172 protein-coding genes, 4 tRNA genes and 2 pseudogenes (2 of these 178 only partly in view) are annotated in these 230,686 nt (G+C 42.2%); 115 read left to right on the plus strand and 63 right to left on the minus strand.

Annotated features, from left to right (window positions below; translation table 11 throughout):
• A protein-coding gene (hscB, locus tag NPE20_RS00245; protein ID WP_354003214.1) for a Fe-S protein assembly co-chaperone HscB crosses the window boundary here: on the minus strand, positions 1–463 show its 5' portion. 65 nt of this gene lie to the left of the window's left edge; the window shows 463 of its 528 coding nt (coding positions 1–463); the start codon lies at positions 461–463; its stop codon lies beyond the left edge, outside the window.
• Between the two features lie 69 nt (positions 464–532).
• Between hscB and NPE20_RS00250 the strand changes: the two genes are divergently transcribed.
• The 7 genes from NPE20_RS00250 to NPE20_RS00280 all read left to right on the plus strand — a co-directional run bounded on the left by NPE20_RS00250 (position 533) and on the right by NPE20_RS00280 (position 10,468).
• The gene (locus NPE20_RS00250; RefSeq protein WP_256536580.1) at positions 533–1,321 is read left to right on the plus strand and encodes a helical backbone metal receptor; all 789 of its coding nucleotides are present in this window, start codon (positions 533–535) and stop codon (positions 1,319–1,321) included.
• A gap of 82 nt (positions 1,322–1,403) precedes the next feature.
• Positions 1,404–1,485 (plus strand) — tRNA-Leu (locus tag NPE20_RS00255).
• A 302-nt stretch (positions 1,486–1,787) separates the two neighbouring features.
• Positions 1,788–5,996, plus strand: a complete 4,209-nt coding sequence (locus NPE20_RS00260) for a hybrid sensor histidine kinase/response regulator (RefSeq protein ID WP_256536581.1) — start codon at positions 1,788–1,790, stop codon at positions 5,994–5,996.
• Between the two features lie 258 nt (positions 5,997–6,254).
• Positions 6,255–7,004 carry an SDR family NAD(P)-dependent oxidoreductase gene (locus NPE20_RS00265; protein ID WP_256536582.1) on the plus strand — a complete coding sequence of 250 codons (750 nt, stop codon included), beginning with the start codon at positions 6,255–6,257 and terminating at the stop codon, positions 7,002–7,004.
• 68 nt (positions 7,005–7,072) lie between these two features.
• The gene (locus tag NPE20_RS00270; protein ID WP_256536583.1) at positions 7,073–7,654 is read left to right on the plus strand and encodes a TetR/AcrR family transcriptional regulator; all 582 of its coding nucleotides are present in this window, start codon (positions 7,073–7,075) and stop codon (positions 7,652–7,654) included.
• 274 nt (positions 7,655–7,928) lie between these two features.
• Entirely contained in the window at positions 7,929–9,173 is a 1,245-nt protein-coding gene (locus tag NPE20_RS00275) for a hypothetical protein (RefSeq protein ID WP_256536584.1), read from the plus strand.
• Positions 9,174–9,193: 20 nt separating this feature from the next.
• On the plus strand, positions 9,194–10,468 hold the full coding sequence (locus tag NPE20_RS00280) for a hypothetical protein (protein WP_256536585.1): 1,275 nt from the start codon (positions 9,194–9,196) through the stop codon (positions 10,466–10,468).
• A 67-nt stretch (positions 10,469–10,535) separates the two neighbouring features.
• Here the strand turns inward: NPE20_RS00280 and NPE20_RS00285 are convergent, their stop codons facing one another.
• From NPE20_RS00285 to pbpC, 3 genes are all read right to left on the minus strand, one after another.
• Positions 10,536–12,908, minus strand: coding sequence for an eCIS core domain-containing protein (locus tag NPE20_RS00285; protein WP_256536586.1), 2,373 nt, complete (start codon positions 12,906–12,908; stop codon positions 10,536–10,538).
• Positions 12,909–13,224: 316 nt separating this feature from the next.
• Positions 13,225–13,929 (minus strand): 3'-5' exonuclease, encoded by a 705-nt coding sequence (locus NPE20_RS00290; RefSeq protein ID WP_256536587.1) that lies wholly within the window; start codon positions 13,927–13,929, stop codon positions 13,225–13,227.
• Positions 13,930–13,938: 9 nt separating this feature from the next.
• On the minus strand, positions 13,939–16,323 hold the full coding sequence (gene pbpC, locus NPE20_RS00295) for a penicillin-binding protein 1C (RefSeq protein ID WP_256536588.1): 2,385 nt from the start codon (positions 16,321–16,323) through the stop codon (positions 13,939–13,941).
• A 21-nt stretch (positions 16,324–16,344) separates the two neighbouring features.
• On the opposite strand from pbpC, the gene NPE20_RS00300 reads away from it, so the two are divergent.
• The 4 genes from NPE20_RS00300 to fbp are packed head-to-tail and all read left to right on the plus strand — an operon-like array spanning position 16,345 to position 19,390.
• Positions 16,345–17,073 (plus strand): glycosyltransferase family 2 protein, encoded by a 729-nt coding sequence (locus NPE20_RS00300; RefSeq protein ID WP_256536589.1) that lies wholly within the window; start codon positions 16,345–16,347, stop codon positions 17,071–17,073.
• Between the two features lie 6 nt (positions 17,074–17,079).
• Entirely contained in the window at positions 17,080–17,790 is a 711-nt protein-coding gene (locus NPE20_RS00305) for a tRNA1(Val) (adenine(37)-N6)-methyltransferase (RefSeq protein ID WP_256536590.1), read from the plus strand.
• 35 nt (positions 17,791–17,825) lie between these two features.
• A complete protein-coding gene (locus NPE20_RS00310) occupies positions 17,826–18,317 on the plus strand; it encodes a metallophosphoesterase family protein (protein ID WP_256536591.1) in 492 nt (163 codons plus the stop codon).
• A gap of 23 nt (positions 18,318–18,340) precedes the next feature.
• On the plus strand, positions 18,341–19,390 hold the full coding sequence (gene fbp, locus NPE20_RS00315; RefSeq protein ID WP_256536592.1) for a class 1 fructose-bisphosphatase: 1,050 nt from the start codon (positions 18,341–18,343) through the stop codon (positions 19,388–19,390).
• 81 nt (positions 19,391–19,471) lie between these two features.
• On the opposite strand, the gene rnhA is transcribed toward fbp, so the two are convergent.
• Both rnhA and NPE20_RS00325 read right to left on the minus strand, forming a co-directional pair.
• Entirely contained in the window at positions 19,472–19,939 is a 468-nt protein-coding gene (gene rnhA, locus NPE20_RS00320) for a ribonuclease HI (protein ID WP_256536593.1), read from the minus strand.
• A 133-nt stretch (positions 19,940–20,072) separates the two neighbouring features.
• A complete protein-coding gene (locus NPE20_RS00325; RefSeq protein WP_256536594.1) occupies positions 20,073–22,163 on the minus strand; it encodes a heavy metal translocating P-type ATPase in 2,091 nt (696 codons plus the stop codon).
• Positions 22,164–22,270: 107 nt separating this feature from the next.
• On the opposite strand from NPE20_RS00325, the gene NPE20_RS00330 reads away from it, so the two are divergent.
• Positions 22,271–22,344 (plus strand) — tRNA-His (locus NPE20_RS00330).
• A 590-nt stretch (positions 22,345–22,934) separates the two neighbouring features.
• Here the strand turns inward: NPE20_RS00330 and NPE20_RS00335 are convergent.
• The 3 genes from NPE20_RS00335 to NPE20_RS00345 all read right to left on the minus strand — a co-directional run bounded on the left by NPE20_RS00335 (position 22,935) and on the right by NPE20_RS00345 (position 25,070).
• Positions 22,935–23,567, minus strand: coding sequence for a MarR family winged helix-turn-helix transcriptional regulator (locus tag NPE20_RS00335; protein ID WP_256536595.1), 633 nt, complete (start codon positions 23,565–23,567; stop codon positions 22,935–22,937).
• Positions 23,568–23,764: 197 nt separating this feature from the next.
• Complete coding sequence (locus tag NPE20_RS00340) at positions 23,765–24,424, minus strand: NAD(P)-dependent oxidoreductase (RefSeq protein WP_256536596.1); 660 nt, start codon at positions 24,422–24,424, stop codon at positions 23,765–23,767.
• Between the two features lie 169 nt (positions 24,425–24,593).
• On the minus strand, positions 24,594–25,070 hold the full coding sequence (locus tag NPE20_RS00345) for a hypothetical protein (RefSeq protein ID WP_256536597.1): 477 nt from the start codon (positions 25,068–25,070) through the stop codon (positions 24,594–24,596).
• Between the two features lie 454 nt (positions 25,071–25,524).
• Here NPE20_RS00345 and NPE20_RS00350 point away from each other — a divergent pair, with 454 nt between their 5' ends.
• Positions 25,525–26,202, plus strand: a complete 678-nt coding sequence (locus NPE20_RS00350; protein ID WP_256536598.1) for a DoxX family protein — start codon at positions 25,525–25,527, stop codon at positions 26,200–26,202.
• Positions 26,203–26,329: 127 nt separating this feature from the next.
• Here NPE20_RS00350 and NPE20_RS00355 read toward each other — a convergent pair whose 3' ends face one another.
• The 3 genes from NPE20_RS00355 to NPE20_RS00365 form a co-directional block, all read right to left on the minus strand.
• Entirely contained in the window at positions 26,330–26,800 is a 471-nt protein-coding gene (locus tag NPE20_RS00355) for a YybH family protein (RefSeq protein WP_256536599.1), read from the minus strand.
• A gap of 83 nt (positions 26,801–26,883) precedes the next feature.
• On the minus strand, positions 26,884–27,699 hold the full coding sequence (locus NPE20_RS00360; RefSeq protein WP_354003215.1) for a DUF6597 domain-containing transcriptional factor: 816 nt from the start codon (positions 27,697–27,699) through the stop codon (positions 26,884–26,886).
• A gap of 317 nt (positions 27,700–28,016) precedes the next feature.
• Positions 28,017–28,409, minus strand: a complete 393-nt coding sequence (locus tag NPE20_RS00365; RefSeq protein WP_256536601.1) for a hypothetical protein — start codon at positions 28,407–28,409, stop codon at positions 28,017–28,019.
• 747 nt (positions 28,410–29,156) lie between these two features.
• Between NPE20_RS00365 and cysQ the strand changes: the two genes are divergently transcribed.
• Entirely contained in the window at positions 29,157–29,948 is a 792-nt protein-coding gene (cysQ, locus tag NPE20_RS00370; protein WP_256536602.1) for a 3'(2'),5'-bisphosphate nucleotidase CysQ, read from the plus strand.
• A gap of 2 nt (positions 29,949–29,950) precedes the next feature.
• Here the strand turns inward: cysQ and cysC are convergent, their stop codons facing one another.
• Positions 29,951–30,532, minus strand: a complete 582-nt coding sequence (gene cysC, locus NPE20_RS00375) for an adenylyl-sulfate kinase (protein WP_256536603.1) — start codon at positions 30,530–30,532, stop codon at positions 29,951–29,953.
• A 207-nt stretch (positions 30,533–30,739) separates the two neighbouring features.
• Here cysC and NPE20_RS00380 point away from each other — a divergent pair, with 207 nt between their 5' ends.
• Positions 30,740–31,522, plus strand: a complete 783-nt coding sequence (locus NPE20_RS00380) for a glycoside hydrolase family 16 protein (protein WP_256536604.1) — start codon at positions 30,740–30,742, stop codon at positions 31,520–31,522.
• 54 nt (positions 31,523–31,576) lie between these two features.
• On the opposite strand, the gene NPE20_RS00385 is transcribed toward NPE20_RS00380, so the two are convergent.
• Positions 31,577–35,800, minus strand: a complete 4,224-nt coding sequence (locus NPE20_RS00385; RefSeq protein WP_256536605.1) for a hybrid sensor histidine kinase/response regulator transcription factor — start codon at positions 35,798–35,800, stop codon at positions 31,577–31,579.
• A gap of 242 nt (positions 35,801–36,042) precedes the next feature.
• Here NPE20_RS00385 and NPE20_RS00390 point away from each other — a divergent pair, with 242 nt between their 5' ends.
• The 9 genes from NPE20_RS00390 (at position 36,043) to NPE20_RS00430 (ending at position 47,571) form a co-directional block, all read left to right on the plus strand.
• A complete protein-coding gene (locus tag NPE20_RS00390) occupies positions 36,043–36,840 on the plus strand; it encodes a glycoside hydrolase family 16 protein (protein WP_256536606.1) in 798 nt (265 codons plus the stop codon).
• A 107-nt stretch (positions 36,841–36,947) separates the two neighbouring features.
• On the plus strand, positions 36,948–40,043 hold the full coding sequence (locus NPE20_RS00395) for a SusC/RagA family TonB-linked outer membrane protein (RefSeq protein WP_256536607.1): 3,096 nt from the start codon (positions 36,948–36,950) through the stop codon (positions 40,041–40,043).
• A 17-nt stretch (positions 40,044–40,060) separates the two neighbouring features.
• Positions 40,061–41,626, plus strand: a complete 1,566-nt coding sequence (locus tag NPE20_RS00400) for a RagB/SusD family nutrient uptake outer membrane protein (protein WP_256536608.1) — start codon at positions 40,061–40,063, stop codon at positions 41,624–41,626.
• A 36-nt stretch (positions 41,627–41,662) separates the two neighbouring features.
• Positions 41,663–43,093 (plus strand): aryl-sulfate sulfotransferase, encoded by a 1,431-nt coding sequence (locus tag NPE20_RS00405; RefSeq protein ID WP_256536609.1) that lies wholly within the window; start codon positions 41,663–41,665, stop codon positions 43,091–43,093.
• Positions 43,080–44,324: a chromate efflux transporter gene (gene chrA, locus NPE20_RS00410; protein ID WP_256536610.1), complete on the plus strand. Its 1,245-nt coding sequence runs from the start codon at positions 43,080–43,082 to the stop codon at positions 44,322–44,324. Before NPE20_RS00405 ends, chrA begins: the two co-directional genes overlap by 14 nt.
• On the plus strand, positions 44,321–45,328 hold the full coding sequence (locus NPE20_RS00415) for a sulfotransferase family protein (protein WP_256536611.1): 1,008 nt from the start codon (positions 44,321–44,323) through the stop codon (positions 45,326–45,328). Before chrA ends, NPE20_RS00415 begins: the two co-directional genes overlap by 4 nt.
• Before the next feature lie 21 nt (positions 45,329–45,349).
• A complete protein-coding gene (locus tag NPE20_RS00420) occupies positions 45,350–45,616 on the plus strand; it encodes a hypothetical protein (protein ID WP_256536612.1) in 267 nt (88 codons plus the stop codon).
• Positions 45,617–46,269: 653 nt separating this feature from the next.
• A complete protein-coding gene (locus NPE20_RS00425) occupies positions 46,270–47,049 on the plus strand; it encodes a carbonic anhydrase (RefSeq protein WP_256536613.1) in 780 nt (259 codons plus the stop codon).
• Positions 47,050–47,340: 291 nt separating this feature from the next.
• On the plus strand, positions 47,341–47,571 hold the full coding sequence (locus NPE20_RS00430; protein WP_256536614.1) for a hypothetical protein: 231 nt from the start codon (positions 47,341–47,343) through the stop codon (positions 47,569–47,571).
• A 191-nt stretch (positions 47,572–47,762) separates the two neighbouring features.
• Here the strand turns inward: NPE20_RS00430 and NPE20_RS00435 are convergent, their stop codons facing one another.
• Entirely contained in the window at positions 47,763–50,174 is a 2,412-nt protein-coding gene (locus NPE20_RS00435) for a TonB-dependent receptor (protein ID WP_256536615.1), read from the minus strand.
• An 848-nt stretch (positions 50,175–51,022) separates the two neighbouring features.
• Here NPE20_RS00435 and NPE20_RS00440 point away from each other — a divergent pair.
• The 4 genes from NPE20_RS00440 (at position 51,023) to NPE20_RS00455 (ending at position 54,237) form a co-directional block, all read left to right on the plus strand.
• Positions 51,023–51,940, plus strand: coding sequence for an NADP-dependent oxidoreductase (locus NPE20_RS00440; protein WP_256536616.1), 918 nt, complete (start codon positions 51,023–51,025; stop codon positions 51,938–51,940).
• 964 nt (positions 51,941–52,904) lie between these two features.
• Positions 52,905–53,225 carry an ArsR/SmtB family transcription factor gene (locus NPE20_RS00445; RefSeq protein WP_256536617.1) on the plus strand — a complete coding sequence of 107 codons (321 nt, stop codon included), beginning with the start codon at positions 52,905–52,907 and terminating at the stop codon, positions 53,223–53,225.
• Complete coding sequence (locus NPE20_RS00450; RefSeq protein ID WP_256536618.1) at positions 53,222–53,722, plus strand: SRPBCC family protein; 501 nt, start codon at positions 53,222–53,224, stop codon at positions 53,720–53,722. Before NPE20_RS00445 ends, NPE20_RS00450 begins: the two co-directional genes overlap by 4 nt.
• Positions 53,723–53,802: 80 nt before the next feature.
• Complete coding sequence (locus NPE20_RS00455; protein ID WP_256536619.1) at positions 53,803–54,237, plus strand: VOC family protein; 435 nt, start codon at positions 53,803–53,805, stop codon at positions 54,235–54,237.
• A 201-nt stretch (positions 54,238–54,438) separates the two neighbouring features.
• Here NPE20_RS00455 and NPE20_RS00460 read toward each other — a convergent pair whose 3' ends face one another.
• The 3 genes from NPE20_RS00460 to NPE20_RS00470 all read right to left on the minus strand — a co-directional run bounded on the left by NPE20_RS00460 (position 54,439) and on the right by NPE20_RS00470 (position 57,093).
• On the minus strand, positions 54,439–55,263 hold the full coding sequence (locus NPE20_RS00460; protein WP_256536620.1) for a phytanoyl-CoA dioxygenase family protein: 825 nt from the start codon (positions 55,261–55,263) through the stop codon (positions 54,439–54,441).
• A 113-nt stretch (positions 55,264–55,376) separates the two neighbouring features.
• Positions 55,377–56,207 carry a sugar phosphate isomerase/epimerase family protein gene (locus NPE20_RS00465; protein WP_256536621.1) on the minus strand — a complete coding sequence of 277 codons (831 nt, stop codon included), beginning with the start codon at positions 56,205–56,207 and terminating at the stop codon, positions 55,377–55,379.
• On the minus strand, positions 56,197–57,093 hold the full coding sequence (locus tag NPE20_RS00470; protein ID WP_256536622.1) for an AraC family transcriptional regulator: 897 nt from the start codon (positions 57,091–57,093) through the stop codon (positions 56,197–56,199). Before NPE20_RS00470 ends, NPE20_RS00465 begins: the two co-directional genes overlap by 11 nt.
• A gap of 634 nt (positions 57,094–57,727) precedes the next feature.
• On the opposite strand from NPE20_RS00470, the gene NPE20_RS00475 reads away from it, so the two are divergent.
• Genes NPE20_RS00475 through NPE20_RS00490 form a run of 4 tightly spaced genes read left to right on the plus strand, consistent with a single transcriptional unit; the run spans position 57,728 to position 66,874 of the window.
• Positions 57,728–60,871 (plus strand): SusC/RagA family TonB-linked outer membrane protein, encoded by a 3,144-nt coding sequence (locus NPE20_RS00475; protein WP_256536623.1) that lies wholly within the window; start codon positions 57,728–57,730, stop codon positions 60,869–60,871.
• Positions 60,872–60,881: 10 nt separating this feature from the next.
• Positions 60,882–62,507, plus strand: coding sequence for a RagB/SusD family nutrient uptake outer membrane protein (locus NPE20_RS00480; protein WP_256536624.1), 1,626 nt, complete (start codon positions 60,882–60,884; stop codon positions 62,505–62,507).
• 57 nt (positions 62,508–62,564) lie between these two features.
• Positions 62,565–64,682, plus strand: a complete 2,118-nt coding sequence (locus tag NPE20_RS00485; RefSeq protein ID WP_256536625.1) for a hypothetical protein — start codon at positions 62,565–62,567, stop codon at positions 64,680–64,682.
• Positions 64,683–64,729: 47 nt separating this feature from the next.
• Complete coding sequence (locus NPE20_RS00490) at positions 64,730–66,874, plus strand: glycoside hydrolase family 31 protein (protein ID WP_256536626.1); 2,145 nt, start codon at positions 64,730–64,732, stop codon at positions 66,872–66,874.
• A gap of 140 nt (positions 66,875–67,014) precedes the next feature.
• Here NPE20_RS00490 and NPE20_RS00495 read toward each other — a convergent pair whose 3' ends face one another.
• Together NPE20_RS00495 and NPE20_RS00500 are read right to left on the minus strand one after the other, a co-directional pair.
• Positions 67,015–67,512 carry a hypothetical protein gene (locus NPE20_RS00495; RefSeq protein WP_256536627.1) on the minus strand — a complete coding sequence of 166 codons (498 nt, stop codon included), beginning with the start codon at positions 67,510–67,512 and terminating at the stop codon, positions 67,015–67,017.
• Positions 67,513–68,030: 518 nt separating this feature from the next.
• Positions 68,031–68,210 carry a hypothetical protein gene (locus NPE20_RS00500; RefSeq protein ID WP_256536628.1) on the minus strand — a complete coding sequence of 60 codons (180 nt, stop codon included), beginning with the start codon at positions 68,208–68,210 and terminating at the stop codon, positions 68,031–68,033.
• A gap of 301 nt (positions 68,211–68,511) precedes the next feature.
• On the opposite strand from NPE20_RS00500, the gene NPE20_RS00505 reads away from it, so the two are divergent.
• Positions 68,512–69,741, plus strand: coding sequence for an MFS transporter (locus NPE20_RS00505; protein ID WP_256536629.1), 1,230 nt, complete (start codon positions 68,512–68,514; stop codon positions 69,739–69,741).
• 100 nt (positions 69,742–69,841) lie between these two features.
• Here NPE20_RS00505 and NPE20_RS00510 read toward each other — a convergent pair whose 3' ends face one another.
• The 4 genes from NPE20_RS00510 to NPE20_RS00525 form a co-directional block, all read right to left on the minus strand.
• Positions 69,842–71,020, minus strand: a complete 1,179-nt coding sequence (locus tag NPE20_RS00510) for a PepSY-associated TM helix domain-containing protein (RefSeq protein ID WP_256536630.1) — start codon at positions 71,018–71,020, stop codon at positions 69,842–69,844.
• Positions 71,021–71,022: 2 nt separating this feature from the next.
• Positions 71,023–73,410: a TonB-dependent receptor gene (locus tag NPE20_RS00515; RefSeq protein WP_256536631.1), complete on the minus strand. Its 2,388-nt coding sequence runs from the start codon at positions 73,408–73,410 to the stop codon at positions 71,023–71,025.
• Between the two features lie 127 nt (positions 73,411–73,537).
• Complete coding sequence (locus NPE20_RS00520; protein WP_256536632.1) at positions 73,538–75,529, minus strand: HRDC domain-containing protein; 1,992 nt, start codon at positions 75,527–75,529, stop codon at positions 73,538–73,540.
• A gap of 157 nt (positions 75,530–75,686) precedes the next feature.
• Positions 75,687–76,478: a CHAD domain-containing protein gene (locus NPE20_RS00525; protein ID WP_256536633.1), complete on the minus strand. Its 792-nt coding sequence runs from the start codon at positions 76,476–76,478 to the stop codon at positions 75,687–75,689.
• 117 nt (positions 76,479–76,595) lie between these two features.
• Between NPE20_RS00525 and NPE20_RS00530 the strand changes: the two genes are divergently transcribed.
• Entirely contained in the window at positions 76,596–76,733 is a 138-nt protein-coding gene (locus tag NPE20_RS00530) for a hypothetical protein (RefSeq protein WP_256536634.1), read from the plus strand.
• Between the two features lie 21 nt (positions 76,734–76,754).
• Here the strand turns inward: NPE20_RS00530 and NPE20_RS00535 are convergent, their stop codons facing one another.
• The 4 genes from NPE20_RS00535 to NPE20_RS00550 form a co-directional block, all read right to left on the minus strand.
• Entirely contained in the window at positions 76,755–77,882 is a 1,128-nt protein-coding gene (locus tag NPE20_RS00535) for a TIGR03364 family FAD-dependent oxidoreductase (protein WP_256536635.1), read from the minus strand.
• The gene (locus NPE20_RS00540; protein WP_256536636.1) at positions 77,879–79,189 is read right to left on the minus strand and encodes a DUF5690 family protein; all 1,311 of its coding nucleotides are present in this window, start codon (positions 79,187–79,189) and stop codon (positions 77,879–77,881) included. Before NPE20_RS00540 ends, NPE20_RS00535 begins: the two co-directional genes overlap by 4 nt.
• 6 nt (positions 79,190–79,195) lie before the next feature.
• A complete protein-coding gene (locus tag NPE20_RS00545; protein ID WP_256536637.1) occupies positions 79,196–79,879 on the minus strand; it encodes an HAD hydrolase-like protein in 684 nt (227 codons plus the stop codon).
• A 78-nt stretch (positions 79,880–79,957) separates the two neighbouring features.
• Positions 79,958–80,533: a helix-turn-helix domain-containing protein gene (locus tag NPE20_RS00550; RefSeq protein ID WP_256536638.1), complete on the minus strand. Its 576-nt coding sequence runs from the start codon at positions 80,531–80,533 to the stop codon at positions 79,958–79,960.
• Between the two features lie 153 nt (positions 80,534–80,686).
• Between NPE20_RS00550 and NPE20_RS00555 the strand changes: the two genes are divergently transcribed.
• The 4 genes from NPE20_RS00555 (at position 80,687) to NPE20_RS00570 (ending at position 87,492) form a co-directional block, all read left to right on the plus strand.
• The gene (locus NPE20_RS00555) at positions 80,687–81,268 is read left to right on the plus strand and encodes a phosphonate degradation HD-domain oxygenase (protein ID WP_256536639.1); all 582 of its coding nucleotides are present in this window, start codon (positions 80,687–80,689) and stop codon (positions 81,266–81,268) included.
• A 180-nt stretch (positions 81,269–81,448) separates the two neighbouring features.
• Entirely contained in the window at positions 81,449–84,727 is a 3,279-nt protein-coding gene (locus NPE20_RS00560) for a SusC/RagA family TonB-linked outer membrane protein (protein ID WP_256536640.1), read from the plus strand.
• Positions 84,728–84,748: 21 nt separating this feature from the next.
• Complete coding sequence (locus NPE20_RS00565; protein WP_256536641.1) at positions 84,749–86,350, plus strand: SusD/RagB family nutrient-binding outer membrane lipoprotein; 1,602 nt, start codon at positions 84,749–84,751, stop codon at positions 86,348–86,350.
• Between the two features lie 53 nt (positions 86,351–86,403).
• Positions 86,404–87,492, plus strand: coding sequence for an alkaline phosphatase family protein (locus NPE20_RS00570; RefSeq protein ID WP_256536642.1), 1,089 nt, complete (start codon positions 86,404–86,406; stop codon positions 87,490–87,492).
• Positions 87,493–87,837: 345 nt separating this feature from the next.
• On the opposite strand, the gene NPE20_RS00575 is transcribed toward NPE20_RS00570, so the two are convergent.
• A complete protein-coding gene (locus NPE20_RS00575; protein WP_256536643.1) occupies positions 87,838–90,183 on the minus strand; it encodes a PAS domain S-box protein in 2,346 nt (781 codons plus the stop codon).
• 179 nt (positions 90,184–90,362) lie between these two features.
• Between NPE20_RS00575 and NPE20_RS00580 the strand changes: the two genes are divergently transcribed.
• Entirely contained in the window at positions 90,363–90,845 is a 483-nt protein-coding gene (locus tag NPE20_RS00580; RefSeq protein ID WP_256536644.1) for a hypothetical protein, read from the plus strand.
• 35 nt (positions 90,846–90,880) lie between these two features.
• Here the strand turns inward: NPE20_RS00580 and NPE20_RS00585 are convergent, their stop codons facing one another.
• The 3 genes from NPE20_RS00585 to NPE20_RS00595 are packed head-to-tail and all read right to left on the minus strand — an operon-like array spanning position 90,881 to position 96,870.
• Positions 90,881–92,572: a glycoside hydrolase family 26 protein gene (locus NPE20_RS00585; RefSeq protein WP_256536645.1), complete on the minus strand. Its 1,692-nt coding sequence runs from the start codon at positions 92,570–92,572 to the stop codon at positions 90,881–90,883.
• A gap of 6 nt (positions 92,573–92,578) precedes the next feature.
• On the minus strand, positions 92,579–95,494 hold the full coding sequence (locus NPE20_RS00590; protein ID WP_256536646.1) for a glycosyltransferase family 2 protein: 2,916 nt from the start codon (positions 95,492–95,494) through the stop codon (positions 92,579–92,581).
• Positions 95,495–95,547: 53 nt separating this feature from the next.
• Positions 95,548–96,870, minus strand: a complete 1,323-nt coding sequence (locus NPE20_RS00595; protein WP_256536647.1) for a glycoside hydrolase family 2 TIM barrel-domain containing protein — start codon at positions 96,868–96,870, stop codon at positions 95,548–95,550.
• A gap of 419 nt (positions 96,871–97,289) precedes the next feature.
• Here NPE20_RS00595 and NPE20_RS00600 point away from each other — a divergent pair, with 419 nt between their 5' ends.
• The 8 genes from NPE20_RS00600 to NPE20_RS00635 all read left to right on the plus strand — a co-directional run bounded on the left by NPE20_RS00600 (position 97,290) and on the right by NPE20_RS00635 (position 110,313).
• Positions 97,290–98,804 (plus strand): lipase maturation factor family protein, encoded by a 1,515-nt coding sequence (locus tag NPE20_RS00600; protein ID WP_256536648.1) that lies wholly within the window; start codon positions 97,290–97,292, stop codon positions 98,802–98,804.
• A 176-nt stretch (positions 98,805–98,980) separates the two neighbouring features.
• Positions 98,981–100,573, plus strand: a complete 1,593-nt coding sequence (locus tag NPE20_RS00605; protein WP_256536649.1) for a DUF6377 domain-containing protein — start codon at positions 98,981–98,983, stop codon at positions 100,571–100,573.
• Between the two features lie 305 nt (positions 100,574–100,878).
• On the plus strand, positions 100,879–103,866 hold the full coding sequence (locus NPE20_RS00610; protein ID WP_256536650.1) for a SusC/RagA family TonB-linked outer membrane protein: 2,988 nt from the start codon (positions 100,879–100,881) through the stop codon (positions 103,864–103,866).
• A 10-nt stretch (positions 103,867–103,876) separates the two neighbouring features.
• The gene (locus NPE20_RS00615) at positions 103,877–105,607 is read left to right on the plus strand and encodes a RagB/SusD family nutrient uptake outer membrane protein (RefSeq protein WP_256536651.1); all 1,731 of its coding nucleotides are present in this window, start codon (positions 103,877–103,879) and stop codon (positions 105,605–105,607) included.
• 291 nt (positions 105,608–105,898) lie between these two features.
• On the plus strand, positions 105,899–108,181 hold the full coding sequence (gene katG / locus NPE20_RS00620) for a catalase/peroxidase HPI (RefSeq protein ID WP_256536652.1): 2,283 nt from the start codon (positions 105,899–105,901) through the stop codon (positions 108,179–108,181).
• Between the two features lie 250 nt (positions 108,182–108,431).
• Positions 108,432–109,289, plus strand: a complete 858-nt coding sequence (locus NPE20_RS00625) for a helix-turn-helix domain-containing protein (protein ID WP_256536653.1) — start codon at positions 108,432–108,434, stop codon at positions 109,287–109,289.
• Positions 109,290–109,476: 187 nt separating this feature from the next.
• Complete coding sequence (locus tag NPE20_RS00630; protein WP_256536654.1) at positions 109,477–109,695, plus strand: putative antibiotic biosynthesis monooxygenase; 219 nt, start codon at positions 109,477–109,479, stop codon at positions 109,693–109,695.
• Between the two features lie 21 nt (positions 109,696–109,716).
• Positions 109,717–110,313, plus strand: a complete 597-nt coding sequence (locus tag NPE20_RS00635) for a short chain dehydrogenase (RefSeq protein WP_256536655.1) — start codon at positions 109,717–109,719, stop codon at positions 110,311–110,313.
• A 167-nt stretch (positions 110,314–110,480) separates the two neighbouring features.
• On the opposite strand, the gene NPE20_RS00640 is transcribed toward NPE20_RS00635, so the two are convergent.
• The 4 genes from NPE20_RS00640 to NPE20_RS00655 all read right to left on the minus strand — a co-directional run bounded on the left by NPE20_RS00640 (position 110,481) and on the right by NPE20_RS00655 (position 114,471).
• Positions 110,481–111,047, minus strand: coding sequence for a PAS domain-containing protein (locus tag NPE20_RS00640; protein WP_256536656.1), 567 nt, complete (start codon positions 111,045–111,047; stop codon positions 110,481–110,483).
• Between the two features lie 102 nt (positions 111,048–111,149).
• Positions 111,150–112,244 carry a mechanosensitive ion channel family protein gene (locus NPE20_RS00645; protein WP_256536657.1) on the minus strand — a complete coding sequence of 365 codons (1,095 nt, stop codon included), beginning with the start codon at positions 112,242–112,244 and terminating at the stop codon, positions 111,150–111,152.
• Between the two features lie 2 nt (positions 112,245–112,246).
• A complete protein-coding gene (locus tag NPE20_RS00650; RefSeq protein WP_256536658.1) occupies positions 112,247–114,034 on the minus strand; it encodes a glycoside hydrolase family 15 protein in 1,788 nt (595 codons plus the stop codon).
• 65 nt (positions 114,035–114,099) lie between these two features.
• Entirely contained in the window at positions 114,100–114,471 is a 372-nt protein-coding gene (locus NPE20_RS00655) for a response regulator (RefSeq protein ID WP_256536659.1), read from the minus strand.
• An 84-nt stretch (positions 114,472–114,555) separates the two neighbouring features.
• Here NPE20_RS00655 and glgX point away from each other — a divergent pair, with 84 nt between their 5' ends.
• The 13 genes from glgX (at position 114,556) to NPE20_RS00720 (ending at position 137,134) form a co-directional block, all read left to right on the plus strand.
• The gene (glgX, locus tag NPE20_RS00660) at positions 114,556–116,700 is read left to right on the plus strand and encodes a glycogen debranching protein GlgX (RefSeq protein WP_256536660.1); all 2,145 of its coding nucleotides are present in this window, start codon (positions 114,556–114,558) and stop codon (positions 116,698–116,700) included.
• Between the two features lie 3 nt (positions 116,701–116,703).
• The gene (treZ, locus tag NPE20_RS00665; protein ID WP_256536661.1) at positions 116,704–118,521 is read left to right on the plus strand and encodes a malto-oligosyltrehalose trehalohydrolase; all 1,818 of its coding nucleotides are present in this window, start codon (positions 116,704–116,706) and stop codon (positions 118,519–118,521) included.
• Between the two features lies 1 nt (position 118,522).
• Positions 118,523–122,722: a malto-oligosyltrehalose synthase gene (gene treY, locus NPE20_RS00670; protein WP_256536662.1), complete on the plus strand. Its 4,200-nt coding sequence runs from the start codon at positions 118,523–118,525 to the stop codon at positions 122,720–122,722.
• A gap of 435 nt (positions 122,723–123,157) precedes the next feature.
• Complete coding sequence (locus tag NPE20_RS00675) at positions 123,158–123,856, plus strand: peptidase associated/transthyretin-like domain-containing protein (RefSeq protein ID WP_256536663.1); 699 nt, start codon at positions 123,158–123,160, stop codon at positions 123,854–123,856.
• 134 nt (positions 123,857–123,990) lie between these two features.
• Positions 123,991–124,821 (plus strand): hypothetical protein, encoded by an 831-nt coding sequence (locus tag NPE20_RS00680; protein ID WP_256536664.1) that lies wholly within the window; start codon positions 123,991–123,993, stop codon positions 124,819–124,821.
• 11 nt (positions 124,822–124,832) lie between these two features.
• A complete protein-coding gene (locus NPE20_RS00685; protein ID WP_256536665.1) occupies positions 124,833–125,222 on the plus strand; it encodes a hypothetical protein in 390 nt (129 codons plus the stop codon).
• A 72-nt stretch (positions 125,223–125,294) separates the two neighbouring features.
• On the plus strand, positions 125,295–125,888 hold the full coding sequence (locus NPE20_RS00690; protein WP_256536666.1) for an RNA polymerase sigma factor: 594 nt from the start codon (positions 125,295–125,297) through the stop codon (positions 125,886–125,888).
• 72 nt (positions 125,889–125,960) lie between these two features.
• A complete protein-coding gene (locus tag NPE20_RS00695; protein ID WP_256536667.1) occupies positions 125,961–126,893 on the plus strand; it encodes a FecR family protein in 933 nt (310 codons plus the stop codon).
• Between the two features lie 148 nt (positions 126,894–127,041).
• Positions 127,042–130,404, plus strand: a complete 3,363-nt coding sequence (locus tag NPE20_RS00700; RefSeq protein ID WP_256536668.1) for a SusC/RagA family TonB-linked outer membrane protein — start codon at positions 127,042–127,044, stop codon at positions 130,402–130,404.
• A 21-nt stretch (positions 130,405–130,425) separates the two neighbouring features.
• Positions 130,426–131,973 (plus strand): RagB/SusD family nutrient uptake outer membrane protein, encoded by a 1,548-nt coding sequence (locus NPE20_RS00705; protein WP_256536669.1) that lies wholly within the window; start codon positions 130,426–130,428, stop codon positions 131,971–131,973.
• 11 nt (positions 131,974–131,984) lie between these two features.
• The gene (locus NPE20_RS00710; RefSeq protein ID WP_256536670.1) at positions 131,985–134,435 is read left to right on the plus strand and encodes a bifunctional YncE family protein/alkaline phosphatase family protein; all 2,451 of its coding nucleotides are present in this window, start codon (positions 131,985–131,987) and stop codon (positions 134,433–134,435) included.
• 20 nt (positions 134,436–134,455) lie between these two features.
• Complete coding sequence (locus NPE20_RS00715; RefSeq protein ID WP_256536671.1) at positions 134,456–135,298, plus strand: hypothetical protein; 843 nt, start codon at positions 134,456–134,458, stop codon at positions 135,296–135,298.
• 33 nt (positions 135,299–135,331) lie between these two features.
• A complete protein-coding gene (locus tag NPE20_RS00720) occupies positions 135,332–137,134 on the plus strand; it encodes a metallophosphoesterase (RefSeq protein ID WP_256536672.1) in 1,803 nt (600 codons plus the stop codon).
• A 38-nt stretch (positions 137,135–137,172) separates the two neighbouring features.
• Here NPE20_RS00720 and NPE20_RS00725 read toward each other — a convergent pair whose 3' ends face one another.
• A complete protein-coding gene (locus NPE20_RS00725) occupies positions 137,173–137,421 on the minus strand; it encodes a hypothetical protein (RefSeq protein WP_256536673.1) in 249 nt (82 codons plus the stop codon).
• A 208-nt stretch (positions 137,422–137,629) separates the two neighbouring features.
• On the opposite strand from NPE20_RS00725, the gene NPE20_RS00730 reads away from it, so the two are divergent.
• From NPE20_RS00730 to NPE20_RS00885, 32 genes are all read left to right on the plus strand, one after another.
• Positions 137,630–138,403, plus strand: coding sequence for an HAD-IIA family hydrolase (locus tag NPE20_RS00730; RefSeq protein ID WP_256536674.1), 774 nt, complete (start codon positions 137,630–137,632; stop codon positions 138,401–138,403).
• A 582-nt stretch (positions 138,404–138,985) separates the two neighbouring features.
• Positions 138,986–139,732, plus strand: coding sequence for a polysaccharide biosynthesis/export family protein (locus NPE20_RS00735; RefSeq protein ID WP_256536675.1), 747 nt, complete (start codon positions 138,986–138,988; stop codon positions 139,730–139,732).
• Between the two features lie 151 nt (positions 139,733–139,883).
• Positions 139,884–140,396, plus strand: a complete 513-nt coding sequence (locus NPE20_RS00740; RefSeq protein ID WP_256536676.1) for a UpxY family transcription antiterminator — start codon at positions 139,884–139,886, stop codon at positions 140,394–140,396.
• Positions 140,397–140,447: 51 nt separating this feature from the next.
• Positions 140,448–142,793 carry a GumC family protein gene (locus NPE20_RS00745; RefSeq protein WP_256536677.1) on the plus strand — a complete coding sequence of 782 codons (2,346 nt, stop codon included), beginning with the start codon at positions 140,448–140,450 and terminating at the stop codon, positions 142,791–142,793.
• 151 nt (positions 142,794–142,944) lie between these two features.
• Complete coding sequence (locus NPE20_RS00750; protein ID WP_256536678.1) at positions 142,945–144,000, plus strand: Gfo/Idh/MocA family protein; 1,056 nt, start codon at positions 142,945–142,947, stop codon at positions 143,998–144,000.
• Positions 144,001–144,492 carry an acyltransferase gene (locus NPE20_RS00755; RefSeq protein WP_256536679.1) on the plus strand — a complete coding sequence of 164 codons (492 nt, stop codon included), beginning with the start codon at positions 144,001–144,003 and terminating at the stop codon, positions 144,490–144,492.
• An 11-nt stretch (positions 144,493–144,503) separates the two neighbouring features.
• Positions 144,504–145,619 carry a DegT/DnrJ/EryC1/StrS family aminotransferase gene (locus NPE20_RS00760; protein WP_256536680.1) on the plus strand — a complete coding sequence of 372 codons (1,116 nt, stop codon included), beginning with the start codon at positions 144,504–144,506 and terminating at the stop codon, positions 145,617–145,619.
• 1 nt (position 145,620) lies between these two features.
• Positions 145,621–146,253, plus strand: coding sequence for a NeuD/PglB/VioB family sugar acetyltransferase (locus NPE20_RS00765; RefSeq protein WP_256536681.1), 633 nt, complete (start codon positions 145,621–145,623; stop codon positions 146,251–146,253).
• Positions 146,254–146,303: 50 nt separating this feature from the next.
• Positions 146,304–147,278 (plus strand): NAD-dependent epimerase/dehydratase family protein, encoded by a 975-nt coding sequence (locus tag NPE20_RS00770; RefSeq protein ID WP_256536682.1) that lies wholly within the window; start codon positions 146,304–146,306, stop codon positions 147,276–147,278.
• Positions 147,279–147,282: 4 nt separating this feature from the next.
• A complete protein-coding gene (locus NPE20_RS00775) occupies positions 147,283–148,434 on the plus strand; it encodes a DegT/DnrJ/EryC1/StrS family aminotransferase (protein WP_256536683.1) in 1,152 nt (383 codons plus the stop codon).
• A gap of 203 nt (positions 148,435–148,637) precedes the next feature.
• Positions 148,638–149,783, plus strand: a complete 1,146-nt coding sequence (locus tag NPE20_RS00780; protein ID WP_256536684.1) for an MATE family efflux transporter — start codon at positions 148,638–148,640, stop codon at positions 149,781–149,783.
• A gap of 66 nt (positions 149,784–149,849) precedes the next feature.
• Positions 149,850–150,797, plus strand: coding sequence for a hypothetical protein (locus tag NPE20_RS00785; RefSeq protein ID WP_256536685.1), 948 nt, complete (start codon positions 149,850–149,852; stop codon positions 150,795–150,797).
• A gap of 41 nt (positions 150,798–150,838) precedes the next feature.
• Positions 150,839–152,638 (plus strand): glycosyltransferase, encoded by a 1,800-nt coding sequence (locus tag NPE20_RS00790; RefSeq protein ID WP_256536686.1) that lies wholly within the window; start codon positions 150,839–150,841, stop codon positions 152,636–152,638.
• A gap of 10 nt (positions 152,639–152,648) precedes the next feature.
• Positions 152,649–153,626 (plus strand): exostosin domain-containing protein, encoded by a 978-nt coding sequence (locus NPE20_RS00795; RefSeq protein ID WP_256536687.1) that lies wholly within the window; start codon positions 152,649–152,651, stop codon positions 153,624–153,626.
• 27 nt (positions 153,627–153,653) lie between these two features.
• The gene (locus NPE20_RS00800) at positions 153,654–154,808 is read left to right on the plus strand and encodes a glycosyltransferase family 4 protein (protein ID WP_256536688.1); all 1,155 of its coding nucleotides are present in this window, start codon (positions 153,654–153,656) and stop codon (positions 154,806–154,808) included.
• Positions 154,805–155,950, plus strand: coding sequence for a glycosyltransferase family protein (locus NPE20_RS00805; RefSeq protein WP_256536689.1), 1,146 nt, complete (start codon positions 154,805–154,807; stop codon positions 155,948–155,950). Before NPE20_RS00800 ends, NPE20_RS00805 begins: the two co-directional genes overlap by 4 nt.
• A complete protein-coding gene (locus NPE20_RS00810) occupies positions 155,931–156,929 on the plus strand; it encodes a glycosyltransferase family 2 protein (protein ID WP_256536690.1) in 999 nt (332 codons plus the stop codon). Before NPE20_RS00805 ends, NPE20_RS00810 begins: the two co-directional genes overlap by 20 nt.
• Before the next feature lie 16 nt (positions 156,930–156,945).
• A complete protein-coding gene (locus NPE20_RS00815) occupies positions 156,946–158,196 on the plus strand; it encodes a glycosyltransferase family 4 protein (protein ID WP_256536691.1) in 1,251 nt (416 codons plus the stop codon).
• A gap of 17 nt (positions 158,197–158,213) precedes the next feature.
• Entirely contained in the window at positions 158,214–159,554 is a 1,341-nt protein-coding gene (locus NPE20_RS00820) for an FUSC family protein (protein WP_256536692.1), read from the plus strand.
• 124 nt (positions 159,555–159,678) lie between these two features.
• Positions 159,679–160,788, plus strand: coding sequence for a glycosyltransferase (locus NPE20_RS00825; protein WP_256538657.1), 1,110 nt, complete (start codon positions 159,679–159,681; stop codon positions 160,786–160,788).
• Positions 160,766–162,007: a glycosyltransferase gene (locus NPE20_RS00830; RefSeq protein WP_256536693.1), complete on the plus strand. Its 1,242-nt coding sequence runs from the start codon at positions 160,766–160,768 to the stop codon at positions 162,005–162,007. The genes NPE20_RS00825 and NPE20_RS00830 overlap by 23 nt, the downstream gene beginning before the upstream one ends.
• A 29-nt stretch (positions 162,008–162,036) precedes the next feature.
• Positions 162,037–162,579 (plus strand): LbetaH domain-containing protein, encoded by a 543-nt coding sequence (locus tag NPE20_RS00835; RefSeq protein WP_256536694.1) that lies wholly within the window; start codon positions 162,037–162,039, stop codon positions 162,577–162,579.
• Positions 162,580–162,595: 16 nt separating this feature from the next.
• Positions 162,596–163,498 carry a glycosyltransferase family 2 protein gene (locus tag NPE20_RS00840; protein ID WP_256536695.1) on the plus strand — a complete coding sequence of 301 codons (903 nt, stop codon included), beginning with the start codon at positions 162,596–162,598 and terminating at the stop codon, positions 163,496–163,498.
• Positions 163,499–163,582: 84 nt separating this feature from the next.
• A complete protein-coding gene (locus NPE20_RS00845) occupies positions 163,583–163,819 on the plus strand; it encodes a PID-CTERM protein-sorting domain-containing protein (RefSeq protein ID WP_256536696.1) in 237 nt (78 codons plus the stop codon).
• An 84-nt stretch (positions 163,820–163,903) separates the two neighbouring features.
• The gene (locus tag NPE20_RS00850) at positions 163,904–164,491 is read left to right on the plus strand and encodes an exosortase/archaeosortase family protein (protein ID WP_256536697.1); all 588 of its coding nucleotides are present in this window, start codon (positions 163,904–163,906) and stop codon (positions 164,489–164,491) included.
• 75 nt (positions 164,492–164,566) lie between these two features.
• Positions 164,567–165,886 (plus strand): WcaI family glycosyltransferase, encoded by a 1,320-nt coding sequence (locus tag NPE20_RS00855; RefSeq protein WP_256536698.1) that lies wholly within the window; start codon positions 164,567–164,569, stop codon positions 165,884–165,886.
• A 129-nt stretch (positions 165,887–166,015) separates the two neighbouring features.
• The gene (locus NPE20_RS00860) at positions 166,016–166,897 is read left to right on the plus strand and encodes a class I SAM-dependent methyltransferase (protein ID WP_256536699.1); all 882 of its coding nucleotides are present in this window, start codon (positions 166,016–166,018) and stop codon (positions 166,895–166,897) included.
• 81 nt (positions 166,898–166,978) lie between these two features.
• Positions 166,979–168,340 carry an undecaprenyl-phosphate glucose phosphotransferase gene (locus NPE20_RS00865; RefSeq protein WP_256536700.1) on the plus strand — a complete coding sequence of 454 codons (1,362 nt, stop codon included), beginning with the start codon at positions 166,979–166,981 and terminating at the stop codon, positions 168,338–168,340.
• Between the two features lie 148 nt (positions 168,341–168,488).
• On the plus strand, positions 168,489–170,123 hold the full coding sequence (locus NPE20_RS00870) for an alpha-amylase family protein (RefSeq protein WP_256536701.1): 1,635 nt from the start codon (positions 168,489–168,491) through the stop codon (positions 170,121–170,123).
• Between the two features lie 647 nt (positions 170,124–170,770).
• On the plus strand, positions 170,771–171,556 hold the full coding sequence (locus tag NPE20_RS00875; RefSeq protein WP_256536702.1) for an alpha/beta hydrolase: 786 nt from the start codon (positions 170,771–170,773) through the stop codon (positions 171,554–171,556).
• A gap of 193 nt (positions 171,557–171,749) precedes the next feature.
• A tRNA-Pro gene (locus tag NPE20_RS00880) sits at positions 171,750–171,823 on the plus strand.
• 96 nt (positions 171,824–171,919) lie between these two features.
• Positions 171,920–171,993: transfer RNA gene (locus NPE20_RS00885), tRNA-Pro, on the plus strand.
• Between the two features lie 255 nt (positions 171,994–172,248).
• Here the strand turns inward: NPE20_RS00885 and NPE20_RS00895 are convergent.
• From NPE20_RS00895 to NPE20_RS00930, 8 genes and pseudogenes are all read right to left on the minus strand, one after another.
• Positions 172,249–172,943: pseudogene (locus NPE20_RS00895) on the minus strand (DUF4386 domain-containing protein).
• A 21-nt stretch (positions 172,944–172,964) separates the two neighbouring features.
• Positions 172,965–173,453: a hypothetical protein gene (locus NPE20_RS00900; protein WP_256536705.1), complete on the minus strand. Its 489-nt coding sequence runs from the start codon at positions 173,451–173,453 to the stop codon at positions 172,965–172,967.
• 39 nt (positions 173,454–173,492) lie between these two features.
• Positions 173,493–174,026, minus strand: coding sequence for a Crp/Fnr family transcriptional regulator (locus NPE20_RS00905; RefSeq protein WP_256536706.1), 534 nt, complete (start codon positions 174,024–174,026; stop codon positions 173,493–173,495).
• Positions 174,027–174,096: 70 nt separating this feature from the next.
• Positions 174,097–174,462 (minus strand): DoxX family protein, encoded by a 366-nt coding sequence (locus tag NPE20_RS00910; protein WP_256536707.1) that lies wholly within the window; start codon positions 174,460–174,462, stop codon positions 174,097–174,099.
• Entirely contained in the window at positions 174,437–174,847 is a 411-nt protein-coding gene (locus NPE20_RS00915) for a hypothetical protein (RefSeq protein WP_256536708.1), read from the minus strand. Before NPE20_RS00915 ends, NPE20_RS00910 begins: the two co-directional genes overlap by 26 nt.
• Positions 174,844–175,500, minus strand: a complete 657-nt coding sequence (locus NPE20_RS00920; RefSeq protein ID WP_256536709.1) for a porin family protein — start codon at positions 175,498–175,500, stop codon at positions 174,844–174,846. Before NPE20_RS00920 ends, NPE20_RS00915 begins: the two co-directional genes overlap by 4 nt.
• 115 nt (positions 175,501–175,615) lie before the next feature.
• Positions 175,616–176,311, minus strand: coding sequence for a LytR/AlgR family response regulator transcription factor (locus NPE20_RS00925; protein ID WP_256536710.1), 696 nt, complete (start codon positions 176,309–176,311; stop codon positions 175,616–175,618).
• The gene (locus NPE20_RS00930; protein WP_256536711.1) at positions 176,304–177,371 is read right to left on the minus strand and encodes a sensor histidine kinase; all 1,068 of its coding nucleotides are present in this window, start codon (positions 177,369–177,371) and stop codon (positions 176,304–176,306) included. Before NPE20_RS00930 ends, NPE20_RS00925 begins: the two co-directional genes overlap by 8 nt.
• A 64-nt stretch (positions 177,372–177,435) precedes the next feature.
• Here NPE20_RS00930 and NPE20_RS00935 point away from each other — a divergent pair, with 64 nt between their 5' ends.
• A complete protein-coding gene (locus tag NPE20_RS00935; RefSeq protein WP_256536712.1) occupies positions 177,436–177,588 on the plus strand; it encodes a hypothetical protein in 153 nt (50 codons plus the stop codon).
• A gap of 15 nt (positions 177,589–177,603) precedes the next feature.
• Here the strand turns inward: NPE20_RS00935 and NPE20_RS26910 are convergent.
• Together NPE20_RS26910 and NPE20_RS00940 are read right to left on the minus strand one after the other, a co-directional pair.
• Positions 177,604–177,702 (minus strand): annotated as a pseudogene (locus tag NPE20_RS26910) (short chain dehydrogenase); the annotation flags it as partial.
• Positions 177,703–177,957: 255 nt separating this feature from the next.
• A complete protein-coding gene (locus NPE20_RS00940; protein WP_256536713.1) occupies positions 177,958–178,572 on the minus strand; it encodes a class I SAM-dependent methyltransferase in 615 nt (204 codons plus the stop codon).
• Positions 178,573–179,037: 465 nt separating this feature from the next.
• Here NPE20_RS00940 and NPE20_RS00945 point away from each other — a divergent pair, with 465 nt between their 5' ends.
• Positions 179,038–180,021, plus strand: coding sequence for a VOC family protein (locus tag NPE20_RS00945; RefSeq protein ID WP_256536714.1), 984 nt, complete (start codon positions 179,038–179,040; stop codon positions 180,019–180,021).
• A 334-nt stretch (positions 180,022–180,355) separates the two neighbouring features.
• Here NPE20_RS00945 and NPE20_RS00950 read toward each other — a convergent pair whose 3' ends face one another.
• From NPE20_RS00950 to NPE20_RS00965, 4 genes are all read right to left on the minus strand, one after another.
• On the minus strand, positions 180,356–181,189 hold the full coding sequence (locus tag NPE20_RS00950) for a 5'-nucleotidase, lipoprotein e(P4) family (RefSeq protein ID WP_256536715.1): 834 nt from the start codon (positions 181,187–181,189) through the stop codon (positions 180,356–180,358).
• Positions 181,162–182,400, minus strand: coding sequence for an alkaline phosphatase family protein (locus NPE20_RS00955; RefSeq protein WP_256536716.1), 1,239 nt, complete (start codon positions 182,398–182,400; stop codon positions 181,162–181,164). The genes NPE20_RS00950 and NPE20_RS00955 overlap by 28 nt, the downstream gene beginning before the upstream one ends.
• A gap of 82 nt (positions 182,401–182,482) precedes the next feature.
• Positions 182,483–183,940 (minus strand): SusD/RagB family nutrient-binding outer membrane lipoprotein, encoded by a 1,458-nt coding sequence (locus NPE20_RS00960; protein WP_256536717.1) that lies wholly within the window; start codon positions 183,938–183,940, stop codon positions 182,483–182,485.
• Positions 183,941–183,957: 17 nt separating this feature from the next.
• Complete coding sequence (locus NPE20_RS00965) at positions 183,958–187,149, minus strand: SusC/RagA family TonB-linked outer membrane protein (protein ID WP_256536718.1); 3,192 nt, start codon at positions 187,147–187,149, stop codon at positions 183,958–183,960.
• A 448-nt stretch (positions 187,150–187,597) separates the two neighbouring features.
• On the opposite strand from NPE20_RS00965, the gene NPE20_RS00970 reads away from it, so the two are divergent.
• Entirely contained in the window at positions 187,598–188,221 is a 624-nt protein-coding gene (locus NPE20_RS00970; RefSeq protein ID WP_256536719.1) for a TetR family transcriptional regulator, read from the plus strand.
• Here the strand turns inward: NPE20_RS00970 and NPE20_RS00975 are convergent.
• Entirely contained in the window at positions 188,192–188,455 is a 264-nt protein-coding gene (locus tag NPE20_RS00975; protein ID WP_256536720.1) for a CBU_0592 family membrane protein, read from the minus strand. The two genes, NPE20_RS00970 and NPE20_RS00975, sit on opposite strands and share 30 nt — an antisense overlap.
• A 251-nt stretch (positions 188,456–188,706) precedes the next feature.
• On the opposite strand from NPE20_RS00975, the gene NPE20_RS00980 reads away from it, so the two are divergent.
• Both NPE20_RS00980 and NPE20_RS00985 read left to right on the plus strand, forming a co-directional pair.
• The gene (locus NPE20_RS00980) at positions 188,707–191,178 is read left to right on the plus strand and encodes a hypothetical protein (protein ID WP_256536721.1); all 2,472 of its coding nucleotides are present in this window, start codon (positions 188,707–188,709) and stop codon (positions 191,176–191,178) included.
• Positions 191,179–191,312: 134 nt separating this feature from the next.
• Positions 191,313–192,134, plus strand: a complete 822-nt coding sequence (locus tag NPE20_RS00985) for a class I SAM-dependent methyltransferase (RefSeq protein ID WP_256536722.1) — start codon at positions 191,313–191,315, stop codon at positions 192,132–192,134.
• Here NPE20_RS00985 and NPE20_RS00990 read toward each other — a convergent pair.
• Positions 192,119–192,250 (minus strand): hypothetical protein, encoded by a 132-nt coding sequence (locus tag NPE20_RS00990; RefSeq protein WP_256536723.1) that lies wholly within the window; start codon positions 192,248–192,250, stop codon positions 192,119–192,121. The two genes, NPE20_RS00985 and NPE20_RS00990, sit on opposite strands and share 16 nt — an antisense overlap.
• Positions 192,251–192,585: 335 nt before the next feature.
• On the opposite strand from NPE20_RS00990, the gene NPE20_RS00995 reads away from it, so the two are divergent.
• The 4 genes from NPE20_RS00995 (at position 192,586) to NPE20_RS01010 (ending at position 198,647) form a co-directional block, all read left to right on the plus strand.
• Positions 192,586–193,890 (plus strand): glucosidase family protein, encoded by a 1,305-nt coding sequence (locus tag NPE20_RS00995; protein WP_256536724.1) that lies wholly within the window; start codon positions 192,586–192,588, stop codon positions 193,888–193,890.
• 100 nt (positions 193,891–193,990) lie between these two features.
• A complete protein-coding gene (locus tag NPE20_RS01000; RefSeq protein ID WP_256536725.1) occupies positions 193,991–194,362 on the plus strand; it encodes a glyoxalase superfamily protein in 372 nt (123 codons plus the stop codon).
• Between the two features lie 252 nt (positions 194,363–194,614).
• A complete protein-coding gene (locus NPE20_RS01005) occupies positions 194,615–197,182 on the plus strand; it encodes a BamA/TamA family outer membrane protein (protein WP_256536726.1) in 2,568 nt (855 codons plus the stop codon).
• A 196-nt stretch (positions 197,183–197,378) separates the two neighbouring features.
• Positions 197,379–198,647, plus strand: coding sequence for an Hsp70 family protein (locus NPE20_RS01010; RefSeq protein WP_256536727.1), 1,269 nt, complete (start codon positions 197,379–197,381; stop codon positions 198,645–198,647).
• A gap of 57 nt (positions 198,648–198,704) precedes the next feature.
• Here NPE20_RS01010 and NPE20_RS01015 read toward each other — a convergent pair whose 3' ends face one another.
• Both NPE20_RS01015 and NPE20_RS01020 read right to left on the minus strand, forming a co-directional pair.
• A complete protein-coding gene (locus NPE20_RS01015) occupies positions 198,705–198,947 on the minus strand; it encodes a hypothetical protein (protein ID WP_256536728.1) in 243 nt (80 codons plus the stop codon).
• A 133-nt stretch (positions 198,948–199,080) separates the two neighbouring features.
• Entirely contained in the window at positions 199,081–199,302 is a 222-nt protein-coding gene (locus tag NPE20_RS01020; RefSeq protein ID WP_256536729.1) for a DUF6965 family protein, read from the minus strand.
• A gap of 199 nt (positions 199,303–199,501) precedes the next feature.
• Here NPE20_RS01020 and NPE20_RS01025 point away from each other — a divergent pair, with 199 nt between their 5' ends.
• The gene (locus NPE20_RS01025) at positions 199,502–202,174 is read left to right on the plus strand and encodes a glycoside hydrolase family 2 protein (RefSeq protein WP_256536730.1); all 2,673 of its coding nucleotides are present in this window, start codon (positions 199,502–199,504) and stop codon (positions 202,172–202,174) included.
• Positions 202,175–202,305: 131 nt separating this feature from the next.
• Here the strand turns inward: NPE20_RS01025 and NPE20_RS01030 are convergent, their stop codons facing one another.
• The 4 genes from NPE20_RS01030 to NPE20_RS01045 all read right to left on the minus strand — a co-directional run bounded on the left by NPE20_RS01030 (position 202,306) and on the right by NPE20_RS01045 (position 209,045).
• Positions 202,306–203,292, minus strand: coding sequence for a 3-keto-disaccharide hydrolase (locus tag NPE20_RS01030; protein WP_256536731.1), 987 nt, complete (start codon positions 203,290–203,292; stop codon positions 202,306–202,308).
• A gap of 115 nt (positions 203,293–203,407) precedes the next feature.
• Positions 203,408–204,322 carry a DUF4397 domain-containing protein gene (locus NPE20_RS01035; protein WP_256536732.1) on the minus strand — a complete coding sequence of 305 codons (915 nt, stop codon included), beginning with the start codon at positions 204,320–204,322 and terminating at the stop codon, positions 203,408–203,410.
• A gap of 13 nt (positions 204,323–204,335) precedes the next feature.
• Complete coding sequence (locus tag NPE20_RS01040; protein WP_256536733.1) at positions 204,336–205,910, minus strand: SusD/RagB family nutrient-binding outer membrane lipoprotein; 1,575 nt, start codon at positions 205,908–205,910, stop codon at positions 204,336–204,338.
• A gap of 9 nt (positions 205,911–205,919) precedes the next feature.
• Positions 205,920–209,045, minus strand: a complete 3,126-nt coding sequence (locus NPE20_RS01045) for a SusC/RagA family TonB-linked outer membrane protein (RefSeq protein ID WP_256536734.1) — start codon at positions 209,043–209,045, stop codon at positions 205,920–205,922.
• A gap of 342 nt (positions 209,046–209,387) precedes the next feature.
• Between NPE20_RS01045 and NPE20_RS01050 the strand changes: the two genes are divergently transcribed.
• The 8 genes from NPE20_RS01050 to NPE20_RS01085 all read left to right on the plus strand — a co-directional run bounded on the left by NPE20_RS01050 (position 209,388) and on the right by NPE20_RS01085 (position 220,282).
• Entirely contained in the window at positions 209,388–211,103 is a 1,716-nt protein-coding gene (locus tag NPE20_RS01050; protein WP_256536735.1) for an IlvD/Edd family dehydratase, read from the plus strand.
• Between the two features lie 10 nt (positions 211,104–211,113).
• Positions 211,114–211,884 (plus strand): SDR family NAD(P)-dependent oxidoreductase, encoded by a 771-nt coding sequence (locus tag NPE20_RS01055; RefSeq protein ID WP_256536736.1) that lies wholly within the window; start codon positions 211,114–211,116, stop codon positions 211,882–211,884.
• A gap of 172 nt (positions 211,885–212,056) precedes the next feature.
• Positions 212,057–212,641, plus strand: coding sequence for an RNA polymerase sigma factor (locus NPE20_RS01060; RefSeq protein ID WP_256536737.1), 585 nt, complete (start codon positions 212,057–212,059; stop codon positions 212,639–212,641).
• Positions 212,642–212,779: 138 nt separating this feature from the next.
• Positions 212,780–213,892, plus strand: coding sequence for a FecR family protein (locus NPE20_RS01065; RefSeq protein ID WP_256536738.1), 1,113 nt, complete (start codon positions 212,780–212,782; stop codon positions 213,890–213,892).
• Between the two features lie 225 nt (positions 213,893–214,117).
• Complete coding sequence (locus tag NPE20_RS01070; protein WP_256536739.1) at positions 214,118–217,519, plus strand: TonB-dependent receptor; 3,402 nt, start codon at positions 214,118–214,120, stop codon at positions 217,517–217,519.
• 17 nt (positions 217,520–217,536) lie between these two features.
• Positions 217,537–219,099: a RagB/SusD family nutrient uptake outer membrane protein gene (locus NPE20_RS01075; protein ID WP_256536740.1), complete on the plus strand. Its 1,563-nt coding sequence runs from the start codon at positions 217,537–217,539 to the stop codon at positions 219,097–219,099.
• A 184-nt stretch (positions 219,100–219,283) separates the two neighbouring features.
• Positions 219,284–219,607 carry an RNA recognition motif domain-containing protein gene (locus NPE20_RS01080; RefSeq protein WP_256536741.1) on the plus strand — a complete coding sequence of 108 codons (324 nt, stop codon included), beginning with the start codon at positions 219,284–219,286 and terminating at the stop codon, positions 219,605–219,607.
• A gap of 240 nt (positions 219,608–219,847) precedes the next feature.
• Entirely contained in the window at positions 219,848–220,282 is a 435-nt protein-coding gene (locus tag NPE20_RS01085) for an Hsp20/alpha crystallin family protein (RefSeq protein WP_256536742.1), read from the plus strand.
• Positions 220,283–220,373: 91 nt separating this feature from the next.
• On the opposite strand, the gene NPE20_RS01090 is transcribed toward NPE20_RS01085, so the two are convergent.
• Positions 220,374–221,882 (minus strand): MFS transporter, encoded by a 1,509-nt coding sequence (locus NPE20_RS01090; RefSeq protein WP_256536743.1) that lies wholly within the window; start codon positions 221,880–221,882, stop codon positions 220,374–220,376.
• Between the two features lie 501 nt (positions 221,883–222,383).
• Here NPE20_RS01090 and NPE20_RS01095 point away from each other — a divergent pair.
• The 4 genes from NPE20_RS01095 to NPE20_RS01110 are packed head-to-tail and all read left to right on the plus strand — an operon-like array spanning position 222,384 to position 226,351.
• The gene (locus NPE20_RS01095; RefSeq protein WP_256536744.1) at positions 222,384–223,352 is read left to right on the plus strand and encodes a glycosyltransferase family 4 protein; all 969 of its coding nucleotides are present in this window, start codon (positions 222,384–222,386) and stop codon (positions 223,350–223,352) included.
• Between the two features lie 11 nt (positions 223,353–223,363).
• Positions 223,364–224,647 carry a glycosyltransferase family 4 protein gene (locus NPE20_RS01100; protein WP_256536745.1) on the plus strand — a complete coding sequence of 428 codons (1,284 nt, stop codon included), beginning with the start codon at positions 223,364–223,366 and terminating at the stop codon, positions 224,645–224,647.
• Between the two features lie 10 nt (positions 224,648–224,657).
• On the plus strand, positions 224,658–225,221 hold the full coding sequence (locus tag NPE20_RS01105) for a D-glycero-alpha-D-manno-heptose-1,7-bisphosphate 7-phosphatase (RefSeq protein ID WP_256536746.1): 564 nt from the start codon (positions 224,658–224,660) through the stop codon (positions 225,219–225,221).
• Positions 225,218–226,351: a glycosyltransferase family 9 protein gene (locus tag NPE20_RS01110; RefSeq protein WP_256536747.1), complete on the plus strand. Its 1,134-nt coding sequence runs from the start codon at positions 225,218–225,220 to the stop codon at positions 226,349–226,351. Before NPE20_RS01105 ends, NPE20_RS01110 begins: the two co-directional genes overlap by 4 nt.
• On the opposite strand, the gene NPE20_RS01115 is transcribed toward NPE20_RS01110, so the two are convergent.
• From NPE20_RS01115 to NPE20_RS01125, 3 genes are read right to left on the minus strand one after another with little or no spacing between them, the layout of a single operon-like run.
• Positions 226,278–227,273: a glycosyltransferase family 9 protein gene (locus NPE20_RS01115; protein WP_256536748.1), complete on the minus strand. Its 996-nt coding sequence runs from the start codon at positions 227,271–227,273 to the stop codon at positions 226,278–226,280. The two genes, NPE20_RS01110 and NPE20_RS01115, sit on opposite strands and share 74 nt — an antisense overlap.
• Position 227,274: 1 nt before the next feature.
• Positions 227,275–228,240, minus strand: a complete 966-nt coding sequence (locus NPE20_RS01120) for a glycosyltransferase family 2 protein (protein ID WP_256536749.1) — start codon at positions 228,238–228,240, stop codon at positions 227,275–227,277.
• 1 nt (position 228,241) lies between these two features.
• On the minus strand, positions 228,242–229,960 hold the full coding sequence (locus NPE20_RS01125) for a carbamoyltransferase family protein (protein ID WP_256536750.1): 1,719 nt from the start codon (positions 229,958–229,960) through the stop codon (positions 228,242–228,244).
• Positions 229,961–230,260: 300 nt separating this feature from the next.
• On the opposite strand from NPE20_RS01125, the gene NPE20_RS01130 reads away from it, so the two are divergent.
• Positions 230,261–230,686, plus strand: the start of a protein-coding gene (locus NPE20_RS01130) for an alpha/beta hydrolase (protein ID WP_256536751.1). 576 nt of this gene lie beyond the right edge of the window; only the first 426 of its 1,002 coding nucleotides appear in the window; it begins with the start codon at positions 230,261–230,263; the stop codon falls past the right edge of the window.

Below are 230,686 nucleotides of genomic sequence, written 5' to 3' on the forward strand. Positions count from 1 at the left end.
AAATATTTGCAATGTCGTTAAGGCGGCTTTCTTTCGCGGTATCGTCCAGTTGTTCATAGCCAGCTGTCAGCTTATTTAAGGCCTCTGTCATATCGCCCTCAATAGCAGCAACTTCTGCAGTAACATTGGCAAGTTGTTCGGCGTCTTCAATTTCCATCAGGCGCTCGTTAATTTCCATCATCTCCATTAAAAAATCTGCCGGGAGTGATGGTTTTGCACCTTCGCTTACCAGGTTATGCAGCCTTAAAACGTATTCGAGTAGCTTATTTGGGTCGCTAAGGGTTTGGTAAGCTTTATTATTAAGTGTTGATAGCTCCAAAATTTCCTGCTGTTTGGCATCATCCTCGTTAGCAAAAAAATCGGGGTGATACTGCTTGCTTAGAGCATAAAATTGCTTTTTTAGCTGCGCAGCATTTGGCTTAAATGTTTCAGTTATTCCGTAAAAATCAAAATAATTCATCATTGCAAAACTACTAATTTTTGATGGCTGAAATTTAATCTACCTTAGCACAAAGAATAAAACCGAACAATTATGCCGGTATTTTACGATCAGATGAATAAGGCTGTTAATTTGCCGGCTACACCACAACGAATAATATCTATTGTGCCTTCGCAAACCGAACTTTTGTTTGACCTTGGTTTGCAAGAGCAAATTGTTGGTATAACAAAATTTTGTATCCATCCGGCTGATAAAGTTAAGCTTGTGCCCAAAATAGGGGGTACCAAGCAATTAAATATGCAGACGATACATAACCTGCAGCCCAATCTCATAATTGCCAATAAGGAAGAAAATGAACAAAGCCAGGTTGAAGAGTTGATGGCGCATTACCCGGTTTGGATAAGCGATATTAAAGATCTGCACAGTGCGTTAAGCATGATTAATAAGGTAGGGGAGATAACTGGTAAACCAACTGAGGCGGTAAACATATCAAACCAAATATTTCTGCAGTTTCAAACCTTGCAACCTGCAAAAATAAATATCCGGGTAGCTTACCTCATATGGCGTAAACCTTACATGGCCGCGGGTAACAGTACTTTTATAAATAGTATGCTACAACTTTGCGGTTTTAAAAATGTAATTAATGTTGATAGATATCCAGAATTAACCGCCGTAGATTTAGTTGCTGCCAACCCTGATGTATTGCTGTTATCATCAGAGCCGTATCCTTTTAGCCAAAAACATATTGATGAGTTTAAGATTATACTGCCCAATGCCAAAATATTACTGGTAGATGGCGAGCTGTTTTCGTGGTATGGCAGCCGCTTATGGCATGCCCCGGCATATTTTAACAGGCTCATAAATAAATTAACAGCAATGTAATGAGGCAGATAAAGAAAAATGTGAAATTCAATTTTAAAATATAGCATTTAAAGCTATCTTTGCACACTCTAAAAAACCAAACGCGGAAGTGGCGTAATTGGTAGCCGCACCAGACTTAGGATCTGGCGCCGCGAGGCGTGGGGGTTCGAGTCCCTTCTTCCGCACTAAGTTTAAAGCCGTTAACTAAAAAGTTAGCGGCTTTTTTTATTCCCAAAAAACCGCCGCATACGATAATAACCACTGACCTTATTCAGCGCAATAATGGTTGACGGAGAGTTTGAACTGCAAGAATTGCTTTTCAGTGAAAGGGAAATTTCTTAAAGTGCGGAAATATTAGCGGATGTTAATGCCCAACCTATCAGCTGGTTGTGGCAGCAATTGCAGTAGCCCAATAATATTTTATATTATGCTTTACCGATAAATTAAACTTATAATTGAATTTATCGTACAAAAGAAAAATATTCTCATGTCGGCCCTCTGGAAATTCTTATTGGTAACGCTGCTTTTTCCGCTGTTTTGTTCTTCTGTATTTGGGCAGGAAACCACCCTGACGCTTAGGCAGCCCAATAGCGCGAATGTTATTTCCCAGAATTCCATACAATGCATTTTAAAGGACAGTTACGGCTTTATGTGGTTCGGTACTCAGGACGGTTTGAACCGTTATGATGGTTACCGGTATCTGGTATATAAGCATCTCGCAAGAGATCCGGGCAGCCTCCCGGCCAACAACGTGCAGGCCATTTGTGAGGATTCGCAGGGAAACGTGTGGGTGGGTACCCGGCTGGGCGGTTTAAGCCGTTATGACCGCAGAAGCGAACGCTTTACTACTTTTAAGCATGACCCGAAAGTCAAAACTTCGCTGGTGAGTAATATTATTACCTGCCTGTTTGCTGACGCGGCAGGCAACCTTTGGGTGGGCACAGAAGAAGGGCTGGACCTGATAAAAAAAGGATCGGCCGTTTTTGAACATTTTACTCACTCACCGGGGCAGGCCAATAGCCTGAGCAGCCCGGCAGTCCACGCTGTTTACGAAGACAAATATCACCAGCTTTGGGTCGGCACGGCAGAAGGGCTGAGCCGCTTCGACGCAGGCAAACGACAATTCACCCGGTTCCTCAGCGATAACCGGATCAATACCCTGACCGGGGACGAGCAGGGCAATCTCTGGATAGGGACAGCCAAAGGCCTTAAGAGTTATAACCATGATGGTTCATTTAAATCTTATACAAATGAAACCGGCCCGGCCCCTGACAATGGCAACAGCCCGGTATATGCCCTGGCTCCTGACGGGCACGGGGTGCTTTGGGTGGGCACCAATACGACACTGCAGTTGTTCGACATCAAAAGGCGGGTATTCATACCAGTTAATTCCAAAGAGAGCCGTAACCTGCCTAATGATGGGATTTACTCTCTTTTCGACGACCGAAAGGGTGGGCTTTGGATAGGGACCTCCAGTGTTGGTGTATTACAATACAATAAAAATTACAATATCTTTCCGTCTTATAATGCCAAAGAGGAGGGTCTTCCCTCGGCCCGCAATATTATCAGGGGGATTACAGCTGACAAAAAAGGGAACCTATACCTGGCAACTGATGCAGGCCTCGAGGTGGTAGAACAGCAGACTGGGCGGATCAGGAACTATGTCCACCAGCCTGGTGTGGCCGGCAGCATAGCCACTAATTCTACAGCTACTGTACTGATGGATAGGGCCAATACATCCGTTTGGATAGGTACATACAGTGAGGGCCTCGAACGATTTGATATTAAAACCCGTACATTCCACCATTATCCGGTTGGCGAGACTGCCGGTAGGATCAGCGCCAGGGCGGTTTATGCGCTCCTGGAAGGCCGGGACGGGCGCATCTGGATAGGAACTGACAAAGGTGGGGTCAACGTGTTAGACCCTGCCACAGGTAATATTTTAAGAATAAAGAATAATGTAAAGGATCCCGGCTCACTGGGCGACAATTCTATCGAAGCCCTTTACGAAGATCGGCAAGGTAATGTTTGGATGGGGGGCTATACAAACGGGGTTTCGGTATTTCACCCGTCGACCGGTCTTTTTACGCGTATCACTACGGCTAATAGCGCTTTGACGAGCGACGTGATCAGTTTTTTCCATGAAGATGCCAAAGGCCGGATGTGGATCGGTACAATGGAAGGCGGATTGAATGTAATTGATAAAAAAACGAAAGCGATAAGCGCCTATACAGAAGAGAATGGACTGGTCAATAATACAGTTAATTATATCGCTGAAGACCACCAAGGCTATTTGTGGATAAGTACATTGAGAGGGATCACGCGTTTTGACCCGGAAAAGAAAACCTTCCGGAATTTTACCCGATCTAACGGTATCCGCAACATGGAGTTTAATTTTGGCAGTGGTGCCATATTGCCCGGCGGTCGCATCGCTTTCGGCGGCATCAATGGTTATAATCTGGTAGATCCGGCTACGCTTCGAGGGAACGATACCCCCCCTGTGGTGAGGTTCACGGGCTTTTCCTTATTCAATAGGCCACTTCAGTCCCGGGTGGGTGACCATCGGAATGATCCTGGTATTTCAGCCGCCGGTGAGATCCGCTTAAAGCACGGGCAGTCCGTATTTGCACTGGAATTTGCGGCGCTGGATTATACCGCCCCCGATGAAAATACGTACGCTTATAAATTGGAGGGCTTTGATCCGGACTGGCGTTATGTAGGTACCCGCAGAACCGCGACCTACACGAACCTGGACCCGGGTACTTATACTTTTCTTGTAAAGGCGGCCAATAATGACGGTGTATGGAGTCGGCATCCGGCAGCGATCCGGGTTGTGATTGTTCCGCCTTTCTGGATGACCTGGTGGTTTAGGTTGCTGATGCTCCTGCTGCTTGCCGGTATTATCACCGTTGCTTACCGGTTCCGTATACGTTTTCTGAAAGGGCAGCGGGCTATGCTGGCAAAGCAGGTGGAGGAACGTACAAAACAGATTCAGGAACAGGCAGCGGACCTGCAGGCGCTGAACGAAGAATTGCAGGTGCAGACCGAAGAATATCAGGCGCAGTCAGAAGAACTGCAGGTGCAATCGGAAGAACTTATCCGGCAAAGGGAGCAGGCTGAGGTCGCACGTGCGGAAGCCGATAAAGCTAATTTGGCCAAAAGTACCTTCCTGGCCACTATGAGTCACGAGATCAGGACCCCCATGAACGGCGTGTTGGGTATGGCATCCCTTTTATCTGAAACAGAACTGGATGCCGAGCAACGCGAATATACGGATGCGATAATGAACAGTGGCGATTCGCTGCTTACGGTGATCAATGATATACTCGACTTTTCTAAGATCGAATCGGGGCATCTCGAGCTGGACAAACGGGATTTTGAGCTCAGGAAATGCGTAGAAGATGTTTTTGACCTTTTTACCCCCAAAGCTGCCGAGTCTCATATCGACCTGATCTATCATATTGACGATCAGTTACCATCTCATTTGTATGCTGATGGGGCTCGGCTCAGACAGGTACTTATTAACCTGGTGGGCAATGCTGTGAAATTTACGCACCAGGGGGAAGTTTTTTTGGGAGTTAGACTGGTCTCCGCAAATGGCGAAGATCTCCAACTCAGTTTCGAGGTTAAGGACACTGGCATCGGTATCTCCTCCGAACAAACCCCTAATCTTTTCAAAGCATTTAATCAGATCGATTCTTCTATCACCCGTCGTTATGGCGGGAGCGGTCTCGGGCTGGTGATCAGCGAAAGGCTGATCCGACTCATGGGCGGCAGGATCGTTGTAAGCAGCGAACCGGGTAAAGGAAGTACTTTTGCATTCAGTATCAGCTGCCGGAAGGGTAAGGACGTTGTAACGCCTACCTTGTCCGCGCTTGCAAGTGACTGCGTGGGGAAAAAGGTGCTGGTGATCGATGATAATAAAACTAACCTGCGCATCCTCAAGATCCAGCTTGAAAAATGGCTGATGAACGTCACTGCCGTTTCTTCCGCCAAAGAAGCACTGGCATTCATAACAGGTAATAGGAATACAGATCTGATCGTTACCGATATGCAGATGCCTGATATGGACGGCATTTCATTATGCCAGCGCATCAGGTCTATGGAAATCGGTTGTCCCATCGTTTTATTAAGTTCACATGGTCACGAAAGCAGGAAGATGCATCCCGGGCTTTTTAGCGCGGTGCTAACCAAGCCGGCAAAACAGCAGCAGTTGCTGAATGTATTGCGGGCAGCGATGGCCGGAGGAGAAGAGATGCTGGCCGGATCAGGGAAAAAACAATCGGTGCTCGCTGAAACCTTCGCAAGAGATTACCCATTCCGCATGTTGATCGCGGAAGATAACCTCATGAATCAGAAGCTCATCATCAGGATACTGAATAAACTCGGGTATCAACCTGATCTGGCCAGCGATGGCAGGGAGGTAATGGATATGGTGGCGGACACGAACTATGACCTCATTTTAATGGACGTGCAGATGCCTCATATTGACGGACTGGAGGCAACGCGTCTGATCAGGAAGCTTTACGGGGCCAGGCCACTAATTGTGGCTATGACCGCAAATGCGCTGACGGAAGATAAGGATAATTGTATCCGGGCCGGTATGGATGCCTACCTGTCCAAGCCGCTCCATCTGGAATTGTTGACCGCGTGCTTAGCGGAATTGTATCAGAAAAACCGCTTGCCGGATCTTTAAGCCTATGGTTTGGAACAATAGTAACCAGGCCTGTAAAAAATAAAACAATTTATTGCTGCTACTTTAAAAACAAAGAAAAAAATAAATTAGGATTTTCAAGCTTCTGGCGCCATACTTACGGTATTGGCCTACTCTATAATTTTTTTTGATCCGGTTTGTCATTCCAAAATGATAATTTAAAATAACAGAACGCTCATTCCGTTATTGATATATATTTGCGGAACGATTATTCCAATTAACAAATAATCGCTCACAAAAATGAAAAAATTAGAAAACAAAGTAGCAGTTGTAACCGGTGCCTCTAAGGGTATCGGTGCAGGTATAGCCAAAGGCCTTGCAGCAGAAGGCGCATCGGTTGTAGTAAATTATTCATCATCTAAAGAAGGTGCTGATAAGGTTGTTGAAGAGATTGTATCCGCCGGCGGTAAAGCTATCGCGGTGCAGGGAAGTGTATCAAACAAAGCTGATGTTACCCGCTTATTTGAAGAAACAACAAAAGCTTTTGGCCCTACAGATATTTTAGTGAACAATGCCGGCGTATATAAATTTGGCCAGATAGAGCAGATCACCGAAGAAGATTTTCATAACCAATTTGATACTAACGTGCTTGGCTTATTGTTAACCACACAAGCCGCAGTGGCAAACTTTAATCAAAATGGTGGAAGTATTATCAACATTGGTTCGGTAGTAAGCAATATCACGCCTGTTGGCAGCTCTATTTATACAGCAACTAAAGGTGCGGTAGATGCCATAACCCATGTTTTGGCTAAAGAGCTTGGTCCTAAAAATATCAGGGTGAACTCAATTAACCCGGGTATGGTGGAAACGGAAGGTACACATACCGCCGGCTTTATCGGTAGCGACTTTCATCATGAAGCAGTTCGTACTACCCCGCTGGGCAGAATTGGTCAGCCGGATGATATTGCATTGATCGCCGTTTTCCTTGCATCAGAAGATTCGCGCTGGTTAACAAATGAAACCTTGCTTGCCGGTGGCGGTGTAAGGTAATACAGGTTTCTTAATAAATATTTAAAAATGAATAGCTTTGCTTAATAATAAGCAAGGCTATTTGTGTTATGGCAAGAACAAAAGATTTTGATGAACAGGAAGTGCTAAATAAAGCGGTAAATATATTCTGGCTAAAAGGATATAGCGGCACTTCCATGCAGGACCTGGTAGACGGGCTGGGCATCAGCCGCTCCAGTCTTTATGATACCTACGGGGATAAGCACACCTTATTTTTAAAAGCGCTTGAAAGTTATCAATGTTCAAATTCAGGGCGGTTCACGCAAATTGTTGGCGGCAACCTGTCTGCTAAGGATACCATTAAAAAGTTGTTGGAATTTATTGTCTGCGAATTACTAAATGATAAAAGCCAAAAGGGATGCTTTATGGTAAATGCAGAGGTAGAAGTGGCCTTGCATGACAAAGAAGTTAGTGAGATGATCCAAAAGAACGACCAGCAAGTTGAGGAGACGTTTTTTCAGGTGATCAAACAAGGGCAGGATAGCGGCGAGATCGCTACCTCCCGGGACGCGCGCGCATTGGCGAGGTTCCTGTTTAATACGGTTAAGGGAATGCAGGTAATGGTAAAATCAACTACCGAGCGGACCATTTTTGAAGATATCATTAGCTTGGCAGTATCGGTGCTGGACTGATCTATTAATGGCCGCCTGGCCTATTCGGTCTAAAAATCTATTAATTTCTGGTTCTTAAAATGGCTATGTGTAGCTATTTTTAGCAAGAGCCTTTATGGTGACATTTATAGAAACCTATATGTCTGATGTAACGGCCTGTGAGAGGCCGAAACGAAAAAAGACAGCCCCTTTCTATATCACCATGGTAAGCAAAAAATTAAACGTTAGAGCCTCTCAGTATTCTATAACGAGACCGTTTTTTAGAAAAATTGGAATTATTGCCGCTTTTCTTTTATTGCCGCTTTCAATTTTTGCACAAAACGTTAATCCAAAAGCAAAGCAACAAGCGCTATTAAAGAAAGCCGAATGGTCAAAGCTGGCTGCAATAAAATTAGCCACCGGGGTACAAGATAGCGTTGTGCGTATTAAAAATCTGCGTACGCAGTTAGATTCTGCTAAAATAAACGAGGTTATAGCTATTAAAGTGTTTACCCAACGCGATATCAGGTTATTCAATACCTTATATATCAATGGTTTCCCTATCGAAAATTTAAAACCGTTAAAGGCAAGTGATTCCGAAAAAATTATTTATTTCAAGCTTGATAAGCCGGTGCAATCGCAACTTTTGTCCTTTTTGGAAAGAACCCCTTTTGAGACAACAGTTGTGCCGGTATACTTCGGGGTAGGTGCAAACGTAAAAGTGAACTTAACGGTTAAGGACACTACGGTAATAAAAGATCCGCTGACCGCCATAGCAAAAACAGTTATCAAAGATACCACCGTACAGGTTGAGCGAGGCATTATTGCCAAATCAAACGACCCGGTCTATGTTGAAGTTAAACAAAAAATAAAAATAGGTTGGGTTTATGCGGCCGCGTTGGCTGTAGGTATGATAATCGTTTTAGGATTGTTCCATGATATGCTAAAAGATAATAGCAACCTTTATTACAGCCTGGCAAACACACAGTTGTTTTTTTGGACGGTTTTGTTTGTGGTCGCTTACCTCAGTATCTGCTTTAAAACGGATACGCTGCCAGATATTCCTCTTTCCGTACTGGCCATATTAGGCATAAGCGTTTCTACAACAGCCGTATCAAAGCTCATTGATAAAAACCCTACCAAGGCCCCAATTATTGATAAGAACGCTACAAGCCAGGGCCTTTTCGTTGATATTTTATCAGATGGCGTCAGCATTAACGTCCAGCGGGTTCAAAATGTGGCTTTTAATGCCTTCTTCGGGGTACTGTTTCTTCAAAAGGCTTTCTCTACCAATTTACTGCCTGATTTTGATAATAATGTGCTGTTATTGCTTGGCATAAGCGCGGGCGCTTACGCAGGCCTTAAAAATACCGAACCCGCGAAAGAACAAACCGAAGAACCTGTTGATACGCTTGAAGACAGGGGCGAAATAGCAAAAGGAGCGGACAAAGCACAAACGGCAAGCCCGGAAAATGTTGACAACGCGGCCAATGCCGGAGCAGGGCCTGCAGCTGCTCCTCCTGTGACTGATGGTTCCCAAACAGATGAAGCCGCCCCATAACCGTAACTAATTTTGCAGCAATGAGAATTGCCTTTATGCGAAAATATCTCTTTCTCCCTGCCGTTTTTTGCATTCTGGCGATGACTGCCCGTGCGCAAACAGTTGAACAGATCGTCGCTGAAATAGGTGCAGTAAATAGCAAGGTTGTTAATGCAACTTGTGCCACAGGTACGGGAATGCTGATCTCTAACAAAGCGATGAACATTTTCCTTTCTAATAAAGTCAGTTCCTATTTATCCGATAATTATGATCTGTCACTTTATAAGAACTACGTTACATTAAACGCTGCCGAAGGAAGTATAGCTATCAGTCATAACTTTCACCAGCCTGTAGATACTGACGATCGGGTCAGGTCATTTTGGGTGATCAGCGCCAGGGCTAACATCGCGAACACCTACGCCGGGAATTTTACGGGCAGGTATATCAATAATCAGTTAGGTGTTGCCCTGCAAAAAACATGGATGGGCAAACCCAAAACACTTTACGACTGTGCCGATCAAAAACTAAAAATGGATGCCGACAGGGCCATTCTGATCCAAAACATAGCAACCGGGGTACGTACTAAGGCTACTGCATTTGAAACTGACCTAACTGCCCTTAAATCAAATGATGTACCCGGCCAGGATCTTACAACCGTAAAAAACACCCTCCGGCGAAATTTTTACGCTACGCTTAGGGAAGAATACCTTAGAAATTTTTCACAGGCCCAGTCCGATCTGCTGATTAATACGAATAATTATAAATGGATAACAGACGCCTGGACAACCGTCGGCATTTACGCGCCCGTCATTCCGCAAAAGTTTGAAGTGGCAGATGGGAACAACAATGCTGCCAGCCGTTATAACTACCCGTTTCAGGCTTTTGTTATGCATACCCGGTTCTGGGATAGCCCTAAAACCGGGCGCTTCTTTCTTGTTTTTTTAGGTAAAGCAAGTATCAACAACAGCGTCCAGGGGGGCGACCCGGGCCTGACCGGTTCCGATGGCAGTTACGCTGGAACTTACCGGAATTATCTTACACCGTCCGTGTCGGGCAAACTGGTTTATATACTTCCCGATTCACATGTTGGAGTGAGCTTTAAATCAGAAAAAAACTTCGGATCATATCATGCTGCCAATTTAATAACCGGAATCCCAATTGTTCTAATTGATAAGAAGGGGGTACCCATATTTAACTTTGAACCACAAATTATTTTTTATAACATCAACAACACCCCACTCAGAAATGAACTGTCGCGCAATAAAATTTTTGTGGGATTAACTGTTGGTTTCCCACTCAGCAAAATCGTTTATTGATACCATACTTTCAATTAATTTACGATTTCCAAAAATATCGATTCAAAATACCGTTATCTTTTTTCAGTTAATTGTAGTCGCATTTTTTGCCGATAGAACCATTATTGCCACTCCTGTCGCGGCATGATGCCTTATCTTTAGGTTTTGGCTCATGAGGGCCAAAGCTTCCGTTCGCTTCTGCCTGCTGTGCATAGGGTTTGCATTTTGCATCATCCATTAGAGTTGGGCTTAATGAACCGCTTGTACTCTTTTTTTCCATATGGGTTTCGGGGTGTGTTTCAACCAGTTTTACAGTAGCAAACCTGAGGTAACCAAAGATGTTCTCCCATGGGCGGCGGCCCTTTCCCTTGCTGGCTATAAAACGGTCGATCGCGGTTAGTAACCTTGGTGCAGCCGGGGAACCGGCATCTATACCAAAAAGAGATAAACGAGCGGCCGGATCCTGTAGTTTTTTGTTTTGAAGTAAGGCAAGGAATTGATCAGCCAGTTGCGCATTTGTAATATCATCTCCTACCAAAAAGTTGCTAACTTCTTCGGGGCCTTTAAAACCCACCTCCGTGATAGCATCAGTAAGGCCGCTGCCCGGTAAAATGGAAGCTGTTCGTCCAAGCAGTTCACCACCTGGTTCGGGTTGGGGGAGTTGAACATTTGCCCCAAGTTTAGGCGCCAGCAGATCATGCAAATGCTTGGCCCGTGCCATGGAAAGCTGCTCGTTTGGTGTCGGCCTGTCGCGGTTATCTTCAGGTGAGGCGTAGCCCATTACAGATTCTATTTTGGCGCCTGCTTTTACGCGCCGGGCAACCTCATCAAGCATTTGAGTCGATTGTGCTTTAAGTACCGGATCTGTAGTGTCATTTGCTGTATCAAGGCTAAAATAATAACGTAACGGAGTTGTTTCGCTAACCTCATAAGTTACCGGTTCTTCATAGTCACGTGGCGGTATGTCCTCACGACATTCATATACTACGGGGCACCTGCACTCCTGGCAAGTTTTATCACTTATCTCTTGCCCCGGAAGATTGCCCTGTATAACAGGTATGATCTGGCGGTTTTTATCCTGTATATTTTTAACGTCGACACCTACTTCGAACTTACCCACTTTAACCCCCGCGGTAATATCGGTATCAACTTTTCCTGTATCTAATCCTTTGGTTATTTCGCCGCTTAAGCCGCCCTGTACCTTATCAGTACCTATTCTAAGATCTACTTTACCACGAATTTGCGGCTCTGAACCGGTATTGCTGGCACCTCCTTCAACCCCGATATTCGCACCAACGCCACCATTATTCGGCGCAATATTAATATCGCCACGAACAGTGACGTCGCCTTTGGTGAGGCCACTTGGCTTTACAGTGCCATCCAGCGTAGCTACAACCCTTCCGCGGCAAAACTCCAGCGTGAACCCGGTATCCGGCTGAAGCTGTGCGTTTGCATGCTTTTCTGTAACGTTTCGTAAATCGCAGTTGCAAAGGTATCGGGTAATGGCAATCCTAACTTTGTCTTCTCCGCGTTTTCCAGCATCAATAAAGGCTGCCCTTGGTTGCCCTCCTCGTTTTTGTTCAGAGGTAAAATCAGCCTCTGATGTACCGGTAGTGGTTGACGAATCAGCAGGCTGGCGCCTTAGTACCGGCACGGCTGAAATTTGTGTTACAGGGTTAACCGCACCATTGGTTACCTGTTCGGCAACATGTTCGGCTTCGGTTTCTTCAGGCGTATTAACAGCTCCGATATTTAGTTTAGACTGGAACGAAGATCTGCCGGCTGGAGTTTGTTGTATAGTATGGGTTAACTCATGGGCAAGCAACTTCCTGCCGGCGGTTGTATTTGGTGTATATTGGCCATGGGCAAATACTACCTTATTTCCTACAGTGTATGCGTGTGCATTCACCTTTCGTGCCGATTCTGCGGCAATTTGATTGGTATGAATGCTAACCTGACTAAAATCATGCCTGAAACGAGACTCCATAAAATTCCGCGTAGACGTATCTAAGGGTTGCCCCGGTGATTGCAGGGCCTGGTTCACCGTATCATAAGCCGGTGTAGTGCCACTACCGGATTCTTTTTTTTGCATCTTCTTTTCTTCCTCTTCACATTCTGCGCATTTTCTTTGGATTTCGGCAGGCTTACCGCTAAACCGTAAATTGAACACTTTTTCAGTGTGAGTACCAGGATTGCTCATTACTTTTTCTGCTACCGCGTCTGCTTCCTGCTCATAAATATCATTAGGCTGATTAACAGTGAGCTTTGGCATAACAGTTACCGGTGCATTGATATGAATTTTACCAATATCAATTCCTGTACTATTCTGCCTGGAAAAATTCCTTTTAACATCAGTGTATTTTGATGGGCTGATGTTTGAATTTTTGAATGCATTGTCGGCCACTTTTATTGTGTTATCAGTGCCGTTTTGTTTTGATGGTTGAGCTTGTAATGTATGCATATGCCTGCGCCTTTAAACTCGTTTTTGCCTATTACAGTTCTATGGAGAGGTTGCCAGAGTTAGCACAATTTTTTTTAAAAATATTTACAACGACCACTGTGCAATTCCCTCAACCTGTAAATAAATAATTAGGGTTTAGATGGTATTTCAGCGAATATTAATTCGGTAGTGAATTTCTGTGAAATGATCAGAAGTATCTGGAGTACAGTAAAATAATCGGAAATCTAATTTATAAATGTTTTTACGAAATATCAAAATTCCATTGATGTTTTTTAAATTGACCGGCTAAGGCGGAGGTTGTCGATTGCCAGGGCTTTTATACTATCGTAACACAATCATCTTCAATTAGATCCTCACCACGGTAGCGTCTTATTAATTGCGCGGTAGCTATTACATCCTTTTGGCAATAGGTGCATATGCGTTCTAAGGCGTTTTCTACCCAGTAAACGTGGCCAACCTGGCTTCCGTCTATATCATCTTTTGAGGTTGGGATGTTAAATATGGCGGTAAGCAAACTTAGCGATGTGTAGTTTTTATAATCGCCGAATTTCCACAGCTCCATGGTATCCAGATGTGGGATCTCCCATGGCTTTTTGCCGGTTATCTGCAAATGCGGGGGGAATGTTACACCATTGATCAGCATCCGGCGACAGATGTAAGGAAAATCAAACTCTTTGCCGTTATGCGCGCAAAGTATTACGCTTAAAGGCTGCCCGCTTAACATCCTGCCAAAATCTTCCAGCAGTTCTTTTTCATCGTGCCCGGCAAATGATTTTACCCTTAGGCCCGTACGTTTGCCCTGTGTGAAAATACCTACCGATATGCAAACGATCTTACCAAATTCGGCCCAGATCCCGGCTCGCTCGTAAAACTCTTTAGGGGTTTCGTCCTTACGCTGGTATTGGGATTTATGCGCCCATAGCTCCTGCAGGTTATCGGGCATGTCGTCGTAATCGCTGTACTGCGGTACGGTTTCAATATCTAAAACCATTAAATTACTCAGGTCGTACTGTTCAAGCATAGTACTAAGTTATTTATTCTTATCCAGCACCTCAAAATTTATTTGCAAGGTGTTGCCATTGGCATCTACTAAAGTGAGTTTATGTTTCCCTGCCGATGGGTTTAGTGCCATCTGATGATACGCGCTGCTTTCGCCCACATACTTATCATCCAGATGCCAGAAGATCTTTATACCGGGCTGCCTGTGTGCCGCATTACATATAATACGACCGCGTTTGCCATCCGCCTCCAGCGGTACATACACTTTCGCGCCATCTTTGGGATATATCAGTTCCATAGGGTTGGCCTCGGCCTGCTCGCATCCCGGCCCAAAAGGCGGCAATACGTGATACTGATAATTCTTGGTCTTGTAATAGTATTCCATAGAAGGCGGTAGTACAAACCATGTTTTGTTAATAATATTATCCGGCGACGCGCAATTACCTGTAACCTGTAATTTTTGGTCTGCCGATAAATGCACCAGTTTATGCCAGGGACAAACAGGGGCTTTTAATCCGGTTTTGGGTACCCATTGCTCTACCGGCCTGTCACAATATTGCCCTGCCCGGTAGCCGCTTTCGCGGCATACGTTTATCTTTACCAGTTCGCCTGTCGGCTCGTCAAACCAATCACGGGCAGCGGGTAACAAACGAAAGATCTCGAACAGTACCGGCGCCGCTGTATTAATGCCCGTAAGGCCCGGCCGACCCTCGCCATCGGTATTACCCACCCAAACGCCAACCACGTATTTTGGGGTAACACCAATTGCCCATCCATCCCTAAAGCCAAAACTGGTGCCCGTTTTCCAGGCTATACGCTGTGTCGAGCTAAATTGCTGCCAAAGCATTTCCTCGCCGGGGCGCATAACCTCCTCCATGGCCTGTAAGGTATAAAATATCGATCCGGCATCCAACAGGCCATTTTTTTCTAAAGATGGCTTTTGCGGGGGCGATAATGTATAAACAGGAGCATGGTAATCTTGGTTATTGTATTTGCTGCCATTCTTATTATAATGGTTCAACACCCTTGCCATATCTGCGTAAGCGCCGGTGAGTTCCCAAAGGGTGTTTTCGCCGCCACCTAATATCAATGATAGACCATAATGATCGGCAGGTTGCTTTAGGGTGGTAATGCCCACCTTTTTCAGCATATCATAAAAGCGTTCGTATTTATACTGCTGCAGCATTTTTACGGCGGGCACATTCAATGAACGCGATAAAGCATTAGATGCGGGCACAGCGCCATCATAACCCAGATCAAAATTCTCAGGGTGATAGCCCGCTATTTGCGTAGGTACATCGGGGATCAGGCTGTTAGGCAATATCAAACCATCGTGCAGCATACTGGCATAAAGCAAGGGTTTTAACGTACTCCCCGGACTGCGTGGCGCATTTACCACGTCTACATCGCTTTCCATTTCGGGGTCTTCGCGGTGGGCTATATTGCCGGCGTAGGCAAGGGTGGCGCCTGTTTCCACATCCAACACAACCGCGGCAATGTTATTAATATCATTTGCCTTTAAAACGTGGTGATGCTTCTCTAATATATCGCCAACCTGTTCCTGTAAATTAGTTTTTATAGTGGTGGTAATGCGGGTTAGGGCCTGTTTTTTGTTTTGATAGTCGGCCTTAAAGCGCTGCAGCAGATGAGGGGCCATTTGCGGCAGGGGCACAGGCTTTTCGGGCACAGGCTCAAACTTGGCAAGCGAAGCCGTTGTGCTGTCAATAACGCCTTGCTTATAAAGTCTGTCAAGCAAAAGGTTACGTTTCTTTAGCAGGATCAGTCGGTTTTTACCGGGATGTACCAGCGATGGCGAATTTGGCAAAACGGCCAGCGCAGCCATTTCTCCCCACGACAACTTGTCCGGCCCGCGACCAAAGTAGCGCCATGATGCGGCATCAAGTCCGATTACATTACTGCCAAATGGGGCATTGCTGGCATAAAGGGCCATTATTTCTTTTTTGCTGAACCCCATCTCCAGCCGTAGGGCCATAAATATTTCGCCGATTTTATTCCAGATGGTTCGGTTATGGCGGGTTGCCAGGCGTATCACCTGCATGGTAATGGTGCTGCCGCCGCTGGTTACTTTTTTTGATTTAATATTTTGCTTAACGGCACGGCTAAACGCCAGCGCATCAAAACCGGGGTGATATTCAAAGCGCTTGTCTTCAAAAGCTATTATACATTTTCTGAATTTTTCGGGCACCTCTGCATTATACGGAAACCGCCATTGCCCATCGGCAGCAATTGACGCGCCCAGTAACTGGCCGGCATCGTCATCAATAACAAAAGAGGTGGGGCTGCTAAAAAGTGGTTTGGGCAGGCAAAGGGCAAACCATAATATTAAAGCAAATAAAATAGCCATTAATATCATTACTTTTGGCTTTTTCAGGTTTTGCTTTATTCGCGATAGCATTAATTTGGCACTTTATAATCCATGATGAAAATAGGTAAATTATCAATAATTATCCCTGCTTATAACGAAGGTGGTACCATTCACCTCATTTTAAACAAGATAAAAGCTGTTGAACTGATTGATGAGATAAAAAAGGAAATTATAATTGTGGATGATTGCTCAACTGATGATACCGAACAAGCCGTTGCCGGTTATTGCGCAGAGCATCCCGATCTTGATATTAAATACTTCAGGCATTTAAAAAATCAGGGAAAGGGGGCGTCATTACATACCGGTATCGCACAGGCTACAGGCCAATACACTATTATTCAGGATGCCGATCTGGAATATGACCCCCGGGAATATAACGACTTGTTAAGGCCTGTTTGTAATGGCTTTGCCGATGTGGTTTACGGTTCCAGGTTTATGGGCAGTAACCCGCACCGGATACTTTTCTTTTGGCATACCATAGGTAACAGGTGGTTAACATTCTTATCAAACATGATGAGCAATCTTAACCTTACCGATATGGAAACCTGTTATAAGTTATTTGATACCAAGCTTATACAATCAATAAAATTAAGAGAACAACGTTTTGGTTTTGAGCCTGAAGTTACTATAAAGGTCTCGCGGATACCAAAAATACGCATCTACGAAGTAGGTATTTCTTACTATGGCCGTACGTACGACGATGGCAAGAAGATAGGATGGAAGGATGGGATACGCGCTATTTTCTGTATCCTTAAATATGGGTTGTTTGGTGCTAAATAAGCCACAGTGGATATCTTTAAATTTAAACAGTTTAATGTAGACCAAAGCGGTTGCGCCATGAAGGTGAATACCGATGGTGTATTACTTGGTGCTTTGGCCGAAGCCAATACACCGCAAAGCATTGTAGATATAGGTACCGGCACAGGCGTAATTGCCTTGATGCTGGCGCAGCGTTTTACCGAAGCTAAAATTGATGCTGTAGAAATTGATAAAGAAGCTGCCGAAATGGCCCGCGAGAATTTTAAAAACTCGCAGTTTCAACAGCGGCTGTTTTCGCATTTTGATACGTTCGAGGTTTTTTTTGATAACAATAAAGGAAAGAAATACGATCTTATTATATCTAACCCGCCGTTTTTTTTAGATTCGCTTACATCGGCAAATGATAAAAAGAACCTGGCCCGGCATACGGATGGCTCTTTTTTTATGAGGCTGATCAAATATACCGCCGAATATTTAACAGATACCGGTACATGCCAGTTGATAGTGCCCTTGCCAACCGCTATGCTGATAAAAGAACTGCTTCCTAAATATCAGCTGTACCTGCAAAAGATCATCGCTATAAAATCATTCGCTAATTCTGCATCGCACCGCGAGATCATCACCTTTGGTAAAGAACAAAAAGGTATTTTAGAAAAGCCATTTGTTATATATAACGAACCAAAGGTTTACTCGTTAGAATACCGGGGCGCCTTGGCTGGTTTTTTAACGATATTTTAAAAATCTAAAATCGTACATCTACAATCTAAAATCAAATGACCCGCATAGGCCTAATATCAGACACTCACGGTTTTTTGGATGACGCAGTTTTCAAGCATTTTGAAAACTGTGACGAGATCTGGCATGCCGGTGATTTCGGAAATATAGAACTTGCCGATAAGTTGGCGGCCTTTAAACCGCTTAGAGGGGTTTATGGCAATATTGATGGGAAAGACATCCGCGAGGTTTATCCGGAGCACCTTCGTTTTATGTGCGAAAAGGTAGATGTTTGGATGACGCATATAGGCGGGTATCCGGATAGGTACGCGCCGGACGTGAAGCGTGAAATATACACTAAGCCTCCAGGCTTATTTATCAGCGGCCATTCGCATATCCTGAAAGTAATTTATGATAAAAAGATAAATTGTTTGCACTTAAACCCCGGTGCAGCTGGGAAACAGGGCTGGCACAAGGTGCGAACTTTAATAAGATTTTCTATAACTGATGAAAAAATTCATACCTTAGACGTTATTGAATTGCATAAATAATATGTAAAAAATACACTAAGCCTATGAAAGCAGTTAAAACTTTAGGTCAATTTATTATCGAAAAACAAGCCGACTTCCCATACGCGAAGGGGGAGTTGTCGCGCCTGTTGCGTGATATAGGTATTGCCGCCAAAATTGTGAACCGGGAGGTTAACAAAGCCGGACTTGCCGATATCCTGGGCGACGCCGGAACCATGAACATTCAGGGCGAAGGGCAAAAGAAGCTGGATGTTTACGCCAATGAGCAATTCATTTCTGCCCTTAAATGTGGCGGTGAATGCTGCATGGTAGCATCCGAAGAAAACGATGAATGTATCCACATCGAATCTGAGATCTCTAAAGATGCTAAATATGTTGTAGCTATCGACCCATTGGACGGTTCATCAAACATTGATGTAAATGTGGGAATAGGTACCATCTTCTCCATCTATCGCCGGATCTCTCCCCAAGGCAAGGCCGATTTAAAAGATGTGTTACAACGCGGTATCGAACAGGTGGCAGCCGGTTATGTGATATACGGCTCATCAACTATGCTGGTTTATACTACAGGCAAGGGCGTTAACGGCTTCACACTCGATCCATCAATAGGGGAGTTTTGTCTGTCACACCCGGATCTGCGCATTCCCGATGATGGCGTTATTTATTCAATAAATGAAGGTTATTACTCGCACTTTCCGGATGGGGTAAAGAAATATATTAAATATTGCCAGGTAGAGGATACTAAAACCCAAAGGCCTTATACTTCCCGTTATATAGGTTCCATGGTTGCCGATTTGCACCGCAACATGATAAAGGGCGGTATTTTTATTTACCCTTTAACTGCCGCCGCGCCTAATGGTAAGCTGCGTTTAGTGTACGAGTGTAACCCAATGGCGTTTATAATAGAACAAGCCGGGGGTATGGCCAGTAATGGATATAACCGGATACTGGAACTGGAAGTAACCGAACTGCATCAACGCACAGCTATCTTCATTGGCTCAAAAAACATGGTTAAAAAAGCCGAAGAAATGATGGCCTGCTTTTCGCCCCAGCTTATTAAAAAGAATTTTGAAGGCGAAGTGTGTTTGCAGTGATTTTAGTCGATAGTCCATGGTCGATAGTCCATAGCTGTGATATAGTTAAACTATCGTCTATGGACTATGGTCTATCGGCTCTTACACACCCGCTTTAGCGGCCTCCATTTCAAAAACGGTATCTATTAGCAGGTCTTTTTGTTTGCCCGCAGCTACGGCAAGCTGGTCGCAGCGCTCGTTTTCGGGATGACCATTATGGCCGCGTACCCATACAAATTTAATGTTGTGCAACTTGCTGATGGTTAAATAGCGTAACCACAGGTCTTTATTTTTTTTGCCTGCAAAGCCTTTTGCTACCCAGCCATGTACCCAGCGTTTTTCAATAGCATCTATAACATATTTGGAGTCGGAGTAGATAGTAACAGACTGATTTGGTGATTTGATAGCTTCCAGTCCGGTTATAACGGCCAGCAGTTCCATGCGGTTATTGGTGGTTTTACGAAACCCGGCAGACAGCTCTTTATAATGCTGGCCAAACCTCATAATAACCCCGTAACCACCCGGACCCGGGTTTCCACTTGACGAACCGTCTGTGTAAATCTCTATCATGGGGCAAATATAATAAAAGCCCGATACGAAAATTTGTAAAGCGCAGGCAGTGGTGCTTTGGTTACTGTAGTCCCGCTATTCGCTTATACGCGCACAGGCATTAGTCACAGGCCGGTACCCGCTGCTATCGGGTTTAATTAACTTTCTTTACCTTCAATCTTAACGAATTTCCGATCACAATCACATCTGAAAAAGCCATCGCGAATGCACCAACCATAGGGTTAAGGAAACCCAGGGCGGCTACCGGGATAGCGATAATATTATAGGCAAATGCCCAGAAAAGATTTTGTTTTATAGTAAGCAGCGTATGTCGGCTTATCTGCAGGAATTTCACTACTGATTGCAGGTCGGTATTCAGCAATATCACTTTGGCCGATTGAATGGCGATATGGCTGGCATCATTCATAGATACGCCCACATCGGCCTGGGTTAGGGCAGGGGCATCGTTTATGCCATCGCCTATCATAATGGTTTTGCCTTTTTTGCGGTACATATCAACTACCTGCAGCTTATCATCAGGCAGCATTTCGAAATGTACCTCATCAATGTTCAATGTTTTAGCAACAGCCAAACAGCGCGATTTTTTGTCGCCGCTTAATAAAACGGGAGTGATGCCATCCTTTTTCAACTGGGCTATCAGGCTCGCTGCATCGGGTTTTATGGTATCGTCAACGGCTATCTGCGCCATGCGCACCTGGTTGCGGTACAGCGTAAGGTAAAAGTTATCTTCTGTTTTATGTTTAGCCGTACCCAAAAAGTAGCGGTTGCCATCCACATCCTCAGCACGCATGCCAAGTCCTTTTTCTTCTGTTACTGCACGTAATATTAGTTTTTGCTGTGGTAACTGAAGTAACTCGTTCACCATTGATTTGGCTATAGGGTGATTAGATCGCTCCTCAATAGCCATTATTACCCCGCGGATCTGCTCGATAGTAAAGCCCTCTTCGGGCTTTATATGATGTATGCTGAATTTCCCGGTGGTTAGTGTACCTGTTTTATCAAATATTACATACCTGGTATTGGCAACCGCTTCAATGGTATCGCCACCTTTAATAAGGATGCCATTTTTTGCTGCACGGCCTAAGCCCACCATTACAGCAGTTGGCGTGGCTAAACCCATTGCGCAAGGGCAGGAGATCACCAATACCGCGATAGCATTCATCATAGAGCGTTGCAGCCCGGCATCGGTAGCAAAATAGGTTATTACAAATGTTGTAAGCGCTATTAATATTACAACAGGCACAAATATCGAGGCCACCTTATCGCCCAGCTTTTGAACAGGTGGTTTAGCAGCCTGCGCTTTTTTCATCAGGTCGATGATCTGCGATAGCGTGCTGTTGGAACCAACTTTGGTAGCCATTATGCGGATGTTTCCCTGCTGCAGGATAGTACCGCCTATGACCTTATCATATTTGGTTTTGGGTACCGGGAGGCTCTCGCCGGTTATCATGGCTTCGTTTACCAAAGCATCGCCGGATAGCACATCGCCGTCAACAGGTACCTGGTCGCCCTCGTTCACCAGCAGGATATCGCCGGACAAAACATCCTTTGCATTCACCACCTCAACGCCACTTTCCACCACCCGGTTAGCGTTCACCTGCTGAAACTTTATCAGATCTCTTACCGCCGATGTAGTTTGGTTTACGGAACGTTTCTCGAGCACGTTACCCAGCAACACAAGGGTAATAATAGTGGCACTGGTTTCGTAGAACAGGTAATGTTCGCCAAGGTTCTGAACGGTGCCCACCAGGCTGTAAACAAAGGCCGATGTTGAACCGATAAATATCAGCACATCCATGTTGGGTACACCATTTTTTAATGAACTATAGGCGCTTTTACCAAAGTGCAGGCAACCTATTACAAAAACCGGAAGGCATAATATTAACTGAAAAATTGGATTATGTAAAAAGTGCCATGGAAGAACCATATGCAGCAGTAGCGGGGCAGTAAAGAGCGTACAAAAGGCGAATTTGTTCTCTATTTTGGCGAAAAAAGGCGCTGGCTGCTGGTCTTCTTCATCAACAACTTTAAAACCGAGGCTTTCAATATCTTTTATTATTTGTGGTAGGGCCAACTGGCTTTCATTACTAAATTTTACCTCTTCGGATGCGAAGCTAACCAGTACATTTTGCAAGCCTTTCTTTTCCAGTAACTTATGAATGCTCATTGCGCAATTGTTGCAATGCATCCCGGTAACGTTCAATTCCACTAAATGCTCTGCCATAATTACAAATTTAACGTAAGGGCCTGTGAAACAGGTAAGCATAGTGTAATTTTAAAAAATGCTTTGTAAATTGGGTTTAGATTTCTATTTTTGCAACCTCCAATACGGTAGATGTAGCTCAGTTGGTTAGAGCATCGGTTTGTGGTACCGAGGGTCGTGGGTTCGAGCCCCATCATTTACCCTTTATGGGGCAAAGTCTTTAAACGAGATTTTGCCCCATTTTTTTTGCCCGCAACTCTCTGTTTTCCAGATATATTAACTCCACCGCCCGGTTGAGTTTTCCGGTTCGACATGCCCCTCTACATAGGTCATTTTTTCAGGGAACAAAATACCTACTAGATATCTTTTCGCCTCTATACTGGCAATATCATAGAGTTTGTCAACTTCACAAAGTGCGTTTACGGCCATTTTAGCCAAGATAATTATATACCGATTTTCATTTAGCCTGGCGCCGTTCAAGCTATAACATCTTTATTTTTTTCGAAGCTTGAATACCTGGGAAGTTACCAATGTGTCCCCCTGTTGATGGTCGACGCTTTAATAGAGGCATTCCAAAGCGACTTCGCATACATAATGAGGCTCCCGTTCATCCGGCAACTGTATTTGGCATATAAACAGGACAGCCAGTATCTAAAGCATAACTACAAAAAAGAGGTGGTCAGTTTGATCCGGAATACCCTGGTCAATTTGAACCCGAAACGGGTGGTCAGTTTAAATCGGAATCAGGTGCTCAGTTTGAGCGGAATCTCCAGTTAAAAGTAGGGTCAGATATTATTTGTTCGCGGTATTTTCAAGAAAAATTTCGTCGAATGGTTTATTTCTTTGTTTTTGAAATACATCAGTAAAACGACGATCAACCGGTGCAAGCAGTTGCATACATAAGCGCTTATCCTCATCGTTAAGGTCGATCAGTATCATGCGGGCAACTTTTAGTACATGCTCTTTAGCTTTATAGAGTATTTCCTCTCCTTTAGGCGTTACCTTAAGCCGTATAACTCTTTTGTCAGCTTTGTCGCGAAACTCAGTTACAAGTCCTCTTTTCTTCATCCTGATGAGCATGTTTGCTCCACTGGACAGCTCCATGATATTATTAAAAATGGTCTCTGATTTAATCGGACTGCCCTGGTTATAGATCGTCGCAAGTAAACCGAACTCTTCAATCTGCTCGAGACCTGACCCTTCAAATGCTTTGTTGGTGTAAGAGAAGTGAAACTTCGCGATACGGCAAATCAAAATTATGAAACGCCCGTTCAAGTCAGGGACAAGTTTTCCAGGCGGTGGTACGGGATTTTCCTGTTCCTCAATCACAGCCAGGCTACGTCTGTGGAAATCTTCTATGGTGCCATTCGGATATTGCTTCTCGAAGGCTGCCCATAAATTGACAAGCTCTACAGTTCTATTCATTTTTAATATTTGCAAATATAAAAAACTTTTGCATAGCGGTCATTCACATAACTTGATACGGTTTATACTTTCTAGTTTAAACCGCCAATAGTTAGATGACAGCAGGATCAAACAATTTAGAATCCGCAAACAGACATGAGGCAGTCCAGCCCGTTTCTCCAAATTTAAACACATGCACAAATATCAAATTAAGCCTGCTAATAAGCAATCTCTACGGTCTTTCTCACAATTGCCTTGTTAATTAGGTTACTGACAATAAAGTGTGCGACATCTGCGCGTGAAATAGAAATACCGTTATCTAAAAATGTGTTTAAGGAAACTCTGTAGTTTCCGGTTTTTGGTTTGTTAAGCAACTTGGGCGGCCTGATGATTGTCCAGTCAATGAAGGAGCTTTTGATAAGACTTTCCATAACCACTTGATCTGCATACATGTTACGTAACATTGCCTGCAAAATAAATCTTGTTGCAAGCCTTATCAGCAGTGAATGTGTAGGATTAACCTCAATCCCAGATGCGGAAATGAAAAATGCGCGTTTCAAGCCGCTTTCTTGCATAGCATAAATTACGTTTTTGCTACCCTGGGAATAAAGTGTTGTCCTTTTAAACGAATTTCTACCTATGGCAGAAATCAGCGTATCCTTTTGCATGAAATGTTCTGTTAAACTACCCGGGTTCATAACATCGCCCTTAACGATCTCTAAATGCTGGTCGGCAATAGCCAATTTTTCAGGACTTCTTAAAATCGCAGTCACTTGATGACCTGCAGCCAGCGCCTGAAGAACGACCTGCCTTCCAATTCCGCCATTTGCCCCCAACACAACAATCCGCTGGCGTACGCTTTTCTCAATTTGTTCCATAATTTCAATTCCTGTTTTGATCAATCTTTTCAGAATTGATCAGGCCTTTTCAGCAACATGGTCAGTATTAACATACAGTAATAGCAGTGAATGACGATCGGCGTGCGAAAAAGCCTTATATACCGACCTGTTATTGCGTTCATCATCATGCCTTTTTGGATCGTTAGATTTAATTGAATTTAAATACACTCAAAAAAATGATAGTTAAAAACAAAAGAAGCTGTAGCAGGTGGAAATTCCGGGTAGGAGTTTTAAATTCAGACAAATTGCCCGTTAACGCGGAAGCATCTTTTTCGACCAAACGCTGTAGTTTCAGAGCGATGCGGCGGCGAAAGACAATAGCATTCCCGACAAGTAAAACCACTATCGCAAATTTGATCCGGAACCAAAGTTGTTCGCCATAAACTCCTTTAGTCAGCGCCATCATCACTATTCCGGAAACAATTAATGTGGCTGCCCCGATTCCTATTACACGGCCAAATTTCGTCAGGAAGAGCAGTACACCTTCAGCTTTAACAGAGTTGTCCGGCACCAGCCGCCATAACGTTCGGTATCCCAGATAATTGATTAATGTTGATCCTGCCATCACCGCGAGCGCGGCTAAATGAAGAATCAAGAATGTTGGATAAAGAAAAGAAGTGTTCATAACATGTATATTTAAATTAAACCATTTGGAAATATAATTTATCAAATATAAACCAAAAGGTTGTTAATTTCAAAATATTTGTTTGATTTTCACTAATTAAATTCAATTCACTGTGTTGGTATGCCGCAAAATAGCGGTTTAACGATGATATTGATATTGAAACCATTTGGTTTATTTATTTATTAATACAAAGCCATTTGGGTTTAATATTTACATTTGCCTACAGGCAGCTGAATATTATTTAATTTTTACCAAATCAATTATAAACCAACTACAACAATATGAAATACCTTTTATTTGACGGAAAGCATAGAGGGAGAGGTAATCGAGCGTTCAACCAACCTACCCGTTGCCAGGCAACACTAATCATTCTGAATATTAAGCTTGGCAGCATAACTGATACTACCGGAACATTTTAATTCATTTTGACGAACGTTTTAAAACATAAAGAGCTATGGATTTAATATTTATGATGGGTTTCGTGATCGTGGGATATCTGTTGGGGTTCCGAAGATCTAATTTAATTACACCCCAAATGATGGCTTTTACTTTCAATAGCATAGTAATAGCAACAACATTGATAAAGTTGATCATGGCTGGGTGGATGCTGAAAGGAGGCGGTTTCTTTGACTTTGCATTAAAAATCAGTTATGCTTCGATACACATATCGTTGGGATTTGTGCTTAGATCCTTTTACAGCAAGAATACCATAAGTGAAACATTGGGAATGTTAACCAAATCCTTCAGGTATTATACCATTTGGGGGATGTCTGTTCTTATTTCAGGAAATTTTTTCTTTTTTGAGATCGGTAAGTTGCGACACGCTACCGAAATGGAAGCATTCTTTAGGGCTTCCGGCATGTCACCGAAATTGCATTATATAATAATGTTTTTTGAAATTAGTTGCTCCTGCGGGCTACTCCTGCATGGGTGGTTCAGGTCGGGGAAATTGGCAGCTATCGGTTTAATGATAATTATGTGCGGGGCTATTATAACTCACCTGCATAACGCTGACCCGTTTACTGATTCATTAGATGCAATTGCTCAGATGATATATTTGACGATATTTCTCACCCTAATTAATATCAATGGCGGAAAAACCGGTTCTGTGTCAAAAGAAAATCAATTATAACAAGTTTGCTGGTGCGGCTATATTTGCTGGCCGCGCCACACACTTCGCACAACTTGATCCTAAAAGCGACCTATGTTGCCAATGCCTGAACTAGCCGGGCATTATTATTGATTGACTTAGACTATCGCTATTTATGATTACTATTGAATGAATCCCTGAAAATTTTCCATCCGTCTTTTGTCTGTTTCCATAATTTTAAATACTTGCCGGCATCAAACGGCTCGCCGCTTTCGTTAAATACCTGCCAGTTTCCTTCTTCGGTTATAAATTCAGGGCCATTCCCATAAACCTGTATGGTTTGGAATTTGACCCCCTTTACTTTCCCTGCCTTGAAGGTATCGTCGAAATCTTTTACGAGAGCCTTTTTCCCGGCTATTGGAGACATGTTCGGCGCAAACAAAGCTGCATCGTCCGTGTATAAATTCACTATAGCCTTATCGGCCTTCGCAAAAAGCTCAAAATATAGCTTGTTGCTTTTTTCGATAGATCTCCTGGCCGAAACAGTGGCTGGGTTACTGGAGGTTTGGGCGGCGCAATAATTGCAGAAAATGAAGTAAGTTAAAAATACCACTGCTGCTAAAATGTGTTTTGTTTTCATGGAACTTTGATTATTTATTTAATTGCATAATTATTCAAAGCTATCCTGATGCGCTGAACGTAAATTGTAAAAATCGGAACACTTCAATTTTGAAGGGCGGCGAAAAGATCAGTAGAGCTTTCGGGAGAAAAACGGGAAGGTATCGAACCAGTGAAGAACTTAAAATCTTTTATAAAGTGCGATTGATCGAAATATCCGCACTCGTAAGCAACTGTAGTAAGAGGGGTATTCTTTTCAATAACCATATGAAGGCTTTTCTGAAATCGGCCTATCTTGCTGAAAAGGTTAGGACTGAGGCCTGAATAATTTAAAAATATCTTTTGAAGATAACGTGATGAAACGCCATACCGCGAGGCAACGGTGTTGATCTTTTCAAAAAAATCATCTTTCGCTAATTCTTTCATTATACTATCTACCAGCTTTAATTTAGCGATTTTCCTTTCCGAAAAGGAAAGTTTGAACAGTAAAAATTCCTCAACTAACTCAATGCGCCGGTCCAGGGACCTCGCTTCTATTAGCTTTGCATGTAGAACAACTGTTTCCTTACCCCCGATTTGCTCAAAATCTATTATCTGGTCGTTAAATTCTTCTATCCGTTCATTGAAAAATAAAGCGGCGGTATGAGGAAAAAACCTGACACCAAACATTGCATGGCAGCCGGATGTACTGAAAGTGAAAGGCTGAATTGTTTGTCCCCATAATTGTATCCCAGGCTGTTTAATTTGATGGCCGTCCCTGATTTCCTGAAAGCCATCCTGTCCCAAATTGAACATCATTTCTATATAGCCGCTCGCAAACACTTTGTCTTCTGTGAAAATGGCGACATCAGATTCACACACAAAATAACACTGTATGTAATTCTTTAAAATACCATGCGGACGAAATTCTTTATACACCATTTGTCGTTCATCACTTTTCTATCTAAGTTACACTTATATAGCGGATTTGCTCTGAAAACCGGATGTTTAAATTAAATTATAACAAAAAGGAAAATTGAATAATAAAGATAAACCATAGCTTGAATTCGCTGTAATTTTTTGGTCTTTTCTGATGGCTTTCTTCTCCAAGGAACCCTTTTTCGGCCACATTTCGCCAAACCGCCACTTGCCTCTTTGACCGCAACAAGCGGTTTGGCCTGAGGGCTTGCCTGATTTTCAGTCAGATCAAAACTACCTGCGGCTAAATTGCTTTGCTGAAACCCGGGCCTGTTCAGGAATTATTTTGATGGGAGCTTATAACCGGCCGTTATGATCTGTCTTTTATACAAGTGTTTATCTGATGGTTTCTTTTTATCGTCATAAACGTAAACTATGTTGCTTACCATGACGCATGAAATATGACCATTCATCGCATGTATCTTATGTTGGTTCAGAAGGTTGATAAATTCGGATCTGTTAAATGCAGAAGTGGAGATCAGTTTGCCGTTCGGGGAATAGATCAGAAGAATGATAGCCGGACAGGAAGTGCCCTGGTTAAAGCGCACATCCGCTCTAAGCTGATCGCTGGTCCGTTCGTAGACGACGTTCGACCGGCTGGCGATAAACCTGCTGAGGTCGGAAACCGGCCTGGGGCTGATAAAACTGAATAGAATAAGGGTCTTAATAAGCATAGGAAAGACTGTGTGTGAATATCGGCAAAAGTCTTCATTCCGGCCCGTTCACCAAACCCGTTTCTTGCTGTTTTAGCTGTGTCGATAACTAACACCGGGTTTCAGGTACTGCTTAAACACTCCTGCTAAATTCTACGGAAAATATACCACCGGCGGTAGAAAACGGAGATCATGGACTTCGTCCGGGCGTACAGTTTTACTGATGAGCTGCTGACAAGTAGTCGAAAGAACTACAGCGGTTCCGCGTAGTCATCGGTGACGGTGAATATGAGCTATGCATATGACCATGCAGAAAGGAAAACCAATACCGGGAAGAGATCAACGGGAACAAGATACCCCTGAGCCGGATGATTTATAACGGGGGGAGGAGCCGATCACTCTCCATACCAAGTAACATTTTGAAATTTTTTGGAAATGCCAATTACACCAGATGCTTAATTTGATTGTTAAAACATAAGTTTGTAACGATTTTGACAAAGACAGCGAATTGTACGCAAACGAAGCACGAAAGCGAAAAACGGTACCTGAGAAAGAGAAGCAACGTAATCATTGATTGTTTATTATAATTAACCAGGACGAATGAGTGAGGCTGATTATATTACTGAAGTGGATAGGAGGAATCGGCATACTGCAGTTTTGTTTTATTAACCATGGGTTAGCAGTTGAAATATACAAATTGAGAATCAGCCAATAATATATAACGCTGCTACCTCCCAAATCTACTTAACACTTATATATTTGCTGTTGATGAAATTGACCGAATTAATTACGTTCCCTGATCTTACGGGTTTTTCTTTAAACAGGCTATTGGAAATCGCTAAACATGCTGGAATGGCTATACTAAAGGTATATGCCGAAGACTCGATTAATGTAATTGTCAAAGGTGATAATTCTCCGCTAACGCTCGCAGACCAGGCGTCGAATGAGGTTATAATTACAAACTTAAAAGAGTTGACTCCCGCCATTCCTGTCATATCGGAAGAAGAGAAAGATATCCTTTATGAAATTCGTAAAGAATACCAATATTATTGGTGCGTTGATCCTTTAGACGGCACCAAGGAATTTATAAAACGCAATGGCGAGTTTACGGTTAACATTGCGCTGATCCGGAAAGATAAACCTGTATTCGGCGTAATTTATGTGCCGGTAACAGGCGAGTTGTTTTACGGCGGCAAAGAGTATGGCAGTTGGAAGTTAGCTGCAGGCGGTCAGAAAAAGCAGCTTAAAATTAATAACAAAGCTGATAGCTGGACCGCGGTCGGTAGCCGTTCGCATGCTGCCGATGAGGAAATTGCGGTACAAAAAATGTATCCTGTAGCGCAGACAGTATCTGTCGGCAGTTCGCTTAAATTTTGCTTGATAGCAGAAGGGCTCGCCCAAATTTATTACCGCCACGGTCCAACTATGGAATGGGACACCGCATCCGGGCAGGCCATCGCAGAGGGCGCCGGTGCGGTTATGACAACTCCTGATGGTCAGCCGTTCATGTATAACAAGACGTCTTTACTTAACGGCCCGTTCCTGGTAAAAGTTAGATAGCGTTAGTAGGGCTTTATTGCGCGTATGATTTGCTCATATAGGAATTGTGTGCTTTGGGCAGGTTCCTGATCTGCTGTGTATAACCTTAAGTCGGCGTGCAAAGGAGTTTTAAAAGGCGCCGAAATACCTGTGAAGTGTTTTATCTCATTTTGCCTCGCTTTTTTGTACAGTCCCTTTACATCTCGTCGTTCACAAACCGTTATAGGGCAATCTACAAACACTTCGAAATACGGCATTCTGATGGTCTCCCGGACTACTTGCTGGTGTTCGTGCAGGGGCGTTATTAAAGAGCAAATAGCTACCACGTTATTTTCCGCAAGCATATTGGCAATTTCGGCTGCACGGCGAACATTTTCCATCCGGTCGCTATCGCTAAAGCCAAGGTTTTTATTGATTCCCCCGCGCAGCGTGTCCCCGTCAAGCAGCACAGAAAAAATGCCATCCACCTCAAGTTTTTGTTTCAGCAATCCGGCAATGGTACTTTTGCCGGCACCGGATAATCCCATTAACCATACCACCATCCCTGTCTGCTGAAGTAAGGATGACTCTGTTGAAAATACGGGCTGCTGTTGTGTCGTGATCATGCAAGAAATATTTGGTTCTCCTACAAATATAACCCCCGAAAGACATATTGTTTAACGCATCGCATCATTCAGGACGCTGAGACCGAAATTACGGACTATTGGAAATTTTTAATTGCAGCACCATTCTACTTTTGGTTAACCACTTCAAGGCAAAACATTCCTGAGAATTAATCTAATATCGTTATACCATTAAAAACCAAACGTTTTATGAAAAAGTTATCGTACTATTTATTAATTGTTTGTGCATTGGCGTCTTGCAGTAAGGAGGCTGGCAAGCCCGCAGATCCTGCAACAACTGCTGCGGGCATCACTCCCAAAAAGGCCACGAATTCTACGCTTTCCTTTAGCGGCTACACCTGGAACATTAAAGACCTGGGAACGGAGCTGGCCGGTCCGGGGCCAAACATCTGGAAAACTGCTAATGCGTTTGTAGATGCCAACGGGCGTTTGCACTTAAAACTTACTAAAAATGCGACTACCGGTGTTTGGGAATGCGCGGAAGTAACCAGTTTGCAAAGTTTTGGATACGGCACTTATCAATGGAAGGTCGAGGGCCCGGTCAACAGTCTGGACAAAAACATTGTTCTCGGTCTGTTCAACTATTCCGGTGCCAACGCGCGCGACGAAATGGATATAGAATACGCTAAATGGGGAGTGGCTACCAATCCCTGGGCAAACTATACCGTTTACCCTAAACAGTCTGACGGACCTGCGTACTTTACACAGGCTACAACCTTTACAATGGGCGGTACTTACACCACCAACCGGTTTAAGCGTACAGCATCATCCGTAGTGTTTAAAACCCTTAACGGCTTTTATGATGACGATACCAACCTGGCTTACACAACCACCTGCGCATCTCCCCCAAATTCTATCAGCACCTTAAGCATGCCTGTTCACATGAATTTGTGGCTGTTTATGGGGCATGCTCCGGCCAGTAACAACACCGTTGAAATAATCATTCACGAATTTAAGTTTATCCCCCTATAAATATATTTGATTAGTTAGATTGAGGCCCGGTATTGCGATTGCAATCCGGGTTTTTTATTTAGGCCTGCTTTCCTGTTTCTGAATTTTACTCAGATATTCCTTTGGTGCAATTCCAAACTGCTTGATAAACGATTTGGAAAAATAGGAGGGGGAGTTAAACCCGACCTCATAAGCTACCTGGTTGATATTATATTTTCCTTCCATTAATAGTTGCAGGCCTTTTTTTACTCTTATGCTGCGTATGAAATCATGTACACCCTGCCCGGTTAACATTTTAAATTTAGCATAAAGGACGGTACGGCTCATAGCCGTTATATCGCCTATTTTACGGCTGTCTAGCGTGTTATCGGCAATATTGGCTTCCACAAAAGCAACAACCTTATCTAAAAACTCTTTATCAACTTTGTTATAGGTCAGTGTATCCGGATAGATCTCCTCAGAACTGGCATATTTTGATCTCATCCGGACCTGGGTCATGATCAGATTATAGATCACCTGGAATAAGATGGGCTGGCTGACAGGTTTCATGAGGTACGCATCTGCCCCGGCCTCGTAACCCGATAGCTGGCTGTCATGATTGGTTTGACTGGTAAGCAGGATAACGGGGATATGGCTGGTCAGCGGATTGCTTTTAATGACGTTACATAGTTCCAGCCCGCTCATTACAGGCATGATCATATCAGAAATAATAATATCCGGCTGCATACGTATAGCTACATTAATCCCTTCTTCACCATCCTCCGCCTCCATGATCTCAAAAGAGGGTTCCAGTATCAGCCTTAAGTAGGACCGGATCTCTATATTGTCGTCAACAAACAAAATGCGCTTGCCCTTGATCTTTTCAACCTTCTGTTCCGCGAATACATCTTTAAAATAGCTTTCGGCCTCTGATTCCTTTAAATAGGTTCGTGTGGATAATGCAGAAATACCTTTCGGCAACCTGATGATAAAAGTCGATCCCTCGTTCGGTAAGCTGCTGATGGTTATAGAGCCATCATTGGCTTCCACAAATTCCTTGGTTATCATTAATCCTAATCCCGTGCCTTTTTCTCCTGCTGATCCTAAAGAAAGCACCTGCCTGTCGATGTTAAAGATGTTTTCCAATTGCTCCTCGGACATGCCAATACCTGTATCATGAAAAATGATCTTCACCTCTTTCTCCAGTTCTTCGGCTTCTATCCAGATCTGTCCGTATGCCGGCGTAAACTTTATACAATTACCCAGGATGTTACGTATAACCGTATCTATCATATCCTTATCGGCATAAATAGCCAGGCCGGTATCTACGTTGGTGCATAACCTGATGTTTTTGTTTCGCATTTGCTGATCCAGCAGCTGCTCGTTTTTTACAACAAGGTCAAACAAGCTCAGATCCGCAGGGAAACACCTCAGGTTTTGATTTTGCGTTTTAGCCCACTCCAGCAGGTTTATCAAAAGATTTAACACCGAGTTCGAACTGCTGCTGATATCTGAAATATATTTAGCGACCGCAGTTTGGGTAAGGCGCGGCAATTGCTTTTTCAGATTCTCGGATATGCCGGATATGGCCGCAATTGGATTTCTAAGGTCGTGCGCAAGGATAGAAAAAAAACGGTCTTTCGTCTTGTTGGATATTTCCAGTTCATTTATCGTTTTCTCTAGTTCGTGATTTTGATAAACAATTTGTTTTTGCTGATCCATGATCTGGTCAGCTTTGGTGAGCACTTCCCGGTTGAACTGTTCAAGCTTTACGTTTTGCTGCTTGAGTTCAAGCGTTCTTTTTTCGACCTCGGCCGCCAGTATTTTGTTACGCAAACGGATAGAGGCCACCCGCCTGTAAAATATAAATACGATAAGCGCTGCGGTGCTGGCAACTGCACATAGGTAAAACCACCAGGTTTTCCAGAATGGAGGGGTAACCGTAATCGTTAATGTAGATATATTTTTCGAAAATACGCCCTCATTATTTAGTCCCCGTACCTTCAGATAATAGGTGCCCGGATCCAGATTCGTATAGGTTACGCTGTTTTTTAAACCCAGGTCCTGCCACTGCCGGTCGAATCCTTCCAAAATGTAGGTGTACCGTTTTTTTTCCTTGTTAACATAGTTAAGGGAGGCGAAATCTACCGTGATGACAGACTGTTTGTGACTAAGCGTAATATGGTCATTATAAACTATGCTGTTTTTTAACGGCGAGTCGCCCTCATCATTTCCGGCAACAAGTACTTCTTTATTAAATATCTGGAAGCCTGTAAAAAGCAGTGGCGGGTTGAAAGGAATACTGGTAATATGATCCGGGTAAAATTCATTAAACCCATTTACGCCGCCGAGATATACCTGGCCTGCCCGGCTAAACCATTTTGCTGATTTGAACTCGTTCGACTGTAACCCGTCGGCAATGGTGTAATTTGTGAATTTGCCGCTAATGAGGCTTAACCGGCTTAAGCCGCCGGTAGTGGCTATCCACAGGTTATTCCCCCGGTCACCGGTGATACTCCTGACCAGATTGCTGGGTAAACCATTTGTGCTGTAATATTTGGTAAACCTGGCCGTACGCCGGTCAAGTTTATTAAGGCCGTCATTGGTACCAATCCACAGATTATATGCTCCATCCTCGTATACACTCGAGACGCTGTTATTGCTTAAGCTATTTGGCGTCCCGTTGTTTTTGTAGTTAGTAAAACGATTGGTTTGGGTATTTAAGACAGAAAGGCCTGCACCATCGGTGCAAACCAGTATATTGCCGTTATGGTCTTCGTTGATCGATAATATATTGTTATTGCCAATGCTGTGCGGATCATCATTATCATGGATGTAATGCTTAAAGCTATCCGTTCTCTCATCATACAGATCAAGTCCCCCGCCATAATTACCCACCCAAATACGCTTCTCTTTATCTTTGAAAATGTAAAAAGCGTAATCGCTGTTGAGGCTTCCGGGTAATTTTGGATTATGACGGTAATATTTAAAACCTTTGGTTTGGGGATTGTAAACGCTGATCCCGCCGCCCCATGTTCCTGCCCATATTAATCCACGGCTGTCTTCTGTAACAGAGAGTACATAATCGCTGGATAAACCTCCCGTTATATGTCTCAAATTGTAGAAGTATCCCTTTTTCCGGTCGAAAAGATCGAGTCCCCCGCCATCAGTCCCGATCCAGAGGTTTTGCTTACTGTCTTCATAAAAGCAATTGACGATATTGTTGCTCAGGCTGTTCTTATTGGCCTCGTGTTTATAATGCGTAAAGTTATCTGCATCGCGTTTAATGAGATTAATGCCCCCGTTTAACGTACCCAGCCAGATATTCCCTTTTGTGTCTTTAACGATAGCATTAATGGTGTTGCTGCTGATGCTGGTTAAATTATTATCGGTATGGGTGTATTGAATAAATTTATCTTTAGACGGGTCGAAAATATTTACACCACCGTTCTCTGTGCCCACCCAAAGTCTGTGACGGATATCCTGCCCCATGGCAAGCAGGAAATTAGTGCTCAGCGCGCTGTTCTCATGTGTATAGATTCTGAATTTACCGGTAGATGGTTCCAGGCGGTTTAATCCGCCGCCATAGGTACCTATCCATATAAAATGCGATTCGTCTTCGTAAATAAATTTGATGTTATTATCTGAGATTGAGGACGGTTGGTTATTATCATGTGTATAACGCTTGAAAGTACCGGTTTTCCGGTTCAGTAAGTTAAGGCCGCTGGTTGTGCCTACCCAAATGTTGCGCCGGCTGTCTTCAAAAACCGCCGAAACACTGTTTCCGGTAAGACTGCCTGTTTTGTCCGGCTGGCTTTTATAGTGTCTGAATCTATTGGTCACAGGGTCCAAAACATCCAGGCCATTATCTGCCGTTCCTATCCAGATATGACCATTACTGTCACGGCAGATCGCTTCTATAAAATTGCTGGCTATACTGTTTGATGTGGCATTTTGTTGATAATGTCTGAAGCGGTCGAGCCGCGGGTCATAAAAATTTACGCCACCTTCCCAGGTAGCTATCCATAGGTTTCCGTTCCTGTCATCCGTAATAGCTTTAATATCATTTGAGCTAAGGCTGTTAGGGTTTTGCTGTATTTTCTTAAATACGACAAATTTGTATCCGTCATAACGGTTTAACCCGTCTTTGGTACCAAACCACATAAAACCTTTCTTATCCTGGAAAATGCAGCGGACGGTACTTTGTGATAAACCCTCGTTTATACCGATCTGTTCTGACTTCAGGTCCTGCTTCTGGGCAAGCCCGGCAAGGGCACACATTACAAACATTAAGGATAATACGAGCGGTCGGTAAGCCATGGAATAGAATTCTTTTAATACAAATATTGACGATAATGATGATCCCTGTTAATACTATGTTAATCTCAAAAACCAGGAACTTCATCAGCCAGGATACTTCATTAAAAATAGGGGCAATTTTTTAAGAATTTGTTAAAAATATATTAACACAGGACTATAGTACCGAAAATTCGGACTATCGGAATGATGCCGTTTAGTTGTTGCTTGTACTTTTAGGCAATCAATAAAACCAATTACGGCACATGAATTTTAGAAAAATAATCTTTACCTCAGTTATCAGCCTCGGATTATCGGTACCGGCGTTCAGCCAGGTGTTTTACGACGATTTTAAATCATCTTATATAGATAGTGCCATATGGTATAAACATGATTCAAAGTGGGGGGAAAATCCCAAAAAGGGCACGCATGGGGGTGTAGTTCCAGCCAACGTATATGCGCGTAAAGGCAATCTAATCATCAGAGCTCATGGCGACTTGTATAAAGGGTACGTTCAGGGCCATGGCCAGAACATTAAAGTTGGCGGTGCGATGCGCACTGTAAAGAAATATGCGTCCGGTTCATACGAGGTAAGGGCAAAGATCTGCCCGCAGGTCGGTGCCCTGTCTGCCTTCTGGACGTTTTATTATGAAAACGATAATTACAACCACGAGATTGATTTTGAATTTCCCGGTCATAACCAATCGCCCAATAAACCTGACAGCTCCAGTCTGAAATGGGGACTGATGACCAACTGGACCGGGGTAGGTGAGACACAATATAAAACGACCGATGCGTACTTTGGCAACCAGACGGACGGCCAATATCATTTGTACCGCTTTGAGCTGCACACCGGCGGTAACGGGCAGAAGCCGAGAGTAGAATACTATTATGATAACAAATTAATGCATACTGCCTTTGAACATGTGCCTACTCATGCGATGAATTTCACCATCGGTATATGGTTCCCTAACTGGATAGGCAAGGCAAATTTTGACACCGATTATATGTATGTGGATTGGGTGAAAATCACGCCTTTTCACGAGCCGAATGATGTAAATTAAATACCCCTAAATAATATGCATAAACAATCCAACTTGATGAAGAGTGGCTGATTACAGGCATTGACGCTCTTAAATAACTAATTATCTAAACTTTTAATTGATTATAAATGCAAATTTTTACGAAACAACTCAACTTCCTCTGCAAGCTGTTTTTGAGCATTATGCTTATTACAGCCTGTATTACATCTTTTGCAGCTGCAGCAGCCCTCAAAACGGGCAATGCAGCCCGGAAAATTTTAGTATCCGGCGTGGTAAAAGCACAGAATGGCGAGGTGATGCCTGGTGTTTATGTACAGGAAAAAGGTACATCCAACGGCACTGCTACAGATATAAACGGAAAATACCAGCTATCTGTAGAAGAAAATGCCACGCTGACTTTCCGGATGATGGGTTTTGTCATGCAGGAAGTTCAGGTTGCGGGCAAAACCACTATTAATATTGAACTGGTAACCGATATCAAAGCCCTTAACGACGTTATGGTAGTAGGCTATGGCAGCAAGAACAAAAGCACATTTGCCGGTTCGGCGGTTACGCTTAATGCGGAAGATTTAAATAAAGCATCCTTATCGGTAGCTAACTTGCTGCAGGGAAGGGCCGCAGGCGTGCAGGTACAGCAAAATAACGGTACCCCCGGCGCATCTTTGTCTATCAGGATACGCGGAACCAATTCGATAAATGCGGATAGCGAGCCGTTATACGTAATTGACGGCTTCCCTACCAATAACGGCATCAGCTTTACTATAAACCCCGAAGACATCGCCTCTATCTCTATATTGAAAGATGCGGCGTCCACGGCCATCTACGGCGCGCGTGGCGCTAATGGTGTAGTGCTCATCAGCACAAAGAATGGGAGGAACAAAAAAAGCAATCTGATGATCAGCAGCTCACTGGGTTATCAGCGCGTAGTGGACAGGTTTGACCTTGCCGGCCCGTACGACTTTGCTGTCAGGTTGAATAACATCAATATCGCACAAGGTACTACTGCACCCTACAAGCAATCCCGTCTTGATTCATTAAAAGCAGGCCTCATCGGTACTGACTGGCAGAAACAACTTTTTCGCATGGGAAAGGTCCAGAATCATACTATTGCATTTTCCGGTGGCACAAATAATACATCCGTCTACTCCAGTTTCGACTATTTAGACCAGCAGGGCGTGGTGATCGATTCACGTTACAGGCGTGTTGGCGCAAGGGTGAACATAGATCACGCGGTATCGGATAAATTTAAAATGACTGCGAGGGTATTTGGTAATTATGGCGTACAAAATGATCTGCCGTTGGCTCCGTCTTCTATAAACGGTTTCGTTAAGCAAGTTATTAAAGCAAATCCTGCTTCAACTTTTGACTCCGGTCTTAGTGCCCAGCTTGACGCGCAAAACCCATTGCACTTTATCAAAGCTACGGACAGGTTTAATTCAAACCTGCGTACCAATGGTTATTTTTCATTAAAGTACGAACCCGTAAAAAACCTTGTGTTTCAATCTGATCTGGGTGCCGATCTGAACCAAACAAAGATCAACTATTTTGCACCGTCTACCGTGCCGGCAGGTGTTGCTTCAAAAGGCCTGGGTACAATCACCAACATCCAGGAAAGCGACCTGATATTTAACCCTACGGTAAATTACAGCTTCCGTAATAGCGGCAATAACGTTAAGGTGTTACTGGGTTATAACCAGCAGCAGTATATTTATAACGAAGCGGGAACAATCGCTACCAATTTCAGCAGCGATGATCTTGGGGTTGATAATCTGGGTATCGCACAAACGTTTTCGGCTTACTCAGGTAAAAGCCAGATCAAGCGCCGCAGCTGGTTTGGCCGTATCGATTATGACTATCAGAATAAATACATTTTTACGGGTACTTACCGTATAGACGGATCATCTGTATTTGGAGATAATAACAAATTAGGTTATTTCCCTTCAGCAGCGCTGGCCTGGCGTTTTAATGAAGAAGATTTTATCAAGGATCTGGGTATTTTTTCTTCGGGTAAAGCACGTGTGAGTTATGGTCTTACCGGTAATGACCGGGTATCATCAGGAATTTCCCTTGCTACTTTTGCGGGCAACAACTCCACAAAATACACCTTTGACGGCGTTTCTACAGTGAGCGGTATAGCCATCACCAAACTTTCTAACCCTGACCTGAAGTGGGAACAAACCAACGCACTCGACATAGGTATCGACTTTGGTTTTTTTGGCGACCGCATCATACTGGAAGCAGATTATTATAACAAGCAAACAAATGATCTTTTATTGGACAGGAGCATAGCGCCCTCAAGCGGCTTTACAACACTGTTTGGGAATGCCGGCAAGGTAGAAAATAAGGGGGTTGAGTTCTCCCTACAAACCGTTAATATCAATTCAAAAAGTTTTAAATGGAACAGCACAGTCACTTTTGCGTATAATACCAACAAAGTAAAATCATTAGGCAGCAACAATTCTGACATTTATGTAGGTAATCTTAAACCGGATGGAGCAGCCAGTTTCGAGACTCCGTTCATCATCCGCGTCGGGCAGCCCATTGGTGCTATCTACGGGTATGTTTACCAGGGCATCGTACAGCAGGGCGACCCGGTGTTGACGACCACACAGCCAAACTCTCAACCGGGTGATCCCAAATATGCCGATCTTGATAAGAATGGTATCATTAACGCGAACGACCGTAAGATCTTAGGTAGCGGTGTTCCAAAAATGTTTTTCGGATTCACCAATAATATCACCTATAAGAACTTTAATTTGGATATAGTAACCCAAGGACAGGCCGGTGGCAAATTGCTGAACGTACAAAAAGAAGATATGCTTAATCCGTTAGGTCAGGGTAACACGCTGCAGCAAGTGATCACCGATACCTGGTCGCCTACGAATACCGGAGGCACAGTACCGGCAAAAAGCTTTTACGGCACGCCGCATGGCGGATGGGTTAACTCCCGGTTTGTTGAAAGCTCCGATTATATCCGTATTAAAAATATAACACTTGGTTATAACTTTTCTGCCGCGATGTTAAAGTCAATCGGCATTGCCGGCTTGAATATCTATGTAAACGGGCAAAACCTGTTTACGTTCACCAGGTATACCGGGTTAGACCCGGAGGTGGGTAATTTGATCGATAACCAGCAGGCCAATAGAAATGCTGGCCGTGGTATTGATTTTAACGCATATCCGGTTAATAAAATGTACTTATTAGGAGCGCGAGTTACTTTTTAACCCAAATAATAAAACAAATGAAAAATATCATAAAAATATCAACCGTAGTTTGCTGCATCGGCCTTACCGTTATTGCATCCTGCAAAAAGGGCTTGAAAGACGAAACATTTTCAGTATACGACTCAAGTAAACTTACAAGCCCGGAAAACGGGAGCCAGGCTGTTATTGGCGCTTATGCGGCTTTGAAAGATAATGGTGGTTATGGGTATTATGCCGGCTTTTTGTACTGGTTATATGAATATCCTGTAGATGTTGTTACGACCACCATCACATCAAGACAGGGCGTGCAGTTAGACCAGCTTACTTATGATGCTTCAAATTCTGTCATCAACGACGTTTGGGTAAGTATCTTCAAAATGATATCCCGCACAAATGAGGCGGAAGAACTGATCAATAATATTGATTATGCCGGTAAAGGTTCAACAAATACCATCAAGCAGCAGAACCTTGGCGAAGTCCGGTTCTTAAGAGCACTAGCTTATTATGATGCAACATCATTGTGGGGAGATGTCCCGCTTATATTAAAGTCATCATCTCATTTCACCGAGGCCGATCAGAATCCTAAACTGGCACCAAAAGCTGAGGTCGAAGCAGCCATGATCGCTGACCTGGAATTTGCAGCGGCCAACCTGCCTGATGCATACCCCGCAAATGAAGTGGCAAGAGCGGCCAAAGGCGCTGCAACGAGCCTGCTGGCCAGGCTCTATATGCGTCGCGGCGAATGGCAAAAGGCGGCAGATGCCGCAGCGGCTGTCATGAACAAGGGATACGACCTGCGTACAAAAGCAGAAGGTGGCCTGGCATCCATGTTCAATACGAATAACCGCTCGGATAATGAATTTATATTTGTTTTAAAGTCATCCAATGAAGCGGGTGCCTATGGCATCAATTCAAACAGCTTTGGTATCAACTCCACCCCGTGGGACCTCAACAGAGGGTATGGTAACTTCCCGATACATTTAGAATTTTATGCGCAATTCAATAAAAATGATGATCGTCGTAATTTACTGACCGGCAGCTACCAAACTCTTTACGGCCAAACCATGAATGTGCCCGTGGAGTATGGCGGCGAAGGAGGATCTGCGCCGGATGTAGTGCTGGCCAAATATGTCTACAATTTAAAATATCCGCACGTCAATAATTACAACTACGCGGGCTTTAATAATGTAACCATTTTGCGCTATGCCGATATCCTGATGATGCGTGCCGAAGCCCTGAATGAGTTGAACGGCCCGACGCAGGCCAGCATAGATCTGATCAACCAGGTTCGCGAGCGCAGCAATATGCCGGGACTTACCTTATCCGGTTATACGAAGGAAACATTAAGGGACGCCATATTTGATGAGCGCAACAAGGAGTTTTTCATGGAAGGCCGCAGGCGCGAAGACCTGATACGCTGGGGTAGAAGTGCATCTAACGGCGCAACGCCTTTGTTGAAATTTAAAGAAAAGGTTGTGCCGCTGCTTCGGGATGCCAACACCTATTCGAATGCTGTGGATTATACGGTATTCCCTTATCCGCAAAACGAGATTCAAAGCAATACCTCCCTTAGTGCCGATGTAAACAAAGGCAGGGTAAAATAATACTCCTATGATTTACTATAAAATAAGGTAATTTGAATGCGTAAAATTTATAAGATCACATTGATCATTGCAACCGGCCTGGCGCTGGTTGCAATTTTCTTGTTTCAGGACAATTGGTTTTCAGGGCTTTTATTTCCGCTCAAAATCCGGACCGTACAGTTAGTGAACCTGCCTGCCAATCGCCTGCGTTTTAAAGTATTGGTTACCACCAATAAAAAGGCTGCTGTGTATTTAAAATACTGGAGCCGCGGACGTAAGGACACCCTGTATTCGGATGTAAGTAAAGATAGTTTACATCATACCCTTAATATTACCTGTACCATTGCCAACACCGACTATACTTTTGAGGTGATAGCCCGCTCGAAAACTGATTCAATAAGCAGCAACCGGTATCCCTTCGAAACGAAGCCCATATACCAGGCCACTCCTTATTTTACGCTGGTGAGTATGGACCCATCCATTCAAAAGGAGATGGAGGGGAAGTATTTTTTAACACAGATTCTAACCCAGCCGGGCTCTATGGTCATCATTAACCATAAAGGGGATATTGTTTGGTACGAACCCTTTAAAAAAGGTGTAAAGGTGACCAACTGGACGCCCCATCATACCATTTTAAGTATAGTGGGTTCAGAAAAAATCCCGTCATCCGGCGGTGACGAAATCGTAGAAACCGACCTGAGCGGTAAAATGGTGAGGCATTTCCAGCTTGGCAAAGGCGGCATGGATAAGATGGTACACCACGAGGTCCGTTACGATAAAGACGGAAATATTTACGCGCTCACGTTTGATAAAAAGGTGTTTGACCTCACCAAAGCAAAGGGTTTACCGCGGGATACCGTACACGGCGACGGCATCGTGGTGTTTAACAAATCAGGGCGTAAAATATGGGAATGGAGTATGCTTGATCACCTGGACCCGCTTGGCGACCCGCTAATCTTAAAACATAAGAAAGACTGGGTGCATGCCAATTCGCTTTTTAAGGATACCGATGGCAACTTCCTGATTTCCTACCGTGATCTTAACCAGGTTTGGAAGGTTGACCACAAAAATGGGAAGGTTTTATGGAAGCTTGGCGAAGGCGGTGATTTTGCCCTGAAAAAGGATGAGCTGTTTTATTCGCAGCATGCCGCGTATTTTGACAGCGGTCATCACCTGGTCATGCTGGATAACGGGACCAAAACCGGCATTACCCGTGAAATTACATTTAAGATAGACGAAGCAGGTAAGAAAGCGGAAGCGCTATCCATCATTACCCTGCCTAAAAATTATTACACCACGGCAAAGGGTAATGCCCACGCCATGGCCGGTAATAAAATGCTTTTTTGCTTAACCGACCCGCGCGCCTTCTTAATTACCAACAAGCAAGGGAAGATCTTATGGAACGTACAGGTTGGCGGCGACCCTTACCGGTTAGAAGAAATAGACGGTTTTTTAAATTACAAACCCACTGACAATGATCACAATTAACACAACAGCGGATACCGTTGAACAACCCTCACCGGATGCTGTAAAATCAACCGGCTTAAGCTACCTTTTCCTGACGTTTTTACGCATAGGAATGGTTGCGTTTGGCGGCCACATGGCCCTGATAGCCGTTATACAACGCGAAATGGCTGATAAGGACAAGGCCATATCCGAGGAGCTTATTATCGATGGCATCAGTATTGCCAGCTTACTGCCCGGCCCGGTAGCGGTTAATGTGGTGGCTTATATAGGCAATCATCTGCAGGGCGTAAAGGGCGCAGCTGTGAGTATGCTGGGCATGTTGTTGCCCGCATGCACGCTGATGTTCATCCTGTCCTGGTGCTATTTTAATTACGGTTATAAAACCAACCTGGCCGGTATCATGCTGCTTACCTCGGGTACGGTTAGCGCGATTATCTTATCAACAGGAGTTACTATATACAAAAAAGAAGTACATGGCAACTGGTCTAATATTATGATTTGTACGGCTACCATTATCATCACCCTATTTGTAAAGGGGTATTTTATTACCCTGGGATTAATTGCAGCCGGCGGCCTGCTCGGCTATTTCATCAATTCCGATAAAAAAGTAAAAAGCCCTGCTCAGGCCGGGGAACATCCTTTAAAATTAAGCCGTCGCAGCAAAGTGGTATTAATTGTTTTGGGTGTGCTCGAGCTCGGTTTTCTAAGTAATGCGGCCTCCTTTTTTAATAACATTTATTTAAAGCTCGTATCGGTGTTTTCCGGGATAAGTCTGTCCCTGTTTGGCGGTGGATATGTGATAGTACCCCTGATGCAGTCGCTTTTTGTTAACGACTTAAAATGGTTAAGTAACCAGCAATTTGTAGACAGTATATCCTTCAGCCAGGTAACCCCCGGCCCGATACTGGTAAGTGCCTTGTTCGTAGGGTTTAAACTGGCGGGGTTTATTGGCGGGTTGATCGCGGTGGCGGCTATTTTTATACCGTCCGCAACACTGATGCTTGTTGTTTCCAACTTCATTACCAAAAACAGGCATAGTTATACCATGAAGCGTATTTTATCGGGCATAAAGCCGGTGGTTGTTGGTATGATCATCGCCTCTGCCATATTACTCATCAAAACCATGACACTTGATGCTGCTCTTATCGTTACCATCATGGTGTCATTTATTTTAAGTTTCAGGTTCAAAGTAAGTCCGGTTTATTTAATACTGGCGTCTTTATTTTTAGGTTTTATCATTAATTATATATGAAGGTTTCAGGTATCCAGATCATAGGCACCCAACGCTCGGGATCAAATTTATTAAGGGTTATTTTAGATCAGTCGCCGGAATTAGCTTCGCCGCATCCACCACATGTTCTGGTCACATTTTATCCGCTGCTTAATCTGTATGGGGCGCTTGAAAATAATGAAAACTACTACCGCTTAGTCACTGATGTGGTCAGCTATGTGGCAGCTAACCCTGTTCCCTGGGAAGGGGTTACTTTAACCCCGCAAGATTTGTTTAACCGATCGGCTGTTAATTCGCTGTTTGAACTGAACCGTCTGATCTATGAAAAAGCTGCGGAAAGCAAAGGCGCTAAATATTGGTGCTGTAAAAGCATGAATAATGTTTACTACGCCGGCGAACTGGAAGCGCAGACAGACAAACTGAAATATATTTACTTATACCGGGACGGCCGTGACGTCGCTGCATCGTTTAAAAAGGCCATAGTGGGCGATAAGCACATTTATCATATCGCTACGCAATGGAAAAAAGATCAGGAGGCTAGCCTGGCTCTGGCGAGGTCGATACCGTCCGGCCGCTTTTTCTCATTAAGCTATGAGCGCCTGATAGGCAACCCGGAAGAGACTGTTCGTAGCTTATGCGATTTTTTACAAATCGCCTATAACAGCAATATGTTGAACTATTACACCTCAAAAACCTCGAAGGTTACGGCTGCATCCGGTGAGATGTGGAGCAATCTGGAAAAACCGATCATGACCACAAATACCGGCAAGTATTTGAAAGAATTTCAGGAAGATGATCTGGAAATATTTGAATTGGTTGCAGGGAATGTACTCCTGGAGCTGGGATATCAACTGCAAACCGACAGATCAAATAAACAACTGATAGCGGAAGATAATCTGCTGGAATATTTCAAAGAAAATCATCGGTTAAAACAAGCTGTTATCAAATCCGCCAGGCCATTGGACATTGAAAATCGTATGGGACAGGAAGCTATTTTAAAGGATATCAAAAACAGAAAAGTATAAAGGACTTTTAAAAATTACAATATGATTGACACTATACAGATTATTAATAAAAAAGTGGCTTTGGCACAAATAAGATTTAATACAGAAAGCGACGGATGCAGTTTCTGTTGGCGGTTAATTCTTGACGAAGAAGAGATCATCGTAGATGCTGTTGATATCCGGGCGCCGACTTTTACATCGAAGGATTGGGTCGAACCCATTCAAAAGTTTAAACACCACATTTCCGTTGTTAATTGCGTTATTCATATAGATCAGCAGGGAAAGGCAATCATTACCTCACATGAATAATGCATATGGTCATGCCGGTGGTATCTTCCATGAACAACGTAACCCAAAGGAAGGCTTACTTTATCTGCTTTTGCCTTATTTCAACTTACCTGATCTCTAGATTAGCGCCATACCCGACCAAAGGGCTACCCGTGCAATTGTACGGAAACATGCCCGCAAGGCCCTGGGCGAGCCGTGATGGTGCCAATGGCTAGCCTGAGCTTTCATAACCATGAAATTATGCTTTTGTAAATGATGGAAAGATTATATGCGTATGGCTATTTTCAGATGATGAGGAACTCGAAGATAGGTTTTGGGGAGAATGATTCTTTTCATGGATTCAATGATTAGGGACTCCGAAGTTAAAAAAGAGCATTGAAAAGATGTCCCTCAGCAAAAGAATAATAAGGTATTAACTTAACTACAGGCAGAGTACCATTCTTTCTAGTCCATAAGACACTTTCTCCTATTTGAATAATTAAGGTACTTACAATTATCGATGCTAAATTGAGGATTAAATGCCCAACGCGATGGTATTGGAATAATTAGTTATTATTCAAAAACTTGTTTAGATTTAAATAATGATCGATTTATAAACATGCAAAAGGTAGTGATCAACTTCTTCTCCTAGCTACCTAATTAAAAAACAATAAAATCTCTTAGTATCTGCTTAAATGAAAAAATTATCACTTGTAATCATTGTATTGTTTACTCTGCATTATTTTGCTGATGCACAGAAAGTACAACCAGCAACCGTTGTCAAAAAGCACGACCACTCAGTTTCTGCCTCATTAAAATGGGGGCCTGATCATTATATCGTAAATAGAGATTCGGCATTTACTGAACCAAGACTAGCAATAAAAAAGCTGATGGGGGGCAATAGAAGGTTCGTCGAAAATAAATCTATTCGCCCGAGACAGGATGCTGAAACAATAAAAAAATTGGGCTTTGGTCAAAAACCCTTTACAACCATTGTAAGCTGTTCTGATTCACGCGTGCCAAATGAAATTATATTTGACCAGGGTGTAGGTGATTTATTTGTTATCAGAACCGCAGGGCAAGTTTCATCGGCGGCCTCTTACGGAAGCATGGAGTATGCTGTAATAAAATTATATACCAGGTTAATTGTTGTTTTAGGACATACTGAGTGTGGCGCTGTAGCGGCGGCAGTGCAAAGACCTGAAGATGTTCCCGGCCACATAGTTACTTTAATAAATGAAATTAAACCTGCTGTAGCCAAGGTTGCACACATGCCGGGTGGTCCTGTGAATAATGCCGTAAGACAAAATGTAATTGATCAGGTGAATAGCCTCAGAAATTTAGATCCTATTTTACATAAAAAATATTCAAAAGGCGAGATACTGATCGTCGGCGCCGTTTATGATATTCACACCGGAAAAGTGGAGTTTTTAAAGGAAACTTTGCACGATCTTCCGGAGAAGAAATCTAATTAAGCCTTACCGGTGATGAAAATTAAGGTCAACACCTCCTTTTAATATTTTATATGGTTGGATGACCTTTTTTATACCTGCCACTGACGATTGGATAATCAAAGAACCTTGGGAGTTTGGTGAAACGAAACATAGCCGAATAGTGTTCATTGGTAATGACTTAAAGCCTGCAGGCTTCGAAAGAATGCTAAAGTAATGTCTGATCTCCGTGCGATAATCAGAGCTTAACCAGGTAGTTATATACCGGTTCGATAATCGCAAAACTAATCCAAAGGTGCCTATGTGCTGCCGCCGATGAGTAGCGCGGATACTGCACTTCCGGATCAAACCGAACTTGACAACCTGTGCTACCAGTACCGCTATGATGAGCGCAACCGGCTAACGCAGAAAAAACTTCCAGGCAAAGACTGGATGTATATAATATATAATAAGCTCGGTCAGGTGGTAGCCACCCATGACGCTATACAAAGAGGCAAACCCGCCCAAAAATGGACCATTACACGTTATGATGCGAGGGCCGGGTAGTGCTTACAGGTATAAATGCCTATGGCGGGATCGCATGCGCAGATAACCGGTCATAGGTGCAGGTACAAGCAAACGGATTTGCCAAGCCATAAAATATCTGTAAGTACCACCTTTGAGGTGAACTATTATAATGACTACAGCTAATCCGGATGATCAATCTCATATGCTCAAAAGTCTTGGACTATAAAGCTTTACAGTTTAAAAGCTACAGTTGCGCTAAACCTCCGCGGCATCATTTGATTGACATAACTGCCCCAATAAACTTCATTGGTGAGATTATCTAACTTAAGACTCAAACGGAAAATCCTGTTCTCATAACTGGTTACAGCATTTAAAACAGTATAAGATGGTATGTAAAACTCACCGGTGCTACGAGACTGACTAATGTATGCTTTGCTATTATAGTTACCTCCGATGCCAAATGACAGCCCCTTTAAAGCTTTTTTCTGGAAGGCGTAATTAATCCATAAATTAGCTGTTTCGGCAGGGCCTGTCCATTGCCTTAATCCATCAATATCCGGATTTGTATTGATGGCATATGCTTTATTATGCGAATAGCCGGCAACTACGTTGAACCCTTTAGTAAGGTTAGCGATCAGCTCTCCTTCAAACCCTTTACTGGCTTGTCCGCCATCCTGAACGGCAAATCCAACCCGGTCAGGATCAAGGCGAATCACATCTTTTACCTTTATATCATAATAACTAAACGTTGAATTCAACATACCATCAAACAGATCAACTTTAAAACCCAGTTCCCATTGATTTGCATTGCTGGGTTTAAAAGCACTTCTCTCGCCATCGGGTTGTATTACAGGCCCGTTATTTGTAAAACCATTCATGTAATTTCCAAATAGGGATACCTTTTCAGGGATAACCTGATAAACAAGCCCTAATTTGGGAGATAAATTGGTTTGATTGTATTTTCCAGTGGTTGTATCAGCCGTAACATTGTATGATCCTCCCGAACTGAAATTATCAAACCGAAGGCTCACCATAGCCATAAAATCAGACGTAATATTAAACACATCAGAAAAATAGGCGCTATAGGTACTTTGCGAAGATATATTTCTGATCGGACTTAGTTGAGCAAGAGTGGCATCAACAGTTTGTTTACTGATGTTGGTATACTCCGGATCTTTTCCTATTAGTTTTACCTTATCAAATGGATAGGCAATTAAAAAATTCTCATTAGCGCGGTTTGTATAGTAATCGAGCCCGATAACCAATCTATTTCTATGATTGCCAATCCTGAAATCACCCGTAAAGTTTTGTTGAGCCTCAATGGTATTATAATTTGAATTACTGTACCGGATATTTCTATTCACCGAATCTCCATGAATTTCATTCCATACCCGGTAGCCATCACTTGAATGTTTGGTTTGAGATAGAATAGTCTGAGATTTCCACCTGTCTGATAATTTATAATTTACTTCGGCAATCAAACTTACCGAGGGCTTCGATTCAGTAAGATCATTGCCTTGATAATATCGCTTCCAGTTCAGATCCAAAGTTTTTGGATTTGTTTGCGTAAATGAATTTTCAGGAAACAAACGGTGAAAGTCATTTGACTTTTGCTGGTAAATTTCTGCATCTAACGAGATTGATAGGCGATCAGTTACCTGATAAAGTAAGGAAGGGGCTATAAATAATCTCCTGGTAAAACCAGCATCCATGTAGTTGCCCTCGTCATGGTAAGCTATATTTGTACGCAGCAATAAGCCTTTTTCTTTATCTAAAGGGGTATTGATGTCAGCGGTAATCCTGCTTAAATCGTAACCGCCTATAGTATAACTAACCTCTCCTTTAAATGTACCGAACGGTTTCTTGGTAACCCGGTTAATTAAACCTCCAAATGAAGTTAAACTATTGCCAAATAACGTTGCTGATGGTCCTTTTAATACCTCAATACTCTCGATATTTGCTACCTCTAAGCTATTGTCCTTGTTATCCTGAACGCCGTTTCTAAGTAAACTTTGGTTTGAAAAGCCCCTCATGTAAAATGAATTGCTTCCATTAACCAGACCCTGACTTACGCCGGTTACGTTTTTCAGTACGTCATTATAACTAATGATCACCTGGTCTTGCAGGAGGTCTTTGGGTACAACGTTATAAACCTGCGGATTTTCCAGGTTTTTGAGAGGCAGCTTTGCCACACCGTCGGTCTCTTTTTTAGCGAATTTATTATAGCCCGAAGTAATCACTACTTCTTTCAAAGTCTCATTGTCTTCACGCAGCACAAAATCGGCCGTAATCGTTTCGTTGGCTTTAACATTGATTTGCCTGTTTTGCGAAACAAGGCCAATGTGCTTTACCGTTAAGGTATAAATACCTGCCGGAATGGTGGTCAGTACATAATTGCCACTCTCGTCTGTTTTGGTTGCTTTAACACCTGTTAATGTAACACTTACTAACGGTGCTGTGTTGCCATTGGCAAGGGTGATCGTGCCTTTAACGGTACCGGTTTGTTGCTGCGCGAAAGCCAATACTGAAAAAAATAAACATATCAATAACGCCATTGCGGCTTTATAAACCGGATGCGGTATGTTGAGGAAGGTAAAATGTTTAGACGTAAAAGCAGATCTGCATAGTAAAATAGATTTCATAGTTTTGTTGAAATGATTAATTGATTAAAGGATTAGTTAACATTACCCGGTGTGAAGTTTGGCGACCAAGCACCGGGTTCTTTGTTTAGCGGGAAATGATCAGGGCGGGGCTTTACACATGGGTTGTTCTTTATACAAGTAGATGTCACAAAGAAAAGTCTTATTTAGAATAAATCCAAATAAGATATGGAATAACTTGTTTAAACAACTTTATTATCAGTGGTTCAAATTAAAAATTTAGTATCCATCAGGAGCAGTTAAATAATATGGCAGAATATTTTGAAATATCTTTGATAGCACAAAAATTTATAACCCCGCAAAACAGAAGTTAATGGATGCAACTATTGCCTCACTGTTCATAGTTATACCGCTAAGCATATGGCCAAGCTTGAGGCCGATGAAATCATTCTCGCTCGTAGGGCCATGCAACCGACCCGAAGCGTGATGCGGCCGTTCAGTTTGCGCGAAAAGTGATCGAGACCCGTGGCAAAGTCAGTGATGCCGATTTTGCGGCAGTACGGAATGCCGGTTATACAGATGCAAACATAATAGAGATTGTTGGCCTGGTGGCGATGTACTCTCTGACGAATTTTATCAATAACGTGTCCGATCCCGAAAGGGACTTTCCGCCGGTAGCGCCAGCTGGCTCGATCTGACCGTCTCACCTTTAATCTCCGGGATGCCTGGAGATTAAATATACAAGTTCACCGGCGCCCCGATGTATCGGGAATGTTTTCTGGACGTTTATTTATAAAGATTAACTCAAAAAAAAACATGAAAACAGCAGTATATAGCAACACCACTTCACTAAGCAGGTGTTTGCTGATTAACAAAAAAGGAGGTGTATTATGAAAGCAATTGTTGTAACAGATCAGGATGCCGGATTAGCGGGGATGAAATTGGTTGAGTTGCCCGAGCCGGTGGCAGCGATAAATGATGTCATCGTTCAGGTTTATGCGGCCAGTATTACCGGAGATGAGCTATTGTGGCCGTCGACCTGGACCGATCGCGCTGATCATGACCGGACACCGTCGATCCCCGGTCACGAACTGGCGGGAGTTGTAACAGCGCTTGGTTATGGTACAACAGGCTTGTCGGTAGGGCAACGGGTGTTCGGCCTTCAAGATTGGTATCGAAACGGCTCCCTGGCAGAGTATGTGGCCATTGAAGCGCGAAATTTGGCGCCATTGCCGGACGAAGTTGACTTCAATGATGGCAGTGCACTCGTGATGCCCGGCTTAACTGCATGGCAGGCACTTTTCGATCACGGCCAACTTCAGGCGGGGCAAAGGGTTCTCGTGCATGGTGCCGCTGGTATCGTTGGATCGATGGCCGTCCAGTTCGCGCGTGAGGCCGGCGCGTATGTAATCGGCACCGGGCGCGCTGCTCACCGTGAAGTTGCGCTCAATTTCGGTGCAAATGAGTTCGTTGATCTCGATACTGATGCCTTAGAAAATATTGGCCAGGTCGATCTGGTTTTTGATGTTCTTGGTGGCGACATCGCGAAGCGTTCCCTGGGTGTAATTCGCGCCGGAGGAAAGTTTGTATCTATTACTGGTTGGAATGAAGAACAGGTCAACGGCGTTTTAAATATTGATTTCGTCGTAGAAGCGGACCGCTCTCAGCTGAATGAGATCGTGCAACGGTTCCGTGACGGACGTTTGAAAACGAACACCGGCAACATCGTATCGCTTGACAACGCGATTGCCACATACAACTCTACCGATCGGGTCAAGGGTAAAACAATTGTCCGCGTCCGTTCATAAAGATTAGGGGAGGTCGGAAGGTTCCGGCCTCCTCATAATATGTTTAATAACCTTATTCTCTACAATAAACGGGATGAAAATATCTTGCGGTCATAAAAGAAAGTGATAATGATTACAAATTCGGGAATCCGGGAGATATTAAATGCTAACGGGACTTGTGATAAAATTGAAAGCAATCTATCCGAATTTTAGTGTCGGTATCAGCTCTACTACAAATGATAAGCCTGAAGTACCCTTTAATGTAAAATCTGATATGCTTTATAAAATCCGTTTTTGTCCCGGTCAGGCAAAATCGATATCGGACTGTTCAATATTAAGTTTCACCAATCTTTCCCAGAAGCCGATAATTTCTGGGAAGACAGGAGGTTATGAGACTTATTTTACAAAAAAGCTTATTAATTGGAGATTCCGCTCAAACTGACCACCTGATTCCGATTTAAAGTGACCACCCGTTCCGGGTTCAAACCGACCAGGGTCTTTCGGATCAGACTGACCACCTCTTTTTTGTAGTTATGCTTTAGATACTGGCTATCCTGTTTAAATGCCAAATACAGTTGCCGTATGAACAAGTTGACCGGGAGCCTCATAATGTATGGGAAGTCGCTCTGGAATGCCTCTATTAAAGCGATGTACGATCATAGCCAGAAGGACATACCTGGTATCACCCAAGTTGATTAAGCTTCAAAAAAATAAAGATGTTATAGCTTGAGCGACGGCAGTATAAGTGACGGAATAGGGTGTAACATATCTCCGAAACACCCAGATATCGCCGGCATCTTAGAGAAACAGGATACTATAGCGAGTATCCGTGATTTGTTCCATGCATCCAAACTCGTTGCGCGTTCACAAAGCGCTGGCGGGCGATTCCCACCGTTATCTTGAAAAAAAGAAGCAAATAAATTTGCGCAACTCAAAAGTTGCACATATATTTGCAACCTGAGGGTTGCATATTTAACTATCAAAAATGAAACAAGATATATTCCAAGCCATAGCTGACCCAACACGCAGGGCTATTTTAACTTTAGTTGCTATTCAGGCATTAACACCAAATGCCATGGCAGAAAAATTTGATATGAGCCGCCAGGCAGTATCAAAACATATTAAAATATTACAGGAATGCGAATTAATTAAACCTGAGCACAGCGGCAGGGAAATTTATTATCACTTTAATGCAAAGAAAATGCAGGAATTTGACAACTGGGTAGCCCAATTCAGGCAAAACTGGGAAAAGCAATTTAATCAGCTTGACGAATTATTATCAACAATTAAAAACCAGAAAAAATGAACAACGATTTGCTATTTGATTTTAACGTTGACAAGGCAGCGAAAACCGTATTTATAACTAGGGAATTTAATGCCGGACAAGCTTTGGTATGGGATGCCTTTACCAAACAAGAACTACTAGACCAATGGGGGGCACCTGCACCTATGCGCGCCAAAACCAAGTATATGGATTTTAAAGTTGGAGGACGGCGGTTTTACGCGATGATAAGCCCCGATGGACAGGAGCGCTGGGCGGTGCAGGAATTTACTTCTATTACCCCGAAAACCAATTTTAAGATGTACAACGCGTTTGCAGATAAAGACGAAAACCGTGAACTGCCGGGTTCTGAATGGGATTACAATTTTAGTGAACAAAATGGCATCACAAAAGTACGTATTACCATTTTTAATGAGTCGTTTGAACGAATGGAAAAATTACTCGAAGGCTTCAGAATAGGGTTTACGCTAACATTAAAAAACCTGGAAGATCTGTTGACAACTTTATCGCAGAGAAAATAAGCAGAAAATTGTCAATCAAATTAACAACTGGAATGCTGAAGAGCGAAGAAATTAACTAGAAACAATTTAAAATAAAAATTATGAGAACAATCAATCCCTGGATCAACTTCAATGGCAACGCCGAAGAAGCATTCACTTTTTACAAATCAGTTTTCGGCGGAGATTTTACAAAGGTCGTTCGTTTTAAGGAACTGTCGAGCGCTGAATTTCCGGTGGCAGAAAATGAGGCAAACAAAATTATGCACATTGCTTTGCCTATTGGCAAACATAATGTGTTAATGGCCAATGACGTTCCCGAGTTTATGGGACGGGTAAACGAAAACGAAAACAGGTCTAAAATATCCGTTAGTGCAGAAAGCCGTGAAGAAGCTGACAAAATATTTAACGGATTATCAGCGGGCGGAGATATTGAGGGACCGATTGGTGACAGCCCCTGGGGTTCGTACGCCGGAATGTTCAGAGACAAATATGGTATTGAATGGATTGTGGAATTTGAGCCAAATTATTACGGATAAATTAAAGCCTATGTCGGTGGTATTACTGCACGATAAAGAAGAAAGCCTCATTAAAATCTGAGGCTTTCTTCTGCGTACGCTAAAGGACTAATCAAACCATGAAGATTTAAGGAGAATTGTAAATTTAATAAGATCGATTAACGCTTCTGCGCAGATTACATCTTTAAATATTATATCAGCAAATTAATATTGTTCAAATTTTTAAAAAGTCTTCTGCGTATAAATTAATGGGTTTTGTTCATTATTATCCAGGACATCGCCCAGTCTAATTTCTTTCAGGTATTGCTGAGGTAAAATGTTTTCTGTGCCATTATAAATGTTACCGTCGGGCATGTAGGCGCAAGTCATTGCACGGCGCGACGCGGGCGTCATGTTGGCATTAGCACCGTGTATTGTTAAACCGTTATGAAACGAACAACTTCCTGCTTTCATTGGGGCCGCTATTGCGGAACGTAAGCGCATCGATGGATAAATATTAAATACTGCGTCCATATTTTTGCCAATACCCGGGTTTTCAAATCCGGTTTCCAAATGCGATCCGGGTATAAAAAAGAGGCACCCGTTTTCGAGCGTAGCATCGTCGAGGGCAACCCATATCGAAAGCGCATTTCTGTCGGTAAATGACCAGAAGGGCGTGTCCAGGTGCCAGGAAGTTGGATTGGCCCACGGTCTTTTAAACAAGGCTTGGTCATGCCAGATCCTTATTCCATCAACCCGGGCCAATGTTGCAGCCATACGGCCAATTCTTTCATCCAGCATAATATCTTTTACTTTTTGATTGGTTTGCCAGAGATTGATCATTTGGTCGAATACCTTACTATGGTATTCGGCATCCTCGTTTATGCCGTCATTATCCGCAATGCTAATATCTTTGCCCGGCATTTTTTGACCGTTGCGTTCCGCAATGGCTTCGGTTGTCGCTTCTTTCCAAATCTCCAATTCGTCTGATGTGAGAAAGTTATCGATCACAATAAATCCATTTGTTTGATAAAAATTAATTTGCTCCTTGCTAATATGTGTATTCATTTGCTGGATATAATGGTTGGTTTTAGCAAACCTAAATAATAGCAACCTTTTTGCACTTTACCAAAACTGACATTTATTGGTGTTTTTTGATAAAAAAGTTAAACCCGACGCCATCAAACGCGTTCCGGTAGGAACGCATATCTTTCTTTTAACAGGTTTTTAATATAACAATTAATTTCAAACTGGTCTGCTACGGGGGAGTTAGTGAATGGAATGGTTGGCATGTAGGGTGGCGGACCAAACTCAGTAGTGAAAGTCAAATGAGCATGTCCAAACTTTAGGTTTAACGCGACAATTCTGTCCCACCAATTGAGAAAAATATTCAATGCATAAGACCATTCCGGAGCTCTTGGATCAGGTACCTGCGGGCCATTTTCATAGCCAATCCGTGCGTGGACATGTCTGGTACGCCGAATTGCCTGTTCTACAACTGGTTCATAGTTTTCAAGCATGCTTTCTGTTACACATGTCCAATGGGAAAGGTCTGCCGTGATCATATATTGTTCACGCCTTTGAAAAAGCTCATTTGCGATCTGGGGGGCAAAACCCAATCGCCCGCGATGAGTTTCATGCACGACTGGTATGCCGGTTTTTTCCGAGAAATCTAGCGCTATATCGATCAACTCGAGTTGTTGTTCCAGAGTGAACCAATCACGGCCAGTATGCGAATTGATAAGTACAGGGCCAGGTTGTGCACATTCGCGAAGATTTTTTAAAAAAGAAGCTTTGAACTCCTTGAATGTGCTGCCTTGCGTTCGGTATTGATGAACAACAAGGGTCATTCCGGAATACTGTACATAATCAAATAACTTTTTTTTGTCATTGTAATTTTCGGGGATCCAGGTGTCGAAACCGTCATATCCGGCATCCTTTACCCGATCGAGGAATAAATGAATTGGTAAATGTTCATAACCCCATAGCGAACTTAAAATCTTAATTTGCACTCGAAACAGATGATTGATCCTCGCGAAAGTTTCTCGGTGATAAGCCCGTTTTCTTTTTGAAAACCCTTGAAAAGTAAAATATGGAATCAAAACCTGTCTGATCGGCAATCTCATTGACAGACAAATTTGTTGTTATCATCATTTCTTTTGCTTTGTCTAAACGAAGATTGAGATGATATTGATTTGGCGATATGCCACATTTACTTTTAAATAATTTTCGAAATTTTGAATAGCCCATAGGGAGTTCTCTTACGAATTCTTCCATGTTTACCGGGCGGTCAATTGTTTCCTGTAACATGAATTTGGCCTTTGACATGAGTCTGGACTCGCTCGTAATAGACAATGAACGATATTTTGATGCGGCATTGATAATTCCCAGCATTTGCAAGGTAATACCGGTAGCTATTTGCTGATAGCCAGGTTCGACTGACGACACTGTCTTAATGAGCAGATGAAACAATGATAACAAATCTTCATTGAGCCCTACTTCAACAAAAGGGTTGTCGGGGTTGAGAATTCCGCTGTTTACTAAGCCTGTTGGGAAATTTCCATTAAATCCAACCCAATATTCCTCCCAACCGCTCCGGGCGTTAGGTTTGTAACGATGCCAGATACCAGGAAATAAAAAGAAACATGTGCCTGCTTTTATTGTGGCGGATTCGGTTCGGGCGGTTTCAAGTACACCTTCGCCACGACTGATAAAGACAATGTAGTATCCATTCAATATGCGTCCTTTATCCCATGTTAGTATATGATCCACCGGATGGGCGCGGTTATTTGGATAATCCTTGTTCGGGCTCACAGAAGCCGACCCAATGGTATTAATATAAAAATCCCATTTTCTGTCCTGGTCATTCACATTCAAATATTTTCGGTAATTAATCATTGTTAACCAGATGAAGATCAATTGTATTTAGTTATTAAATACAAATTAATAATAAGTTTGGAAAATAGAGTAATTGTTCAAATCTAAGCCCCCAAGAAATTTTAGATATTATTTGATATTTGTTATGTTAAGATGGATTTTTTTTAATTTTTTACTAAAAAAATCGATATTATATTTTAAGTATAATAATTATTTGCGCTTTTTTCATAGAATTTAAATATCAGAAAGTGCAAAATAATCATGCATAATGTCAAGTCACAAATCGTTTTCTTGATTTTATCCATATGTTCTCTTGGTATATGAAATCCTTTAATCAGAACAATTTTTTCACTTTTCCAATAGTGGCAAGATATTCTGCTTCTTTCGGTTTAATTAATTCTTAACCAGCCTATACAAATCAACTATCCCTAATCTTCCGGGCTTTTAAAAATATATCAAAAAGGTCAAATAATCGCCACTTTCGTATAAACGCTACAACCCCCCTGTGTTATACTTTTGAATTCTAAAGCGCTGTAGCGGCGTAAACCAAATTGCCCAGAACTGAATAACGGTTGTCTTAGCTCGCGGTTAAATGGACCTGCCAAAGATTTCCTAGTTCCGAACGGGCTTTACAAACCAATTAAATTCTTAAAGTATGGACAAAAAATTTTTACACAAATGTACCCGGGGTGCCACAATGGTCTTGCTTTCGGGCGGAACACTGTTTGGGGTGGTCACAGCTGCCCCTGCAACAGCACCGGTTAGTCTTCACAAGACCGGGAGAAAACCTGATGCCAACTATTTGGTAGCCTTTAAAAAGATTAATTTTTTAACAGAAGTCCGGGGTAATGTCACCGACGAAAAAGGACAGAGCATGCCTGGTGTGACTGTAAAAGTAAAAGGCACTAACCTGGCCACTTCTACTGATGCAGATGGAAACTATACACTGCAGGTGCCGGAGAAAGCGACAACGCTGGTTTTTTCTTTCATTGGCTACCAGGCCAAAGAAGTCACCATTGGCGCCAGCCGCATTATTAACATAGCGCTTACGGCCAGCCCCGGCAGCCTTAATGAAGTTGTGGTTATAGGGTATGGTACACAAAAGAAAGCAACGCTGACAGGATCGGTTGCCGTAGTTAAAGGTGCCGAAATTGTAAAGAGCCCTTCTATAAACGTGGCTAATTCGCTGGCGGGACGCTTGCCCGGCGTGATTATAAACAACCGTACAGGGGCACCTGGTCAGGACGACCCCAGCATAAGTATCAGGGGACGGAGCACAACAGGAAATTCCAGTGCGTTGGTTATAGTAGACGGAGTTGAACGGAGCGGGTTAGGCCAGATCAATCCAAACGATATTGAAAGTATCACGGTACTAAAAGATGCTTCGGCAGCCATTTATGGCGCACGGGCAGCAAACGGAGTGATACTTGTGACTACCAAACGCGGCAGCCTAAATACTGCTCCAGAGATAAATTTTTCTTATAATCAGGGCTTTTCCGGACCAACACGTAACCCTATAATGGCAGACTCCTATACCTTCTTTAATGTTTATAACGAAATTGAGCAAGGTGAAGGCCGGCCGGCAAGATATACTGCTGATGATCTGAAAAAATTCAAAAATAACGCGGATGACGACCATCGGAGCTTTGACTGGTACAAGTTTATTACAAAAGACTTCGCTCCGCAGCACAGAACAGATATCTCCGTTGCGGGGGGAACAAACGGGACCACATACCGTATATCAGTGGGAGAGGTGAGCCAGGACGGACAGTATAAATCTGGAACGACGAAATATCACCAGTATAACTTGCGGTCCAACATAGATGTCAAAGTAACTGACAATTTTAAAATTGGAATGAATATCGCGGCAAGGTTTGATAACAATCATTCACCCTGGCGCAGTTTCAATGAAATAAATAGCCATATCTATCTTTATCAGCCAAATTGGGTTCCGTTTTGGCCGGGTACTGATTATATAACCCCAAACCGCGCGAACGACAATGTGATCAATTTCGTCAGTGACGGCAATGGCTATCAGAGTAATAAAGTAACAACATTGCAAACATCATTAACAGCTCAATGGGATCTGCCGTGGATTAAGGGATTGTCAGCGAATGGCACTATAAGTTACGACCCCAATTTCACATCTTATAAAACGTGGCAACTACCTACCTACGTATATTACAAAGACAATGATGGTGGGTATTCAAAAGCACGGTCAGGGTTTGGGGCGGACAAGCCCGACTTGCTGGACCGTGCAACTTTTGGATCACTACTATACGCTACAGGGCGTCTTAATTATGCAAAAAAGATCGGCAATCATAACCTTACAGCTATGATCGGATTCGAGCAACAGGATACGAGAAGCAATTTTATCGCTGCTTACCGAAGCGATTTTGCTTCCACGTCTTTGCCGGAGATTTTCGCCGGGAGCAGTGATAAGAGCAAGCAGGGAAATGACGGCTCCGAGTCGCATACTGCCAGACAAAATTATTTCAGTCGCTTCACCTATGATTATGCCGGAAAATACTTAGCGGAATTCACTTTCCGTCGTGATGGCTCCCCAAATTTCCGTGTTGATAAACGCTGGGGAAATTTTCCGGGAGGATCGGTCGGCTGGAGAATGTCGGAAGAGAAATTTATGAAGAAAATGACTTTTATTGACGACTTTAAGGTACGTGCCTCCTATGGGGTTATGGGTAATGACTTAGTAAATTCTTTTCAATACCTGCAAACCTATGGATATGGCAATAATTATGTTATCGGAAATAATGACGTTACCGGGCTTGTTCAAACAGGCGTTCCCAATCCAAATATTACCTGGGAGAAAGCTAAAACCGCCAACATTGGCTTGGATGCATCTTTCTGGAGAGGTAAATTAGGTGTAACATTCGACGTTTTCAAAACGAGGAGATCAGATATTTTGACAAAGCGGTCTGCTGTTATACCCGGGTACACGGGTCTTATCCTTCCTGATGAAAATGTGGGTATTGTGGATAACAAAGGCTTTGAACTTGTGCTCTCTCACACTAACAATGACCATGATTTCAAATACAATTTTTCCGGGAACATCGCTTTTGCCCGAAATAAGGTTATATTTAGTGACGAACAGCCCGCCGCAGAGTCATACCAGTTAGCTACCGGTAGGCCAATTGGTGCCGGCTTATACTACAATGCCATCGGGATTTTTAATGATCAGGCGGCGGTTGATGCTTATCCTCATTATCTAAATGCCAGGCCAGGGGACATCAAATATGAAGATGTCAATAAAGATGGCAAGATTGACTCTCGGGATCAGGTTCGTATCAATCAAACCAATGTCCCCGAAATCACCTTCGGATTTAACGCAAACTTTAGCTATAAGTCGTTCGATCTCTCCTTCTTATTACAGGGACAGGCAAATGCAAAACAATATTTCGGGGGATATTTTCCTGTAATGAGTTACTCGCTCGGTAATTTTTTACAATGGCGTGCTGATGGCCGCTGGACCCCTCAAAATACAAATGCGACCATGCCACGGGCATCTTATGACCTGTTCAATAATAACACCAACAATTCTACACAATGGTTATTAGATGCCGGGTTTCTAAAACTTAGGAATGTTGAGTTGGGATACAACCTTCCGCAAGCGCTGATCAGCAAAATCAAAATGAAAAAAGCAAGGATCTTCGCCAGTGGCAGTAACCTGCTGATTATTTACGACCATATGAAAAAATTAGGATTTGATCCCGAAACATCTAATTACTGGTACTATCCGCCTCAAAGGGTTATCAACTTTGGTGTAAACGTTACTTTTTAAAATTAAAAACATGAAAAAGATATATTATTTATTATTGCTTCTGATGGTAAATGCATCGTGCAATAAACTGGAATTGAAGCCATTAGATAAGCTCTCCGAAACAGATACATGGAGTGATACGAATCTGATCAGATTATATGTTAATTCTACCTATAACGTGCTGCAACATGGCTTTCAGCAAGATTTGCTGGCAGCTGCATGTGACGAGGGATTCAATATCCACGGATACGGCAATCTTCAGGTAGTTCAGCGGGGAGAACTGACTGCCGATAACGTGAGCAACTTATCTGCAAAGATTAATTATTTTAATTTTTCTTACACCAATATTCGTAACATCAATATTTTCTTTTCGAAGATTGATGGGGCACCGGGCGATGCTGCGTTTAAAAATGGCGTAAAGGGCGAAATGCGTTTTTTAAGGGCATACTTATATGCTAACCTTGTTTGGCGATACGGAAGCGTACCGCTTATTCAAAATGTTTTTGACCTGCACGACAATTTCAACGTGAAGATGTCATCCTATGATGACTGTGTGAAATTTATCGTGGAGGAACTTGATAATGCCGCTCAGGCATTGCCGGCAGATCAGCCGGAGGCTACAAAAGGTGAGGCATCGGCAAACGCTTGCAAGGCGCTAAAAGCAAGGGTGCTCCTCTATGCCGCCAGTTTGCAAAACAATCCATCGCATGACAACACGAAGTGGCAGGCGGCAGCGGACGCTGCCGCGGCGTTGTTAAATTCCGGCTATCAGCTCAATTCAGACTATCAAAGCACTTTTACTACAGAGAACAAAGAAATTATTTTTGCGCGCTATTTTTCTCAGGCTAACAACACTAATTTTAACCTGGAACAGGGCAGAAATGGTTCTGACGGCTGGGGTTCTCAGAACCCGAGTCAAAACCTTGTGAATGCCTATGAGATGGCGGCCACAGGTCTTCAGCCTTATACCCGGCTAGCTGACGGCAGCTTAGTATTAAACCCTTCATCAGGGTATGATTCTGCTAATCCATACACCGGGCGTGATCCCAGGTTCGACGCTTCTATTATTCATGATGGCAGCGTGTGGGCAGGACGTGTTACAGAGTCATTTCACGGTGGAAAGGATTCGCCGGAAACTAATTCGGGATTCAATGCATCGTTAACATCTTATTATTATAAAAAGTTCCTGATTGAAAACATTCCGCCATCCGGTTCGACAGTTAAGCCAACAAATCCCTGGATATTTTTTAGATACGCTGAGATTTTGTTAAATTATGCGGAAGCTAAATTTGAATTGGGTGATGAGGCCACTGCAAGACAGTATTTAAATTTAGTGCGGAACCGTCCTAGTGTTCATATGCCGGTGGTAAATGACGCTGATGACAAACTCCGCACAAGGATCCAAAATGAGCGCCGCATTGAACTGGCTTTCGAGGGACATCGGTTTTTCGACGTTCGCCGCTGGAAAATCGCAGAAGATACTGAAAATCAACCAATATCGGGGATGGACATTCAGAAAGCGCCCAATGGTTCAAAAACTTATACGATTAGTAAGGTGATTGATCGTAAGTTCCTGACGCAACAATACTTAATGCCGTTCCCGCGCGCCGAAGTGGACAAGAGCCAGGGCTCGCTCGTGCAAAACAAAGGTTATTAATCTGTTTGTAAAGATGCGGAAACAAAGGAATCCGCATCTTTACTAAAATACTTTTATATGAGGACAAAGTTTTTTTTTGGCGCTATATTTATATGCTTTCTGGTTATTAAAGCGTTCGGACAGGAACAAAAACCTGGCACAATTGACCGTAAGTCACTAGTCCGGCGCCACAATCTCCGGCTTACCAATGTCAGTGAAGCCGGCCCGACACAGGTTGGGAATGGTAATTTTGCCTACGGGTTTGATATTACCGGGATGCAAACCTTTAATGACCAATTTACAACGATGTCACAATGGAGTTGGCACAGTACTCAACCGCCAAAAGGCATGAAGCCCGCGGACTTTAAACAAACACTTGTTGACACACATGGCCGGATGGTTGGGTATGACCTGCCTGATTCCAATCAGGCTGAATTGACTCAGTGGCTCTCCAGCAACCCACACCGGTTTAACCTGGGAAGAATTGGGCTGATATTAAAAAAAGAGGATGGTAGCACAGCGCTGCCGGATGACCTGCAAAATCCGGTTCAATATTTAGATCTATGGACCGGTATTGCTGAAAGTAATTTCACTGTGGAAGGGCAAAAAGTAAAGGTTACCACCATTTGTGATCCGGCTAAAGATGTTTTAAGTTTTAAAATTGAATCTGATTTAATACCCGAAGGCAGGTTGGGGGTCTTTCTGAACTTTCCCTATGCAAGTTTAAAATACTTTAGTAATGGGTCAGATTATAAGAAGCCTCTGTTACATAAAACCAGCATCACGTTAAAAAACACAAACTCGGTAGTATTTGACCGGCACATGGATAGCACCACTTATCAGGTAGCCTGTAGGTGGTCGGGGAGCGGAAGTATGAAAAAGCAAAGCGAGCATAGCTATTCATTTTATCCGGGGAGAAAAAACAGGAGCATAGAATATGTCTTTGTTTTTTCTCCTTCTAAAATTGGCTATAGCTTACCATCGTTTGCCGAAAGCAAAGCCAAAAGCGTTAACCACTGGCCGGCATTCTGGAAAAGCGGCGCAGCCATAGATCTGTCTCAAAGTAAAGATCCGCGCTGGTTTGAACTGGAACGGCGGATCATACTCTCTGAATATGTGATGGCCATCAATGCGGCAGGAAACTTTCCGCCGCAGGAGACCGGCCTGGTCAATAACAGTTGGTATGGCCGTTTTCATTATGAAATGTACTGGTGGCACGCAGCTCATTATGCATTGTGGGATCGGTGGCCGTTGCTGAATAACAGTCTTCATGTATATTCGGATAACCTAACCTCATCCATAAAGCGGGCAAAATTGCAGGGATACGTCGGGGTCAGATGGCCCAAATGCACCGGCCCCGACGGCAGGGAATGGCCGGACAAGACGCATGCCTGGTTGATATGGCAACAGCCACACCCCATCTTTTTTGCTGAACTTGATTATCGCGCACATCCAACTTTGCCAACGTTAAAAAAATGGAATAAGATCGTTGAAAAAACGGCGGATTTTTTAACCTCTTATGCCTTCTGGGATACGGCCCGCAAACAATATATTTTAGGTCCGCCTATAAAAACAGTCCCGGAGAACAATGAGCCGTTAACAACACAAAACCCGGCCTTTGAGCTGGCTTACTGGCGGTACGGCTTGCAAACCGCACAGCAATGGAGAAAGAAGTTGAAACTGCCGCCAAAGCCGGAATGGGAAAAAGTGCTTAAAAATTTAGCACCGATACCTGTAAAGGACAGCCTTTATGAGCAATGGGAAGGTATTGATAACATGTGGACAAAATTCAATTTTGAGCATCCGGCCATGGCGGGAATATTTGGAGTACTGCCCGGTAATGGTGTAGACAAGCACATCATGGAAAAAACATATCAAAAGATCCAGGCTGTGTGGAAGTATGATACTGGCTGGGGGTGGGACTTTCCAATGGTTGCCATGTCTGCTGCCAGGCTTGGGCACCCGGAACAGGCTGTTGACATGCTTTTACACCCTTCAAAAAAATTCGGATTTGACGAGCATGGCTTTGTTGGAGGAGGGAACCCATTCCCCTACATCCCCTCAAACGGTGGCTTGTTATATGCGATAGCATTTATGACTGCGGGCTGGGATGGTGATAAAAACATTCATGAACCCGGGTGGCCGAAAGATGGCTCCTGGGTGGTTAAATGGGAGGGCTTTAAAAAAGCTCCCTGATAATATATAGCTAGTGATTCCCGAATTTTTAATATTTACATTTTTATATGAAAAAACATACGATTAGTGCGTTTGCTCTGTTCCTGATTTTGCAGACTCTCTTTATCAAAACAATTGCGCAGGTTACCAACCTGGCAGCCGGCATACAAAAAATATCCGCAGGTTACCCCGATAAGTTTACACCATACACCTTTTGTGAGGAGTTGCCAATGAAGACAGCACTTGCCGGTCTATCAGTTGGAAAATTACCTTTTAAACTGGCTGATATCAAAATAAGTACAAACGAGCGGGGAGTAGTAGTAGAGATCCCGCTGGATAATAGCGAGCAGCTTTATGGCTTTGGGTTGCAACTGGGGTCTTTTAACCAGCGGGGGTTAAAAATAAAACCAATTGTTAATGATAACCCGTTAAACGATGTTGGTTATACGCATGGCCCCACCACATTTTATGTATCTAATAAAGGCTACGGGATATTAATAAATACGGCGCGCTATACTACCTTTTATTGTGGCACCACGGCTAAACTAAACGACAGGAACAGTGCACCTACAGAAATAAAAGGAGGCACTTCGGTTGATGAGTTATACAAAACCAGTAACAAAGAATTGGGCAATGTAACGGTAGATATCCCAGGTGCTAAAGGAATAGAAGTTTTTGTTTTTGAGGGGCCTGATCTTAAAAACGTTATACAGCGGTATAATTTATTTTCGGGCGGTGGTGCACTGCCTGCTATTTGGGGTTTAGGGATCAAGTATCGTGTAAAAGCCGATTTCAATCAGCAGCAGGTTATTAAAATGGCTGAATATTTTCGTAACAATCATATCCCGTGTGATGTTTTGGGTATAGAGCCTAAATGGCAAACCGCGGCTTATTCCTGCTCGTATGTTTGGGCAAAAGATTTTTTCCCCGATCCCGATGCCTTTATTGCTAGCGTGAAGGATAAGGGTTTTCAGGTAAACTTATGGGAACATGCTTTTGTATCACCTAAATCCCCGCTTTATGAACCCTTGAAAACCAAGTCGGGTAATTACCTGGTATGGGGAGGACTAGTTCCCGATTTCGTCGACAGTTCGGCAAGAGGGATTTTCGCTAACTACCATGACCAAACCTTTGTAAAACAGGGCATCTCAGGGTTTAAAATGGATGAATGCGATAATTCCAATATCGCTTTCGGAAGCAACTCATGGAGTTTTCCTGAGCTTAGCGAGTTTCCATCTGGTATTGACGGCGAACAAATGCATCAGCTTTTTGGCTTACTCTATCAAAAAACCGTATATAACATTTATAAGCGTGCAAACAAGCGTACTTACCTTGATGTGCGGGCCTCAAATGCGTTCGCATCTTCATATCCTGCTGCTTTGTATAGCGACACCTATGATCATGACCAATATATTAAAATGATACTGAATTCCGGCTTTTCGGGCATGATATGGTCCCCGGAGGTGAGGGAGTCCAATTCGATAAAAGATTTTATGCGACGCAGTCAAACTGCAGTGCTGTCTGCACAAACACTATTTAACTCCTGGTACCTGCAGAACCCACCCTGGCTTCAGATCAATATAAAAAAGAACAATGCCGGCCAGCTGATGGATAATGCAAAGCAAACTGAGGCCGATATCCGGAAATTGTTCGAGTTTAGAATGAGCCTGATACCCTATTTGTATAACGCTTTTGCTGACTACCATTTTAAAGGCATACCGCCGTTCCGTGCTTTGGTAATGGATTATCCGGATGATAAGAATACCTTTAATTTATCAGACGAATATATGATAGGCAGCGGTATACTGGCTGCGCCATTAACGGAAAAAATGGATGAAAGAAAAGTTTACCTCCCGGCAGGCACATGGTACGACTTTAATACTAACCAAAAGTACGAAGGTGGCAGATCTTATATAATAAAAACAGGGCTTACCCAGTTGCCCATTTTTATAAAGGACGGTACTATATTGCCATTGGCAAGACCAGTTGAACATGTTGCGGCAGACACAAAATTTGAGATTACCTGTTTCGTGTATGGCGATCATAAAACGGTAGGGTCACTATTTGAAGACGATGGAGTGACTTTTAACTATGAAAAAGGAAATCATAATTCTGTTAACTTATCATGGGATAAAAATAAAGGGACGATAAAACGCCATGGGCCTTTTAAAAGCACCATGTATAACATAGTAAAATGGCAAATTATCAAATAATGGAGATTTTAATTATTTTTTGAAGATCAATTGGCGGATAAATCACTTTATTGCTTAACTGGTGCCCAAAAGCGATGTTTTTTGCACTAAACAAAATGGATAAAGATTGATTTACCGCCGAAATTTTTGCCTATGCAAATTTAGTTGTTTTGACAAGCTATTACTAATGTATTTATTGATCTCAAAGCAACCTCAAACAGGATTTCAGCATTCATGCCGTCTAAGGCGGCGCCACGGGTAATTTTAATCAGATCATCCGGAATTAACGGATTGCGCGCTTTATTGACTTCAACCAGCCTTTCGAATTTTGTTATCTGATCCACAGTTTCTGTCAGCTTTTCACCGACAGCTTTCGCTTTAGAAAAAAGGTCTTCTGCCTCTCTGGATATATCTGCTGACTCAGCAGCCATGGCAGAGATCTCCATTGCAGACAGGGAGAGCAATTCCGCATCGTAGGCGATTGCATTTATCTGTGGTTCAATAGCTTGTATGGCGAGGTGTGAATCTGACTTGAAATCAGCTGTGTTAAGCATGCTGCAAATATTACCTACGTCACTTGCTAATTTTACTATCCTGTTGGTGCTGACCTGTATGTTAGCAGCAGATGCAGCCGCGGCGGTGTTTATACTTTCGTTCATTGGATTTTGGTTCAGGCATACAATATAAAGGTTTTAATATTTATCTTAGATCGAAGCCAGTAGATTGATCAGACCAGATAGATCACCCTCCTCATCCAGCCGCACCATTTGGATCAATTGATCCTGTTTGTCTGCAGGAATGATTTCTGCGCTCAGCCGTCGGAATTTTTGGATCGTGTGTTCCTAACTGGATGGTCGGGTAAAAAAGCCATGATAATCTTCCTGTTGGCGGCTCAGTAACTGGCCTGAACACCTGGTAACAACCGCCCACAATGCTGTATCTGATCTCTGTTTGTTGCATTGGTGACTAAACGAAGACATTAACAAGCTGGGAGCTACTTATCAGCATACCTAAATCCATTCGGTGCGGGTGCCCGAAAGCGTAGTTGAAAATGATGGTGAACATTTGCAGGATGGTTCCGAATTGTAAAGCAAAATAACCGCAAGTTCGAACGTAGATAGTAGCAGTATAAGAAGGTATGATACCACAATTATGGTGAACAAATACAGCGTTATGGCTAAAACAGTGGCACAAGTGTTAAATACGATGTGATAGCGAATGGCACTTTTTCCATTATATGATAAGCTAAAAAATAAACCGTATAGCATGCCTGGAACAGAGAAGATTTTAGCAGGCGATTATACTGGGCAAGGTCTTTAATCCCTACTGTTTTAGCACTTTTGATCACTTGGGTCATTTTAACTCCGTTTGACTTTATTGGTAATTACGCCCCTTTTTTGGCCTGTTTTGGTATTATTTTTTTTTCAGCGCTTGTTATGGTGGCAGCCGGTCGGCTCTAATAGCAAGCTTAACATCCGCCATCTGCGCGTTTCACCGTTATCCACCCATAGGCAGTATCTTTTTAGATACAGCTTTTTTACCTCCCCAAACAGCATTTATAAATATAAGATTGTTGCTGCTTTGTAAAAATGCTACACATTGTAAAACCAAACCGCCCGGTCGGTTAACTTTGTCCACTACTGAATGAGAAAACTACCATGACCACACAGAACGGGTTGCTTGCAGATACGGAACCCAATACACAGCAAATTAACGATAGCAACCGTAAACGGGCAACTATACTGGCATTTGCGTTGATACCGTTATCGGGTTTGGCTACGGATATTTATATCCCGTCGTTCCCAAGCATGGCCAATGCTTTTAATACTAATTCGGCAGGGATACAATATACTATTATATGCTTTTTATTGAGCTATGGGATTTCGCAGCTGTTTGTTGGTTCCATTGTAGATAGTTTTGGCCGGTACCGTATAAATCTTGCCGCATTACTGGTGTTAGCTTTAAGCAATGTGGTCATAATCCTTACTTCCGATATCCATCTTGTTTATTTGATGCGGGTACTGCAGGGTACTGCAACAGCCTTTATTATTGTAGGGAAACGGGCCTTTTTTGTTGATGTATACACCGGCGAAAAACAGCGACATTACACTAGTATGTTATCTATAGTTTGGGCAACAGCGCCCATACTGGCGCCTTTTTTTGGCGGATATATTCAAAAAAGCTTTGGCTGGCAATATAATTTTGTTGTTTTAGGTGTATATGGCCTGGTTATGTTTTTGTTAGAGTTTTTCTATAGTGGCGAATCGCTAAAGGTAAAGCAGCCATTTCATTTACGATCTATATTTAAAGTTTACCGGAAGCTTGTTTTGTCGGTAGATTTTAGTTTGGGCATAGTGATACTGGGCATCTGTTTCGCTATGGTTTTGATATTTACTATGTCGGCGCCATTTATCGTGGAGCACAAGTTTCATCTGTCGTCTGTTATCACCGGATATTGCGCATTGCTTTCGGGCCTGTCGTTATTTATTGGAGGTATCATAGGTAAAACCATGAAGTCAGGTACGTTATTTAAAAGGTTGATACTGGCAAACCTAATCCAATTGGTACTGATAGTGCTGATGTATAATTTTGCTGCCGACAAAGCCGGTTTATTATTACTCCTGTTTTTTGTAGTGCCCATTAATATTATTGGCGGTTGTGTGTATAATATATTCTTTACTTATTGTTTAACACGTTTCCCACTAAACGCGGGGGTTGCAAGCGGTTTAACCAGCGGTGGCGCATACCTGGTGACCTCTGTTGTTATATCAGGCCTGTTGAGTGTTATTACCATTACAGATCAGTTATCACTTGCATTGGGCTACACGGTGTTAGGTTTAGCTATAACAGGTGTTTTGCTGTTGGTGCGAAAGAAATTGGCGTACTAATAACAATTGGGCGGCACCTGCAGTGAGGGAAGGCTTTAACGAAGTTCTTTTCAAATCTGCCTTTTACGTTTAAATAATTGAAAGCAGAGATGTGACTTTCCTACACGGTTTGATTTTTTATCAGGGTAGGGAGGGCTTGGCTTCTTTTTGCCCTCTTGCTTCTTCTGTTATACCAGATGAAAAAGCCGGTAACGGGCATAGCCGCACAAATGAGCGCGATAAAGAAAGCGAGCAGCTTGGTGGGGATACCGGCATAAGCGCCTGTATGCAAATCATAGTTCATACTTCTGAATTTCTCGCCTCCCTTTACATCCTGGTCTCCATACTTCATCAGTAGTTTACCATTGTTACGGTCAAAATAATACCATTGGAACAAGTGCGTGCGGTTTTTGGCCAGGCGTACCTGAACATCCAGCGGATCGGTATACTTTTCCCTGAAGCGGATCGAGAATACATCAGCCTGGGGATGGATGTGCAAAAGAAGAGTGATCACGCTATCAGTAGCTACAGGCTCGTAAGTTTTATTCGGTGTCGACAAAGGTATGGCCCGTTTTTCGGCTTTTCCTCCATAGGCTACGTATTGAACAGATTTGTCGGCCCAGTCGAAAGCGAAGACAAGACCGGTAATACAGATAAGCAAGGCTGGTATAAGAATATAAAAACCCGATATGTTATGCAGGTCATAGTTCAGTCGTTTTGGGCCAACATCACGCTTCAATACCAGAGCCTTTTTAAAGGCCTTTGCTTTCCATTTTCTGGGAAACCAAAGAATAAGGCCGCTCAGCAATAATACAAAGAAACATAGGGCAGAAGTTCCTGTCACTATGCCGCCTACAGTGTCGCCCAATAGGAGGTTCCGGTGCAGGCTTAGCACCAGCTGAAAGAACTCGTTGCGCGTGTCTTCCACGTATACCACTTTTCCCTTATAGGGATCTACATATACTCTGTAATAATATTTGTTGTAGTTCCAGTAGCCTATGCCTTTTTTGTTGGTTAGTGATGCCCGGAATATCCAGGTGCGTCCTTTAGCTGGATAGATCTCACAACGGGAGATCTTAATTTTTGGTCCAAGAGCTTTCTGTGCCTCATCGCGGAGCATGCTAAAATTCTTGAATTGAGAGCTCGCGCCTGATTCGACATAGAACCGGTCATGATAAAAGTACTCCTTCAGCTCATCCGAGAAAACATTGATGCAACCCGTCAGACTGACGATCAAAACCACCAAGCCTGTAGTAAGACCCAGCCATTTATGCAGCCAGAAAAATATCTTCCTGGCCATAGTTAAAAGTTATAGGAAAGGTTTAAGCTCATGGTTGCACCGTTGCCACGTACATACTCGGCATCAATTGCACGATATTGGCTTACCACAGGGTAGTACGAATTATTTAGCAAGTTCTCTACACCCAGGCCAGCCGACCATTTGGTGTTAAACCGGTAACCTGCCGATAGGTTGAAAAGGCTCACCGGTTTAACAGGGCCCTCGCTGTTGGCATATAAGCCGGTAGAGCGAACATCAAAACGGTCGCGGCTGCCAGTGTATACCCAGAACAACTTCACATCAAGCGAGCTCAAAGGCCGATAACCCAGGTAAGCGGTTGCTTTTGGGGGCGCAATGCGCAGTCCATTCATATAAACCCTGGTGCCGGTTGCCTGTTCAGATTTGCCTTCCACAAAGGAATAACTTCCGCCCAACGTCCATTGCTTGCTGAAATATATATCAGCAGCGATCTCGTAGCCATGAATTCTTTCCGGTTCGCGCTGAGCTACCAGGAAACCACCTTCGTCAACCAGGTTAGCGCCCAATTTGGAGGTACTGATATAATAAGAAGCCGTTAAGTTTACAATACCCAGCCTGCTGCTAAAACCAGCCTCATAGTTATTGGTGATGATCGGGTCGGTTGCAATGCTTTCCAGCGTCCCGCTCTTAGCACTTCGCAGTATACGGCCTAATTCGTTAATGGCAAACCCCTGCGAAAAGCTCACAAATGGGTTAAAAATATCATATTTGTTATAACGTAAACCGGCATTAAAGGTGGTAGACTTGTAAGGTATCTTACCACCTGTTACCGCAACACTGCCTTCGCCATTTGGCCCCTTCGCAATAGTGTTAAAATCTTGTACTTTAACATTAGCGTTTTCGTAGCGGATACCAGCCTTTAAAACAAAATTGGTCATCAGGTCAAGCTTCATTTGCGCGTACGGCGCCACATTAAGCATATTCATGTTCGGGATATATACCCTGCCATCTGTCAAGATCTGGTTGGTACGGTCATTCAGCAGGTCAAGCCCATAAGTTAGTTCTCCGTCACCAAAGTCGCCCATTTTCCATGGCGTGTTCAGCGTTAGGCGAACACCTTTTTTGAAGGACTGGATCTTTGTTTGTCCCGGGCCATACCAGGCTGTGCCCTGCGCCACATACCGGTTCATAGAAATAAAACCATTGTAATAGGCCGAAACATCGAGAGAACTGGATAAAGGCAAGGCGCTGTTATGATAAGAAAGCAATACGTTGTGGTTATAAGGTGTACCCGCAGCCTCTCCCGGATCTTCGCCTTTTTGACCAACAGAAGGCGTTACCCCATATTTGCCGGTTACATTAATATAATCGGTGTTCTGCACACTTCTGAATAAATTATATGAAGCTACTATCTCGCTATGTTCATTTGGCTTATAGGCCAGTTTTACAAAGGTATTGTACAATGAGTTTTCGCCAAGCCCATCAGCCTGGGCATTCACGTTTCCTTTGGCATCTTTTAGTACCCCGGTGTAATTATAAGTACCGCTAACTACGTAAGAAAATTTGTTTATCGTTCCTGAAAAAGTTTGCGAAAACCGGTATCCTAATGTATTTGAAGGATGAACCAGGTTTCCATTTAACCCAACGCTGGTTGTGCCACTGAACGTTTTATCTGCAACAGGTTTTTTTGTGATAAAGTTGATGATACCACCTGCAGAACCGTTACCGTAAATGGAGGTTGCCCCCTTAATAACTTCAACGCGCTCAATAACTGCTGGATCAAGTGTACGGATGTCTCGGCTCCCGTTCATAAGCGGTGTAGACTGCGGGATGCCATCGATAAGTACCAATACCTGGCGTCCGCGCAATGTTTGGCCTGCGTTGGTCGCCTTATTATTGGAGGTTCCTAATCCCGGAATAGTGTTTCCAAGGATGGCGGCAATAGAAGGGTTAACATTTAATTGTTCTTTGATAGCGCGCGCATTCAGGATCGTAACCGAAGACGGAACATCTTTCAGACTTTCCGGTTTTCTCCCGGCCGTAACAACGACTTCCGAAAGTGCATTTCCTGCCGGTAATACAAAAGAAACCTGGATAGTACTATCGGCAATAAGCTCCAACTCTTTTACCACGGTTTGATAACCTACCAGGCTAACGCTAATACGCTGGGTACCGGTAGGCAGCCCCTTGATCAAAAATTTACCCTGTTCGTCTGTAGGGCTGCTTTTGCTGCCATTAACCGTAACGGTGGCGTACTTCAGCGGTTGGCCTTCTGCATCATTTACTGTGCCTGTTAGTGCGGCCTTTGAATCTTTATTTTGCCCAAATGAGGTAGCAGGAGACAGGATCGTTAAAAATAATATAAATATCAGTAAGGATTTTAATGGATTATAGATGCTCTCAGAATCGGCTTGCAGTAAAGAATTGCGCATAAATGACGTAAAGGTTAAATCTGCGGCAAAGGTAATCTTATTAAGACTAATTACAAATAGAGATAAGGATTAATATGAATTAGGTATAATATCATCTCTCTTTCCTGTTATCGCAGGAAAAAGGAATTTAAAATAGACTAGCTTGTTCAGTTCCCGATCCATTAATATCTTGTTGATAAGCGCGTATCAGTCCAATAAGTCCGGCGCCGTATTGCCCGGCTTTATGCTGGCCCACGCCTTTGATGGCTCCCAGTGCTTTTAAGGTAGCCGGTAGTTTTTCCGCAATAATAGCTGCCGCTCTTTCCGAAAGTACCATGCCCGGCATAACCTTCTCTTTGGCAGCCGTCTCTTCACGCCAACCAAGTAACTGCTCATACAGCTTTTCGTTTGGAATAGCATTCAAGGCTTTTAGATATGAACGGTTATAACTGTTCAACTTATTTTTGCTGAGCGCTATATAAGCGGTCGTAGTAAAGGGATTAACTGCAAAATGTTCCAGCAGGCTGATACGATTCATTAGCCAAATGATGAGCTGATCTGCTTTAGCAGCTTTATCTTTAGATTGATTGATCAACAAAGGTAATTGCAGGTGCAGGGTTTCAGTGGTTGTTTTGAGTTTTTCCAAGAAATAAGTGGCGGCTTGTTGGCTGCGTTCAGGGTTCAACTGTTTCCTGAATTTTGCAGCCACGTCCAAAATATCTTTTTTCAGGTCAGGCAGGATTGTGTCAAAACCTGCCAGTTTTACCTGCATTGGTGTAAAGTTAAAAAGTTCAGTCATCAGGAACTGCTGGTATAGTTGCCGGTCACGTTCCAGGCTTTTGGCATTGGGTTGTATAGCTTTGGCCTGTTCGTTAAAACGTGCAACAGCCGGGTCACCGATGATGTTGTGGGAGGCGATGGGATTGCGCAATACCATCCCTGACAAGCTACGGCAGCGGCTGAGTGCTACATATGCCTGCCCGTGGGCAAATGACTCCGAAACGTCAATGATAGCCTTATCAAAACTTAAGCCCTGGCTTTTATGGATAGTGATGGCCCAGGCCAGTTTTAAAGGTATCTGCGCAAAGCTTCCGGCGTTGGTTTCATTTATCGCTTCGCCCTCCAGTTGGTACTTCACGTTACTCCATTCCAGGGCTTCAACAATAAGTTCTTTGTCTTCCCGGTCGCATTGCACATACACGGTTTGAGCCTCCATACGGGTGATGGTGCCTATCTTGCCGTTATAAAACAATTTTTCTGCAGAACTATCATTTTTAACGAACATAACCTGCGCGCCAACCTTTAGCTTGAGGCTGGTTTCGGTTGGGTAAGCATCCTTAGGGAATTCCCCGCGGATGGTTGCTGTAAACTCCTGTTCTTGCCCCGGTAGTGCTTCCAGCCATTCGGTATTTATTTGTTGCGCGATGTTATTATGGGTAGTAAGCGTTATATAAGGGTCGTTGTTATCAGGTCTGAAGGCGGGCACATACCTTGCATTTAAAATTTCAAGGCTGGGTGCGCTGATGGTTTGGTTGCGTACTTCGTTCAGAATATCAACGAAAGCCTGTTCCTTTTGCCGGAACACGTGGTCAAGTTCGATACGTACATAGGGCGCCTTTTGCATTACCAGGCTGCTGAAGAAATAGGGTGTGGTATAATAGGGGCGTAGAACACCCCATTCCTCCTCACGGATGATAGGGCTGAGTTGGGAAAGATCGCCAATGAGCAATAGTTGCACACCTCCAAAGGGATAGTCAGTACCCTTAATATTCCGTAAAATCAAATCGATCTGGTCCATCACATCGGGCCTCACCATACTGATCTCGTCAATGATCAATAATTCTAAAGTAGCCAGCAGCTCTTTCTTTTCCTGGCTGTAATGAACCTCAGGACGGTCGGTACCTGCCGGGATGATAGGCCCGAAAGGTAGCTGAAAAAAGGAATGGATGGTCATGCCTCCCGCATTGATCGCTGCTACACCGGTAGGTGCAATTACCGCGAGTTTCTTTTTACTTTCCTGCCGGATCTTTTGTAAAAACGTAGTTTTACCGGTACCTGCTTTACCGGTCAGGAAAACTACAGTATTAGTGGATTCTAAATAATCATAGGCCAGTTGTATGGCCGGGTTCAACTCACTCATCTCTTTTGCAATATTACAAGGATCATTTAAAATTACGGCCTTTGTGGAAAACACTTTATGGCGATGCCTGATGTCGGGGTATGGCGCGGCAGGCAATTGTATAGAAGGAAGAAATAAATCAAACGGGAATTTCTGTTCAAATTCTAATGCCCACGATTTAATCGATCTGGCCCAGCGGCAGATCCACCACTGTAGTTGCCCGGTTATAAAAATCTTTGATCAAGCCGCTGATCTTTCTTTTCAGCTGCTTTAGCTCTTTTTTTATAGATTCGACCACCGAGGCAGAACCTTCTTCCTCATTTGAGAAGAGTTCGATTGCTACCTGCTTGTCGTGCCAATCTCCTATAGCGGTCTGCACCTGTTCAAGATAATCTTCGTTAACGGCAAGATTGAGCACGGGTTTAACCATCGAGTAATTGTAGATGAGCATTTTGATTTGCTTGCGGCAATCATGCAGTGAAGCCTCTGGGCGTTGCGATTGAAGGCAAAGCGCGATCTTTTCCAACTGCTGCCGATAATACATTGATAGGTGGACATTGCTGAACTGTGGGATCGCTTTTTTAAGTCTCCTTCTCGTGTTACGTATTCTGGCCAGGTGTTTAGTGGATGCGGACTGGAATTGGGCTGTCGACTCTTTCATTAATCGGTACTGCCCGCGCATAAAGGCCGTAGGCTCTTGCTGATATTCTTTACTTAGCTCATGTGTGATATAGGCATTCCTGATTACGCCGGCAGCTTTAAAGATTTTGCGCACGGGTTTTAGTTGTTTTTCCAGATTGTGACCATTTTCTCCACTGTCTGCCAGCACCAGGAATGCCCGTAGCCTTTTTACCTGCACGCGGAAATGGTGCAACGCCTCTTGTTTACCTTTTTTGTCAAACGTCTTTAAATCAGTTTTGAGTTTGGCCCACTCATGTCTGAAATAGTTCAATTGATCTTTCTTTTTCATCGCTTAAACAGAACAAGGGATAGTACTTTTGGTTTGCCGGCACCGGGAACTGCCTTTTACGCAATGGGGGATTGCACTTAACTTAGATCAACGGGGGAAGTGAGGTGCTAAAATTCTTTGACGCGCGAACACCCTGCCGATATCGAACACGCGCTTATATCGGTTAAAGATATGCCATCAACGTTTTATAAGGTTGTTGCCGAAAATGAGTTTAACACGCTTAGCAGGTGGATTGTGCCCGAAACTAAAAAGTAATTATGTATTGCAGCGCGGTGGTTAAAATCGCGCTGCAATTATTTGCTCGCAAAGGCCGAATGATAATGTCATTCCATTACCGCCAAGGCCATTTATAATGGTTACACCGGGTTCTGCATCTACAATCAATTCGGTTTGGCCGGTAGTCATTTTGGCGTAGGTGCCATTCCAGGTTTGTATTACGCGGGTATCCTTAAAACTGGAGAAAGTTTGCAGGTATTTTAAGATCATTTGGTTGATGAAATCTTTATCGAAAGGATCATGCACCAGGCCGTATTCGTGCGAATCGCCAACGGTAATTTCGCCGGTATGGTTCTGCGCCGCCATTACATGGATTCCCCATTTTAAATATTCAGCATATTCTTCTTCGTAGCGTTTGCGAAGGGCAGGTAGGGCAAGTGCCGTTTGAAAGCCCGGGTAATGGATCATGCTTAAACTACCGCAAAGCGCGGGGCCAATGCGCCAGTTATTGGGTTGCGCGGCCAGGCGCATCATCTGCAATTTACATTTGGTGATCTCAAAAGAGGTGAACAGTTCCGGATAAAGGGTTTCAAACTCTGCACCACTGCAAATAAATATCCTGTCGGCATGGAATTGTTTGCTGCCAGATGTTACGGTAGACGTGGTAACATGGCTAATGGCTGTATTCCAGTAAAAAGTTACTCCGTGTTTTTCTGCTAAATATTTTGCTACAGCAGCAATCGCCGCACGCGCTTCAACAATCATTTCGGTGCCGCTCCACAATGCGCCTTTAAGTCCGTCCGGATTTACACCCGCTGATCTTTCGAGGGCTTGTTGCGGAGTTAGCAAGGCACAATCGCGGTTGTTTTTACTAATATCAGCGTACTGTTCTATTACTTCCAACTCATCATTATGGTAAGCCAAATGCAGTGAGCCAACCTCATCATGCCAGATCCCGGCTTCGGCACAGATTTGTTTCCATATGCTGCGCGATAGCATGGCGCGCTCAAATAGTGGCCCGGTTGGCTGCCCTATAGGCCAAACCATCCCAAAATTGCGAATAGATGCGCCAACAGCACGCTCGTTACGCTCAAATACGCTTACGCTGTAGCCACGGATTGCCAGGGCCCGGGCCGTTGCCAGCCCAACAATGCCTGCACCAATTACAATGGCTGATGGTTTCCTCATATGGTAGAAAATTTTAATTCGCTTTCTTTAACAGTTTTTTTGCGTGCCGATTGTAAAAAATATATCAACGACAGAATGCCGCAAATTCCGCCTACGATAGCTACGATCATTACACCTTCTTTAAAAAATGCATCCCAGCTAATATTGGGCCTGCCCAGTTCTTTTATCAGTAATATACTCACGCTGCCCAGATAACCCATAGAGTCGGCCACATACATTACAAAACCTACGTTGCCTTTGTAATGGAAGGTGGCTATCATCCGCTCAAAAAATATAGCGTTGTAAGGTACGTAACCCAGGTAAAGGCCAAGGCCGGCCATTGTCATCCAACTAACCGGGCTTATCATTTTTAGCGAAAACATAACTGTTGATGCCCCAACCAATACACAACCGCCAATGATCATTATATGTATAACGCTAAACGCTTTAAGGTTTTTGCGAATGAGGATAAGCAAACTCATGGCAACCAAAACTATGATGGATATTTGAGTATCTATTTTGGTGTAAATTGTGCGGTCTTTAATACCCAGGCTGTTCCAGATCTCTACCTCAAAATTATCGCGGATATCGCGCATTATGGTTAGCAGTACGTAAATGATAAGCGTAAGGACAATGCCCGGTAAAAAGCGGATGATAAAGTGTTTACGCTCATCAGCGTTCATGGGTAGGCGCTCGGTGCGTAATAATTTATCTTCGATTGTTTGCGGGGGCATCAGCTCCAGCATCAGCACAAAAAGCATGAGGGGGATGGCGAACAAAACGCCCGTTAAAAACGGCATATTATATTCGCTAACATGGTATACATGTATCAGTGTTTGCCCAATGGTTTTCACAAATCCCGAACCAAATATCAGGCTGATAGAGAGTACAGCGGCCATAAACTCAGTAGAGCGACGGCCTTCCAGGTAACCAAATACCAAACCCCATATTAACCCAAGCGGGAAGCCGTTCACAAATAGGAAAACGATATTATAAGGCGCGGGCACAATAGCAAAACCTAATAATGCCAGCCATGATATCCCTACCAGAACAAGGATAGTTAAACCACGTTTTTTTCCTTTAACCTCGGCTATAAAACGGATGCCGTAAAATTTACTTAGCGTATAACCCACTATTTGCGCAATAACCAGCCATACCTTATAATCTACATGTAAGTATTGCTGGCCCGGATAAGTGCCCGCTGCAAATGCTTTACGAAAAGCATACATAGATGTGTAAGCCCCAAAGGCCGATAGGGCAGCCAACACAGAAATAAGCGCGTAAGGCCATTTAGCTACCTGTGCCTTCAGTTGGTGGGTTAAAGCCATGGCAGGTTAGTTAATGATGTTTATAACATCAGCTATATCATCAATGATATGGGTAGGGTTGTAGGGCTCCAGCTCGGCGCGGGTGAAAGCCCCTGTGGTTACTGCTATTACATATTTACAGCCGGCGTTTTGGCCCTCGCGGATATCTACTTCGGTATCGCCAACCTTGGCTACCTGCTGCGGGTCTGTTATATCCGCGAGTTTCATTAACTGGTTGATCATGGAGGGAGCGGGGCGACCCTCGTCCACCTCGTCAGATCCTATCAGATAGTCTATCAGTCCTTTTTCGCACCACTGTAAACGCTGTATAATTGTTTGTGCTATGTCTTTAGAAAAACCTGTATTGATGCCAATTTTAATACCCGAATATTTTAATGCAGCCAGGGTGGCTTCGGCATTGGGCAGGGCTTCTAAAACTGGTGCAGTTTGATAATATCGGATCATCAGGTCTATAAATTCCTGGTGGATCTGGTGTATAAGCTGTGGGGTTATTTTAGTTACATCAGGCTCGTGTTGATGTAACATTTTGGTAATGGCGATACTTTTTTCGTATCCCATTAAAGGGTTAACATCTGCTACAGTTACGTGGTAACCGTATTTTTTCATCGCTGTGCTAAACGTGTCAGCTACTTTATTTTCATCTTTGACCGTGGTGCCGGCCATATCAAACACAACAAGTTTAATAGACATTGCTAAATATTTCAGTTTAGCAATAGTAAACTTTGTTTATTAATTATAAACTAACGTAGTGTTAAGATATGTTTAAGTTTAGTTAGGGGCTTCAAAGAAATAAATAACCAGCATACGTGCCATTTCATTCCCGATATTTTTTGGCGTGTGTGGTATTCGTCCATCAAAAAGCATAGAGTCTCCTTGATTTAGCGTATACGTAGTATCATCAAATTCGTACTCTATAGTTCCGTTTAAAATATATTTATACTCATAGGCCTCAGTTTCAACTTTCGGCCGGTTTGCGTCGGGTTCCAGCTCCAGTATTACAATGTCAACTGTAGAGTGTTTTATAGACTGGGTAAAAATGCGATGGTAATGAAAACCCTCTGCGTGCTCTTTTTCAAAATGATGGTACTCGGCCTGTCTGCGTATAATAAGCGGAAATTTTTTGCCGGCGTCTATATCTTTGAAAAACACGTTCAGATCTATCTCTAATGCCTTAATAATATCAATTAAAACAATGAGGGAGGGTACAGTACGGCTATTTTCTATTTGAGAAATAAGCCCCTTACTTACGTTTGCACGTGAGGCCAGTTCCTGTACGGTTATATTTTTTTCGCGGCGTTTCTCTTTAATCCGGTTACTGATCTGGATCAGTACATCATCTTCCATTTGTATTTAACATTTGTTGAATGGCGGTTAAAGTAGATAATAAATTTAAACATGGCAAGGCATTTTAGCTTATTTAACATCTTGCAAATTATATGATGCTAATTTAATCTTAGAATAATATTAGGCTGCTTTATTTGCTATAAACAATGTATAATGACCCCACTTGCGTCTACTCCCGAAGAAATTGTGAACGAAGTGTTTGCTTTGTATGAACAACATGGCGACGAAGATTATATCGGCGAGCCGGTATCTCAACTCGAGCATATGTCGCAGGCGGCCATGCTTGCCCGGGCCGAGGGGTATGATGACGAAGTAGTGTTGGCCGCTTTTTTCCATGATATAGGCCACTTGTGTGCTGCCAGCGCCGAAGTTGGGAGTATGGATGGAATGGGTAATATAGATCATGAAAAACTTGGTGCCGATTATTTGTTAGACCGGGGTTTTTCGCCACGTTTGGCTAAGTTGGTTAATGGCCATGTTATTGCCAAACGCTACCTTACCTACAAACACCCCGAGTATTTTGAAAAGTTATCGCCGGCCAGCCGTGCAACCTTGAACTTTCAGGGCGGGGTGATGAGTGGAGCAGAAGCTGCCGAATTTGAACAAAACCCCGATGCCGATCTGATAATTAGAATGCGTTACTGGGACGACGCCGCTAAATTTCAAAACATGCCTGTTAACAATATAGCATATTTAAAAGAGATAGCTATTAAACACCTTTCGGGTAATTTATAGCTGTTTTTTAATGGGCATGTTAAATTCTTTTTATGAGCATGTATCTGTTTTGTTACAATTAGGTTGCTGCTTAATTTTAAATCAATAAAGGTTTAAAGTTTACTTAATCTAAACTTAGTTTACGAATAATAAACAAAGTTTAGTATTGCCAAATAATCTCTCACAAATTATTTAGCAGCAATGAAACAACTTTACCCCATTTTACAAAGGTTCGCACTTATCCTGGTGTGCTGCCTGTCGCCGATTATTTTGTTTGCCCAAACAAAAATAACCGGTACCGTAAACGACGAAACCAAACAGCCTTTACCGGGCGTTAGCGTAATGTTAAAAGGAACAAACCAGGGCACAACTACTGATGCTTACGGTCGTTTTATTATTACCGCAAGCCCGGGCCGGGTATTGGTATTTAAATTTTTAGGGTTCGCCCAGCAGGAAGCTACTATTGGTACAGGTAACACCATTATAGTAAACCTTACCGGTGATAATAAAACCCTTAACGAGGTTGTTGTAACAGCGTTGGGGGTTAAAAAAGAAACCCGCCGTGTTGGTTACGCGGTATCAACCGTAAGAGGCGAAGACCTTACCCTTGCCCGCGACCCAAACCCTATTACGGGTTTAATTGGTAAAGTGGCGGGTTTATCAGTAGGCCCATCGGCCGAGCTGCTTGGTGCACCAAACGTAGCGATACGTGGTAACAGTATCTCTTTATACGTAGTAGATGGTTTTCCTATCAACACCGATACTTATAACATTAGCCCGGATGATATTGAGACATATACTGTATTGAAAGGCCCTGCAGCGGCGGCGTTATATGGTAACCGCGCATCTTATGGTGCGATATTGATCACCACTAAGAAAGGCAACAAAAACAAAAAAGGCCTAACGGTTGATATAAACAGCAGTACTGTGGTTAATACAGGCTTTTTAGCATTCCCGCGTGTGCAGCACAAATACGGTGCGGGCGAAAACACCTTCTACGAGTTTGTTGATGGTAAAGGTGGTGCAAAAGGTGGTGTGGATGCTGATTATGACATTTGGGGCCCATACTTTAACGGCCAGCTTATAAAACAATATGATAGCCCTGTTATTGACGGCGTTCGTCAGGCAACACCTTATACCGCACGTGGCGCCAATAATCTGAACAATTTTTTACGTACAGGTTATCAAACCAACAATAACGTCGCTTTAAGCGCTAATGGCGATACGTATAATGTACGTTTTTCTGCTTCGCAGCAACACCAGAACAGCTACATACCAGAACAATATCTGGACATAGCCAATGCAAACATCTACGCTTCATTTAATCCAAACCCACGTTGGAAATTTGAAGGTAACGTAAACTTTAACCGCCAAACTACTGATAACTTCCCCGATGTGCAGTACGGCCCAAACAGCTTAATATACAACTTAGCTATCTGGACAGGTGCAGATTGGGATGTTAATGCACCCGATATTAAAGCGATATGGCAGCCGGGTAAAGAAGGTATCCAATCGCAATTTGCCGAATACACCCGCTATCACAACCCATGGTTTATGGTTAAAGAGTGGACACGCGGCCATTACAAAAATGATGTGTATGGTTACCTATCAGCAAACTTCAAGATCAATAATAATTTAAACGCTACGTTGCGTTCGCAGATTGATACCTATAATATCCTGCGTACCGAAAAGATGCCTTTCTCGGCCCACCCGTATGGCCGTGAAGGTAATGAAGGTGACTATCGCGAAGACAGGCGCGACCTGTTTGACAACAACACCGAGCTGATGTTGAACTACGATTATACTATCAAAAAATTCCTGAACTTATCTGGTTTGGTGGGGGGTAACATGCGTAACCTGTCGTACAAATCAAACTGGACATCTACCGATTATTTGAGCGTGCCTGAAGTGTATTCGTTCAGCAACTCTAAAAATGCGGTGCAGTCCACCAGCTTTAATTCGGATATGCGGGTGTTAAGCGCATACTATTCATTGGATGCAACTTTTGGTAAGTTCTTTACCCTGTCAAGTACCGGCCGTATCGATAAATCATCTGCGTTTCAGGTGCCTACCACTTATTACTATCCAAGCTTATCTGTAGCTACCGTAATATCTGATTATGTAACTCTCCCAAGCTTTATTACTTTCTTAAAAGGCAGAGCGTCATTTTCCAACATTCGTTCAGATGCCACCTCTACAACAATTGGCCCTGCTCCGTTCAGCTCAATCACCGTATTTGGTGGTGGTACCGGCCCGTCATTGTTTAATAATCCGTTAGGTTACGGTACAACCTATGCATCACCATATAATGGCCCTGATTACTCACTAAATTCCACTTACAACACCAGTAAACCCTACAACAGCCAGGCAGCAGGTTACGCTTCAGATTATTTATACCAAAACGGTATCAAAACATCGACCCGTGTAAATTATGAGGAAGGCTTTGATATCAAGTTCCTGCAAAACCGTATAGGGTTTAGCGGTACGGCTTTCCAATATATTGATGGGCCAAGGATATTACCTAACGCCATATCAACCGCAACAGGTTACACAGTTGAATATATCAACGCCCTTAAAACCAAAAAGACTGGTTATGAAGGTTCGTTAAGCGGCGCTATACTGCAAAACCCAAAGGGCTTTAGCTGGAATATATTAGTGAATATTTCAACCTACAAAGAAATTTATAAAGAGTTACCTGCAGATCAGGATGTTTATGCTACTTTCTTTAAAGCAGGTGACCGTACCGACAAATTATACGGCACAGCTTTCGTAAGGACACCTGATGGCAAAATAATAAATGATGCTGCCGGTAAACCGTTAACTAACCCTGTATTACAATTTTTAGGTAACGAAACCGCTAAGTACAGCTGGAGCATCTACAACAAATTTCAGTATAAAAGCTTTAGCCTGGGTGTGCAGTTAGATGGTTCTGTTGGTGGTGTTATTGTTGATTATATGCACAACAAAACCATGCGAGGTGGCGCTAACGCCGAAACTGCTGAAGGTGCACTTGGTGCAGCCCGCTTCAAAGACTGGTCTAACTTTGGTAAAACCGGTTACAATGGTTCATACGTTGGCGAAGGTGTAATTGTATCTAACAATACCGCCATCAACTACGATTCAAACACCGGTGCTGTATTAAACTACAACCAGTTAAAATATGCGCCAAATACACAGGTTGCCTTTGTGCAGGATTACGTAAGTAAATACTACAACGTTGATGAAGCCAACCTGATGAGCAAAACTTTTACCAAGCTTCGCGAGGTAACGTTTGGTTTCGAGTTCCCTAAAACAATGCTTCAAAAAACATTTATCCAGAAGGCTTCGGTTTCTGTTTATGGCCGTAACCTGCTGTATTTCTACAAGGATAAACGCTTTAAGGATGTTGACCTTGACCAATATAACTACGCTACCGCTTCAACAGGTTTGCAATCGCCAACCGTACGTAGCTATGGCCTTAACTTAAACGTATCATTCTAACATTTGATAAGCACATTAATCATGAAAAAGATATTTAAAATATATGTATTGCCGGTAGTTATGCTACTGTCGGTAACGGGCTGTAAAAAGAGTTTTGACGAACTCTCGGTAAACAACAATAAACCTGTTAATGTACCTGCGTCGTTATTATTTAACGGTATACTAAACAATATGGCAGATCTGCCTGAAAGCCAAAAGGAGATTTACAGCCAGTACTACCTTTATAACTATGATTATTACGGGAACAACCGTTATGATCTGGGCAGCGGCGACGATTATTACACCACGTTAAAAAACGTTCTGCTTATGGAGAAACAAGCCGCTGCAACCGGTGGCGCTGCTATTAACCCGTACGAAGCTTTGGGTAAGTTTTTCAAGGCATACTTTTTTAGCAAAATGAGTTTGGAAATGGGCGATATCCCAATGACCGAAGCTTTGAAAGGCCTGGACAACCTGGAGCCAAAATATGACACCCAAAAAGCGGTGATGCTACAATCGTTAGAATGGTTAGACAGCGCTAACGATGACCTTGACCAGTTAATTAAAAAACCAAATGACTTTGGTACAGGCGCCGGTGCTGTTTTAAGTAATGACATTTACTTTAATAACGATCTTACCAAATGGCAAAAAGCGGTTAACGCTTTACAGATACGCCTGTTGGTACAGTTAAGCAAAAAAACAGCAGACCCGGACCTGAAAGTTGCAACTCGTTTTGCAAGAATTATTAATACGCCGGCCAAATACCCATTAATGACAGGAACTGCTGATAACCTGCAGTATGTGTTTGTATCGCCAAATAACTATTATCCGCAAAACCCCAATAATTTTGGGCAAAGTGGTTCACGTAAAAATACATCGGCAACTTACATTAGCCTGTTAACCAGGTTAAAAGACCCACGTGTATTTGTAACTGCAGAGCCAGCCCGCGACCTGGTTGACAACGCTAAACAAAGCCCCACTGATTTTGCATCATTTGTTGGTGCCGATGCGGGGCTTGATCTGGGTGTGATGTACAATAATGCAGGTTTGCAAAAATACTCGTTCATTAATCGGAGATACTTTTACTCAACTTACACCGGCGAGCCAAGTGTACAAATTGGCTACCCAGAGTTAATGTTTAATATAGCGGAAGGTATAAGTCGCGGTTGGGCTCCCGGCGCTAATGCGGAAACCTATTACCAGGCAGGTATCAAAGCATCTATGGCTTCATATGGTATCCCTGAAACAGGCATCTTCTTAGCTCACTTTTACCGCCCCGGTTCAACCGATGTTAAAAATGCTGCCAATTATGACGACTATAGTGTTACCGCCAACTTTAATACCTATTACAATCAGGCCGGTGTAAAGTACACTGCTGATGCTACGGGTATAACCCATATACTCGAGCAAAAGTATATCGCTTTGTTCAGGCATTCGGGCTTAGAGTCGTACTTTACCTATCGCCGTACAGGTGTTCCGGTATTTACTACAGGCCCGGGCACAGGTAATGGTAGCCGTATAGCCACCCGCTTTAAATACCCGTCAGTAGAGCGTACATCAAATAGTAAAAACTACCAGGATGCATTGGCCAGCCAGTATGGCGGTAACGATGACATCAATGGCGTTATGTGGGTACTAAAATAAAAAATGATATAAGCAGGGCCGTGAGGCCCTGTTTTGTTTTATACAAAATATCTATGAAAAAAATATTTATTACTGTTACCTGCGTACTGTTGCTTACTTATTCATTCGCGCAGCATAAAACCAAAAACCTGATCATTGTAACGCTCGATGGCATGCGCTGGCAGGAGGTATATCGCGGCGCTGATTCGGCCATGATCAACTCCAAATACACTACAGACAAGGATGAAGTACGTAAAAAATATTGGGTGCGATCAGTCGGGGAGCGCCGTAAATTATTGTTCCCGTTCTTATGGTCAGTAATAAGCAAGCAAGGGCAGCTCTATGGTAACCGCGACGCGGGTAATAAGGATGAGCTGGCTAACCTGTACCGGTTTTCGTACCCGGGCTATAATGAGATCTTCACTGGTTTCCCGGATGCAAGGATGAATACCAACGATCCTATTACTAACCCTAATATGAATGTGCTGGAGTATATCAACAAGCAAAAGGGTTTTGAGGGTAAGGTTATCGCATTTTCATCATGGGAACGCTTTCCGCAGATCCTGAATGTGAACCGTTCGGGCTTACCGGTGTATTCTGGTTATGCCGATCTGAAAAACCCGGATGCCAACGCACGTTTAAAGTATCTGAACGAACTGCAGCACAATGTACCGCCTTACCTGGGCGATTCTACCCGTTTAGATTTTATTACCTACGAGTATAGCAAGGAATACATCAGGCAATACAAACCACGTGTTTTATACATGGCATTTGATGAAACTGATGATATGGCACATGCCGGTAATTACAAATTTTACCTGGACAGGGCTAAACAGGAAGATGGATATATCAAATCTATATGGGATATGATCCAGGCCGATCCGTTCTATAAAAATAACACAACCCTTTTAATTACCTGCGACCACGGCAGGGGAGATGAGCCTATGGATAAATGGCGAGATCACGGTGCCGATGTAAAAGGTTCTGAAAATACCTGGTTTGCGGTGATTGGGCCGGATACAGCGCCAACCGGCGAGGTTAAAACACCAACTGTTACCTACCACAAGCAATTGGCGCAAACTATAGCGCAATTACTCGGGTTTGATTTTAAGGCTAATGCCGGCCACGAAGTTGGTGATGCTATTAAAACAGTAATAAAATAATTGTTAAACAAATTGCCTTTGAAACAAAGCAAAGTAGGGGGGCTGGATGGCAGCATTAACAAAAGGTTCGATCCCTTTCCCTACATCTATATTATATAATTTATGATAGAGATCAGTTATCCCATTGCGGGTATCTTTGTATTGGTTGCTTTTTGCCTTCTTATCTGGTTCATTCAAAGAGATAAAAATAGATTAAGAAAAATACTGCCCGGCCATAAACTCCATCGTAAACATATGAAGAAAAATAAACTGCATATCTGATACAATATTGGGCATCGGGTGTTTAATCAGGCACTTCCGGGAAAGAGGAGATTGCTATGTTAGGTATTTTCATCTGCATCAACGTTAAGATGGGAGACTAAAATAAAAGGTCGATCCTTCTCCCGGTATGCTTTCGGCCCAAATCCGGCCGTTATGGTGCCGGATGATCTCGGCGCTTAAGTAAAGCCCGATACCGAAACCGGAAATATGCCGGGTATGGTTGCCTTCTACTCGGTAATAGCGGTCAAAGATCTTTGCCAGGTCATTCGGCTTAATACCCATCCCTTCATCATGTACACTAACCTGAACTTCGCCGTTCCTAACAGTGCAGTTCACCCCGATCACTTTTCCTTTCGGTGAATATTTGACGGCGTTACTGAGTAAATTGGAGATCACCGAACTGATTTTATCCCGGTCGGCGAGTATATTCACCTTTTCGCAAGTATGAAGGTTGATCGCATGGCTGGTTACAGTGAGTTTCATCTCCTCGATCACCTCGGCGATCAGTTTATCCAACCCGAAGGGGCCTTTTTCGATCAGCAATTTGCCCGATTCCAGCCTGGAGATATTCAGGAAGCTATTGATCATGGTGGTCATTCGTTTCATTTGTATATTGGCTTTATTCATGGCGCCGGCAAGGAAGGCATCTTCGCTGAGCCGCAGTTTCTGGTTAGCCACCTGCAGGATAGCGTTCAGGGACGTTAATGGGGTTTTGAGTTCATGGCTTACCATCCCGATGAAATCGTTTTTGCGCACCTCATCCTGTTTTCTTTCCGAAATATCACGGGCGATTTTGGAGACACCGGTGATACGGCCTTCCTTGTCCCTTATCGGCGAAATGGTGAGCGACAGATCGACCAGTATGCCTTCACGTGTTCTGCGTTTTGTCTCAAAATGGTCCACGCGTTCGCCCTTTTTTAAACGGGCTATTAGTAGAGGCTCTTCTTCCTGACGATCTTCCGGAATTAGCCTAAAGATCGATTCACCGATCATTTCTTCCTGCGTATAACCGAAGATGCGTTCAGCACCCCGGTTCCAACTGGTAATGATACCGTCAAGTGTTTTACCGATAATGGCATCATCTGATGATTCAATAATGGCCGCCAGTTTGGCGCTTCTTTCTTCCCCTTTTTTAAGATCAGTAATATCCAGCGCAATGATCAGTCCGGCATAAACCTGTTCGGCTTCCGTCAGCAGGGGTACAAAATCCACCTGGTAATCGGTATCCCCGTCACCCTTGTGGTTGATGCGGAACTGTTCGCCGGCCAATACCCGCTCATAAAGCTCACGGCTGGCGGCATAACGTTCGGATGAGGTGACTTTAGCGAGATGTTTACCTACATGGTTGTGGGTATTGTAATTCAAACGTTCCAGCAGGTCGCCTTCTAGGGTCAGTACCTGATGATCATGCCCGATAACCATGACCAACGATCCGGGGATATGCTGTGCGATCGCACGGAACAAGCGTCCGCTCTTTTCCATTTGATCACGGGCCACCACAAGCTCTTCGTTGGTTGCCTGGTATTCTTCATTAGCCGAGGCCAGTTCTTCATTAATAGCGATCAATTCCTCGTTCAGGGCTTGGGTCTCTTCCTCGCTTTCCTGTAAAGCCCGGGTACGTAAGGCCACTTTTTCCTCCAGAACAACGTTCATGGCAGCTACTTCTTCCCGTGCTTCCGATAGTTCTTCATTGATCACGGTTAATTGCTCATTGGCCGCTGTGATCTCTTCATTTGCCGCCGTCAGTTCTTCATTAAAGGCAGCTGTTTCCTGTTCTTTTAGTGTAAGTTCCGCCTGGAGATGGTCCTTTTCCCTAATATCCCGGGTTACTTTTATGTAGGATAGTATGGAGATCAGCACGCCGAGCAGGATAGCCAGGACAATGAAAAGCGGAGCCATAATAGCATAACGGTTTAACGCAGCTATACGATCATTAAGCAATGCCTGTTCATCATTTTCAGCTTTATCTATGGCCTGTCGCAGGTCGTCCATGGTTGATTTGCCCGCCACAAGATCGGCAGAGGCGATCGCTTTACCCTGTTGTCTCATATTAACGAGCGATTGCAGTATCGTTAACCGCCGTTGTAAGATGAGCCGGATCGCCTGCATGTGTCGCTGCTGGGTAGGGTTATCCTGGGTTAATCCGGTAACTTCGTTGAGTAGGGCACCTGCCTGCCGGTATGCCTCATTGTATGGTTGAAGGAAAACTTTGCTGTTGGTGAGCAGATAGCCACGCTGGCCTGTTTCCGCATCCTTCATCACAGACATGGTCTTTTCAAGTTTTTGGATCACCAGGTTACTATGCGATACGGCCCGGTTGCTATCTAATAATTGTTGGACGGTCCGGTAAGAAATAAATCCTACAATTACCAACATGAATATGGAAATACCGTAACCAATCTGTAATGTACGGTTGAAGTTTAAACGCATTGGATGGCTGAAAATTAAAAACGGAAATTAATGAATTTCGATCAAATCAGAAAGACCGCATTTTTATTTAAACGTGCGGCCGGAAGTGTTTTCGGATAAGATATTTCAAAGCCATCCCTTTCTGAGGCAACGCTGTTTATGCATTAAAAAACGCTGGTATTATTACTAAATTTGCAGCAATGACAGACCTGAACGAATATGAATGCGAAATGCTGGATACTATGCTGGAAGCCTTCGGCATTCCGGATAGCCTGACCCGTCGGCAATTAATGGAACTTTTTGATCAGGATGAAGCCTCTGCCTTTGCTATGGTACAGATACTGACCAGGGAGGGGCTGATCGCTGAATCCGGCAAACATGGTGATTATGAGTTGCCAGAGAAACTTATCCTCAAACCAAAGGGAGAAAAGTTCCTTAAGCAGGGGGGCTTTACCAAGCGCTACCAATTAGAGCAGCAAAAACCAGTTGAAGTTGGTAGCACACTGGCCAAGCTGCAGCAACAGAACATGAAACTGCAAAATGTTAAGCTGGCGAATGAAACACAGATCGGCAACCTTAAAAAAGTAGTTAATAACCTGCAAACCCGACAATTTATTTGGTGGGCGCTTATCGCTGTCGCATTGATCATAGGGTTTTTTATTGGTCAGGCATACAAGAGCTGAAATTAACTAAGAGCAGGCTACTCAATCCTTAATGTTTACTCGTTCAAAAGACTGCAAAATTTGATCATTGATTTTGGCGTTATGCTCCAGTCGGGAGCTTTAATATTACCCCAGGCCTTTGGGTTGTCGTATAAGTTAAAGTAGCAAATACCGAAAATATGAGGATTAGTATTTATGGTTTTGGCGGCGTTGGCAAGCCACTTATTTTGAAAAGCCTCTGATCCTTTTACGCCAAACTCTGTTATAAACAAAGGCTTATCAAGGAATCTCATACGATAGTATTTTCGATTAAATATGGTGCTGAATGCTTCTTGTTTCTCCGGATCAGTAATATTTTTATCAGGTAAGCCATAAATTGCTATGCTGATATAATCGACCACGTCATCGCCCGGCCAAAAGTCTACAGAACCCCTGTCACCTGCTGGCCCCCAAACTTTTTTTACGTTTATACCCGGCCCTCCATCAAACTGCATGAAATATCTGAAAGCATTGATATAGCTAACCGGATCCTGGCTTTGCCATGCATATCTGTGTATTGGAATTTCCATCTCATGCATCCATCTTAGGTAAACGATAGTTTTTGTAGAAGAAATTATGTCAAATAATTTTTTGATCTGTTTGTCATAACGGCCCTTTAATATGTTTTCTAAAACGATGGTATCTGTTATTCCGCTATTATCACGCCATGGTTCCATAGTTACGATCACTTCGTGGTGGCGATCGATGACCTGCAGGAAATTTCTCTCAAAATCACCTCTTTCAACCTCGCCCCAGTCTGTAAAAAGATGCTCTACGGTAATTCGCGGCCGATTGAATAACTTTTTATTTGGGTCATACACGCCAATCTTTAACGCAGTCCTTTCAGGCTTAATTTTGGCGCTATCAGCATAAACGTTTTTACTGTAAACGGTATTGATATATTTATGATGGTAGGATTGCTGATCGGTTAACCAGATAGGTTTAAAGTTAGTTTTTAAACCCTCTTCATCGCTCATAATTAAAACCGGCCTGTCAATAAACCTTAAGCGATGAAGTTTACTTTTTAACATCTCTGGGATTGACCCTGCCAGCGGGTAATAGTTTACAGATTTTTCTGAACTGCTTCCTAAGGTTATGCTTGCATAGTCAACCATTTGGTTTCCGGGCCAATATTCTGTGTCGCCAGGGTAACCTGATGGCCCCCATACAATTTGTACTTTTGGGGCGAGTTGTTTGATCCTTTTTGAAAAATAATTAAATGCCTCAATATAATCTTTCGGTAACTTAAATTGCCATGGATATACATCAGTAGGTACTTCCATATCAGGTGCCCAACGAATAAAAACCTTTTTTTTGCTTTTGGCAATTACAGCTCCCAGTTCGCTGATCTGCTTATCAAAACGGCCATTTGCTACCTCATTTAACACGTTACGTTTATAATCGCTACCTTTTAGCCAGGTTTCCACGGTAATTAACACATCATGATTGCTTAAGGCTGTTTCAAAGGCGCTTTTATCTGACCATAACGCTGTATTTTTAAATACAGCGTTATAACAAATTATAGAGCCGGGGGGTAAAACCTTACTTTCACCATTAACATTAAATACAGCTACCACCTGTTGGTTTGTAGGATAATAAATATTTAGCAAATAATTCTTCAATAGAAATCTAACACCAAAAAATAATATCAGAACAAATAAAATACCAAAAGCTATTGCCAAATAAGTCTTTGATGATGTTCTTTTCACTTGTAATTAATTTTCAAGAGGTGTATTTAATGTGCTATAATCATCAACAACATTATTGTCTTTAACAGCTACAAGGTACAGCCTGTATCTGTCATTGTTTTTTGGAATGTTAACGTATATATCCGGGCCGGTTCCCACCTTGTTCATGCCTATTGCATTACCATCGCTATCTGTTTTAACCAGGTACCATTCAAACTTTACTTCGGTTTTAAAATGAGCTGCAATGTTCCATTTATTATATGAATATATCAAAGCATGATAAGGTAGGGAAGCACCCGCCGTGGTGGTTAGGGCAGGCTTTAATATTTTAATAGGAGGTAACCTATGGCCCGATATTGTACCATGCCAGCTTTGGCTTATTTTATAAAGATAGGGTTTGTTGCGGCCCCAAATATCTTTTAAACCATCAAGCGTGACAGAAGAGCTGCTTTGCTGATCCTGCCAATTGGCATAAAAAGTTCCGGAAGTAGGCAATGCAACGTTCTCTAATGCTTCGGGATCTGCGTTGCTTAAAAAATATGGAGCTTTAATGCTTGCTGTAAGATATTTTAATGAACGTTTATTATTAATGATTATTCCGAACGCGTCAATTTCAGGTATCTGCTCATGTAATAAGTTTATTGTTAGGCCGAGCGTGGGCGATGATTGAACATCAAGAGTTACCGGCCTGGTTGCATCTGCCGATTTGATCTTTTTTACAAGGCGCTTCAAGAAATTAATGTAATGTAATTGAGCCCGGTACAATTGCGGTTCATGATAAAATAGGGCTAATTGCTGATAATTGCTGTTACCTAAATTCCATGCGCTGATGTTGGGGTTTGCCTTATTTTTATTTATTATCTTCAGAATGATATTGGATTGATCTGCCAGATAGCTGGTGTCGTTTATAAAGCTCGGCGGGTCGGGCATCCAAAAGCTATAATGGATTTTTAAACCCTTTTGCGCCGCGGCATCAAAGGTTGAGTTGTCATATATATTGGGGCCATATATTTTTATCGTATTTATGCCTGTTTTTTTCATTTCGCCAAAATCTTCCATTATGATTTTTTTAGTAAGCGGGGTTAGGTTTTTATACCAGTAGTGGCCTTTTGAATAGATCACACCCTTAACTGATGAAAAAAACGATGGGTTTAATAATACGTTTACTTGATCAGTTTTGGAATCTTGTGAAGCCGTATTTGAAATGCGAAAGATTGGTTTAGCCGCTGCAGCATAGTACTTAGATTGACTAATGAGATGCGATAAACCGGTAGTATCCGATGTAGAAATGATTTCAGCTGTATTATTTTTGCCGGCATTATGACGTATAGCACTGATATCTATATATTCATCTGAATCACGGGAAGCATAAATACTAATAGAAATTACCAGTACGGTAAGGATCAGGCTAACTTTCCTTACGCCTGTATATATACTTCGCCTTAACAACCAAAAGTGTCTTTTAGCAGATTGTAGTTTTGAAACCGCATTAGACAGTGTACCATGTTTGCCTACATAACCCTGAATTTTTAGCTCTGAACTGGCAACAAGCATAAAAATCATGAACATACAATTCAAACCAACAATACCTGACATGAAAAGGGTAAATGGGCTCCAGTCGTTGTTAAGACCATAAATGATAGATAGGATGGATATGACCAGTACTGAAATATTGGGAAGATTATTTTTGAGATTTTTTTCGTCTTTAACATCCTTAGGAGTGGCAATGTAAGGTACGTTCTTTCTAATGATAGTATAAACGAAGCCTAATATGAAGATCCACCACGTGCCGATGAGCAGCAATCCTCCTACAACGTGAAATCCACGTTCGTTGTCTTCCATCACCCACTGCTGTACAAAATGCCTTATTAGGATGATAGATGTTATAAAAGGAATGCTGATAACTAAAAACTCAGAAAAATCCATCCTTAATGGAAAAGCATCTGTAAATAAGGATATAACCGGGATCAAAAAATTGAGAAGAAATACAAAACCCGATAAATAAAATAACGGTAAAAGGCCGTAATGAAGTTTTTGCCGCCAGCTGAATTTCCTGAAAAGCTTCACATAAGAAGTTACCAAAAGCTCAAAAACTCCCCGTGACCATTTCAATTGCTGTTTATAGTAAGCCGACAACGTAGCCGGAACCAAGCCTCTTGATAGTACAGCGGGGACGTAAACAGACTTCCAGTTGCGTGCATGTAACTGCATGGCCGTATGCATATCTTCGGCCAGCCCAGCGGCATGCCCGCCAATGGATTCTAACGCTGTGCGCCTAAACGTACAATTGGCGCCAATTGCCTGAACGGTTCCATAGCTATTCATGCACATCATCATGGGGCCATAAAACTGATAAGTTTGCTGTGCTGCCCCTTTTGCTATCCATCCAATATGCTGATTGTAGTATGCCTGTACAACCTGCACGTACCCAATTTCAGGGTCTTCAAAATGGGCAACTATTGGGTCCAGGAATTCAGGAACCGGGATGTGATCGGGGTCAAGGATCAAACATAGCTCACCCGATGACTGTGCTAAGGCATTATTAATATTACCGGCCTTCGCATTAATTTTTATAGTTCTTGTTATATGATGAACCCCCAGTGTTTCGCAAACGGATTTCAGGTAAGGATCGTCAGCTTCATCGCATAAAAAGGTTTGGTGAGGATAATGTATGGCCTGAATGGCAGTAAGCGTTTCAACGATCATTTCGTACGGTTCACCAGCACAAAATGTAGTAAATATGTCAACTGTATATTGTTTAGTTACGGTAGGGGTAACAGGAACAGATATAGACCAGTAGTGATACCACTCATAAATTATTTTAAAAAAAGTATAAACGAAAGTAGATATCAGTAGCCAGTAAAGTGGTTTATAGCCCATAACTGATTTTTGGAGCAGGCTATACATAAAAAACAGCATACACACCACACCAATGATGATCATTAACCGCAAATTAATTAGTTGTAATTTGGAAGGCGGTTTAATAGTATTATTCCTCATGGACTCTTTAGTACGTAAAAAGGGGTATTAGAGGTTGCAAAAGAGCCTTTTTTATTATAGATATAAACAAATAAACGGTAAGGGCCTTCTTTATCAGGTACTTTAAAATTTAGTTCCGATCCACTATTTGTGATGATTGAATTTTTAATTTCTTTCGGCTTTTTTTCACTGAATATGCCATTGGGCTTAAACCAATCTTCGGCATATATCTTCCATATAAATTTATAACCGGCAGTATCAGTAGTTTCCAGATAAACTTTGCTGTGGGCTATTACATTGGGTTTAAACAGGATATTATCATTTGCCCCTTTTTCGTTTACCAGCATGTACTTTAATGCAGGAGCCTTTTCGGATGTTTTTTTTCCCGTCCATAAGTATTGCATTACCTGCACTGCTTCGGTTTCGGCGCCGTTTTCATCAAAAAAACTGAACCATGTTGGGGTTAATTCCTGTTTTTGCCCCCAGTAAAACACCATCGACCCCAAAAAACCGGGATCATTAACCGGCATATACTTTTGATAGGTAGTTAGATACTGCTCTGCTTTTTTTGTGCTGGTGCTTTCAATATAAGCTCCCCATGCATTTTGAGTGTCGGTAGTCCAGGGCCCTTCAATTGCCCATTCTGTTATTAAAAACGGGCCATCCCAAAACCATTTGAATTTTTGGAGATCTTCTTTTAATGTTTTTATAGAACCAAAAATATTGAATGATATGAAATCTATTTCTGTTCTGAGCTTAATATTTATAATGTTCTTTTTTTGAAACGACATGATAGTTGTAGTTACCGGATGCTGTGGGTCATTCCGGTGAATCATATCAACTATTCCATTAAATGTAGAATAAAATTGGTTGTATTCTGGTTTGTAAGGAAAAGCAAGCTCATTACCCAGGCACCAGCACAAAAGTGCGGGATGGTTTTTAAACCGATCAACAAGCTGTGCAATTTTTCGAGCATACACATCAGCCTTGGGTGTTTTGTAAAAGTCATCCATATTTGCGCTTGGGGGCATTGGTAAACCCACTATAACAGCTAAATGATTTGCTTGCGCCGAATCTAAGATCTTTCCCAAATTTGTTGTGTCCCAAACCCTTATGGTATTACCGCCTGCTTCTTTTAAACGTTTCAAATTGGTAAAGCCCGAGGCTCCCTTTATAAAAAAAGGCTGCCCATTACGATACAAAGTATATTTTCCGTTCGCAGTTTTGATGTAAACTGTTTTTTTATCAATTGCATTACCTGTTTTATCCTGATTACATGCCAGGAATAAAAAGCAAAGTACACAGCAGTTAACGGCTAATCTGAAAGCGTGCAATCTCATAATATTGGTTAGTCCTCTTAAAATAGGGCGCTGATTTAGCGGTTAAGATAGTTAGGTATTTACGGGTGCATGAGAACATCTGTAAGGTTAACAAGCAAGAAAATAAGGTGTCGGTTGCATTAAGCGTGAGAATTTGGCTGTTAATCAATGTTAAGTTATTTGTCATTACACCTTTGTAAAGGTTTTGATGGTAAGTTATCAACTAATATGTGCATTGCGAGCTTTCGCCAAAAATAAAGATAGGAAAGCAACTTAACTACACAAAATATTAATTAAATACCGTGTTGAAAATAACCTGCCGGGCAGTTCTGCAAACTTTAGAGCCGGCTTGTTTGTTAGCCAAAGAACAATGCTTGTTCAGCCGGGATTGCCCGGATATTCCGTAGTACCGCGTTCCGATGGATTCAAATCAAGACACGATGAACCTTCAAAGCGAGCCTGATGCAGCTCCTCAATACTGGTTGATGCGTTTTGTACTGCTGCGATTGCTGGGTGCGGTTTACGCTGTTGCTTTTTTGGTGGCCATTAACCAGGCACTACCTTTGATCGGTTCACACGGGCTATTACCGATGGGGCATTACCTGGAGCAAATAAGCGCAGCGTTAGGTTCGCAGGGTGCGGGCTTTATAAGGGTACCTTCGCTGTTCTGGCTGTGGCATTCAGACACGGCCCTACTGTTGACTGTATGGACAGGCTTGATCTTATCATTGATCATGATGGCCGGTTACGCTAATGCGCTTACGCTTGGCGCATTGTGGGTAATTTATCTTTCCCTGGTACATGTTGGCCAGGACTGGTATGGCTATGGCTGGGAGATCCAGCTGACGGAAACCGGCTTCCTCGCTATCTTTTTGTGCCCTTTGCTGGATATGCGTCCGTTTCCTAAACGCCCGCCACCGCTGCTCATTATAATCCTGTTCCGCTGGCTAATCGTCCGTATCATGCTGGGTTCCGGGCTCATCAAATACCGTGGTGATGCAGTATGGCGCGAGGGGACAGCTTTATATCATTATTTTGAGACGCAGCCTATACCGGGGCCGTTAAGTCGCTGGTTTCATTTCCTGCCGCATACGTTGCTACAAATCGGTGTATGGTTCAACTGGCTGGGGGAACTTGTAGCGCCATGGTTCGCTTTTGGCCCGCGCCTGGCCCGGCATATCGCGGGTGTAGTAATGATCCTGTTTCAACTGGCTATTATTATCAGTGGTAATCTGTCTTTTTTAAACTGGCTAACAATTGTGCCGGCGTTGGCCTGTCTGGATGATGGTTTTTGGACGAAGATCCTGCCAGGAATACTTATACGCAAAGCACAAAAAGCTGAGTTGGAAGCGGAGCCCTCGCAGCCCATGCAGCGCACGACGCTGGTGGTTACGTGTTTGGTAGGGTTGCTCAGTATTCAACCCGCACTCAATATTCTGTCTTCGAAACAGGTAATGAATACCTCGTTCGATCCGCTGGATTTGGTTAACACTTACGGCGCATTTGGCAGCGTAGGCCGCGAACGTTACAACGTGGTGTTTGAAGGTACCAGTGATCCCAACCCCGATAGCGCCAACTGGAAAGCCTATCCATACAAGGGCCTCCCGGTGGCACCCGATCAGCGCCCGCCTCAAATTGCGCCTTATCAGCTGCGGCTCGATTGGCAAATGTGGTTCGCCGCAATGTCCACGGCTGAACAATATCCCTGGACCTACCACCTGGCCTGGAAACTGCTGCACAATGATCGGGATGTAGTAGGTTTGTTTGCAGATAACCCTTTTCCGAAACGACCACCGCGATATGTTAGGGCGGTTATTTACCGGTACCGCTTTGCCACACCGGGCCAAACGCCGAGCCATTACTGGGAACGGGAAAGGCTGGGGCTGTGGCTACCTGCGCTTTCGGTAAAAAATCCACAGTTTATCGCGTACCTAAAAAGTCAGGGCTGGCTTTAAAATCATGTAAGACGCCAGTTCCGTTTAGTCGTTTAACTAACTCAAATAACCATTACAGGATTTATTGTTAGTATGCACAAACGATGAGTTATCATCTTTAAAAATTTTCAGATCATCTGTAAATAAATTCTTATTGGGTTAGCTTTGCCCACTCTACCTTTCAATAAAGCGTGATCATGAAAAAGTTTTTGTTACTCGCCATAACCGGCCTGTTTTCAACATGCATAGCTAAGTCAGCTGTACAGTCTGATAGCTTGCTTAAAGTCCTCAAATCGGAGATTGCCCGTAAGAAAATATATGATCATCAAAAAGATGAGCAGATTGCTACGCTTAGGCAAAAATTAAACACACAACAATCAATAGGCCTGGAAGCACGGTATTTTGCAACCCTGGGCCTGTTTGAGGCTTATAAAGATTACCGTTTCGATTCTACTTTTCATTACGCGCGGCAACTGGTACATATCAGTGGTATGTTGCATGACAACAGAAGGCTTGCCGAAAATCGTTTACGATTGGGCACCACCCTTATTAGCTCGGGTATGTTCAAGGAAACATTCGATTGCCTGCGTGAAATTGATGCCAGGTTGTTAGACCGTCAATTAAAGAAATCGTATTATGTGCTTTATTCATGGGCATGGTCTGATCTGTCAAAATATAACGCCGATCGCTTTTATGCTCCTGAGGATCTTGAGAAAAAGTTCCGTTACCTCGATTCGGCCATCGCATTAACTGAAAAAGGATCGTTTGAACAACTTATTTTACAGGCACAGCAAAAGCCAAACGTGGGCCCTCACCCTTCAGGTTATTATATGAAGCTGATGAACCGTAAGCTTTCAGAACATGAGGAAGCTATGGTAGTAACCGGTTTAAGCCGTTATCGTACCGGCGACGAAAAAGTGCGGCTGCTTGCAATTGCCGCTATAAATGATGTACGAACGTCAACCTACAGGGCGCAAGCTTTGCTTGATCTGGGGAATACGCTTTTTGAGCAGGGAAAAGTTGATGAAGCTTATTTTTTTCTGCAACAGACTATGGAACAGGCAAATAAGTTTGGAGCACGTATGCAACGATATCAGGTTGCCCGTATGCTTCCTGTGGTAGCCGCAAAGCGGGATATGCTGGCCAAACAGGAGAGACAACGCTTTTTAATATTTATAGCTTGCGTAATAGTAATAACAGTAATTACAGGCCTTATTTGCTTTATTATTTTTGTTCAACTTAAAAAAGTACGCGCCGGGGAACGCGTTATACGGGAAAGTAACCGCCTTTTAGCACAAAAGAATAAGCAATTGTGGGAGGAGGGAAGAATAAAGGAGGAATATATCGGGTTTTTCTTTAGTGAGCTGTCCCGCCATATTATAAAGCTGGATAAATTAAGGAATAACGTACAACGAAAAGTTAAGTCGGGCAGTATAGATGAAGCCTTGCGCCAATTAGATAATGTAGACATCCACGCAGAACGCCGGCAACTGTTCCATACTTTTGACCGGATATTCTTGAAATTGTTTCCTGATTTTGTTGAAGCAGTAAATGCCATGCTATCCAACGAGGATCAGCTGAGGCCCAAACAGCCCGGCACACTTAGTACCCAGCTCCGCATTTTTGCGCTGATGCGTTTGGGTGTTAATAATAACGAAATGATAGCCGCTATTTTGGAATTTACAGTAAATACCGTTTATACCTACCGTTTTCGCCTGCGTTCTAAAGCCCTTGTACCGGCAGATGACTTTGAACAACGGATAATGGGCATCCAACTTGCCGGGGATTAAGGTGTAAGATAACTAGATTTTTCTTTCTTTGTTAACTTTTAACTATCTGTTAAACAGGTCGTTGTTTTTTTGTCGCGTTAGATTTTTCATTCACCCCTTTCAGATAGCTTGCATTTAAGGCCCAACCGGGCTTACTTGCAACGCAAACCAATTACTAATCCCGGAGAACATCCGGCAATTACTACCTTAAATCTTTTGATAATGAAAAACGCTATCTGTGGAAAAGCGCCGCCCTAAACTGCGCACTGTTTCCGGGCCGGGCTTAATGCCGGCTAATTCATCTATTAACCAATCAAATCAATCTTATGTATAAAAAAATTTTACTTCATATGGGCATATTTATGCTCTTTATGATGCTTGGCGGCACCGTAATAGCTCAAAACAGAATGGTAACCGGCAAAATAACCGACGCCGGTGATGGTTCGCCAATGCCGGGTGTAAGCGTTGTAGTAACAGGAACGTCTGTTGGGACTATTTCAGATGCAAACGGTGCTTATAGCCTCAATATTCCTGCAACAGCAAAAAGCTTAACTTTCACATTTATCGGCTATACCGCACGCGAAGTGGCACTTACCGAGGCTGCAACACTTAATACCTCCCTCACGCAATCAAATAATGCACTTAAAGAGGTGACGATTGTAAGTGTAGGTTATGGTACGCTTGATAAACGCGAAGTATCCAGCGCTATAACGCACGTATCGTCTAAAGATCTGTTACCTGTATCTGCCAACAGCCCTTTAATGTCGTTACAAGGTAAGGTAGCGGGTTTAAGTATTACCAACACATCAAGCGGCGATCCTAATTCGTCTCCAAGTGTTCAGTTAAGAGGCGTTTCTTCGCGCAATGCGGGCCTTGGGCCGCTTTACGTTGTAAACGGCATTCCTGGTGGCAATATCGATAACATCAATCAAAATGACATTGAAAGCATTGATGTGCTTAAGGGAGGTGCCGCTTCGGCGATCTATGGTACACGAGGCGGTAATGGAGTAATTATTATCACCACAAAGAAAGGCTCTGCCCAATCACGATTCTTTTACGATGGCTTTGCCAGCTTTGATTATGTTACCAACCGCCTGCAGAATCTTTCTGCGGATGATTTTTTAAAATACCGTGTGCAAAACAACAAAGGCCAGGATTACGGCGCTAAAACCGATTGGCTGGGCGCGGTAACAAACTCCCCGGCTTTCAGCCAGAAACACACTGTACAGATGTCTGGCGGGTCGGCTAAAACTAACTATCTCGCTTCGGCAGATTATCGTAATGCGGATGGTATCGACCTTCGGGCCCATAAAAAGGAGTATGGCGCACGGGTAAGTATCAACCACACTACTGATGATAATTTTCTTACCGCTACATTTAACGTTGCGCCGCGTTATATGACTACCAGCAACGCCGACCAGGGTAACTTTAACAATGCGCTTACGCTTAATCCCACCTATCCAATATTTAATGACGAGGGAAAGTATAATTTTATAAATACCGGTTTCTTTTCCAACAACCCTGTTGAAAATGCAAACCTGATCAAATCGCAGGCAGAAATTAAGGAGTTGGATATTAGTGGTTCTTTGAAAGCAAATATCCTGCATAACCTAAGTACTACAGTTACAGTTTCAGAGATCAGCCGTTCTGCGCACATGAATAATTTTAGTCCATCAACGCTTTCAACTATAGTTCATTCAGGGCAGACTACCAAAACCAATTTTGCATCGCAGGAACAACAGGAAAACGATCAGAAAAATTTTGAATGGATAGGCAATTACAACCTTAATTTAAAGCGCAATCACTTTAAACTATTGGGTGGATACTCTTATACTTTATACAACTATAAGCAGTTTTATGCGCAAAACTATGATTTTCCTTTCGATGTATTTACATGGAACAACCTGCACTCGGGCTTGTACAACGGTGGGGCTGAGGGACAAGGTCAGGACGCGGTAGGTTCAACTCAAAACGGATCTACACTTATTTCTTTTTTTGGAAGATTGAATTATGACTTTGATAACAAATACATTTTAACGGCGAGCCTAAGGCACGAGGGTTCTTCTAAGTTTGGCGCAAGTAATAAGTGGGGTAACTTTCCGGCTGTTTCCGGCGCCTGGCGCATCTCTGAAGAAAATTTTTTTAAAGGGAGCTTGCCATGGATAAATGAATTGAAATTAAGGGCTGATTATGGAATAACCGGTAACCAGGACTTTGGTAATTACAAATCGCTGATCCTTTATGGCGCTGCCGGATATTTTCCGTTTAATGGGGATTGGTACCAGGTATATGGGCCGTCGCAAAACGTTAACCTGGATTTGAAGTGGGAAAAAGCAATAAATTTCAATGTTGGGTTAGATTTCTCTTTGTTTAATAATAGGCTTGGTGGATCAATAGACTACTACGTTCGCACTAACAAAGATCTGTTAGCCGATTATCTGGTTCCATTGCCGCCTAATTCACAAGCCAGAACCACAGCTAATGTGGGTACAATGAAAAATAATGGTATAGAGGTTGTTTTAAACGGCAGCGTAATTCAAAGTAAAGATTTCAGTTATAACGCTAATCTTACTTTAGCATATAACCGGAATAAATTTATTTCGTTTTCAAATCAGCTCTACTACGGTGGCACTTATGAGGATGTTGCGGGCTTAGGTGCCCCCGGGTCGCCTGGAAATACGCAACGTATAGTAGAAGGCCGCTCCATAGGTGAATTTTATTTACTAAAATCAGCAGGGGTAAGTGATGATGGGGCATTATTAGTATATAAAAAAGATGGGAGTGTTGTAAAGGCTAACGAAGCTTCTTTGGATGACCGGCAATTTGTTGGCAACGGCTTACCTAAGTATATAGCTTCAATGGGTAATAACTTCCGCTATAAACGGTTTGATCTAAACGTATTTTTAAGGGGGGCTTTTGGCTACAAAATTTTTAATACCCCCGCGTTTTATCTTGGTACGCCTGCAAGTCAGACCGATGCAAATGTGCTGAAATCGGCATATGATGATAAAAGCAAGTATTCTAAGCTAACAAACGACCAAACGCTGTACAGAACATCCGATTACTACCTGGAGTCGGGCTCATTTGTTAAAATAGACAACGTATCATTAGGGTATACGCAGCCTTTAAAATCTAAGTATCTCAAGTCGGTACGCTTGTATGCCGTAGGCAGAAACCTGCACACTTTTACAAGTTACACCGGTGGCGATCCAGACCTGATACAGGTTAACGGCCTTACGCCCGGCATCAGCACATCACTTAATTATTATCCTTCTACTCTGCAGTTGATTTTTGGCTTGCAGGCAACATTTTAATATTAAATATATGAAACAGTATAAACTATATATAAGCGGCCTGTTGCTTACAGCATTAGTAGGGGGCAGCTGTACTAAACTGGATGAACATGTTTATGACCAGGTAGACGCTGCAAATTTCCTGACCAGGCGAGACGATGTTATCCGCGATTTTCTTCGCCCTTTTGAACATGGGTACTGGAGTATACAAGGCAACGACGTGTACGCGGTAGGTGAAAACTCAACCGATGAAATAGGTACTTATAACCGCCAGGGCGACTGGCAGGATGGTGGTTATTATCAGCGTATGCATTATCATACCTGGACACCTAATGATGGCTTTACTGATGGCGCATGGACAAATTTTTACCAGGGAATAGTACTGGCTACAAACTCGTACCAGGATATGGAAAGCATACAAGACCCTGCCAAGCTAAGTATTACACCAGAAGAGCTTGCCGACTTTAAATCGGAATTGCGCACTTTAAGAGCCTGGTTTTACCTGAGGGCATTTGATTTTTACCGTAATATTGTAATTGTTACCGACGTAAAAAACACCACTCAAGGTGGCCCTCAGTCAACACCACAGGAAACATTTGCGTACATAGAAAAAGAGTTGACCGAAGCTATTCCGGGCTTGCCAACCCGCGATCAGCTTGGTGCTAAGGGTATAGGCCGATGGACAAAAGCCGGGGCGGCTGCGTTATTAGCCAGGCTTTACCTTAACGCAAAAGTTTACATCGGCACTGATAAATTTGCCGAATGCGAAGCAGTTAGCCGTGATATTATTAGTGGCAAATATGGAAGCTATACACTTGATACGCGCTGGGATGCTCCGTTTGATTATACAAATACATCTTTAAACTCTGAGGTAATATATGGTTTCCCTGGTACTTTAACACGTACGCATTGGCAGTATGAAGGAGGAATGTTTTTTTGGGGAATGACATACGATGCTGCCCCTCTTTATTGTGGGTTTACAGATTTTGGTCAATCGAACCCACGTTTTGCCCTTCAGCCGGGGCTTGATGTGGATGGTGTTGAATATCCTTTTCAAATGGGTAAGCCATTCCGTAAGTTTCAAAAATACCCGGACGACCTGCGTTTAAAAAAATACAAAAATTTAGGCGATAGTAAGCGGGAGGGTATGTTTTTATACGGTTATTTACCATATACACATACCGTTAATGGAGCATCGCGTATAGACACTGTTAAGGGCAATAAAGGGCCATATCCACTGTATATCCGCGACCAGGTAGGCATGTTTTTGGATGCTAAGCCGGGCGCTACAATTTCCGACAAGGAATCTAATATGAATCATGCCGATCATAACTCTGGTGTATTTATGGTTAAATATCCCATATATCCTACACCCGATCCAAACCGCATTACATCTGCTTACGCCGAAGTAAGGTTATCAGAGGTGTACTATACCCTTGCCGAGTGCTTGTACCGCAAGGGTGATAAAGCGGGTGCCGCATTGCTGCTGAACCAGGTAAGACGACGTAATTTCCCTGACGGATCTCCAAGCCTGTATAAAGCGGACGGTAGCCAACTCAACGACCAGGAAATGCTGGACGAGTGGGGCAGGGAGTTTATTGGTGAAAACAGGCGCAGAACAGACCTTATCCGTTGGGGCGTTTTTAACACCGGTACATGGTGGGATAAAAGGCCAGATGCAGATGATCATACAAAGATTTTCCCTATTGGTCAAAATACGCTAAACGTTAACCGGCAATTGAAACAAAACCCGGGATATTAAAATTGGTTAGTTGGTTTAAGGTGCGGCGTTCCCAATTGGGGCGCCGCTTTTTTGTGCCGTTAATTTTAATTTGGGTAACATAAAATTGAGCATTAGGTTCGATACTGATGTTGTTACATGACTCCATTTATTGAGCTGCCACACTCATCAGGTTAAATGACTCCATCTTTATAGTTTTTAACTATTTCTTCATAGAAATTATTGATTATGATTATAGAAATCAATGTTTTAATTTCATATTATTCAGAAGTGCCAGATATAAACATGTTCTATACAATAAACCTATAAAAAATGGAAAACGAATCAAATGACATCAGTAAATGCCCGTTTCTAAACGGTGAGATGAAGCACAATGTTGGCGGTGGCGGCACCCGGAACCGCGACTGGTGGCCTAACCAGCTAAAGCTAAATATCCTTCGCCAAAATTCATCATTATCAAACCCTATGGGCAATGATTTTAATTATGCGGAAGCGTTTAAAAGCCTTGACCTGGAAGCTGTAAAACAAGACCTACACGCGTTAATGACCGACTCGCAGGATTGGTGGCCGGCAGATTTTGGCCATTATGGTGGTTTGTTTATACGCATGGCCTGGCATAGCGCAGGTACTTATCGTGTGGGTGACGGCCGCGGGGGAGCAGGAGCAGGACTGCAACGTTTTGCACCGCTTAACAGTTGGCCCGATAATGTAAGCCTTGATAAAGCCCGCAGGCTGCTTTGGCCGGTTAAACAAAAATATGGCCGCAAACTTTCATGGGCAGATCTGATGATCCTTGCCGGTAACATCGCGCTTGAATCTATGGGTTTTAAAACCTTTGGCTTTGGCGGTGGGCGCGAAGATGTATGGGAAGCAGATGAATCGGTATACTGGGGCGCCGAAACCACCTGGCTGGGTAACGATAAGCGTTACCCTGATGGTTCACCTGGTGCAGTAGAGGGACATGGCGTGTTGGTATCTGATGAGGATGCCGATGGCGATATACACTCACGTAACCTTGAAAAACCACTTGCGGCTGCACATATGGGTTTAATTTACGTTAATCCTGAAGGCCCGGATGGTAATCCCGACCCTATTATGGCAGCAAGGGATATTCGCGAAACCTTTGGCCGTATGGCCATGAATGATGAAGAAACAGTTGCCCTTATAGCCGGTGGCCACAGCTTTGGTAAAACGCATGGCGCTGCTTCTTCAGATAATGTAGGCAAAGAACCCGAGGCTGTTGATGTTGAAATGCAGGGTTTTGGTTGGGCAAATCAATATGGATCGGGCAATGGCCCAGACACTATTACCAGCGGGATTGAAGTAACCTGGACAAAAACGCCAACCCAATGGAGCAATAATTTCTTTGAGAACCTTTTTGGCTTTGAATGGGAACTTTCTAAAAGCCCGGGCGGTGCGCACCAATGGGTGGCTAAAAATGCCGAGCCAATTATTCCTGATGCTTACGATAGTTCAAAAAAACGTTTGCCAACTATGCTTACTACCGATCTTGCCTTAAGGCTCGACCCGGCATACGAAAAAATATCGAGGCGCTTTCTGGAAGATCATGAAGCATTTGCAGATGCTTTTGCACGTGCATGGTTTAAATTAACACACCGTGACATGGGGCCCCGCGAACGTTACTTGGGCCCCGATGTGCCACAGGAAGAACTGCTTTGGCAGGACCCTATCCCTGCGGTTGACCATAAACTAATAGATGAAAATGATATTGCAGCCCTGAAAGCAAAGGTATTAGCATCTGGTTTAAGCGTATCTGAGCTGGTTTCTACCGCATGGGCTTCGGCTTCAACCTTCCGCGGATCTGATAAACGCGGTGGTGCCAATGGCGCCCGTATTCGATTAGCCCCGCAAAGATACTGGCAGGTAAACAACCCAACGCAGCTGCAAAAAATATTGAACGTGCTGGAGGGTATTCAGCAAGAATTTAATGGTGCACAGGCAGACGGTAAAAAGGTTTCGCTGGCTGATCTGATCGTATTGGCGGGTTGCGCGGGCGTTGAAAAAGCAGCTAAGGATGCAGGTCATGTTATTACCGTTCCGTTCACGCCGGGCCGTATGGATGCTTCGCAGGAGCAAACCGATGTAGAATCATTTGGCTACCTGGAGCCTGCTGCCGACGGTTTCCGCAATTACCGCAAATCAAAAGTTGCGGTTGCAACCGAAGAATTGCTGATAGATAAGGCCCAGTTGCTTACATTGACAGCGCCGGAGATGACGGTGCTGGTAGGTGGCCTGCGTGTACTAAATACAAATTTTGACGGATCTAAACATGGTGTTTTCACATCTCGCCCGGGCGTGCTTAGTAACGATTTCTTTGTGAATCTGCTTGATATGCGTACAGCCTGGAAAGCTGTGGCTGAGGGCAGGGAAGTATATGAAGGTAGCGATCGTACCACCGGAGAAGTAAAATGGACAGGCTCCCGAGCCGATCTGGTATTTGGTTCTAACTCCGAACTGAGGGCAGTAGCCGAAATATACGCAAGTGCTGATGCACAGGACAAGTTTGTAAAAGACTTTGTAGCCGCGTGGAGCAAGGTGATGAACCTGGACAGATTTGATCTAGCCAGGTCGTAGGTCTCGAATATTTCTTAATTATTCTAAAAAAGCACCGAACCCCGGTGCTTTTTTAGAATTAAATGCCTTCATCTGACGGTATCCTTCTTGTTTTATTTTAAAGCTGCTGCCAAACTTATTAAGCCGACTTGCCATTATATCTTCCTCTGCAAGGATACCACTGATTATCGGCGATAATTGAATTGTTTAATTACATTTGAAACCGGTTTACCCTGAAATGTCTATGAACCACTTTTAGAAATGTTAAAACATGGAAAAAATTCCGATTAGGCATATTAACACCACCAGGGAAGAACCCACTCTTTCCGGATCCTTCAGCATCCGCGACGTCCGCAATTTACTCGATGGAAAGGACATGGTACAGGAACTCCACCGCCATGATTTCTATTACCTACTGGTTTTAGAAAATGGAGCGGGCAATCACAATATCGACTTTTCACCCTATAGCATCACTGATCATACAGTTTTTTTTATGCGCCCGGGCCAGGTTCATCAACTCGTGCTGGAAGCAGAAAGCACAGGCTATCTGCTGCAATTCAAAGGCGAATTCTATTCGCCAAAAAACAAAGTATCCAATCAGTTATTGCGGAAAGCCAGCCATACCCATCATTATCAGTTTGATGCGGATGGATTTAAAAGACTGCTTTCGATATTAACGTACATCTTTCAGGAGTCCATCGACAAAAATGAAAGATTTGAAGAAGTAATAAAAGCAAATTTGGATATTTTGTTTATAGAATTGATTCGGCGGCAAGGCAGCACGCCGACAGCAAAGGTCAGCCTTTATTTGCAGGAGCGACTTGATAAATTCTTTGAGCTGTTAGAAACGCATATTTTAACTCATAAACAAGTTGCCCGATATGCGGAAATGCTGAATCTTTCTGCTTACCAGTTAAATGCCACCGCTAAAGCAGCCCTGGGCAAAACCTGTTCAGAACTTATTAATGAACAGATCATCCTCGAAGCTAAAAGGTGCTTGCTGGCTACTTCTAACCAGATCAACCAAACAGCTTACCGCCTTGGTTATGAGGATGTTTCTTATTTTATCCGTTTCTTTAAAAAGCATACCGGCTATTCGCCCGAGGCCTTCAGGAATAACTTCCGATAAATCTTATATAATCCCATCTTTACTATCCGCATTTACTACCGAATTACATTTGAGCAAAGCGCGAAAAAAAAAGCGATAAGATCAATTGACAGGGTTTATTTGAGTAATGTCCTGTACAACTTATTTTTTGTCCTACCCGCCGGCTATTGGCCAAGCTACTTTTGTAACAGCAAATCATTTATGAATTATGACTACAAAAGCAAAGTTGATCGCCTCTTTAAAAATATGGCTGGTGATCTATCCATCAATCACCTTGTTCCTATACTTATTCGGACAATCCTTAGCCGTTCTGCCCTTATATCAGCGTACACTATGGTTAACCGTAGTACTGGTTCCCTGGATCGTTTTTGCAGGCCTGCCCTTAATCAACTTCATCATTTCACTAACCGCAACAAAAAATAAATAGTTATAAAAAAACAAAAACAGCATGAAAATAATCATTGTAGGCGCAACTGGTACCATGGGTAAATACCTTACCGGCGCATTTGAAAAAGAACACGAAATCATCAGGATCGCTTCCAAAGGTGGCGATATCCAGGCAGATATCACCTCCACAGAATCTATAGAAAGTATGTTTAGGCAAGTTGGGCCATTTGACGCACTTATTTCTACAGCCGGCCCTACTTATGTAGGCCCCTGGAAAAAAATGACCGACCGGGAATTCAGAAAAGGTATAGACGGAAAACTGATGGGTCAGGTTAATTTAGTGCTGATAGGCCAACACTACATCAACCCCAAAGGCTCATTTACGTTGATCACCGGCGCTTTAACCGATGAACCACAACTGAACTTTGCTAATGCTTCGGCTGCCAACGGCGCCGTGGAGGGCTTTGTGCGTGCCGCAGCCATTGAACTGGAGAACGGGATCCGTATAAATGCCGTCAGTCCAACTGTGATTGAAGATTCACCCCAATATTTCCCTTTCTTTCCTGGAGAAATACCAACCACCATGCAACAACTGGAATATGGCTTTCGCAAAAGCGTGTTCGGCGCACACACCGGGCAGGTAATCAAAACTTATTAAGGTGAACCGCTGTTTTACAGACGTATTTCGTCGATCATCAGTTTCGTTTTACACGAGCCTACATTTAATGATCTCTTTATATAGGATACGCTCCCTCTAAACGCAGCAAGGATCATATAGAACAGAAAGAGCGGGAGTGAACGGCAATCTTTTTTATTCTGCCGTAATTAAACGACCTGCTCTTTTACGTTTTTAACCATTGCCATAACGTTACCGCCCTTTTGTGTACGGATCAGGTGTGAAGTGATATGCACACCGATAAACGTTCCATCTTTTTTTCGATGTCGCCAGATCCCGTTATCGTTCATGCCCGGTTGCAGTTCCCTAACGGATGTATGAACAGCGTTGACATCCTCGGGTGGGCCGATATCCAATATGCTCATATTAAGAAATTCTTCCCGGTTATAGCCATAAAAGTTAATAGCAGCTTCATTAACTGCCTTAAAGACAAGGGTACGGAGGTCAATGATCCACATGGGATTTGGATTGTCGTCAAAATAACTACGGTAACGCCGTTCGCTTTCCGCGAGGCGCCTGGTGTGTAGCAGGATGAGTTGGTACAAAAGCACGCCGGTAAGCAGCACATAACCTATACCTTTAACGCTGCTAATGAACAATACCACCTTTAAATCGAAGTGGCTTTGCAGCGCCAGTAATAATTTATCGCTAAGCGTGATCCATAAGATACCTGCAACAACATAAATCAACGCTATTTTAAGTGCTCCTGACCTCATTAACCCGAATATAGAAAATTTACGTCTTAATCTCCTAATGCAAAAAGAACATTCACTTCAAAACAGCCGGTTTTCGCTAAACCAGTATCATACAAATCTGTTTCATTGATCCGGCTTAATGTCTTTAGGATCAATGTTGATCCCATACCTGTGCCTTGGCAGGCTTTCGCTGAAGTTATCCGCCAAAAACTTTATCAGATTTTCTCTTACATAACATCTCAGATCGAACGCCTGTGATGAATTGCGGGCGCTTACCAGGGCGCGTAGTTCCAGCGTATTCTCTTTGGCATCGGTCACCTGCAAAATTCCCACCCGTTGGTCCCACAGGGGAGATGCTTTTAATAAACGTGTTAATTCTCCCCTAAGCTTGTCAACCGGTACATTGTAGTCAACATATAAAAAAACAGTCCCCAAAATCTCGGCGGTAGTCCGTGTCCAGTTTTGGAAAGGCTTTTCAATAAAGTAATTAATTGGCAATATTAGCCGCCGCTGGTCCCATATGTTTAAAACCACATAGGTAAGTGTAATATCTTCAACCCGGCCCCATTCTCCTTCTACTACCAGTACATCATCAATCCTAATAGGCTGGGTAAATGCTATCTGGAAACCGGCCAGCAGGTTACCCAACGATTTCTGGGCCGCAAACCCAATAATAATACCACCTATACCTACACCAGTAAGCAAACCAGCGCCAAGTTTTCGCACACTCTCAAAACTCAATAAGATCAGGGAAAGTGTTACAAGGATAATGATGACGATAGCAACTCTTCTAACAAATTGCAGCTGGGTACGTATCTTACGTTCCTTTAAATTATCCTCCTTATTGAAATCGTATTTATAAAAAATGTAATCCTCCAGGATCTTTATCGAATTCATTAATATGCTGGCGAATGATATGATCAGCATTATACCCAGCCATCTTTTTATATCGTCCTCATAAACATCTTTTAAGGCAAGGTAGGGGAGTAAAATAGTGAGTGTTAATAGTGGTATAAAGAAGTTTAGCGATCTGCTTAAATGCGTTACTAATGATTTTAAAAAGGAGTAATCGGCATTTTTTCTGTTTTTGTAATAGTTGAGCAACAGGGTAACTACAAATTTAACCACCAGGCCAATAAGTAAAGCAAAGCAAATCAGCAAAAGGTTCCATAACCAGTGCGGTAAATGTTTTGTCCAGGAATTTATGTGGTCTTCCATAGTTATAAAAATGTAGGCCGGTCAAGTTTGATGGCTATCCGGTAGGCCGCGTTCATCAGGCCAACGTGGCTGTAAGCTTGTGGAAAATTCCCCCACTGACTGCCAGTCTGTTCATCCACATCCTCGCTGAACAGTAGCAGATGGTTACAGTATTTCATCAACTTTTCAAACTCGCGTATGGCATCGTCTATCCGGCCCACACAGGCGAGTGCTTCCACATACCAAAATGCACAGATCAGGAAAGTTGTTTTCGGCTTACCGAAATCATCGCTATGGATATACCTGTAAAAGAGGCCGCCATCAGTTTTAAGTTCTTTTTCTAAAGCGGCGAGGTGATCTTTGGCTTTTTGCGATTCGGGATCAATGTAGTTCATCATAATAAGCTGTAGCGTGCTGGCATCCAGATGGGGGCTGCCCGCTGCATGCGTATATACCTTGCGTTCGGCGTCGTAGCAGCTTTCTATATGTACTGCCGCCCTTGCCTTAAGGTCGCGTGCCCTGGTAGCCAATTCATCATTGCCAATAGTAAGCGCGATCTTTTCGGCCGCGTTACAACCCGCCCATTGAAACAGGTTACTGTAGCAGTGTATATGCGCGATATTGCGGAACTCCCAGATACCCGCGTCTTTTTCGTCGATAGTACGCTCTATTTTATTTAATATCGAAGCTATCCACTTATCGGAATCTTTCCGTTCGCTAAAAATAAAACGATGATCGGTATATAATGGCAGCAATGATATTAGCACCTGGCCGTAGATATCATTCTGCACATGCTCGGATGCCTGGTTGCCAATGCGGACCGGCTTGTTACCCATATACCCATCCAGGTGCTCCATGATTGTTTCCGTAAGGTCTTTCTTTCCGGTTATGCTATATAAAGGTTGATACCTGAAACTATCGCCTGCTGAGAGTGAAATATCGGCCACATAGCTGAAATAACGCTCCATTTCCTCAAAATGCCCAATGTGGTTAAGCGAGGTTAAAACATAGTAGGTATCGCGGAGCCAGCAATACCGGTAATCCCAGTTACGCTCACTCCCCGGAAATTCGGGCAGGCTGCTGGTGCTGGCTGCAATAATGGCGCCGGTATCCTCATACTGGTGTATCTTTAGAACCAATGCCGAGCGGATCACATAGGGCTGATAAAATGTAGCGATAGAGGAGTGCTTTATCCAAAGGCGCCAGTAATCAATAGTCTCGCGCAGGTACTCTTCTGATGTGCTTACTAATGATCCTTCAAACTCGCCCCCGTAGTTTAACAGCAGGTATTTGGTTTCATTAAGCGAGAAGTATTCTTCGTCAATAAGGTAGGTAAGCGGGATATTTGATGTTAGCGTCATCTTTTCCCCGCAACCCATAAATTCGATAGAATCGCTGCCTTGTAAACGATCTTGTTTCAAACGGCCATAATCACACACCGGGTTGCATTTAACTCTTATATGCGGCGTACCTTCAATTGCCTCTATCTTACGTATCAGTATAAGCGGTTTAAGATACCTGCCGTGTTTAAGAAAACGCGGGGCAAAATCGGTAACCCTGTATTTGCCATTAGCACAGGTTATCTCGGTGCGCAATACGTTGGTGTTTTCTAAATAGATCTGTTTTGTAGAAAATTCGCCCTTTGGCAAAATAGAAAACTCACCGCCCTTTTTATTATCCAACAGCCCCCCAAATATAAATGGGCTATCAAAACGCGGCCAGCACATCCATTCGATATTAGTGTTTTTATTTATGTGAGCCAAAAATGCGCAGTTCCCAATTAAACCTGTTTGATACGTGTGTTTTTCCATTAAGCAACTTTAAATTATCATACCAACAACAATAATTTATAATTGTTACCAAAAAAAACATTTGCCTAATGCGCATGATGCGGCTGTAGCAGATTGATGATAGCTGCGGCTAAATGCTGCACATCTGTGGGCTTGTTAACAATGGCATCGCATCCAAACTTGGTTGCTATACGATCTATAGTTGTGTACTCGGACAGTAACACAATAGGCAGATCACGTAGTTGCGGGTCCGACTTTACCTGGTGACACAGGCCGCCGCCGTTTTCGTCATTTAATATAAAATCTATAACTAAAACGTCGGGTTTGTGTTGTTTAATTTTCTGCAGCAGGTCTTGGGTGCATTCGTTTACTTCTACTTCTGCATTTAGTAACGAAGAATTAGCACATAATAGCTCTTGAACTGTTGCATCGGTGCTGATTAATAATATTCTTTTCATAAGTTATAATAGAATAATACAAATGAAATGAATTTGTTTGAAAAATTATCGTTATAAGAAAAATTGTAATCTAAAAAACAATTTATGGAAAAAACCATTAAAAGAAATATGGTAAAAAAAATATACCCAGGTAAACCTTATCCACTTGGTGCCACATGGGATGGCAAAGGTGTAAACTTTGCGTTATTTGCTGAAAATGCCACAGGAGTAGAACTGTGCCTATTTAACGACGAAGGAAACGGCCAAACTGAGGAAAGAATACATATTGCAGAACGCACACATCAGGTATGGCATTGTTATGTGCCCGGAATTAGTCCGGGGCAACTTTTTGGGTACCGGGTTATGGGCGACTATGACCCGGCGTCGGGCCATCGTTTTAATCCAAACAAGCTATTGATCGATCCGTATGCAAAGGCATTATCCGGAATTGTAGACTGGCACGATTCACTGTTTGGTTACGAGGTTGGCCATCCCGACGAGGACATGAGTTTCAGTGAAACTAATAGTGCGCCATTTGCGCCAAAATCTGTAGTTGTTAATAATGATTTTAATTGGGAGGGCGACCAGCCTCCACGAACCCCTTATCACCAATCCGTGATTTACGAAATGCATGTTAAAGGATTTACGCAGCAACATCCGGATATACCCGATGAAATACGCGGAACATACGCGGCGATAGGCCATCCTGTTGTTATAAAATATCTAACAGGTCTTGGGGTAACAGCAGTAGAGTTGATGCCTGTACACCAAAGCATTGCTGATAGGCACCTGGTAGAAAAAGGACTTACCAATTATTGGGGTTATAATACTATAGGTTTTTTTGCACCCGATATACGGTACGCAGGCGAGGTAGATAAAGGCATCCAGGTTCAGGAGTTTAAGGAGATGGTTAAAGAACTCCATAAGGCTGGCATCGAGGTGATACTCGACGTTGTGTATAATCACACAGCCGAAGGTAACCATTTGGGCCCCACATTGTCTTTTAAAGGGATTGATAATGCATCTTACTACAGGCTTGTTGAGGATAATAAGCGTTATTATAATGACTACACCGGCACGGGCAATACGCTGAATGCTATGCTGCCTAATGTGTTAAGGTTTATTATGGACAGCCTGCGCTACTGGATAGTAGAAATGCATGTAGATGGTTTCCGGTTTGATCTGGCGGCCACGCTTGCCCGGGAATTGCACGATGTTAACAGATTGAGCGGATTTTTTGATATCATCTATCAGGATCCGATTATATCGCAGGTAAAGCTGATAGCTGAGCCTTGGGATGTTGGCGAGGGCGGATACCAGGTTGGTAACTTCCCGCCGGGTTGGGGCGAGTGGAATGGAAAATTCAGAGACTGCGTTAGGGATTATTGGATAGGGGCAGATAGTATGCTGGGGGAGTTTGGGCAGCGATTTACAGGGAGCCCAGACCTATATCAGGATAACTACCGCAAGCCTACTGCAAGTATTAACTTTATTACCGCGCACGATGGCTTTACACTAAATGACCTTGTTTCCTACAACGAAAAACATAACGAAGCAAATGGTGAAGATAATAATGATGGCGAAAACCATAACCGTTCATGGAATTGCGGTGCTGAAGGGCCAACAGACGACCCTGAAATAATCAAACTAAGAGACCGGCAGAAGCGTAATTTGTTAACCACGCTGTTTTTATCGCAAGGTGTACCGATGCTGGTTGCCGGTGATGAATTTGGCCGTACACAACAAGGGAATAACAATGCTTACTGCCAGGATAATGAAATATCATGGTTAAACTGGGCCGAAGCTGACCATGATCTGCTGGCATTTACATGTGAACTTATACGGTTGCGTAAAGACCACCCCGCTTTTCGCAGGCGCCGCTGGTTTCAGGGGCAGCCGGTTAAAGGTAAAGGACTTGAAGATATAGCATGGTTTTTACCTGAAGGTACAGAAATGGAAGATGAGAACTGGAACCATGATTTTGCCCGTTCCCTGGGCGTGTTTTTAAATGGCAAGGGCTTACACTCTGTAGGGCCGGAGGGTGAGCACATTATAGATGATGATTTCTATGTTATTTTTAATGCTCATCACGAAGCGCTGGAATATAAAATCCCCGAAAAACTACTTGGGCAGAATTGGAAAGTGATATTGGATACCGGTCATGAAGGCACCATAGGTCAAACCTTAAATGAGCGGGAAAGTATTTCTGTAGAGGGCTTATCTATTGTTTTATTGTGTAATCCCCGTTAAATAATGGAAAATGACAAGGAGTTAATTACACAACCAGGCCTTACTTTTTTAGACGATGGTTCGGCCTGCGTAATGCTTTGGACGCCACATTTACAGGGGTCTGCCGTTTATCTTCCGGAAAAAAATCTTACCCTCCCGTTATCAAGAGGCCAGCGTGGTTATTGGCAGTTGATAACCACTGAAATACAACCGGGCGATCATTATCAGATTTTGACAGATGATGGTCGAAAATTGCCCGATCCGGCTTCCCTTTCGCAGCCTCAGGGTGTTCATGGCCCATCGCAGGCAATTGATTTGAACGAATTTGAATGGAGCGATGAGGCATGGCAAAATCCGTTATTAGAGGAATACATTATTTACGAACTGCATACCGGCACTTTTACTGTTGAAGGGAATTTTGAAGCGATAAAAAGTAAACTGCCTTATCTAAAAGAATTGGGCATAACCGCTTTGGAAATTATGCCGGTAGCACAGTTTCCGGGCGATCGCAATTGGGGGTATGACGGCGTTTTTCCCTATGCGGTGCAAAACTCGTATGGTGGTGCCAAAGAACTAATGTCGCTGGTAAATGCCTGCCATGATACTGGTATCGCCGTGATTTTAGATGTGGTTTATAACCATATTGGTCCGGAGGGTAACTATCTTCCTGCTTTTGGCCCTTATTTTACCGATAAATACCACACGCCATGGGGCAACGCCGTAAACTTTGATGATGCGCATAGTGACGAGGTACGCCACTATTTTACCCAGAACGCGCTAATGTGGTTCAGAGATTTTCACATAGATGCACTTCGTATGGATGCGGTGCATGCCATAAAGGATTTGAGCCCTAAACATATTTTGCAGGAAATAAGGGAAGCGGTGGATGAGTTAATGGATAACACAGGCAAAACTCATTACCTTATTGTCGAATGTGATTTAAACGACAGGCGATTTATCGATCCTATAAAACAAAGCGGCTATGGTATGGATGCGCAATGGATAGATGAGTTTCATCACTCGTTAAGGGTAGCAGCGGGCGGGGAGCGAAACGGATATTATAGTGAGTTTAATGGAATAGGTCATTTAGCTAAATCGTACAGGGATGCTTATGTGTATGACGGGGTCTATTCTGAGGGGCGTGCCAAAACGTTTGGCACTAAAACGGATAATCCGGGCCGGCAGTTTGTGGTCTTCTCTCAAAACCACGACCAGGTTGGTAACCGCATGCTTGGCGAACGGAGCAGCACCTTATTCAGCTTTGAGACACAAAAGCTCTTGGCAGGCGCGGTTATGGTGAGCCCTTATCTGCCCATGTTGTTCATGGGCGAAGAATATGGCGAGGATAATCCCTTTCTGTACTTCGTAAGCCATACCGATGAAGAGTTGATAGCGGCAGTGCGGAAAGGCCGTAAAGCAGAGTTTGCCTCTTTCCATACGGAAGGTGAGGCCCCAGATCCTCAATCTGTAAAAACCTTCGAAAGGTCAAAGCTAAACTGGAACAGTCTTGATGATCCACAACATAAAGTTGTGCTGGGTTATTATAAAACACTTATTGAAGTAAGAAAACAACTCCCCGCTTTGCATAAGCTTAATCGAAACCAGTTAAATGTAGAATATAATGAGGAACAGCAAACATTACAGCTCCACCGTTGGGAAGGTGCACAACATGTATACTGTCTTATGAATTTCTCTGAAGAGCAGCGATCAACAACGTTGCCATTAGAACCTGGTAAATTAAAGTTAATCCTCAACTCGGCTGATGCACGATGGAACGGCCCGGAACAGGGGTTGTCTCCTACTGTTATTCAACCCCAGTCCATTATTATTTATATTAATTAATATGTTTAACCCGGTATCCACATATCGTATCCAGTTTCATAAAGATTTTACCTTTAGGCACCTTGATGGGGTAATCCCATATCTTGTTAAATTGGGTGTTAAAACCCTTTATGCATCACCCATATTTAAGGCTGTGCCCGGCAGCAATCATGGTTATGATAATGTTGACCCGTTATGCATAAACCCGGAGATAGGCACGCTTGATGAATTAAAACAGGTAAGTGCGAAACTAAACACCAATGGTATTAGCTGGTTACAGGATATAGTGCCCAACCATATGGCGTTCCATCATGATAATGCCTGGTTAATGGATGTTTTAGAAAAAGGGCCGCTGTCGTTATACCGCAATTATTTCGACCAAAGCCTGGCAGATAATGACTTGTTCCAGGGCCCGCTTATGGTTCCATTTTTGGGCGATGAACTGGAGGCTGTGATCGATAAGGGAGAACTCGAGATTGTTTGGAACGTAGATAAGCTTGTGTTCAAATATGCGGAGCAATACTGGCCGCTTAATTTCAAATCGTACTTAGATATACTACAACCGGGTGAAGACGAAAAGTTAGATTCGTTAGCGGTACTTGTTGAACAGATGGAGCAACTTACTAAAACAGAGGATGCCGAAATCTTTTCAAAAGCAGCCGCAGAACTGAAATTACAGTTCAGTGCGTTAATGAAGAATGAACAATTTAACAAGCACCTGCAAGGCTGCCTTCAACGGGTAAACAAGGACAAAGCGCAGTTAAAGATGATTGCCGGGCAACAGTATTATTGCCTTTGCAGCTGGCAGGAAACGGATCAGCAGATCAATTACAGGCGGTTTTTTACGGTCAACAGCCTGATTTGCTTAAATGTACAGCACGAGGAAGTTTTTGAACATGTTCACCGGTTGATTGCTGACCTGTTAAAGGATAATATTATACAGGGCTTACGTATAGATCATATAGATGGATTATATGATCCTGAGGGATATTTACAGCGTTTAAGGGCTTTAGCAGGTGATGATACCTATATAGTGGTCGAAAAAATACTGGAGCAGGAGGAAGAGCTGCCGCAACAGTGGCCAATACAGGGCAGTACGGGATATGACTACCTGGCGCAGGTAAATAATCTATTCACAAATCAAAAAAGCGAAAAAGCGTTTTCATCATTTTACCAACAACTTACAGCCGACGACAGGCCGGTAAAAAAGCAGATACGTGACAAGAAAAACCTCATACTGACACAACACATGAACGGTGAGCTGGAAAATCTTACCCGGTTGTTTATGGAGGCCGGCCTTGCAAATGGAAAGCTTAGAGGCGAAAAAGGACGGACAGCATTAAAGCAGGCGATCGGTTTGCTGCTTGTTCACTTCCCGGTATACCGTTTTTATGGCAATCAGTTGCCACTGAGCAAGGATGAAAGTAAGCGTTTGAAGGCCGTATTTGAAGAAATCAAAGAAAGATACCCGGCATTAAGCGCAGCGGTTAAATTATTACGCAAAGCGTTCACAGATCCGCGCGCCGACAGGGCACATAGTGAAAAGGCGCTGAACTTTTACCAGCGTTGTATGCAGTTTACAGGCCCTTTAATGGCAAAAGGTGTAGAGGATACGTTGATGTATACTTATAACCGCTTTGTTGACCATAACGAGGTTGGCGATTCTCCGGAGGCCTTTGGCTTAGCCATTAATCAATTTCACCGTTTAATGCAAAAACGGCAGGAGCAATGGCCTCTGGCCATCAACGCTACATCTACGCACGATACCAAGAGGGGTGAGGGCGTTAGGGCCCGCCTCAATGTGCTTACTAATATTCCCGCAGAATGGCTCAGTACGGTTAACGATTGGCGGGTTTCAAATGCCCGGCTTAAAACCAACGGATCGCCTGATGAAAATGATGAATATTTTATCTACCAAACCATTCTTGGCTCATACCCCATGCCGGGGGAAGAGGAAGAAACCTTCCCCCAAAGATTAGACGAATATCTGGAGAAAATGCTTCGCGAAGCCAAAAGACGCTCCAGCTGGGCCGAACCAAATGAAGACTATGAAAACGCCGCAAAGAAATTTGCCGCGGGTTTGCTGGATAAAAAAAGCCCTTTTTGGAAGACATTCGCAAAACTTCATAAAAAGGTTAGCGAATTGGGTATTGTAAATGCGTTGTCGCAATTGGCATTAAAGGTAATGTGCCCGGGAGTACCGGATATTTACCAGGGATGCGAGCATTGGGACCTCAGCCTGGTTGACCCCGATAACCGCCGGCCGGTTGATTATAGCCTGCGGGAAGAGCTACTAAACACAGCCGAAACAACAGTACAGGTAAGTGAGATGTGGAAGGATCGCTTCAACGGGCAGATAAAGGTCTGGTTGACTGGTAAACTGCTCCAATTGCGTGCGGCGCATCCTGACCTATTTAGTAAAGGTGATTACATCCCGTTAAAAGTTACAGGTAAGTATAAGAATGAACTAATAGCATTTGCCAGGGCCTATCGCGATATTTGGATAGTTTTGATCGTGCCGGTTGATATAGCAGCTATATGCGGCGACGACCTGGCAGCCCCAATTGATTGGGCAGATACGCAGGTAGTCTTTCCAAAAGATGCTCCGGTGACATGTACCGATGAGCTATTAAATAAAAATATCAAGTTTAACGGTACGGTAAACCTCAGTGAAATCATAAGTGAGGTTCCAGTGGCGGTTTTGAGGCTAAATAATCCCTTTAAAGGGCGAAATGCGGGCGTTTTAATGCACATAACATCCCTGCCCGGCGATTTTGGCATAGGGGATCTTGGTCCGCAGGCATTTAAGTTTGCCCGGCTGTTACATGCCAGTAAGCAGCAGTACTGGCAAGTACTTCCATTAAACGCGACCAGCGCTGCGGACGGTTATTCACCCTATAGTTCTTATTCAAGTCAGGCCGGTAATGTCTTATTAATCAGCCCGGAACAGTTGGCGGAAGACAAGCTGTTAAGCCCGAAAGACCTCCGGTCAACCCGGTTGCCGAAGAGTAGCACAGTAGATTTTGAAAAGGTAGAGGTAATAAAATCGAAATTGCTCGATAAAGCCTGGCAGAATTTTCAGGCTGATAGCCGGCATCCTCTTCATTATGGCTTCGCCGTATTTTGCGAAACAGAGGCCGCCTGGTTGAATGATTTTGCATTGTATTCGGTTCTTAAACAACAACATAGCAACAAACCATGGCATAAATGGCCGGCTGCGTTTAAGTATAGGGAACCCGAAGCTTTGCAAAAGTTCTCTGCCGATAACGAGGATGCCCTAAGTAAAGAAAAATGGCTTCAGTTTATATTTCACCGGCAATGGTATAGCTTGAAAACTTATTGTAACCGATTAGGCATCAACATATTTGGTGACCTGCCATTTTATATCAGCTATGATTCTGCGGACGTTTGGGCAAATAAGGAAATATTTGACCTTAATGAAAAGCTCGAAATGAATAGCGTATCAGGTGTGCCACCCGATTATTTTAACGAGAATGGCCAACGCTGGGGTATGCCTACGTTTAACTGGGCAAAACTTAAAGAATCGAATTATGACTGGTGGGTAAAAAGGATCGCCAAAAACCTAAAATGGTACGATTTATTGCGCCTGGATCATTTCCGGGCGTTTGCCGCTTATTGGAGTATCCCGGCAGACGATAAGACAGCTGTCGGCGGTAAATGGATGAGCGGGCCTGGGAGCGATTTTTTTCATGTGCTTAAAACGAAATTTGAAGATTTGCCCTTTGTTGCCGAAGACTTGGGTGATATCGATGAATCGGTTTGCCGGCTTGCCAGCCAATTTAATTTACCTGGGATGAAAGTATTACAGTTTGCCTTCGGGGATGATATACAGCATTCTGCATACATCCCGCATCATCATTCTGAAAATTATTTTGTTTATACAGGTACGCATGACAATAACACAACGCTTGGTTGGTATAAAAATGAAGCAGGTGCAACAGTACATCAAAACTTAAAAAAATACACCGGTAAAAATGTTACATCGAAAAATGTTAACGAGGTACTCATTAAAACCGCGTTTGCATCGGTATGTAAAACGGCGATAATTCCGATACAAGATTGGCTCAAGCTTGATGAAAATTCGCGTATGAACATCCCGGCGATAGAAGAAGGTAACTGGATATGGCGGTTAACGAACAAGCAGCTTGCAAAATACCCTGTTGAAAAAATAAAAACCTGGACTGAGTTTTATAATCGTTAGGCTATATATTGCTTGCCTGTTTCTATGGCGATATTTAAATGACTACATATAGCTATTGATACCCCAATATTATCTGTTTATATTTAATTAATAGTTAATGCATTGCCTTGCGCTTATTGTATTTTCTATAGATGAAGTTTGACTTTTGAAAATATGTCAACTTGCCCGTCCCTTCTCACCTTTGTGCAATCTCAAATTCTAAGTATGAGTCGTCGTCAAACGATATGATTTTGATCGGTTCAATTGAATTTATATATGTTGTTATAGGATAAATGGTTTTACAGATATAGCAAGAGATAAGTGTTAAAAAAATCAAATTCTTTACGCTGGGTATTTATTAGTTTGGGGGGCTTTTTACTGTTTGTTGTTTGTTTTTATTTTTTGATACAAAACAATAAGCAGATAAATATTTCACTTCCCGTGTATTTTATTCTGTTGACATTTATAGCGCTTATAGCCACGGCATTTTTGGCCGGAGCAATGAAATCGGTAGCCACATATAATTTAAAAACCCAAAATAGATCATTATACCTTTCTGGCCCGGCTGTTATATTTTTTATCATACTTTATATAGGTTACAAGTACAGGCCAATAGCCAGCGAGGGTGCGTTAACGCTCACCCTGATTTTTACAGAGAAAAGCAAAACTGTTAAAGTCATTAATAACGGCATTGTAAATATTAAAACCGGGTTATACTTTTCTACAAAAAAGATCACAGATGATGGAACGGCTTTTTTTACGGGGATTAACTCCGATTATAAAGGAAAGGCAGTAGATATTTCTGTTGATGTGCCCGGGTATTCACTTAATGCAGATAGTGTTTATCGCTTATCTGAAACAGACAACGATACCCAATATACCATTCATCTTACAAAAGAACAAGACTTGGTAAACATTAAAGGAAGGGTAATAAAGCTTCCAATGCGGGAAGGGTTAGCGAATGTATCTGTTCAATTTGAAAAACTTAATAACCCGGTGACGACAGATTCTTCCGGAAATTTTTCGGCAATCATTCCTGTAAAATCCGGTACCGAGATCAGGGTAATAGCTATTAATCACAAAAAAGAGATATATAATTCATTAGTAAACGTATATGACGGGCAGCTATTAAGCATAGGAGTAGAGGAGAAATGAGATTTATTATACTTTTTATTTTTGTGTTTTTTGGGTTGCATGCACAATCGCAACACATAACATATAAATTTAGAATAAGGTTTGGGGATTATACACCGCTGAGTAATACACAGTTTATTTTAAGCGGGCAAAGGATGAATACAGACCCCCAGGGGATAATTGCCATGAACTTAGCAAACAACCTAAGTTATTTAAATATCGAGTCGGCAAATCTAAAGGCATATGAAATAAAATACCCTTTAGAAGGTAAGGCCATGTTACCTAAAGACCCCACTGTGTTTATAGATATTTTTGTAGCCAAACCCGGCCCCGACCAGTTAAAGGGGCTTGTTGACCGGATGGATCGCTCACAGAGCAATCTTCAGAAAAACCTTTATAAAAAGATTGAAGAAGAGACCAGGAATGGTTACGACGGCATTGTAAAAATGTTGACGGCTAATAACTTAGATGAACAGAAACTTGCAAGTGGTCGATTGGAGTTTTTTCCGCTGATATCGGCTACGCTGGCCAATTATTTAAATGAAGTACGCAATTTTAATGATGCCTTTGTAACGCTAAGCACCTCTTTAAATTCAAAGCCGGCCTATGACCAGTTTAGCAATGCCATTTATAGGTATAACGAGATCTTTGAGTTGCTAAACAATAATAAGAATACCTATGAGCAAGCTATTGCCACTTACTGGAATAGTAAGGAGCTTTCTTTAAAATTCAATAATCTTGTTGATTATGCAATAGAAGATTTACATAAACCATATGTTTTAGAGATTAACTATACGCTTATTAACAGGATTTACGCGGCCAATAACGAAACTAACAAAAAGGAAAGGGCCCGGTTGCAGAATAATTTAACAAAAGATATGACCGAAATATCTTCTAATATGACAAGGAAAATAAATGGCCTTGGTGAAAGAATTACTGCTATGAATGGCTTGTTAAATAATAATGGAACAATTAAAATTAACTAAAACATAAGATCATGAAAGCAAAATCATCAATGGCCATATTTATACTGGCCGCAGTAATGTTATTTTCTTGTTCTAAAGACGCCTCTGTTTTAGATATATTTATACCCAATCTCTCAAATCAGTGGGTAAGTGACAGAAACACAAATTTCTTTTTTAACTCAGATGATCCTGATAAAAATAAAAACGAATCGACGTTTACAGGCAATGAACAAAACCCCGACACTGGTGATATTTTTCAATTAACCGGGAAATATAAAAATTATGATGTAGAGTTTACTTTTACAGAAGGGCCGGAGAAAGGTGTTACTTATATAGGTAAATTTATCAAAAACTCCAATCCATTAAGAATGGAAATGAAAGCACCGGGTAATGTGAAGGTAACTATCACTCAAAATTTGTAACAGTTACTATGATTAGTTTTTTATTAAATTAAAACTGTCTTAACATTGGATGGATAGCTTTGCATCATATTGATGAAAGGCATATCAGATCAGGAACTATTATTGCAGATACAGCATGGTGATCATGATGCTTTTGATATTTTGTTTGACCGCTACTGGCAGCGATTATATCAATCGGCACGAGCAAGATTAAATGATAGTGACACCGCCCAGGACGTTGTTCAGGAAATATTTATTAAGATATGGCAGCGCAGGGCGATACTCGACATAAGCGGCCCGCTCGAAAACTATTTGCAAAGTGCGGTGCGCTTAAGTGTGATTAGTCATTACCGGTCAAAGAAAGTAACAGAAGTTCAATTGGAAGATGCATTACAGCGGATAAATATGCTGGAAGATTCCATTGAATCGCTTACTGATTACCTGGAACTGGAAAAAACATTACAACAGGCAGTTGAGTTAATGCCCGAAATGCTGAAACGTGTTTATCAGTTACGAAGTGAAAACCTTTCGGTAAAAGCCATTGCAGGTGAATTAGGCCTGGCCGACCAAACCGTAAAAAATTATATCAGCGAAGTATCCCGTCGCTTGCGCATAGCTATTGCCCAAAAATATCCCGAAAAGCACCTTACCTATATGGCATTGATAATTGCCATGCTTCACAAATAATTAACATAAACATCATATTAAATATAAGTACCTAAAGGCCATTTCAGCGACTTACTACTGAAAACACGGCTAATGGACATTTATAAATTAAGGAAAATTTTACAACGGTACAGCGAAGGCAAAGCCAATGAAACTGAAAATGCTTTAGTAGAAGCCTGGTACAGATCCTATGCATCAGATGAGCGTTCTGTTAAGGATAAAGAGGCCGCCGAGATTGGTGAATCTATAAAACGCCGCATTAAAGCAGTTACCTTAAAAAGGTCTATCATTTATCTGCCTGTTTTTCGTATTGCAGCAGGCCTTGCTATTTTTTCAACCATAGGATTTTTTGGCTGGAGGTTTAGCCGCCATCAAACACAACAGGTTTATACCACTATAATTACCGGTACCAAAGGTTTAAAAGAGCTTAAGCTTCCGGATGGGTCGGTAATTTGGCTTAATGCAGCCAGCCGCATAAAAGTCCCCCTAGCTTTTACTGGCAATTTGCGCGAAGTTGTTTTGGAAGAGGGAGAAGCCTTTTTTAATATAAAACGCGATGCGGAGCATCCCTTTGTTGTACACACGACGCCGTTAAATGTGCAGGTTTTAGGAACATCATTTAATGTGAGGGCTTACAAAAGCCTGCAAACAATAAGTGTATCGGTTGCAACCGGAAAAGTAGGTGTAACCGGCAATTCAAAAGCTTTAGCCATGTTATTGCCCGGCCAGCAATTAAGCTATAATGTTTTGAATGGCAAAACTGAACAAAAGGTGATCAACGCCGACCGTGCACAAAGCTGGAAAGAAGGATCTACCTATCTTAACCAGGCGGGGTTTAAAGAGCTCTCAACGATAGTTAAAAATATTTATGGGTTGTCGCTTAAATCGGGCAACAAAAAGGTTGATGGCTATCGGTTCAGCCTTCGTTTGATACACAATCTACCATCCGAACAGATCCTGGAATTGATAAACCAGCTACATCATACGCATTTCAGAAAGGAGGGGAATGATATAATTCTCTATTAAACAAAAAAGCGGCCCTGTAAGCCAGAGTCGCTAATTATTCTTTGCAGACCAAGGACGGCAATCCAGTCATGCAATGCTCAGTAACTATTCACAATCACATAAGCAAAACAAAAATATGAATTATTATACACACTTGTGTAAGCAATTTATGCGTATTACTATCTTATCATTCAGTATCTTATTAACTATCGGTCTGCTATCCGTGAGTGCGGCCGATGTGCATGCACAGAGCCTGGACCAACGTGTTGATATCAAATTTGGCCACGAAAGTCTGTACAACGCATTAAAAAAAATCGAGCAAAATACCAATTTGGTTTTTGCTTATGATGCCGATTATCTTGGATTAAAAGAAAGGTTTGTTGAACCTGCTAATTTTAACGGACAGCCTTTAGAAAATATATTAACCGCTTTACTTAGGGGTACAAATATTGTTTTTAAAGAATCATCAGGTAATATTTTACTTACAAAAAAGCTTGCGCAAGGTAAGGTATACGGTAAAGTAACCGATGAAACCGGCGAACCGTTACCGGGGGCCAATGTCAGGGTAGCAGGTACTACAATGGGCGCATCGGCAGATGTGAACGGTAATTACACACTTAACATCCCCGAAGGGACATATACCTTACAGGCAACTTTTGTAGGTTATAAAATGTTAGAGTTTAACAATGTTACCGTTGTCAACGATAAGCCATATCAGCTTAATATCAGCTTTAAAGGCGGTAACGCATTACAGGAGGTAACCGTAAGTTATGGTAAACAGCGCGGCCGCGAGGTTACCGGCTCTATTGATCAGGTAAATATGCAATCTATGCAGGATATGCCGGTGATGCAATTTGGCCAGCAGCTACAGGGTAAAGTAGCTGGTGTAAACGTTTCGCAAACAAGCGGCCAGCCTGGTCGTGGTATAGCGTTCCGTATTCGTGGGGCAGCATCTATGACCACAGATTATCAGCCATTGTTTGTAATTGATGGGCTGCCTATAACAGGAAGCATCAATAATATTAACCCCGATGAAATTGAAACGCTTACGGTGTTAAAAGATGCATCGGCTACGGCTTTATACGGCTCGCGTGCGGCAAACGGTGTAATACTTATCACTACAAAACATGCAAGGCCCGGAGATTCAAAAATAGAATTCAATGCAAATTTCGGGTTACAAAAGATACCGGGTAACAGCGTTCCTAAAGTAATGAACGGCGAACAATTTGCCCAATTTATGAATGAGAAATTTACTGATGCCAAGCTTTACGAAGCCCCTTTTAATGCGGTTATACCAGATCTGTATCAAAACCCCTCGCAATATGGGCAAGGTACAAACTGGTTTAAATTAACTACACGAACAGCGCCTATACAGAGCTATAATTTGAATATAATGTCGGCCCGTGAAAAATCATCTTCAGCTGTACTTTTTGGATACGAGGCACAAGATGGGGTACTGATCAATTCGGGTACAAAGCTGATAACGTTACGTATCAATCATGATTTAAGCGTTGGTAGCAGGAACCAGTTAAAAGTGGGATTCAATTTAGCACCCAGCTATCGTATGGATCATAACAACAGGATCAATACTGATGGCGTAGGCGGTTATTACGAACGTATATTTGAAGCAAGCCCCATTGTTCAACCTTATAACGCCGATGGCAGTTATACAGTTGGCGCATTCTCTCAGGGTATGAGCGCTTACGTAAACCCGCTCGCGTTGCTTAATGAAACAAAAGACGATTACATTACTACACGCATACTGGCCAACGGTTATATCAATTACGAGTTTATACCTGGTTTTAGTTTAAAAACTAACGTGGGTGTTGATAAAGGTGCAGAAACACGCAATCAATTTTCACCTTCTATTACCTTAACATCATCTCCGGGATCACCGGCGGCATCTACCGGCTTAAGTTCATCGGTTGATAATTTTTCTTATACCGCCGAGTCTTATTTAAATTATCAGAAGACATTTGCAACCGACCATCATATAGAGGCCCTTGCTGGATATTCTATCCAGCGTTATGAGTCGGTTAGTAACTCCGTTAGTGGTACAGGTTATCCAAGTGATGATATCCCTTATATAAGTGCAGCTTCGATCATATCTGCCGGTTCAAGCAGTACAACACAGTATTCTATGCTATCGGCAATTGGCCGTTTAAATTATAATTACAAAGGTAAATACCTGTTACAGGGTGCTGTTCGTCAGGATGGTTCATCAAGGTTTGGGGCTGATCGCAAATACGGTTATTTCCCATCAGTATCTGCCGGCTGGATCATCAGCGATGAGTCGTTTATGGAAAACTTCAAGAAGATAGATCTGCTTAAAATACGTGCAAGTTACGGTATAACAGGTAATAATAATTTTGGAAACTTTACGGCTATCCCAACGCTGGCAAAATATAATTACCTATTGAATGGTGAATTAATACAAGGCCAAACTATAGGTACATTGGGCAACTCAGAACTGGCATGGGAAAGGAACAAACAGTTTGATATTGGCCTGGAGTTAGCTTTATTTAATAACCGCGTATCAATTAATTATGATTACTATCATAAAATGACCGATGGTTTAATAATGCCACGCCCTGTTCCAAGAGCTTCCGGTTTTACGAGTTTACAGTATAATATTGGTCAGTTTGAGTTTTGGGGCCATGAAATTACCGTTAACACAACTAACACAACCGGTGCTTTTAAATGGAACACCAACTTTAATATCGCCTTTGAGCGTAACCTCGTCAAAAAACTTGTTGATCCGGGATACCTGCGCAGAAATAACACCGTTACGTCTGATTATTATCGTAACCAGGTTGGACACCATTTAGGTGAGTTTTACGGTTTTGTAAACTTAGGATTATATAAGGATGCTGCAGATCTGGCTAACTCGGCTAAGTATAAAAGCACCGGTCTGGCAGATAAGGGATCGTCAGATATAGGCACTTTAAAAATGAAGGACCTGAACAACGACGGAATTATTGATGACGTTAACGACCGTACCTTTATAGGAGACCCTACACCAACTTTTACATTCGGTATTACCAATACTTTCAGCTACAAAAGCTTCGATCTGAATGTATCCATGTCTGGCCAGGTTGGCGGTAAAATACTTGCAGCAGCCAAATGGGCCTATCTAACAAACCTTGATGGTTCAAGGGTACCGCTTGCGGCTGCCGCGGATCGTTGGCGCTCAGAAGCCAACCCCGGCTCTGGTGTATATCCACGCACTAAAACCGGTACCACAGCCATTGGCAGGTCGGTAAATACCCAATGGGTAGAAGACGGATCTTATTTAACTGCTAAAAATATATCACTCGGTTATAACTTCAAACTTAAAAACGCCTTACTGCTAAAAAACTTAAGAATATACGGATCGGTACAGCAAGCATTTATTATAACTGGTTATAGCGGTGGTGGCAATCCTGAGATAGGTATTACAGGATCTGACGCGCTTAATGGTATAGGTGTGGATGAAAATGCATACCCTGTTCCCCGTACTTTTTCTTTCGGCATAAATGCAACATTTAAATAAAATCTCTTTTTCAAAAACAACATGAAAAATAAATATATCGTATTGGTGCTTTTAGTTATCATAGCATCATCCTGTAAAAAAAGTTATATAGATCTTGTACCCGAGGATTCACTTTCGCCGGAAACATTTTACCAGACTGACGATCAGTTGGAACAAGCGGTTGCAGCGGCTTATGTGCCCCTGCGCGATTTATTGGTGAACGACTATCATACTTCAGAGATGCGGTCTGATAATACCCACTACATCCCCAACCCAAACAATCGTGGTACAGCAACCGTTTATCGCGAGAACGTTTCTGACTGGAACAACGATGCCAATAACGACTATGTAAATGCGGTTTATTACCACTGTTATACAGGCATTTCAAGGGCCAACATTGTTATAGGCCGTACCCCACTGGCAAAAAAAGCTACCGAAGCAGGCAAAGCCAGAGCAGACGGGCAAGCCAAGTTTTTAAGGGCATGGAACTATTATAAACTGGTACGTCTTTTTGGAGGGGTACCACTTTATTTAAAAGAAGTAACCAAAGCAGATGACGCATTTAAAAACCGCTCAACTGTGGATGAGGTTTATGCTCAGATCATCGCAGATGCAAAAGATGCGATAACTGAATTATTGCCACCGGCAAAATTCCCGCAAACCGGCGAAGCTACCAAAGGGTCGGCAACCATGCTATTGGCCGATGTGTATGTTACATTAAAAAAGTATGCCGAGGCAGAAGCATTGTTAAACACGTTACCTGCTATGAAGTATGGGCTTAATGCTAATTACGCGGATGCTTTTTCAACCACCAATAAAAACAGTAATGAGTCTATTTTTGAGGTGCAATACCTGCAAGGTACCGCAGTTGGCACCCAACCAAATGCCTTTGTGTTTCAGTTTTTACCAAAAACAACAACTACTGTATTGATCACAGGCCCTGCGTTCCCAAGCAATACCAGCAGTTCGGGCTGGAACATACCTTCATTTGACCTGCTTAAAAGTTACGAACCCGGTGATAAACGTTTGGATGCGTCTATCGGTATTGCCGAAGGGGTAAATGATGCTAGTTTTGTAATGAAAATATCGGCAGTAAAAAGCGCGGCAGGTTATACACCAACTCCGGGTACAGCATATACACCTTTTATAAAGAAATATGTACACGGCCCTTATGTGGCAACCAGCAATTCAAATGATAATTGGCCGATATACCGTTACTCAGAGGCGCTTTTGCTTTTGGCCGAGGCACAAAACGAATTAGGTAAATCGCCGCTTACAGCACTCAATACAGTGCGTACAAGGGCAGGTCTGCCTAACGTTACAGAAACAGATCAATCTAAATTAAGAGAGATAATTTTGCATGAAAGAAGGATAGAACTGGCTTTCGAAAACAAAAGGTTTCATGACCTGCAACGCAGCCCGGATGGTTTATCTATCATGAAGGCTTATGCAACAAAAGCTAAAGTTACCTATACAAATCTGGAAGCAAATGCTTTTGATATACAGGTTTATAAATTTTTATTCCCGCTGCCGCTACCCGAAAGGAACCTTAACCCGGGTATGCCGCAGAACCCCGGATATGCATTTTAATTAAAAATAATATGAAGACAACTAATCGGACAATTTACAAAACAAGAGTGCTTACAGCACTCTTGTTAATGCTTTGCTTCTGTGCACAGGCGCAGGTGCCGGGTAAAATTAAGCAAACCGGGCAAGTACTGCTGCCAAATGGTTGGAAACTTAGTCCGGCAGGCAAATCTCTGCCCACGGGTGACCTTCCGCTTAATATCCAGCTTAGCGCAAGCGGCAGACTGCTGGCGGTTACAAATAACGGCCAAAGCACGCAATCTGTACAATTGTTCGATCCGAAGAGTGAGAGGTTGCTGGATGAAAGAGTACTGACAAAATCATGGTACGGGCTTGCGTTTAGCCGAGACGAACAACACTTGTACGTATCAGGTGGTTATGATAACTGGATCCTTGACTTTGGTATACAAAACAATAAAATAGGAAAAGCCGATACTATAAAATTGGGCCTGCCATTTCCAAAAGGTAAAATTTGCCCAACAGGCATTGTAGTTACCAAAAGCAACAACCGCCTGTATGCGGTAACTAAGGAGGATAGCAGCTTATATGTGATAAACCCGGCTGCACATAGCATCATCAAAAAACTACAGCTACCGGGCATGGCATATAGCTGTACACTATCACCCGACGAAAAAATCTTATATATTTCGTTGTGGGGAATGGCTAAAGTAGCCGTTTACAATACTGCTACAAACCAAATAGAAAGAGCCATCAACACCGGCGATCATCCTAATGAATTGCTGTTGAACAAAAAAGGTACTTACCTTTTTGTTGCCAATGCAAACGAGAATTCAGTTTCGGTTATCGATACCAAAACAGGAAAAATCGCTGAAACCATTTCAACCGTGTTATATCCTACTAAATTGGCAGGGTCTACCACAAATGGGTTAGCACTATCTGCAGATGAGCATACGCTGTATGTAGCCAATGCTGATAATAATTGCCTTGCCGTGTTTAATGTTACCAAACCCGGCAGCAGTCAAAGTATGGGTTTTATTCCGGTAGGTTGGTACCCAACCAATGTGAAAACGTTAGGTAGTAAAATAATTGTAGCAAATGGTAAGGGACTAACATCCAAAGCAAACCCGCATGGGCCACAGCCTTTTGAAAAAGACAATAACATTGGCGAACATGTGGGGCAAACCGCAAAAAGTGAGATTCAATACATAGGTGGCTTATTTAAAGGCTCGCTATCGTTTATTGAGAACCCCAGGCCCGATCAGCAGAAGGTATACACCAAGCAGGTTTATGCCAATACCCCCTTTAATACTAAAAGAACTATTACTGCCGATGGCGAGACAGGAAACCCTATCCCGCGCAAGGCAGGGGAAAAGTCGCCCATTAAATACGTATTCTATATTATTAAAGAAAACCGAACTTACGACCAGGTATTGGGCGATATGCCGGGTGGCGACGGCGATACTTCGCTTTGCATTTTTGGCAAGCAAATAACGCCAAACCAGCATGCCCTTGCCAGTCAGTTTGTTTTACTGGATAATTTTTATGTAGATGCTGAAGTGAGCGCAGATGGCCATAACTGGAGTATGGCCGCTTATGCAACCGATGTAATTGAAAAAACATGGCCAACTAATTACAGCAACAGAGGGCCTGCATATAATGGCGCAGCTTCCGGGCCTAAAGATGGTTATATCTGGGATTACTGCAAACGGGCGGGTGTAACATACCGCAGCTATGGCGAGTTTGGTTCTTATGGTAAAGCCCAGCTTAAGTCATTACAAGGGCATATGGCGCCTAATTCACCGGGCTTTAACATGAAAATAAAAGACCAGGTGCGCGCAGATGCCTGGCAGGCAGATTTCGACTCGTTACTGGCTATTAAAGCCGTGCCCCAGTTTAGTACTCTGCGTATCTCGTCTGACCATACCAGCGGGCAAAAAAAAGGTGAGTATTCACCGATTGCAGCAGTTGCTGATAATGACCTTGCGGTGGGGAGGATCATTGCTCATTTATCTGAAAGCCCAATCTGGAAAGAATCGGTAGTTTTTATACTGGAAGATGATGCACAGGCCGGTCCCGATCATATTGATGCACACCGTTCGCCGGCATATGTTGCAGGCCCGTATGTTAAACGGAATATGCCTATTCACAGCATGTATTCCACATCGGGCATGCTGCGTACTATGGAATTAATATTAGGATTACCCCCTATGAGCCAGTACGATGCAGGGGCTTTGCCTATGTATGATTGCTTTACCAGCAAACCCGATTTTACTCCGTTTAAGCTAATTGGAGCCCAGGTTGATATCGATGCCCGCAACATCGCGGTTAACGAGAGCAGCAAGCGTTCCGAGTCGTTTAATCTGGCTAACGAGGACAAGGTACCAGATAGAGATATGAACGAAGTGATATGGAAAGCTATTAAAGGTGAACACGCGGTAATGCCCGCACCCAAACGGAGCGCTTTTGTTATCCTGGAGCAAAAGAAGGACGATGATGACGATTAGAAACAAATCAAACACTTATCATGAAAAATATATTTTTTACTTCGATCGTAATTTTAACAATGTGTATATCTGCCAGGGCCCAATCTCCGGCTGATAGTAAATCATTACGTGCAAACGAGAGTGTATCGGTACAGCCATTTTTGTTTTCGGTAAATACGCTTACCGGTAGCGCACCATATTGGGCGTTAAGCGCCAGTTCTAACTATGCGCAACGCACGGCCGGCCAATTTGGCTATGATGGTGCTGATCAGCAACTGGCCGTTAAAGGTTATTTAGGTAACCGGCTTACCCTATATGCTAATGCCGACCTTGGTTTTGCGCGTAATGGCGGTACAACCACTGCCTTGCAGGCCGAATTACTGCGTGACTTTATTGGCGGTAAGAAAACTTACGGTGCCCGTTTTGGGGTAGGCTTAGGTGCCAATCGCGATTTTTCAAACGTGGGGGCAATATTTAGCCGCATCACAGCTTCTTTTGATGCCCCTAAATGGCGTTTGGGTGGAAACCTGCGTATAGAAAAAGCTTTCTCTAACTCCCGCGACGGGATAGACCTGGTAACCAGTCTTGGTTTTCAACACCGCATCACCGGGCCGGTATTTGCCGGTTTCGAAATAATGGGGCAAGACCTGGAAGGTTTTTGGGAAGCAGACGAGGCTGAAGGCGGCGCCAAGTTGCTTATTGGTCCTTCTGTTAATGTAGCCCCCGCGAATTCCCGGTTCTCGTTCTCGGTAAGTGGTGGGCCGGTGTTTTATGCTACGCATAGTACAGCTCTTACATCGGGAGCTATTAGAGATGTAGGGTTGTTGGCTTCACAAAACGGCTATACGCTTAGGGCAATGGTTGCTTTTAACCTGCACCGCTAATAAAATTATTCAAATAAATAATCCTTATAGTTCATGCAACTAAACTTTATATCTAATGCCAAATTTAAAAAGGCACTCTGTGGTTTTTTAAGTATACAACTACTGTTTGTCACAAGTGCAATACCGGTTAAGGAAGAATCAAAAAGTGATGACAGCACAGATTTTTCAATAGTGGTTTTGCCGGATACGCAGTACTACACATCAGAAAAGAACGGCGGCAAAAACGAAATGTTTAAAGCCCAAACAGACTGGATCATTAAAAATGCCGCTAAAGAAAAAATAGCTTATGTAGTACAATTGGGCGATATTTCTGATGATGGCGAAAAATTCCCTAAAGAATGGGAAAACGCTGCCGAGGCAATGTATATATTGGATAAACCCCAGGCCGGTTACCCACATGGCATTCCTTATGGTATGGCGGTTGGCAATCACGATCAAACAAAAAGCCAGTATCCCTTATCAGGTAAAACAGATCAGTACAATAAATACTTTGGTATAGATCATTTTAAAGATAAACCGTGGTATGGCGGCCATTATGGTAATAATAACGATAGCCATTACGACCTGTTTACTGCCGGCGGTGTTAATTTTATCACCATATATTTCGAGTATGACTCGTACGACGAGGATATTGAGAATTTAAACGACTGGGCATCCCAATTATTGGAAAAATATAAAAACCGCAAAGCAATATTAATAAGCCACTCTATTGTACATTTTAACAAAACAACGGGCACTAACGAGAAGGGCTTCCCCCAATTTAGCAAGCAAGGGCAGCGTGTGTTTGACCGAATGAAACGTTACCCTAATGTTTTCATGACCCTATCAGGCCACGTAGGCGATAATGGCGAAGGTTACCGCCAGGATGGATACGCGGGCAATATCATTAAATCATACTTGTCCGACTATCAGAGCAGGCCTAACGGTGGGCATGGCTTAATGCGGTTAATGAGTTTCTCTAAAGCAAATGATCTGGTAAGCGTGCGCACTTTTTCTCCTTATACCCATGAAGAAGAAAAAGATGCCGACAGTGAATTCACCACACCATGGTTTCATCATACCAATGTGGCCAGGTACCTTGATTTTAACAATGATCAAACTACAGAGTTAATGTTTTTCTCTAAAGGCAAATGGAAAATAAGCGGTCAAAGCGATATTAATTTTGGACAAGACGGCGACATTGCTGTACCGGCAGATTATAATGGCGATGGCAAGGTTGAACTGGCCGTTTACAGGCCATCTGAAGGGGCGTTTTATCAGCAGGACGGAAGGTCGGTAAAACTTGGTCAGCAGGGTGATATACCAGTGCCCAGGGATTATGACGGCGATGGATTTGCCGATTTTGCGGTGTACAGACCTTCAAATATGACCTGGTATTTTAATGGGTTAGACAGTGTTAAATTTGGCGTAAAAAATGCTATCCCGGTTCCTGCAGATTATGATGGTGATGGTATTACGGATCTGGGCTTCTTTAATACAAAAAACTCCCTTTGGCAAATAGCCGGTATTGGCAACATCCCTTTACAGCTACCACATGTACCCGGTGATATCCCAGTGCCTGCAGATTATGATGGCGATGGCCGCGCGGAAATGGCAGTTTACAGGCCTTCAACCGGCGAGTGGATCATTGACAGGATGAAGGAGCCTCTTAAGTTTGGTGAAAAAGGCGATATCCCCGTTCCGGGAAACTACCTGAAAGATGGCAAAGCTCACCCGGCTCTGCTGAGGAACGGAAAAGTATTTTTATTGAATAACAAGACCATAAACACCAGTGGACTCGATATGACGAACCTTATTAATTTACCAGCTCATGTCCGCAGGTTCTTTTTCCAATGATGTTTTATAAGTTATGTTGATGTAAAGGGTTGGACATTCTAATCCAACCCTTTAGTGTATTCATACAGATCACACCTGTCTTCATACCAGCTGGCCACAAAAATCTCTAAACCGTTGAGATAGGTTTCAATAGCGGCAACACCCTGGATATGTTTTCCATCATCAACTATCTCGGGTTCCTGAATATCGTTTTGTTCGTGCGCCTGGTAAGGTAAAGACATTGTTTTGATGCGTTCTTCCCAAGTTGCAGCTTCTTTAGTTTCTGATGGATATGTTAAAGTAATCATCTATTTGATTGTTATTAATGAATTATTACACGAATTTACCTGTAATTGATATGCTTTACTGGTAATATTTGGTTAAATAATGGTACTATTTACTGTACGCTAATTAGTGGTATTTGCATTTGGTTGTTAAACGAATTTACGTTCGCCTGCAAATGATGGTTATAGATTGCGTAGATTTATAGGCAACATACTTTTACTAATTTTAACTATGAAACAAGGACTTTTGATTGATATGGACGGCGTTATTTATAGTGGCGAGGAATTGATCTCGGGCGCCGATAAGTTTATTAAGTATTTAGTTGACGAGGGTATCGCGTTCGCATTTATGACAAATAATAGCCAAAGAACAACTTTGGAGGTTGTGCGTAAGTTAAAAAGGCTAGGTATAACGGTAGAAACAAAGCATGTTTATACCAGTGCTATGGCCACCGCACAATTTTTGGCAAGTCAGGGCCCAAATGGTACGGCTTATGTTTTAGGGGAGGGCGGTTTGTTAACCAGCCTACATGAACATGGAATAACGCTGGTTGACAGTGATCCTGAATTTGTGGTATTAGGCGAAGGTAGAAACTTTACCCTTGAAATGGTTCAACGGGCTGTTGATATGATTTTAGCGGGCGCGAAGTTCATCACTACTAATAGAGACCCTTCACCGAAAAAGCCGGGATGGAATAATCTGGGTATCGCAGCTACCACAGCAATGATTGAAGAAGCAACCGGGCGGAAAGCCTTTGTTACCGGCAAACCAAGCCCGGTGATGATGCGTTCCGCGAGAAAATTTTTAGGATTAGAAACAGCTGAAACCACAGTTATAGGCGATACGATGGAAACAGATATACAGGGTGGTGTGCAAATGGGATATAAAACGATACTGGTTTTATCTGGAATTTCAACCAAAGAGAGGCTCGGGCATTATGCTTTTAAACCTGACCTGATTGTGGGTTCTGTTGATAAGATCACCTTCCCTTTAAAATGGTGGTAGGGAAAACAAGTTTGACTATCTAACTACATCGATAACTGAACGTATTTTATCAAAATACTGAAGCCGTATAGATCAATTGATCTATACGGCTTTTTGTTTAATGCAATTATCAAAAAAGCCTGTTCCATCACAATTAAGTGTGATTATAGTGTATAAATAATTCCCGAAATTATTTAACTAACCAATATGATATATGATTACAATCAGTACCATTGGTGATGGTCTCGACTCATTATTTTATATTTTAATATTCATAGATTGAATCATTATAATATTTAGCATTAAAGCAGATAATGTAAGTATTGGATTTCTATCCTTAATGCATTTTTAATAGCTTATAATCCTCATATATAATCACATATATGAAGATTTATGTATAGTTTATACATCTGTGTACACAATCAGGGATTTGCCTATTATTTTAATAGAAGTTGTGGTATTTTCACGTATTATTAATATTTATAAGATATTAATAACGATCAAACCTTGTTTTAGTTTTAATGTGTGGGTGAGAAAGGGCGAAGCTATTTAGTTTGATGAGCTTTTTTTAAACGATCGTCTAATTCTTATCACTCATTAATTATGAAATTATTCCTCCCTGTAGTTTGTATCGTTTTAGCCCTTACTTCATGCGGTTCGTATAAAAAAACTTCATATTTTCAGGATGTAAATTTGTCTTCGATAACCACTGAGCGAATAAAAAATTTTAATCCGATAACTATTCAACCAGAAGATGTATTAGGAATAAGTATAAGTAGCCTCAATCCGGAGTCTTCTACCGTATTTAATTTTACATCGAATACCGTTAATGGAACAAACGAAAATTACGGTGGTTATCTTGTAGATCAGCAAGGTCAGATCTTGCTCCCTATAATTGGAAATGTAAAAGTAAGTAACCTGACAACCGCACAAGTCAAAGAAAAAATCAGACTAAAATTACTGGAATACCTGAAAGAGCCTGTGGTGATTTTAAAGCTACTCAATTTTAAAATTTCAGTTATGGGTGATGTGGCACAACCGGGAGTATTTAAAATCCCCAATGAAAGATTAACATTAGCCGAAGGATTAAGTTTAGCAGGTGATTTAAATATTACCGCATTACGACAAATATTAATAATCAGAGAAATTGATGGAAATCGGCAATATATTCCCGTTGATTTATCAAAAAAAGAAGTATTTTCTTCCCCATATTATTATTTGAAAAATAATGATGTAATATATGTGCAGCCCGGTCGTGCCAAATACGCTGCAGTTGACCGAACAATTCCACAAATAAGTTTGCTGCTCTCCGTTATTTCTGTTGCTGCTATTTTTTTAACGCGGAAATAACAAGTATATCCTTGAAAGCCATTTAAATATGGTTGTCAAAAAGTTTCAATTAGTTCCTCCTTTGCCCTTATTCACTTTATAGTTTCTAAAAACTGAAGTGTAATGGCAAAGCTTATAATTCATTTTACCAATAAGAGTTAGATCATACCAAATGGAGTTAAAATGGTACGCTGTTTATACCAGGTCACGATGGGAAAAAAAAGTAGTAGATCATTTAAACAAGGCTAATATAGAGAACTACTGCCCTCTCAACAAAGTATTGAGAAAGTGGAGCGATAGAAAAAAAATTGTTGAAGAGCCCTTATTCAGATCGTACGTATTTGTAAGGGTGTCAGAGAAACAAATGAATGCGGTTAGGCTTGTTTATGGCGTTGTAAATTTTGTTTACTGGCTGGGTAAACCTGCCGTTATATCCGATAAAGAGATAGAGGTTATAAAGGAATTTTTAGCAGAATACAATAATGTGAAATTAGAAAAGGCGGTTATTCACATTAAAGACAATATTAAAATAATAAAAGGGCCATTTAAGGATATGGAAGGGAATGTGGTTTCTTTAAACAAAAAGAAAGTCAGAGTATTGATCCCATCATTACAATACATTTTAACCGCCGAAATTGAAAAAGATAATGTTACGTTATTAAGAACTCCAAATATTTCAAATTAATAACCAGTCGGTATGCAGGCAACCCAAGGTTAATATAAAAGGTATTTTCTGATGAAAAACAACGCAAAAGCTTTTACTTATTCTAATCAAGAACCCAAAGGGAAAGATAATCTTGAAGATTTAAGGGATAAGGTTTCTGTTTATTTACATTATTGGCCATTTTTTATTCTAAGCATTGGTATTTGCCTTGGATTAGCTTACCTGTATTTAAAGTCCATTGATCCTATATATACTATAAAGGCCGAATTCTCTATAAACGACGAGAAAAACGATCAAAAGGGCGATGCGGAACGTGATGTTTTTAAAAACACAAAAATCGTGAACGATGAAATTGAAATTTTAAAATCGCGAACCCTGATGAAAAACGTTGTCTATAATCTTCAGTTATGGACACAGTATATAAAAAAAGGTGAACTAAAAAGTATTGATATATATGCAACAACACCTGTACGTTTTAGTTTGATAAAGGAGGCAAATAATTGGGCCGGGCACTCCATTGAGATCGTAATAAAAAATGAGCATGATTTTTTTGTAAAACAGCCACACTCTATCAGTACCTTTTCATATGGTGAGCTGCTAAATAGTTCGTGGGGGAGTTGGAAACTGGAGCCCACACCGAATTTAAAAGATTATATCGGACAAACTATTCGTATTAATCTATATAATCCCGAATCAATAATTGATAATTGCCTTGGGTCGTTCAATGCCTTTCAATTAACCGAAGAAACTTCTGTTATTAAATTGATTTTACGAGAGTTTGTACCCGAGCGGGGTGAAGATATCCTTAATGGCCTGATCAATGCCTATAACATAGCTTCTAACGACCATAAGAACAAAGCAACGGCCAGTACATTAAATTTTCTTGATGAGCGTTTAGTGTCCATTTCTGGTGAATTAAACGCTGTTGAAAAAAATGTTGAGGGTTATAAAAGCAGCCGGGGTATCACAGATATTTCTTCAAACTCGAAGTTTTACCTGGATAATGTTAAAGATAATGATGCGCGCTTAAATGAAGTAAATGTTCAGCTGCAGGTAATTGATCAAATTCAAAAGTATGTTACCTCGCCCAAAAGCTCGGGAGGGGCACCGGCAACAATAGGCATCAGCGACCCCGGCCTTATATCCCTTATTGAACAGCTTAATAAGTTAGAATTGCAGCGAGACAAACTGCTATCTAATACCCCTGAAAAAAACCCCATACTTGATCCTATTAACCGGCAGATAGCATCTACAAAAACAGCTATTTATGAGAATATAAAAGGAATAAAAAGAACTTTTATAGCCACCCGTAATCAATTAAATAAGTATGGTAGCAGTTTTGAATCTTCTATTAAAAAACTACCGGGGCAAGAGCGGGAATATATCAGCATTAAGAGACAACAGAGCATAAAAGAGGATCTCTACATGTACCTGTTGCAAAAAAGAGAAGAAGTTGCTTTAAGTAGTGCTTCAAAAATGGTTGGAAGCAGGGTAATAGATGCAGCCCATTATGGGGCGCCGGAAGCTCTTAACTCCAGCTTTGCTTATGCACTTGCTTTTATACTTGGCATTATTATCCCGGGCGGTTCTGTATTTGCCAAAGAAACTTTTAATAATAAGATAAATAATATTCAACAAATTGAGGATGTAGCCTATGCACCTGTATTGTGCGAACTGTCTTATCAAAAAAACATGCTCCTTGGTAATGTTTTAAATAGCCCCAGAACCATGATAGCTGAGCAGTTTAGAATACTGCGCACCAATCTTCAAAACGTTGATAGCAACAATAGCAGGCACGGGAAAGTTACTCTACTAACCTCAAGTATGTCTGGCGAGGGTAAAAGCACTATAACCAGTAACCTTGGTATAGTTATGTCTGCTGCAGGCCGCAAAACAGTTATTGTTGATGTTGATTTTAGAAAAGCTGCGATAGCCAAAAAGTTTAATTTAAAAAACGAGAAAGGGCTTAGTGGTTATTTAAACGGAACAGAATTCAAAGAAGACATCATCCAACCATCGCTTATCCATCCAGATCTTTATGTTATAAGTTCAGGCGGCCAACCTGATAATCCTTCAGAACTTTTAGAAAGGATAGAAATGGAAGAGCTGATTGATTGGCTCCGAATTCATTTCGATGAAATTATTTTAGATACCCCTCCCATAAAATTGGTTGCCGATGCTATGATTCTTGCCAAATTTAGTGATGTGAATTTATATGTGATCCGTTATGGCTTTACTTATAAATCTGAATTAAAGTATTTGAATCAATTATATAAAGAGCAACAGCTAAAGAATTTAAATGTTGTTTTTAATGGCGTTTCACTCAACAGCAGATACGGCTATTCAAAAGAATACACTTACGAGTATTATACCCGCGAAAAACCAAAATTTTGGTCCTCATTGTTGAGAAGAAACTGAATAACTCTTTTAATATCCCGGAATTGAGCTCAGTTATGCTTAATTCCTCTAATAGCTGGTTATACCTCCGGCAAATAAATAAATCCCATCGGTATAGTAAATATCAGGAAAGGGTAACGGCTTATTGCATTCAAATTCTTAAAACTTTTTTATGGTTAATGTTGGTATAATTGGCTATGGTTACTGGGGCCCTAATTTAGTAAGGAACTTTTCTCTAACATCAGATTGCCGCGTAGTTGCTATAGCCGATTCTCGTCCGGAACGATTGATTGCCGCTGCAAAATTAGCTCCGGGGATAGTTGTCTATAAAAACGCGGACGATATTATTAATCATCCAAATATTGATGCGGTAATTATTGCAACGCCTGTTTTTACTCATTTTGAACTAGCGAAAAAAGTGCTTTCAAAAGGCAAGCATGTACTTATCGAAAAGCCAATGACCTCATCTGTTATAGAAGCAGAGATACTGATCAATATGGCTATACAAAGAGGGTTATTGCTTATGGTAGATCACACCTTTTTGTATACCGGTGCAGTGGTTAAAATGAAGCAACTGGTAGAAAATCAGGAATTAGGAAACATTAAATATTTCGACTCAACCAGGATAAACTTAGGCCTTTTTCAACCCGATATCAATGTATTATGGGATTTGGCACCTCATGATATATCCATTTTAAATTACATTATTGATGAACCGCCCTACAGTGTTAATGCAACTGGTGTAACACATACCAATAATACAATTGAAAATATTGCCTATCTCACCATTAATTACAATTCGGGATTTATAGCTCATTTTAACTGCTCATGGACAAGCCCGGTAAAAGTAAGGAACATGTTAATAGGAGGGGATAGGAAGATGATTTTGTATAATGATATGGAGCCAACAGAAAAGATAAAAATATATGATACCGGCTACAACCATATAAATGATGAAGATAAAAAGCGGGTTTTGGTTGATTACCGAACCGGCGACATTCATGTGCCAAAATTAAATACAACCGAAGCTTTATCAGAAATGGCGAGTGATTTTATTACCTGTATCCAGGAAAAAAAACAACCAAAATCATCCTGCAAAATTGGGTTAGACGTAATGAAGATTTTAGAGGCTTCAAATAAATCAATAAAAAACAAGGGCTGCGAAGTTGTGCTCAACGGGATTGACAGATCTATTGAAAAGAAACACACTCAAGTTTTAATTAATTAAATGACAAGGGTAGATATCAAAAATGATCAACAATGTTTAGTTGATGTGAAACTTGGTGACGATGTCAAGATCTTCAATTTTGTTAATGCTTATGGATGCAGCATTGATAACGGAACTAAAATAGGGGCTTTTGTTGAGATACAAAAAGGGGCAACCATTGGCAAAAACTGTAAAATTTCAAGTCACTCGTTTATATGTGAAGGAGTACATATTGCTGATAATGTTTTTGTGGGTCATAATGTAACCTTCATTAATGATAAGTTCCCGCGTGCAACAACAGAAAATGGAATATTACAAACAGACGATAACTGGGAATGCATTGAAACATTTATAGAAGAGGGCGCCTCAATTGGGTCGAGCGTTACCATATTATGTGGGGTTCGGGTGGGTAAAAGATCTGTTATTGGAGCGGGCTCGGTTGTGACCCGTGATGTGGAAGAAAATACTATTGTTGCGGGTAACCCTGCAAAGTTTATAAGAACGATTGATTAATCTTTATTTGAATGAATGATATACTATTACAAGAAAAGATTTTATGCCTCGACTTAAAAAAGCAGCTTCAACAAATTAAGGAAGAAGTATTTAGCGCTTTTGAAAGCGTTTATGATAATGCAGCCTTTTCTGGCGGCCCATTTGTAGAAGACTTTGAAAAAAGCTTTGCGAGTTTTTGTCAGACAAACTATGCAGTAGGAGTAAATAATGGTACTTCTGCATTGCACCTTGCCATGCTTGCTTTGGGTATTGGGCAAGGGGATGAAGTAATAATCCCGGCAAATACCTTTATTGCTACAGCATGGGGTGTAACCTATAGTGGTGCAACCCCTGTGTTTGTTGATTGTACCAATGATACCTGGCAAATAGACATTAATTGTATTAAAGAAAAAATTACATCCAAAACCAAGGCCATAATAGGGGTGCATTTATATGGCCAACCTTGTGATATTGATGCTTTAAAGGCAATCTGCGAACAGCATAAGCTTTATTTTGTAGAAGATGCCGCGCAGAGCCAGGGAGCGCAGTACAAAGGGACACCAGTGGGTGGTTTTGGTGAAATTGCATGTTTTAGTTTTTATCCGGGCAAAAACCTGGGTGCTTGCGGCGAAGCGGGCGGAATTACCACTAATAGCGAAGTTTTTTATAAACGGTTTTTAAACCTAAGAAACCATGGTTCAATAGTTAGATATTATCATGACGAGTTAGGGTTTAATATGCGGATGGGCGGTTTAGAAGCCGCTTCATTAAATGTTAAATTAAAGTATTTATCAGCATGGAATGATCGGCGCCGGGAAATAGCCGGGAGGTATCAGAATAATATAAACAATACTAAAATAAAGATGCAGTCGCAACCTGACTGGGCGCATTCTATTTACCATTTATTTGTTATTACTACCGATAACAGGGATGAACTTGTTGATTATTTAAACGAGAGAAAGATAGCTGCTGGATTGCATTACCCGGTTCCCTGCCATTTGCAAAAAGCTTACGGCAGTTTAAAATATAAAATTGGCGATTGCCCTAATTCTGAATATTTATCAAATCATTGTTTGTCAATTCCAATGTATGCCGAATTAACAGATGATGAAGTGAATTATATTATAGATGTAATAAACGCTTATTAAAATGCAAAAGAAAAAGCTGATAATTTTTCCTTTTAATGGCAATGGGATCGAAGCATTTGATTGTATCAATTTTGACGAATATGATTTTATTGGCTTCATAGATGACGATCCCACAAAAAAATCGATGGAGTATGATATTTTTCCAAAGGTGATTTTAGATAAATATCCCGAATTGTTTGTTTTGGCCGTACCAGGCAGCTCCTTATCCTATATGGAACGGGCACAAGTCATCCACTCATTAAACATACCCAATTTAAGATATATAAATTTAATTCACCCTTCAGCATCTGTAGGGAAAAATGTAAAGATGGGTTTTAACTGTTTAGTTATGGCAGGCGCTGTTATAACAAGTAATGCAGTACTAAACAACCACATTATCATTTTACCAAATTCGGTTATCCATCATGATGTGATTATAAATAACTACACCCTTATTGGAAGTAATGTTGTTGTTGCCGGCGGTACAACAATTGGCAATAATTGTTACATAGGGAGCGGAACAAACATTATGAACAGTATAACCATTGGCGATTTTTCACTTATTGGGCTGGGAAGTAATGTACTTAAGAGCATCCCAGAAAATTCAAAAGTTGCCGGAAACCCTGCAAGAAGCCTGGCGTTCGCAAATAACTAATAGCTATTTAAGCAATGCTATGCTTTAATAGCAAATATCAACACATACTTATGCAAACTAAAATTTACGGGAGTAAAATTCTTATAACCGGCGGCGCCGGGTTTATTGGTTCTTTTGTGGTAGAAGAGCTATTAAAATATGATCCTGAAAAAATTACCATTATTGATAATTTAAGTCGTGGTAGTTTTGAAAACATAAAAAACTTTAAAGAAAATTCAAAAATTGAATTTATTGAGGGCGATATAAGAGACAAAGCACTACTTGAGGAACACATAATAGCCAAAGATTATGTGTTTCATATGGCAGCATTGCGTATCAATGCTTGTGCGGCTAATCCACAAGATGGTTTTGATGTTATGATCAAGTCTACTTTTGACGTGGTTGATCTATGTGCAAAGCATCAAATTAAAAAAGTTATTTACAGCTCGAGTGCATCAGTTTACGGCCTTGCTCAAAACTTTCCTACTCCCGAAACAGATAACCCATATAACAATCAGACATTTTACGGCGGAGCAAAATTATTTGGCGAACAACTTTTTCGAAGCTATAAGTTTATGTACGGGTTGGATTATGTAGCACTCAGGTACTTTAATGTATATGGCCCCCGGATGGATACAGATGGGAAATATACCGAAGTTATGATCAGGTGGTTAGATTGTATTAGTGATAATAAAGCCCCTGCAATATATGGGGATGGCGGTACCACTATGGATTTTGTATATGTTAAAGATGTGGCCAGGGCTAATGTTGCCGCATTGCTGTCCGACACAACGGATGAAGTATTTAATGTTGGTAACGGGACAGAAACCAGTTTAAAACAGCTTTTGGCTGTTTTATTAAAGGTGAATAATTCAACTCTTACGCCCCAATTTATAGAAGAAAATACAATAAACCCTGTAAGCCGAAGACTTGCTGATATAAGCAAGGCGAAATTGATATTGAACTTTGAACCATCCATTGACCTTGAAGCCGGACTAACGGAACTTAGTCAATGGTATTTTGAAAAGAAAGTCTTTACCGTTTAATCATATGATTGCTATAGCAAAACCTTATTTAACCGATGCAGAAGCCCAGGCTGCTTACGACACTATACTTACCGGCTGGGTTACTCAGGGCCCGAGAGTAGAAGAATTTGAAAAAAAGTTTGCCCTATATGCGGGCGCAAAATATGCTGTGGCTGTATCTAATTGTACAACCGCTTTACACTTAGCTATGATTGTTGCCGGAATTGGCGAGGGTGATGAAGTTTTATGCCCATCGTTAAGTTACATAGCAACCGCTAATGCAGTGCGATATGTTGGGGCAAAACCAATTTTTGTTGACGTGGAGTACGATACTTATAATATTGACCCTATTGATGCAGAAAAGAAGATAACCCCAAAAACCAAAGCAATACTAATTGTGCATCAAATGGGGATGCCGGCTAATATTAATGCCTTCCGGATCTTGTGCGATAAGTATAAATTGAAGTTAATTGAAGATGCGGCATGTGCCGCAGGATCATCCTATAAAGGGGACCGAATTGGGGCTAATTCCTCGCTGGTATGCTTTTCCTTTCATCCCCGTAAGGTAATAACAACGGGCGAAGGAGGGATGATCACAACCGATAGAGAAGACTATTACCAAAGGCTTAAACTTTTACGTCAGCATGGGATGTCTGTTAATGACAGGGTTCGTCATGAAGCGAAAGATCTGATTTTTGAAGACCATGTTGAAGTTGGGTATAATTATAGAATGACAGATATACAGGCAGCTGTCGGCATTAAACAATTAGAGAAACTGGATTGGATTGTTGATGAACGCCGGAAGATCGCAGCTTCTTATAACAAAGCATTTAAGAATGTACCATTTATACAATTGCCGATAGAAAAAAAGGGATGTTTTAGCAATTATCAATCTTATTGTATTTACTTGAAAGATGGTTGCCCCATTGATAGAAATACATTAATGCAGGGATTGCTTGATTGTGGTATTGCCACCAGAAGGGGCATCATGACCTCGCACAGAGAAACGGCCTATAAAGATCAACCAACAAATGCAACCTTGCCTGTTTCAGAAAGCCTGCAGGACAACTCTATAATTTTGCCATTATATATACCCATGCAAGTAAGAGATATACAATTTGTTATTGATGCTTTTTTAGGCATGGTTCATAAAAAGCTTCAGGAAGTTCTTGTTTAACTAAACATATTATAGATGATGTTAAAACAAAGTTATTTGTACTGTACATCATTATTGCTTTTATGAGGGCGCTAATCCAGCAAATGTATACCCATCCTTCGTATAATAGGGTGCTTGTATGGACTAAGCTTATCTCAATAACAGGTTCTTCTCAGTTATTAATCCAGGCATTAGGGCTTATCGGGGGCATTCTTGTAATACGTTTGCTACCTACCCAACAATATGGGTTGTATACTTTGGCTAATGCAATGCTGGGTACTATGATTGTACTTGCAGATGGGGGCATTTCAAGCAGTGTTTTGGCACAGGGAGGTAAAGTATGGCAAAGCAGAGAAAAACTGGGTTCGGTATTGGCTACCGGATTTAATTTGCGAAAGAAATTCGCTGTTGCAAGTTTATTCATTGCCCTTCCCATTTTATTATATCTGCTTAGGCATCACAATGCGGGTTGGTTAACATCAATACTTATTATAGGTGCGCTTATCCCGGCTTTTTTTACGTCTCTTTCGGGCACCTTGCTTACGGTAGGGCCATCGCTCCACCAAACTATTGCACCTTTACAAAAAGTGCAGGTGGGCGTAAGTATAGGCCGTTTATTAATGCTTTTATTAACGCTGTTTGTTTTTCCATGGGCGTATATAGCGATCCTTTCTGCAAGTTTACCTCAGGTTATAGGAAACATCCGCCTGCGAAAACTTTCTGCTGAATATGCAGACTGGAGTCAAAAGCCAGATCCCGCAATACAAAAAGAGATATTATCTATCGTTAAGCGCATCCTTCCGGGATCTATCTATTACTGCCTGTCCGGGCAAATAACAATCTGGCTTATTTCAATTTTTGGCAGTACTGCCGCGGTTGCTCAAATAGGCGCCCTTGGCAGATTGTCGATGATGCTTGGCTTATTTAGTGCTGTTTATACTACACTTATAGTACCACGCTTTGCCCGGTTAGCAAATAATAAGAAAACCCTTTTAAAGAAATTTATACAGATACAATTAGGGCTATCTGGTTTATTTATAAGTATAGTACTTATCGTATCTATATTCCCAGCTCAGTTATTGTGGGTGTTAGGGAAAAACTACGCCGGGTTAGAACACGAGCTTGTTTTAAGTGTAACCGGTAGTTGTATCAGTTTGTTTGCCGGGTTATTATTTACTATATCAACAAGTAGAAACTGGGCTATTAATCCGCTCGTTTCAATTCCATTAACATTAGCCGCTATTATCTGTGGGGCCATGTTAATAAATATCTCTACGCTGGCAGGGGTTTTGAAATTTAACTTATTTGTTTCATCTATAGAGGTGGTAATTTATCTTGTTTATTGTATTTCAAAAATTAATAAGGTATAATAAAAAGCCCTCTGATAGCATTTGCCCGTTTACAACCTCAACCTAAAGAATTATTCGCATTAGCGTATGACCTCAGCCGTTTGTACAGTATTTGAAGATCATTTTCATAAGGGTGTTGCTGCATTAATAAACTCACTTTATAAGAACGAATTTCGGGGCGAGTTTTATGCGGGGCATCGCGGTAAGCTACCAAAATGGGCCGAAGCAGCAGCTGAAAACCCGAACTTAGACTGGCCCGGAGCTAAAACCTTGCAAATTGATGATGGTTTGCAAGTTCATTTTCTGCCAATTGTTACGGAGTACCATTTAGCGCACTATAAACCCAGTTTTATGCTAAGCCTTTTAAATGGGCCGGCAAAAAACGCGGATGGCCTGGCATATTTTGATCCCGATATAGTTATTTTATGTAGATGGGGCTTTTATGAAAAATGGATGTCGTACGGGGTAGCAATGGTTCATGAAATAGTAACTAATGATATGCCGGTTAGCCACCCAACCCGTATGCAATGGTACGATATAATCAGGATGCTGAACAAAGAACCTAAACGGGAAATACATTCTTATATAAATTCCGGGTTTTGTGGGGTTTCCAAAAAAAATATTGAATTTCTTAAAGTTTGGGCGCAAATAATTGAAGTAGCCATAAAAGACTACAACATGGATGCAGCAACCTTTATAGCTTACGACAGAACATCGCCTTTTTATTGTATAGATCAGGACGCTTTTAATATAGCGGCAATGTGCTGCGAATCGCCTATTAGCGAAATGGGGCCCGAAGCAATGGACTTAGTTGGCGCAGGTTGGACAATGTCGCATGCTGTGGGATGGCCAAAGCCCTGGAGAAAGAAAGTTTTGCTAACAGCGTTTGCCGGTAATTCCCCGTCCAGGCAGGATAAGCATTACTGGAAAAATATTTATGATCCGATAAAGGTTTACGATACCTTATATGTGTTTAGAAAAAAGACCGAGATTTCTATCGCAACATTTATTGGTAGATTTTACAGGCGTTATTAACAAGGCGGAAGGATCATTCATCATCAGAATTGTTGATTTATATGGAAAAAAAAGCTACTAAACCAAGGTTAGTATTTTTCCAATGGTGGCATGAAGGTTTGCCTAAGTTTTTACAGTTGCATTTGCAGCTGCATGTTAAGTGTTTGTCGGAATCTTTTGATGTGATTTTAATTAATGAGAACTGCGACTATCAACAGATTTGTGATAAATACCAGCCGGATCTAACTCTTTTTGAAAGTGGTTACAGATCTTCTATCTCTCAAAAAATAACTATTAAAAACACATCTGCCTTCCCGGAGATACCTAAGTTAGGATTACATAACGGAGATTCGTGGTGCGATTGCCGTGTAGGGTTTATATCAGATATGGAGCATTGGGGTATAGAAACTTTCTTTTCTATTTGCATCACAATGGCCGAACACACCCCGGAACTTGCACAAAACTTGTTTGTATGGCCCAACTTTATAGATAGTGATGTGTACAAGGATTATGGGCAGAATAAAATAGTCCCTGTGCTGTTTAATGGTTATATAAATGCTTTATACCCCTGGCGACAAAAGATTTATGATATTGTTTCTAAATGCTATCCCTCGTTAATTTTCCCGCATTTGGGTTATGAAAATCACTCACCGATGATGATTCATGGTGAGCAGTATGCACGCACTATAAATGCTTCGTGGTTTGTGCCTGCATGCGGTACTTTAGCAAAAGAGGTAGTTCGCAAGCATTTTGAGATACCGGGCTCCAGGTCCTGCTTAATTGCAGAAAGAACACCGTCCCTTGAAGCTGCTGGTTTTGTTGATATGGAGAACTGCGTATTCGCCGATGAAAAAGATGTATTAGATAAGATGGATTATCTGTTTAAAAACACAGATGAGCTGGAAAAAATAACAAATGCAGGCTATGATTTAGTTCAGTCACGACATACTTTAAAACAGCGCGACCAAATCTTGCAGTGGTATAATCTTAATAAAAATCTAAAAGCTAATCAAAGAATCGTCCAGGGAAATCCCTTTGAATCATTAAGCGTTGTAGATATATCATCAGGCAAAAAAAATACACACATAAGTTGCGATGGATTAAACTTAGTACTGATGCGCCAGGCGGATGAGAAATTACTGGCTGGTAAATATGATGAAGCCGAAGCTTTATATCTTAAATGCTTAAGCTATATACATTGGATGTGCGAGCCAAAGCTAAAACTTGCCATCTGTAAGTTATATAAAGGTAATGCAGGGGACGCGCTTAATTGGGCTACTGGTCCATTACATAATACTCTGGGTTCTTACAGAGCCGTGGATCCTGACCCGGTAGAGTGGGCTTACTTTATTATTTCTCTGCTTTGTCAGGGAAACCTGAATACAGCTGTAATTCGCGCTAATCAGTTTCCACATCTTCATCATCCCGAACTGGATCGTGTTCGTTGGGTTATTAATTATCTGCAGCATAAAGGGGATGAAGATTATACCGAGCCAAGTGAGTTAAAAACCCGCTACAGTGTTCATCAACTGCCTAAACTAAGCTTTATTGACTGGGTTAACAACCTTTGCATAATGCTCAGTGCCTGTAAACAAACGGGGTACGCTACAAGCTTAAGTGCGTTGGTTTCTTTAGAACAGCCAAAAAGGACATCCGGAAGTTTTATCAGATCATTAAAAAATCTTTTATTATCAACCCGTATTAAATGGTTGAAAAAAATAGATTATGTTTTTGAAGCATTACATATACCAAACCGCAGATCTGGCATGCCTTCAGCTTCTGAAATTGATTATCTGATACGATTGGGTAGATGGGCAAAAATAGATTCAATAATAAAGCTGAAGTATCATATTAAGGGGTAGCTATCTAATAATGAAACTGTTTTTTATAAATGAAAAATTATCCGGCTTATCTGATAGTGATGCAAAAATACTTGATAGTATCAAAAGCACACTTCTTTCAACAAAGGGTATTGAAGAGGTACTTACTCCGGAAACAGCTGATGCTATTATTATACAGGAAAAAAACTCATTTAAAAACTTTAGGTATATAAAAGATTTAGAGTTAGATGCTCTGATCTCTGCCTATCCCGAAAAAGTTTTTACTATAAATACTGATGATTGCGCAACGGGATTACTTCGAGGTTTATATACAAGCCTTCCAAAGTATAGGTTTAATTCAATCCTTTACGCGGCGGTACCTTATATGTATTATCCTAATGAGTTAGTATTTGCTCAAAGCGCTGATGAAGTTACTCCTACATGTTTAGCAAGTTGGCGAGGTAATGCAAAATCAAATAACCTTCGGTCCAGAATGGTTAACGTGCTGGAAGCAAAAAGTGAATTTCGTATTGAAAGAACGGACAGCTGGCTTAATCATAACGATGACGAGAAGAGCAACTACGTGAATCTTATTCGGGCTTCAAAGTTTTCTCTTTGTCCGGCTGGTTGGGCGCCCGTTAGTTTCAGAATATACGAAAGTATGGCTTTGGGGATATGCCCCATTATTATAGCCGACGACTTTGTGCCGCCAAAAGGGCCAAATTGGAATGATTTCGCCTTATTTTATCCCGAAAAAGATATATCAGGATTATCGTCATTTATTTCCCGTAACGAGCATCTGGCAAATGATTTAGGTGAAAAAGCATTTAACGCCTGGCAAGAACATTTTTGCCAGAATGTTATCAAAGAATATTATGCAAATACTCTGTTATCGCTGATACGCCTAACGCCAAAAACATCAAAAGAAGCGGAACTTAAAAGGTGGAAATCATTAAGCCTTAACTGGAATAATAAATGGACTATTCCACAGCGATTAGTAAATAAGGTTAAAAAAGTAATTTATAATTAGAGCTAACCGGCAAATTGTAAGCAAAGTATGGTACAACGCACAGATCCTTCGCTGGACTACAGGCCCATAAAAATTGCTTTTTTAAGCGCGGGATTGGGTAATATTTCAAGAGGTTTTGAAATATCCTGCCGTACCTGGTTTAACGAACTTAAAAGCATAACCGACCTGGATGCAAGATTGTTTTCGGGCGGGAAAATTAAAACAGCTACACATGTTTGGAACTGGTCAAGAAATGGATCTGTAGCATCATTTTTAAGATATATAGGATTAATTAATGATGGTTGCAGACTTGAACAGATCACTTTTAGCCTCGGTTTTTTGTTTCATCTATTTTTTTACTCGCCACACATTATATGGCTGCAAGAAGCAACACTTGGAAACATGCTTCTTAAATTCAGGAAACTATTTGGTTTTAAATATGAACTGATATTTTGTGATGGGGCGCCTGTCGGCCATAATTTTGCTAAAAGGTTTGATTATTTGGTGTTCCTGCACCAGTATGCTTTTGATGATGCAATTAGCGATGGGGTAGATCCGAAAAGATGCTGCGTTATCCCACACTTATCATTGAGTGCTGATGGTAAACTTGATAAGCCCGAGGCCCGTCTTAAAATGAATATTACAGAAGATAAGTTTGTAATAATTTGCGTGGCAGCATGGAATAAACATCATAAGCGTATTGACTACCTTTTAAATGAAATTGCTTCAATAAATTCAAATAAGATATTGTTGCTGTTATGTGGCCAGCCCGAAAATGATTCAGCCTTACTAAAAAAAGAGGCAGCTAAATTACGGATAGATATACAATGGTATACCCTAAGCCAGGCAGAGATGGCTATAGCCTACGTAGCTGCCGATCTGTTTGTTTTACCCAGTTTAAACGAGGCCCTGGGCGCGGTTTTAATTGAAGCAGGGGTACACGGCTTACCGGTAATTTGCCATCCGCACCAGGCTGGGAAATTTATATTTGGTAAAGATTATGCCGGCCTTACTGATCTTTCAGAGAAGGGAAACCTCACCAAAAAGATTCTTGATTTTACACATGCCGGGAATATTGAAAATGAAGGCTATAAAACAAAGGAAATTGTGAGCCGAAGGTTTAACAGGCAAAGTTTAACGGCCGATTTTGTTAAATATATCAAATACATACATCAGCAGGAACGTTCTGCTAATTACTTATGAAGATCTTATTTCTTTGTGGTTCATTAGAGCCCGGGCATGACGGAGTAGGTGATTATACCAGGATATTAACTGCAGAACTGATACGTACAGGGCATGATGCCCGGGTAATAAGTTTAAATGATACATACCTGTATGAAGAATTAGAGTGTATCCAATTTTACGGGGATCTGCAAGTGCCTGTTTTACGACTTCCTGCATTGTGGCCCACCAGGCGTAGATTTAAGGAAGCGAAAAGATGGACAGACGGGTTTGATCCTGATTGGATAAGTCTTCAGTTCGTTATTTTTTCGTTCCAATCCAAAGGGTTACCAATAGGGTTAAGCTATTTCTTAGCCAGGCTCGGTAACGGAAGGCACTGCCATATCATGTTTCACGAATTATGGGTAGGTATGCCTGTTGGGGCTTCCTTAAAACATATAATATGGGGATGGCTGCAACAGAAAATCATTTTATCAATCATTTTTAAATTAAAGCCGGATATTATTGATACGCAAAGTTGGCTTTATTATGCCCAGCTTACCAAATTGGGTTTCAATGTAAATTATCTGCCTTTGTTTTCAAACATACCGGTGGCTGAGAATTTTGTTGAAAATGACGAAGAAAAAAGCATCAATGGCAGCAGAAAGAATATTTCTATGGTTGTTTTTGGGACTATTCATCCAGCAGCCTTAATTGAACAGCTTTTAGAAGAAGTTAAAGCATACAAGAAAAGTAACAATACTGACATTACACTTACTATAATTGGCCGGTGTGGCCCGGAGCAGGAGCGTTGGGTTTCTGCCTGGAAATCTGCAGGGTTAAAAGTGCAGGTTTTAGGAGAACAAAGCGTTACCACTATTTCACATGTTTTAAGCCGTGCATCGGTAGGGATCGCAACGTGTGCAATTGCAATGATAGATAAAAGCGGGACTGTTGCCGCTATGCTAAAACATGGCCTTCCGGTATTATGCGTAGCCAGGCCATGGATCTCTCGCGAAATAGATATTTTAAAAACGCCTCCGGGAATTATTGAATTATCTAAAGGGGCATTGGATGCTTGTATGAAAAGTATACCGGATACTCGTTATCCGGACGTTTCAGATATTTCGAGCACATTCATTAAGCAGTTATATAGAAAAAGGTATGAGCCATATCTCAAATAAGGTTTCCATTTGTATATGTACTTATAATCAGGCTCAATATTTAGAAAAAGCGATCAGGAGTGCAGCTCAGCAAACAATATTACCAACAGAAATAATTGTGTTTGATGATTGCAGTACAGATGAAACTCCTCAAATTTTACAACGGCTTTTAGCGGAATTGCCTTTGTTGAAAATTTTCCGCCAGGATAAAAATTGCGGTATTGCGAAAAATGTTGACGATTGCCTTAGGGAAGCAAAAGGAAATTTTATAATCAGGCTAGATTCAGACGATTACCTGTTGCCTGATTATACTGAGAAACTTTCTAAACTTTTACTCAAGCATCCTTCAGCGGGCTATGCACATGCAGATGTTCAGGAGATCAACGAAAACGGGGTTTATTTAAATAAAAGAAGTTTGTTCAGGAAGTCAGAATTTCAATCTGATACCGACGCATTAAAAGCTTCTATTAAAGGCTATCGTGTTGCGGCCAATATTATAATGTTTAGAAAAGAAGCACTTGAAAAGGTTAACTACTTGGCTGGCCGGCCAAATTTTGGGGAAGATTATCATTTAACTTGTGCTATATCCGCCGCAGGATATGGAAATGTTTATCTAAAAGAAATATTAGCTTTTTACAGAGTTTGGAGTGACGCCGGAAAGTTGAGAACACGACGTAAATTATCCGAAATAAATGGGATCTGTAAGGTTTTTGACGATGTTATTGAACCGGCATACATTGAGCGGTCATGGCATTTGAAAATACTAAAAAGAAAAAGGGCGAGCCTTGCTTGCCAGCATGCAAACTGCCTGAGTTGGAATATATATAGTAAAGATGAAAAGAAAGAGATTGCGCTTGAACTGGTGAAACTCTCTGATAGCCTAAAAGTTAAAATTGTATCTGGGATGTATTTAAATGATTTTGGTGTATTCATATTTATAATAACAAACCTAAAATCTAATATTAAATCAATGATAAAAGCAGTGCTTTTGAATTTATAAGCCGGGTTAAAGGAATATGAAGATTTTTATGTCGCACCCAACCGGTAATAGTAATGTTAGGGCAATTATCGAAGCATTAAATAAGGCAGACTCGCTTGAGGAGTTTAATACTACAATAGCAGTTAATCCCAGAGCGCCCTGGTTAAAACTTTTGCCAAATGAAATGAGTAAGCAATTACTTCGTCGCACTTTTCCAATAAAATCAAAACAACTAATTATACACCCATCATTAGAATTAGCCAGATTAATTTCGCTCAAAGCGGGCTTTTTTAAACTGATAAAAGACGAAAATTCATGGGCGAGCTTAGACTCTGTATATAAAAGCTTTGACAAAGCTGTGGCTAACCGGCTACAAAAAGTTGCTAAAAAAAAGCAGATCACCGCAGTTTACGGCTACGAGGATGGAGCGCTTAATACGTTTAAAAAAGCAAAAGAATTGGGTTTAAAATGCATTTATGATCTTCCTATAGCTTACTGGGAAACTGCTCGTAAACTAATGCTTGAAGAAGCAGCACGTTTGCCTGCATGGGCACATACGTTAGCGGGCGGGATTACAGATTCGGAAGAAAAACTTGAGCGTAAAAAACAAGAGCTTGAGTTAGCAGATATTATAATTGGGCCCGGAGAGTTTGTAAAGCAATCTCTGCCCGAATGGGCCAAAACAAAACCAGTGATCATGACCCCGTTTGGATCCCCTGACAGGGAGAAGGGTTTACCAAGGAATATATATTCGCGTAAAAACAATGCAAAACTTCGGGTGCTGTTTGCAGGCTCTTTAAGTCAGCGTAAAGGTTTAGGTGACCTGTTTGCTGCTATGAAGCTTCTTAAACGGTCAGATATAGAACTGGTTGTAATGGGATCGCCTATAGGGCCAATGGATTTTTACCGGCAACAGCTTCCGGATTTTACATACATGCCAAACAGGCCGCATTCAGAAGTATTAGCATTAATGCGATCGTGTGATGTTTTTTGTTTGCCATCAATAGTTGAAGGGAGGGCATTAGTGATGCAGGAGGCAATGAGCCAGGGACTACCACTTATAATTACCCGTAATACAGGTGGAACCGATTTAATAAAAGAAGGGTATACTGGCTTCCTGGTGCCAATACGTTCTCCTGAAGGAATTGCGGCAAAGCTCAATTGGTTTCTTGAAAATAGATCTATAATCCCGGCAATGGGAAGAATGGCCCAAAGATATGCTGCCGAATATACCTGGGAAGGATATGGGGCAAATGTTGTTTCCGGCCTTTCCGATTTTTTTAATTAGCGACCACATTATTATTTATGGATGCTATTGATTTTTCAGCTTTTAAGGTAAAGAAGCAGCAATATTCAAGCGATGCCCAAAGTGTTATATCTCATAAATCACTTATTAAAAAGGGTATTTGGCTTTATTTTCTCTTATTAATTTTTGAAGGGGCATTACGCAAGTGGTTTGTACCTTCCCTGGCAGGCCCATTATTAATTGTTCGCGATCCGCTGGTTTTATGGATCATAGGTACAGCCTGGAGACGTGGACTTATTACACTAAATTATTACTCGGTAACTATGATAGTTATTGGGGTTATAAGTATCTACACGGCCTTTTTTATTGGCCATGGCAGTTTGGCGGTGGCTTTGTATGGGGCAAGAATTTTATTACTTCATTTTCCATTAATATTTATTATTGGCCAGCTATTTACAAAAGATGACGTTATTAAAATGGGTAAGGCCACTTTAATGTTATCGATACCAATGGCTGTACTTATAACATTACAGTTTTATAGCCCACAATCTGCCTGGGTTAACCGCGGGTTAGGTGGAGAGGGAAGCGCGGGTTTTGATGGCGCTCTAAATTATTTTCGCCCTCCCGGAACCTTCTCTTTTACCAACGGAACTACCTTGTTTTTTGATTTTGTAGCTTGTTTTGTTTTCTATTTCTGGTTTAATACAAAGGCTATTAACAGGTTAGTACTTATTGGGGCTACGGTAGCGCTGTTAATTGCTATTCCTTTCTCCATAAGCCGGGGGCTATTTTTTCAGGTAGGTATAACTATCCTTTTTACCTTTTTTGGAATAGCGTTTAATCCAAAATATGGGTTTAAAATGATATTTATAATTATTGGAACCATATTCGTTTTAGTCCTGTTAAGTTTCACCCATTATTTTCATAATGCAGTTGAAGCATTTACGGTTAGGTTTGAAACCGCAAATAAATCTGAGGGGGGAATAAATGGTGTTTTTTTAGATCGCTTTTTAGGAGGGATGGTTGAAGCCCTGTCAGGTTCTAATAAACAACCTTTTTTTGGTTATGGGATAGGCATGGGAACCAATGTGGGCAGTACAATATTAAGCGGCGGCAGATATTTTTTAATTTCAGAAGGGGAGTGGGGGAGATTAATTGGGGAGCTTGGCCCTGTGATGGGGCTTGCCGTTATTTTTCTTCGTTTAACTTTAGCTATTAAAATTTTCATTGCAAGTTTTAAGAGTATGATAGGGAGTGATCTGATGCCCTGGATGCTGCTTAGCTTTGGCTTGTTGCTATTAGCGCAAGGTGGTTGGGCCCAACCAACATCATTAGGCTTTTGTACGCTTATTACCGGGTTAATTATAGCCTCCTCTCAAAAAGTTACGACAGGGAAATAATGGGTTTAACATACAATAAAATGTGGCAGATAAATAATCAGACGTGAATATTGTATTTTTTGCACACCCTGCTTTTCTTAAACATAAAAGCATGGATAGCTTTTCTAATATGCTATCTGCTGGGATGAAAAACAAAGGGCATACAGTTCAGGTTTGGTTCCCTGTTTCAGTGTTTTATTCGCTGCCGGTTAATTCGTTCATTAAAAAGTGGCTTGGGTATATCGATCAGTATCTTATTTTCCCAAACCAGGTTAGGTTACGTTTAAAAAGAAGTAACGCTAACACACTATTTGTATTTACCGATCAGGCGCTTGGCCCATGGGTGTCATTAGTGAAAAAAAGGCCACATGTAATTCATTGTCACGATTTTCTTGCTCTCCAATCGGCAATTGGCGAAATCCCTGAAAATCATACTTCCTGGAGCGGGCGGTTATATCAATCTTATATCCACCGGGGGTATTCAACGAGTACAAATTTTATATCGGTCTCAAAAAAAACAAAAGAACAGCTTCATAGATTTCTTCCCACTGAGCCAACCAGTTCAGAGGTTGTATATAACGGTTTAAAGGATGTATTTAATACCTGTTCAGGCTGTAAGGCCAGGGGGGTACTAAGTGATTTAACTGGTCTTAATTTAACAGAAGGTTATATACTTCATATTGGAGGGAACCAATGGTACAAAAACAGGTTAGGCGTTATTGAAATATACAACGCATGGCGATCAGAAAGTACGCTTTGTTTACCATTGCTTTTAATCGGCGATTACCCGTCTGCTCAATTATATGCAGCATATTGTCAATCTCCCTTTAAATCTGATATTCATTTTATAGCTAAAAAAGATGATGGATTTCTTAGGTATGCTTATGCGGGGGCCTCAGTTTTTTTATTCCCCTCACTTGCCGAAGGATTTGGATGGCCAATAATTGAAGCAATGGCATGTGGTTGCCCCGTAATAACAACTGATGAAGAACCGATGACCGAAGTAGCCGGTAACGCAGCCTTTTTTATACCCCGCCGCCCTTATGACCCATCGAAAGTGAAAAAATGGGCAAACGAAGCAGCAAATATTGTAGATACCATAATAGGGTTTTCATGCGAACAACGGCTAAAAATTGTGGATGTGGGAATTACAAATTCAAAAAGGTTTGATGTACTAACTGCCCTTGATAAAATTGAATCAATTTATTTAAATACACTTAAGCAAAGCAACAATGAAAGTATTGCATGTGGTTGATTCCATGGATCCTAAAAAAGGGGGGATTAGTCGGGCAATACAAACTATGGCTATTGAAAGTGCCAAAATGGGGGTTATAACCGAAGTGGTTAGTTTAGATGTTTATCAGCTTCCCTTATTTAACAGTCATTTTACTATTCACACTTTAGGGCCATCAAAAACCCCGTGGAGTTATAGCAGTAAACTGATTCCGTGGTTCCTGGAAAACATCTCACGCTTTGATACTATTATTGTTCATGGATTATGGCTTTATCATAGTTATGCGGTTACGGCCGCATTAAAAAGAATTAAGAACTTATGGTATAAAAAAAGCAAATTGAAAATCCCCAAGCTTTTTATTATGCCCCATGGAATGCTTGACCCTTATTTTCAACGTTCAAGTGACCGTAAAATTAAGGCTGTTAGAAACTGGGCCTATTGGAAATTAATAGAAGGGCAAGTTGTTAATAACGCCGATGCTATTCTATTTACTTGTAAAGAAGAATGTAGACTTGCTAACGAGCCTTTTAAGCCATACCACCCGAAGCAAGAATTTATAGTTGGTTTAGGTATAGAGCCGCCACCTGCATTTAATGGTTTAATGTTGAAGGATTTCCTTAATATATGCCCTATAACCAATCACCCTTACATTTTATTCTTAGGTAGAATAGATGCTAAAAAAGGAGTCGATCATCTTATCCAGGCATACGAAAGAATAGTGAGCGATATGATTTCAAATCCTGGTACATCGGTTACTAATAATTCATACAATTTTAGAAACGGGATCCCCAAACTTGTTATAGCAGGCCCCGGTTTGGAAACCCCATACGGACAAAAAATATTGAGTATGGTTAAAAGCAATCCGTTTCTAAATAAATCAGTTTGTTTTCCCGGAATGTTAGCCGGGAATGCTAAATGGGGGGCCTTTTATGGGTGTGAAGCATTTGTTTTACCCAGCCATCAGGAAAATTTTGGAATTGCGGTAGTGGAGGCGCTTGCTTGCTGCAAGCCGGTATTGATTTCTAAACAGGTAAATATTTGTCATGAAATTAAAGGTTTTAAAGGTGGATTGATAGATGAAGATTCTCTTGAAGGCACCTATAATAATTTAAAGTCATGGTTTAAAATGTCTGATCAGGATAGAAAAACTATGGGATTGAACGGTCGCAAATGTTTTGAAAATCATTTTGAGGCGGTACCTGCTACCGAAAGGCTTATACAAACGATGAATGCTATTTAGCATAACGCGTTCCTCTTAAATAATTATCAATGTATAATAAAGATACTCATACAGGGCCCTCTTTTTCCCTGAGTAATCGAATATACAGGACCTTGTGGGGGATAGTACGAATAGTACTGTTTTATCCATCGCCCAAACCATTTCACAAATGGAGAGCATTCCTGCTTCGAATATTTGGCGCCAAAGTTGGGAGGGGTGTACACATTTATCCGGCAACAAAAATTTGGGCCCCTTATAACCTCGAGCTTTCGGATGAGTGTGGAATAGCTAATGGAGTTAACCTTTATTCGCAAGGTAAAATATTTATAGGCCGGCGAACGGTTATTTCTCAGGGTTCACACCTGGTTACCGGTACCCATGATTACACAAAAGATGGATTCCCCCTTATTACCCAGCCAATTTATATTGGCCATAACGCATGGGTAGCAGCCGAAGTATTTGTTCATCCGGGAATTACTATTGGAGATGGATGCATTATTGGCGCCCGGTCTGTAGTAACTACTGATATGCCCGAATGGAAAATATGTACAGGGCATCCGTGCAAGCCCATTAAAGAAAGGAATATTAATTAAAAGTATAATGGAACTAATGAAAACTACTTTGATCTACAATCCACAAGAATTTACTAAACTAAAATCGATAAGTATTAAACCCGCATATAATATTGATACGCTTGATCTTACCATTGCTATCCCGGTAAAAAACGAAGAACTAAATCTTCCCAAATGCCTTGCCGCTATTGGGCCGGATCTGGCCAGGCATATAGTAGTAATTGACTCATGCAGCACAGATAATACCAGGAAAATAGCGGAAGATTTTGGAGCGGAAGTAATAGATTTTTATTGGGATGGCAAATTTCCCAAGAAACGCAATTGGTTTTTAAGAAACTACCGGTTTAAAACCAAGTGGGTATTATTTCTGGATGCTGATGAATATTTTACTGCCGCATTCAAATCAGAACTACAATCAGCAATATGCTGCGAAGACAAGGCTGGATACTGGTTAAGCTACTCGGTATACTTTTTAGGAAAAAAATTAAAGGGAGGATACCCTTTGCGGAAATTGGCGCTTTTTAAGGTAGGAAGTGGGGAATATGAAAAAATTGATGAGCATAAGTGGAGTCAATTGGATATGGAGGTACACGAACATCCTATAATTATAGGCCAATTGGGGGTAATAAAGAGCAAAATAGATCATTATGATTTAAGAGGGACATCCAATTTTGTTTTAAAACATAATGAGTATGCCAGCTGGGAGGCTGAAAGATATTTGAAAGCAAAAAACAACCCAAACTCTTCTGATGGCTGGACTATACAACAACACATTAAATATAGGTTAATGAGCAGTGTATTAATTATTCCCCTGTTTTTTTGTGGAAGTTTCTTTCTATATGGTGGGTTTAGAGACGGTATCAGGGGTTTTGCCCACGCAATTTTGCGAATGTCATACTACATGCAAATTTACTGCAGAATTCGCGAGCATCGTTCATAGTTTTTACGCAAATAATGGCATGTCTTATCAATAATTATAACATACAGGTTTTGTAAAATCATTAACTATTAAAACTTAACGCTTATGAAAAAAATACTTGCAATCGCACTTTTAGTGTGTTCTTTGTTGTCCTTAATGCTTAGTAACCAGGCTTTTGCTGATGGGCCTAAACCATCACCACCAAAACCCAAAGACCCAAAGCCGGGTGGTACTCCTGGTCATAAGGATGCCCCATTTGATGGGGGCTTAATATTGCTTGTTGGGGCCGGGGTTGTTTACGGCCTTAAAAAAGCACACGACAGCAGGCAACAAGGTACCTGAATTTTTAAGTATTTCGCTGTAATTGGCTATAACGATAGCCCATTATGTAATGAAATCCATTAATAAAAGGCTATCGTTTTTATCATGTTTTCAACAGCAAAATACTTTGATATCGCCTGGTTCATTAAGTTTATCTTAATTGTACTGGTATTATATTATTTCTCCATTGCATATAATGGAATAGTTTCTCCTGAAGGTCGTTTTTATAGTCCGTTTTTAAACCACTATTTAAATTACATATCATGGATCAGGGTTTCTATATTATACGTTTCAAAATTTATAGCCTTAGCTTTTGGAACCCATTCCTATATAGCTAATGCGCAACTAATAAAATTAACTAATGGAACCGAAGTAGAAATATGGCTGCCTTGTTTGGGCCTTGGCATTACAAGCTGCTGGATTGCTTTTGTTGTAACACATAAGGTTGCCTGGCAAAAAAAAATATTATGGTGCATAGCAGGTTCACTTGCTATTTGGTTTATTAATTGTTGCAGAATAGCCCTGTTATTAGTTGCACTGAATAATAACTGGAAAGAATCTGGCGCTATTGACCATCACGATATTTTCAATGCTATAGCTTATACTTTTATTTTCATATTAATGTACTTGTACTCAAATTATTATAAAAAGCGATTAATAATTGCTGGTTGGGGTATATCCACTCCTAAATAAACCGTTCCTGCACTGTTTCACATACTTACGTCCCATACTTTTTTTCGCATATATTATTTACCTAAACTTTTGATTATGCAAAATAGAATTTTACTAATAGGAGGAAATTTCTATCCCGAACCCATTGGTATTGGTAAATACAATGGAGAAATGATGGACTGGCTGGCAACAAATGGATATGATTGTACGGTTGTTACTACTTACCCTTACTATCCGCAATGGAAGGTACAAACGCCATACGTCAATAAAGCTTTTTGGTATAAAAAGGAGATCAAATATATTAAGCCCTTTTATGAAAGTAGCGTAAAAATATACAGATGCCCGCAATTTGTGCCCGTTAACCCTACAGGGGCCAAAAGAATGATCCTTGATTTTTCTTTTTTTATAACCTCCTTTTTGCTGATAATTAAGCTCCTATTATCAGTAAGGAAATACGATATTGTTATTTCCGTAGTTCCGGCCTTCCAATTAGGATTGTTAGGTATCCTTTATAAAAAATTACGGGGTGGTAGATTTTTTTATCATATACAAGACCTTCAGATAGATGCTGCCCGGGACCTGGGAATGATAAAATCTAAAACCTTAATAGATTTTCTTCTCGGAATTGAAAAATACATTTTAAAACATGCCGATGTAGTAAGCAGCATTTCTGCGGGGATGATTGAAAAGATTAAAATGAAATGTGGTAAGCAAATTGATTTTTTCCCTAACTGGGTTGATACAAAAATGTTTTATCCGATATCTGAGAAAGCGCTATTAAAACAGGAATTTAATTTTGATCCGGAAGATACGATTGTATTGTATTCCGGAGCAGTAGGAGAAAAGCAGGGGTTGGAAAATATACTATTAACTGCCAAATCTTTTATCCATAAAACACATGTAAAGTTTGTCATTTGTGGTTCGGGGCCTTATCTGAAGAAACTTGAAGACATGAAAGCGAAGTTTAATTTAAACAATGTAGTTTTTATGTCAACCCAGCCTATTGAAAAACTTAATCGCTTTTTAAATATGGCCGATGTGCATTTGGTTCTTCAAAAAAATAACGCAACCGATTTAATAATGCCATCTAAACTAACCACAATTTTAGCAATTGGCGGCGTTGCTTTAGTTACTGCCGTGCAGGGTTCATCGTTATATAACTTAATCAAATTACATAATTTAGGTATCATAGCCGAACCCGAAAACCTTACCGCCTTAAGTACCGTTATAAATACAGCCATTGAAAATAGTAATGAGGAAATACAATTCAATGCGCGTACCTATGCAGAAAAATATCTGTCAATAGAAAAGATCATTTCCAGATTTTCCTATAATATGAAAGAATCACCCGAGGTTCATTTCATGGAAAATTTCAACTTCCAAGCAAGTAATCAATTTACTCCCGTCGAAAGCTAAGTGCACGCACTTACTTATCCTTTCTTAGTGCTGAACTAATTCAGTATCTCTATAAGCCCATGCATTTTTTCACCAACAAATTCTCCACTAAATATTCAAACATTTATTTTTTAATTAAAAGTTATAAATATGGAAGCAACAATTAACTCTTTTTTTAAGCCTGGTATTAAAGTTAAAAAAACAGGAAGTTATCTTGAATTCGAAATTGAAAACCCTACAAAAGCAATAGATGCGAACGCCTATTATTTTGGGAATTTTGAATGGGCAGAGGAGTATCTCATCTATTGCCACCGCAATGATGCTTTTAAAACTCGTTGGTCGGCAGCTCTTGGCGATTGGACCGATAAGGTAATTGTTGATATTGGATGTGGGCCCGGTAATATATTTGCCACACTAAAAGGGAAGCCCAAAATGTTGATAGGTATAGATGTAGCCCCCCAATCGTTAGAAATAGCTGCAGAATTAGGCTACACCACTGTTTTGGCAGATGCCACACACCTTCCTTTTATCTCTGGTTTTGCTGATGTTGTTACTTTAAATGCAGCATTGCATCATTGCGAAGATATGGATGCTGTTTTAAAAGAAGCGGCACGCCTTGTTAAACCTGGGGGGCTAATTGTTACAGACCATGACCCTCAACTAAGCGCATGGGATTATAAAGGAATTGCCAAACTACTGTGGAATTTCAGGCTTTTTTACTATAAAATTATTGGCCACGGATTTCATAAAACCAATAATCAGCAATTATGGGGCTTAGCATGCGAGATACACCATAAACCAGGGCATGGCGTAACCAAAGACATGTTTAAAAAGTTATTGGAACCCATGGGCTTTAAAGTGAATGTGTTCCCGCATAACCACGAATTAGGCGCAGAGGTGTTGCAAGGCAATAAGGGTAAGGCATCTTTTAAATACCGACTGGGTAATTTGCTATCGGGCAGGAACCCTGATGCCGATACCAGCGCTTTATCATTAATGTGTGTAGCAAAAAAGGATCTGATGGTGGCCTGATCACAACTCCTTATTATTAAATGCTGTTACTTCTAATCGTTTTTAAAAACTACAGACGTGAAAAATCGATTTTTATTTTCAATGTGTTATTTACTAGCCATTTGGGATTTGATTGTCATTAATTTTGTGTTTTTCCAAACAGCCTACGTTTATAGTTCTATAATGAACGTAACGTCGTTATATAACTATAAACTAATTTTTATTAACATTAACTTGATTTGGGTATTGTGCTCAACAATAGTTAGGCTGTATAAATATGACAATCTGGAGAATACATATTCACTGTTTAAATGTATAACTAAAAGCCTGCTTATGCATTTTTCCTTTTGCATTTTCTTTATCATTTTACTTAGCCCGGCCGATATTTCTGCAGCATTTGTATTTGCGTTTTATTCGTTTTGTACTATTTGCCTTTTACTGCCACGGCTTTTTTATGTGTTAACAAAACCATTTATTCTACGTCATTATGCAATAACCAAGTCGGTAGCGGTAATTGGTTCAAATCAAACGGGATATCATTTAGCTTCTTTTTTTGAAAAAAATAAAGTGCAATACTCGTTCAGAGGCTTTTTAGATAATAATGAACCGCAATTGGTGGCAGATGAAAGTGAATCATACTTTTCAGCCTGCGACCAGATCAGGCATGCTGCCGAAACTAACATCAGAGAAATTTATGTAACCTTAGATGTTAATCAATGGACACAGGCCCCCTTCTTACTAAAAGAGGCTGAGCTGAATTGCGTGAGGTTAAAGTTAGTGCCTTATTTTAGCCAATCTTTAGCAGCGCCTTTTAAAGTAAATTACCTGGATGGTTTTCCTATAATTTCTAATAGGGTAGAGCCCCTTGAAAATATAGACCATCGTTTTCAAAAAAGGTTAGTAGATATCCTGTTTAGCTTAATGGTAATTGTGTTTTTATTAAGCTGGTTATTACCAATAATAGCCTTGCTTATTACTTTAGATAGTAAAGGCCCTATATTTTTTAAACAAAAAAGGAGTGGAAAGGACGACAAAACTTTCATATGTTATAAGTTTAGAACGATGAAGGTGAATTTACAATCAGACACATTGCAAGCTACCAGGCACGATGAACGGATTTCCCGGGTCGGCCGTTTCCTTAGGGAAACGAGCCTTGACGAGCTGCCTCAATTTTTTAATGCCCTGATTGGAAATATGAGCATTGTAGGCCCACGGCCGCACATGTTAAAGCACACACTTGAGTATAAAATGATTGTGGATAAATACATGGTACGAAACTATTTGAAACCAGGTATAACAGGTTGGGCGCAGGTAAATGGGTACAGAGGAGAAACAGACAAGCTTATCCTGATGGAAAAACGGGTTGAACATGATATTTGGTATTTAGAAAACTGGTCGTTAATGCTTGATTTTAAAATTATATTTCTGACAGCAATTGATATAATGAAAATCAGGAAGATATAACATGATGACTTTAATTAAATGAAAGCCTGCGATCTTTTGATCTGCAGGCTTTTTTAAGTTTAATGCTCGCCACACCAATATTGAATTATCACGCAAATAGTTTGTACAAAAAATGTTATTGTTATTTTAGCCATTATAACAATAACCTATGTTAAGACGCAACTTTATTAAATTATCCGCTACCGGCTTTGCCACAGTTATATACAGCCGGTTAACTTTTGCAGCCCATATTGGCAGCTCTCTTATTAATCATCCGGACGAAGCCTGGGCACAGGTAGGGGGTGAATGGTTGAAGCTTGTTGGTAAAGGAGCGGCGGTGTTTACTTACCAGGACATAAAAATTGAGATTAAAACAAGGGGTATCGCACAGTCGGTATACGTACAATCGCCGGTTACCGAATTGCAGGCCATAAGGTTTAAATGGAAATATCAAACTGCAAAATATTCAAAAATTTTGGGCGATCACTGGGAACGTACATACGGTGATCTGGCATGGAAAGCCCCCCAGGCTACTACCAAAAACCCATGGTATGTTTTACTGCATGATGATAAGCAAACCGCATGCTTTGGCGTAAAAACAGGTGCCAATGCTATTTGCTGGTGGGAGGTTAAGCCAGATAGCATGGAATTGACCATGGATACCCATTCTGGTGGGGTAGGTGTAAAACTTGGGCAACGCACCTTGCACGCCGCGGATATTGTAACATCGCTTAGCAAATTAAACGAAACACCTTACAGTGCATTAACCAATTTTTGCAAAGTAATGTGCAGCAAACCAGTTTTGCCCAAACAGCCGGTTTATGGCATTAATGACTGGTATGTAGTTTATGGAAAAAACTCTTATCAAACCATAAAAGATCAAACCACCGCCATGGCCGAGTTGGTTACAGATACCAATAACCGTCCGTTTTCGGTAATTGATGATGGCTGGCAGCAGGCGGACGATTTTTCGATTGTAAACGATAAATTTAAGGATATGCATAAAATGGCCGATGAGATAAAAAGCCATGGAATGCGCCCCGGGTTGTGGACACGCCCTTTAATTGCCCGTAAAGATGATAGCAAAACCCTGCTTGCCCCAAAGATAGCCGGTCGTAGCCAGGAGGATGAACTGATCCTTGACCCAACTATACCCGAAAATATAGCGCGTGTTAAACGCAATATAAGTTTATACAAGCAATGGGGCTATCACATGGTAAAGCATGATTATAGCACGTGGGATATTTTTGGTAGATGGGGCATGCAAATGAAGGATAGCTTCACGGTTCCGGGTTGGAAGTTTCAGGATCAAACTAAAACTAATGCCGAGATCATAAATACGCTATATGGCGCTATTAGGGACGCGGCAGAAGATATGTATATAATTGGCTGTAATACCCTGAGCCATTTATCTGCCGGGGTGTTTGAGCTTAACCGTATCGGTGACGATACCAGCGGGAAGGAGTGGGCGCGTACTAAAAAGATGGGTGTGAATACCTTAGGCTTCCGCCTGCCGCAAAATAATACCTTTTATGCCGCCGATGGCGATTGTGTTGGCCTTACCAAAGATGTGCCCTGGGATAAAAATAAACAATGGATGCAGCTGCTGGCCGAAAGCGGTTCGCCACTATTTATATCGGCCGAGTTAGACTTTTTAGGCGCCGAACAAAAGGCGGCTATAAAACAAGCCTTTACAAATGCCGCCAAAATACAACCCAACGGCGAACCGCTCGATTGGCTTACAAATCAATTCCCCGAAAAGTGGAAACTGAATGATAGAGAGGTTAACTTTAATTGGGATTGATAGAACTACCCCATGTATTGTAACTACTAAAACCATCCTGAGGTAACGCATTAAAATAATATTAGGAAGTTCAAAAATGGTTGTAATAAAATGAGAGTATCCGGTACTTACTCTGTTCCAAATGGAACAAAGCGGAACAAGTCTTAAAATATCAACTTATATAAATCAATTATTTAGAAAAAAATGGCCGCTTTTATTTGTGGCTAAATTAGGCACCAAACAAGCCGAACTAAGGCCGAATTAAAGCCGAAAAAAGGCTAAAAAAAATCGTTTTTTGTCTGATGGTTTCTTGTTCCGTTTCCCAAAAAATGGAACAAAATAAATTTTTTATAAGAAGTTGTATATAAGGATGTAAAAGAATTTATATCAAGCTTTTGTTTTACTACTGACAAAACTCATCGGTAGTAATTGACTTATTACCAACGTGTTCCACCTGTTCCGTTTGTTCCATTTCTAAAATGGAACAGAACAGCAAGTGCTGCCTTATTCCATCGTCATACAGAATCGGGTGGCTGTATTCGGCTTGCAGTATTTTATTACTGCTGCTAATAATATTTATCTTAAGAATAGTATCTTTAAGTATTGATTTACAGTGTTATATGTGAATTGAACGCTATTTCCATAACCTCTACTAAAACAATTCCTCAATGAAAACGATCCAGACAAAAAACATTGTATTTGTAACCGGCGCATTTGTGACCAATGCCTGCTGGGATGAATGGCGTACCTATTTTGAAAACAAGGGGTACACCACTGTAGCGCCTGCATGGCCTTTTAAGAACGGTACAGCAGAACAACTGCGAAACAGGCAACCCAATGATACAGATCTTGCTGCCTTAACTTTAGAAGAGGTAATAGATCATTATGCAAGTGTTGTAAGTTCATTTCCCGAAAAGCCTATAGTGATAGGCCATTCGTTAGGAGGGCTCATGACCCAGGTTATTGTAAACCGCGATTTGGTGGCCGCCGGTGTAGCTATACATTCAGTGCCAACACTTGGGGTGTTCCCTTATGAATTCTCGTTCCTGAAGGCTGGATGGAAGTCATTAGGGCTTTTTACTTCTCTCAAAAAAACATACCTAATGTCGTTTAAAGACTGGCAATACGCTTTTGTTAACACCATGCCGCTTGCCGAACAGAAAGAAGCCTACAAAAAGTTTACCATTCCCGAATCAAAAACCGTTGCAAGGGGAGGTTTAACAAGTGCTGCAAAAGTAGATTACAAAAAACCACATGCACCTTTATTGCTTACATCGGGTAGTACAGATAACATTATCCCCGCACATTTAAACAACCGTAACTATAAAAGATATGTACAAAATGGCTCGGTTTTAAATTATAAAGAGTTTGAAAACCGCAACCACTTTGTATTAGGACAACCCGGCTGGGAAAAAGATGCCGACTACGTGTTGGATTGGCTAAGCCGTAATTGAAAGTTTTTGTCCAAGTAACAGCTGTCTAAATAAAATAACTGCGATTTTAAGTAGTAAGAGCCCTTTTTTATAGCTAATGAAAAAAATATTTGAAGCTAAGTTTGTGCAAATGAATTTGTTAGGGTTGTGCTTGTAAATTCTTTAAAAAAAAGTTTGCACAGCTATACTAAAAAGCTACCTTTGCAATCCCAATCGGGATGTAGCGTAGCCCGGTATCGCGCCACATTTGGGATGTGGAGGCCGCAGGTTCGAATCCTGCCATCCCGACGAAAGCGATACCAAGTATCAAAACCCTTTAAACCGAAAGTTTAAAGGGTTTTCTTTTCTGATTGGAACAACCGGCGCAAAGCCAAATTAATAAATCGGGATGTAGCGTAGCCCGGTATCGCGCCACATTTGGGATGTGGAGGCCGCAGGTTCGAATCCTGCCATCCCGACTTTATAGGACAAATCAGAATGGCTTCTGATTTGTCCTATTTTATTTCATTCAATTTCTTGGTAATCAGGTAGATAGATTGAGCTACCTCATTCACCCTCCCGGTTCGAAGTTTATACCCGTCATAGGTTAAGTTATCAGGATATATTCATCAAAAAACATAAGGGCTCGTTTAGGATTCAAAGCGAACCCGGTAAAAGCAGCACATTTTATTTTCATTTACCTTAACGAAGTGCGATACGCTTTCTGCTTAAGCCTAATCTTTATTGATAAAACAGATGCCTGTGATGATGAGCCAGATCAGCCAAAGCGTGCTGCCGATAATGCCTGCCAGCGGCCATACTGGGAAATCAGGTACAACGGTATGAAATAGTTCAGCCTGTGCCAGCAGGTAAATGAAAGCGCTGATAAACCCCAGTGTATGAACCCATTTCGGAAATAACTGCAAACGCCTAAAAGAGATGCTGAGCATCACCGTCCAGCAACGGTAAATAATTGGCCAAGGTGCTCGCCCAGGAGTACACCGGCAAACTGGTGGATGGTTTGGAATGCGACAATTACCGCCGACCTGACAGCCGGATCGGTGCTATGTACAAAGGTATCGGCCAGCACCGGAACAACGAATGTCCAGCGCAACAGCCCTATCATTTGTACGACCAGGCCAATTATGCCGACGGTAGTGGCGGTGCGGATCATGGCGGCTTTCTTTTCCAGTAATTGCCCCATTAAAATATAAGCCGGGATCAGCGGGATGCCGGTTACGGCGAAGGCAAACCAGGTCCAGATTAGTTGCGGGCCGCCCTGGTGAAACCGGGTTAAGATCGTAGCCGTGTCCTGCCTTAAAATAATCGGATAATTAAATATGCCGGTTAGTATGGTGTAAGGTATGCATAAGGCTACCGCGCCTGTTATGAGCAAGTAGCCGATTTTTTTGGTGAGACTTGTTTCCATTCGCGTGCAGTGCTTGAATATTTATAATTTGAAAGAATAACTGATACCAGGCGTAGGACTAATTTTGAAAGACAGGTCTTTGGCAGTCACACCGATGGCCCCGATGCGCAGGTTCAGGCCCTTCCATACCATCCAGCGGTAACCCAGTTCCACACCCATGGCGTCTTTACCTTGATAGTCACGGTTCAGGCCGCGCATATAGGAGGCACCACTATAAAATGCCGACGGTAATTCGCCCTTCCCACTCGGGAAAAACCAAAAGGTATAACCCACTTTCACAAAATTGGTGTACTCGCTCTTTTTAAAAGCGGTCGTGTAATAACCTGCATGCGCCGAGGACTGGCCGATGCGATATTCGATACCGATCGACGGGTTGCGGAACCCGTTTACGCTCAATTCGTTGTTGGAGAATTTGCTTTGCGAGAAAGCTGCTGTGGCTGCTACTATCAGCAGGAAAGTAAAGGTTAACTGTTTTATATCGTTTTGTTTAACGATGCAAAGGTCAGTCAATAAAAAAGGGGAACATCGGACATATGTCCTAAAGTGATGTTAACTGATATTTCTTCGGATGCGGCTTAAATGCCGCGAAGTGATACCGAGCATGGATGACAAATGCTGCAAAGGAATCTGCTGTAATAAGTGCGGTTCCCTGGTCAGCAGCTTTTCGTAGCGTTGCTCCGCGGTGAGCACGATCAAGTCGTGGCGGCTTTCGTCAATACCGCAAATAGACTGCTCCAGCAGGGAGATGTAAAAATCTTTAAAGGCAGGAATGGTCTGCACTAGTTGTTTAAGGTTGGTTTTGCTGATCGCCAAAATACTGCCGGCCGTTATTGCCCGGATGTTCTCCAACGAGGGCTTTTCGCTGATAAAGCTCATGACGGAAGCGACCCAGGTGCCGGCAAGGGAAACATAGCTGGTCACCTCACCGCCGTCCCTGATGACATAATATTGGAACATACCGGTATCGACCAGGCCAATATACTTGCTGGTTTTGCCCTCCATGACAAACAGGTCGTTCTTGTCAAATGACTGTAAGACAAAGGCGCCGGCTAGGGCGTCCAGGTCCGCATCTTTAAAACCCATGCGCTGAAAATATGTCCTTACCTTTTCCACGATTTCTTAAAAATAGAGAAATTTTTGGTAATAGGATGACCTATGTTTTCTTTTGAAATAATACATAGGTTAGTAAGAGCACGCCAAACACAAAGCCGGACTTGATGCAGTCGCTGTAGCTCGCTATGGCCAACCCCGATATAAAAGCGAAGATCAGGTCAAAGGTGAACCCGGCAAAGGCCCATTCTTTTAGGCGTTTGAACCTGGGTTGCAATAAAGCCATCACGCCCATTAGTTTTGAAATGCCTAAGGCCAGGATGAAGTAAGGCGGGTAACCCATTTGCAGGGTCTTCTGATAGGTAACCGGGTTTTTGGTGATCTCCAAATAGCCGCTGATAAAAAAAAATACGGCCAGTAAGATCAATAATGTCAAATACAGCCTATTGTTCTTTTTGGGATTTTCCATAACGTATTAATTTTTTGTTTTTAATGTTTAAATACATGAAGATGCCGGCGGCGATCGGGCAGAAGATCTTCGCCTGGATTGTGCCTTCCGGTCCGAACTTTCCGCCGATGATGAATCCGGGACCGGTGAGCTGCGTCGTTAACCAACTGCTGGTCGAGTCGTTGCCCGAAGTGACGGCGCCCAAGACGCCGGACTGGACAAAATTCCACGCAAAGTGGATGGCGATGGGCAACCATAAAATGCAAGAATAAACATAAGCTGATCCCAACAACAGTCCTGCTTCGATAGCATGGACAGCCTGGTAAAGCGCCAGGGTCGGGGTCGACACAAGGGTGAGCAGGTAACCTATCCCTGCTACCGGCACGGTTTTGCGGTTTGGGCTCATTTCCCTGCGAATGGATTGGTCTTCCAGGCTTTGGAAACATGGATGCTGATCACAAAGCTGCGGTTATACATTTCCTGTCCGTAGGAAATATTGGTCAGACCATAATTATAGCGCAGGTCGAGCGTGACCCTTTTGGTTTTGGTATGAAGGGTATAGCCCCCACCCGCCTGTAGGCCGGCTTCGAGGCGCCTGAAGCCAGCAGCCCCAAATGACAGATCAGTAGTTTGGTCATTGATATTATTGGTGCCATAAAAGTTATAGGCAATAGATGGTCCGGCATTGATATGGAACGCACTGATGTGAAAACGCGCCAGTAAGGGCAGTTCAAAACTGTATAAACGGATGGTGGAAGCCCGACTGGTTAAGGGATTACCGTCTTTCAATTTTCCGCCTTTCATCGAGAAATAGAATTCAGACACCAGCGAAAATGCTGGCGTGATGCCTGCCTGGAAAGAGATGCCGATTTGGGCACCCAATACCGATTTTTTATAGTCGCTTAAAGCGCTGTTGCCTGCACCGTAATTGAGATTAGTGCTGACTAAATTGATCACAGGGTCTAAATAGGTTTTGGCTGTTTTAACCGTGTCATGGCTTTGGCCAAAGGCGCAAATGGACAGGAGGATCAGCAATGCTGAGGATAAGATTTTTTTCACTTTCTTTTGATTTGTTTTTTTCTAAACCAAAAGTATCTGAATGACTTAGGTTGCTAAATTCTGTTATGCCAAACAACCCCTAATGTCTGCCTATGGGTAGTTTTCATCTGCAAGACTATGCCCGGCTATTGATGAGTTGGAAGAAAGTTTCTTTATAGGTATCGGAAACCGGGATGAGCTGGTCGGCGATCTTGATCCGGCTGCGTTCGATGGATTCGATCTTGCTTACCGCGATCATAAATGACTTATGTACCCTGCAGACGAGGCTGGCCGGGATCAATCGTTCAAATTCGCTGAAATTCTGCAGGGTCATCACCTTTTTGGTGGTGGTATGGATCCGCCGGTAATCCCGCATGCCTTCTATATAAATGATCTCGCTGATCATAATCTTTTCCAACCGGTTCTCGGTTTTCACAAAGATGAAATCAGCGTGATTATCGGTTTTTTTTTGCGTTAAGTTTTCCTGCGCTTTATTCACCGCCTGCAGGAAGCGGTGGAAGGTAAAGGGCTTTAGTAAGTAATCGGTGATCTGTAATTCATAGCCCTTTAGTGCGTACTCCTGATAAGCGGTGGTGATGATCACCTGGCTGCTGATCTTCGAGCTTTCCAGTAACTCTATGCCGGTCAGTTCATCCATGTTGATATCCAGGAAGAGCAGGTCAACCTTGTTGTTGTTCAGGTAATTCAGCCCGGTGAGGGCGTTATCGAACGTCGCACTTAAATGCAAAAAAGGAACCTTTTCTACAAAGTCCTTTGTCTTTTCCAGCGCCAGAGGCTCATCTTCGATAATAATACAGCTCAGTTTATCCATTGGGAATCATTAGATCAATTGAATATAGTTCATTGGTTTTATCTACCCGTAAGCTGTGCTTGCCTTTATACAGCAAGTCCAGGCGCTTACGGATCAGTTCGTTGCCCAAACCGCTGTCAGGTTGCCGGGCTGAGGGTCGCGGATCGAATTTATTTGCACAGAGCAAGCGGACATTATCATCATTGACAAAAATGTCGATCGTGATAGCGTTCTCGATCTTCTTATTGTTAGTATGCTTAAAAGCATTTTCAATAAAGGGAATAAACACCATCGGGGCTATCAATTTATTACCCATTACGCCCGTGACCGAGAAGTTTACATAATTCTGGTTAGCGGTCCTGATCTTTTGCAGGGCGATATATTTCTCCAGGTATTCCACTTCCTTGTGGAGCAGGATCTGTTCGGTCTTGGTTTCGTACAAAATGAAGCGCATAATGCCTGACAATTGGTTCAGGTAATTGGAGGCTTTCACCGCGTCTTTCAAGATCAGCGCATCAATATTATTGATCGTATTAAACAATAAATGCGGATCCAGCTGGGATTTGACCAGCGCCATTTCCATTTCGTAGTTTTTTTCCTTTAACAGTTCTTTCAGCCTGATCTCGGACACCCAGGTAGTAAATCCTTTAATACTTAAAGCGATCACGCCAGCAATCAGGTTGATAAAAGAAGTAACCATGATCACCTTGACGGCGGTGCTGCGCCCGTTCTTACCGCCCTCGTCCATGTCTAATACCCGGCCGGTTTCAATCAGGTAGCGATGCAGGATATAAGATAACACGGCCGCGCCAACGGCGATTGCCAGTCCAAAGGCCAGCGCCAGCCAAAATTTACGTTGTTGCAGGTATTTGGGAAACAAAACTAAATAATATAAGATGTAAGTGATCGCGGATGGCAGGATGGCAAAAAGGAAAAGGTTCTTGAAAGCATTGGTCATCCGCGCGACGTGATCGCCCGCAGGCGGGCTGCTCTTGTTGTAAAGCGCGATCAGGATGCCGATCAAAATGAAATAACAGGCCCAGAAACCGATATTCAAAAGAATGGCAAAGTATTTTTTCATAATTACCTGTAAATGTCTTGCTTTAATCCCGTATTGCAACATTTAATATGCAAACCGCCCATATATGTCTGCCAAACTGGCGGTTTGCTCAGCAAGATCATTACGATTTGATGATCTGCCCGGTATGCGCACCAAACAGGCTTTTGCGAAAGGCGTGTTCGAGTTGCTGCATGGCGGTGGGAATCTCGCTGGGAAAGTAAGGGAAATATTGCGGTGAGTCTTCAATCACCGTCGGGCTGACCGCGTTGATGCGGATACCGTTTCCCAGTTCAATAGCCGCAGCGCGGACAAATCCTTCTACGGCGCCGTTGGCAGCCGAGGCACTCGCGATATTCTTTTGGGCTCATCGGTCAAAGCCTCGGTGATCAAGGTAAAGAAACCTTTCGGCTTAATGTAATACTGGCCGATAAGGACCAGGTTGATCTAGCCCATCATTTTGCCTTCCACCCCTTTGCGGAATTCGGCATTGCCCATTGTTGACCAGAGGCCGACATAAGTGGGCCTGCAGTAGAGATGAACGCGTTAAATGCGCCTGCCTGTTTGAACATGTTTTCAATGGCGGCTGTCGAGGTGATATCCGCAAATTTTATTGTTTAATGCCGACAAAGCGAACGATGGCGCTTTTGCCACGGTGATATTGTCCTTCCAGCAATGTGGTCTCTATTTCTTCCAGCAGTTGGATGGTATAATTGGGAAAGTCGGTCTGTAATTCTGCTGCTGAAAAAAGCATGGCCAATTCCGTGGGACCTCCGACTTCCGGATTGACTTGTCTGAGTTCCAGGTGCGCCTTGCTGAAGGCTTCGAAAATAATGACGCCGCCGGGCTTCAGATAGCGGTCAAGCTGGCGATGCAACCTGGATTTTTGATCTGCTGGAAAATGAGCATAGATCAAACCAATGGCATCGAAAGCATTTGCTTCAAATTGAAGCGTATTTAGATCACCAACGATATAATTTAAATCAACCTGCTGTGTTGCCGCTAGCACTAAAGCTTTATCGCGGCCTGCACTGCTCAGGTCGCAAGCTGTTACCTGCCAGCCCAAAGTGGCTGCAAAAACGCCGTTCCGGCCTTCGCCGTCGGCAGGCATTAAAATGGCGCAGGGACGTAGTCTTTGTAATTGTTCGGCGAAAAAAAGGTTCGGTTCGGTGCCATAGGCATACGCGGGATCGTTGTAACGCGCATCCCAGAATTGTTTGTCCATATTTAAAATTCTGCTATAATTAATTGTTTACTAATGGCCATCCCTGTCGCGGTGCCGGTAGCGACCGCATTAGCGAGCGGCGATCGGTTTGATTTTTGTGGTCATTGCATTAAATATTGATACCACAAAGTTACCGTCGATAGGAACCGGCGGATAGGACAATAGCGGGATTGAATGGGCTTTATTTGAAATTTTTGCGGAAGGCTTCGAGCGAAAAGCCAGCTTGCTTTTAAAGAAAGTTATCGTTGATATATTAAAGATGGTAATAGGAAAGACTTGGTTTGGATAAAATTTCCCAAAAGATCCCTCTACACAGTTTATATCTATAACGTGATCTTTAACAAATCGTTTAGCTTTTACAAGATTGTCGCAATTTACCCCAAAAATGTTTCTAACAGCCCTTATATCCCCGCAACAAATCATTTATTTTGGGGTTAATAAAATACCTGAAAAACTAAATTAAAAATGATGGTACCGATCAAACCACACCTATGGTTCGACAGCCAGGCAAAGGAAGCTGCCGAATTTTATACAGGCTTACTGCCAGAATCGACAGTAACTTATGTAAACCAATTGCATAATACGCCCTCAGGCGATTGTGATATCGTGGAGTTTACCTTAGCCGGGCAACCCTTTATGGCGATCAGTGCCGGGCCGCTGTTCAAGTTCAACCCGTCTATTTCCTTTATGGTTCATTTTGATACGGCAACCCATTTGGATGAGGTCTGGAACAAACTCGTAGTGGGCGGTAAGGTGATGATGGCACTGGATAGCTACCCGTTCAACGATCGTTATGGCTGGCTCGCTGATAAATATGGCGTTTCCTGGCAGCTCCTGCTTAAGAATTCGGGCGAGCAGAGACCGGTAGTTATGCCATCGTTGCTATTTACCGAAGCGATGGCCGGCAAAGCAGGTGAAGCTATCGATTTTTATTGCTCGATATTCAAGGATAGCAAGCGGGGTACCACTGCGCCGCGCCCGCAGGATATAGGGCCGGATAAAGCGGGTACTTTAATGTACGCTGATTTTTTCATTAATGGTACCTGGCTGGTGGCGATGGATAGCGCCCATCCGCATGATTTTGTTTTCAATGAAGCGGTATCGCTGTTGATTTCCTGTGAAACGCAGGAGGAGATCGACTATTATTTCTCCGCGCTTTCCGCTGATCCTAAGTCCGAGCAATGCGGCTGGCTAAAGGATAAATTTGGTATTTCCTGGCAGGTAACATCAACTTTAATGGCAGACGTGTTCCGGAAGGGCACCCGTGAACAGATCGACCGCGTGACGCAAGGCATTCATGCCGATGAAAAAGATCGACCTGGCAGTCCTGAAACGGGCTTATCAGGGGGAATAATCCTATTCATAAAATCACCATATGAATGCTTATTTCACCAATCAAAAAGCCACGCTAATTTAGGTATCGTTTATATGATCCCTCATTTTGTTTAGCTAGCCAATTTCTTCAAATCCTGCAAAAAATGGTTCAAAAATTGTGCTGTTAAGACGACAGAAATCAATACCAAATCAAACCCTGTAAATCAGAAGATTTACAGGGTTTGCACTTTATAACCCCTCCCTGAAATACCAATAAAGATCATTGTTTCTCTACCTGTTTGATACCAAACCGTACACCTTAAATCTAAAACTTAATTTTAGATTTAAGGTGTACGAAAGTGATATATTTAACTGATCGGGTTGCTGAATGCCTTGGTACTAAGGTATATAAACAAACGACCCGGCCTAAGACGGGTCGTTTGTTTATATACTGGTTCAATTACTTTTGTTATTCATAACGCAATAGCGTATTTAATGCCGCATTTTTATCCTTTTCTGAAGCTGCATTTTTGGGATACAACTTATCTTCCCAGGTTCCATACATCGCATTAGGAAGAACAATAAAATGATTGCCGAAGTTGTTAGCGCTTACACTGGCTTTTTCACTGCGTTGGTTGTAAGTTAAGCCATCAAATAGCTTACTGAAGTCACCCAGATTGTCACCGATGAACAGTACAACATCATAGTTTTTAGTGATCTGCAGTCGTCTGCTTTCCTTGCTTGAGTTTTGTCCGTTAAGTAACAACAAATGCGAAGAATCGGCATTTGGCAAATTGAATTTTTGCAGGTTTTTAATTGTAGGCGTTTGCTCAACCTGGAAACGATTGGTAATATAAAAGACAGTTACCCCGCGGCTTTGCGCATACTTTAAAAAATTGTATGCGCCGGGTACTGTATCGCAGCGGATCTCCGCTGTCCAGCTTATCCAGGTAGAATCGGAGTAAGTATTGCCTTTGCTCGCCTGCCTGACAAAATAGGGGCTATTGTCTAAAACCGTTTCGTCGATATCTGTGATAATAGCTTTGGGTTTTTGTCTTTTTTTTGCGATGAATTCGTCTAAACGTATCTTAGCCAAATTATAAGCCTGGTAAGTCAGGGCTCTATATTCTCCCGCACGTTGTTGCCATAACGCGCCCCATGCCGGCCCGGCGGGCAGCAGGGGAATGTTTTTTTCCTGTGGGGCAGTTTGACAAAATCCTGCTTTGGTACCTACTGCCAGTAAAAAAGTGATGAGATAGATATGATGTGCTTTCATTATTTTTTCGCCTCCATTATTAGCCATTTGTTGGTGATATTATCAGGGGCTTCCAATACAATTTTATAAAATGCTGATGGGTAGTTTTTTACGTCGAGCAAAGCGTGTTTTTGATTTACAGGTACCTCAGCAAGCATATGGTACTCGTCCTTACCGCCGGTTTTAAAATTGTTTGTGGTGGTAACCCATATTTTAACTTTGCCTTTATCGTCTAACGATTTCCAGCTTACATCAATATTCCCTTGTATGTAATTCGCATTTATGTCGGCAACAGAAACCGGGCCAATGAAAGGGGTTCCGTCCAGCTCTTGTCTTACCTCTATCGGGATATTGATATTCATAAACCGCGCTATTGAAGGCAAAATATCTACTATAGCGGGCTGGAAATATTTAGCGTAAGTATTTAAATGGGGGTAGTTGGTTACCAGCCATGTGTTGCGCTGCCTGTTTGACTGACCTCCGTGTCCGCTGCCGCTTTTTTCATCCCTGCCATGGTCGGTAGTTACAACCAATAGCCAGTCTTCTTTAAAGTTTTTTTTGCGGTAATTAATAGCATCATATATTTTACCCAGTTGCGCATCCAGCATTTTAACAGCTGCGTAAAATTCGGGGCTGTCGCCATGCATGTGGCCCATATCATCGGTATACTCCAGATATACCCATGAAAGATCGGGAGCATCTTTCTTAAGTGTAGCCGCAGCATCACTAACTACCTGCTCGTCTATCCTGTGCATATAGTCAGATTTTTTATCATGTTTGAATTTTACGGTATCTAATTCAAAACCATCAAAATACTGGTCTACCTTTAAATTACCGGCTGTAGGCAAATTATGCCCCAGCAGTTTGGTGCGATTATCCGTCCAGCTCGAAAAAATTGCTGTTTTTTTATTCGGATACTGTTCTTTTAAAAGCCTGAAAATATTTTGGTAGTGATAATTAGGATCTTTGATATCATTATCGGGCACGTTGTGCTTATTTACCCAGGTGCCGGTTAATAAACTGTTGTACCCGACAGCCGAAATGGTTGGGGTTTGGTTGTAGGTGCCTTTATCGCCGCCAACATGGATGCGGGTATAGCTGCCATCCTGAATGATGCGTTTAATATTTGGCAGATCAAGTTTTTCGATCACATCGGCCGGAATACCATCGGCAATAACAAATACTGTTTTTTTAGCTTGCTGGGCCATGCCTTGCAGGCCCGCAAACATTAAACCTGCTATAATAACTTTTTTAAACATGTTTTGATTTTAGTAAGATATAAATAAGCCTCTTTAAGTATGCTTTCCAGCTATGTGATGTGGCCGGAAAGCAAAGTTATTATTAGGGTTTAATTAACCACATAACCCCGTTAATATTATCTCCTTGCGGATACTGCCGGGTAATGGCCTCTGTATTGTGCTGCTGGTTTACACGTAACTCACTTTCGGGATACATCCAGCGTTTAGGAACCATTTTATTATTCAGCACCCCGTCGCCAGAGACATCAAAGTTAGGGAAGCCGGTTCGGCGGTGTTCATAAAAAGGCTGGTAACCACTATTCATAAACGAGGCTATATACTTTTGGGTGATGATGCTTTGCAGCGGGTTAACGGCCGGTAGTTGAACACTACTTTGTGCTACATAGGCATCAATAGCAGCCGGGGCAATATTATAAAATGACATGGAAGCGCGGATACCCTGTTGATAATAATCGGCAGCGCTTCCGCTGATCCATCCTCTAACGGCGCCTTCGGCCAGTATAAACTGCAATTCGGCGTAACCCATTGCAATACTTGGTTCATTAACCGGATTGTTATAAAAGCGGGGGTTGATCTTTGAAATTTCCCCATCCGTAGTTCGTCCGCTGTTCTCATTTACAGTGGCGCTGCCTTTTACACCGCCGTATGCGTTAAAGTCGGTAGGCGGTAATGCCGAAAATTTGGGGGCTTTATCTGCGAAGCTAAATAATCTGGGGTCTTTATATCCTTTTAGCAAGTTAACAAAGGTTTCTTCCATATAGTACGCGGTTTGCATATCATTATTATTAAAATATGGATACCTGTTACCAACCAGATCATAAAATTTAAGCTGGGCGTTGTCAGCATTCCCGGTCATAATGGGGTATTGTGCCGAATTGTTCACAATAGCTGCAAAACGATTTTTGATATCATACCTGGCATCATCCACTTTTAAAGAAAGGCTCAATAAAACCCGGAGCGATAACGAATTAATAGCGCGTTTCCACTGCTGCATATTGCCGTTGTATACAATATCGCCCAAAACAGGTTCGGTACTGGCAGTAATTAGGTCATTCGCGGCTTTCAGATCATTCAGGACGCTTAAATAAATGTCTTCCTGTTTATCATAAGCCGGGGCATATACACCATCCTCGCCTTTAAGCGCTTCACTGTAAGGGATGTCCCCAAACGTTTGCGTAAGCTGTAAAAAATACCAGGCCCTAAAAAATTTTGCTATCGGCATATATTGCGGTTTATCCTGAGCGGTTGCGGCCTGTTCCATTTTTAATACCTGGCGTAAATTGTCATAATCGCCAAAACCCGATCTTGTCCAGCCATAATACTGCTCGTCAGACGCCCCATCGGTATAAACCATTTGGCGGCACGTTAACGCCGCACCTATGCTGGTTGATTGAAAAGCCGACTGTTCAATAGTATTCAGCAACAGATCGGGCGTTGCCGAGGTTGATTTATTGGGGTCGGTTTGAAACTCGCTGAATTTTTTACATCCTGTTTGCCCTATAGCTATGCAAACAAGCAGTGTTAAGAATATCTTTTTCATATTAAATATCTAACTGATTAAAATTTAATGTTCGCGTTAAAGCCAATTGTGCGGGTCGAAGGTGTCTGCAGGTTATCTGAAGCAGGATCCGGGTCAACATTTGGCATTTTTGAAAATAGCAACAGGTTACGGCCAACTGCCGATAAATTTATACCCTTTACAAATGATTTGCCCAGCCATTTATTAGGTACCTGCCATGTTAAGGTAACCTCGCGCAGCTTTAAAAATGTTTGCGAAAAATAGTTGTAGTTATTATATGCACTATTGCTGGTATTGGTCATGTAATCGATATAGTTAACCGCCTTGGTGTTTGGCGCGAAAACGCGGGTGTCCTGGGTGATATTTCCATTGGCATCGTAAGTAGCTTCTCCGGAAACAACAACTACACCCTTGCCCACAAATGTTTCTTTACCTTCATTTGCTTCATCGCGATAATGGTTAACCGTTCCGGGGTTTGTGCCACCCCACCACATTTTTTGGTTAGTTGTAGAGTACATCATACCGCCAATACGGCCATCAACCAAAATTTTTAAAGCAAAATTCTTGTAGGTAAACGTATTTTCTAAACCGTATGTCCAGTTAGGGTCCTGATTACCAATAAACCTTTGAAAATTATCATCTAACGGGAAGCCGTTACTTTGATAAATAATATTACCCTGCGGATCCTTTTGATATACAGAAGTATATATTTTGTCTGCACGGTCGCCAACTTTTAAATAACCTAGCGTAGGGGCGTTTTGATAGATCTCTTTTAAATACCGGCGGTATTGGCTAAAGTTTGCTGCAACATCCCACCTGAAACTATTAGTTTTTATCGGCGAGCCTCCCAGTACAAGTTCCAATCCTTTACGTTGATAAACATTTCCATTTTCTAACTGGCTGCTGTAACCGCTACTGATAGATAATGGTATGGAAACAATGTTGTTATAGTCTCTGGTTTGATAATAAGTGGCCTCTAAACTAAGCCTGTTATTAAAAAACTTGGTATCGATACCCACCTCCCAGCTATCTGATGTTTGCGGCTGGATATTGGGGTTTAATATGGCATTGCCATAACTAAGTGCAGGGGTATTATTCCAGGTGGTACCTTTGTTGTACGAAGGCAGATAACTATAAGTGTAAGCATTATCATTTAAAGTAGCGCTTGACACCCTGGACCATGAGCCCCGTGTTTTAAGATAGCTAAACCATTGCGGTAAAGTAACAAACTGGGAGATGACTACGGATGCACTTACCGAAGGATAAAAAAAGCTATTATTTGCTACAGGGAGGGTAGATATAATGTCATTTCTACCCGTAGCAGTAAGGTATATGCCATTTAAAAACTCCAGGTCTAACACACCGTAAACGCTGCTGGTCCTTCTTTCTTCCAAAAAGTTATTCCCCTGTACAGGGTTGGCAGAATTGCTCAGGTTGTAAAAGCCCGGAACAGTTAAGCCGTCGGTATAGGTGCTCCCATACTTATTACTCCGGTAGTAATTTGAGCCGCCTACCTGGGCATGCAGCTTAATTTTGTCGGTAAAGGTGTGGTTATAATCAGCTATCAGGTCTGAGGCAATATCAAAATAGCTGGCGGTATTAACGGTAAAATTCCCCTTCGATATATTACTGTATCCTATATAGCTTTTGGGTTCTTTATACGTGCGGTTAAGGTCGTAAGAGTTGATACCATTACGAAATTGGATACTAAGCTCAGGGCTGATCTTGTAGTTCAGATCAAGCGAGCCAAAGGTATTGTTCTTATCATATGACCGCAGGTATTCATAAGCCTGAAAATAAGGATTGTTGTAGTAGGAGGTGTTATAATTGCGCTGTTGTAAGCCCACTTTTCCCGGTACCCAGTAATCGCGCTGGTCTTTAACACTAACGTCGGCACCTGTCCACAGGATCAGGTTGTAGAGGTAGTTGGTTGGGCCATAACCGGTTTCGGGAAAATTATCGGTGTATTGTTTGTTATAGCTTAAACGGGCATCCATCGTTAAAGCATCTGACAGTTTGTAGCTGCCCGATACGTTGAATGAGCTGTTATTCAGATCCGTGTTGGGTACTATGCCAAGCTGATAAATGTGCGAGGCTGAGGCACGGAATGAACCCTTCTCAGAACTTTGCGTTATGCTGATATTGTTGCTGGATATAACACCCGTTCTGAAAAAATCAGGCACGTTATTTTTACCCCTTGAAATAAACGGTAATGGCACCAGCTTGCCGGTTACAGGGTCAACAGGGCTATTAAACTGCGGGGTTTCATAATAGCCGCTTGGTGTTGATGGGTCGCGCTGGTCTAATTTAGGGCCCCAGATCCAGCCAGAGCCTTCCGGGCCTCCGCCCGAACCATCAACATATGTATATTTTCCTTTAAAACCATTGCCATACTCCGTTTGAACTTTGGGGATCCGGATAAAGCTGGGCTGAAATTCGGTAGAGGAATTAATTTCTACGCTTACATTCTTACCCTTACCTCTTTTAGTGGTGATCATGATCGCTCCGTTTTGGCCGATAGAACCATATAAGGCAGAAGCGCTTGCACCTTTTAATACGCTCATACTTTCCACGTCATCCGCATTGATCTTGTATAGATCGGCAGACTGATCAGGGATACCATCAATAACAATTAAGGGTTTTCTTCCGCGTAAAGAAATCCCCGGATCCTGGAACAGATCGGTGGAGTTTGTGATATTTAAGCCTGCAACCCTGCCCGTTAAAGAGTTGATTATATTGGGTTCGCGCGCTTTAACCAATGCCTCTCCTTTTACTTCCTGCACGGCGTAGCCCAGCTTGGCTTTTTCCTTTTTTACGCCCAATGCGGTCACTACAACTTCAGATAAGCCTTTGGAATCTTCTTCTAAAATTATGTTATACAAATTGCTTTCCGTTACGGGCACTTCTTTGGTCTTGAAACCCAAATAGGTTAAAACAAGTACGTCTCCATTATCGGCTTTAATAGAAAATCCGCCATCCTGGCCGGTAACGGTGCCTGTATTAGTGCCTTTTATTAATATAGAAACCCCGGGCAGATTTACTTTTTTATCATCAGTAACATATCCTTTTATGATCCGGGGAGCACTTACAAACAGGTTGGCAGGATCATTTGGCTTAGTTATTTTTTCACCAAAGGCAAAAGTGTTTAAAAGTGTCATAAAGCCTACCATCAGGCTCATACACCGTAAAAATGAGGGGGGTAAAAAATGGGTAAAATTCTTTCTTTTCATAAATTAGCTAATTGTTAATTAATGTAAATTGTATAAGAGAGGATATAAGCAAGCACCGCGTACCTGCTCATTTTTTAAACACGAACCTGGCCCGTGTTTAATGATTGATGTTTTTGCTATCGTCTTTTAGTTTAAGGATTATAAATTTTTATGTAATCTGTTAGTGATCCTGCTTTCAGCACCTAAAGCCATGCAGCTTATGATAAGGATGGTATAAGCCTTTATAAAATTCATAAGCACCCCCACGCGAATTTTTTCATATTCAAGTAAGATTTTGTAAACGCGATTCTCGTAAAGCTGTGCCTGTTAAATCGAGGCCTAAGGTCTGTTTATAATGTTATCTGCAAGTTAGCATAAAATTAATAAATTAATTGAATGGTCAATCAATCTATTATATTTCCGAATAACATTACTTTTGCTTAGTTTAACCGTTTCACATAATATTAACATGGGTAGAAAAAGCCTTAAGGAAGAAAGACAATTAGAAATTATAGAGACTTTTTATAAGGTTGCTAAAAAGGAAGGTTATGAAAATACCTCTATTGCCAAAATAGCAAAGGTGATGGACATTAACCCAAGCCTGATTAGTCACTATTTTGAAACAAAGGAAGATCTTACCTATGCGTTGATAGATCATATACTTGAGCGGTACCTGCTGATCTACACTATTAAAAACATGGGAGAGGTTACATTATCAGACCTGCAAAAAACCATTGAAAAGCTTTTCTCAAAAAAATGGAACCTGTTATTCGATGACGGGTTGTTTTACACCTTTTATGCACTTGCTTTCAGAGAGAAAAAAATAAAAACGAAATACAAAGCCATACTCGATTCTCTTCGCCTTGCACTTACAGCAATGATTGAGCAATGCAATGAAAAACAGCTGATAAACGTCTTATCGCCTAAAATGGCAGCTGATTTAATTTTCGTATTAGTAGATGGTGCTTATTTTTACCTATCGCTGGAGAATGATAAAAAGGCGTATATAGAAAGGCTTGACTATTATAAGAACAGAGCCTATCAAATTTTAGGAATGGAGCACTTAATCCTTACGGACGAGGCTTTGAGTTAACAAGCGGCGGCCCAAAGCATAAACCCCTATAAACATCCATAATAAATTGGCTACCGCATTTGGCATATCATCACTATCAACAGCTGTGGCTACTAAGCATAGGCCGCCCAGAATATTTAATAACTGAAAAATGCGCGATTCGGCCGTTATTACGTTCATACTTAGCAATAAATAGCCCACTGTGCACAAAATCACACCCAACCAGCCAATACTTGCCAATATCATTTGCTTCATGATGATAGTTTTACTTTTTTTCTATTAACAACATTAATAAAAAATGGGCATATAGTGGCCATGTTTCGTACTTTGAAATTTTCAAAATTAGTAAATAAAACCATTGTGGCCATGGAGAGATTGGATCACCAGCACAATTCAATTCACAAGGTTGGACATTCTCTGCCAACATAGAAAATATCCCGCGCCACGGCATTCTTGTCGTTTTTTCCTATCTTCCCTTCGGCTTTAACACCCATAGTAACCTAACCATGATACAATCACAAACCAACGATCTTTCCGGACAGTATAAACAAATTCCTCCTTTCGCAGAATGGCCAAATTTAACCTACAGTGCCTGCCTGCTACCCGACGCTTTCGTGATCGATTTCCGATTCGATACCGCTCCGTATTTCACTGAAGCCGGAACCGAAGGACCTCCCATAGACACCGAAAGGGCCGTTACGGACCTTTACCGGTATTCTGATGCCGAAGATGCCCTTTCCCACGCCCGTTATCTGCTTTTGGCAGTACCGGATGTTGCGGCCTGGGACTCGGCCCACCACATCCTGTCTTTTGTCAGAGCCGTACTGGATGCTTTCAATGCCATGCTCAACGACGGCAGTCGCCCTGAGCCTGTGATAAAATCGATCAGCCTGCCTTCCGCAGCGCTGTCAAGCAAGCTCAAAGGGCTAAGGCCGCTCGCATTGTATCTTTGGGATAGACCCTGGCGCCCGGACCCTTTCGGGTCAATGCCGACCAGGGGAAATTCTGGCCTTGAGTTCCCTTTCGGTGTCATTCCGAATGCAGAATTCGAAGCATGGGTGACGACGTTCGAAAACAAAACACCCTATGTGAAGATAGGGTGCTCGGTGAATAACGGACGGAAAACACTATGGCTGGTGCCCTTTCGGACGGTCGAAGGCGGGTGCTCGCTCTCAAGCTCTGCGTTTTTCGGGCTGCGGCCCTTATCGGCTGCCTTGCAGTCGAGGCCGGATGTTCCGGTGCGGCAATACATGAGTGGTCATTCGCTCTGGTCGCATGACACGGTCATCGGGAAGCGGTCGGTGAAGGATGTAGACCTCAACGCTCTGGCTGGAAGCTTCGTCGAAGCGCTCGACCGTCATCCGTCCGATGCTGTCACCGCTGCGCGCCAGGCCGTTGCCAGCCAGCGTGCACGTCAGGAGCTCGCGACACTTTTCACCGACACCGGACATGAAGACCTGCTCGCACAGGCCCAATGGTGGCTGCAGGAGTGGCTTGAGGAAAAGTCCGGCCGCGCCAATACGCTGGTGGCCGTGCTCGTTGCGGAACTTAGCGGCGTCGAAGCCCCGGTGGGCGTGGGGCTGCTTGCGGAAGCAATTCCAGTTGATACCAGACAAATGCTTGCTATGTCGCAGATCTTTCTCAATTTTCGGGAAAACAAGACCTGGTTCATCTCTGCCTGCTCGACTGACACAGCCGACCATGCCAAACATAAGGCGCTGCCGCTCGAGTGCGGGCTCCGGGTCATCGGGGCAGCCAATCCGTTTTACGGCGAAGGCGATATCCGCCTCTATTATCCCGTTACATTGCCGACGGCCAACGGGCCGCTGCTGAAAGCTAGTGTTCCCATCCTGCTTCAAACCCTGCCCATGCCGGCCGTCATCCTGCAACAACAGGCGCTGGCTTCGGAAGGCGCCGCCGCTGATGCAACAGCAAAGCTCCTTGAGTCACGACTGTGGGATTACCGTATCGCCTACGACCGCCAATCAGCCGTTCAGGACACCCTGATCGTGCGGCTCGATACCGGCAATACAGGTGCATCTGTAATGAATGCTACGTCGAGGCCCGACCTGTTCGACGCTCTGATCGAATTCTCAGAGGCCTATGCGCAGCTGCGTACCGACCTGGAACAAGAAGACGTGGTGCCACAAGCCCGCGAATCATTTGAATGGTTGGCGCTAAACGTGAGCAATGCCTGGATGTATCGCACCCAAATGATGAGGATGAAACAGCAGGTGTCGTATCGCATCGCGGAAGCCGAAGGAGAAGATGGTACATTGCGCGTCGCTATCACCGGCGCCGAAGGGTCGGGCGTGCCGCAGCTGTTACCGCGTTATGAAGGCTACGCTGCTGAAAGGACGGGCGAATACTGGAGGTTCCGTTCCGACGCGACACAGCGCTACCTGCCCTTTGCCGACCGCAACTGGTACTTGCGTAGCCTTGTTTTCGAAAAGCTGGATGTACTTGGGGTCGAAAGCGCCCGCGCCGAGCTGGCGCTCGAACGCAATCTGATGCCGGTTGACGGAAAGACACCAAACCCCGACTTCGCCCTTCGCACCGGGTTTGTGGGTCCGGGCGCTGCTGCTGCGCCTTTCCTGGCCGCACCGGATCCGATCGACATATCGGATTTCGGCCAAACGCTGACCGAACGCATCGAGGTTTTTTTCACCCGACTGTTGGGCGATACGACCGGTCGCTGGCTGCGGTTGACCGTCTCGTACAGTTATGAAGCTATTGCCGGGGCCGGAATACCGGTGACCGTGCCGGTGTTGCTATTACCGAAAGAGGCATATGCCACAGGGCTTGCCGCCAGGGTCGCCACCGCTATCGACGAATGGAAGCAGCGCCACATGCCGAACGAGCCCCAAAGCGGCGCGGTCTTCGAACTAGATCTGACTGTTTTCGGGATGTTGGAACAGCGGGGTGTTTTGAGGGTCAGAGGCTCGATGCATGACCTACCTACAACGCAATATGTATAAGCCTAACATATATCCAGAGGCCAAATTGTTATGGAAGGAGAAACCCTTTATATCTATGATTGTTAACAGGCGATATGGGCTTGCGGTTCGGAGCTGACCGCTGTTCCTTTTTTTTGCATATGAGGTAATAATTTATGAGCAATACGCCATCTATACGTCCTTCTTCCGATTTTCCGCAGGAAAGTGCCATTCAATATGATGAGTTTTTTGGCCCGTTATACTTTGAGCCGTATGCAATAGAAGTTGTAAAAAGGATTGACTGCGCCCCCGATTCTATTGTACTGGAAATCGCTGCCGGAACAGGCCGCGTTACCCGCCATATCCGGGAACGTATTCCACCATCGGCAAAATTAATCGCTTCGGATATCAGCGGGAATATGCTGGCTTTAGCCAAAAAAAAGTTAAGCCATCTTGATATTGACTGGCAAAATATAGATGCCCAACAACTTCCTTTTGACGACAATAGTATGGACATGGTTATTTGTTGCTTCGCATATATGTTTGTTCCTGATAAGCCGAAGGCATTTGCAGAAGTATGCCGGGTACTAAAACCGGGCGGCTTGTTTTTATTTACCACCTGGGATAAATTGGAGAATAATGCCGCATCCTATACCTGTAGATGTATTGCCGAGCAATACCTGGAAGAGCCATTGCCTGAATCTTCTAATCTTGCGACCTCGATGCATGATGAAGCTGTCATAACATCATTATTACAGGATGCCGGTTTTGTGGAAATATCAATTGAAAAAGTTGGACTCTTCTCTGTCAGCCCAACTGCAAAAGAAGCAGCAAATGGTCTTGTAGAGTGGGGGCCTGTTTATGAAGAGATCAAAAAGCGTAACGCTGCCTTCATAAACGAAATAAAAATCAGGGTTGAAAAAGAACTGGCTGAAAAGTTCGGCGCTGCCCCCATGATCGCTCCGATAAGTGCTGTAATCAGTCAGGCCCGTAAATAATCAATCAGTAAAGGTCCGTAACGGCAAGGTCTTCGCTCTGTCTCTGACGTTTTTTGTACCGCGAATAAGCCAAATAATAAGATGGTGAAATAATAGCCTTTTTCATTTAACTCCATACTTGCATTCCATAAGCCGAATTGCCGTTGTCATTTGCTTTCATTCTTTGAACAACTGATATTTGAAACATTATAGCATAGTGCAAAGGATTAAATGTCAATTCTTTATATTCAAATTTGGAGCCAAAAAATTCGGTTGCTATTTCTGACAGATATAATTGCATGATCCGGTCTTTCACATCCTTACCATTGCCATCAGGTTAGCATTACATATCCTAAGATTCAATTAAAACAATACAGCTTTGAATTTTATTTTTATGTATTTATGTTTGTACATTACATATTCAAAAATTACCAATTATACCGTTATTCTAATTTTTTTAATATACCTACCAATGAAAAAATCCTTTATACTACTGGCTTTATGTATTCCCATCTTTTACGGCTCCGCTCGTGGTCAGTCATTAAACAAGCAGTCGGTTGCTCGCGAGATATTAAATGACGCCAAACTTGATACCATACAAAAAAGAGCACTTACGCTACTTAAGGGATTTTCGGCAGGTACATCGTATAATGAGGTTTGGATAAGGGACTTCACTACATTTATAAACGGCTCCCTAAAAACCCACGACCCAGGTACAGTCAAAAATGTTCTGCTTATGTTTTTTAAGATACAAGGCAATGATGGAAATATTGTGGATGGCCTTGTTGATACGTCAAAAGCACACGGCGGTTATGAATATCGTTATTCGAAATTACTACCTGCCTGGGCAGCTCATAAAAATACGGTGGAAACCGACCAGGAATCCTCACTTGTTCAGGCCGTGAAAAAATATATCGATGCGACCGGGGATAATTCGATCCTGATGGAAGTGATAGATGGCAAAACGGTTATAAGACGCATGGAGGATGCAGTGCAATATATTCTTAACGACCGCTGGTCTGAAAAATATCAACTCGTTAAAGGCGCGACAACCATCGATTGGGGAGATGTTCAGCCAGAATCTGGCTGGGGAGTGGCAATCAATAACAAAACAAAATGGGCGATTGATATTTACGATAATGCCATGTTTGCTATTGCCCTTCGTGATCTGGTGGCTATGAAACCAGCAGGTTATTCCTTTACTAGGGATTGGTCAGCTGTTGCTGCCAGGCTTAAAACCAGCGTCAGATCACATTTGTGGTCGGCCAAAAGCCAGAAATATCTGCCTCATATTTATTTAGATGGAAGCCCCTTTAAACCGGACTTTGACGAAAATAAAATTCTTTATACAGGAGGATCCATCTGTGCGATCATAGCCGGGTTTAACACAGTGGCGGAGATAAGGCAAATTAATCGTCAAATGAATGAGGCTGCTTCAAAAGAAAAGTTCGCTACTATCGGCATGACCGTTTATCCGCCATATCCGGCTGAGCAGTTTCCGAATATGCATCCTTATATTTATCAGAACGCGGGCGACTGGACATGGTTTGGTGGGCGTATTGCTGAAGCCCTGTTACCGTATCACATGGAGGCAGATGCCTACGAAGCACTTAAGCCAATGATAAAAAGAACCATTCTGCATAAAGGTTTCTTTGAATGGTATGATGTACAGAATGGTAAGCCAAAAGGCTCAGGTGATTTCAGAGGTGAAGCAGGTGTTCTATTTGACGCCATTACGTTACTAAAAGATTGGGCAAATAAACAAGTGAAGAAGTAACTGCCCGATTAGCTGAACCATTTCCACGCGGACAAAGAAAAAAGCTTGGAAAATATCGAACAGAGTGTGAATATAATTATTGGTTTTCTTAAATTGGATTATGCAATTTATTCCCTTATTCAAAGTCCGGGATATGGGGGCGGCCATCCGGCACTATACCGAAGTGCTGGATTTCGTAATGACCTGGCCGGAAGATACCCCGGATTCACCCGTCGTCGACCTCGGCCATGAAGAAATGGAACTGCAGATCACCACACATGAAAGCGAGCAGTTATTCGGCTCGGTCGTATATGTTTGGGTAGCTGACGTTGATGCGTTATTCGCTAAATTTCTCAGCCGCGGCCTGGACACCTCCGGCAGGCCCAATTCACCGGTACACCAGGGGCCAACCGATCAGACTTGGGGACGGCGGGAATTTTATGTCACTGATGCGGACGGTAACACGCTGCGTTATTGCCAATTGATTAACTAAATTTCCTTATTATTTTTCTATCCTTTTGCGTTTCGTATCCTTTTCAATATTATTTAGGCGGGATGTAAGAATTTAAAAAAAACATTTTTGTTATCGCCATTGATCACCCGTATCACAAGCTCTGTGTACATCGGCAACTGATTTCTTACTGTATTATAGCTGTGTTAACTTATGATATATCAACCACAGTTATTATTATATTAGCAAAGGCTTTAAAAAAAATAAATCAGCTGCCAAGCCACCCCTGCTTTGATGAAATATTTTAAGATACTGTTTTGTTTAATATTGCTTTTCATAAGGCCTCAACTGCATGCGCAAAGTATTAAAAACGATAGCATAACCATTGCAGTAGCGCCCGAATATGATAAAGTAGGTAAGGTGCGCCGGTTATTTTTTGGCGAAAACTATCGCAAGCTTTGGGCGGTACCTGTTAAAATTAAAGTATTTCACCTGCAAACCGAAAAAGGTGGTTTAACTATTGTCCAGAAAGGCGGCGGTATGCAAACCAAATCACTTAGGCTGCGCGATCCATCCGGGCAGGAATGGGTGTTGCGGACCATTCAAAAGTATGCCGAGCGGGTACTGCCGCCCAACTTGCGCCAAGGCGTTGCCAGGGATATACTACAGGATCAGGTATCAACGGCAAATCCCTTTGCTGCCTTAACCGTACCCCCGCTGGCTGATGCCCTGCATATTTTACATGCCAACCCTCAAATAGTTTATGTGCCGGATGATCCGGCATTGGGTAAATACCGCAAAGATTTTGCAAACGATGTTTTTTTATTTGAGGAGCACGAGCCCCTGGAGTCTGACAAAACGGATAACACAACTAAAGTGCAGGAGAAACTTCGGGATGATAACGATGTTAGGTTTGATTATAAAATGGTGCTGCGTGCCCGCCTGCTGGATATGATATTGGGCGATTGGGACAGGCACGACGACCAATGGCGCTGGAATAAAAATAAAAAAGGCAAGAGTACAGTATACACTCCCATTCCCCGCGACCGCGATCAGGTGTATTATAAAACCGGGGGTATTTTCCCGTGGATAGTTGCGCATCAATGGCTAAAAGCACGTTTTCAGCCTTACAGCAGTAAGATAAGGGATATCAAAGCCTGGAATTTAAGCGGACAATATTTTGACAGGTACTTTCTTAATCAGCTTAGCGAAACCGATTGGAAAGAGCAAATTGCTTACGTACAGGCCAACCTGACTGATAAAGTTATTGAAGACGCGTTTAAGCGGCTCCCTGGCGATATTTATAAATTATCTGCGCCTCAGCTCATCAGTACGATGAAAGCCCGCAGAGACAACATTGCAACTGAAGCCCTGGAATACTACCGTTTTTTGGCGCAAATTGTGGAGGTGCCGTTGTCGGATAAACGCGAGCATTTCGATATCCGGCAGGAAACTAACGGCAAGCTTAACATTACTATAAACAAAGTTACTAAAAACGACAGCCTTGCACAGATCATCTATCATCGGGAGTTTGAGCCGAATGACACCAAAGAAATAAGACTTTATGGGTTTGATGGCAAGGATGTTTTTAATGTAACAGGCGAAGGCAGATCTCCCATAAAAGTCCGTATGATAGGAGGGAGTGATGTGGATACTTTCAAAGTGGCTGCATCGGTAGATAATAAACGCAACCTTTACATTTATGACCGTTCGGATAAAACGAATATTGTACCGGATAGGTCTGAGGCGAAATTACGCTTATCAACAGACACCGCTGTAAATAATTACGACAAGAAGAGTTACCGGTTCGACCGTTTTGAGCCTATAATTCTGGGGCAGTACAATAACGATTACGGGGTATCATTGGTAGGGGGCTTTAGCTATGTTAAACATGGTTTCCGTAAAGAACCGCATGCTTACAAGCACGAACTTTTGATAGACTATTCACTGGCCCGGAAGTCTTTTTTTATTACCTACGCGGCCGACTACAGAGGAGCTATTGGCAATAACGACTTGAATATTAATGTGGTTTCGCGTGGGCCAAACAGCGTAAACAACTTTTTTGGCATAGGTAACGAAACACAGTTTATAGATAGAGGAAATAAAGAAATTGAGTTTTACCGAAACCGGTACGATCTGATAAATGCAGATGTACGTTTGGCTCATCAATATAGTAAGCTGCGCCTTAATGCGGGTGTTGCAGGGCAGTATTATACCAGCGCGCAGGACAATAATATGCTCAAGTTTTTAAATACCTATGCTGTTGCAAACCCACAGCAAGATGTTTTCTCGTCAAGGGTTTACGCGGGGTTGGTTGCCGGTGCAGATTATGATACACGTAACAATGCCAATAGCCCTAGCAAAGGAGTATTGTGGCATACCACCTTAACAGGCCTACAACAATTAAATAGAGGCAATGACCGCTTTGGGCAGTTACTATCCGAGTTCACCTTTTTTTTAAAACCAACAGGGAGTTCTGACTTTGTCATATCAAACAAAACCGGGGTAGGTACCACTGTCGGCGATGCTGCTTATTATCAGCAATTAAAGTTAGGTGGCATGCACAACCTGCGCGGCTTTCATAGCTGGCGTTTTACAGGGCGCACTATGGCCTATAATAATTTTGATGTCCGTTTAAAGTTATTTGATTTTAACTCTTATCTGTTTCCCGGTTCGGTAGGCATTACCGGCTTTAATGATGTTGGCCGCGTGTGGGTGCCAAACGAATCATCATCCAAATGGCATGACGGTTATGGCTATGGTGTTTATGTAGTTCCTGCCGAATTAATTTTCATCCAGTTTTCGCAAGGGTTCTCAACAGAGGGGCGCATTAACTATATTTCTTTGGGATATCGGTTTTAACCTGTTTAGGTAAGCTACCCCAAAGAATAAATGCTGAATACAGCTGCTTATCAACAAAGTCCCTTTAATTCCATCTAACTCTTATCTAACTCTTAATTATATAATGCCGGCGCAATTCATCAAACATCGGTTTTCTTTCTATGCTATTTTTTAATAATTTCGCCGCCCTTTAAATTTTCACTGTTATCAGCATATTATGGGTAGGTTTTTATACGGAATTGATTTTGGCACCACCAATTCTGCTTTGGTTATTTACGACGAAGAAATAAAAGAAATACATAGCACTATCATTATTCCATCGCTTATTTATTTCTATCATCAGCCAAGTGTGGCAAATGCTAAAAATTACGTTGTGGGCGAAGAAGCAATTGCAGCTTACCTTGACGATGACATGAAAGGGCGTTTCATCAAGTCTGTTAAACAAATATTACCAAAAAGCAGCTTCACCGAAACCCGCATTCACAATAAGAAATTTAACGCTTCGGATCTTGTGGCCATCTTGTTAAAGGAGTTAAAAGATCGCGCGGATCAATTGATAGGGCAGGATTGCCGGAAAGCGATAATCGGAAGGCCGGTCTTTTTTGATGACGACGATGTACAAAAAGATACTTTAGCACAAACCCGGCTCAACAAAGCGGCAGAACTTGCGGGTTTTACAGATGTTCGCTTTCAATTTGAACCTATAGGCGCTGCTTTCGCTTATGAAAGGACCCTCTCAAAAAAAGAAAAGGTATTGGTGGCCGATCTTGGTGGTGGTACTACAGATTTTACTTATTTAGTACTTGATCCAGAGAAAGCCGGCAGTAAGGACAGGAAAGACGACATGATGGCAACTGCCGGGATCTATATTGGTGGTGATAGTTTTGATTCTGCCTTTATGTGGGAGAAAGGCACACCATATTTTGGCAAGCACACGCAATATGAAGCTACTCCGGGTAAGGTTTTAACTGTACCGAAATCGCTTTTTGCTAATATTTGCTCATGGGAACAAATGAATTTTTTTAACGGGCTGCGTATTAAAAAAGATATAGAAGATTACTATTACTTTTCTGGTAACGACAGGAAGTTTAAAAACCTCATCACGCTCATTGATAATAACTTGGGATACTCGGTATTTCAATCTATCGAAAAAGCAAAAATTGAGCTTACAAATGCAGATAAAGCTATGTTTACCTATCAGAAAATGGGTATCGGAATTGATGAAGAAATACGTTTATCTGCTTATGAACAAATTATAGAAAAAGACGTAGCCCGTATAGCCAACTGCCTAGACGAATTTATGTTGAAAAACCATATCGATCCAAAAGATATTGATAGCCTGTTTTTAACGGGCGGTACATCAATGGTAGGTAGTATTCAAAAACTGTTTAAAAATAAGTTTCCCCATGTCAAGTTAAATTCGGGAGATAACTTCAAAAGCGTGGCTAAAGGTTTAGCTTATAGTGGTTATTTATTCAGGGATTAAGTAGTTAACTCGAATTTGATTAAAGCATAAACAAAATACCACTGTCATAGTTCACCATTACTCTTCAGTATCTTTAAAACTCTTTAGGTCTTCGCCTTTGTGCAAATGGCGGTTATGGTGCTTAACTTCAACATTGTCTGCAGGCTCCCCAGTTTGTTCATCAATATATTCGGCCCTTATCTCATTTTCTGTTTCTGGGTCTGTACCTGCGAATGCTTCATTCAAGCCTTCACTGTCCTTGCCATTGCCACTTGGCTTACCCTTTCGGTGTATCTTTGATACGTTCTCATTCTTTGCCATGATGATTGTTGTTTTTAAATAAAAATCAATAATCAATGAAATTGTTTGTATTTTTTTATACACCCGTTTTTATACACCCGTTTTTACACACCCGACAATTAGAATAACTCGACTTTAATGCTTCTGCCTAATACTAAAAACGTGGTATTTCAGGTCCGTTGTAAGGGGTTTCAATAGCTTCTGCAATACGATTTAACCTGTGCCGGGAATGCGTATCTTTAGGATCTGCCAGCATGAGTTTAATATTACTCTTTACAGATTCTTTTACGTTAAATTGTGTTGTTGCCCGGTCTAAACGGAGTGTTTCGGGTAAAATAGCTGCTTCAAAATAGGTAATGATCTCTTCATCTGTCATTGCGTAAAGGTAAATAAAGCTGCAATATCGGCATGCTCTTGTGTAAAAAAATACATGAAAGAGTGATACTAATGTTTCCTTGGTAGGTTTGTCATAAAACTATTACCAAAACACAGTTAAGAAAATGGTTCGCGTGTTTAATGTCAGGAAATTTTAAAATAGATTTGCTCTGACATCATTGCTAAACAACTACATGAAAATGCCGCAACTTTTACGCATCAATAAGCTAAATTTTAGAATAGTATTCACCCTGACAGTATTGCTTACAGTTAGGTTTACAGCGCATGCACAAAATAGCTACGAGTTAAATACCGGCTGGAAATGCGCTGCAATAAAAGATGTAAAGCAAGATGGATACCAGCTAAGCGGTGCCTCTTTTAACAGCAATAGCTGGATGCCTGCAACCGTACCGGGTACGGTTTTAACAACGTTGTTAAACAATAAAAAAATTCCTGATCCATTTTATGGGATGAATAACGAGCTGATCCCGGATATTTATAAAACAGGTGCGGAGTATTATACCTATTGGTTTGTTAAAGAATTTAATGAGTTGCCTGCAACTGCAGGTAACCAGGTATATCTTAATTTAAGAGGGGTTAATTACAGCTGCGATATTTATTTGAATGGTCATAAACTGAACAAAACCCTCCAAAAGGGGATGTTTTTACGCTTTTCCTATAATATAACACCATTTGTAGCTAAGAACGGGCATAATAAATTAGCCATTTTGGTTTATCCGCCCGATGTTTTGGGTAACGCTAACGGCGGCCAGGGTGGCGATGGTACCATCGCGCGTAACGTAGGTTTGCAATATACCGCCGGATGGGATTGGATACAGCCCGTGCGCGATAGGAATACAGGCATTTGGGATAAAGTAACCATAAAGAAAACTAGCCCGGTGCGTATAACCGATACTCATGTAATTACCAAAGTTCCGGGAGTAAGGCGGTTTGACGGTTTTCAACAGCCCGCAACTATAAAATTTGAAGCAGAAGTAAACAACCCTACCGCGAAAATAGTGAGGGGTGTATTAAATTATGAAATTGCAGGTGCGGCCGTATCAAAGAACGTTACCTTAAAACCTAATGCTACAGTAACCGTAACACTTAACGATTATATACTTAAAAACCCGAAGCTTTGGTGGCCGAATGGTTACGGCCCACAAAACCTTTACGATGTTAAGGTGAAGTTTGTAATTAACGGCAAAACGGTTTCAGACCAGCAATCGCTAAAAGTAGGGGTGCGCGAAATACAAAGCGAATGGAACGAGCATACCGGTAGCCGGCAAATCGCTGTTAACGGGCAAAAAATATTTATTAAAGGAGGGAACTGGATAATATCTGACGCTATGCTGCGCCTGTCAGATCTTCGTTATGATGCCGAGGTACGCTTTCACCACGATATGAACCTTAACTTGATCAGGGTTTGGGGCGGTGCCATGATAGAACGGCCCGAATTTTATGATGCTTGTGACAGATATGGATTGCTTGTTTTCCAGGACCTGTGGGGATCTGGCGATTGTAATGGCCGTTGGATTGACCCCATGAAGCTGGATGACCAATGGACCAGGAGGCAGTATCCTAATAATCATCGTTTATTCCTGCGATCTGCCGAGGATCAGATAAAAATGATCCGTAATCATGCGTCCCTAGCAATTTGGTGCGGTGGCAATGAAATAACCCCGCCGGAAGATATTTTGGTGGCTTTAAAGGATACTATTTTACCAAAGTTGGATAATACCCGCTGGTTTGTAGATTATTCCAACTCCGAAGAAATGTCGCGCAATGTTTGGGGCGGTAACGGCGACGGCCCTTATGGCATCCAGCCGTTATCTGTTTTTTGGGAACATCAAACTTATCCTTTTAACTCAGAAATAGGCTCGGTAGGGGTGGGCGATTATGAATCATTAAAAAGATTTATCCCCGCGCAAAACCAAATAGCGCCTGTTTATGATGAACAAACTCACAAAACAAAAATGGATAGTGTTTGGGCTTACCATAAATATATTGGTTATGATACCAGCATTAATAAATATGGCAAGGCCAAAAATGCAGAAGATTTTGCGCGCAAGGCACAGTTAGTTAACTATGATCAGTATCGTGGACTTGCAGAAGGGTTTACAGCACATATGTGGGACTGGTACACCGGTTTTATAATCTGGAAAACGCAAAACCCGTGGACCGCAATGCGTGGCCAGATGTATGATTATTACCTTGACCCCAACGCTTGTTTATACGGTCTTCATAATGGCAGCGAACCTCTGCATGTAATGTGCAACCCGGTAACCGGTATGGTGACGCTGGCTAATAATACCTTTAAACCAAAACGCAGTATGATGCTTGTTGTTAAAACTTTTGATATGGATGGGAAAGAAAAACTGCTTACCCAAGTGTTTGTGGACATTGTGCCTTCGTCAACCAAAAAGATCTTGTCAGTAAAAAAGGCGATGGATGAAATGGCGGCAAAGGAGGGTGGTTTCCTTTCCCTGCAACTATTAAATACCGATAAAAGTGTAATAAGTGAAAACCTGTATTGGCTACCGGATAGCAAAGGAGAGTTCTCAGGTCTGCAAAATATGAAGGCTGATGGCCTGGTAAGCACAACCCGCTTTATAAAACCCGGAAAAATTGAGGTTATACTGAATAATAAACAACAAAAGATGCTTTCGTTCTTCAACAGAATATCTTTAATAGATCAGGATACCAAACAAAGAATATTACCAGCCTTTTATACTGATAACTATATCTCGGTTTTACCCGGGGCCGAAAAAAAGATCATAGTTGAATATCCGGTTACAACCGGTAAAAATTTGACAATTGAAATTGATGGCTGGAACTCAGCAGCTAAAACAACTATAAAAATTCAAAACTGATTATTGAGTTATAAAGCCCTGTATTTGAATAGGTAGGGTCATTAATAAGTAGAGCCGCATTGTTTAATGCGGCTCTACTTATTAGCTATTTGGGATGCGGTAAATCTCTTTAGAGCGCTTACCTGCAATGGTTATTTAGCTGGTGTGATAATAATATTCCTGTAATCTATAGGGCCATGGTCGCCTTGAATAAGGAGTGGGCCCGGTTCGCCTTCTTTACTGTCAATAGCACCTCCCGTAAGTCCGGGGATCTCTTGCTTGCATATAACCATGGTTCCGTTGGCTACAATGGTGATCAACCTGCCTACAAGCGTAATATCGTAAGATTGCCATTCGCCGGGGTTTTTTGCCATCATTTTATTGGGTGGAAGGAAACCATAAACCGAACTAAATTGGTTATTAATAGGCTCTGGTTCGCCATTTTTAGTATCAATTACTTGTATCTCGTAACGACCCCTTAGATATACGCCGCTATTGCTGCCCTGTTTGTAACGAAACTCGATATGCAGTTTGAAATCGTTGAACTTTTTATCGCTTATCAGGTTAGCACCCGATTTTAGGCTTCGCAAAATGCCATTTTCAACTGTCCACTGGTTCTTGCCATCAGTATGCCAGCCTTTGGTGTCTTTTTCGTTAAACAACTTAATAGGCTTTCCCCATACGGTTGGTTTTGTTCTGACCAATGAGGGTGCGCGAACGCCGGTGAAAGAGTATGTTTTACCATCGGTATAAACCATGGTGCCTTTTAGGGCATCGCCGGTTACCTCAAATTCAAAATCCATATTGCGTTTTCCCTCTTCCCATTGCGGCGGGATAGAGAAACTATATTTACCCTCGTTCGGCTTAACTTCTGAAATAGGGCGTGCGCTGCCGAAAGCGTAGGTAAAACGGCCAATAAGCGTATGTGTGCCCGACTTTTGAACCTCTAACCACGAAGGAAGGTTTTTGCCATCCTTCTCAATAGTGATGTCCCATCTGCCTATAACAGCAGGGTCTTTCTCTATTACAAGGTTATTAACCGAGGCTTTAAGCCCGGAAAAAAAGAACAATGTTAAAACAATTTGCAAGCCTATAAAACGCGAAATGCGTTTGCTGCTAAAAACCGGAAATTTTTTCATATGTTGTTAAATGAGTGTTAAATCTACAAACTAAATCAACAATACAAAGAGAATTGTTCTCCGTTATTTAATACAATAGCAATGAAACAGCCACCGCTTTGGTGGCTGTTCTAGTTTACTTATTTGTATAATAGGTAATGCCCGGCGCGTTGTAATAAATTTCGGGCGCTGTAGTTGTTGGGTCGCCTACCGGCTTTGTTGGCCTTGTAGTACCTTTTAAGGTTATATCAGTACCCGGAACCGCGTAATCAGCAGCCAAACCACGGCCAATTACGGTGTAGTACCTGCCCGGAGCTAACGGTATATCGGCAGTAATTGTTCCAAAAGTGGTTGTGGTGCCCGCTATAACCATTTGAAACTTGTAGTTAGTTGTGCTTGCCTGGTTAACGTCTACAGGTACAAAGTCTGTTACTGTTCCGTAACTTATATTGCTGATAATGGGTAGTGTTGTAGCTGTGCCTCCTGCTAAAGTAAAGGTACCATTCAAATCTACCGCTCCGCCATTAGGTACTGTATTAGCAAACCTAATAAATGCCTTATTAGCGATGGGAGCAGGGAATTTATCTTCCACTACTTTCACGGTTAACCCATTTGTTGTTGCCCCGGGCAGGCCCATTAAAAATGCAGAGTAGGCCGAACCATCGGCGCTGCTTTGTGTAACCTCGCCAATAACAGTAGCCGGTGCAATGGTCTGCGCGCTTTTTAATACCGGGGATGGGGTAGCCGCGATAAATTTTATTGCAGTACTGCCGGATGGTACAGATACGTAATTGTTAGCCGGGAACACCGATAAATAACCAAAGCCGGTAGTTACCGCTGTAATGAGGTTATTATCAGTTACAGAATAGGTGGTAGTTGCTGAAACCTTTGTACCATTCACATAGCCGTCAACGGCAGGTACTCCGGGAGCAACGTGTATCAGTTTTATTTGTGTACCGGTAGTTAGATCGCCTACCTGCGTTATTTTGGTTTTGGTACAACCCGCCATTAACAATAGCAGGCTGCACGCTATATATATTAATTTTTTCATGTCCGTTAAATGCTTAAGGTAATACAAACCATGGTTTTTTAGTGTGATAATCCGCATCAAGCGCGCCTATTAACTTAAGGGCCGGCACATTCCAGATATACTCAGAATTGTATCTTGGGCGCAACCGATATACTTGTTTGCCTGCATTATCCGGATAAATGGTAGTGGGGATAACATATCCCTGAAAAATGCTCGTACTATAGTCATATCTGCGCATATCAGACCATGCCTCGGGTGCGCCCCAAACAAACAGGGAAATGAACTTTTGTTGAAGAATGTCGCTCAGTTGCAATGCGGCCGCATTTTGACGAACAGACGGACCCGCTAAATAACTATCAATTGCAGTTTGCGAAATGTATTTTTGGGTTCCGGTTAATGAACTGCCTATTGGTGGGTTGCTCACAAAATCAAGCGCCCCTTTTACACCATTGATATAAGTCGTATATGCCCCTTGAAGGTCGCCCTTCTTAAATAACGTTTCCGAAACAAAAAACTGTAACTCGGAGTAGGTCATGAGCACTCCTCTGGAATTGTCATTGAAGATGTATTTTGCAGATGGTGTGCCCGAGTTAGCTGTGGTTGCACCCGCCATGGCAGGTATAGATATGTTTGCATCGGCCGTATTAGGATCCCCAAGCGGCGCTACAACACCACGGAAAGCCCTGTCTTTACTTCGCGCAAGCAAAAGCGGTAAGCGTGGGTCTGCAAGGGTATCCTGCTCGGTAGCGCTTGCCAATATCCTGCCATCTAATAGTTTCACGATGTAGTCTGACTGGCGGAAACTTGGGATATTACCACGTGTTGGCCCCCAGAAGTTAGCATCGCCTGATTGTGAGCCGGTGCACTGTACACTAGCATTATCGGCATTGCTTACAAACGAACTATCAACATATTTCTTAACCAGATCTGCATTGAATGTCGATTTATTACTTAAATGCAGCGTGTTTTGCGCAAGTATGGCATAAACAAATTTCCGCCACTTAAGCAGGTCGCCATAATACATATAATCGCCTTTTGCTAATGAGGCGGAAGTGTTACCATTCGTATTTATGGCAAGGTTAAGATAGTTAAGGGCTGTCTGGCAATCTTTAACCACTTCTGCGTAAACGTAATCTGGGCTATCGTAATTAAAGGTGAGTTTTGTAGGGTCATACGCTTCCTTTATAACCATGTTGTTGTACTCATCGGCCCCGTTCTGCCATCCCCAGGCCCTTAATGCCCATCCTACACCAATGTAATCATATTTTTTACCCGCTATGGCATCCTGCATCATCAGGTTCACGTTTTGGCCAAGGCTAAAATAAACCGTGCGCCACATTTCGCCACCCGAGTCACTACCGGGGATATATCCTTCCTGATCCCACACGTTAAGGGCTGTGGGGGCGCCCCATATTTGCACGTACTGGCCAATATAACGGCTGTCATACCAGTTACCCCGGGCCATACCGGCCAGCATTGGTGGTAATAGCGTGCTTGCATCAACACTGGTTGGCGCATTTGGGTTATCGTTTATATCGACGAATTTTTTACAACTACTGGCAATGCCTATGGTAAGCAGTGCCGTAAATATATATATGATCTTTTTCATGGTGTCTGCTTATAATTTTACTCTTAAACCTAAAGAAATGGTGCGCGGTGTAGCAACCGTTCCGTAATCAAAGCCGGCTGATCCGGAGCCTCGTGTTGATGAATTGTTACCGTTAACATCAGGGTCGGCACCAGAGTAATTGGTTATCAGGAACAGATCTGTTGCGGTAACAAACACACTGGCGGTCTTAAATACTTTTGAGCGCGCCAGTAAAGTTTTAGGAAGGGAATAGTTAAGTGTAACATCCCTCAATCTTACCCAGTTTACGTCGTGCTCAACAAAATCTGATTCAACGGCGCTTGAATAATAGGTAGTTTGATAGTATGGTGTTACCTGGATGGTGTTCGCGGTTGGCGTAGCGCTGTTTTCGTTGCCATCTTTTAACACGCCGGGTATAATACGTGGCTGCATCCTGTCAAGGGTACGGGCGCTTAAACCATAACGGGTAAGGAATAATTCATTTGCGTTAAATACATCGCCGCCTTTGCGGATATCAAACAGGAAGGACAGGTTTAGAGATTTGTATGTGAAGTTATTGCCAAAGCCGATGGTGAAGTCTGGTTGCCGATCGCCCGAGGTAACAAAGGCGTTGTTTGAAATGGGTAAACCGCTTGATGGATCTACCAATATCTGGCCTTTGTTGTTACGTGCATAGGTATAGGTGGCAATATTTGTTAAACTACTGCCCGGGAATAAACTGGCGCGCGCGTTAGCGTAGATCCAGGTATCGGAATTATAAAACTCCGGAAGGTCCCCAAGGTTGATCACCTTACCCCGGTTTAGGGTAAAGTTTATAAATGTGCTCCAGTTAAAGTCGGTTGTTTTAATGGGCACGCCGGTCAGTTGTGCCTCGATACCACGGTTTCTTATCTCTCCGCCGTTAACAAACTCCAGGATATATCCTGATGCATAGCTGATCCTCGGGTCGAAGATCTGGTCTGTAGCGCGGTACTGGTAAAAGCTGATATCGGCACCTAAGCGGCCCTGGAAGAATTGTAGCTCTGCGCCAAAATCCAGCTGGTAATCTTTTTCCGGACGCAGGTTAGGGTTGTTTCCGGTAACATCATAAGCAAAACCACCACCTGTTGTGCCCTGCTGTATAACGCTCGATTTAATTTTGTACGGGGCATATGGGTCTTTACCCACACCGGCGTATGAGAACCTTAGTTTACCATAAGATAAGATCTTGTTATCCTTTAACCCTGGCAACTCGGTAAAAATAAAACCCGCGCCAAAAGAAGGGTAGAAGAAGGTGTTATTTGCAGTTCCGGATAAACGGGATGAATAATCCTGCCTCCCGGTTGCATTAATGGTGATCATCTCTTTGTAAACGATCCCTAAACGAGCTATCTGACCAATGCGGCGGGTCTCGAAGAAGTTGCTCGAGTTGCGCTGCGTGGTTGGTGTAGTGTTGTTTATCGTGTTAAAATCGGGCTGCAGGAACTTCTCTCCGTAGAAACCATTTATCTGGTCGCGGTTATCAAATATTTCCGCACCCAGGGCAAGAGTTGTCCGGAAATCGCCGAAGGTCTTTTTTACAGTAGCGAACAACGATCCGTTAGTAAGCAGATTGTTGTCGTTATAATTATCAATGATACCGCCGGTGGCAATACCATTGGTAGCTGCAAAACTGTTTAAAGGTGAGTTTTGATAAGAGGAGCTATACTGACTAAGTAGGTTATTACCATTGGTGGTATAAAAATCGACACCAACAAGCGCCCTTAAGTTAAGCCAGCTTGCAGCATCAAAAGACAGGTCGACATTGGCTACCATGCGGTTAGTTTTATCCCGGCTGATGTTTTTATTCGCATCCCACAAAGGGTTATCAAAATCTATAGTAGCATCGGTAACAACATTCGTTAGTTTGGGTGGCAGCAATGTTCTACGGCTGCCATCCGGGTTAAGATAGTTGCGCACATCATCGTTGGTTGGCCATGCCAGCGCATTGATATAAGTACCCGAGTTACCTTTGTTTAGCTTACGGTTATCTATATTAAAATAGTTAAAGCTGGCGCTGCTGCTTAGTTTAGAACTTAATTTTGCTGATCCGGCAAACCTTAGTGATATTTTATCATTATAAGCTACCGGAAGAACACCGCCTGTATGCCTGTACTCTGATGATATACGATAGGTTGCCTTATCGCTACCGCCTTCAAGAGCAAGGTTATGCTGTTGGCTAAAGCCCGTTTGAAAAATATTCTGCAGGTTATCATATGTTGTGGTACCGGGGGCATAGGCAGGGCCAAAGGCGGTCCTAACCAAAGGATCGAGATTACCTGACGAGCCCGGGCCGAATACGTTTTGCACTTTTGGGAAACGGTAGGCCTTGGCAAAGCTGAAGTTATTGTCGTAAGTTAATGCACCATTGCCACTTGTACCTTTTTTTGTGGTTATAACGATAGCGCCACCTGCTGCATCCGAGCCATAAACAGCTGCCGCATCCGCGCCTTTTAGCACCGTGATGGTTTCAATATCATCCGGATTTATATCGGCTATACGGTTAGTGAAATCTTGCCGGCGGTTATCACCGTTAGATGCCAATGCACTTTGGCTTAATGCCTCGTTATTAACACGGATGCCGTCAATAACAAACAAGGGCTGGTTGCTTGCACCAATAGAAGTGATACCACGCAATACAATAGAGGCAGAAGCTCCTGGTTGGCCGCTTGTGCTGGTAATATTGGCACCCGCTACGCGGCCGGCCAGGGCAGTGACAAAATTTTCGCGCTGTGTGGCTTGTACCGCCGATCCTTTTATCACCTGGACAGAGGAGGTAAGATCGCGTTTATCCTGCTTTACACCGAACCCTGTGGTGATAGAAACCTCTTGCAGGCTTCTTACATCAGTTTGTAATATTACATCAATAGCGCTTTGATCGCCTACTGTACGTTCAGCCGTAGTGTTGCCAATAAAGGAATAGACCAATACCTGGCCGGTAGCGGCATTAATGGAGTACTTGCCATTGCCATCAGTACTTACTGCGGTAGTAGTTCCTTTGATCCTGACGGTTGCACCGGGTATGGTAAGATTATCGGCGGCTGAGGTGACTGTTCCGGTAATTGTTCGGGTTTGTGCCATTACCTGACTGGCACAACAATTAACCAACAGAAGAAAGATAAGTAGATGTTTCTTCATACAATAATTTTAAGGTGAATGTGATATAAAAGTGAATGTAGGGAAACAATTATTAATTAACAATATAAAATACCCATGATATTTCTTTAGATGAAATTTACAGGGTGAGCAACAATATTGTTACATTGGTATAGATATAAGTTGGGGTATTGGGTTGGTATGGTATTGAATGTTTAAGGAATTGTAAAGTCAAAAAATTGATGAATATATTTACATTGTAGCCGATGCTGTAAATTAGGCGACCAACCCGTTACAGCATCATAATTATAAAACCAATTAGACAGTTATTAGGCCGAATTACAGCCGGGCGCAATTCCGGATATGTGAAACAATAATATTAAAATGGCAGAAAAGGAATTAAGAAGCCGGGCATGGTTTGGCCGCAAAGGTAAGGATGGGTTTATTTACCGTGCCTGGATGAAAAACCAGGGCATCCCCGATTACGAATTTGAAAACAAGCCGGTTATCGGCATTTGCAATACCTGGAGCGAGTTAACACCCTGTAACGCTCATTTTCGCGAACTGTCAGAATCGGTAAAACGCGGCATTTTAGAAGCGGGCGGTTTCCCTGTGGAGTTTCCGGTTATGTCATTAGGCGAAACGTTGATGAAGCCTACCGCCATGTTATACCGTAACCTGGCCAGCATGGATGTGGAAGAATCTATCCGGGCAAACCCGTTGGATGGTGTAGTGCTGTTGTGTGGCTGTGATAAAACTACCCCTTCATTAGTGATGGGTGCGTGCAGCGTTGATATCCCTACTATCGTTGTATCCGGTGGGCCAATGCTAACGGGGAATCACCGGGGGCAACAGCTTGGTACCAGCGATATTTGGCGCTATCATGACGATGTTCGTACAGGTAAAATACTGGAAGAAGAATTATTAACGATAGAAGCCGCAATGTGCCGCAGCCATGGGCATTGCGCCGTTATGGGCACAGCTTCATCTATGGCCTGTATGGTGGAGTCGCTTGGTCTTTCGTTACCCGGCAATGCCGCTATACCCGCAGCAGATTCCAGGCGCAAGGTTTTGGCGCAGCTATCCGGCTTGCGCATAGTGCAAATGGTTAAAGAGGACCTGAAATTATCAGATATCTTAACAAGAAAAGCTTTTGAAAATGCCATAAAGGTAAACGCTGCCATTGGTGGTTCAACAAATTTTGTGATCCACTTATTGGCTATTGCCGGCAGGATTGGCGTACAGTTGGAGTTAAAAGACTTTGACGCTCTGTCGAAGAATATCCCGCTGATAGCTAATCTTCAACCATCGGGTAAGTATTTTATGGAGGATTTGTTTTACGCCGGGGGGCTGCCGGTTGTTTTAAAAGCGCTGGATGGCATCCTTCACCGTGATTGTATAACGGCAAACGGGCAAACCATAGCAGCCAATTACAGCAAAGCCATAGGCTATAACAGCGAGGTAATTACTACTGTTGATGCGCCATTTAATACGGCTACAGGGCTTGCCATTTTAACAGGGAACTTATGCGAGAACGGCGCGGTTATTAAGCCATCGGCAGCAAGCCCGCATTTGATGCAGCATATCGGTAAGGCTGTTGTATTTGAAAACATAGAAGACTTTAAAGCCCGTATAGATACCGATGATCTGGAGGTTGATGAAACCAGCGTTTTGGTTTTAAAAAATGTTGGCCCAAGGGGATACCCCGGTATGCCGGAAGTGGGCAATATGGGTCTCCCCAAAAAAATATTGGAGAAGGGTGTACAAGACATGGTACGGATATCAGACGGAAGAATGAGTGGAACGGGGTTTGGAACCGTTATACTGCATGTATCGCCGGAAGCGGCAATGGGTGGTAACTTCGCCATGATAAGAACCGGCGATGTAATTACGCTGGACGTGGCCGGCAGGTCGTTAAACGTTGCCATTACGCCCGAAGAGCTTGCCGAAAGAAAAAAACAATATATACCTCAAAATGAAATTACAGGCCGTGGCTATGTAAAGCTTTATACCGACCATGTTCAGCAAGCGCACCTGGGTGCTGATATGGATTTTTTGGTAGGTGGCTCGGGAAGTAAAGTATTAAGAGATTCACATTAAGTAATTGATAATGAGCTTTAAAAACAAAGTAGCTATAGTAACAGGGGCAGGGCAGGGCATAGGCTTCGAAATATGCAGGATGCTTTCAGAAAAAGGGGCAACGGTGATCTTAAATGACCTTGATGCAGAGTTGGCAAAAAAGGCCGGGGCCGCTATTAATGAAAATAACGGGGGTAATTGTTTAGCAATGGCTGGTGATTCCAGCGATCTGTATTTTATAAATAAGATGGTAAATACTGCGGTTGAGCTTTACGGTAGCATAGATATTGTAATTGCCAATGCGGGTGTAACACTATTTGGAGATTTCTTTACCTACAGCCCGGAATCATTTTCAAAAGTGATGGATATAAATTTAGGCGGCTCATTCTTCTTGGCACAGGCCGCGGCGAAGCAAATGAAGCAGCAGGGAAACGGTGGGTCGATACTCTTTACCTCATCTGCTGTGGGCCACCAGGCGCTTAAAAACCTGGCTGCTTACGCCATGACGAAGGCCGCGTTAGAAATGCTCGCCAAAAACCTTGTGATAGAGTTATCGCAATATAAAATTACTGTAAACACGGTTGCGCCGGGCGCCACACTTACCGAGCGCACCATGGAAGAAGCCGATTATGAACGTATTTGGTCTGAAATAACACCAATGGGGCGCCCCTCCTATGTGGCAGATATTGCAAACGCTGCCTTGTTCCTGGTATCTGATGAGGCGAGGCAAATTACGGGGCAAAGTTTGCTTATAGATGGTGGGTGGACGTCTGTGAGTGTTTTACCCAACGGACTTAAATAAAGATGTTTGGTACTACTGCGGCAACTCTTAATTATTGATGACGATTTTTCCTGTAAAGACAAGCAGTATTTTAATATATTTTGAAATATTTAGGCACATTTGTAATCGCTAATTATATCATAATTAAAAAATCAAATTACTTTAATTTTGCTCTTAAAATAAACATTCCTAAATGGGACTCGAACATAACTTTTTAACCGCTCCTGATGATTCCGAACTATGGGATCTGTTTAGGGCTGGTGACGAAGTTGCGTATACCCAGCTCATTAAAAAGTATTCAAAAGTAGTTTTCAACTACGGCTTCCGTATTTGCCAGGATAAGGATTTTTTGAAGGATTGTGTGCAGGATGTGTTTTTAGAGCTTTGGAACCGAAAGGAAAGGATCAGCCCCACGCCGGCAGTGAAATGGTACCTGTTTAAGGCTGTGCGTCTCCGTATTTTCAGGGAGCAATCTAAATGGAACATGGGCGAACCGCTCGACGAAAATTATGAGTTCCTGGTTGAATTTAATATTGAAACTAAAATGATAACTGATCTGGAAAATTTGGAGCTTTCCAATAAGATCAGGCAGGTGCTTAACACCTTACCGCCGCGCCAGCGCGAAATAATGTACCTGCGGTTTTATGAAGGCCTCGATTTTGATAGCATCGCCCAGATCATGGAAATTAGCAAACAATCGGTACATAACCTGTTACAAAAAGCTTATAAAAACTTCCGTTCCGAGTGGTTAGTGGTTCTTTTGATGTTTTGGCGTTAATTTCTTTTAAACAAAATATCTGTTAATCAAGTAGTTATGTAATTAAATCTAAAAAAGGTCAAATTTTTAGGTTTAAGAGGGGTAATATTTAACTGTTTTGGAATATTATATAATTATAAACCAATATAAACAGTTACCGTGACCAATTATACAAACTACGAGGTAGAAGATTTTCTGCACGATGATTTTTTTATTGACTGGGTTTTAAAAGGTACCGAAGCGCACAACACTTTCTGGAGTGAGTGGCTGCTGAATAATCCGGATAAAAAATCCGTAGTGGAAAATGCCCGTTTCATTGTATCCTCGGTTACTGTAAAACCACTTGATACCACCTTAAGTGATACCGAAGTAGATGAGATTGTTGGGTATATAAAGAACCGGCTGCACAATAAAGCCGAAGATGATAATGTTGTTTCCTTAAAATTTTACCAGTCGAAATACTTTAAGGTTGCTGCCATGTTATTAGTGCTGGTATCAATTGGCTTTTTATTTGTTAAATTAAAATCAACCACGTCACCACAGCTGCATCAGCAAGTTAATACGTTGAATAGCGAGTATTTAAGTGTGATCAATACATCTGCCAAGTCAAAGGTGGTGCAGATGAGTGACGGCAGCCTTGCCGTTTTAAAACCGGGATCCGGGTTAAAATACATCAGGTCGTTTGCCAAAAAAAGGGATGTTATTTTGGATGGGGAGGCCTTTTTTGAGGTTCATAAAAACCCGGCAATACCTTTCCTGGTACACAGTAACGATATGGTAGTGCGGGTATTGGGCACAAGTTTCACCGTAAGATCTCAAAAAGGTAAGCAGGATTTTAAAGTGATTGTTAATACAGGCAAAGTATTGGTATATGATAATAAAAAGGCTGCCGCCGGTACTAATAGGCAAAACTCAATAATCCTGGTTCCAAATCAGCAGGTAACATATCAGCCGCAACAGCTGAAATTTAAAAAGGAAACGCTGCCAGTGCCTTTGATCTTATCAGAAGAGATAGCTCAAAAGGAGTTCACCTTTGATAATACGCCTTTCTCTGTGATTGTTGAGAAGATCAGTAAGGTTTACGACGTTAATATTGAATATGATAAAGCCAAACTTGGCAATATCAGCCTGAATGCATCAATATCCAAAAAGCCGCTGGATGAGAAAGTTAAACTAATATGTACAGCAGTAAATGCCTCGTTCGAGTTTAAAGACGGGCGAATTATAATAAGTGCACAAAACCAACAACATATACAACCAATTACTAAATGAGAAAAAATAATATGGAGAGAAGAAAGACCATCTAAATATCAGCCAAAACAATAAACCGGCAATACTACTAATATTGCCGGTCGAAGTGTTAGCCCCCAAAAAATGTTTTTGACATCCCATTTTACTGTAATCGCCAGGCGATTGAGTGGGGCCTTCTTGTCAGTTAAAAAATTGATTATTAACCAAATTAAAATTATGAAATATAAACCGATACTCATAACAATAATGAAGATTACATTCTTACAGTTAACAATAATTCTTTCATTATTAGGTAGTGCTGTAGCTAAAGAAGGGAAGGCGCAAGCAATTCTTGAAACGAAGATATCTATAACTGAAAATAACGCCACGCTTAAAAGTGTAATTAAAAACCTTGAAACGCAGTGTAATGTCAGTTTTGTGTTTAGTCCTCAACTGATAAACAGTAGCCAAAAAGTGAATGTAGCCTTTAAGAAAAAAACATTGGGCGATGTTTTAAACCAAATATTAACGCCGCTTAAATTAAGCTACGAGGTATCGGGCGATGTTATCGTTATCAGGAATTTAAATAACGAAGTACCAGCCGAAAACAAACTACGCTTTGATCTGGATATGACCCAGGAACCCGTTAAGGGAAGAACTGTTGACGAAAAAGGCGAGGCATTGCCGGGGGTAACAGTTGCTATTAAAGGTACCCAAACCGGTACAGTAACTGATATTGATGGTAATTTTTCGTTAAATGTTGCACCGGGTACCATATTGGTATTTACGTTTATTGGGTTTGAAACGCAGGAAATCCCGGCTCAAGCCGGGCCAATGAAAATTGTGATGGTTTCGGCAAGCAACAGCCTTAATGAGGTGATTGTTGTAGGTGCGGCTTTTAAGAAAGGCGATCTTACAGGTTCTGTAAGTAACGTAGATTCTAAAACATTGCTGGAGCGCCCTGTTACCAATATTAACCAGGGATTACAAGGCCGCGTGGCCGGTGTGTTCATAAGCGGTGGATCAAAACCCAGCGATGATGCTACTATCAGGATCCGTGGTATAAACACGATCAATGCCGGTTCATCGCCCATATATGTGGTTGATGGTTTGATAATGGAAAACAATCAGGGTGGGTTTAATTCAATTAACCTTAATGATGTATCTTCTGTTCAGATACTAAAAGATGCTTCTGCAACCGCCCTTTACGGTTCGCGCGGGGCAAACGGCGTAGTAGTTGTTACCACAAAAAAAGGCCGTAAAAAAGGTGGCGACGGCGTAATTACTTATGATGGATGGGCAGGATTCTCAAATTTTGCCAACATGCCTGCCACACTTAATGCCGGGCAACTTGCTGATTTAAGGATTGATGCTTATGCAAATGGTTACATGAAAGATAACCCTACTGCAAACAGACAAGATTACATTAATAATACACTGCTAAAAACTAATATAGCTTTCTCTAACCAGGAGTTTGAAACCTATAATAGTAAGAAAAGCTACAGCTGGATAGATCAGGTAAAGCGTACAGGTTTTCAGCAAAATCATGCCCTGAGCTTTTCAGGAGGATCGGATAGAAGCACATTCTACCTGAGCTTTGGTTATGCAGGTACTAAAGGTATTATTGATGAAACAAACCAGAATAAATATACAGGCCGCTTTAACGCCGAGTATGACGTTAAACGCTGGTTAAAAGTTGGTACAAACACAGGTTTTACCCGTACCGATGACAATTTACCATCTGATGACGTATACAACAAAGCGCTTAACGGCAACCCGTTGCTTAACTATGAGCCTTACATGGCTGCAGGTACAAGGTATACAAGTGATTACCTAACGGTATACTATCGCTCACATGGCGAGCAGAACAACAATGATTATAACCCGTTCAACTCGCTTGATATAACTCGTAACCAAAACAGGAACAGGTTAGTAACATCCAACTACATTAATATCAACCCAATAAAAGGGCTGGATATTCGCTCTACCTATGCTGTTGATTATGCACAGCAAAGCTGGTTTGAGTTTACACCAAAGAATATTCAGGAAGCATACAGGCAGTATAACGGCGACTCGCGTGCCAAACACGAACGCTGGAACGACCTGTACTGGCAATGGGATAACACAGTGTCTTATAACACTACTATCGCTTCAAAGCATCGTATAAGTGCTGTATTAGGTACCAGCGCCAGCCGCCGCAGTGCAAACTATACCAAAGCGCAGGGCGACAGATTTGCAAGCGACGATCTGTTGTATTATGACCTTGGTGGAGCAGCCGCGGTGGAAAAATCAGTATTGGGGTCAGATTTTAACGGTTACTCGTTATTCTCTGTTATTGCACGTGCTACCTATAACTACGATGAGCGGTTTTTCTTAACAGGTACTGCACGTTATGATGGTTCATCAAAATTTGCTGATGGTAACCGCTGGGGTATATTCCCTTCTTTCTCTGCCGCGTGGGATGTTAGCCGTGAAAGTTTCATGAAAGAACAGAATATATTCAATCAATTGAAGATACGTGCCGGATATGGTGTTGTAGGTAACCAGGACATTGATAAATATGCGTATCAAACATTATATGGTTCAAGGATAGACAATGGCAACGCGTTAATTGTTAATGATGGCCGCCGCGGAAACCCGGATATTACCTGGGAAAAGCAAAAACAAGCCAATTTAGGTATTGATATGGCATTCCTTAACTCGCGTTTAATGGTTACTGCAGATGCGTTTTACATCAACAACGATAACCTGTTGCTTAACCGCGCGTTGGCAACAACAACCGGTTATACACAAGAGTGGCAAAATATTGGCCGTATAAATAACAAAGGTATCGAGTTGTCTGTAACCGGAGAGGTAATAAAAAGCCACGACTGGAACCTGACGTTATCCGGAAACATATCGTTCAATAAAAATACCGTAAAACAACTGTATGGCAATGCTACAGAGATATACAACCTGTATGAAAACGTTGTGCAACGCGAAGGCAATTTATTTCTTGGTCAATCGCTTAACAACATCTATACATTTCGTTCGGGTGGCATAGCGCAGGAATCCAACCGTTCTGAGTGGGAGGGTGTTAACTACAATGGTAAAACAGTAGGCGTTGGTGATTTATTTGCCCTGGATGTTTCGGGCCCTAACGGTGTAAAAGACGGCATTGTTAACCAGTATGATAAGCAGGTTGTAGGCGTAAAAGACCCTAAGTTTTATGGTGGCTTTTCAACAGACCTGTCTTATAAAGGCATAGCATTAAACGCTGTTTTTGTATACTCACATGGCGCTAAAAAAATCAGCAGTTATTATGAAGGGCTGATAAACAGCATTGGCGAAAGCATGGCATCAACAGATCTGTTAAACCGCTGGACACCAGAAAATACCAATGCTACCGTTCCGCGTGTTATCACCAATACCAGTTATAACAGGTATAGTCCGTCAGAATTGGATTACAGCCTGCAAAACGCTTCGTACTTGCGTTTATCTGCATTAACATTATCCTACAACTTACCCGATAAGTTGATGAGTAACTGGCATGCTAACCGTATGCGTATCTACTTTACCGGTTCAAACCTGTTCTGTATCACTAAATACAAAGGCCTTGACCCGGAAACCGGAGATTACGGTTACCCACCGGTAAAATCGTTTGTTGTAGGTGTTAATTTTGGATTTTAACCTGAATGCTAAAGATTATGAAAAAGACTTTTATAAACATATTGATTGCAGGAACAGTGCTGTTTTCGGCCTCCTGCAAAAAATTCCTGACAGAGGAGAGTAAAACTAAGTTGGATGAAGATAAGGTGTACTCAAATGTCGAGCTAATAGAAACGAGCTTAAAAGGCGTATATGCTAACTGGAAAAATATCAGGACAGACGAGCAGGGCTTAATAACAATGATGGGGACCGATGAGTTACAGCAAGGTGCATTTCAAATGAAAAGCGACGCGCTAAAGGGCGGGCTGGATCGTTATGATGGAAACTTAAATTCCCTGCTCAATTATACCGCTAACCAATGGAACCTTCGCTGGCCGGTTGTAAACGAGGCCGCAAAAATGATAAGAGGCCTTCAAAAACTTAATGGCGCCCCGGGCACCAAAGAGGCCACTTTATTAGGCGAAGCCTGTTTTGTTAGGGGTTTTATGGATTTTGAGCTGGCTATGTACTGGGGAGAGATCCCTATCAGGGATTTGAACCGCGAGGCAGAGCTGGGTTTCCGCCGCCAGCCACTTAGGGATGTATGGACGTTTATTATTGATGACTTTACAAAGGCTGCAAACCTTGCCCCTGCAAAAAATGATCCCGGTAGGGCAACATCAGGCGCTGCCTGGGCTATGCTGGGTAAGGCTTACATGTCGGCACCGGAGTCGACCGGGTTACGCGATTTTGCAAAGGCTAAAGAGTGTTTCGAAAAAATGATGGGGAACTACACCTTAGTGCCGTATAAGGACCTTTGGGACTATTCAAAACCTAATACTACCGAATCTATTTTCGAGTTTCAGTTTAGCCCGATCTATCCGAACAATAATAAAGTGCAATTCCAGATAGGTTCGCGTGCGGTGCAATCGTTCTTTGGCGATGGTTGCTACTATTCGGGCTATGATAAAGTTGTGCCTACAGTGCATGCATACGAAACCGTTGCAAACGGCGGGGTATGGGAAGATGGCGACCTACGCAAAAGAGAAAGCATCCGTTATGATTTTACTTATTATGGCGAAACACCAACTTTAGAGCGAATAACGTGGGAAGACCTTGGTAATGATTATGATGAACTGAAACCTCATGTGAAAAAGTATGAGGACTTCCGTACTGATAAACACTCGGGTATGCAGATCAATAACGAGTGGAACTCCGGTAAAAACATGCCTATATTAAGGTTAGGTGATATCAAGCTTTGCTATGCGGAATGTTTGAACGAGTTAGGCAAAACAGCCGATGCTGTTAATGTTGTTAACGAAGTAAGGGCACGTGCATGGGGCGGTACTTTACCTGCCGATAAACGCTGGACTGTTGCATCACCGGATGAATTCCGCACCATGATGCTGGACGAGCGTATCCGCGAGCTTTTTGCCGAAAACTGGCGCCGTATTGATCTAATACGTACCGGTAAATTTGTTGATCGTATAAAAACGTATAACAAATGGGCTAAACAATCAGGAAGTATCCAATCATTTAATATGCTTTATCCAATACCAGATGTGGAAATGAAGCTGAATGATCAGATAACACCTGCCGACCAAAACCCAGGCTATCATTAACATTAATTGACAGGAACACATTTGCTGATCCAGACATACATTAACCAGGAGCCACCTTATTAACTTAAGGTGGTTCCTGATTTTTAAGCGTTTATGAGCTATCTGATCAGGTATAAACATAGGTAATTTAGGTATTTGTTTACTCCTGTTGATTTCTTAGTTTTATAGCGTACAAATAAACAGTATGGTTAAATTATTTGTTGGCGGTTTTCCGCTGGACATGACAGAACTGGAACTCGTTCAGCTTATCGCGCTTCATGGAGATGTGAGCACGATCAAGATCGTTCGTGATAAAAAAACGCGGGTATGCAAGGGGTATGCCTTTGTGGAAATGACAGACCGAAAAGGTGCTGAACTGGCCGTAGAAATGCTGGATGGAACCCCTTTAGGTGACCGGAAGTTAAGCATCAGTATTAAGGAAGATGAACCCGTGGCAGTTAAGCCTGCCCATGTCAATATAAGGCGTTATGATGCACCTGTTAAAGCCAAACGGCCTAGACGCCAATAGTGTTGTTAATTAAGTTAAAGTTTCCTGGTGCGATAGGGTAGATGATTACCGCTGAAAAAGTGTCATCGCGACTGAAATTTTTTCATTTTCTACTGTCATTTTTACCCTATTTTTTTTCAAAAACATCTTGGTTTTTGTTTGGCATTTTGTTTGTTTAAATGCTGACGGATACCGATTCCAAAGGTTTAATGAATTAATTGATCATTTATTTTTTAAAAGATTTTTAAAGGAGAAAATGCCATGACATTGGTTAAATTTAACAACAACAGAGGTAATAACGCATTATTGCCAGGCTTTAATGACGTTTTCGAATCAATATTTAATGATTCATTCTTTAATGAGCGCATGGTTACCCGTGTACCTGCCGTTAATATCAGCGAATCGTCAGATAACTACCATATCGAGCTTGCTGCCCCCGGCTTGAAGAAACAGGACTTCAAGATCAACGTAGACGATAATTTGCTGAACATTTCTGTAGAACAACAAACCGAAAATAACGACCGCAAGTACAACAAGCGCGAATACAGTTACAACTCGTTTGTTCGTTCGTTTACCTTACCCGATCTGGCTGATAACAACAGAATTGAAGCTACCTACGAAGATGGAATACTGAAGATAGATGTAGCTAAAAAAGAAGAGGCTAAATCCATAAGCCGCCAGATCGAGTTAAAATAAACAACTCTATCATATATTTAAAAGGTCGCCGTTTTGCGGTGGCCTTTTCTTTTATGTTTAAGTGGGACCCTTGTATTGGCGAAATACTCTTTCAGGCAGATTTTTTTAGCACTGGCGTTGCAGTGCTAAGTTTAAACATTTTTATCACCTTGCGCCTTACAGCTATTGATGGCGCATACAAGTTATCGGTTATTTCGCGCCCCAGATTTTTACGTAGCTTATTACGCAATGTGGCCCGCATATGTATCCTTACCTTGTTTTTGTGCGTTTCGCCATCTTCTTTAACCTTAGCTAACAGCTTCATAGAAAACATGGCCAGCAGGCCACCAATTATGAAGAAGTAGTTCCAGCCCTGCAGGTCAAGCATTTGTATGTTTGATATTCCATCAGCACTTTTCAATTGCAGGTTCCATAACAGTTGGTGGCTGGCAAAAAAATCGGCCATCAGTCCACCCACCATTGGGGCTATTGTAGAAAAGAAAGCTACAAGCATATTCTTAGCCGAAATATAAACAATAGCCTCGTTCTTAGGGGCCAGTTTAATGCCTATATTACTCAATGCAAGGTTAATACCGGCTGTAGATAAACCGCTAACAATATGTATTATAACAAGTATAGCCAATGTTGCCAGGTGTGACGACGGCATAGCGGTAAAAGCAAATGCCAGTATACAGGTAATATAAAGCGGCGCGCAAATATTAATAATGGTTTTGTTACTAAACCTGTCGCTATAGTTACCCCAAAGTTTTAAAAACGCGATGCTGCTTAACTGGCTGATAATGGCCAGGCCAATTACATATGATAGCGGTAGCCCAATTGTTTTAAGCATAAACACCGTAAAAAATGGCGTGGCCAAATTTAGTGCAAACGCCCAAACCGAGTTAAATACCAGCAGGTTCCTGAAGTTTTTGTTTTTAAGCGATTTACCGAACATACTCATCACCTTACCATTCATTACAGTAGGTTGTGGCTCGGGTGTGCGTAGTAACAAAAATACGCTAAACATGCCCAATACCCCCCCGGCTAAAAATAGGGTAGTATAAGCGGTGATTTCATGGGCGGGATAATGCGTTTTTACGTAATCTATACACATAGCTGTGGCTAAACTAAGTGTAACGTTTAAGGTTTGGGCAATGCGGCTGCGTTTGCTAAAGAAACTACCCAGCCTATCGCCAGGAATCAGGTCTTTCATCCACGAGTTCCAGCTGGCACCTGCTATATCACCAAATATATGCTGAAAGAAAAGCAGTACCAGTAATACCTGTATAGTTGTTGTACCTCTGAATAACAAGGGCATAACACCTATTGCAAGAAGGGGCAGTCGCGCCAGCAGGTTAAAAACCGATGTAATAATTTTACGATTATTAAATTTTTGTACCAGCCATATAGATGCCAGCTGAAAAATGGTAGTAAAGGTAGGGAGCGCCGCGAGCAAACCTAGCTGGAAGTTTGTAGCACCCATATGTATGGCCATTGCGGTTAAAAATGTACCGCTTGTAAACACAACCATTGCTTCTGCCGATAGGCCGTCGGCAATAACATATTTTAAACCTGAATTTAACTGATTGTTTGTAATTTTTTCTGAGGGGCGTAAATTCATAATAATAGTAACTGCATACAGTTACAGGGACTTTGCATTTAATAAATAGTTTAATTAGGGAACAAGCTATTAACCTGCACTTTATAACATACAAATTGCCTGTCGTAGTATCTTCTATGATAAATTTTATTTATATTATTGATTTACAGATAATTAATTTATAATTAAAAGTATGTCACTTCTGCTTTATTGGCAGAAGTGTAGAATTAAAGAAGGAGTATCTTCCGCAAAATGTGGAAGCGATGGAACAATCAGCTCTAAATTGCAGATACTAAATGTGCCATTCTATGCTCGTTATTTAAGTTTTGGTGTTAACATAAGTGGACAGTGTTGTCAATATGATGCGGTGCCACTTGTGCCATATTTTACGAATTTCATAAAATTTTCATCAAAACGCCATATTAATTTACGGAATTTTTACTGAATTAGGTCGAAATCTTATTAACTTGATGTTTGGCTTTGTTATTGTTTAATGAATTAATATTTCATATAACGATAATTATGCAAGGCAAACTGAAGATTTTTACATGGCACATTCACGGTAGTTACCTGTACTACCTTTCTCTGGGGGATTATGACATCTATATTCCTACAAAGCCCGGGAGAACCGAAGGCTATTATGGCAGGGGTGAAACGTTCCCCTTTGGTGACAATGTTATAGAGATACCTGCAAATAAGGTCAAAGATGAGCAGTTTGATTGCATTCTGTTTCAAACCAACCAAAATTATACTGTAGATCAGTTTGAAATATTATCTGCAGAACAGCGCGAGCTGCCAAAAATATACCTGGAACACGATCCTCCGCGCCAGCATCCAACAGATACTAAACACCTGATCAACGATCCCGACATAATATTGGTACATGTTACCCATTTTAATAAACTGATGTGGGATAACAACAACATACCAACCCGGGTCATAGAGCATGGTGTAACCAATACAGGCGTTATTTACACAGGCCAACTGGATAAAGGTATTGTGGTAATAAACAATTTGCCAACTCGTGGGCGTCTGCTGGGCTTAGATGTTTTCCTTGAAGCACGCAAACATGTCCCGCTGGATCTGGTGGGTATGGGTACAGGCGAATTAGGATTGGGAGAGGTGTTGCATCCGCAATTACCCGAGTTTCAGAGCCGTTACCGTTTCTTTTTTAACCCTATCCGTTATACCAGCCTTGGCTTAGCCATCTGCGAAGCAATGATGATGGGGATACCCGTTGTTGGTTTGGCAGCTACAGAGCTTTCGGCAGTAATAGATAATGGTTATTCCGGGTTTATTCATACAGATATTAATTACCTGATCGAGAAAATGAAACTGCTGATAAAGGATCCGGAACTGGCCCGGGAGATAGGTAATAATGGGCGTGAAGTAGCCATGACACGTTTTAATATAGAACGATTTACTAATGACTGGGAGCAGTTATTTACCGAAGTAACATCCCGCAAAAACGAAAAATTAATATCAGCCTAAACATATATACTATGAAATATCAAAGTAAAAGAATCGCGTTTATAAGCGAGCATGCTTCGCCCATGGCAGATCTGGGTGGTGTAGATACCGGCGGGCAAAATGTTTATGTAGCTCAATTAGCTAAGCATTTAATAGGGCGGGGGTATTTAGTTGATGTATTTACCCGCAGGGATAATGCTGAGATTGCAGATGTTGTGAATTGGGTTCCGGGTGTGCGGGTTATTAATATTAAGGCCGGCCCGGCATGCAATGTTATAAAAGAGGAGCTTTTACAGCATATGGATGAGTTTAAGGATAATATGATCGCTTTTATTGCTAAAGAGCGTTTGCATTATTCGCTGATACATGCAAACTTCTTCATGTCTGCACAGGTAGCAATGGGCATTAAAAAAGAGCTGGGTATACCTTTTGTGGTTACGTTTCATGCGTTGGGCCATGTACGCCGCATACACCAGGCCGATCAGGATAAATTCCCGGTTGAGCGCCTTTATATAGAAGAGCAGGCAGTGAAGCAAGCCGATCATATAATTGCAGAATGCCCACAAGATAGGGATGACCTGGTTCAATATTATAACGCGCCTTTAAATAAGATCAGCATCATTCCATGTGGCTTTAGCGCTAAAGAGTTCCATCCTATGGATAAACAAGCCGCACGTAAAATATTGGGTTTGCCGCAAGATGAGCACCTGATATTACAGCTGGGCCGCATGGTGCCGCGTAAAGGTGTTGATAATGTGATAGAGGCTTTAAGTAACGTAAAGAATACCAAAAAACCGATTAAATTATTAATTGTAGGGGGCGAATATGAAAAGCTGGAAGAAAACACTTGCCCCGAATATGTAAGGCTACTCAATATTGCCCGCAAGCAGAATGTGGTAGATTCGGTGATATTTACCGGGCGCAAGAACCGCAATGTGTTAAAATTTTATTACGCTGCCGCGGATGTATTTATCACCACACCGTGGTACGAACCATTTGGCATTACCCCACTGGAGGCAATGGCTTGTGGTACTCCGGTAATAGGCAGTAATGTTGGTGGTATTAAATATAGCGTTGCCGATGGCGAAACCGGTAAACTGGTTGACCCGCATAACCCCGGTATGCTTGCAGAAGCCATAACCGAAATGGTGAATGACCCGGGAACTTTAGATTGGATGAGCGAAAATGCTATTGAACGTGTAAACAGGTATTTTACCTGGGCGCAGGTGGCCGATGAAGTGCACTCACTATACAAAAAAATGACACCGATAGCTAAAGAAGGCAAACTGGTTCAACAAAAATCAAAAGCTGCTTAATTATGAAATTATGAACAAGGCGGTTTTTTTAGATAAAGATGGCACCCTTATCCCGGATATCCCTTACAATATTGATGCGGATCTAATTACCTTACAGCCTGATGCTGTTGATGGATTGAAACGTTTGCAGAATGATGGTTACCAGTTAATAATAATTTCAAATCAATCTGGCGTGGCACGGGGATTTTTTAAGGAAGACAGTTTACTGGCTGTAGAAGACAGGGTGAGAGAATTGTTTGATTTTAACGGTTTGTTTTTAAGCGGGTTTTATTACTGCCCACACCACCCATCAGGTTCAGTAAGCGCTTATGCCATCAACTGCGATTGCCGTAAGCCCATGCCCGGCATGTTGATAAAAGCTGCTGCAGAACATAATATCGACTTAACCATATCCTGGATGATAGGTGATATTTTGAACGATGTGGAAGCGGGCAACCGCGCCAATTGCCAAACAGTTTTAATTGATAATGGTAACGAAACCGAGTGGGTAAAGGGTGATTATCGCGAACCAACTATTATTTGCCGATGCATTAACGACGCCGCCGATGAAATTTTAACTAAAGTAATGGCATGAGTTTGCTGCATCTTAAAAACATTCTTTGTATCCGCCCGGATAACATGGGCGATCTGATAATGACGGCACCGGCTATGCGGGCACTAAAGGAAAGCTTTGACGCTAAAATAACAGTGCTCACTTCATCAATGGCAAAAGGTATAGTTAAACATATCCCCGAGATTGATGATGCCTTAATATTTGACATGCCCTGGGTGAAAACTCCAGATACGCCGGACGCTGAAAGCATTAACCAAATTGTGTCTGTTATAAAAGAAAGAAGTTTTGATGCGGCGGTGATATTTACTGTTTATAGTCAAAGCCCTTTACCTACTGCTATGTTGGCTTATCTGGCCGGCATCCCAAAGGTATTGGCTTATTGCCGCGAAAATCCCTACCATTTATTAACAGATTGGGTGCCCGATAAAGAACCTTACACGCTCATCGAACATCAGGTGCGCCGTGATCTTGACCTGGTAGCAACTATAGGCGCATTTACTGATAACGAAAATCTGTATTTGATGGTGCAAGAGGAGCTGTGGCAACTTATTACTAAAAAGTTAATAGAAACAGGTGTAGACATCAACAAACCCTGGTTGATATTACATGCAGGTGTAAGCGAAAGAAAGCGTGAGTATCCTATTCGAAAATGGGCAGATGCAGCGCAAAAATTGATTAGTGAAAAAGGCTATCAAATACTCCTTACCGGTTCGTTGGATGAAAAACCTTTAACTGATGCGCTGGAAAACATAATAGGGGAAGGGAGCTTTTCTGTTGCCGGATTATTTAATTTGGATGAGTTTGTTTGCCTTGTAAAACACGCCCCGATAATGTTATCAGTTAATACAGGTACGGTACATATAGCAGCTGCGGTAGGTACGCCGGTTGTTGTTTTATATGCGCAAACCAATCCGCAGCATACGCCCTGGAATGTAGCTAATAAAGTTTTACAGTTCCCTGTTCCTGCGCATTTGCACAGCAGGAATGAAGTTATTGTTCATGTAAATAATAGTCTTTATAACAAATCAATAGATCTGCCTTCTGCAGATGATATTTTAACCGCAATGGATGAGTTGCTCAACCGGCCAGGCTCACCAGCTCAACCGTTTCACGAAATACCGAATGAAAATCAGGCGATTGCAGCCAGTTAATGGTTCTGTGAACCCTTTTATCAAGCGGCCCCCATCGCTGGGGCTCCCCATCCATACTAATTACAATGCTTGGTGTCTTAAAAGCTGATGCAATATGCGATACGCCTGTACAATTAGATATCAGCATGGCTGCATTCTGAATTAATGCACCAACTGCACCCATTGATGTTTTTCCCGCAGTATTGATGGGTTCATAACGCATTTGTTTAATTACCTCATTTATAATATCCGCTTCTTCCGTAGTGCCGGTTAATACCGCTTTATAGCGCTGCTCAATACAGTAGTCGGCCAGTGATGCAAAATATTGTACCGGCCATTGCCGCCATGTACCCCTTGAACCGGGGTGAATACAAACGTAATTTTGGGGTTCAATTTTTAGCTTTAATTCATCTAACGAATTATAATCGTCAGTAGTCAGCGGGAATTCAAGATCATTGCCTTTTAATTCGATACCTAAAAAATCCATTAATAATAAGTGCCTGTCTATCTCATGCCCATAATCCGGGTAAGGCATAAACAGACCGTTATCCGGTGCGTAATGACCATCCTTTGAGTAACCCGCCACATGTTTAGCTCCCAAAAGCTCCATCATCGGGTTAATTATAGATCCGTTTCCCTGCATTTGTATCGCCAAATCAAATTCTTCCTTTTGAACAATGGAAAGAAAATTTGTAAAAGCTGCCGGTTCAAAACCCTGTTCGGGTAAACCCGGATACCCGGCGAACCTTATAAATCCGCTAAAATAATTGCTAAACCTTTCGGTGAACGATCTTGCCCAGTTTAAGCCTATTAATATTATTTCTGCGTTGGGGTATGCGCTACGCAATGCCCTAATTGCGGGTATAGCACACAGCATATCCCCCAGTTGCAAAGCCCTGAATACGGCTATCTTTTTTATTTGAGAGGGAGGGAGTTTCATCATTCTAAATAAATAATACCCGATATTTTACCGCCCCATACCATTGCCAAAACACCGATACAAACGGTATAATGATAGAGGTAACAACCATCTCTGCGATATGGTTTATTGTAAGTTTAGTAGTATATAAACGTTTTGTAATAAAAAACAGAGTAAAGCTTATCCATACAATTGATCCTGTTAGGGTTAAAATAGGTAGGCCGGTTATTAATCCTGACAGCATTAATAAAAACCCGGTAATTATAAGGTAGTATAATACAGGCGACCTTGGGTTTATTTTTTGACGATAAAGTTGAGGGTATTTTTTGTATAGCAAGGCATCAAACATGGTTTTCTTTTGCTCTTTTACACTCACACCCCATGTAGATTTGCGTACCGGGTGGGTAACCAAAGCGCTTTCTGTACGTTTTATAGGTATATTATTATTGATGAGTTTAAACTCCAGGTCGCTGTCTTCGCGCCAGGCCATACTAAACTGTTCATCAAAACCGCCTGCTTTTAATAATGCTTTTTTAGTGCAAGCGCAGTTGGCTGTAATAAAATCGGATTTTTGCAGGTTAGCGGTGTTTAACTCATAATCGGTAGGACGTTTGCTAACCGGAACAATCACCTTACCAGTAAGCGCAACATTTTCGTTGGAATCGCAATGGGCCACTATCTCTTTTAACCAATAGGCATCGGGTACGCAATCATCATCGGTAAATGCAATAATATGCCCCTTTGCATTTAGCCAACCGTAATTACGCGCGGCTGCCGGTCCCTTTTTTTGTGGCATAGCAATAAATCGTAGCGAAGGATAGTCATGCCCTGTAAGATCATCGAATATTTTTTTTGTTTCGGCGTCCGGGCCATCACTTACAACTATAACTTCATACTGGCTTTTATCAAATTTTTGCATCAGCAATGCCTCCAGGCATTTCGTTAAAAGCTGCGGACGGCGATAGGTGGGTACAACAACAGAAATTATCATATTACTTCTCAATTACGAATGATCCAATTATTAATGCATCAAATGGCGACGACCAAAAACATTCTATAGCATCCCTTGGGGTACAGACTATCGGTTTACCCAATGTGTTGAACGATGTATTTACCAATACAGGTACCCCCGTTTTGCGGTGGAAGGCTTTAAGCAGGTCATAATAATTTTTATGCTGGCGCTCATTAATGGTTTGGATCCTTGCTGTACCGTCTGTGTGTCTTACAGCAGGGATTTTGTCGGCTTTATCAGGTTTTACATCATAAATAAACAGCATAAAAGGGGAGTAGCCTGCATTTTCAAACCATTCGCCGGCTTCTTCTTCCAACACAACCGGGGCCACCGGGCGAAAATCTTCCCTGTCTTTCACCTCATTTAAACGTGCCTGCATAGCCGGGTTTATTGGTGACGCCAGTATAGAGCGGCTACCTAATGCCCTTGGTCCAAACTCCATGCGGCCCTGGTACCAGCCAATTATTTTATCTTGTACCAGTATATCAGCGGTTTCTTCGGCAATATTGTTAAGCCGGCGGTAAGGCACTTTCCAAAGTTTCATGGCCTTCTCTATTTCTTCATCGGTATATTCGGGGCCCCAATAGCAATGGTCCATCACAAAGGTTTTGTCGTTGCTTTTACGTTGTTGCGCATCAACCCAAAGCGCCGCACCCAACGCGGTACCATCATCGCCAGATGCCGGTTGCACCCAAATATTTTTAAATGCGCCCCTGTCCCTAATGCGGGCATTGGCTACACAATTAAGCGCTACACCACCTGCAAGACACAGGTTTTCTTCCTGGGTTTCTCGTTGCAGCCAGCCGGTTAGCTCCAGCATGGTTTCTTCTAATACCAATTGCAAAGAGTGCGCTATATTGAAATGGAATGATGTAAAGTCTTCATGTCTTAGGCGTTTTGGGCCAAAACGTTCTGTAAGGTTTTGATTGTTGATGGTGTATTGCCCGTTACTGCCTAATTGTACTATCTCTATAAAATCTTTAACAAACTCCGGCTTACCATACGATGCCAATGCCATTACTTTGTATTCATCTGAGGAATGCAGGAAACCTAAATGCGTGGTTACATTTTCATATAATAAACCCAGCGAATGTGGCATATTTACCTGGCCTATCCTGTTTAGTTGCTGCCCGCTGCCGGTGTTGTAAGTTGTTGTAGCCAGCTCACCACGACCGTCAACTGTCATTACCGCGGCATTTTTAAATGGCGAACAATTATATGCGCTGGCGGCATGCGAAACATGGTGTTCAACAAAGTGCCATTTATCGCGACCAATATTACAACCAATAAAACGTTGCTGCAGGTGATGGGGATAACCATCTCTTAACTGGCCCGGGGCATTAATGATCGACGAGAGGAACAGCGGCTCCCAGGGATTGCTAAACTCATCATTTAAATGAGAGCGCTTTTCTTCAAACGGGATTTCTATAGTTGATTTGCCCCGATATTGCTCACCTACCAACAGATAAGGATCGAAAGAATAAGCAATATGGTCAATATCATTTATATGAATGTCTGCAATTTTTAAACAGTAATCAATGGCATGGAACGGAAGTTCCCAGGTAGAAAATGGTACAGGGCGCTTGCCATGCTTAAAGTGAGTAAAACGTTCCTCTTCGGTAGCGGCAAGCAACATGCCATCTTTTATAATACAAGCCGCAGAATCGTGGAACGCGGCATTAATTCCTAATGTATACATCAAGCGGTAATTTCAATCAACAGTATAATTTTATCCCTTAAATGCCCAAATACATGGTGTATTTAGTACATCATCAGTAATTAAACAGGGTAAATGAATTATAGTTTTAAGAAAAAATAATTTCGAGTAGGTTAATTGATGCAATGATTAAAATATTATCTATAGTATTAATTTAAGCCTTTTGATGATACGTAATAGTTAAGTCATCTATGTCTATACAGCAAATATTAGTTTCAATATCCCCCAATAAGGGTGTAAATTTAGGGTAACAAATCAAGGCATTTACCAAACCATTACAAAATGAAAACAGACAACAGCTCTTCTTCTGCATCGGCAGTTAACTATGCAGAAGACCCACACCTGGACAAGGGAACCCAAGAGTTTTTAAAGGCACTAAACACGAGCGGAGGAGCGCCATTAGAGACACTCTCTAAAGAAGATGCACGGCAGGTATTAGTTGGCGCACAGGCCTCCGTTAAGGTCGATCTTTCGGGTGTCGAAGTTTCAGAGAAAACAATTACCGAAGACGGACAATCTGTAAAACTAACTATTGTGCGCCCCGAAGGTGTAAGTGAAGTATTACCCGTATTTATTTTTATACATGGCGGTGGCTGGATATTGGGCGATTACCCAACTCATGAGCGTTTAGTACGCGATCTTGTGGTAGCCTCTGGCGCGGTAGCGGCTTTTGTAAATTATACACCATCGCCAGAAGCACAATATCCT

This window comes from Mucilaginibacter aquariorum (genome assembly GCF_024498135.1).
Classification (GTDB): domain Bacteria; phylum Bacteroidota; class Bacteroidia; order Sphingobacteriales; family Sphingobacteriaceae; genus Mucilaginibacter; species Mucilaginibacter aquariorum.

Excerpts from the sequence above, each read along its gene's own strand:
- NPE20_RS00250 (WP_256536580.1), top strand. The coding sequence starts at position 533 with ATGCCGGTATTTTACGATCAGATGAATAAGGCTGTTAATTTGCCGGCT.
- NPE20_RS00260 (WP_256536581.1), top strand. The coding sequence starts at position 1,788 with ATGTCGGCCCTCTGGAAATTCTTATTGGTAACGCTGCTTTTTCCGCTG.
- NPE20_RS00265 (WP_256536582.1), top strand. The coding sequence starts at position 6,255 with ATGAAAAAATTAGAAAACAAAGTAGCAGTTGTAACCGGTGCCTCTAAG.
- NPE20_RS00270 (WP_256536583.1), top strand. The coding sequence starts at position 7,073 with ATGGCAAGAACAAAAGATTTTGATGAACAGGAAGTGCTAAATAAAGCG.
- NPE20_RS00280 (WP_256536585.1), top strand. The coding sequence starts at position 9,194 with ATGAGAATTGCCTTTATGCGAAAATATCTCTTTCTCCCTGCCGTTTTT.
- NPE20_RS00285 (WP_256536586.1), bottom strand. The coding sequence starts at position 12,908 with ATGCATACATTACAAGCTCAACCATCAAAACAAAACGGCACTGATAAC.
- NPE20_RS00290 (WP_256536587.1), bottom strand. The coding sequence starts at position 13,929 with ATGCTTGAACAGTACGACCTGAGTAATTTAATGGTTTTAGATATTGAA.
- pbpC (WP_256536588.1), bottom strand. The coding sequence starts at position 16,323 with ATGCTATCGCGAATAAAGCAAAACCTGAAAAAGCCAAAAGTAATGATA.
- NPE20_RS00300 (WP_256536589.1), top strand. The coding sequence starts at position 16,345 with ATGATGAAAATAGGTAAATTATCAATAATTATCCCTGCTTATAACGAA.
- NPE20_RS00310 (WP_256536591.1), top strand. The coding sequence starts at position 17,826 with ATGACCCGCATAGGCCTAATATCAGACACTCACGGTTTTTTGGATGAC.
- fbp (WP_256536592.1), top strand. The coding sequence starts at position 18,341 with ATGAAAGCAGTTAAAACTTTAGGTCAATTTATTATCGAAAAACAAGCC.
- rnhA (WP_256536593.1), bottom strand. The coding sequence starts at position 19,939 with ATGATAGAGATTTACACAGACGGTTCGTCAAGTGGAAACCCGGGTCCG.
- NPE20_RS00325 (WP_256536594.1), bottom strand. The coding sequence starts at position 22,163 with ATGGCAGAGCATTTAGTGGAATTGAACGTTACCGGGATGCATTGCAAC.
- NPE20_RS00335 (WP_256536595.1), bottom strand. The coding sequence starts at position 23,567 with ATGAATAGAACTGTAGAGCTTGTCAATTTATGGGCAGCCTTCGAGAAG.
- NPE20_RS00340 (WP_256536596.1), bottom strand. The coding sequence starts at position 24,424 with ATGGAACAAATTGAGAAAAGCGTACGCCAGCGGATTGTTGTGTTGGGG.
- NPE20_RS00345 (WP_256536597.1), bottom strand. The coding sequence starts at position 25,070 with ATGAACACTTCTTTTCTTTATCCAACATTCTTGATTCTTCATTTAGCC.
- NPE20_RS00350 (WP_256536598.1), top strand. The coding sequence starts at position 25,525 with ATGGATTTAATATTTATGATGGGTTTCGTGATCGTGGGATATCTGTTG.
- NPE20_RS00355 (WP_256536599.1), bottom strand. The coding sequence starts at position 26,800 with ATGAAAACAAAACACATTTTAGCAGCAGTGGTATTTTTAACTTACTTC.
- NPE20_RS00360 (WP_354003215.1), bottom strand. The coding sequence starts at position 27,699 with ATGGTGTATAAAGAATTTCGTCCGCATGGTATTTTAAAGAATTACATA.
- NPE20_RS00365 (WP_256536601.1), bottom strand. The coding sequence starts at position 28,409 with ATGCTTATTAAGACCCTTATTCTATTCAGTTTTATCAGCCCCAGGCCG.
- cysQ (WP_256536602.1), top strand. The coding sequence starts at position 29,157 with ATGAAATTGACCGAATTAATTACGTTCCCTGATCTTACGGGTTTTTCT.
- cysC (WP_256536603.1), bottom strand. The coding sequence starts at position 30,532 with ATGATCACGACACAACAGCAGCCCGTATTTTCAACAGAGTCATCCTTA.
- NPE20_RS00380 (WP_256536604.1), top strand. The coding sequence starts at position 30,740 with ATGAAAAAGTTATCGTACTATTTATTAATTGTTTGTGCATTGGCGTCT.
- NPE20_RS00385 (WP_256536605.1), bottom strand. The coding sequence starts at position 35,800 with ATGGCTTACCGACCGCTCGTATTATCCTTAATGTTTGTAATGTGTGCC.
- NPE20_RS00390 (WP_256536606.1), top strand. The coding sequence starts at position 36,043 with ATGAATTTTAGAAAAATAATCTTTACCTCAGTTATCAGCCTCGGATTA.
- NPE20_RS00395 (WP_256536607.1), top strand. The coding sequence starts at position 36,948 with ATGCAAATTTTTACGAAACAACTCAACTTCCTCTGCAAGCTGTTTTTG.
- NPE20_RS00400 (WP_256536608.1), top strand. The coding sequence starts at position 40,061 with ATGAAAAATATCATAAAAATATCAACCGTAGTTTGCTGCATCGGCCTT.
- NPE20_RS00405 (WP_256536609.1), top strand. The coding sequence starts at position 41,663 with ATGCGTAAAATTTATAAGATCACATTGATCATTGCAACCGGCCTGGCG.
- chrA (WP_256536610.1), top strand. The coding sequence starts at position 43,080 with ATGATCACAATTAACACAACAGCGGATACCGTTGAACAACCCTCACCG.
- NPE20_RS00415 (WP_256536611.1), top strand. The coding sequence starts at position 44,321 with ATGAAGGTTTCAGGTATCCAGATCATAGGCACCCAACGCTCGGGATCA.
- NPE20_RS00420 (WP_256536612.1), top strand. The coding sequence starts at position 45,350 with ATGATTGACACTATACAGATTATTAATAAAAAAGTGGCTTTGGCACAA.
- NPE20_RS00425 (WP_256536613.1), top strand. The coding sequence starts at position 46,270 with ATGAAAAAATTATCACTTGTAATCATTGTATTGTTTACTCTGCATTAT.
- NPE20_RS00430 (WP_256536614.1), top strand. The coding sequence starts at position 47,341 with ATGAGTAGCGCGGATACTGCACTTCCGGATCAAACCGAACTTGACAAC.
- NPE20_RS00435 (WP_256536615.1), bottom strand. The coding sequence starts at position 50,174 with ATGAAATCTATTTTACTATGCAGATCTGCTTTTACGTCTAAACATTTT.
- NPE20_RS00440 (WP_256536616.1), top strand. The coding sequence starts at position 51,023 with ATGAAAGCAATTGTTGTAACAGATCAGGATGCCGGATTAGCGGGGATG.
- NPE20_RS00445 (WP_256536617.1), top strand. The coding sequence starts at position 52,905 with ATGAAACAAGATATATTCCAAGCCATAGCTGACCCAACACGCAGGGCT.
- NPE20_RS00450 (WP_256536618.1), top strand. The coding sequence starts at position 53,222 with ATGAACAACGATTTGCTATTTGATTTTAACGTTGACAAGGCAGCGAAA.
- NPE20_RS00455 (WP_256536619.1), top strand. The coding sequence starts at position 53,803 with ATGAGAACAATCAATCCCTGGATCAACTTCAATGGCAACGCCGAAGAA.
- NPE20_RS00460 (WP_256536620.1), bottom strand. The coding sequence starts at position 55,263 with ATGAATACACATATTAGCAAGGAGCAAATTAATTTTTATCAAACAAAT.
- NPE20_RS00470 (WP_256536622.1), bottom strand. The coding sequence starts at position 57,093 with ATGATTAATTACCGAAAATATTTGAATGTGAATGACCAGGACAGAAAA.
- NPE20_RS00475 (WP_256536623.1), top strand. The coding sequence starts at position 57,728 with ATGGACAAAAAATTTTTACACAAATGTACCCGGGGTGCCACAATGGTC.
- NPE20_RS00480 (WP_256536624.1), top strand. The coding sequence starts at position 60,882 with ATGAAAAAGATATATTATTTATTATTGCTTCTGATGGTAAATGCATCG.
- NPE20_RS00485 (WP_256536625.1), top strand. The coding sequence starts at position 62,565 with ATGAGGACAAAGTTTTTTTTTGGCGCTATATTTATATGCTTTCTGGTT.
- NPE20_RS00490 (WP_256536626.1), top strand. The coding sequence starts at position 64,730 with ATGAAAAAACATACGATTAGTGCGTTTGCTCTGTTCCTGATTTTGCAG.
- NPE20_RS00495 (WP_256536627.1), bottom strand. The coding sequence starts at position 67,512 with ATGAACGAAAGTATAAACACCGCCGCGGCTGCATCTGCTGCTAACATA.
- NPE20_RS00500 (WP_256536628.1), bottom strand. The coding sequence starts at position 68,210 with ATGACCCAAGTGATCAAAAGTGCTAAAACAGTAGGGATTAAAGACCTT.
- NPE20_RS00505 (WP_256536629.1), top strand. The coding sequence starts at position 68,512 with ATGACCACACAGAACGGGTTGCTTGCAGATACGGAACCCAATACACAG.
- NPE20_RS00510 (WP_256536630.1), bottom strand. The coding sequence starts at position 71,020 with ATGGCCAGGAAGATATTTTTCTGGCTGCATAAATGGCTGGGTCTTACT.
- NPE20_RS00515 (WP_256536631.1), bottom strand. The coding sequence starts at position 73,410 with ATGCGCAATTCTTTACTGCAAGCCGATTCTGAGAGCATCTATAATCCA.
- NPE20_RS00520 (WP_256536632.1), bottom strand. The coding sequence starts at position 75,529 with ATGAGTGAGTTGAACCCGGCCATACAACTGGCCTATGATTATTTAGAA.
- NPE20_RS00525 (WP_256536633.1), bottom strand. The coding sequence starts at position 76,478 with ATGAAAAAGAAAGATCAATTGAACTATTTCAGACATGAGTGGGCCAAA.
- NPE20_RS00535 (WP_256536635.1), bottom strand. The coding sequence starts at position 77,882 with ATGAGGAAACCATCAGCCATTGTAATTGGTGCAGGCATTGTTGGGCTG.
- NPE20_RS00540 (WP_256536636.1), bottom strand. The coding sequence starts at position 79,189 with ATGGCTTTAACCCACCAACTGAAGGCACAGGTAGCTAAATGGCCTTAC.
- NPE20_RS00545 (WP_256536637.1), bottom strand. The coding sequence starts at position 79,879 with ATGTCTATTAAACTTGTTGTGTTTGATATGGCCGGCACCACGGTCAAA.
- NPE20_RS00550 (WP_256536638.1), bottom strand. The coding sequence starts at position 80,533 with ATGGAAGATGATGTACTGATCCAGATCAGTAACCGGATTAAAGAGAAA.
- NPE20_RS00555 (WP_256536639.1), top strand. The coding sequence starts at position 80,687 with ATGACCCCACTTGCGTCTACTCCCGAAGAAATTGTGAACGAAGTGTTT.
- NPE20_RS00560 (WP_256536640.1), top strand. The coding sequence starts at position 81,449 with ATGAAACAACTTTACCCCATTTTACAAAGGTTCGCACTTATCCTGGTG.
- NPE20_RS00565 (WP_256536641.1), top strand. The coding sequence starts at position 84,749 with ATGAAAAAGATATTTAAAATATATGTATTGCCGGTAGTTATGCTACTG.
- NPE20_RS00570 (WP_256536642.1), top strand. The coding sequence starts at position 86,404 with ATGAAAAAAATATTTATTACTGTTACCTGCGTACTGTTGCTTACTTAT.
- NPE20_RS00575 (WP_256536643.1), bottom strand. The coding sequence starts at position 90,183 with ATGCGTTTAAACTTCAACCGTACATTACAGATTGGTTACGGTATTTCC.
- NPE20_RS00580 (WP_256536644.1), top strand. The coding sequence starts at position 90,363 with ATGACAGACCTGAACGAATATGAATGCGAAATGCTGGATACTATGCTG.
- NPE20_RS00590 (WP_256536646.1), bottom strand. The coding sequence starts at position 95,494 with ATGATCATCATTGGTGTGGTGTGTATGCTGTTTTTTATGTATAGCCTG.
- NPE20_RS00595 (WP_256536647.1), bottom strand. The coding sequence starts at position 96,870 with ATGAGATTGCACGCTTTCAGATTAGCCGTTAACTGCTGTGTACTTTGC.
- NPE20_RS00600 (WP_256536648.1), top strand. The coding sequence starts at position 97,290 with ATGAACCTTCAAAGCGAGCCTGATGCAGCTCCTCAATACTGGTTGATG.
- NPE20_RS00605 (WP_256536649.1), top strand. The coding sequence starts at position 98,981 with ATGAAAAAGTTTTTGTTACTCGCCATAACCGGCCTGTTTTCAACATGC.
- NPE20_RS00610 (WP_256536650.1), top strand. The coding sequence starts at position 100,879 with ATGTATAAAAAAATTTTACTTCATATGGGCATATTTATGCTCTTTATG.
- NPE20_RS00615 (WP_256536651.1), top strand. The coding sequence starts at position 103,877 with ATGAAACAGTATAAACTATATATAAGCGGCCTGTTGCTTACAGCATTA.
- katG (WP_256536652.1), top strand. The coding sequence starts at position 105,899 with ATGGAAAACGAATCAAATGACATCAGTAAATGCCCGTTTCTAAACGGT.
- NPE20_RS00625 (WP_256536653.1), top strand. The coding sequence starts at position 108,432 with ATGGAAAAAATTCCGATTAGGCATATTAACACCACCAGGGAAGAACCC.
- NPE20_RS00630 (WP_256536654.1), top strand. The coding sequence starts at position 109,477 with ATGACTACAAAAGCAAAGTTGATCGCCTCTTTAAAAATATGGCTGGTG.
- NPE20_RS00635 (WP_256536655.1), top strand. The coding sequence starts at position 109,717 with ATGAAAATAATCATTGTAGGCGCAACTGGTACCATGGGTAAATACCTT.
- NPE20_RS00640 (WP_256536656.1), bottom strand. The coding sequence starts at position 111,047 with ATGAGGTCAGGAGCACTTAAAATAGCGTTGATTTATGTTGTTGCAGGT.
- NPE20_RS00645 (WP_256536657.1), bottom strand. The coding sequence starts at position 112,244 with ATGGAAGACCACATAAATTCCTGGACAAAACATTTACCGCACTGGTTA.
- NPE20_RS00650 (WP_256536658.1), bottom strand. The coding sequence starts at position 114,034 with ATGGAAAAACACACGTATCAAACAGGTTTAATTGGGAACTGCGCATTT.
- NPE20_RS00655 (WP_256536659.1), bottom strand. The coding sequence starts at position 114,471 with ATGAAAAGAATATTATTAATCAGCACCGATGCAACAGTTCAAGAGCTA.
- glgX (WP_256536660.1), top strand. The coding sequence starts at position 114,556 with ATGGAAAAAACCATTAAAAGAAATATGGTAAAAAAAATATACCCAGGT.
- treZ (WP_256536661.1), top strand. The coding sequence starts at position 116,704 with ATGGAAAATGACAAGGAGTTAATTACACAACCAGGCCTTACTTTTTTA.
- treY (WP_256536662.1), top strand. The coding sequence starts at position 118,523 with ATGTTTAACCCGGTATCCACATATCGTATCCAGTTTCATAAAGATTTT.
- NPE20_RS00680 (WP_256536664.1), top strand. The coding sequence starts at position 123,991 with ATGAATACAGACCCCCAGGGGATAATTGCCATGAACTTAGCAAACAAC.
- NPE20_RS00685 (WP_256536665.1), top strand. The coding sequence starts at position 124,833 with ATGAAAGCAAAATCATCAATGGCCATATTTATACTGGCCGCAGTAATG.
- NPE20_RS00690 (WP_256536666.1), top strand. The coding sequence starts at position 125,295 with ATGAAAGGCATATCAGATCAGGAACTATTATTGCAGATACAGCATGGT.
- NPE20_RS00695 (WP_256536667.1), top strand. The coding sequence starts at position 125,961 with ATGGACATTTATAAATTAAGGAAAATTTTACAACGGTACAGCGAAGGC.
- NPE20_RS00700 (WP_256536668.1), top strand. The coding sequence starts at position 127,042 with ATGCGTATTACTATCTTATCATTCAGTATCTTATTAACTATCGGTCTG.
- NPE20_RS00705 (WP_256536669.1), top strand. The coding sequence starts at position 130,426 with ATGAAAAATAAATATATCGTATTGGTGCTTTTAGTTATCATAGCATCA.
- NPE20_RS00710 (WP_256536670.1), top strand. The coding sequence starts at position 131,985 with ATGAAGACAACTAATCGGACAATTTACAAAACAAGAGTGCTTACAGCA.
- NPE20_RS00715 (WP_256536671.1), top strand. The coding sequence starts at position 134,456 with ATGAAAAATATATTTTTTACTTCGATCGTAATTTTAACAATGTGTATA.
- NPE20_RS00720 (WP_256536672.1), top strand. The coding sequence starts at position 135,332 with ATGCAACTAAACTTTATATCTAATGCCAAATTTAAAAAGGCACTCTGT.
- NPE20_RS00725 (WP_256536673.1), bottom strand. The coding sequence starts at position 137,421 with ATGATTACTTTAACATATCCATCAGAAACTAAAGAAGCTGCAACTTGG.
- NPE20_RS00730 (WP_256536674.1), top strand. The coding sequence starts at position 137,630 with ATGAAACAAGGACTTTTGATTGATATGGACGGCGTTATTTATAGTGGC.
- NPE20_RS00735 (WP_256536675.1), top strand. The coding sequence starts at position 138,986 with ATGAAATTATTCCTCCCTGTAGTTTGTATCGTTTTAGCCCTTACTTCA.
- NPE20_RS00740 (WP_256536676.1), top strand. The coding sequence starts at position 139,884 with ATGGAGTTAAAATGGTACGCTGTTTATACCAGGTCACGATGGGAAAAA.
- NPE20_RS00745 (WP_256536677.1), top strand. The coding sequence starts at position 140,448 with ATGAAAAACAACGCAAAAGCTTTTACTTATTCTAATCAAGAACCCAAA.
- NPE20_RS00750 (WP_256536678.1), top strand. The coding sequence starts at position 142,945 with ATGGTTAATGTTGGTATAATTGGCTATGGTTACTGGGGCCCTAATTTA.
- NPE20_RS00755 (WP_256536679.1), top strand. The coding sequence starts at position 144,001 with ATGACAAGGGTAGATATCAAAAATGATCAACAATGTTTAGTTGATGTG.
- NPE20_RS00760 (WP_256536680.1), top strand. The coding sequence starts at position 144,504 with ATGAATGATATACTATTACAAGAAAAGATTTTATGCCTCGACTTAAAA.
- NPE20_RS00765 (WP_256536681.1), top strand. The coding sequence starts at position 145,621 with ATGCAAAAGAAAAAGCTGATAATTTTTCCTTTTAATGGCAATGGGATC.
- NPE20_RS00770 (WP_256536682.1), top strand. The coding sequence starts at position 146,304 with ATGCAAACTAAAATTTACGGGAGTAAAATTCTTATAACCGGCGGCGCC.
- NPE20_RS00775 (WP_256536683.1), top strand. The coding sequence starts at position 147,283 with ATGATTGCTATAGCAAAACCTTATTTAACCGATGCAGAAGCCCAGGCT.
- NPE20_RS00785 (WP_256536685.1), top strand. The coding sequence starts at position 149,850 with ATGACCTCAGCCGTTTGTACAGTATTTGAAGATCATTTTCATAAGGGT.
- NPE20_RS00790 (WP_256536686.1), top strand. The coding sequence starts at position 150,839 with ATGGAAAAAAAAGCTACTAAACCAAGGTTAGTATTTTTCCAATGGTGG.
- NPE20_RS00795 (WP_256536687.1), top strand. The coding sequence starts at position 152,649 with ATGAAACTGTTTTTTATAAATGAAAAATTATCCGGCTTATCTGATAGT.
- NPE20_RS00800 (WP_256536688.1), top strand. The coding sequence starts at position 153,654 with ATGGTACAACGCACAGATCCTTCGCTGGACTACAGGCCCATAAAAATT.
- NPE20_RS00805 (WP_256536689.1), top strand. The coding sequence starts at position 154,805 with ATGAAGATCTTATTTCTTTGTGGTTCATTAGAGCCCGGGCATGACGGA.
- NPE20_RS00810 (WP_256536690.1), top strand. The coding sequence starts at position 155,931 with ATGAGCCATATCTCAAATAAGGTTTCCATTTGTATATGTACTTATAAT.
- NPE20_RS00815 (WP_256536691.1), top strand. The coding sequence starts at position 156,946 with ATGAAGATTTTTATGTCGCACCCAACCGGTAATAGTAATGTTAGGGCA.
- NPE20_RS00820 (WP_256536692.1), top strand. The coding sequence starts at position 158,214 with ATGGATGCTATTGATTTTTCAGCTTTTAAGGTAAAGAAGCAGCAATAT.
- NPE20_RS00825 (WP_256538657.1), top strand. The coding sequence starts at position 159,679 with ATGAAAAACAAAGGGCATACAGTTCAGGTTTGGTTCCCTGTTTCAGTG.
- NPE20_RS00830 (WP_256536693.1), top strand. The coding sequence starts at position 160,766 with ATGAAAGTATTGCATGTGGTTGATTCCATGGATCCTAAAAAAGGGGGG.
- NPE20_RS00835 (WP_256536694.1), top strand. The coding sequence starts at position 162,037 with ATGTATAATAAAGATACTCATACAGGGCCCTCTTTTTCCCTGAGTAAT.
- NPE20_RS00840 (WP_256536695.1), top strand. The coding sequence starts at position 162,596 with ATGAAAACTACTTTGATCTACAATCCACAAGAATTTACTAAACTAAAA.
- NPE20_RS00845 (WP_256536696.1), top strand. The coding sequence starts at position 163,583 with ATGAAAAAAATACTTGCAATCGCACTTTTAGTGTGTTCTTTGTTGTCC.
- NPE20_RS00850 (WP_256536697.1), top strand. The coding sequence starts at position 163,904 with ATGTTTTCAACAGCAAAATACTTTGATATCGCCTGGTTCATTAAGTTT.
- NPE20_RS00855 (WP_256536698.1), top strand. The coding sequence starts at position 164,567 with ATGCAAAATAGAATTTTACTAATAGGAGGAAATTTCTATCCCGAACCC.
- NPE20_RS00860 (WP_256536699.1), top strand. The coding sequence starts at position 166,016 with ATGGAAGCAACAATTAACTCTTTTTTTAAGCCTGGTATTAAAGTTAAA.
- NPE20_RS00865 (WP_256536700.1), top strand. The coding sequence starts at position 166,979 with ATGTGTTATTTACTAGCCATTTGGGATTTGATTGTCATTAATTTTGTG.
- NPE20_RS00870 (WP_256536701.1), top strand. The coding sequence starts at position 168,489 with ATGTTAAGACGCAACTTTATTAAATTATCCGCTACCGGCTTTGCCACA.
- NPE20_RS00875 (WP_256536702.1), top strand. The coding sequence starts at position 170,771 with ATGAAAACGATCCAGACAAAAAACATTGTATTTGTAACCGGCGCATTT.
- NPE20_RS00905 (WP_256536706.1), bottom strand. The coding sequence starts at position 174,026 with ATGGGTTTTAAAGATGCGGACCTGGACGCCCTAGCCGGCGCCTTTGTC.
- NPE20_RS00910 (WP_256536707.1), bottom strand. The coding sequence starts at position 174,462 with ATGGAAAATCCCAAAAAGAACAATAGGCTGTATTTGACATTATTGATC.
- NPE20_RS00915 (WP_256536708.1), bottom strand. The coding sequence starts at position 174,847 with ATGAGCCCAAACCGCAAAACCGTGCCGGTAGCAGGGATAGGTTACCTG.
- NPE20_RS00925 (WP_256536710.1), bottom strand. The coding sequence starts at position 176,311 with ATGGATAAACTGAGCTGTATTATTATCGAAGATGAGCCTCTGGCGCTG.
- NPE20_RS00930 (WP_256536711.1), bottom strand. The coding sequence starts at position 177,371 with ATGAAAAAATACTTTGCCATTCTTTTGAATATCGGTTTCTGGGCCTGT.
- NPE20_RS00935 (WP_256536712.1), top strand. The coding sequence starts at position 177,436 with ATGTCTGCCAAACTGGCGGTTTGCTCAGCAAGATCATTACGATTTGAT.
- NPE20_RS00940 (WP_256536713.1), bottom strand. The coding sequence starts at position 178,572 with ATGGACAAACAATTCTGGGATGCGCGTTACAACGATCCCGCGTATGCC.
- NPE20_RS00945 (WP_256536714.1), top strand. The coding sequence starts at position 179,038 with ATGATGGTACCGATCAAACCACACCTATGGTTCGACAGCCAGGCAAAG.
- NPE20_RS00950 (WP_256536715.1), bottom strand. The coding sequence starts at position 181,189 with ATGGCTAATAATGGAGGCGAAAAAATAATGAAAGCACATCATATCTAT.
- NPE20_RS00955 (WP_256536716.1), bottom strand. The coding sequence starts at position 182,400 with ATGTTTAAAAAAGTTATTATAGCAGGTTTAATGTTTGCGGGCCTGCAA.
- NPE20_RS00960 (WP_256536717.1), bottom strand. The coding sequence starts at position 183,940 with ATGAAAAAGATATTCTTAACACTGCTTGTTTGCATAGCTATAGGGCAA.
- NPE20_RS00965 (WP_256536718.1), bottom strand. The coding sequence starts at position 187,149 with ATGAAAAGAAAGAATTTTACCCATTTTTTACCCCCCTCATTTTTACGG.
- NPE20_RS00970 (WP_256536719.1), top strand. The coding sequence starts at position 187,598 with ATGGGTAGAAAAAGCCTTAAGGAAGAAAGACAATTAGAAATTATAGAG.
- NPE20_RS00975 (WP_256536720.1), bottom strand. The coding sequence starts at position 188,455 with ATGAAGCAAATGATATTGGCAAGTATTGGCTGGTTGGGTGTGATTTTG.
- NPE20_RS00980 (WP_256536721.1), top strand. The coding sequence starts at position 188,707 with ATGATACAATCACAAACCAACGATCTTTCCGGACAGTATAAACAAATT.
- NPE20_RS00985 (WP_256536722.1), top strand. The coding sequence starts at position 191,313 with ATGAGCAATACGCCATCTATACGTCCTTCTTCCGATTTTCCGCAGGAA.
- NPE20_RS00990 (WP_256536723.1), bottom strand. The coding sequence starts at position 192,250 with ATGGAGTTAAATGAAAAAGGCTATTATTTCACCATCTTATTATTTGGC.
- NPE20_RS00995 (WP_256536724.1), top strand. The coding sequence starts at position 192,586 with ATGAAAAAATCCTTTATACTACTGGCTTTATGTATTCCCATCTTTTAC.
- NPE20_RS01000 (WP_256536725.1), top strand. The coding sequence starts at position 193,991 with ATGCAATTTATTCCCTTATTCAAAGTCCGGGATATGGGGGCGGCCATC.
- NPE20_RS01005 (WP_256536726.1), top strand. The coding sequence starts at position 194,615 with ATGAAATATTTTAAGATACTGTTTTGTTTAATATTGCTTTTCATAAGG.
- NPE20_RS01010 (WP_256536727.1), top strand. The coding sequence starts at position 197,379 with ATGGGTAGGTTTTTATACGGAATTGATTTTGGCACCACCAATTCTGCT.
- NPE20_RS01015 (WP_256536728.1), bottom strand. The coding sequence starts at position 198,947 with ATGGCAAAGAATGAGAACGTATCAAAGATACACCGAAAGGGTAAGCCA.
- NPE20_RS01020 (WP_256536729.1), bottom strand. The coding sequence starts at position 199,302 with ATGACAGATGAAGAGATCATTACCTATTTTGAAGCAGCTATTTTACCC.
- NPE20_RS01025 (WP_256536730.1), top strand. The coding sequence starts at position 199,502 with ATGCCGCAACTTTTACGCATCAATAAGCTAAATTTTAGAATAGTATTC.
- NPE20_RS01030 (WP_256536731.1), bottom strand. The coding sequence starts at position 203,292 with ATGAAAAAATTTCCGGTTTTTAGCAGCAAACGCATTTCGCGTTTTATA.
- NPE20_RS01035 (WP_256536732.1), bottom strand. The coding sequence starts at position 204,322 with ATGAAAAAATTAATATATATAGCGTGCAGCCTGCTATTGTTAATGGCG.
- NPE20_RS01040 (WP_256536733.1), bottom strand. The coding sequence starts at position 205,910 with ATGAAAAAGATCATATATATATTTACGGCACTGCTTACCATAGGCATT.
- NPE20_RS01045 (WP_256536734.1), bottom strand. The coding sequence starts at position 209,045 with ATGAAGAAACATCTACTTATCTTTCTTCTGTTGGTTAATTGTTGTGCC.
- NPE20_RS01050 (WP_256536735.1), top strand. The coding sequence starts at position 209,388 with ATGGCAGAAAAGGAATTAAGAAGCCGGGCATGGTTTGGCCGCAAAGGT.
- NPE20_RS01055 (WP_256536736.1), top strand. The coding sequence starts at position 211,114 with ATGAGCTTTAAAAACAAAGTAGCTATAGTAACAGGGGCAGGGCAGGGC.
- NPE20_RS01060 (WP_256536737.1), top strand. The coding sequence starts at position 212,057 with ATGGGACTCGAACATAACTTTTTAACCGCTCCTGATGATTCCGAACTA.
- NPE20_RS01070 (WP_256536739.1), top strand. The coding sequence starts at position 214,118 with ATGAAGATTACATTCTTACAGTTAACAATAATTCTTTCATTATTAGGT.
- NPE20_RS01075 (WP_256536740.1), top strand. The coding sequence starts at position 217,537 with ATGAAAAAGACTTTTATAAACATATTGATTGCAGGAACAGTGCTGTTT.
- NPE20_RS01080 (WP_256536741.1), top strand. The coding sequence starts at position 219,284 with ATGGTTAAATTATTTGTTGGCGGTTTTCCGCTGGACATGACAGAACTG.
- NPE20_RS01085 (WP_256536742.1), top strand. The coding sequence starts at position 219,848 with ATGACATTGGTTAAATTTAACAACAACAGAGGTAATAACGCATTATTG.
- NPE20_RS01090 (WP_256536743.1), bottom strand. The coding sequence starts at position 221,882 with ATGAATTTACGCCCCTCAGAAAAAATTACAAACAATCAGTTAAATTCA.
- NPE20_RS01095 (WP_256536744.1), top strand. The coding sequence starts at position 222,384 with ATGCAAGGCAAACTGAAGATTTTTACATGGCACATTCACGGTAGTTAC.
- NPE20_RS01100 (WP_256536745.1), top strand. The coding sequence starts at position 223,364 with ATGAAATATCAAAGTAAAAGAATCGCGTTTATAAGCGAGCATGCTTCG.
- NPE20_RS01105 (WP_256536746.1), top strand. The coding sequence starts at position 224,658 with ATGAACAAGGCGGTTTTTTTAGATAAAGATGGCACCCTTATCCCGGAT.
- NPE20_RS01110 (WP_256536747.1), top strand. The coding sequence starts at position 225,218 with ATGAGTTTGCTGCATCTTAAAAACATTCTTTGTATCCGCCCGGATAAC.
- NPE20_RS01115 (WP_256536748.1), bottom strand. The coding sequence starts at position 227,273 with ATGATGAAACTCCCTCCCTCTCAAATAAAAAAGATAGCCGTATTCAGG.
- NPE20_RS01120 (WP_256536749.1), bottom strand. The coding sequence starts at position 228,240 with ATGATAATTTCTGTTGTTGTACCCACCTATCGCCGTCCGCAGCTTTTA.
- NPE20_RS01125 (WP_256536750.1), bottom strand. The coding sequence starts at position 229,960 with ATGTATACATTAGGAATTAATGCCGCGTTCCACGATTCTGCGGCTTGT.